The sequence below is a fragment of the Streptomyces sp. NPDC000410 genome (assembly GCF_040300305.1).
GTDB lineage: Bacteria > Actinomycetota > Actinomycetes > Streptomycetales > Streptomycetaceae > Streptomyces.
This window is the reverse complement of sequence record NZ_JBEPDM010000005.1, coordinates 57,036-284,709: the sequence shown is the minus strand read 5'-3', so window position 1 is coordinate 284,709 and position 227,674 is coordinate 57,036. Positions and strand designations below refer to the sequence as shown.

Genomic DNA, 227,674 nt, shown 5'->3' with positions numbered 1-227,674 from the left:
ATGTCGAGGATCTCGTCAGCTGGACTCGAAGCTGCACTCGAAGCGGCACTCATGCCGCCATGAAATCACTGCCCCATGACGTACTTGACCGTCGGTCCGGTGGTCCAGCCGCCGTCCACGGCCAGCTCGGCGCCCGTGACGTACGACGCCGCGTCCGACAGCAGATAGACGACCGCTCCGGCGATCTCGTGGGGCTCGCCGACCCGGCCCATCGGCGTGTTCGGATACTTGCCCTCGCCCCGCTCGATGCCGAGGGACGCGGTCATCGGGGTGTACGTCATGCCCGGGTGCACCGAGTTGACCCGGATGCGGGCCGTCCCGAGCTCCACCGCGCCGATCTTCGTCAGCCCGCGCACGCCCCACTTCGACGCGCCGTACCCGGCGGTCAGCGCGAGCCCCATCAGGCCCGCCGCCGACGAGATGTTGACGATCGAGCCCGCGCCGCGCTCCTTCATGGCCGGGATGACCGTCTTCATGCCGATGAACACGCCGGTGAGGTTGATGTCGAGGACCCTGCGGAAGTGTTCGACGCTCTCGGCCTCCAGGTACTGGCCGGCCGATATCCCGGCGTTGTTGACCAGTCCGTCGAGTCCGCCGAACTCCGCCACCGCGTGGTCCGCGACCCGCTGCCAGTCCTCCTCCGACGTCACGTCGTGGTGCAGGAAGCGGGCCCGCTCGCCCAGCTCCGCGGCCGTGGCCTTGCCCTCGTCGTCCAGGACGTCGGTGATGACGACGGAGGCACCGGCGGCCACGGCCTGCCGGGCGGCCTCGGCGCCGAGGCCGCGCGCGCCGCCGGTGATGACGATGGTCTTTCCGCTGAGGTCGCTCATGTGGTGATGTCCCTCTGTGAGGCGGGCACGGGGGCCCGCAGGAGTGCGGTGGCGGTCTCGACGAGATCGGCGAGGAAGAACTCCTCGCCGGTGAGCGGTGTCACGCCGTCGAGGTACTGGCGGGCGCGGTCGGCGAGGGCCGCGCCGATGAGGGTGAGCGCGAGGTCCAGGCGTTCCAGCCGGACCGGCTCGGGGAGTCCGGCCAGCGCCGGAGAGGCCTCGACACGTTCGATGAGCCGCCAGTAGGCGGTGCCGTCGAGGGTGGGGTGCGGGGTGCGGACGCGTACCCCGCTCTCATGGCTGAGCTGGGCGGAGATCCGCAGACAGCGCAGGCCCCGCTCGGAGCGGAGCTCGGTGGACTCGGTCCTGACGAGGACGGCGATCAGCTCGTGCACGTCGTCCGGGGCCGCACGGTCGAGGAGCGGCGCGAGCACCTGGTCGGTGCGGGCCTGGCGGCCTGCCATCACGGCCTCCACGAGGCCGGTGCGCGAGCCGAAGTGGTACTGCACGGCGGACGGGTTGCTCTGGCCCGCCAGCCGCACGATGTCGCGGAGCTGCGCCCCGTCGACGCCCTGCGCCGCGAAGACCTCCTCGGCCGCGCGGATCAGTTTGTCCCGGGTCTCGGGTCCTGAGGTCCTCGCCATGCCAGCACCTTAATGCTCGACATTATTAAATGCGAGGGCCGGGACGGTCCCGTCGGACGGTTGACGTGTTACTGCCGCGTACCGAAGATCGGAGCCATCGCTAGGGCCTGATCCGAAAGACAGGCCCTGGGCCCGCCGCTCCGAGAGGGACACCACCCATGGCGTACGACGCTGATGTCATCGTGATCGGGGCAGGGCTCGCGGGCCTGGTCGCCACCGCCGAACTCGTCGACGCCGGCCGCAAGGTCATCCTGCTCGACCAGGAGCCCGAGCAGTCCATGGGAGGTCAGGCGCACTGGTCGTTCGGCGGGCTCTTCCTCGTCGACTCGCCCGAGCAGCGCCGGCTGCGCATCAAGGACAGCCGGGACCTGGCCCTCCAGGACTGGCTCGGTACGGCAGGCTTCGACCGCGACGAGGACCACTGGCCGCGCCGCTGGGCCGAGGCGTACGTCGATTTCGCGGCCGGCGAGAAGCGCGCCTGGCTGCACGCGCGGGGCATACGGTTCTTCCCCGTCGTCGGGTGGGCCGAGCGCGGCGGCTACGACGCCACCGGGCACGGGAACTCGGTGCCGCGCTTCCACATCACCTGGGGCACGGGCCCCGGCGTCGTCGCCCCCTTCGAGCGGCGGGTCAGGGAAGGCGCAGCGCGCGGGCTCGTCGACCTCCGCTTCCGGCACCGGGTGACCGGCCTCGGCCGCACCGACGGGGCCGTGGACACCGTGACCGGGGAGGTCCTGGAGCCGTCCGCCGCCGAGCGCGGCACGGCGAGCGGCCGGGAGGTCACCGGCTCCTTCGAACTCCGAGCCCAGGCGGTGATCGTCACCTCCGGCGGCATCGGCGGCAACCACGACCTCGTACGCGCCCAGTGGCCCGAGCGCCTCGGGACCCCGCCCGGGAAGATGCTCTCCGGAGTGCCCGCGCACGTCGACGGCCTGATGCTCGGCATCGCCGAGTCGGCCGGCGCGCGTCACATCAACCGCGACCGGATGTGGCACTACACCGAGGGCATCGAGAACTGGAATCCGATCTGGGCCCGGCACGGCATCCGCATCCTGCCCGGACCGTCCTCGCTCTGGCTCGACGCACGCGGGCGGCGGCTGCCGGTGCCGCTCTTCCCCGGCTTCGACACCCTCGGGACCCTGGAGCACATCATGCGGACCGGGTACGACCACACCTGGTTCGTGCTCGACCAGCGCATCATCGGCAAGGAGTTCGCACTCTCCGGCTCGGAGCAGAACCCCGACCTGACGGGGAAGTCGGTCCGTGACGTCATCGGCCGTGCGCGCGCCGACGTGCCGGGTCCGGTGAAGGCGTTCATGGACAACGGCGTGGACTTCGTCGTCGAGAAGGACCTCGGCGCGCTGGTGCGCGGCATGAACGCGCTCACCGAGGAACCCCTCATCGACGAGGACGCCATGCGGCGCGAGATCACCGCCCGGGACCGGGAGATCGCCAACCCCTTCACCAAGGACCTCCAGGTGACCGCCATCCGCGGCGCCCGCAAGTACCTGGGCGACAAGCTCATCCGCACGGCGGCACCGCACCGCATCCTCGACCCCAAGGCCGGTCCGCTCATCGCCGTACGCCTCAACATCCTCACCCGCAAGTCGCTCGGCGGCCTGGAGACGGACCTGTCCTCACGGGTCCTGGTCGAGGGCGGGCAGCCCCTGCCCGGCCTGTACGCGGCCGGCGAGGCGGCCGGTTTCGGCGGCGGCGGCGTACACGGCTACCGCTCCCTCGAAGGCACGTTCCTCGGCGGCTGCATCTTCTCGGGCCGCGCGGCGGGCCGTGCCGCGGGCCGGGCGGTGTCGTAGCCGCAGGCGCCCCGCCCGTCGCGGCCACGGCGCAGCAGCCCGTGCCAACCACCCCTCACACACCCGGAGTTCCCCACTCGCCACACGCCTTGACGCGGAGCATTCGCTACCGCTTTGCTGTGCGTGATCGGTCCCTCACATCCCGTTCATCCGGCAGGGCCCGTACCGCCGTTCGCATCGCAGACAAGGAAGCCCCGCGGATGCCCCCACCGCCGCCGCTCGGCCGTGCCCGCCGCCGTGCCGGGCGCTCCGGTCAGGCTTTCGACCCGGCCCTGGACGACGACGAACTCATCGCCACCCGCGCCCAGTTGGCGCAGGGACGATGGGCCGCCGTACGGTCCCTGCTCGCCGTCACCGGCGACGACTGGGACCGCCGCGGTCACCGCCTCGTCGTGCTCGGCGAAGCCCCGACGACCGCGGCCTGGGCCCGCGACTGGCTCCTCGCCGAGCCCCGCAGCCCCGACGCCGCCCTGCTGCTCGCCTGCGCGCACGTCTGCGGCGCGCTGCGCGGCAAGGAACGGGCCGAACCGGCCCGTACGGCCTGCCGGGCCGCCGCCGAGCTGGCTCCCGACGACCCCACCCCGTGGCTCGCGCTGCTCCTCCTCGCCCGCAGCCTCGGCACCGAGGAGGAAGTCGTACGCCTCTTCGACGAGGTGCGCTTCCGGCACCCCGACCACCACCACGCCCACCACCTGATGGCGGCGCGACTCGCCGAACGCCATCCGGCCGCCGGCCAGGACCCGCTGCACGAGGTGTACGACTTCGCCGCCTGGGCCGCCGAACAGGCGCCCGCGGACTCCCCCCTCGCCGTCCTGCCCGTCGTCGCCCACGCCGAGCGCTACCGCGTACTCGCGGCCTTCGGCAGCGAACCCGCCGACCCGCTCGCCTCCGGTCACTGGTGCGGCCGCCGGGCCGGGCAGGTGATGAAGGCCGCCTTCGACTGGTGGCTGGAGTGGGAGCGCGAGGACCACCCCCGCAACCGCGTCGACCTCAACTTCCTCGCCCACGCCAAGTACTGCGAGGGCAGGGCCGCCGAAGCCGCCGCGCTCTTCCACCGCATCGGCCGGCACGCCACCCCCGCGCCCTGGTCGTACCCGGACCGGGACCCGCACGACGCGTTCCGCGCCGCGCGCGGTGCCGCGCTCGGCAGCATCTGAATCACCACCTGAGCCACCTGAACCACCACCTGAACCACCACCTGAACCATCTGAGCCACCTGAACCATCACCTGAGCCACCACCTGAATCGCCACCGCGAGCACCACCCGCATCACGTCCGAAACCGCCCCCGAAGGGACAACCCCCGCCATGCCGTCGGGCACCTCCAGCACTCCCCGAACGAGCCCCACCACCGCACCGGACGAGATCAACACCTACAAGGGCCAGGACCGCGCCCTGCGCGCCGGCCGCCTCGGCACGGCGGGCCTGCTGCTCTCCGTGCTCGCCGCCAGCGCGCCGCTGATGGTCGTCGCCGGAGTCATGCCCACCGTGTTCGGTGTCATGGGCATCGTCGGCCAGCCCCTCCTCTACGTCATCCTCGGCATCGTCCTGATGCTGTTCGGCGTCGGCTACGCCGAGATGAGCCGGCACGTCCACAACGCCGGCGCCTTCTACGCGTACATCGCCCGCGGCCTCGGCCCCACCGCCGGCGCCGGGGCCTCGCTGGTCGCCCTCGTCTCGTACAGCGCCATGCAGGTCGGCATCTACGGCATCCTCGGCTTCGAGATCTCCGGGCTGCTCGCCGCCCACCTCGATCTGACCGTCGCCTGGTGGGCCCCGGCCCTCGCGGCCGCCGTCCTCGTCGCCGTCCTGGGCTGGCTGAAGATAGACCTCAACGCCAAGGTGCTCGGCGTCCTGCTGGTCGTCGAGTGCGCGCTGGTCGTCATCTTCGACATCGCGGCCATCGCCGAACCGGCGCGCGGAGGGCTGTCCTTCACCGCCTTCGACCCGGACACGCTCACCGGCGCCGGTCTCGGCACCGCGCTCTGCTTCTGCATCGCCGCGTTCGTCGGCTTCGAGCAGTCCCCGGTGTACGCGGAGGAGACCAGCCGCCCCCATGTCGTCGTCTCACGCGTGATGTTCCTCGCCGTCGGGTACGCCGCGCTCTTCCTCGCGCTCAGCGCCTGGGCGCTCACCGTCGCCACCGGCCCCGGCGCCATCGTCGGCGCGGCGGGCGAGCAGGGCCCCGGGCTGCTGTTCTCGCTCACCGAGACCCGGCTCGGCGGAGCCTTCACCGACGTGCTGCACGTCCTCTTCGTCACCGGCATGTTCGCGGCGCTGCTCAGCTTCCACAACGTCGTCGCGCGCTACGCGTTCGCCATGGGCCGCGAGGGCCTGCTGCCCGCCGCCTTCGGTCGTACGAGCCGGTCCAGCGGCGCCCCCGCCACCGGCTCGGCGCTCCAGTCCGGCGTCTCCGTCGTGGTCGTCGTGGCCTTCGCCGTCACCGACGAACTCCCGGCGGGCGACCCCACCACCCCCGTGCTGCGCCTGTTCACCTGGATGGGCAACGTCGGCGCGCTCGGCGTCATCCTGCTGATGGCGGCCGCCTCCGTCGCAGTGATCGCCTTCTTCACGCGCCGCGGCGCGGCCGGACCGCAGGCGTGGCGGCTCATCGCCTCCGGGCTCGCGGCTCTCGCCCTCCTCGCGATCGCCGGCTACACGGTCAAGGACTTCGACGTCCTCATCGGCGCGGGCCCCGGCTCCCCGCTGAACTGGATCCTGCCCGGGATCATCGGAGCCGCTCTGGTCGTGGGGCTGGTGTACGGCGCGGTGCTGAAGGCCGTACGCCCCGAGGTGCATCAGCGCATCGGGCTGGGCAACGAGGCGTTCCGGCTGGAGCGCGCGGCGGAGGCGACGGACGCCCGAGTGTGACGGAAGTCTGACGGATACCCGCGGCCCCTGGATCCGGGCGGCCGCGGGTGTTCGAATTGTTCTGTGAACGACCCCTCCCAGGACCAGGACCCGTCCCCGCCTCAGGACCCTTCCCCGGCCCCGTACCAGTACCAGGAGCCTGATCAGGCCCCGGCACCCGACGCCGACGGCGTCCCCGTCGGGCGGCGCGTGGTGCTCGCCGTACTCGGCCTCGGCGCCGCCGGAGTCGTCACCGCCCCGTATCTCCAGAGCGGCCTGGAGGCCTTCCTCGGCTCCGTCGCCGACAAGGACCCCACCAAGCTCACCGGACTGCTCCCCAACGGCGGCGGCTTCCGCTACTACTCGGTCGCCGCGTCCGTGCCGCACAAGGACGCCACGACCTACCGGCTGACGGTCGACGGACTCGTCGACCGGCCCGCCACGTACACCCTGGACGCACTGCGCGCGCTGCCGCAGACCCGGATCGTGCGCGACGTCCAGTGCGTCACCGGCTGGCGCGTCCCCGACACCCCCTTCGAGGGCGTGAAGCTCTCCACGCTGCTCGACGCCGCGGGCGTACGGCCACAGGCCCGGGCCATCCGTTTCACCTGCTTCGACGGCACGTACACCGAGAGCCTCACCCTCGACCAGGCCCGCCGCGACGACGTCCTCGTGTGCCTGCGTATGCGGGACGCGCCGGTCAGCCACGCACACGGCGGGCCGGTGCGGCTGTATGTCGCCCCCATGTATTTCTACAAGTCGGCGAAATGGCTCTCCGGGATCTCCCTGACGTCCGACGTACGGCCCGGCTACTGGGAGGAGCGAGGCTATGACATCGACGCCTGGGTCGGCCGGTCCAACGGCCGCGACGACGCCCCCACCGTCTGAACCCCCGGCGCGCGTCAGCAGGTTCAGCCGCGCCGAGCGCTGGGTGCACCGCTCGACCGCCGCCCTGATGCTGGTGTGCGTCGCTTCCGCGGCCTGTCTCTACGTACCCGTACTCGCCGAACTCGTCGGCCGCCGCCATCTCGTGGTGACCCTGCACGAGTGGTCGGGGCTGCTGCTGCCGGTGCCCTTCCTGCTGGGTCTGGCCTCGCGCGCCTTCCGGGCCGATCTGCGCCGGCTCAACCGGTTCGGGGCGCACGACCGTGCGTGGCTGCGTGCCGTACGCCGCCGGGACCGGCACCCGGGGGCCCGTCAGGCCGGAAAGTTCAACGCCGGGCAGAAGCTCTACGCGGCGTGGATCGCGGGCGCCGTGCTCGTGATGCTCGGCACCGGGCTGCTGATGTGGTTCACCGGCCTCGCGCCACTGGTCTGGCGCACCAGCGCCACCTTCGTCCACGACTGGCTGGCGCTCGCCATCGGCCTCGTACTGATCGGCCACATCAAGATGGCGCTCGCCGACCCGGAGGCGCGCCGTGGCATGCGCACCGGCTCGGTCGCGCGCCCCTGGGCCCGGCGGGAGCACCCGCTGTGGAACCCGGACAGGGACTGACGGATCGCCGGACCGGCCCGACCGCGCGTCACCGGCCTGGCGTACACGGGCGGGCCGCGCCCGTCGCCGTGTGGTTACGTGAGGATCGTGTGCGTCGCGGCCTCCGCCGGCGCAGCGCTCCGCTCCGCGACCCTTCGGCCGCTTCCTCCCGTGACGGAAAGGGCTGCCCCGCCATGTCCGAAACCCGCCTGACGACCGGGTCGGCGGACCGCCGCGCCCGGCGGCGTGCGCCGCGCGCCTGGTTCACTGTCCTGCTGACACTCCTGCTCGTCGGGTCGGGGGCGTCCACCACGGCTTCGGCCGGCGAAACCCCGGCGAAGCTCAAGGTGCTCACCCGCAACCTCTATCTGGGCGCCGATCTCTCACCTGTCCTCGGAGCCACCAGCACGGCCTCGCTCATCGCCGCCGTGACCCAGGTGTACGCCCAGGTCGAGGCCACGGACTTCCCCGAGCGCGCCGAGGCGCTGGCCGACGAGATCGCCGAGAGCGATCCCCACGTCGTGGGTCTGCAGGAGGCCGTACTGTGGCGCAGCCAGACGCCGGCCGACCCCGCCAGCCCCGCCACCGACGTCGAATACGACTTCCTGCGGACCCTGCTCGACGAGCTGGCGTCCCGGGGCAAGCACTACGGCGTCGTGAAGACCCTCACCACCAGCGACCGCGAGGTTCCCCGCTCCACACCCAGCGGCTTGCAGGACGTCCGTCTCACCGACCGCGATGTGCTCCTGGCCCGCACCGACCTGCCCGCGAAGAAGTTCTCCGTCGCCCATGCGCAGCGGGGTCTCTACCAGGCCCGCCTGGCCATCCCCCACCCGCTGCTGGGAAGCCTTGTCTTTCCGCGCGGCTGGGTCGCCGTCGATGCCACCGTGAGTGGCCGCACCACACGCGTGGTCAACACGCACCTGGAGGGCGCAGGACCCACCGTGCAGGTGCAGCAGGGCAACGAACTGCTCGCCGGTCCGCTCGACACGAAGCTCCCCACCGTGCTTCTGGGCGATCTCAACTCGGCCGCCGGCGGCGTCGGCGCCGGGCCGGGCACCGCCACCCCCACCCACGCCAACATCCTCGCCGCCGGCTTCCGTGACGCCTGGACCGAGACGCACCCCGACGACCCCGGCTTCACGTTCGGCCAGGCTCCCGACCTGCGAAACCCCACGTCGACCCTCAGGCAGCGCATCGACTACGTGCTGTTCCGCAACGGCCCGACCGCGGTGAAGGCCGATCTGGTGGGGGAGGAGCAGTCCGACCGCACCCCCTCGGGTCTGTGGCCGTCCGACCACGCGGGCGTGCTGGCCGTGTTCAAGCTGCGCGATTCCGAGAGCTCCGTCCACTGAGAAACGCGAGCCCCGCCGACCGCCGTCCCGCATGATCGGGTAGGGTGTGCGCCGTGCGTTGCGAGAACCAAGCGCGCACACCGTGCCGATCGAGAACCAAGACGGCACATGCACCTTCAAGCATTGCCGTACCAAACCGGGCTGGTTCCAACCCGGCTGGTGTTGATCGTGGAAGACCTGTCGAGTCGCAGACCCGCAGGCAGCGTGAGCCAGGAATCCCCCTGCTTTAGCTGGGGGAGGGTTCAAATGGCTGAAGAAGAGCGAACCGGCGCCGATCGCCAGCACCAGCAGCGCCGACTCGGTGGTCGTCATGCCCGCGGCGAGCGGGGCGACCAGACCGGCCGCCGAGATCGTCGCCACGGTCGCCGAGCCGGTCGCGAGCCGGATCGCCACCGCGATCAGCCACGCCAGCAGCAGCGTCGGGACGGCCCAGTTCTTGGAGAGGTCCAGGATCATCCGGCCCACGCCGATGTCGATCAGCGTCGCCTTGAAGCCGCCGCCCGCGCCGACGATCAGCAGGACGCCCGCGATCGGGGCGAGCGACGTCTCGACGGTCGCGGACATCCGCTCCTTGGTGAATCCGGCGGCGCGGCCCAGCGTGAACATGCCGACGAGGACGGCGGCGAGCAGGGCGATCATCGGGGCGCCGATGACATCGGTGACCTGCTGGAGGCCGTTGTCGGGGTCGTCGACGACGATCTCGACGAGCGCCTTGGCCAGCATCAGGACGACGGGCAGCAGCACGGTGGCGACGGTGGCGGCGAACCCGGGGCGGCGCTGCAGGTCCGCGGAGGGCCGCGCAGGGAGCATCCGCTCCGGCGCCGGGATGTCCACCCAGCGGGCGGCGTACCGGGAGAAGACCGGACCGGCGATGATCACGGTCGGGACGGCGACCAGCACCCCCAGCGCCAGCGTGACGCCGAGGTTCGCGCCGATGGCATCGATCGCGACGAGCGGGCCGGGGTGCGGCGGGATCAGCCCGTGCATCACCGACAGCCCCGCCAGCGCCGGAATGCCGATGCGCATGACCGAGTAGTTGCCGCGCCTGGCGACCATCAGCACGACCGGGATCAGCAGGACGATGCCGACCTCGAAGAACAGCGGCAGCCCGATGACCGAGGCGATCAGCACCATCGCCCACGGCATCGCCCGCCCGCTCGCCCTCGCGAGGATCGTGTCGACGATCTGGTCCGCGCCGCCCGAGTCGGCGAGCAGCCTGCCCAGGATCGCGCCGAGCGCGATGAGCACGCCCACGCTCGCCACCGTGGCGCCGAGGCCCTTGCCGAACGATTCGAGCGTCTTGTCGAGCGGCGCCCCGGCGAGCGCGCCGAGCGCGAGCGAGCCGATGGTCAGCGCCAGGAAGGCATGCAGCTTGAACTTGGTGATGAGCAGGACGATGACGGCGATGCCCGCGAGCACGGCGATACCCAGTTGTACGTTGCCCGCCGAGGTGATCGGCTCGGCGGCGTCCGCTGCCAGCGTCTCGACGCTGAGTCTGGTCACGGTGATTCCTTGGTCTTCGGGCGGGCTTGAGTCTTCAGTCTTCGAGCGGGCCTGTGTCGTCGGGCGGGCCTGACTCCACGGGCGTGGCCGCGTCGTCGGTCGGGCCTGCGCCTTCGGGCCGGGCCGACTCTTCAGGCGGGCCTGAGCTTTCGGGCCGGTCCGACTCTTCGAGCCCGCGCAGCGCGGCGACGGCCCGTTCGGTGATCTCTTCGGGCGTTCCGGCGACATCGACGGCGACGCCCGCCTCATCGCCCTGGAGCGGCTGCAACGTGGCGAACTGCGAGTCCAGCAGCGCGGTGGGCATGAAATGCCCCGTGCGCTCGGTCATCCGCCGTTGGATCAGCTCGCGGTCACCGGTGAGGTGGAGGAAGACGGCACCGGGAGCGGCCGCGCGCAGCCGGTCGCGGTAGCTCCGCTTCAGCGCGGAGCTGCTCACCACCCCGCCGAGCCCGGCCCTGTTGTGCGCCCACCGCCCGATCGCGTCGAGCCAGGGTGCCCGGTCCGCGTCGTCCAGCGGGACTCCGGCGGACATCTTGGCGATGTTCGCCTCGGGGTGGAAGTCGTCTCCCTCGGCGTAGGGAACGCCGAGCCGTTCGGCGAGCAGGGGACCGATCGTGGTCTTGCCGGTCCCTGCCACGCCCATCACCACGACGACGAGTGGGGTGCTCATGGGTGCTGCCTCGCTGTCTTCATCGACATCGGTGTCTTCGTCGACATCGGTACATCGCCGGATCGGCATCGGTACGTCTCCGGTGTGTCGCGCCACTGAAACGCATTAGGTATGACTTATTCAAGGGGATGAGACATAAACGTCATACTTTTTGTTCCCGAACGGTGCCCCGTACGCTTGCCCCATGACCACAGAGGGCCCCGGGCTGCACACACATGTCCTCGACACCCTGGGCCTCGCGATCACCGCGGGGGAGTACCCGCCCGGCAGCGTGCTGCGCACCGATGAGCTCGCCCAGCGCTTCGACGTGTCCCGCACGGTCGTCCGTGAGGTGGTCCGCGTCCTGGAGTCGATGCACCTCGTGGAGTCCCGCCGCCGTGTCGGCGTGACCGTACGCCCCGCCGAGGAGTGGAACGTCTACGATCCGCGCGTCATCCGCTGGCGACTCGCCGGCGCCGACCGCCCGCGCCAGCTGCGCTCGTTGACCGTGCTCCGCTCCGCGATCGAACCGGTCGCCGCCGGCCTCGCCGCCCGCAACGCCACCCCCGAGCAGTGCGCCGCCCTCACCGAATGCGCCCTCGGCATGGTCGCCACCTCCCGCGGCCACCAGCTGGAGGGCTACCTGGAGCACGACATCGCCTTCCACCGGATCGTGCTCAACGCCTCCGGCAACGAGATGTTCGCCCGGCTCGGCGACGTCGTCGCCGAGGTCCTCACCGGCCGTACGCACCATCAGGTCATGTTCGAGGACCCCGACCCGGCCGCCGTCACCCTCCATGTCCAGGTCGCCGAAGCCGTTCGCGAAGGCGACGCGGACCGGGCCGAGAGCCTCACCCGGGAGATCGCCGTAGGGGCTCTCCAGGAGCTGGACGTCCTCGCGCCCTGAGGCGTCCGCAAGCCCCCGCTCGACCCCTGTTCTCTCCCGAACCCTTTACTTACCTTGTCGTAACCTCTGAAAACCCTCAGATCTATGTCTGAGTGAGGTTCGCCACTGCCAAAATCCCAGGGTTGCCCTGACCATGGGCCCTTGGGCCCGCACGCCCATTGGGTCACGTCGTGGTGACCACCTTCCTCACCACGAGAAGGCCGCCGGCATACGGCCGGGTACCGCACACCCCCTCACGAAGGCGAACATCTTTATGAGCGACCGCACGATCACCGCGGCCGATACGCCAGTCGCCGGGGCACCGGCTCCAAGCAGCACCCCCCACGTCGACGCCGGTGACGCCGGGTACCGCAAGGACCTGAAGTCCCGGCACATCAACATGATCGCCATCGGCGGCGCCATCGGTACGGGACTCTTCCTCGGAGCCGGTGGGCGCATGGCCAACGCAGGCCCCTCCCTCTTCATCGCCTACGCGGTCTGTGGCGTCTTCGCCTTCTTCGTCGTGCGCGCGCTCGGCGAGCTCGTCCTCTACCGGCCCTCCTCCGGCGCCTTCGTCTCCTACGCCCGTGAGTTCATGGGCGAGAAGGGCGCCTACACCGCCGGCTGGCTGTACTTCCTCAACTGGTCGACCACCGCCATCGCCGACATCACCGCGGCGGCCACGTACGCGCACTTCTGGTCGATGTTCAGCGACATCCCGCAGTGGGTGCTCGCCCTCATCGCGCTCGCCGTGGTGCTGGCCGCCAACCTCATCTCGGTGAAGTACTTCGGTGAGATGGAGTTCTGGTTCGCGATCATCAAGGTCGCCGCGCTGGTGATCTTCATGCTCATCGGCATCTACCTCGTCGTCACCTCGCACGACATCGGCGGCAACACCGCGGGCCTCGCCAACATCACCGACAACGGCGGCATCTTCCCGATGGGCATGATGCCGATGCTGCTGCTGATCCAGGGTGTCGTCTTCGCGTACGCCTCCGTCGAGCTGTGCGGCGTCGCCGCCGGCGAGACCGAGAACCCCGAGAAGATCATGCCGAAGGCGGTCAACTCGATCATGTGGCGAGTCGGCCTCTTCTACGTCGGCTCGGTCATCCTGCTCGCGCTGCTGCTGCCGTACACCGCCTACACCGGTGACCAGAGCCCCTTCGTCACCGTCTTCGACAAGCTCGGCATCCCGGGTGCGGCCGGGATCATGAACCTCGTGGTTCTCACCGCCGCCCTGTCCAGCCTGAACTCCGGCCTGTACTCGACCGGCCGCATCCTGCGCTCGATGTCGATGTCCGGCTCCGCGCCCAAGTTCACCGGTGTGATGAACAGGGGCGGCGTGCCCTACGGCGGCATCCTGCTCACCGCCGCCTTCGGTGTCGTCGGTGTGGTCCTGAACAAGTACATGCCGGACGACGCCTTCGAGCTGGTGCTGAACGTCGCCTCCATCGGCATCATCGGCACCTGGGGCATGATCATGGTCTGCTCGCTGCTCTTCTGGCAGCGCTCCAAGGACGGCCGGGTCACCCGTCCGAGCTACCAGCTGCCCTGGGCCCCGTACACCCAGATCGTCACGCTGCTCTTCCTCGGCTCCGTCCTGGTCCTGATGTGGATGGACGGCGGCATCAGCCGCACCACCGTCAACCTGCTGCCGCTGATCGCGGCCGCGCTGGTCGGCGGCTGGTTCGTGGTCCGCAAGCGGGTCAAGAAGATCGCCGCCACGCGCGAGCTCCACTGACGCCCGATCGAGCCATACGCGCAGACCCCCGCCGGACACGTCCGGCGGGGGTCTCGCCGTTCGCGTCCCGTCCCGGCAAGGTGGTGCCGTACACCTGGCCCGAGGGAAGGGAAGCACTGCGATGACGCAGCAGGTCCAGGGGGTCGTCGCCCCCGGAAGGAACGAGCCCGTCCAGGTAGTGACGATCACCGTCCCCGACCCGGGCCCCGGCGAGGCCGTGGTGAAGATCCAGGCGTGCGGGGTCTGCCACACCGATCTGCACTACAAGCAGGGCGGCATCAACGACGACTTCCCCTTCCTCCTCGGCCATGAGGCCGCGGGAGTCGTGGAGGCCGTCGGCCCCGAGGTCACCGATGTCGCCCCGGGCGATTTCGTGATCCTCAACTGGCGGGCCGTCTGCGGCCGCTGCCGGGCCTGTCTGCGCGGAAGGCCCTGGTACTGCTTCGACACCCACAACGCCCGCCAGAAAATGACGCTGAGCAGCGACGGCACGGAGCTCTCCCCGGCCCTCGGTATCGGCGCCTTCGCCGAGAAGACCCTCGTCGCGGCCGGTCAGTGCACCAAGGTCGACCCGTCCGTCTCCCCGGCCGTGGCCGGCCTGCTCGGCTGCGGCGTCATGGCGGGCATCGGCGCCGCCGTCAACACCGGGGCGGTCGGCCGCGGCGACTCCGTCGCCGTCATCGGCTGCGGCGGCGTGGGCGACGCGGCGATCGTCGGCTCCCGCCTGGCGGGCGCCGCCCGGATCATCGCGGTGGACATCGACGACCGCAAGCTGGAGACCGCGAAGTCCATGGGCGCCACCCATACGATCAACTCGCGCACCACCGACCCCGTCGAAGCCATCCGCGAGCTGACCGGCGGGTTCGGCGCGGACGTCGTCATCGAGGCGGTCGGCCGCCCCGAGACGTACAAGCAGGCCTTCTACGCCCGTGACCTGGCCGGCACCGTCGTCCTCGTCGGCGTCCCCACCCCCGAGATGAGACTCGAACTGCCGCTCCTCGACGTCTTCGGCCGCGGCGGCGCGCTCAAATCCTCCTGGTACGGCGACTGTCTGCCGTCCCGGGACTTCCCGATGCTCATCGACCTCCACCAGCAGGGCCGCATCGACCTCGGAGCCTTCGTCACCGAGACGATCGCCCTCGGCGACATCGAGAAGGCCTTCGAGCGCATGCACGAGGGTGATGTCCTGCGCTCGGTGGTGATGTTCTAGGCGGATCCGGAAGAGGGGCCCCGGGCGGCCTCGGAGAGCCGCAGCCCGCTCTCGAAGCGGCACTCCCGCCCGGTGAGCGGATCGGTGAATTCCAGTGCCCGCGCGAGCAGCTGCAGCGGCCGCCCGTAGTCCTCGGGGCCTTCTTCCCTGACCACGGGGTACACCGGGTCGTGCAGGATCGGCAGCCCGAGGCCGTTCATGTGCACCCGCAGCTGATGGGTACGGCCGGTGGCCGGCCGCAGCCGGTACCGGCCGAGGCCGCCGTGCCGCTCCACGAGCTCGATCCGGCTCTCGCTGTTCGGCTCGCCCGGCACCTCCCGGGCGGCCAGCTCACCGCGCTCCTTGACGATCCGGCTGCGCACGGTGACGGGCAGGACGACCTCGGGGTCGTACGGCGCCACCGCCTCGTACTCCTTGCGCACCCGCCGGTCCCGGAACAGCGTCTGGTACGCGCCCCGGTCCTCGGGCCGTACGACGAACAGCGCGAGGCCCGCCGTCAGCCGGTCCAGCCGGTGCGCGGGCTGCAGCTCGGGGAGCCCCAGCTCACGCCGCAGCCGCGCCAGCGCGGTCTCGGTGATGTGCCGGCCGCGCGGGGTCGTGGCGAGGAAGTGCGGTTTGTCGGCGATCAGCACCCGCTCGTCCCGGTACACGATCCCGATCTCGAACGGCACCGGCTCCTCGGCCGCGAAATCCCGGTGGAACCAGAGATAGCGGCCCGCCGCGTACGGCTCCTCCGCGGCGACGGGGCCCTCCGTACCGACGATGCGGCCCTCCCGGAGCATCGCCTCCACCCGCTCCGCGCCGACCGCGCCGCCGAACCGGTCGACCAGGTGGTCACGTACGGTCGCCCACACCCCGTCGGTGTCTTCCGGCAGCCGCAGGCGCACGGGATCGATACCGTCCCGCTGCGGCAGCGGCGCCGCGGGCACCGCCCGTCGTCTGCGTCCCACCTGCTACTCCCGCACTCGTCCCGTGCGCACCCGTAACGCACCCGTACAAACAAAGGAACCCCAGCTGGGCTGGGGTTCCTTGGTGGTGTCCGAGGGGGGACTTGAACCCCCACGCCCGATAAAGGGCACTAGCACCTCAAGCTAGCGCGTCTGCCATTCCGCCACCCGGACAAGGTGTCTGCCGTTCGGCCCTGGGCCGTTCCGACGTGGAAAACCATAGCAAACATTCGGACGTGCTCGATCACACCCCCGTTCGCGGGAGGATGAGGGGGACCACCAGAGCGACAGTGGGAGGAAGCAGCGTGAGCGAGTCGAACACCGCCCGGAAGATCTCCGGCGAGGACGAGGTCGTCGACCTCTGTCGCGATCTGATCCGGATCGACACCAGCAACTACGGCGACCACTCGGGGCCGGGGGAGCGCGCGGCCGCGGAGTACGTGGCGGAGAAGCTTGCCGAGGTCGGTCTGGAGCCGCAGATCATCGAGTCGCACAAGGGCAGGGCCTCCACCGTGGCCCGGATCGAGGGCGAGGACCCGTCCCGTCCGGCGCTGCTGATCCACGGCCACACCGACGTCGTCCCGGCGAACGCCGAGGACTGGACGCACCACCCGTTCTCCGGCGAGATCGCCGACGGCTGCGTCTGGGGCCGGGGCGCGGTGGACATGAAGGACATGGACGCGATGACCCTCGCGGTCGTACGCGACCGGCTGCGCAGCGGCCGCAAGCCCCCGCGCGACGTGGTCCTGGCCTTCCTCGCGGACGAGGAGGCGGGCGGTACGTACGGGGCGAGGTATCTCGTCGACAAGCACCCCGCTCTCTTCGAGGGCGTCACGGAGGCGATCGGCGAGGTCGGCGGCTTCTCCTTCACCGTGAACGAGAACCTGCGGCTCTATCTCGTCGAGACGGCCCAGAAGGGCATGCACTGGATGCGGCTCACCGTCGAGGGCACGGCGGGGCACGGCTCGATGACCAACAAGGACAACGCGATCACCGAGCTGTGCGAGGCCGTCGGGCGGCTCGGGCGGCACACCTGGCCGGTGCGGATGACCAAGACCGTACGGTCCTTCCTCGACGAGCTGTCCGACGCGCTCGGCACCCCGCTCGACCCGGAGGACATGGAGGCGACGCTCGCCAAGCTCGGTGGCATCGCCAAGATGATCGGCGCGACCCTGCGCAACTCGGCCGCGCCCACCATGCTCGGCGCCGGCTACAAGGTGAACGTCATCCCGGGCCAGGCCACCGCCCACGTCGACGGACGCTTCCTGCCGGGGTACGAGGAGGAGTTCCTGGCCGATCTCGACCGGCTCCTCGGGCCGCGGGTGAAGCGCGAGGACGTGCACGGCGACAAGGCGCTGGAGACGAGCTTCGACGGCGATCTGGTGGACGCCATGCAGTCGGCGCTCAAGGCCGAGGACCCGATCGCGCGCGCCGTCCCGTACATGCTCTCCGGGGGCACCGACGCCAAGTCCTTCGACGATCTGGGCATCCGCTGCTTCGGCTTCGCGCCGCTGCAACTGCCGCCCGAGCTGGACTTCGCCGGAATGTTCCACGGGGTCGACGAGCGGGTGCCGGTGGACGGTCTCAAGTTCGGCGTACGGGTGCTGGACCGTTTCCTCGACGCGAGCTGAGGAAGCGCCGGCGAAACCGCCCGATGTGCTGAAACGAAACTCCAATAATCGCCCGCGCGTGCGTATTTGACTGAAAAGAGTGAATGGGACCATACGCTAGTAGCTCCATTACTCCCTCCTCGTTACAAGGTGTGCGGTCCGCAGCTGGGATCGCATTGCGAACCGCATTGCCTACAAGGAGGAATAATGATCAAGAAGGTCGTCGCTGCTGCGGCTGCCACTGGTGGTCTTCTGCTCGCGGGTGCGGGCATGGCCGTCGCCGACTCGGGTGCCCAGGGTGCCGCCGTGCACTCTCCCGGTGTTGCCTCCGGCAACGTCATCCAGGTGCCCGTCCACGTGCCGGTGAACGTCTGCGGTAACACGATCTCCGTGATCGGGCTGCTGAACCCCGCGTTCGGCAACACCTGCATCAACAAGTGACGTTGTGTCTCAACCCGTGAGGGGCTGAGCCAGGCGGCCCCGGAGTGCACGCCATGCACTCCGGGGCCGCTGGCATTCAGCCCCCGGGCGACGGCGCCCGGGGGTCATCCGGAAGTCAGAGAGCAGGGAACTACCTATGCGACAGGTCACGCGTAAAGGCCTGATCACCATCGCGGCCGCGGGCGGAATGCTCGCCCTGAGCGGTGGCTACGCACACGCGCACGGCGGTGCGGGTGCCGAGGGCGGCGCCGCGAATTCCCCCGGCGTCCTGTCCGGGAACACGGTCCAGGCGCCGGTGCATGTCCCGGTCAATGTCTGCGGCAACACCGTGAACGTCATTGGGGTGCTGAACCCCGTGTTCGGGAACAAGTGCGCCAACACGTCGAGCCACGGCGGGGGCGCCGCCGAGGCCGACGGCCGTACGTCCGACTCCCCGGGAGTCGCCTCCGGCAACACCGTCCAGGTGCCCGTGCACGTCCCGGTCAACGCGTGCGGCAACAGCGTGACGATCGGCGGCCTGGGCAACGGGGCGTTCGGGAACGACTGCGGGAACGACGGGGGATGGGTGCCGCCGGGCGAGCCGGGCGAGCCGGGCGAGCCGGGGGAGCCTGGGGAACCCGGTGAGCCTGGAGAGCCGGGGGAACCTGGTGAGCCCGGAGAGCCGGGGGAGCCCGGTGAGCCTGGGGAACCGGGAGAGCCTGGTGAGCCCGGCACACCCGGTGAGCCCGGAACCCCTGGTACGCCTGGGACGCCGGTCGAGCCGTCCAACCCCAACGCGCCGGACGCCAACACCATCACCCCGCCCAAGGGGACCGAAGAGCTCGCGGAGACGGGTTCCGGCCCGCTCGGGCTGGTGATCCCGACGGGCGCCGCACTGCTGCTCGGCGGCGCCGTCCTCTACCGCCGGGCTCGCGCCTCCGCGTGACCGCCCTGTGACGAAACGGAGCGGGCCCGCCTTCGCGGGCCCGCTCCGTCTCTCGTTCACCAAGGCGCTCACCAGGTGGCGCGCACCTGACGGATGATGCGCCGACGCAGCCGCACCTTGCGGCTGCCGTCCCGGCGCAGACTCAGTCGGTCCAACTCCCAGTGTCCGTACTCGGCATGGTCGGTCAGCAGACGGGTCGCCTCCTTGCGGGAGACCCCGCGAGGCACGTACACGTCGACAAATTCGTATTCCGGCATCGCATCTATTGTGCGGGCAGAGGCCCAGTACGGATAGCGTCTGCACTATGTCTGATGCATCCGCTCCCGAGCAGCCCACGGTTGCCGAGGTTCGCGCCGCCGCCGAGGCGGTCAAAGCCGCGCTGGACCGTCACCTCGAAGCGGTGGAACGCCGCACGGGAGAGGACGACCCGGCGGTCTACGAGGCCTTCAACGCACTTGCCGCCGCGGCCGAGGCCTACGATGAGCGGCTCTACGACCGCTACGACGAGGTCACCCCCTTCGAGATCCCCGGAGCGGACGACTCCCTGCCGCCGTACGAGGGCCCCGAGGAGCCGAACGCCGTGAGCGTCCTCATCCGCCGTGACTACGCCGTGGTGGAACCGCAGCGTCTGCTCGCCCAGGCCCAGCGCGTCGCGGACGCGGACCGGGACGACGAAACGGACCCCCGGGCCGCGGTGGCCGGAACGAGCGTCCATTCCGCGCTCGGTGTGCTCTTCGGCGAGTACGAACCGGATGAAATCGCCTCCCGGCACAAGGAGTTCGGCTTGGAGGAGGGTGACTCCACACTCTGGGTCTGTGCCGCGGACGAGCCCTCCGAGCCGGGGGAATGGCTCAGCATCCCGTTCGACCAGACCGACCCGGAGCGCGTCGTCTGCCGCTTCGACGTCAGCTCGGTCTTCGACGAGGACGACCTGGACGAACTCGACACCGCGACCACCTGACCCGCGCTTCGGCCCGTCCGGCGTTCGAGGCCGGACACTGCGGGCGTCGCGTTCTCAGCCCGTCCGGCGTTCGAGGACGGGCACACTGGGCGCCGTGACGAGCGCGGCGCTCCTGTCGCCCGCTGCGTGCCGGGGCCGGGCACCCTTGGCGGGTGGCCGGCCCCGGTGGGTCACTCGCCGGGCGCGGGGGCCAGGAGCCCCTCCAGCAGACCCCGCAACCGGGTCGTCCGCACCTGCGCCGGAATCGCCGCGACCGCCCGCGCAAGGGCCTGGTCCACGCCGTGCACCACGGACAGATGCCGCTCGCCGCGGCTGAACGCGGTGTAGACCCAGGGCCGGCTCAACCCCCGCGCCGCGTCCCCGGGCAGCACCACGACCACCGCCGGCCAGCGCATTCCGACCGCCTGGTGCGCGGTGAGCGCCCATCCGTGTCGCACCATCGACTCGACCCGCTCCTTCGGTACGACGACGGACGTACCCCCGCAGTCGAGCCGCAGCCCCTCCCCGTCGGCGGAGACCACCGTGCCGGACACGGCCCGCCCGGCCGCCGGGACGTACGCGATCCGGTCGCCCGGGTCGAAGCCGCCGAAGCGGCCGGGGCCGGGGTTGAGGCGCTGCTTGAGCGCCTCGTTGAGCGCGCGGGTCCCGGCCGAGCCGCCGTGGCCCACCGTGATCACCTGGGTCTGCTCCGCGGGCACCCCGATCGCCCGCGGCACCGAGTCCGCGACCAGCTGCACCGTACGGTGCACGGCCTCGCCCGCGTCGCGGACCGGGACGATCACGACCTCCTTGCCCGGCGCCGCCACCTGGTTCAGCTCGCCGACGCCGATGCCGGAGACCAGCTCGCCGAGCGGACCGGGGTCGGGCGTGCGCGAGGCGATCTGCGGGCACACCCGGGCCGCCAGCACATCGGCGAAGACCCGCCCCGCGCCCGCCGACCACAGCACACCGGGGTCGCCGCTCAGCACGAGCCGACTGCCGTCGGGCATCGACTCCACGAGCATCGCCGCGGTCTCGACGTCCAGTTGCGGTGCGTCGAGGACGGCGAGCAGATCGAGGGCCAGCGCGCCGTCCTCGTCCCGGCCGGGCCCCTGCGTGCCCGAGAGCAGCCCGGCGACCGTGACCGCGTCGGCGCCCAGCCGGAGCCGGCCGTTCTCACTGTGGGCGGCGACCACGGCGCGCAGTCCGCGGGCCCGGGCCGCCTCGACCAGGGCCACCGGCTCGGCGCGCGCGGCCTCACCGCCGGTGTGCAGCACGAGCCCGTGCGCGGCGGCGGCCCGCACCAGGTCGGGTCCGTCCCAGGCGTCGCCGGGCCCGGTCTTCACGAGCCGGGCGAGCCCGTCGGCGAGGCTCTCCTCGGCCAGTGCGTACCGGTCGAGCCCGAGGAGCACCGGGACAGGTGCCTGGTCGTCCTCCGCGGCGTCTTCCTCCAGTCCCTCCAGCCCGTCCTGGAAGACCAGCACGGCACCCTCCGCGATGGCGTGCTGAAGGGCCTCGTCCGGATCGGGCACCGACCGTTCGGCCAGCGCGGCGCGCACGGACGACGACTCCAGAGCTGTGTGCCCCTGGAGCGCGGCCTGCTCCAGCAGCCAGGCCACCAGGGCCACCGCCCGCCGCTCGTCGCCCGGCCCGCACTGCGCACCCAGCAGCGCCCGCGCGAACCCGTCGGCCTGCTCCGGCCGGACCCCGGGCACGGCGAGCAGCCGCCACGGGTCCTCGCGCAGGGCGTCCGCCGCCTGCTCACCGAGCACCTGCGCGACCCGGGCGGCAAGCCCTTCGGGCGCCCCACCCGTCACCAGCACGTCGAGCACCGCCGCCACGGCCGCCGGGTCCGCCGACGGTGCCTGCGCGGGCTCCGGCACCCTCGGTCGCACCGGTGCCGGCACGGACGACGGCGCCGGCTTCCTGGGCGTGGTGGGCGCCTCGAAGAACGTGGCCCCCGACTTCTGGCCGCTCTCCACGGCCCGGACCGCCGCGAGCAGATCGGCGGCCGTGCCCTTGAGCTTCGCCCCGGCCTCGACCGGCCCGCCCTTCTCCGCCTTGCGTCGCTCGATCCGCTCCCTCAGCTCCCGCTGGGCGGCGAGCTCCGCCTCCGCCTCGGACACCTCGCCCTGAGCCCCGGCCGCGTCGCCCTGCGCCTCGGACACCTCCCCCTGCGCCCCGTCCGCATCGCCGCCGTCGGTCTCGGTGCCCGCGTCGTCGTCGGCTTCGCCGCCGTCACCGCCCTCGGCCGAGGGCGTCTGCGGGGCGTCCGCACCGGTGGGCTCTCCGCCCGGCTCTCCGGCCGGGGCACCCTCGGCAGCCGCCTGCGCGGGCGCGTCGGGCGTCGCGGGCTCGCCCTCCGCGCGGGCGGGGTCCTCTTGCTCGTCGGCCGGGGATCCGTGGGTCGCCCCGGGAAGCGCAGTCACAGGGTGCTCCAGTCCTGGTCGGGATAGCGGTGCACGGGCGCCGACACATCGTCGAGCGCCTCGCAGATCTCGTCAGGAAGACTAAGGCTCTCCACTGACAACGCCGCCGTGAGCTGCTGCGCGTTGCGTGCGCCGAGGATCGGGGCCACCACGCCCGGCCGGTCACGGACCCAGGCGAGCGCGACCTCCAGCGGGGTGGTCGCGAGTCCGTCCGCCGCCGTCGCCACCGCGTCCACGATGCGGCTCGCGGCGTCGTCGAGATACGGCTCCACGAACGGACCCAGCTGCTCCGACGCCCCGCGCGAGTCCGCCGGAGTGCCCGTCCGGTACTTGCCGGTCAGCACCCCGCGCCCCAGCGGCGACGACGGCAGCAGTCCGACGCCCAGGTCCAGCGCCGCGGGCAGCACCTCCCGCTCCACGCCGCGCTGGAGCAGCGAGTACTCCATCTGCGTGCTCGCGAGGCGGGTCCGTATGCCGGGCGCCGCGAGCTGCCAGGTCGCCGCCTTCGCCAGCTGCCAGCCGCAGAAGTTCGACACGCCCGCGTACCGCGCGCGTCCGCTGCTCACCGCGATGTCCAGGGCCTGGAGCGTCTCGTCCAGCGGGGTCAGCGGATCGAAGGCATGGACCTGCCACAGGTCGACGTAATCCGTGCCGAGCCGGGCCAGCGACGCGTCCAGCGCCGCCAGCAGATGCCCGCGCGAGCCGTCGAACCGGCGGTCCGCCTCCAGCACGCTCCCCGCCTTCGTGGCGATGATCAGATCGCGCCTCGGTACCAGCCGCTCCACGAGCTGCCCGAGCAGATACTCGGCTTCCCCGCCGCCGTACACATCCGCCGTGTCGACCAGCGTGCCGCCCGCCTCCCAGAAGACCTTCAACTGGTCGGCGGCGTCGTGCTCGCCGGTGTGCCGCCCCCAGGTGAGGGTGCCGAGCCCGATCCGGGACACACGCAGGCCGGTACGGCCGAGATGCCTCTGCTCCATGGGCGCGAGATTACTGGCCATGGCCCCACCCGGAGCGACCCTGTGGACAACTCGCGCCTGACGGATCGTGGGCACCCGCGCTAGAGTCCCGGGCACAGAAACGTTACTCGTCGGTAAGGGGAGCGGTATGCGGCTCGGCATCAATCTCGGCTACTGGGGCGCGGGCATGGACAGCGACAATCTCGCTGTCGCGCAGGAGGCGGATCGCATCGGCTACGACGTCTGCTGGGCGGCCGAGGCCTACGGCTCCGACGCCCCGACCGTGCTCGCCTGGGTCGCCGCGCAGACCGAGAGCATCGACGTCGGCTCGGCGATCCTCCAGATCCCCGCCCGCCAGCCCGCGATGACCGCGATGACCGCCGCCACCCTCGACTCGCTCTCCGGTGGCCGCTTCCGCCTCGGCCTCGGCGTCTCGGGTCCGCAGGTCTCCGAGGGCTGGTACGGCGTCAAGTTCGACAAGCCGCTCTCCCGTACCCGCGAGTACGTCGAGATCGTCCGCAAGGCGATGTCCCGCGAGCGCCTGTCGTACGAGGGCGAGCACTGGACCCTTCCGCTCCCGGGCGGCCCCGGCAAGCCCATCAAGCTCACCGTCCACCCCCAGCGCGAGCACATCCCGCTCTACATCGCGGCCATCGGCCCCAAGAACCTGGAGCAGACCGGCGAGATCGCCGACGGCGCCCTGCTGATCTTCCCGTCCGCCGCCCATCTGGAGGACACCGCGATCCGCCACCTCCGCGCGGGCCGCGAGAAGGCAGGCAGGACCATGGACGGCTTCGACGTCTGCCCGACGCTCCCGCTCGCCGTCGGCGACGACGTCAACGGCCTCGCCGACATGTTCCGCCCGTACACCGCGCTGTACGTCGGCGGGATGGGCAGCCGCAAGCAGAACTTCTACAACCAGCTGGCCCAGCGGATGGGGTACGAGAAGGAAGCCGCGGAGATCCAGGACAAGTACCTCTCCGGGGACAAGGACGGCGCCGCGGCCGCCGTACCGCACGAGCTGATCGACTCCACCACGCTGCTCGGCTCCGTCGACCGGATCGCCGAACGGATGCAGGCCTACGCCGCCGCCGGCGTCACCACGCTGACCCTGGCCCCGGCCGGCTTCACGCTGGACGAGCGTCTCACCGTCCTGCGGGCCGGTGCGGAGGCCCTGGAGCGCGCCGGGCTCGCCTGAGAAGTCTCTGCGGCCGTGGTGGGGGCTCGGGGTCATCCCCGCCACGGCCGTCACGACTGATAACGCGCAACCCGCCCCACGGTCACTCCCTCCGCGCGCGCCCGCGCTCCTTCTTTTGGCGGAGTTGTCCGACGCACCTGTTGCCGGGCCGCCTCGTCCGCATTTGACTCGTTCTCTGCGGACACCTGACGGAGGTGGCAGTGATGCTCTCGGCCCGAAGCCTTTTCCAGGAAATCCTCGACGGCGACGACTCCTACCGGCTCTTCTGCTCGATCGCGGCCAGCGGTGAGACCCAGGGCGGCTGGGAGAACGGCCGGATCGCCGCACTCGTACCCGACAGCATGCGCGACCTCGCCCCCAAGATCACTCGGCACGGCGCCGACGAGGACAAGCACGGCCGGATCTTCAACGCCCTCCTGAAGAAGCGCGGCCTCGACCCGGTCGAGGTCCCGCCGGAGACCGACTACACGATGCTGCTGGAGAAGGCGGGCATCGGCCTCGCCCACGACAAGCTGCGCCGCGACGAGCCCCTCACCGAGCACGACATCGTCGTCTACCTCTCGCACAGCAGGGTCACCGAGCAGCGGGCCTCCGACCAGATGGAGCTGCTGGTGAGGCACTTCGGTGACCACCCCGAGCTGGGCAAGGCCGTCAAGCAGATCTGCAACGACGAGGACAACCACCTGGCGTACTGCCACGAGGAGTTGCTCCGCCTCGCCTACGCGGGCCACGGCCGCACCATCCAGCGCACCCTGCGCGAGTGCGCCCTCGCCGAGATCGCCGTCTACCGGGACGTCAGCATCGCCGTCATGTCGCACATGGGCGAGCTGCTGAAATGGCCCGGGCCCAAGTCCGCGGCGCTCACGGCCGGCATTCACGCCATGTACGCGTACGAGCGCGCCGCCGGCTGGCGCCGCATGGTCAGCCTGACGATGCCCGAGCGGCGCGACGCCCTGGGCGGCCCCGCCACCGCTGCGCCCGTCTTCTAGTACGGCCCGAAGAGACAACCACGACGGCCAAAGGAGACAAGGAGACAAGCGGATACGGAGAGCGGTACGGGCCACGGAGAGGCCGTCCGGTCCGTCCGCGTGCCCACGTTCGCGGCGCGCGTTTTCCGCCTGCTCGGACTCCGGCCGCACCTTCGCGCCGCCCGCCGCCTACGCTGGCCCGCATGGCCACGTTGATCCTCGTACGCCACGGACGGTCCACCGCCAACACCGCGGGGGTGCTCGCGGGCTGGACGCCCGGTGTCGCCCTCGACGAGCGCGGCGCCGCGCAGGCCGCCGCGCTGCCCGGGCGGCTCGCCGGAGTGGAACTCGCCGCCGCCGTCTCCAGCCCGCTCCAGCGCTGCCTGGAGACCCTCCAGCCGCTCCTCGACGTCAGGCCCGGACTGCCCCTGCACACCGACGAGCGGATCGGTGAGTGCCACTACGGGGACTGGTCGGGCCGCAAGCTCGCCGAGCTCGCCGAGGAGCCGCTGATGGAGGTCGTCCAGCGGCATCCGTCGGCCGCGGCGTTCCCCGGCGGGGAGTCGATGCGCGCCATGCAGTCGCGTGCCGTCGAGGCCGTACGCGACTGGAACGCGCGCATCGAGGCGGAGCACGGCGAGGAGGCCGTGTACCTGATGTGCTCGCACGGCGACATCATCAAGGCGCTGGTGGCGGACGCGCTCGGCATGCATCTCGATCTCTTCCAGCGGATCCACGCCGAGCCGTGCTCCGTGACCGCGATCCGGTACACCCGGGTACGGCCCTTCCTGCTGAGGATGGGGGACACGGGAGACTTCGGTGTGCTGAAGCCGAACAAGCCCCAGGAGGAGGGCCCCGACGGGACCGCGGTGGTCGGAGGCGGTGCGGGCGCACCGTGATCGGATCGCGCAGTAGGGTGGACGGGCCGAAAGCCCGCTGATTCTCAAGGGAGACACGACGTGTCCCGTCAGGTGTTCCTCTACGACCCACCGGAGCGGTTCGTGGCCGGTACGGTCGGGCTGCCTGGACGTCGTACGTTCTTCCTGCAGGCCTCCGCCGGGGGGCGTGTCACCAGCGTCGCCCTGGAGAAGGCCCAGGTCGCCGCGCTCGCCGAGCGGATCGACGAACTGCTCGACGAGGTCGTGCGCCGCACCGGGGGCAATGCCCCGGTGCCGGCCGTCGCGCCCGCGGACATCGCCGACACCGCGCCGCTCGACGCGCCGGTGGAGGAGGAATTCCGGGTCGGCACGATGGCGCTGGCCTGGGACGGCGAGGAACAGCGCATGATCGTCGAGGCGCAGGCGCTCGTCGAGCTGGACGTGGACTCCGAGGAGGACCTCGCGGAGGCCGAGGAGCGGCTGCTGCAGGACGAGGAGAACGGCCCGCCGATGCTGCGCGTCCGGCTGAGCGGGGCGCAGGCCAGGGCCTTCGCCAAGCGCGCCCTGGACGTGGTGAACGCGGGGCGGCCGCCGTGCCCGCTGTGCAGTCTGCCGCTCGACCCGGAGGGACATGTATGCCCGCGCCAGAACGGATACCGCCGCGGAGCGTGACGGCACTCGACGTACTCACCAAAGGTGAGCTGACGGTACGCGGCCGCATCCGCGAGGCGTCGAACGCGGTGCTGTACTGCTCCGTCTCGTACGAGGGCGAGGAGGCCCACTGCGTCTACAAGCCGATCGCCGGCGAGCGGCCCCTGTGGGACTTCCCCGACGGGACGCTGGCGCAGCGGGAGGTCGCGGCGTACGAGATCTCCGAGGCGATGGGGTGGGGCCTGGTGCCGCCCACCGTGCTGCGGGACGGGCCCTACGGCGAGGGCATGTGCCAGCTGTGGATCGAGGCCGACCAGTCGGCCGAGCTCCTCGCCCTGGTGGACGACGAGGAGCCGGGCGAGGGCTGGAAGGCCGTCGGCTTCGCGGAGGTGGGGGAGGGGCGGACGGCCCTGCTCGTGCACGCCGACGATCCGCGGCTGCGCAGGCTCGCGATCCTCGACGCGGTGATCAACAACGGCGACCGCAAGGGCGGGCACCTGCTGCCGGCGCCGGACGGGCGGCTGTACGCGATCGACCACGGCGTCACCTTCAACGTGGCCGACAAACTGCGGACCCTGCTGTGGGGGTGGGCGGGCGAGCCCCTGCCCACGGACGCGGTCGAGACCCTGACCGCGCTCGAAGAGGCCCTCGCGGAAGGCACTGCTCTCGCGACCCGTCTCACCGAGCTCCTCACCCCGGCGGAGGTCACGGCGATTCGTACGCGTGTCCACGGCCTCCGGGAGACCGCCCGCCACCCGGAACCCTCGGGCCAGTGGCCCGCGATCCCCTGGCCCCCTGTATAGCCCCCCGCGTGGCCCCGCCGGCCGACGTGAAAGCGGCGCAACCGGACAGGTGGAGGCATCCGGTTCGTATCCGGAACGCCCATCCGGTTACGCTCATGGCATGCATGCCTGGCCCGCTTCTGAGGTCCCCGCCCTGCCCGGCACGGGCCGCGACCTCCAGATCCACGACACCGCGACCGGGGGTCTCGTCACCCTTGACCCCGGTCCCGTCGCCCGTATCTACGTCTGCGGAATCACCCCGTACGACGCGACCCATCTGGGTCACGCGGCGACCTACAACGCGTTCGACCTCGTGCAGCGCGTGTGGCTCGACACCAAGCGGCAGGTTCATTACGTCCAGAACGTGACCGACGTGGACGACCCCCTCCTGGAGCGCGCCATCCGCGACGGGCAGGACTGGACCGAGCTGGCGCAGCGTGAAACCGCCCTGTTCCGCGAGGACATGACCGCCCTGCGGATGCTGCCCCCGCAGCACTACATCGGCGCCGTCGAGGCCATACCCGGAATCGTCCCGCTCGTCGAGCGCCTGGTCGAGGCCGGGGCGGCGTACACGCTCGACGGGGACGTGTACTTCTCCGTGGAGTCCGACCCGCACTTCGGGGATGTGTCGAACTACGACGCCGCCGTCATGCGCGCCCTGTCCGCGGAGCGCGGCGGCGACCCCGAGCGCCCCGGCAAGAAGAACCCGCTCGACCCCATGCTGTGGCTCTCCGCCCGCGACGGCGAGCCGAGCTGGGACGGTGGCACCCTGGGCCCCGGCCGCCCCGGCTGGCACATCGAGTGCGTGGCCATCGCCCTCGACCACCTGGGGATGGGCTTCGACGTCCAGGGCGGCGGCTCCGATCTGGCCTTCCCGCACCACGAGATGGGCGCGTCCCACGCCCAGGTGCTCACCGGCGAGCACCCGTTCGCCAAGGCGTACGTGCACGCCGGCATGGTCGCGCTGCACGGCGAGAAGATGTCCAAGTCCAAGGGCAACCTGGTCTTCGTCTCCACGCTGCGCCGCGACGGCGTCGACCCCGCCGCCATCCGGCTGGCCCTGCTGTCCCACCACTACCGCGCCGACTGGGAGTGGACCGACGGCGTCCTGCAGGACGCCGTCGCACGCCTCGGCCGCTGGCGCGCCGCCGTGTCGCGCCCCGACGGTCCGTCGGCCGAGGAGCTCGTCGAGGAGATCCGCGACGCCCTCGCGCACGACCTGGACGCCCCCGCCGCGCTCGTCGCGGTCGACCGCTGGGTCGCCCGCCAGGACGCCGAGGGCGGTACGGACGAGGGCGCGCCCGGAGTCGTATCGCGTGCTGTGGACGCCCTGTTGGGCGTGGCTCTGTAGTCCCCGTTCACGCCTCGGCCGCCGCCCCCGGACTTCCCGCGAAGTCCGGGGGCGGCGGCCGTCTGCCGTCGGCGCGCGCCAATCCCGTTTCAACCCGTCGCCGTTGGGACGGCGGCGCCGGGGTGTACGAAGGCGGGGTGGCGCCGGACCGGCACCACCCCGCCTTCGTACACCGCTCAGTCCTCGGACGAATCCGCTTCGTCCTCCGGTCCAGGACCGGGACCTGGGCCGGGACCGGCCTCGGGCTTGGGCGGCTTCGGCGGTCTCGTGCGACCGCTGGACGTATCGCGCAGATACGAGCTGTCGCCGCTGTCCGTCGCGTGACCGCCCGGGCCGGGGCCGCCGGGCCCAGGACCGCCGTCCCGCCGCCGCAGATACCGCTCGAACTCGCGCGCGATGGCCTCGCCGGACGCCTCGGGCAGCTCGGCGGTGTCCCGCGCTTCCTCCAGCGTTTGGACGTACTCGGCCACTTCGCTGTCCTCGGAGGCCAGTTGGTCCACCCCGAGCTGCCAGGCCCGTGCGTCCTCGGGCAGTTCACCGAGCGGGATGCGGAGGTCGATCAGGTCCTCCAGCCGGTTCAGCAGGGCCAGGGTCGCCTTCGGGTTGGGCGGCTGCGAGACGTAGTGCGGCACGGCCGCCCACAGGGACACGGCCGGCACTCCGGCGTGCGTGCACGCCTCTTGGAGGATGCCGACGATGCCGGTCGGGCCTTCGTAGCGGGTCTCCTCCAGATCCATCGTCCTGGCCAGGTCCGGGTCCGAGGTCACGCCGCTGACCGGCACGGGCCGGGTGTGCGGGGTGTCGCCGAGCAGCGCGCCCAGGATCACCACCATCTCGACGCCCAGTTCATGGGCGAAGCCGAGCAGCTCGTTGCAGAACGAGCGCCAGCGCATGGACGGCTCGATCCCGCGGACCAGTACCAGGTCGCGTGGCTTCTCGCCGCCGACCCGGACCACGGAGAGCCGTGTGGTGGGCCAGGTGATCTTCCGTACCCCGCCGTCGAGCCATACCGTGGGCCGGTTGACCTGGAAGTCGTAGTAGTCCTCGGCGTCGAGCGCCGCGAACACCTCGCCCTTCCACTCCCGGTCCAGATGCGCGACCGCGGTGGAGGCTGCGTCGCCGGCGTCGTTCCAGCCTTCGAACGCGGCCACCATGACCGGGTCGATCAGCTCGGGAACCCCCTCGAGCTCGATCACCCAGTGCCTCCTTCCGACGTTCCCTTACGTACGGACCAACCTTACGGCTTTCGGGGTGTCAGCCCGCAGCCCCTGTGCACGGCAGGGTGAACTTCACCGAGGCAGGGACACAGGGCAGAGGACCATGAGATCCAGCCCTCTATTCATCCGAGCTGTCCCCCATGATGTGAGCGCAGGGTCCGGACTGTGCGTCCAGGGCGACGCTATACATCGGATGACTGGGTGGGATCCGCTGCTCCCCCTAGAGCGCCGACCGCAGCCAGTGCTCCACGCTCGCGATGTGCACCGTCGCCCACGACCGCGCCGCCTCCCCGTCACGGTCGCGCAGCGCCGCCAGAATGGCGCGGTGTTCGTGCAGTGTGCGGCTGACCGCGTTCTCCTGGGTCAGGCCGCGCAGGACGCGGGCCCGCGTGGTCGGGCCGGAGAGGCCGTCGAGGAGCGAGCAGAGCACGGAGTTGCCGGAGGACCGGGCGATGCCCCGGTGGAACTCCAGGTCCGCGGCGACCAGTTGCTCGACGGACGGGTCCGGGCCCAGCGCGTCCAGCTGGGAGGTGAGGAGGTCCAGCTCGGCCTCGCTGATCCGGGCGGCGGCCATCGCGGTAGCGGCCGGCTCCAGAATGCGGCGTACGGCCAGGAACTCCAGGACCGTGTCGTCCCGGTGGAAGTCCACGACGAAGCTCAGCGCCTCCAGCAGCAGCTGGGGATCCAGGCTCGTGACGTACGTACCGTCGCCCTGCCGTACATCGAGGATGCGGATCAGCGACAGCGCACGCACCGCCTCGCGCAGCGAGTTCCGCGACAGGCCCAGCTCGGCGGCGAGTTCGCTCTCCTTCGGAAGCCGGTCGCCCGGTCGCAGCGCACCCGAGACGATCATCCCCTTGATCTTCTCGATGGCCTCGTCGGTGACAGCCATGACGTTCCCCCTCGCCGTTGTCCACCGAATCATCGGAGGTCTGAGCGTACAACGAGGGCGGCTCCCGAAGGAGCCGCCCTCATCGGCGCTCGGGCCTCGGTCCTCAGGCCTTCTCGCCCAGCAGATCCTCGACCCTGGCCCGGATGCCGTCCGTCGCCAGGCCCCGGATCGTCAGCGTCGTACGGCGGCGCAGCACGTCGTCCGCCGTCTCGGCCCACTCGTGGTCGCGCGCGTACACGACCTGCGCCCAGATCTCCGGCGCGTCCGGGTGGATCCGTTCGCCCAGCTCGGGATTGTCGTTCGCGAGACGCGCGATGTCGAACGACAGCGAGCCGTAGTGCGTCGCCAGGTGCCGGGCCGTGTCCGCGGCCATGCGCGGGCCGGGCGCCGGGCCGTCCACCAGCAGGCGGTGGGCGACGGCGCGCGGGTTGGCGATGCCCGGCAGCGGGAGCTTCTTCGGCAGGTGCGCGATCGGCTCCATGTCGTCGGCGAGCGGCCGGCCCGGCAGCTGGGCCAGCTTGTTCATCACCGTACGGCCGATGTGGCGGAAGGTCGTCCACTTGCCGCCGGCCACCGACAGCATGCCGCCGCGGCCTTCGGTGACGACCGTCTCCCGCTTGGCCTTCGAGGTGTCGCCGGGACCGCCCGGCAGCACCCGCAGACCCGCGAAGGAGTACGTGATCAGATCGCGCGACAGCTGCTGGTCGCGGATGGAGAAGGCGGCCTCGTCCAGGATCTGGGTGATGTCCTTCTCGTTGACCGCGACGTCCGCCGGGTCGCCCTCGTACTCCTCGTCGGTCGTACCGAGCAGCAGCATGTCCTCCCAGGGGAGGGCGAAGGTGATGCGGTACTTGTCGATCGGGGTGGCCAGCGCGGCCTTCCACGGGGCGGTGCGCTTGAGCACCAGGTGCGCGCCCTTGGAGAGACGGATGGAGGGCGCCGCGTTCGGGTCCTCCATCCTGCGCAGGTGGTCGACCCACGGGCCGGTGGCGTTGAGGACGAGCCGTGCGTCGGCCCCGAACTCGGTACCGTCGGTACGGTCCTTGAGGTCCGCGCCCGTGACCCGGCCGTTCGTGAAGCGCAGCCCGGTGACCTCGGCGTGGTTGAGCACGACCGCGCCCGCCTCGACGGCCGCGCGGACCGTCATCAGCGCCATCCGGGAGTCGTTCATCTGGTCGTCGCCGTACACGGCCACGGCCTTGAGGTTGTCCGTACGCAGCTCGGGCACGTCACGCGCGGCCTTGGACGGGGATATCACGTGCCCGACGCCGTCACCGAAGGCGGAGAGCGCCGAGTAGGCGAAGACGCCCGCGCCGAGCTTGGCCGCGCCGTGCGGCCCGCCCTTGTACACCGGCAGATAGAAGGTGAGCGGGTTGGACAGGTGCGGGGCCACCTGGCGGGAGACCGCACGCCGCTCGAAGTGGTTCTCCGCGACCAGCTTCACCGCGCCGGTCTGCAGGTAGCGCAGACCGCCGTGGAGCAGCTTGGACGAGGCGGAGGAGGTGGCGCCGGCGAAGTCACCGGCGTCCACCAGGGCCACCCGCAGCCCGGCCTGCGCGGCATGCCAGGCGGTGGAGATGCCCAGGATGCCGCCGCCGATCACCAGGAGGTCGTACGTCGCCTTGGAAAGCTGCTCCCGGGTCTCGGCGCGGCTCGGCAGGGAACCGGATGCCGGGTGCGTCCCCAGGGTGGGAACGCTCTGCAGGGTGGTCATGGTCGATAGCTCCTCGTCAGCTCTCGTCAGCTCTCGTCGTGCTCGATCCAGCCCATGGTCCGTTCGACGGCCTTGAGCCAGAGCTTGTACTCGCTGTCACGCTTCTCAGCGTCCATACGGGGGGTCCACTCGGCGGCCCGGCGCCAGTTGGCGCGCAGGGCGTCGGTGTCGGGCCAGAAGCCGACGGCCAGGCCGGCGGCGTAGGCGGCGCCGAGGCAGGTCGTCTCGGCGACCATCGGACGCACCACGGGGGCGTCGAGGAAGTCCGAGAGGATCTGCATCAGCAGGTTGTTGGAGGTCATGCCGCCGTCGACCTTCAGCGCGGTCAGCTCGACGCCGGAGTCCTTGGTCATGGCGTCGGTGATCTCGCGGGTCTGCCAGGCGGTGGCCTCGAGGACGGCGCGGGCGATGTGCGCCTTGGTGACGTACCGGGTCAGACCGGCGATCACACCGCGGGCGTCGGAGCGCCAGTACGGGGCGAACAGGCCGGAGAAGGCCGGGACGAAGTAGGCGCCGCCGTTGTCCTCGACGGACGCGGCGAGCGTCTCGATCTCGGGGGCGGAGTTGATCAGGCCCATCTGGTCGCGCATCCACTGGACGAGCGCGCCCGTGACGGCGATGGAGCCCTCCAGCGAGTACACCGGAGGCTGGTCGCCGATCTTGTAGCCGACGGTGGTGATCAGACCCGAGTAGGAGTTGATGATCTTGTCGCCGGTGTTCATCAGCAGGAAGGTGCCGGTGCCGTACGTGGACTTCGCCTCGCCCTCGGCGAAGCACGTCTGGCCGAAGAGGGCCGCCTGCTGGTCCCCGAGCGCGGAGGCGACCGGGATGCCGTCCAGGACGCCGCCCTTGACGTGCCCGTACACCTCGGCGGACGAGCGGATCTCGGGCAGCACCTCCATGGGGACCTCCATGGACTGGGCGATCTTCTCGTCCCACTCCATGGTGTGCAGGTTCATCAGCATGGTGCGCGAGGCGTTGGTGACGTCGGTGACGTGGTGGCCGCCGTCGACACCGCCGGTCAGGTTCCAGATGACCCAGGAGTCCATCGTGCCGAAGAGGATCTCGCCGCGCTCGGCGCGCTCGCGCAGCCCCTCGACGTTGTCGAGCAGCCAGCGGACCTTGGGGCCGGAGAAGTAGCTCGCGAGCGGCAGACCGGTCTCGCGGCGGAAGCGGTCCTGGCCCACGTTGCGGCCGAGCTCCTTGCAGAGCGCGTCGGTGCGGGTGTCCTGCCAGACGAGGGCGTTGTGGACGGGCTCACCGGTGTTCTTGTCCCACAGCAGCGTGGTCTCGCGCTGGTTGGTGATGCCGACGGCCTTGACATCGGCGGGGTTGATGCCGCCCTTCTCGATGGCGCCGGCGACGACCTCCTGGACGTTGGTCCAGATCTCGGCCGCGTTGTGCTCGACCCAGCCGGGCTTCGGGAAGATCTGCTCGTGCTCCTTCTGGTCGACGGAGACGATGCGGCCGTCCTTGTCGAAGACGATGCAGCGGCTGGAGGTGGTGCCCTGGTCGATGGCCGCGATGAAGGGCCCGTCGGTGTGTGCGTCGGTCACGGTGTGCTCCTGGAAATCTGAGGGAAGGACGTACGGCGTACGGCTCACTGCGTACGGCTCACTGCGTACGGCTCACGGTGTACGGCTCAGGCGAACGCGATGTTGTAGATACCCGCGGCGAGGGCCGCGCCGATCAGCGGTCCTACGACGGGAACCCAGGCGTAGCCCCAGTCGGATCCGCCCTTGTTCGGCAGCGGGAGCAGGGCGTGCACGATGCGCGGACCGAGGTCACGGGCCGGGTTGATCGCGTAACCGGTCGGACCGCCGAGCGAGAGGCCGATACCGACGACGACGAAGGCGACGTACAGGCCGCCGAGGGCACCGAGGCCCTTGCCGCTCTCGTTCAGGCCGATGGTGAGGACCGCGAGGACGAGCACGAGGGTGCCGATGATCTCGGTGGCGAGGTTCTGCCAGACGCTGCGGATCTCCGGGCCGGTGGAGAAGACGCCGAGCACCGGGCCCGCCTTCGGCGCCGCCGCCTCGGTGACCAGGCCCTCCTCGGCCAGCGGTGAAGCGATGATCTCCGGGTCGGTGAGGTGGGCCTTGAACTGCCCGTAGTAGGCGACCCAGGCCAGGAAGGCGCCGATCATGGCGCCGATGAGCTCGCCCGCCATTTGGACGGGGACGTTGCTCCAGTCCCCACTCTTGATCGCGATACCCAGCGTGACGGCGGGGTTGAGGTGTGCGCCGGACAGGGGGCCCGCGATGTAGACCGCGGTCATGACTGCGAAGCCCCACCCGAAGGTGATGGCGACCCAGCCGGCTCCCTGAGCCTTGGAGCGCTTGAGCACGACGGCGGCGACAACGCCGGCGCCGAGCAGGATGAGTACGGCGGTACCAATGATCTCGCCGATGAAGATGTCGGAGCTGGACACCCGCGACTCCTTAGTCCTTCGTCCAGGGGAAGGCGAACCGACGGGTCCCTCCGCGGTTCGCGCCCTCGGGGGTGAGAGCGAAACCGGCCCTTGGCGTTGCCACACTCTAGCGCGTATTGCCGGTAGGTGTTCGACAATGCCGACCGATGAACGGCAGTTTTGTCCTCTGGTTAAGACGGCGTCAAGGGTTACGTGGCCGATAACCCGATCGTTATCGATGATGCGACGGAACGATCAGATTCGCCCGATCAGTGGTCAGAACGGGAGGATTCGCCCGATCGGCGGTCAGAACCGCCCGGCACCCAGGTCCCGGGACACCGCGCGGGCGCAGTCCCGCACCGCCGCCACCAGCTCGGAGCGCAGATCGTCCCCATGGCAGACCCGCTCGACGGCGCCCGTGATGGCGACCGCGCCCACCGGCATCCGGCGCCGGTCGTGGATGGGCGCGGCCACCGCGGCGACGCCCTCCCAGGTCTCCTCGACATCGGCGGCCCAGCCCCGCGCGCGGGTCAGGTCCAGCACCGACTCGAACTCCGCCAGGCCCGTGATCGTGCGCGGGGTGAACACCTGCCGGTCCACCTCCAGCGCCTCGCTGTGCGCCACCGGGTCGTACGCCGACAGCACCTTGCCCAGGGCCGTGGAGTGCAGCGGCTGCATCGCGCCGACCTCCAGGACCTGCCTGCTGTCGTCCGGCCGGAAGACGTGGTGGACGATGAGGACCCCCTGCTGGTGCAGCACACCCAGATGCACGCTCTCGCCGCTGGAACGGGCCAGGTCGTCCGTCCATACCAGCGCGCGGGCGCGCAGCTCGTGCACATCCAGATAGCTGTTGCCGAGCCGCAGCAGCTCCGCCCCCAGCTGGTAGCGGCCGGAGGCCGCGTCCTGCTCGACGAAGCCCTCCGCCTGGAGGGTGCGCAGAATGCCGTGCGCCGTCCCCTTGGCCAGGCCCAGCGACGACGCGATGTCCGAGAGGCCGAGCCGGCGTTCGCCACCCGCGAGCAGCCGCAGCATCGCCGCCGCCCGTTCAAGCGACTGGATGTTCTTCGCCATCGCCCGGCCCTTCTCCCCATCCGCTGTTCGACAATGCTGAACACTATCGGTCGATGCCGAATCAGTGTCTCACCGAGACAGTCTGTCAAGACCGCGTGGATCAGGACATCATCGCGTCGGTACCGAACCAGCATGCCGTCCACCCGCTGGGACGGGATCCCACGATCCGGTGTGCCCAGTTACCCTGGCCAGGTGCGCCTTCCGCAGGGAAGCCGCAAAGCCGACAGCCGTCGCATCCCAGGGAGCACTTTCCATGGCCTCGTTGCCGTCACCTTCCGCTGATTCTGCTGACAGCACCCGCATCACTGACAGCAGGACCCGAGCCGACGCCCTCCGTACGGCGCTGGCCACCCGTGTAGTGGTCGCCGACGGGGCGATGGGCACGATGCTCCAGGCGCAGGACCCCACCCTCGAAGACTTCCAGGATCTCGAGGGCTGTAACGAGATCCTCAACGTGACCCGTCCGGACATCGTCCGCTCGGTGCACTCGGCGTACTTCGAGGTCGGCGTCGACTGCGTCGAGACCAACACCTTCGGCGCGAACCTCGCCGCCCTGGGTGAGTACGACATTCCCGAGCGCGTGTACGAGCTGTCCGAGGCGGGCGCCCGTATCGCCCGCGAGGTCGCCGACGAGTTCACCGTCTCCACCGGACAGCAGCGCTGGGTGCTGGGCTCCATGGGCCCCGGTACCAAGCTGCCGACGCTGGGCCACGCCCCGTACACCAAGCTGCGCGACGCCTACCAGCAGAACGCCGAGGGCATGATCGCGGGCGGCGCCGACGCGCTCCTCGTCGAGACCACGCAGGACCTCCTCCAGACCAAGTCCGCGATCCTCGGTGCCCGCCGGGCACTGGACGCGACCGGCATCAACCTGCCGCTGATCTGCTCCGTCACCGTCGAGACGACCGGCACCATGCTGCTCGGTTCGGAGATCGGTGCCGCGCTGACGGCGCTGGAGCCGCTCGGCATCGACATGATCGGGCTGAACTGCGCGACCGGCCCGGCCGAGATGAGCGAGCACCTGCGCTACCTCGCCCGCCACTCCCGCATCCCGCTCGCCTGCATGCCCAACGCCGGTCTGCCCGTCCTGGGCAAGGACGGCGCGCACTACCCCCTGTCCGCGGCCGAGCTGGCGGACGCGCAGGAGACCTTCGTCCGCGAGTACGGGCTCTCCCTGGTCGGCGGCTGCTGCGGTACGACCCCGGAGCACCTGCGCCAGGTCGTCGAGCGCGTACGGGGCCTCACCCCCACCGAGCGCGAGCCGCGCCCCGAGCCGGGTGCCGCCTCGCTCTATCAGACGGTGCCGTTCCGGCAGGACACCTCGTACATGGCGATCGGTGAGCGGACGAACGCCAACGGGTCGAAGAAGTTCCGCGAGGCCATGCTGGAGGGCCGCTGGGACGACTGCGTGGAGATCGCCCGCGACCAGATCCGCGAAGGCGCCCACATGCTGGACCTGTGCGTCGACTACGTGGGCCGCGACGGCGTCGCCGACATGGAGGAGCTCGCGGGCCGGTTCGCCACGGCCTCCACGCTCCCCATCGTGCTCGACTCCACCGAGGTCGACGTCATCCAGGCCGGTCTGGAGAAGCTCGGCGGGCGCGCGGTCATCAACTCCGTCAACTACGAGGACGGTGACGGACCGGAGTCCCGGTTCGCGAAGGTCACCCGGCTGGCGCAGGAGCACGGCGCCGCGCTGATCGCGCTGACCATCGACGAGGAGGGCCAGGCCCGTACCGTCGAGAACAAGGTCGCCATCGCGGAGCGGCTCATCGCGGACCTCACCACCAACTGGGGCATCCACGAGTCCGACATCCTCATCGACACGCTGACCTTCACCATCTGCACCGGGCAGGAGGAGTCCCGCAAGGACGGCGTCAACACGATCGAGTCCATCCGCGAGCTCAAGCGCCGCCACCCCGACGTGCAGACCACCCTCGGCCTGTCCAACATCTCCTTCGGCCTGAACCCGGCCGCCCGGATCCTGCTGAACTCCGTCTTCCTCGACGAGTGCGTCAAGGCCGGCCTCGACTCGGCCATCGTGCACGCGTCGAAGATCCTGCCGATCGCCCGCTTCGACGAGGAGCAGGTCAGCACGGCCCTCGACCTGATCTACGACCGCCGCGCCGAGGGTTACGACCCGCTGCAGAAGCTCATGGCGCTCTTCGAGGGTGCCACCACCAAGTCGATGAAGGCGGGCAAGGCCGAGGAGCTGCTCGCCCTGCCGCTGGAGGAGCGTCTCCAGCGCCGCATCATCGACGGGGAGAAGAACGGCCTGGAGGCCGACCTCGACGAGGCCCTGGCGGACCGGCCCGCCCTCGACATCGTCAACGACACCCTGCTGGAGGGCATGAAGGTCGTCGGCGAGCTGTTCGGCTCCGGTCAGATGCAGCTGCCGTTCGTCCTCCAGTCCGCCGAGGTCATGAAGAACGCGGTCGCCTACCTGGAGCCGCACATGGAGAAGTCCGACGCGGAGGGCAAGGGCACGATCGTCCTGGCGACCGTCCGCGGCGACGTCCACGACATCGGCAAGAACCTCGTCGACATCATCCTCTCCAACAACGGCTACAACGTCGTCAACCTGGGCATCAAGCAGCCCGTCTCGGCGATCCTGGAGGCCGCCGAGGAGCACAAGGCCGACGTCATCGGCATGTCCGGCCTCCTCGTGAAGTCCACCGTGATCATGAAGGAGAACCTGGAGGAGCTGAACCAGCGCAAGCTGGCCGCCGACTTCCCGGTCATCCTCGGCGGCGCCGCGCTCACCCGCGCCTACGTCGAGCAGGACCTCCACGAGATCTACGAGGGCGAGGTCCGCTACGCCCGCGACGCGTTCGAGGGCCTGCGCCTGATGGACGCCCTGATCGCGGTCAAGCGAGGCGTCCCCGGCGCCGCCCTCCCCGAGCTCAAGCAGCGCCGCGTCCGCGCCACCACCAGCGCCGTCGTGGAGGAGCGCGAGGAGGAAGGCGCCGTACGCTCCGACGTCGCCACCGACAACCGCGTCCCCGAGCCGCCGTTCTGGGGCACCCGCGTGGTCAAGGGCATCCAGCTCAAGGAGTACGCCTCCTGGCTGGACGAGGGCGCCCTCTTCAAGGGCCAGTGGGGTCTCAAGCAGGCCCGTACCGGCGACGGTCCCACGTACGAGGAGCTGGTCGAGACCGAGGGCCGCCCGAGGCTGCGCGGCTGGCTGGACCAGCTGCACACGCAGAACATGCTGGAGGCGGCCGTCGTCTACGGCTACTTCCCCTGCGTCTCCAAGGGCGACGACCTGATCCTGCTCGGCGAGGACGGCTCCGAGCGCACGCGCTTCACCTTCCCGCGCCAGCGCCGCGGCCGCCGCCTGTGCCTGGCCGACTTCTTCCGCCCGGAGGAGTCCGGTGAGACCGACGTGGTCGGCCTCCAGGTCGTCACCGTCGGCTCGAAGATCGGTGAGGCCACGGCGAAGCTCTTCGCGTCGGACTCGTACCGCGACTACCTGGAGCTGCACGGACTGTCCGTCCAGCTCGCCGAGGCCCTCGCCGAGTACTGGCACGCCCGGGTGCGCGCCGAACTGGGCTTCGGCGGTGAGGACCCGACGGACGTCGAGGACATGTTCGCGCTGAAGTACCGGGGAGCCCGGTTCTCGCTCGGCTACGGAGCGTGCCCGGACCTGGAGGACCGCGCCAAGATCGCCGAGCTGCTCCGGCCGGAACGGATCGGCGTCCAGCTCTCCGAGGAGTTCCAGCTCCACCCCGAGCAGTCGACCGACGCGATCGTGATCCACCACCCCGAGGCGAAGTACTTCAACGCGCGGTAGCGCGCGCTGTGCCGGGGGTCCGGGGGGTGTCCCCCGGGAGACACGGCAACGCGCGGTAGCCCTCGGGGCTCGCCGTGAGCCGTAGCACGCACACCGACCGAACAAGACGTACACTTGTCGGTCCCATACAGGCCGGTCGCCCGATTTGGCGGCCGGCCTGCGCGTCCCTCATGGAGGTGTGCCGGATGACCAGCACGGTCCCCGCGTCCTTGACCCGCACGGCCGGGGGCTCCGCCCTGCAAGCCGTGTTCCTCGACATGGACGGCACACTGGTGGACACCGAGGGCTTCTGGTGGGACGCCGAGGTGGAGGTCTTCGCCGACCTCGGTCACACCCTGGACGAGGCCTGGCGCGATGTGGTGGTCGGCGGTCCGATGACCCGCAGCGCGGGCTATCTGATCAAGGCGACCGGCGCGGACATCAGCCTCGCCGAGCTCACCGTGCTGCTCAACGAGCGCTTCGAGCAGCGCATCACCCGAGGTGTGCCGCTCATGCCGGGCGCCGAGCGGCTGCTCGCCGAGCTGGCCGAGCACAACATCCCCACCGCCCTGGTCTCCGCCTCGCACCGGCGCATCATCGACCGCGTGCTGGCCTCGCTGGGGCGCGAGCGCTTCGCGCTCACCGTCGCCGGCGACGAGGTCGCCCGTACGAAGCCGCACCCCGACCCCTACCTCTTCGCTGCCCAGGGACTGGGCGCCGAGCCCGGCAGATGCGCCGTGATCGAGGACACCGCGACCGGCGTGGCGGCCGCCGAGGCGGCGGGCTGCCGGGTCGTCGCGGTCCCGTCCGTCGCACCGATCGCCCCCGCCGACGGCAGGGTGGTCGTCCGTTCGCTGGAGGAAGTCGACCTGCTCTTCCTCCGGACGTTGATCACGCGCATGAACTGACCGTGACGTTCGTCACGCGACGTGACATGTCGCGGGGTGGTCACGGGCAGGTCGTGTCCGTTCTATGGCGCTTCGGTGGTGTCTTTGTGTCCGGATTGGGGTGGTAGTGGGCAATTAATTCGTCTGCATAGGTATCGAAGCCCCCTCATTTCTGATCACTCTGTGATGATCTCCCGCCCCGGCACGGGTCAAGCCGCCCTGACGCAGCCCACTAATCTCGTCGCGAGACTTCGCCGCACCACCCATGTGCCACGGCCGCACGCGCCGCACCACCCATGTGCCACGGCCGCAACGCGCCGCCCCGACCGGGCGGCAGCGGCGGAGTGCCGGATGAGGGAGAACGTCGACGATGAAGCGCAAGACTCTGGTGCTGCCTGCAGTGGTCTGCCTGCTCGCCCCCGTGCTGGCCGCCTGCGGCAGCTCCGTGGGCGGGTCCGGCGGCGGCGATGCCATTGTCGTCGGGACGACGGACCAGTTCGTCGCGACCGGCGAGGCCCCGGCGCCCTTCGACCCCGCCCACGCGTACGACTCCGGCGCGTGGAACGTCCTGCGCCAGACGCTCCAGACGCTGATGCGCGTCCCGCGCGGCGGCGGTCAGCCGGTGCCCGAGGCCGCGTCCGGCTGCGTGTTCACGGACACCGAGAGCGAGAGCTACCGCTGCACGCTCCGCGACGGACTGAAGTTCGCGGGCGGCAAGCCCGTCACCGCCGATGACGTCAAGTTCTCCATCGAGCGCGTCCTCGACATCAAGTCCGAGAACGGCGCGTCCGGCCTGCTCTCCAACATCGACACCATCGAGGTCAAGGGCGACAAGGAACTCGTCTTCCACCTCAGCACCCCGGACGCGACGTTCCCGTACAAGCTCGCCACGCCCGTCGCCGGCATCGTCAGCCGTGACACGTACGACGGCAAGAAGCTCCGCGACGGCTTCCAGGTCGACGGCTCCGGCCCGTACACGATGCGGCCCGAGACCGACGGCGACAAGCTCGTCAAGGTCGTCTTCACCAAGAACCGCGAGTACAAGGGCGATCTCAAGCTCCGCAACGACAAGGTCGAGCTGCGTTCCTTCCCGGACGCCGAGACCATGGGCAAGGCCCTGGAGTCCGGCGAGATCGACATGATGGCCCGCGCCATGTCGCCGGAGCAGATCAAGGAACTGTCGGAGAACCCCAAGGACGACATCAAGCTCAGCGAGATGCCGGGCCTTGAGATCCGCTACCTGGGCTTCGACACCGAGGACCCGTCCGTGAAGGACAAGGCGGTCCGCCAGGCCATGGCCGCCGTCATCGACCGCGGCCAGATCGCCGGCACGGTGTACGGCGCCACGGCCGAGCCGCTCTACTCGCTGATCCCGTCGAGCATCGCCGGTCACACCAACTCGTTCTTCAACAAGTACGGCGAGCCGAGCCGCGCCAAGGCCGCCCGCATCCTCGGCGCCGCGGGGATCGACACCCCCGTCACGCTCAAGCTCCACTACACGACCGATCACTACGGCCCCGGCACGGCGAAGGAGTTCGCGGCGCTGCGCGACCAGCTCAACGCCACCAGGCTCTTCGACGTCACCATCGAGGGCGTCGAATGGTCGAAGTTCCGCCCCGCCCAGGCACGCGGAGACTACGCCGTCTACGGCCTCGGCTGGTTCCCCGACTTCCCGGACCCGGACAACTACATCGCTCCGTTCCTGGACAAGGACAACTTCCTCAACACCCCGTACGTGAGCGCCGTCGCACGCAACCAGCTCATCCCGGAGTCCCGCCGCTCGGCCGACCGCGGCGCCGCGGCCCCTGTCTTCAGCAAGCTCCAGGACATCGTCGCCACGGACGTACCGGTGCTGCCGCTGTGGCAGGGCAAGCAGTACGTCGCCGCCCGGGGCGAGATCACCGGTGTCGAGTGGACGCTGAACGCCTCCTCCGACCTCCAGCTGTGGGAGCTCGGGCGCGGCAGCGCCTGACCTCCGGCACCAGGCAGTACCGGCAGTACCCGCAGTACCTGGCATGAACCGGCACGGTCGGCAACCCCGACGGCACCGGCAGATGGCCGGCCGCGAACGGCGCGGCCGGCAGCGAGACCAAGCAAGAGGCAAGCTTCTGTGAAGGCACGAATCACGAGGGGGACCACCCCGATCGCCGTGGGTCTGTCCGCCGTCCTGTTGGCGGGCTGCGGCTCCGAGCAGGGCGACGGGGCGGGGAGCGACAGCGGCCGGGTGGTCGTCGGCATGTCCGACGAGGTCCTGGCGACGGACCCGGCGGACGGATACGACCCCGGCTCCTGGCTGCTGTTCAACAACGTCTTCCAGTCCCTGATGAGCTTCCCCAAGGGCAGCTCCACCCCGCAGCCGGAAGCCGCCGAGAAGTGCGGTTTCAAGGCCGGCGGCAGCACCGTCTACACCTGCACCCTGCGGGACGGCCTCAAGTTCAGCAACGGCAACGCCGTGACCTCCGAGGACGTCAAGTTCTCCTTCGAGCGCGCGCTGAAGATCGACAGCGACTCCGGCCCGGGGCCGATGCTCTCGACGATCGACCGCATCGAGACCCCGGACGACAGGACCGTCGTCTTCCGTCTCAAGGTGCCGGACGCCACCTTCCCCAGCAAGATCGCATCGGGCGCGGGCTCCATCGTCGACCACAAGGAGTACGACGGCGACGCGCTGCGCACCGACGGGAAGGCCGTCGGGTCGGGCCCGTACAAGCTCGACTCGTTCAGCGAGAAGGAAGCGGTCTTCTCGCCCAACCCCGAGTACAAGGGCACCGCCGGGGTCAGGAACGGCGGCGTCACCCTCACCTTCTTCCACGGTGACCAGAAGAAGCTCGCCTCCGCGCTGGAGCAGGGCGGCATCGACGTCGCCTACCGAGGACTCACCGCCCCGGACATCGAGGCACTGCAGGCCGCATCAGTCTCCGACAAGCAGGAGATCAAGGTCGTCGAGGGCAGCAGCGCCGAGGTCCAGCACCTGGTCTTCAACATGAAGGACCCCGTCGCGGGCAAACTCGCCGTGCGCAAGGCCATGGCCCATCTCATCGACCGTGACGCCCTGGTCAGGGACATCCACCGGGCCACGGCCAGCCCGCTGTTCTCGATCGTCCCCGCCGGTGTCGCGGGCCACAACACGGCCTTCTTCGACCGCTACGGCGGCCGTCCGCAGCCGGACAAGGCCCGCAAGGCGCTGCGCTCGGCCGGCATCACCGACAAGGTGAAGCTCACCCTCTGGTCCACGCCGAGCCGCTACGGCCCCGCCACCGACCCGGAGCTGCGGGCCATCGCCAAGCAGCTCAACGACAGCGGGCTGTTCGACGCGACCGTCGAGTCCGTCGAGTTCGAGCAGTACGAGAAGGACATCAAGGCCGGGAAGTACGGCGTCTACGTGAAGGGCTGGGTCCCCGACTACCCGGACCCGGACAACTTCACCGCACCGTTCTTCGGCCGGAACAACGTCCTGGGCAACAACTACGACAACCAGCAGATCACCGGCCGGATCATCCCCGAGACCTCCGCCATCGCGGACCGGGCCGCCACCGGGGACAAGTTCGAGCAGCTCCAGAACCTGGTCGCCGAGGAGATCCCGGTTCTCCCGCTCTGGCAGGGCAAGCAGTACGCCGTCGCGAACGGCCAGATCGCGGGCCTGGAATGGACGCTCGACGAGTCGACCGTCTTCCGCTTCTGGGAGATCAAGAAGGGCTGACACGTCACGCCCGCGTACGCCTGCGCCCCGGCCCTGGATGGGGACCGGGGCGCAGGCGTACGGACTACTGGGCGCCGGGACGCACCAGCCCGCTCTCGTACGCGTACACCGCGGCCTGTACCCGGTCGCGCAGGCCCAGCTTCGTCAGCACATGGCCCACATGCGTCTTGACGGTCGTCTCACTGACGAACAGATCCGCGGCGATCTCCGCGTTCGACAGGCCGCGGGCGACCAGCTTGAGGACTTCCACCTCACGGTCGGTCAGCGTCTGCAGCGCGTCCGGGACCGTCTCCTCGCCGGACGGCAGATGGTCCGCGTACTTGTCGAGCAGCCGGCGCGTGACGCTCGGCGCGAGCATGGCCTCGCCCGCGGCGACCACACGAATGGCCTGGACCAGCTCGTTCGCGGGCGCGTCCTTCAGCAGAAAGCCGCTGGCCCCCGCGCGCAGCGCCTCCACGACGTACTCGTCGAGGTCGAACGTGGTCAGCACCAGCACCTTCGCCGGACCGTCCCGCCCCGGGCCGGTGATCTGCCGGGTCGCCTCGACGCCGTCCATCCGCGGCATACGGATGTCCATCAGCACCACATCGGGCTGCAGCGCCCGCACCTGGTCCAGTGCCTGCAGGCCGTCCCCGGCCTCACCGACCACGGCGATGTCCTGCTCCGCCTCCAGGATCATCCGGAAGCCGGTGCGCAGCAGCGGTTGATCATCGACCAGTAGGACGCGGATCGCCACAGGTTCTCCTTCACTAGACCGGGACCCATTCTGCCCGCAGGCGGCGGGCGGCCGTCCCGCAGGACCCGCGGCCGCCCGCGGCGGGCGTCAGACGGCGGGCCCCGCCGGCGGCGGCACCACGGGCAGGGGGTACACCGGAGGAGTCCCCCCGAACTCCGGGCACACCGCCTGGTGATCGCACCACCCGCACAGCTTCGTCGGCCGCGCCCGCCACTCACCCGTCCGCGTGGCCAGCATGATCGCCTCCCACAGCGCGAGCAGCTTCCGCTCCACCCGCTCCAGATCCGCCGCGACCGGGTCGTACGTCAGCACCTCGCCGCTGCCCAGGTACACCAGCTGCAGCCGGCGCGGCACCACGCCCTTCAGCCGCCAGATCACCAGGGCGTAGAACTTCATCTGGAACAGCGCCCCCTCGCTGTACTCCGGGCGAGGGGCCTTGCCCGTCTTGTAGTCGACGATCCGCACCTCACCCGTCGGCGCGACATCGACCCGGTCGATCACCCCCCGCAGCCGCAGCCCCGACTCCAGCTCCGTCTCCACGAACAGCTCACGCTCCGCCGGCTCCAGCCGCGTCGGATCCTCCAGCGAGAACCACCGCTCGACCAGCTTCTCCGCCTCCGACAGCCAGCGCGCGAGCCGCTCACCGTCCGCGTCCTCGGCGAACAGCTCGCCCAGCTCCGGCTTCGACTCCAGCAGCCGGTCCCACTGCCCGGGAACCAGCGCCTTCGCCCGCGGCGGCGTGCGCTCCACCGCCGGGGCGTCGAAGAGCCGCTCCAGCACGGCATGCACGAGCGTGCCCCGGGTCGCCGCCTCGCTCGGCTTCTCCGGCAGCTTGTCGATCACCCGGAACCGGTACAGCAGCGGGCACTGCATGAAGTCGCTCGCGCGCGAAGGCGAGAGCGACATGGGCGGCTGACTCGTACTCATGACGAAGACCCTACGGCCCGCCACTGACAACGAGCGGCATACCATCGACGTCAGACCCTCTCGCACTGCATGATCGAGCGAGCCACGCCTCGCAACGAAGGGAACCCGTGAACAAGGACGAGGAGAGCGGCGAGCGCACGACGCCGCGGTCCGGCACGGAGGGAACCGACCCCGGCGACGGAGGGCAGCAGCGCACGGAGCCCGGCGGCGGCATCCTCATGGGCCGCATCTTCGGCGTGCCCGTCTACGTCGCCCCCAGCTGGTTCCTGGTCGCCGCCCTCATCACCTGGGTCTTCGGCGGACAACTCGAAAGAGTCCTGCCCGAGCTCGGTGCCTTCCGCTACCTCGTCTCGCTGTTCTTCGCAGTCGCCTTCTACGCCTCCGTGCTCGTCCACGAACTGGCCCACACCGTCGTCGCGCTCCGCTACAAGCTGCCCGTGCGCCGCATCCAGCTCCAGTTCTTCGGCGGCGTCTCGGAGATCGAGAAGGAGTCCGAGACACCGGGCCGCGAATTCGTCCTCGCCTTCGTCGGACCGCTCCTCTCGCTCGTCCTCGCCGGGGTCTTCTACGCCACCATGTACGCCGTCGAGCCCGGCACCGTGCCCGGCGTGCTGCTGGCCGGGCTGATGATCTCCAACCTGATCGTCGCCGCGTTCAATCTGCTGCCCGGCCTGCCGCTGGACGGCGGCCGGATGCTCCGCGCGATCGTCTGGAAGATCACCGGCAAGCCGATGAGCGGGACCGTCGCCGCCGCCTGGGTCGGCCGGGGGCTGGCCATCGCCGTCCTGATCGGCCTGCCGCTGCTCACCCACACCGGCGTCCTCGGCAACGCTCCCCAGGACATCGGCGGCATGGACACCGTCACCGACGCGCTGCTCGCCGCCATCCTGGCCGCCATCATCTGGACCGGAGCGGGCAACAGCCTGCGCATGGCCCGCCTCCGCGAGCACCTGCCCGAGCTGCGCGCCCGCACCCTCACCCGGCGCGCGGTCCCCGTCGAGTCCGCCACCCCGCTCTCCGAGGCCCTCCGCCGCGCGAACGAGGCGGGTGCCCGCGCCCTCGTCGTGGTCGACGGCCACGGCGACCCGACCGCCCTGGTCCGCGAGACCGCGATCGTCGGCGTCCCCGAGCACCGCCGCCCCTGGGTCGCGGTCGGCGGCCTCGCCCAGGACCTCACCGACGGCATGCGGATCCCCGCCGAACTGGCGGGGGAGGCCCTCCTCGACCGGCTCCGCGAGACCCCCGCCACCGAGTACCTGGTGGTCGAGGACACCGGAGAGATCTACGGCGTCCTGTCCACGGCGGACGTGGAGCGGGCATTCGTCCAGGCCATGGCAAGACCTTCGTCATAACCCCGGTAGTCTGGTCACATGTCCGAACCGACCGGTGCCGCCCGCCGTCGCGGGCCCTTCAAGGTCGGGGACCAGGTCCAGCTCACCGACCCCAAGGGACGCCACTACACGTTCACGCTCGAGGCCGGGAAGAATTTCCACACCCACAAGGGTTCCTTCCCGCACGACGAGCTGATCGGCGCTCCCGAGGGCAGTGTTGTCCGTACCACGGGAAACGTCGCCTACCTCGCGCTGCGCCCCCTGCTCCCCGACTACGTCCTGTCCATGCCCCGCGGCGCCGCCGTGGTCTACCCCAAGGACGCGGGGCAGATCCTTGCCTTCGCGGACATCTTCCCCGGCGCACGCGTCGTCGAGGCGGGGGTGGGATCCGGCTCACTGAGCAGCTTCCTGCTCCGCGCCATCGGCGACGAGGGCATGCTGCACTCGTACGAGCGCCGCGAGGACTTCGCGGAGATCGCCAAGGGCAACGTCGAGCGCTACTTCGGCGGACCGCACCCGGCCTGGACGCTCACTGTCGGTGACCTCCAGGACAACCTCTCGGACGCCGACGTCGACCGCGTCATCCTGGACATGCTCGCCCCCTGGGAGTGCCTGGAGGCCGTCTCCAAGGCGCTCGTCCCCGGCGGCATCCTCTGCTGCTACGTGGCGACCACCACCCAGCTCGCCCGGACCGTGGAGTCCATCCGCGAGATCGGCTGCTACGCCGAGCCGCAGCCCTGGGAGTCCATGATCCGCAACTGGCACGTCGAGGGCCTGGCCGTCCGCCCCGATCACCGGATGATCGGCCACACCGGCTTCCTGGTCACCGCCCGCCGTCTCGCGGACGGTGTGGAGCCTCCGATGCGCCGCCGCCGCCCCGCCAAGGGCGCGTACGGCGAGGACTACGAGGGCCCCAACAAGGGCTGACGCCCGCTCAGCGACAACGCACCGGCGCCACCGCCGAGTTCCCGTACGGCCTCCTGGAGGGCGGCAGGAACTCGGCGGTGGCGCTTTTACGTTGGTATTTCCCACCCCCCTGTTCCCGGTCGGTGTGACGTGTGGCACGATGCCTCACACCCCACCGGCACCGCCCCACAGGAGACATCCCGCGTGCAGACCCCCGCGACGCTCCCGGACCTCGGGCACACCGATGCCCGCCCGGTGCACTGGCTCGCCACCGCGACGGCGATGGCGGCGGTGGTGGCGGGCGCCGGTCTGCTCCAGCCCGATGCGGCCAAGGCGGACCCGTCCGGCTCCGGCATCGTCACGGCCGCGGCTCCCGCTCCGGCCCCCGCCCCGGACGCGGCAGGGGTGGAACTGCCCCTCGAATGCGGCGGAGCCGGTACGACAGTCGTGAAGAACGCGTCGGGCGACCTGGACGGCGACGGCGGCGCCGAGACGGTCGTGGTGGCCCGCTGCGCGGCCGGCTCGGGAACCCCGCCGAGCGGCGTCTACGTACTCGCCCGCGCCACGGACGGCACGGCCCGCACCGTCGCGACGCTGCTGGATCCCGCGCGGCACCTCAGTGTCGGGGACTTCGCGGTGCGTGACGGCGTGGTCACGGCGACGGTCCTCGGGTACTCGTCCCCGGCCGTGCCGAGCTGCTGTCCGGATCAGCTGGAGAGCGTCAAGTGGCAGTGGCGCGGTGGGAAGTTCGTACAGTCCGCCCAGGCGTCCCCCGACACGGACCGTGCGTGATCCCTCACGCGCGGTCTACTCGGCGTCGGGCCCGTAGACCTCGACCCTGTCCGAAACGCGGCGTACATGAATGCAGTCGCCCGGGCATTCCTTGGCCGAGTCGATGACGTCGGTCAGCAGCGGCAGCGGTACGGGCGTTGTGGCCCCGGGCTGCTGCAACAGCTCGTCGTCCGAGCTCTTCACATAGGCGAGTCCGTCGATGTCCAGCTCGAAGACCTCAGGCGCGTACTGGGCGCAGATGCCGTCGCCGGTGCACAGGTCCTGGTCGATCCAGACCTCGAGCGCCTCGTTCATGTCGCCTGCCGTTCCTGCGTTCCTGCGCGGTTTGCATCAATAGGTGCCAGCCCTGACGGGTGTTGACCGTTCCGACCATACAACCGCCCGCTTTCCGATGTTGATGGGTGGGTATTCCCCTGGCGTGAGGGAGAGCGCAAGGGTGAAGATCGGACACACCCCTTACGTCTTTGTGATCTAGGGGTTTCAATCATCACCCACCCAGGTAGGGTCAGGAAGCGTCCAGCTCCCCTTGGAGGAGGTGAGGACCGTGGCAGCCCACGACGACGACAACAACCGCGGCTTCCGGCCGGGACGGGGGTCTGAAGACCCTGCCGGCCAGGTTGCCTATCTTGAGCAGGAGATCGCCGTCCTGCGCCGCAAGCTCGCCGACTCTCCGCGTCATACGAGGATTCTCGAAGAGCGGATCGTCGAGCTGCAGACAAACCTGGCCGGCGTGTCCGCGCAGAACGAGCGACTGGCGAACACGCTCCGTGAGGCCCGCGATCAGATCGTGGCCCTCAAGGAAGAGGTCGACCGGCTCGCGCAGCCGCCGGCCGGCTTCGGTGTCTTCCTGCAGGCAAATGAGGACGGCACCGCCGACATCTTCACCGGGGGCCGCAAGCTCCGGGTGAACGTCAGCCCCAGCGTCGATCTGGACGATCTTCGGCGCGGCCAGGAAGTCATGCTCAACGAGGCGCTCAACGTGGTCGAGGCCATGGAGTACGAGCGCACCGGGGACATCGTCACCCTCAAGGAGATCCTCGAGGACGGCGAGCGCGCCCTGGTGATCGGGCACACCGACGAGGAACGGGTGGTACGGCTCGCTGAGCCGCTGCTGGACGCCACCATCCGCCCCGGCGACGCCCTGCTGCTCGAGCCCAGGTCCGGGTACGTGTACGAGGTGGTGCCCAAGAGCGAGGTCGAAGAGCTCGTCCTCGAAGAGGTCCCGGATGTCGACTACAACAAGATCGGCGGTCTGGGCAACCAGATCGAGATGATCCGCGACGCGGTCGAGCTTCCGTACCTCTACCCGGACCTCTTCAAGGAGCACGAACTGCGGCCGCCGAAGGGCATCCTGCTCTACGGCCCGCCCGGATGCGGCAAGACGCTGATCGCGAAGGCGGTCGCCAACTCCCTTGCCAAGAAGGTCGCCGAGGTGACCGGCCAGCCCGCGGGGAAGAGCTACTTCCTCAACATCAAGGGCCCCGAGCTCCTCAACAAGTACGTCGGTGAGACCGAGCGGCACATCCGCCTCGTCTTCCAGCGTGCCCGGGAGAAGGCGAGCGAGGGCACCCCCGTCATCGTCTTCTTCGACGAGATGGAGTCCCTCTTCCGCACCCGTGGCTCCGGTGTCAGCTCGGACGTCGAGAACACGATCGTCCCGCAGCTGCTCGCCGAGATCGACGGTGTGGAAGGCCTGGAGAACGTCATCGTGATCGGCGCCTCCAACCGTGAGGACATGATCGACCCCGCGATCCTGCGGCCCGGCCGGCTCGACGTCAAGATCAAGATCGAGCGTCCGGACGCGGAGGCCGCGAAGGACATCTTCGCCAAGTACCTCACACCTTCGCTCCCGCTGCACGCGGACGACCTGTCCGAGCACAGCGGATCGAAGGACGCCGCTGCCCACGCCATGATCCAGTCGGTGGTGGAGCAGATGTACGCGGAAACCGAGGAGAACCGCTTCCTGGAGGTCACGTACGCCAACGGTGACAAGGAAGTCCTCTACTTCAAGGACTTCAACTCCGGCGCCATGATCCAGAACATTGTGGACCGGGCGAAGAAGATGGCCATCAAGGCATTCCTCGACCACAACCAGAAGGGCCTTCGGGTCTCCCACCTCCTCCAGGCATGCGTGGACGAGTTCAAGGAGAACGAGGACCTGCCGAACACGACGAACCCGGACGACTGGGCCAGGATTTCCGGAAAGAAGGGCGAGCGGATCGTATTCATCCGCACCCTTGTCACCGGAAAGCAGGGCGCGGACACCGGACGCTCCATCGACACGGTGGCAAACACCGGTCAGTACCTGTAGATCGCAGACCGGCTGCGGATGTCCTGGAGGTCCCCCCGCCGGATGTGGGGGGAGGACATCCGCAGCCGCCTGCTTTCCACGGGCCCCGGACGGGTAATCGCACCACACGGAGCAATGACCGAATTGATCTCCCCACCGGCGCAGAGGCGTTCTAGGCTCTTCCGTACCGCCGACTCGCGCAGTGCGGGGACGGGCACCGCACACGCATCGGAGAACCAGCGGTACTTGAGCGCCGCACCCGAACGGGAGCGCCGCCGGGCAAGGAGGGCCGCATGACCGTACGGCGAGTAATGGGCATCGAGACGGAGTACGGGATCTCCGTCCCCGGCCACCCGAACGCCAATGCCATGCTCACCTCGTCCCAGATCGTCAACGCTTATGCGGCGGCGATGCACCGGGCGCGACGCGCCCGCTGGGACTTCGAGGAGGAGAATCCGCTGCGGGACGCCCGCGGCTTCGACCTCGCCCGCGAGGCCGCCGACTCCAGTCAGCTCACGGACGAGGACATCGGCCTGGCCAATGTCATCCTGACCAACGGAGCACGGCTCTACGTCGACCACGCGCACCCCGAGTACAGCGCCCCCGAGGTCACGAATCCGCGCGACGCGGTGCTCTGGGACAAGGCCGGCGAGCGGATCATGGCGGAGGCGGCCGAGCGGGCGGCCCAGCTCCCCGGCGCCCAGCCGATCCACCTGTACAAGAACAACACCGACAACAAGGGCGCGTCCTACGGCACGCACGAGAACTACCTGATGAAGCGGGAGACCCCCTTCTCGGACATCGTGCGGCACCTGACGCCGTTCTTCGTCTCCCGCCAGGTCGTCACCGGTGCCGGACGGGTCGGCATCGGCCAGGACGGTCACGAGCACGGCTTCCAGATCAGTCAGCGAGCCGACTATTTCGAGGTCGAGGTCGGCCTGGAGACCACGCTCAAGCGCCCCATCATCAACACCCGGGACGAGCCCCACGCCGACGCCGAGAAGTACCGCCGACTGCACGTGATCATCGGTGACGCGAACCTGTCGGAGATCTCGACGTACCTGAAGCTCGGCACGACCTCGCTGGTCCTGTCCATGATCGAGGACGGCTTCATCAATGTCGACCTGGCGGTCGACCAGCCCGTACGCACGCTCCACCAGGTCTCCCACGACCCGACGCTCCAGCACCTGGTCACGCTGCGCAGCGGCCGGACACTCACCGCCGTCCAGTTGCAGATGGAGTACTTCGAGCTGGCCCGTAAGTACGTCGACGAGCGCTTCGGGGTCGACGCGGACGAGCAGACCAAGGACGTCCTGGTCCGCTGGGAGGACACCCTCAACCGGCTCGAGAACGACCCCATGAGCCTGTCCGGGGAGCTCGACTGGATCGCCAAGCGGGAGATCCTCGAGGGCTACCGGCGCCGGGACGGCCTGGACTGGGACGCGGCGCGGCTGCACCTGGTGGACCTGCAGTACGCCGACGTACGCCCCGAGAAGGGCCTGTACAACCGTCTGGTGGCCCGCGGCAAGATGAAGCGGCTCCTGGACGAGCAGGCCGTGGAGAGGGCCGAGAGCAAGCCTCCGGAGGACACCCGGGCGTACTTCCGCGGTCGCTGCTTGGAGCAGTACGCGGACGACGTCGCCGCGGCCTCCTGGGACTCGGTCATCTTCGACCTCCCCGGTCGTGACTCTCTGCAACGTGTGCCGACCCTGGAGCCGCTGCGCGGCACCCGTAACCACGTCAAGGAGCTGCTGGACCGCTGCCGCACCGCGGAAGAGCTGGTCCGCGTGCTCTCCGGCGGCTGAAATGGTCCCGGTCCGGGAATCATGGAGGTGACCCCCGGACGTTGAGGAAAGTACGGGGCCGATGTCAGACCCTCCTTGTAGGGTCTGATCTTGAGTGGGCCGAACCAAACGGGCAAACCGAGCGGGGTGAGGGATATGGCGACCAAGGACACCGGCGGCGGTCAGCAGCGGGCCACGCGATCCACCGAGGAGGTCGAGGAGCAGGCGCAGGACGCACAGGCCTCCGAGGACCTCAAGGAGCGCCAGGAGAAGCTGTCGGACGACGTCGACTCCGTGCTGGACGAAATCGACGACGTACTCGAGGAGAACGCAGAGGACTTCGTTCGAAGCTTCGTTCAAAAGGGCGGACAGTAGTCACCTGTATGAACGAGGGGGATGCGAAGCGATGCGCGGGATGCAAGCGGGCGCTACCGCTTGCATCCTTCGAGGCGGACCGCAATCGGCGCGATGGACTCCAAGTGCGATGCCGGGAGTGCGTGGCTGAGTACGGAGCTGCGTACTACCGGCGCCGCCGGGAAGCCATGGGCAAGACTATGCGTGGGAACGTGGACGTGCCCGAAGGGTACAAACTGTGTCGGACCTGCGGTCAGGTGAAGCCCCACAGCGACTGGCATCGCAACGCGACCGCCTCGGACGGCCTCGCGACGCGTTGCAAGGTGTGCAAGGCGGTCCAAGACCGTGAGGGACACCTCAAGCGCCAGTACGGGATATCCGAGGCCGAGCGGGACGAGATGATCTCGTCTCAGATGGGGATCTGCTCGATCTGCCTGGCTGTTCCCGCAGTCCATGTGGATCACTGCCACGAGACGGGTAGGGTCCGTGGCGTACTGTGCTTCAACTGCAATTCGGCCATCGGCAAGTTGGGAGATGATCCCGACACACTTCGTCGGGCTGCCGCCTATCTGGAAGGAAACCCGTGGAAGCCAACACTCGTAGCACAGGGCGTCTACCAGCTGCCTTCCTGACGCCTGGCTCGTCATCGTTCATGGACTTCCTGGGCGAGCACTCCCCGGAGCTGCTCCCGGGCAAGCGCGTCCTGCCCGCGGTGCAGGGCGCCATCGAAGCACCGCACGGTACGACGATCGTGGCCACGTCGTTCCCCGGCGGCGTGGTGCTCGCCGGTGACCGGCGGGCGACGATGGGCAACATGATCGCGCAGCGGGATATCGAAAAGGTGTTCCCGGCCGATGAGTACTCGGCGGTGGGCATCGCCGGTACGGCCGGTCTCGCGGTGGAGATGGTGAAGCTCTTCCAGCTGGAGCTGGAGCACTTCGAGAAGGTCGAGGGCGTCCAGCTCTCCCTGGAGGGCAAGGCGAACCGTCTCTCCACCATGATCCGGAGCAACCTCGGCATGGCCATGCAGGGCCTCGCCGTGGTCCCGCTCTTCGCCGGCTGGGACGTCGACCGCGAGAAGGGCCGCATCTTCTCGTACGACGTCACGGGCGGCCGCTCGGAGGAGCACGGCTTCGCGGCCACCGGCTCCGGCTCGATCTTCGCCCGCGGGGCGATGAAGAAGCTCTACCGCGAAGACCTCACCGAGCAGCAGGCCATCACCCTGGTCGTCCAGGCGCTGTACGACGCGGCCGACGACGACTCCGCGACCGGTGGTCCGGATGTGGCCCGCCGGATCTATCCGATCGTCACCGTCATCACGGACGAGGGCTTCCGCAGGCTGACCGAGGCGGAATCCTCCGAGGTCGCCCGCTCGATCCTGGAGCGGCGCCTCGAACAGCCCGACGGCCCGCGCGCCGCGCTGCTCTGATGTCCGCGCCATCGACAGAACCATTGACGGAACCACCGACGGAAAGGGACGGATAGCCGGTGTCGACGCCGTTCTATGTCTCACCACAGCAGGCCATGGCCGACCGGGCGGAGTTCGCCCGGAAAGGCATCGCCCGTGGTCGCAGCCTGGTTGTGCTGCAGTACGCCGACGGCATTGTCTTCGTCGGCGAGAACCCGTCCCGTGCGCTGCACAAGTTCAGCGAGATCTACGACCGGATCGGCTTCGCCGCGGCCGGTAAGTACAACGAGTACGAGAACCTGCGGATCGGCGGAGTCCGCTACGCCGATCTGCGGGGATACACCTACGATCGTGACGATGTGACGGCCCGTGGCCTCGCCAACGTCTACGCCCAGACGCTGGGCACGATCTTCTCCAGCGCCGCCGAGAAGCCGTACGAGGTGGAGCTGGTCGTCGCCGAGGTCGGCACCTCGCCGGAGGGTGACCAGATCTACCGGCTGCCGCACGACGGCTCGATCGTGGACGAGCACGGGTCGGTGGCGGTCGGCGGCAACGCGGAGCAGATCAACACGTTCCTGGACCAGCGGCACCGGGACGGTATGACGCTGGCCGAGGCGCTGAGGCTGGCGGTGCAGGCGCTGTCCCGCGACACCAACGGCACGGAGCGGGAGATCCCCGCGGAGCGGCTGGAGGTGGCGGTCCTGGACCGTACGCGTCCGCAGGACCGCAAGTTCAAGCGCATCGTGGGCCGTCAGCTGTCCCGCCTCCTCCAGACGGACGACGCGGCCTCGACCCCGACGGAGGCCCCCTCCGACGCGGACGATTCCCCCGGGGCGTAACCGCCGCCCCACGCTCCACCCCGCCCCGGGCCCCTGGCAGGACCAGGGCCCCGGGGGCGGGGTGTTTGAGCCCCGGGTCTGAGGGGCGCCAGGGAGTGGGGGACCAGGGGCGCTCGGCCCGGTCCCTGGGCCTTTCCCAGGGCGTGCGGGGTCCCCGCTGCCGCCCGCGCGGCACACACGACGCTTCCGCCCGCCGGGCGGGCGTCAGGGCGGCGGTGGGGCCGTCGAGGACCGGGGGATCAGGGTGACCGGGAGGTCGTCCGCGTCGGGGGAACGGCCGGAGAGGACGGCCAGGAGGGCGGACATGCCCGCCTCGCCCACCCGCTCCGCGGGCAACCGCACCGTCGTGAGTTCCGGCTCCACCGCCGTGGCCAGGGCGAGGTCGTCGAAGCCGCTGACCGAGATGTCCTCCGGCACCCGCAGGCCCAGGCGTCGTACGGCCTTGCAGGCCCCCGCCGCGAGGATGTCGTCGTCGCACACCAGCGCGGTCGGCCGGGGCCCCGCCGCGGCCAGGGCGCGCTCCGCCGCCTCACGCCCCCCGCTCACCGAGAGCGGCGCCGCGAAGGTGCTCAGAGAGGCGCCAGGGACCCCGGACAGCGCCGAGGCGAGCACCCGGGCCCGTACCTCGAAGGTCCACGACGGCACGGCCGATGCCAGGTGGACGAACCGCCGGTGGCCGAGCCCGAGGAGATGCCGTGTCACCTGCCGCATGCCGTCCGCGATGTCGAGATTGACCTGCGCCGCCGCCCCGGGGTCGGCGGGGTCGCTGTCGAGCATCACCAACGGCAGATCCGTCCCCCGGATCGCGTCCAGCGCCTGCGCCGCCATGGACGAGGCGATCACCCCGTCCAGTGCCGCCCGCGCCGAGGCGAAGGGGTCCCTCGCCGGCCCCACGCCCTCCGGCGACGGGTAGAGCACCACGCCGAAGTCGTGCAGCGCGGCAACCCGCGCGGCGCCCGCGTACACCCGTGCGAAGAACTCGTTGGTGAGCGCGGGCACGACCAGCAGTGCCGTCCGCGTACGGCCGAGCCGCAGGCTGCGGGCCGCCAGATTCGGCCGGTAGCCGAGGTCCCGGGCGGCCTGCCGGACCAGGTCCGCGGTGCGCTCGGAGACCCGGCCCCGCCACTTGTCGCCCAGCACCAGCGACACCGTGGCCTGTGAGACCCCCGCGGCCCGTGCCACGTCCTTGCTGGTCGGCCGCGCGCCGCCGGCGGGCTCCCGGGTCTGCACACTCGCCTCCGCGCGTTACGGTCGTCCACCGCGACGGGTGGACTCGCGGCCTGCGGACATGGTACGTATGACCGCGACGTTATACGTAAAACTTCCCCGATCGGGGCCAAGCGAAGAGGCGGAACATGGGCGCGGGAGCCACCGGCTACGCAGAAATCCTCAAGGCGCCGCATGCTGCACGCCTGCTCGTGGGCACCCTCGTGGGCCGTCTGCCGAACGGCACCGCGCCCGTCGCGATCGTGCTCTTCACCCGCGCCGAGGGCGGCAGCTACAGCCTGGCCGGCGCCCTCGCCGCCGTGTACGGACTGGCCACCGCGGTGGGCCAGCCGCTCCTCGGACGGGCCGTCGACCTGTACGGTCAGCCCCGCGTCCAGTTCCCCGCCGCCGTCGTCTCGGCCCTCGGCATGATCTGGCTCGCCGTCGCGGGCATCGGCCTGCTCCCGGTCGCGTACGCCGCCGTCGCCGTCGCCGGACTGTTCACGCCGCCGCTCGAAGGCGGGCTGCGCGCGCTCTGGCCGAGCGTTCTCGGCCACCGCGAGGACCGGGTGCACCGCGCCTACGCCATGGACGCGGTCGCCCAGGAAGTCATGTTCACCGTCGGCCCATTGCTGGTGACGCTGCTCGTGTCACTCTTCTCGCCCGCGGCCGCGCTCCTGGTCATCAACGTCATAGGCGTCTTCGGCGCACTCTCCGTAGTCCTCTCCGCGCCCTCCCGGGCCTGGCGTTCCGCGCCCCGTGAGGCCCACTGGCTCGGCGCGCTGCGCTCGCCCGGCCTGCTCGCCCTGCTCGGCTCGTTCTTCTTCGTCGGCCTCGCCCTCGGTTCCATCACCGTCGCCGCCTTCGCCTACGCCGAGGGCCGTGGCGGCGAGTCCGTCTACGGCTGGCTGATGGCCGCCCTCGGCCTCGGCGCGCTCATCGGCGGCATGTTCTACGGCGCACGGCACTGGCCCGGCGCACCCGAACGGCGACTGCGGGCCATCGTCGCCCTGCTCGCCCTCGGCTATCTGCCGCTCGTGCTCACTCCCGGTGTCGTCACGATGACGGCACTCTCCGCGCTCTCCGGCGTGTTCCTCGCGCCCGCCATTGCCTGCGCCTTCATCGTCGTCGACCGGCACGCCCCCCGAGGCACCGTCACCGAGGCGTTCTCCTGGCTGGTGACCACCTTCGGCGTCGGCGCGGCGGTCGGAACGGCCGCGGCGGGCCCGGCGGTGGAGCTCGGCGGAACCGCCGCCGGTTTCGCGGTCGCGGGCGGCGGCGGAATCGTCGCGCTGCTCGTCCTGCTGGCCACCGGACGGGTCCTCGCAGTTCCCGCCCGCACCGAACACATCGCGTCAGCGGATGAAAATGATCGAAGCGGTGCCGTCGAACCCGGTTTCAGCTCAGGCCATCAGGCGTAATGTTCAGTCATGGACCGCCGCATTTTCGGGCTGGAGAACGAGTACGGCGTCACGTGCACGTTCAGGGGACAGCGCCGACTGTCTCCTGACGAAGTGGCGCGCTACCTCTTCCGCCGTGTTGTGTCATGGGGCCGCAGTAGCAACGTGTTCCTGCGCAATGGGGCCCGCCTCTACCTCGACGTGGGTTCGCATCCGGAATACGCAACACCCGAATGCGACAACGTGACGGAGTTGGTCACCCACGACAAGGCGGGCGAGCGCATCCTCGAAGGCCTGCTCGTCGACGCCGAACGCCGCCTGCACGAGGAGGGAATCGCGGGCGACGTCTATCTCTTCAAGAACAACACCGACTCGGCGGGAAACTCCTACGGCTGCCATGAGAACTACCTCGTGGCCCGCCACGGAGAATTCTCCCGGCTCGCGGACATCCTGATTCCGTTCCTCGTCACCAGGCAGCTGCTCTGCGGCGCCGGCAAGGTGCTGCAGACCCCGCGCGGCGCGGTCTACTGCGTCAGCCAGCGAGCCGAGCACATCTGGGAGGGTGTCAGCTCCGCCACCACCCGCTCCCGTCCCATCATCAACACCCGCGACGAACCGCACGCGGACGCCGAGCGCTACCGCCGCCTCCACGTCATCGTCGGCGATTCGAACATGTCCGAGACGACCATGCTGCTCAAGGTCGGCGCCACCGATCTCGTACTGCGCATGATCGAGGCGGGCACGGTCATGCGCGATCTGACGCTGGAGAACCCGATCCGCGCGATCCGCGAGGTCAGCCACGACATCACGGGCCAGCGCAAGGTGCGTCTGGCGAGCGGCCGTGAGGCCTCGGCGCTCGAGGTCCAGCGCGAGTACTACGAAAAGGCCGTGGACTTCGTCGACCGCCGGGGCATCCGCACCGGCACCGTCGAGCAGGTCCTCGAACTGTGGGGCCGCACGCTCGACGCCATCGAGGAGGAGGACCTCGACCGGATCGGCACCGAAATCGACTGGGTGATGAAGTACAAGCTCATCGAGCGGTACCGGGCCAAGAACAACATGACGATGTCGCACCCGAGGGTCGCTCAGATAGACCTCGCGTACCACGACATCCACCGCCGCCGCGGGCTGTACTACCTCCTGGAGAAGCGCGGCCAGGCGGCCCGTATCTGCAACGACCTGAAGATCTTCGAGGGCAAGTCCGTGCCCCCGCAGACCACCAGGGCGCGGCTGCGCGGAGACTTCATCCGCCGGGCCCAGGAGCAGCGCCGCGACTTCACCGTCGACTGGGTGCACCTCAAGCTCAACGACCAGGCACAGCGCACCGTGTTGTGCAAAGACCCGTTCCGGTCGGTGGACGACCGCGTGGAGAAACTGATCGCCGGTATGTGATTCTCCGGGCGTGGAACGCCACTCGGGCCCCGTACGTTCCTCGTGCGGGGCCCTTGGCACGCCCTAGAGTGTCGACCGACCGATGTGCCGTCTGAGATCTGAGGAACACGTGCGCCGACTTGCCGGCCTACTCGTCGTCCCCCTGCTGCTGCTTTCCACGGCGGCGTGCGGCGACGAAAAGGGCTCCGAAACCACCTCCACGCAGGGCGTCTCCACGCCGGGCGCGCTGCCCGCCATCACCGCCGGTGAGAAGTTCGGGCAGAAGCCGACACTCGCCAAGGGGGAGGGCACCCCGCCCAAGGAGCTCAAGGTCGAAGTCATCAGCGAGGGCAAGGGAGCCCCGCTGAAGAAGTACGACAAGGCGAGTGTCAACTACCTCGGCCAGCTGTGGGACGGGACGGAGCCGTTCGACAACAGCTTCGACCGGGGCCAGCCGTACCCCGTGCTGATCGGCGGCGGCGGCGTCATCCCGGGATGGCAGAAGGCTCTGGAAGGCCAGAAGGTCGGCAGCCGCCTGGAGGTGGCGATCCCGCCGGAGCTCGGCTACGGCGCGCAGGGCCAGGGCGACATCCCGCCCAACGCCACGCTGGTGTTCGTGATGGACATCGTGAAGGCCGAGCCCATCGCGCTGACCGCGAAGGGCACCGAGGTCGCGCAGGACAACATCGACCTGCCCAAGGTCGGCACCAACACCGACGGCAAGGCACCGTCCATCACCGTTCCCAAGAAGCCCGCTCCGACCAAGCTCGTGTCGAACTACGTCATCGAGGGCAGCGGGCCCGCGGTGAAGCAGACCGACACCGTGGTCGTCCAGTACAAGGGCGTTCTGTGGAAGGACGGCAAGGAGTTCGACAGCAGCTACAAGACGGGTGAGCCGGTCTCCTTCCCGCTGTCGCAGGTGGTTCCGGGCTGGTCCCAGGGCCTCGCGGGCAAGAAGGTGGGCAGCCGCGTCCTCCTCGTCGTACCGCCGGACCTCGGCTACGGCGACCAGGACCAGGGACCGATCCCGGGCAAGTCCACGCTGGTCTTCTCGGTCGACATCCTCACGGTTCTGTAAGACTGTCCCGGTTGACTCGCACAAAGAAAGCAAGGAGCACCACGTGAGCATCGAGAAGCCCGAGGTCGACTTCCCGGGCGGCGAGCCGCCGAAGGACCTGGAGATCAAGGATCTCTGGGAGGGCGACGGCCCGGTGGCCAAGGCCGGCGACACCGTCTCCGTCCACTACGTGGGCGTGTCCTTCTCCAGCGGTGAGGAGTTCGACTCCTCCTGGAACCGCGGCACCCCGCTGCAGTTCAAGCTCGGCGTCGGCCAGGTCATCGCGGGCTGGGACCAGGGCGTGCAGGGCATGAAGGTCGGCGGCCGCCGCCAGCTGATCATCCCCGCGCACCTCGCGTACGGCGACCGCGGCGCCGGTGGCAAGATCGCCCCGGGCGAGACGCTGATCTTCGTCTGCGACCTGGTCGCGGTCTGATCGCGCTCTGATCGCATCCGGTTCACAACCGGTCACGATGGGGTCCATGCCTATGCGGGCATGGGCCCCACGCTTTTGTCATGACAGCCCGTAGCGGTAGGTTCGACGATCAGAGGACTGCGAGGAAGGGCGTCGATGGCCATTGCCAAGGCCGAGCGGCTGATGAACCTGGCGCTGTGTCTGCTCGGGACACGGCGGCCGCTCAGCAAGCGGGAGCTGCGCGGCTCCATTGAGGCCTACCTGGAAGCGGGTTCCGACGACTCCTTCAACCGCATGTTCGAGCGGGACAAGGACGATCTGCGCGAACTCGGCCTGGTCATCGCCACCGTGGAGAACCTCGACGGCGAGACCGGGTATCTCGCCCGCCGGGACTCCAACCGGCTGCCGCCCATCACCCTCGACGCCGAGGAGGCCGCGGCCCTCGGCCTCGCCGCCAAGGTCTGGCAGCAGGCCCGCCTCGCCGGGGCGGCGAGCGGCGCCCTGCAGAAGCTCCGCGCCGCCGGCATGCCCGAGGCGGAGGACGCGTACGAGGCCCAGCACAGCGCCCTCGAACCGCGCATCCCGGTCCATGAGACCGCCTTCGAGCCGCTGATGCTCGCCTGCCGCGACCGTCGCCCGGTCGTCTTCGACTACCGCAAGTCCACCGCCGCACGCCCCGAGACCCGCCAGGTCGAGCCCTGGACCCTGGAGTGCTGGCGCGGGCACTGGTACCTCGCGGGCTGGGACCGGGACCGCGGCGCCGAGCGGGTCTTCCGGCTCTCCCGCATCACCGGGAAGGTCCGCTCCCGCCAGGGCTCCTTCACCGCGCCCGTGCCCGATGTGGTCACCGTCCGGGAGACCGTCGAGAGCTGGGCGGGGGAGACCGCGACCCGTACCGCACGCATCAAGCTGCGCACCGACGCCGGCTACCCGCTGCGCGCCCGCGCCACGGCCGTACGGGAACTGGGCGACGGCTGGGACGAGTTGGAGATCCCGTACGGGCACGGCCTGGACGCCTGGCTCGTCGAATTCGGCCCGGACGTGGTCGTACTGGAGCCCGCCGATCTGCGGGCCGATGTGGTCGACCGGCTTCGTGCCGTGGCCAAGGGCTGAGGGGGAGTCGGACAACCATGGCCGCGAACGCCATTGACCAGACCCGGCGGATGCTCTCGCTGGTGACGTATCTGCGCGAGCGCCCCGGCGCGCGCGTCGGGGACGTCGCGCGGGCCTTCGGGATCAGCGAGGACGAGCTGATCTCGGACCTCGACGTACTGCCCATGTGCGGGACCAGCTTCCGCGGCGGCGATCTGCTCGACATCGACACCGACGGCGACCGGATCTGGTGGCACAACCCGGACGATGTCGCCGAGCCGCTGCGCCTCGCCGCCGACGAGGCGACCGCGCTGCTCGTCGCCGCGCGCGCCGTCGCCACGCTCCCCGGGTTGCGCGAGGGCGACCGTGAGGCGCTCCTGCGGGCCACCGCCAAGCTGGAGGCGGCGGCCGGCGAGGTGGCGGGCGCGAGCTCCCGGCTCTCGGTGACCTTCGAGTCCGAGGGCGGCGTCTTCGCCGAGGTCGACCGCGCGATCTCCGAGCGCCGCAGGCTGTGGCTGCGCTACTACTCCCCGGCGCGCGACGAGCTCACCGAGCGCGAGGTCGACCCGATCCGCCTTTTCGCCGTCGGCCACACGTACATGGAGGCCTGGTGCTACCTCTCCGAGGCGCGCCGGACCTTCCGCCTCGACCGGGTCGCCGAGATCCGGCTCCTGGAGGAGCCCTCGGCGCCGCCGGAGATCGAGCTGCGGGACCTGTCGGAAGGCCTGGTCCAGCCCTCGGCCGAGGACCCGGAGGTCGTGGTCGAGGTCGCGCCCGGCGGCCGCTGGGTCGCCGAGTACTACCCGCACGACAGCGCGGAGGAACTGCCCGGGGGCGGTCTGCGGATCACCCTGCGCACCCCCGACCCGGCGTCGTTGCGACGGCTCGCGCTGCGGCTCGGCCGGGACGGCCGGATCGTCGCCCCGCAGGACCTGGCCGACAACGCCCGGCAGGCGGCGCTCGAGGCGCTGGACGCGTACGGCACCGCGTACGACGGCCGGGACTGACGACCGCGACCGATGGGAGATACGAGGGATATGTCCGCGCTGCCCGGAATCTCGGTGCCCAGGGTCCCGGTCCTCTTCAAGGCCGCCTGCCCCGACTGCCGCGCCCGCTTCGAACTCTCGGCGGGCGCGCTGCGCCTCGCGATCGGCGCGAGCCGGCGGACGACGTTCTACTCCTTCACCTGCCCCGAGTGCGGGGCGGCCGTCCGTAAACCGGCGGGTGAGCGGATCGTCGAACTCCTCACCGGCGGCGGCGTGCGGACACTGCGCCTCCACTCCACCGTCTGAAGCTCCCCGCGAGCTCCCTCCTCTAGGCTCTGCTTCATGTTCTGGCCCATGCTCGCCATCGCCCTCGGATTTCTCGGGATCGCCGTCCTCGGCATCCTCGGCATCAGGGTCTTCGTGGAGGCCCAGCGCCTCGGCCGCCAAGTGGCCCGGACCACGGAGCTGATCAACGACGCGGCGGAGGAGCTGGAACAGTCGGCGGCGAGGCTGGCGCGTACCGGCGAGGCCCTGCGCTAGTCCGGCAAGATCGGGCGGCCGGGATCCGGGCGGCCGCGGTCTCCTGACGTGGGAGGGCGAACGGTAGGCTGCGGTTGACGGCCCAGAACGTACGGAACGGGTCGCAAGCGTGAGTATGCACAGACATTGCCCTGCGTTTACTCCTGCGGGTTACGATCGCTGACAACGTGGTGATCGGACGCCTGTCCGACCAGTAAGGCAGCCCGCCTCCCGCCGCCTCAGTGAGAAGGAAGTCGCACATGATCGGCAATCTGAAGCCCCTTGAGATCCTTCTGATCGTCGTGGTCATCCTGCTGCTGTTCGGTGCCAAGAAGCTGCCTGACATGGCTCGTTCCCTGGGCAAGTCCGCTCGCATCCTGAAGAGCGAGGCCAAGGCGATGAAGAAGGACGGCGAGACGACCGAGGGTCCGGCGGCCACCACCGCTGAGCACGCGGCCCAGCCGCAGGACGCGCCTCGTACGATCAAGGCGGCTCCCGGGGACGTCACGAGCAGCCGTCCGGTCTCGGAGCCGAACCGCACCGCTCAGAGCTGATCCGGCTCCTGGTTCCCTGACGGTTTTCGCACGAGACGAGGAAGTGGGTTGCTCAAGTCTGCCCGCAAGCAGGAGAAGGACGCCGAGGGGCGCATGCCTCTCGGAGAGCACCTGCGTGAGCTGCGCAACCGGCTGATGAAGTCGGTCCTGGCGATCGTCGTGGTGACGATCGTCGCGGCCTTCTTCCAGAAGGAGATCTTCGAGTTCCTGATGCGGCCGATCCTGGAGTCGGTCGGCTGCGCGAACGGCGCGCGAACCATGGTCAACGGCAGGCCGTGCGCGGAGATGACCACCCAGGGCCTGCTGTCCCCGTTCACCATCGCGCTCAAGGTCGCCCTGATGGCGGGCGTACTGGCCGCCACGCCGATCTGGCTCTTCCAGCTCTGGGCCTTCATCGCTCCCGGACTGCACAGCCACGAGAAGCGTTACACGCTGAGCTTCGTGGTCGCCGGTGTCCCGCTCTTCGTCGGCGGCGCCTACCTCGCGTACTCGATCCTGCCGCAGACCGCGGAGATCATGCTCGGCTTCACGCCGGACGGCGCGCGGAACCTGCTGCCGCTCGACGACTATCTCGACCTGATCACCCGCATGGTGATCGTCTTCGGCCTCGCCTTCGAGCTGCCCCTGCTGCTCATCCTGCTCAATATGACCGGGGTGCTCACGGCCCGGCGCATGCTCGGCTGGTGGCGAGGAATGATCATCGGCCTGACCGCCTTCTCGGCGATCGCCACCCCTGGCGGCGAGCCGATCTCGATGCTCCTGCTGGCGGGACCGCTCGCCGTCCTGTACTTCCTGGCTGTGGGCTTCTCCTTCGTCAACGATGCCCGCCGCCGGCGCAAGAACCCCGACGCCGAGCTGGACGACGACGAGGCCTCCGACCTCGACCTCACACCCGAGGACGTCGGAGCCGTCGAGGCCGTGCCGTCGGCACGAGCCCTTCCCGAGCAGGCCACCGCCTCGGACCGGGACCGCGTCAACGGTTACGACGACATCACCTGACCTTGTAGTGTCCGGCGGGTGACCAGCGAGATCACCCTCTTCGTCAATCCCACCGCGGGCCGCGGCCGGGGCGCGCACGCCGCGCAGCCGGCCGCGCGGGCTTTGCGGGACGCCGGATTCTCCGTACGCACGGTCCTCGGCACCGATGCCGAGGACGCGCTGCGCCGCGCCCGGGACGCCGTGGCCGGAGGGACCGGCGCGCTCATAGCCGTCGGCGGGGACGGGATGGTGAACCTCGCGCTCCAGGCCGTCGCCGGAACCCGCACACCCCTCGGAGTCGTCGCCGTCGGGACCGGGAACGACTTCGCGCGAGCGCTGGGCCTGCCGGTGCGGGAGCCCGCGGCCGCCGGGCGGCTGGCCGCCGAGGCGCTCAAGGGCGCGCTGATCCGGGACGTCGACCTCGGCAGGGTCGGGGAACGGTGGTTCGGGACGGTCCTCGCCTCCGGGTTCGACTCGCGCGTCAACGACCGGGGTAACCGGATGCGCCTGCCCGCGGGACGCTTCAAGTACGACCTCGCCATGATCGCCGAACTCGCCGCCTTCGCGCCCGTCCCGTACCGGGTCCGGCTCGACGACGGGCCCGTCCAGGAGATCGAGGCGACGCTGATCGCCGTCGGGAACGGATCGTCGTACGGCGGAGGGATGCGGATCTGCGCCGACGCCGCCCTCGACGACGGGCTCTTCGACGTGACCGTCGTGGGGAGCTGCTCGCGCACCACCCTGCTCAAGGTGTTCCCGAAGGTCTACAAGGGCACCCACCTCGGCCACCCCGCCGTCACCGTCCACCGGGCCTCCAGGATCGAACTGCTGGCGCAGGGGATCACGGGGTACGCGGACGGGGAGCCGCTCGGCCCGCTGCCGCTGACCGCCGAGTGCGTACCCGGCGCCGTACGCGTGCTCGACCCCGCCGCCGCCCGGGTCGAATAAAGATCGCGCCCACTGTCAGAGGCGACCGGTAGTCTCGATAGCAAGATGACAGAGGACCTCTCACCAGCTGAGCGATACGCCGCCGCTCGGATCCGTGCCGCCGAGCAGGCCACCGCACTCGCTCCATTCCGCGACCTGTACGAGTTCGACCTGGACCCCTTCCAGATCGAGGCCTGCGAGGCCCTGGAGGCGGGTAAGGGCGTGCTCGTCGCGGCGCCCACCGGATCCGGCAAGACGATCGTGGGCGAATTCGCCGTGCACCTCGCCCTGGCCCAGGGGCGCAAGTGTTTCTACACGACCCCCATCAAGGCGCTGTCCAACCAGAAGTACTCGGACCTGGTCAAGCGGTACGGCCCCGAGAAGGTCGGCCTGCTCACCGGCGACAACAGCGTCAACTCCGAGGCGCCGGTGGTCGTCATGACCACCGAGGTCCTCCGCAACATGCTGTACGCGGGCTCCCAGTCGCTGCGCGGCCTCGGCCATGTGGTCATGGACGAGGTGCACTACCTCTCCGACCGCTTCCGCGGCGCGGTCTGGGAGGAAGTGATCATCCATCTTCCGGACTCCGTGACGCTGGTGTCCCTTTCGGCCACCGTGTCCAACGCGGAGGAGTTCGGTGACTGGCTGGACACCGTCCGTGGCGACACCGAAGTGATCGTCTCCGAGTCCCGCCCCGTGCCGCTGTGGCAGCACGTGCTGGCCGGGCGGCGGATGTACGACCTCTTCGAGGAGGAGACCGACCACGGCGGCCGGGGCTCGGCCCGCCGCGAGGTCAACCCCGACCTGGTCCGCATGGCCCGCATGGAGAACTCGAAGACGTACAACCCGCGCGACCGCCGCCGCGGGAAGATGGTCCGCGAGGCCGACCGCGAGCGCGAGCGCAGACAGCGCAGCCGGATCTGGACCCCGTCCCGGCCCGAGGTCATAGAGCGCCTCGACGCCGAAGGGCTGCTGCCCGCCATCACGTTCATCTTCAGCCGGGCCGCGTGCGAGGCCGCCGTACAGCAGTGCCTCGCCTTCGGCCTGCGGCTCAACGACGAGGAAGCGCGCCACAAGGTCCGCGAGATCGTCGAGGAGCGCACCGCCTCCATCCCCGGCGAGGACCTCCATGTGCTGGGCTACTACGAGTGGCTGGAGGGCCTGGAGCGGGGCATAGCCGCGCACCATGCCGGAATGCTGCCCACATTCAAGGAAGTTGTCGAAGAGCTCTTCGTCCGCGGGCTGGTCAAGGCCGTGTTCGCCACGGAGACCCTCGCCCTCGGCATCAACATGCCCGCCAGGTCGGTCGTGTTGGAGAAGCTGGTCAAGTGGAACGGCGAGCAGCACGCCGACATCACCCCCGGTGAGTACACACAGCTCACCGGCCGGGCCGGCCGGCGAGGCATCGACGTCGAGGGCCACGCGGTCGTGCTGTGGCAGCGCGGCATGGACCCGGGTGCCCTCGCGGGCCTCGCGGGTACGCGCACGTACCCGCTCCGCTCCAGCTTCAAGCCGTCCTACAACATGGCCGTGAACCTTGTGCACCAGTTCGGCCGGCACCGCTCGCGCGAGCTGCTGGAGACGTCCTTCGCACAGTTCCAGGCCGACAGGTCGGTCGTCGGCATCTCCCGCCAGGTGCAGAAGAACGAAGAGGGCCTCGAGGGCTACCGGGAGGGCATGACCTGCCACCTCGGAGACTTCGAGGAGTACGCGCGGCTGCGCCGCGACCTCAAGGACCGCGAGACCGAGCTGGCCAAGCAGGGCGCGGCGCAGCGCAGGGCGGCGGCCGCGAGCTCGCTGGAGAAGCTCAAGCCGGGCGACGTCATCCATGTCCCGACGGGCAAGTTCGCCGGTCTCGCGCTGGTGCTCGACCCCGGGCTGCCTGCCGGTCGCTCGGGCGGCCAGCGAGGAGGCTACGAGTACCACGACGGCCCCCGGCCGCTCGTGCTGACCGCCGAGCGGCAGGTCAAGCGGCTCGCGTCGATCGACTTCCCGGTGCCGGTGGAGGCACTGGAGCGGATGCGGATCCCCAGGTCGTTCAACCCGCGTTCGCCGCAGTCCCGGCGCGACCTCGCCTCCGCGCTGCGGACGAAGGCCGGGCACATCGAGCCCGACCGGCACCGCAAGGCACGGTCCGAGGCCGCGGACGACCGTGAGATCGCCCGGCTGCGCAAGGACATCCGGGCGCATCCCTGCCACGGCTGCGACGAGCGCGAGGACCACGCACGGTGGGCCGAGCGGTACTACCGCCTCCAGCGGGACACCCGGCAGCTGGAGCGCCGTATCGAGGGCCGGACGAACACCATCGCCCGCACCTTCGACCGGATCGTCGGCCTGCTGACCGAGATGGACTACCTCCGCGGCAACGAGGTCACCGACCACGGCAGGCGGCTGGCCAGGCTCTACGGCGAGCTCGATCTGCTCGCGAGCGAGTGCCTGCGCGAGGGCGTCTGGGAGGGCCTGGGCCCGGCCGAACTGGCCGCGTGCGTCTCGGCGCTGGTCTACGAGGCACGGCAGGCGGACGACGCGGTGGCGCCGAAGCTCCCGGCCGGGAAGGCTAAGGCCGCGCTGGGCGAGATGGTGCGGATCTGGGGCCGGCTGGACGCGCTCGAGGAAGAGTTCAAGATCAACCAGGCCGAGGGAGTCGGCCAGCGCGAGCCCGACCTCGGCTTCGCCTGGGCCGCGTATCAGTGGGCGTCCGGAAAGGGCCTCGACGAGGTCCTCCGGGAGGCGGAGATGCCCGCGGGCGACTTCGTCCGCTGGTGCAAGCAGGTGATCGACGTACTCGGGCAGATCGCGGCGGCGGGGCCGGGCGCGACCGAGGGAAGCACGGTCACACGCAACGCGCGCAAGGCGGTGGACGCGTTGCTCCGGGGTGTGGTGGCGTACAGCTCGGTGGGCTGAGACCGGGGCCGCCCCGGGTTCCGGCCCGGGGCGGCGGACACGGAGCCCGCGCGGGCGTACCTGCCCTTTCGTGTGGGGCCGCTCGCCAAGATCTCGATGTCATCGGCGTGTGCGACGATCTGCCCCATGAGCACCACGGGACGAAGAGTCGGGCGGCCGCGCGCCACCCAGCGGCCGGACAGCGGGCTGTCCCCGCGCGACGAACTGCTCGCCGCCGCGGCGGAGCTGTTCACCACGCGCGGCTACGCGGCGACGTCGACCCGGGCGGTGGCGGAGCGCGCCGGGATCCGGCAGGCCACGATGTACCACTACGTCGACGGCAAGGAGGACCTCCTCGCCGAACTCCTCGAATCGACCGTGACGCCGTCACTGTCCCTGGCCCGTCGGCTCCTGGCGGAGGACGGGCGCGGCGCGGAGGCGCGGCTGTGGGAACTGTGCCGTTCGGACGTGGAGTTGCTGTGCGGTGGTCCGCACAATCTGGGGGGCCTGTATCTGCTGCCGGAGGTGCAGGAGGAGCGTTTCGCGGAGTTCCATCGGGTGCGGGCCGATCTGAAGGACGCGTACGGGCAGTTGCTGGCCGGGACGGGAGCGGGGCTCGTGCTCGACAAGGGTGAGCTCGCGCTCCGCACGGACCTGGTGTTCGGGCTCATCGAGGGCGTGATTCTGATCCGGCGGTCGGATCCGGAGCGGCCGGTGGGGGTGTTCGCGGCGGCGACGGCGGATGCGGCGCTGAGGATCGCGGGGGTTACGGGGGTCGGGTGACCCCGGCGGTGTGCGGCCGTCCTCGCGGGGTCCCGGCGGCCCCCGGGGTCAGAGGGAGAGGCGCTCGGCGAGCGACGCCAGGTCCGGGGTGCGCAGGACGCGGGGGGAGTAACCGGGCAGGGGGACATGGAGAGCGGCCGTCCACCGCTCTGGGATCGCCGTCGCGCCGTACACGGCTCCCGCGAGCGCTCCGGTGACCGCCGCCACCGTGTCGGTGTCGCCGCCCAGATCGATCGCCGCCCCCACGGCGGCCTCGAACGTCGATGTCGTGCGCAGCGACCACAGTGCCGAACCCAGGCACGGCCACACCGCGCCGTTGAACTCGGTCGCGTCGTCCGGATGCCACTCCTCCGCCAGCACCTTCGCCCAGCGCGCCCGCTGGTCCTCGTGCACCTCGGCCAGTGCGTCGGGCACGGCGCCCACCGGATCGCCCCCGTCGAGCGCCACCCGGATCAGCTCGTGCAGGACGGCCGTGCCTTCCCACGCGGCGCGGTCGCCATGCGTCAGCGCGGCGATCCGGCGTGCCGCGGCCATCGTGGCCGTGCGTCCGGCCCCCGCGAAGTACACCGCCGACGTGGCGGCCCGCATCAGCGAACCGTTGCCCGCGGCCCGGCCGTCGACCTGGAAGTGCAGCGCCGCCGCGCGATCCCACGGCTGACCGTTCGTCAGCACCTGCTCGGTCTGCAGGCCGATGTCCTTGGGGTCGCCCCCGGCCCAGCGCTGGAAACGGCCGAACATGTCGGCCGGGTCGAGACCGCCCCGCTCCAGCAGGGATTCGGCCACCAGCACGGCCATCTGCGTGTCGTCGGTGGCCTCACCCGGATCCCAGCCGCCGCCCCCGCACAACTCGCCCAGCCCGTCCGGGAAGCGGGCCGTGTAGCCGCCCGCGAGGCCGAACTCGAAGGGCGCGCCCAGCGCGTCCCCGACGGCGGAACCCACGACGGCGCCGATCACGCGGTCCGACTCACCCTCACCCTCATGCATCCGCTCAGCGTACGTCGCGGGGCCGCCGTCCTCACCGGGCCCGGTCCGCCGGGAAGTCCAGCACCGCCAGCGGCTCGGACGTCGGTGCGGGCGAGCCGCCCGCCGGCTCCACCGTCACCCCCATGCCCGTGGCCCGCCCGACGGGTCCGTCCATGAGGAGCGCCGCCCCCCCGGACGGGTCCAGCAGCCCCGCCGGCCGCATCGTCCCGCCGTCGGCGAACCACAGCTGGTACACCTTGCCGACGCCCGGCTCCGGCAGCCCGGACGCCAGGAAGACCGCCCGGTCCCGTTCGCGCGACACGGCCACCGTGCCCGACGCGCCGCCGTCGCCGAGCGCGGCCGAGCTGGTCCGTACGTCGGGCGCCGTCAGCACCTGGGCCAGTTCCTCGGTCCGCCGCTGCGCCTGGCGTGCCGTGTCGCGGGCCTCGTCCGCCGCGCGCAGCTGCCAGAGTGCGATGCCGCCGAGCCCGGCGGAGGCCGTCAGGCACGCGGCGAGCGCGAAGCGCAAGAGGCTGCGACGGGCGCCCGGTCGGACCCGGCGGGCCGGTGGCGCACCGATCCTCGGCGGTTCCTGACGTACCGTCGCCACCCGCGCCAGCACATGGGCCTTCATCGCGGGCGGCGGCGTCTCGGTGGCGGCGAGCCCGAGCCGTACCGCCGTCGCGCCGAGCTCGCGCACCTCCTGCGCGCAGGCCGGGCAGGCCTCCAGATGCCGTTCGAAGCGGGCGCGTTCGCGTTCGCCGAGCGCGTGGAGGGCGTACGCGCCGGTCAGCGTGTGCAGTTCGGCGTCCCGTCCGGTGCCGCTCATGCGTTCACCCCCAGGCAGTCGCGCAGGCGGATCAGTCCGTCGCGCATCCGTGTCTTCACGGTGCCGATCGGCACGGCGAGCAGCTCCGCCACCTCCCGGTACGCGAGCCCGCGGTAGTACGCCAGCGTCACCGACTGGCGCTGCAGCTCGGTCAGCGTGCGCAGACAGCGCCGTACCTGCTCCCGTTCCAGCCGGGCCTCCACCTGCTCGACGACCTCGTCGAAGGCGGGCGTCCGGGCCAGCCGTGCGGCCTTCTGGTCGCGGTCGGCCGCGGACTGGGCGGAGCGCACCCGGTCCACCGCGCGCCGGTGGGCGAGCGTGAGCGTCCAGGTCAGCGCCGAGCCCCGGGACGGCTGGAAGCGCGCGGCCGTACGCCACAGCTCGATCAGCACCTCCTGCGTCACCTCCTCCGACTGCGCCGGATCGCGCAGGACGCCGCGGACCACGCCGAGTACGGGCCCGCAGACCGCGTCGTACAGCCGCGAGAAGGCCTCCTGGTCGCCGCGCGCGACCCGTACGAGCAGTTCGTCGAGGTCCGGCCCGGCCGGTGGTGTGCCCGCTATGTGAATGGCTTCCCTCACGCGCCCCTCCCGCTGACCGACTCCGCTTCCCTCCCTATACGGAGCCGACGCGCTCAGGGACAGGTCCGGCGGCGGAAATTTGCCGTCCCTTCACCGCACGCAGCCCCAGGAAGACCAGGAGCCCGATCGGCGACAGCAGGATCGTCAGCACCAGCAGCGGGCCCATCAGCAGGGGATGGAGTCCGAGCCGGCGCGCCTCCAGATACATCCACTGGCCGATCAGCAGGTCCCAGGCGATCACCTGCGCCCAGATCGCGCCCGCGCCGTCCGCGAGCGCGACGAGATCGCGGAAGGTCTCGAGGTCCGGTTGGCGGACGGCCGCCCACAGCTCGGGGAAGACGGGCGCGGCGAGGCCGAGGTAGACGAGCAGGATCGGGACCACGGTGAGGGGCGACGCGGCGATCCGGCCGGTCCACCGCCGGCCCGGCGCGAAGATCATCAGCAGCCAGACCGGGGCGGCGAGCCAGAAGGACAGCTCGAAGAGGATGACGGTCATGCGGCGAGCTCCTTCTCGGTGTCATCTCCGGTGACCGTGACGGGAGTCGTGCGGAGTGCCGCGAAGGAGGCGGCGGCGCCGGCGACGAGGATCAGGGTCGCCGCCGCGAGCGTCGCGCCGTCGGGGTGGATCAGCGGCTGACCGCGCAGGGCCTGCCAGGTGAGCAGGGCGAGGACGGCGGCGTACGCGCCGGCGGCCACGAGCACCAGCCGCAGCTGTACGCGCTCGTCGCGCAGCCGGGCGAAGCGCGGGGCGAGCGCCACGAGCAGCACCAGGAAGAGCGGGATCAGCTGGAGGCCGTGCATCCCGAAGAAGTGGGCGATCCGCAGATCGCCACCGGTCGTCGACCAGCCGGTGAGGGGCATCCCCGGACCGCCGTCCGCCACGCCGACGCTGTGCGCACCGACGATCTTGGCCTCGCCCGAGCCGGCGGCCGCGACCTGCTCCGGGGTGGCCTGGGCCATCAGGAAGCCGAGCCCCGCCCCGGCGAGGGCGAGGACCGCGCCGCAACGGACGGCCCAGGTGGTCGCGCGGTCGGCGAGGCGGGCGCGGAAGAGGAACAGGGCGATGGCCAGCATGGCGAGCCAGAGGACCAGGACGGTCAGCGCCATCGTGTTGTACAGCATCGAGTCGAAGGGCGTCTCGTGGTTGAAGTGGCTGCGCTTTCCGCGGATCACCTGCCCCGTGATGATCACCATCTCGAGCATGCTGGCGGCGGCGACGACCGTGCCGGCCCACCAGCCGGGTCGCCGGAGCCTGGGCCGGGCCCGGCCAAGCAGCGACAGCATCCAGGCGAACGTCGGCGCGTACGCCACGAACGACACGGCGAACTTGAAGGGCTTCGCCCAGATCGGGGCGCCGACGAGTACGCGGTCGTCGACGGCGAGACCGATGGCGGAGACGACGGTCAGGACGACCATTGAGGCGGCGAACGCGACCAAGGGCCCGTGCCAGTCGCGCCAGGTGCGCCAGTTACGCCAGGAAGAAGCAGGCATGAAGTACCCCCATGTGTGGAATGGATAGTGGAACTCTCCGCTATCCGATAGCGACACTATCTATGATGGGGGCGGACTTGGCAAGAAGGGGACAGGTGAACGAGCGGTGCGTATTGGCGAGTTGAGCCGCAGGACCGGGGTGCCGGTGCCGACGATCAAGTACTACGTCCGGGAGGGGCTGCTCCCGGCGGGCGAGCTGAGCAGCCCCAACCAGGCGAGCTACGGCCCCGGGCACGAACGGCGATTGCGGCTGATCCGTGCGCTGCTGGAAGTGGGAGGGCTGTCGCTCGCGGCGATCGGCGAGGTGCTGTCGGCGGTCGACGACAAGGAGCAGCCGGTGCACAAGCTGCTCGGGGTGGTGGCGAACCGGCTGGTGCCGGGGGGTGCGGGGGAGGAGGACGAGGAGACGGACCTGGCACGCGAGGAGGTCGCCCGCCTCATCGAGGCCCGCGGCTGGAACACCTCGGCCAGCAGCCCGGCGGGGGAGGCCTTGGCGGGAGCCCTGGCCGCGCTGGCGCGAGTCGGCCACGCGGACTTCGCCTCGGTGCTCGACGTGTACGCCGACGCGGCGGAACGGGTCGCGGCGGCCGACCTGGCGTACGTCGGGCGACGGGGGGCCGCGAGGGAGGGGATGGTGGAGAGCGTGGTCGTCGGGACGGTGCTGGGGGACGCGATGCTGGCCTCGCTGCGGCGGCTGGCCCAGACGGACGCGTCGTCCCGCACGTACGGGAGGAGCTAGCCGGCCCCGGGGTCCCGCGCTCCGGGCGCGCGCGCCCGTGGCCCGGGCCCGCCCGTGCGGGCGGGACCGGGGTGTGCGCGTCCCCGTGTGGTGGGTTGGGCGGTGTCGGCGGCCGCGGGTCGGTCGACAAAGCCCGTGCGCCCGGGGCCCCGTGGCACGCCGGACCGGGTGGGCCGCGGACCCATGGATCACGCCGGACTGGGGCGCGCCCGGGGACCCCCGGATCGCGAGGGGCCTGGGCGCGCCCGGGGGGCCTAGTCCTGGGGCTCCTGTTCGCGTTCCACCTGGGCGTTCCAGTCGCGCTTGATCGCGCGCCAGGCCTCGTCCGACTTGCCCAGGCGCCAGTAGCCCGAGATCGAGAGGCGCGCCAGCGGGACCCCGCGGTCCAGGCGGAGGTGGCGGCGGAGGTCCTTCACGGCCCCCGCCTCGCCGTGGACGAACGCGTGGACGTCACCGGGCGGGAAAGCGAGGTCGCGGACCGCCGTGATCAGGGCCTCGCCGACCGCCCGGTCCCCCCGGTGCAGCCAGGTCACCGTCACACCGTCCGGCGTCGTGATCTTCTGCTCCTCCGCGGGCCCGGCCACCTCCACGAACGCGTGGACCACCGCGCCCGTCGGCATCTGCTCCAGGGCCGCCGCGATCGCCGGCAGCGCGCTCTCGTCGCCCGCCAGCAGGTGCCAGTCGGCTGCCGGGTCGGGGGCGTAACCCCCGCCGGGGCCCAGCAGCCGAATCGTCTCGCCCGGCTGGACGCGCGCCGCCCACGGCCCGGCGAGGCCCTCGTCCCCGTGCACCACGAAGTCGATGACGAGCTCGCGGTGCGCCGGGTCCCAGGCCCGCACCGTGTACGTACGCGTGGTGGGCCACTGCTCGCGGGGGAACTCCTCGCGGATCCGGCCCATGTCGAAGGGCTCGGGGTACGTCACCCCGGGCGCCGGAAAGACCAGCTTCACGTACGCGTCCGTGGATCCGTCCGTCGCGAACCCCGAGAGCCCCTCCCCGCCGAGGGCGACGCGCACCATGTGCGGGGTGAGCCGCTCCGTACGCACCACTCGGGCTTCGTGGGCCTGCGGTGCCTTGCGGGCGGGCGAGTCTGCCACGGCGGTCTCCCTCATCGGTCCGATACTTAGGCTTGCCTAAGTTATCAGCCCCGGGCCTTGAGCTCCACGAGCAAGCGCTGCACCGCACGCCCCAGCCCCCACTGAGCCGCCAGGTCCTCCAGCCGCTGCGGATCACGCGCCTCCGTGGGCAGCGCGGGGTCGAAGGCCGGCAGCGGTACGTCCCCGGCCACCCGGACCACCTTGGGCGCGACCGCCACGTAGTCCCGCGCCTCGTCCAGCCGCTTGCGCTGTGACGGGGTCAGCTTCGCCTTCGGGTCGTCGACGGCGGCCATGATCCCCGCCAGGTCCCCGAACGCCTCCAGCAGCTTGGCCGCCGTCTTCTCGCCGATGCCGGGCACCCCCGGCAGTCCGTCGCTCGGATCCCCGCGCAGCAGCGCCAGATCGGCGTACCCCGGCCCGTCCACCCCGTACTTCTCCCGCAGCGCGGCCTCGTCCGTGGTCTGCATCATCCCGACGCCCTTCAGCGGATACAGCACGCGCACACCCCGCGCGTCGTCCACCAGCTGGTACAGATCCCGGTCGCCCGTGACGATGTCCACCGGCCCCGCCGCCCGTCCGGCGAGCGTGCCGATGACGTCGTCCGCCTCGTACCCCGCGACGCCGACACGCGCGATGCCCAGCGCGTCCAGCACCTCCTCGATGATCGGCACCTGCGGCGACAGCGTGTCCGGGATCTCCTCCTCGTCGGGGAGCCCCGCCTCGGTCTCCACGGCCACCCGGTGCGCCTTGTACGTCGGGATCAGATCGACCCGCCACTGCGGCCGCCAGTCGGCGTCCATGCAGGCCACGAGCTCGTCGGGCTGGTGGTCCTGGACCAGCCTGGTGATGAACTCGAGCAGCCCGCGCACCGCGTTGACCGGGGTGCCGTCGGGTGCGCGCACGGAGTCGGGGACCCCGAAATAGGCGCGGAAGTAGAGGGAAGCGGTGTCGAGGAGCATCAGGCGTCGCGTCACAGTCAGATCATGCCGCACCCCACTGACAGCGACATGGACCAGCCACCCGAGGCGGCAACCGTCAGCCCTCGAAGCCGCGACCGCCGACGCCACCGGCAGTCTCCCGAAGCGGAAACCGGCACCCCGCGTGAGCTGCCTCACCTTTCCGTTTGCCCCTACTGGACCCGGGCAGGCGCGAACCCGGAGCGGACCCCCTTGTGTCTCTGACCAGCGCAAACCCGGGGACGCGGGCCGAACCCGCCCGCTTCACGGTCCGCCTCGGCGGGGGATGCGGGCCGTTCTCGGTACAACGCGTGAGGTTTATGTGTCCAGGCTGCAAGCCGAACACCTCTACAAGGTGTTCGGTAAACGACCCGACGAGGCGGTACGGAAGCTCGAAAGCGGCGCCGGCCGCGACGAACTCCGTGCCGACGGAACGACCGCAGCGGTGATCGACGCTTCCTTCACCGTCGAGCCCGGTCAGATCTTCGTCGTCATGGGTCTCTCCGGTTCCGGCAAGTCCACCCTGCTGCGCATGCTCAACGGACTCCTGGAGCCGACCGCCGGACGCGTCCTCTACGACGGTCAGGACCTCACCACGCTGAGCGCCCGCGACCTGCGTACCGTGCGCTCCACCAAGATCAGCATGGTCTTCCAGCACTTCGCGCTGTTCCCGCACCGCAGCGTGCTGGAGAACGCCGCCTACGGCCTCGAGGTGCAGGGCGTCCCCCGCGCCGAGCGCGAGAAGCGCGCCACCGAGGCCCTGGAGCTGGCGGGCCTCGCGGGCTGGGAGAACTCCTGGCCCGACGAACTCTCCGGCGGTATGCAGCAGCGCGTCGGCCTGGCCCGCGCGCTCGCCACCGACGCGGACCTGCTCCTGATGGACGAGTCCTTCAGCGCCCTCGACCCGCTGATCCGCCGCGATATGCAGGACCAGCTGCTGGAACTCCAGAAGCGGCTCAAGAAGACCATCGTCTTCATCACCCACGACCTCAACGAGGCCATGCGCCTCGGTGACCGGATCGCGGTGATGCGGGACGGCAGGATCGTCCAGCTCGGCACCGCCGAGGACATCCTCGTCACGCCCGCGAACGACTACGTCGCCTCCTTCACCCAGGACGTCGACCGCTCGCGCGTCCTCACCGCCGGCGCGATCATGGCCGAGCCGGAGAGCGCGTACGGCACCAGGACGGACAGCGGCAAGGAGCTGCGTACCGCCGAGGACGTACTCGCGGCGGCGCCCGCCGTCGTCCGTGCCGGGACCCCGGTCATCGAACTGTTCACGCCCTGCTCCACCAGCGGCGTCGCGGTCGCCGTCACCGACGGCGAGGGTGAGCTCATCGGTGTCGTACCGCGCGCCCGGCTGCTCGCCGTCCTCGGCGAGCCCATGACGCCGGAGATCCCCGCGCAGCAGACCACCGCCGCCGACGCGTCGGCCGACGCGGACGACGCGGACCCCACCTCGGCTGAGAAGGCCGACAGCGCCGACAAGGCGGTGGCCCGTGCCTAGGCTCCATCTCGGTGACTGGATCGACAGCGGCGTCAACTGGCTCCAGGCTCACCTCTCCTTCCTCTTCGACGCCATCAGCAAGATCGTCACCGGCATGTACGACGGCATCGGCGCCGTGCTCTCGGCGCCCGAGCCGCTGCTCTTCGCCGGCATCCTCGCCGTCGTCGCCTGGTGGCTGCGCGGTCTGCTCGCGGGCGGGCTGGCCTTCGCCGGATTCGCCCTGATCGACTCGATCGAGCTGTGGGACGACGCCATGTCGACCCTCTCCCTCGTCCTCGTCGCCACGATCGTCACCCTCGCGATCGCGGTCCCGCTCGGCATCTGGGCCTCCCGCTCCAAGGCCGTCAGCGCGGTGACCCGCCCGGTCCTGGACTTCATGCAGACCATGCCGGCGATGGTCTATCTGATCCCCGGCATCATCTTCTTCGGGGTCGGAGTGGTCCCCGGGATCATCGCCACCATCGTCTTCGCCCTGCCGCCCGGCGTCCGGATGACCGAGCTCGGCATCCGCCAGGTCGACAAGGAGCTGGTGGAGGCCGCCGAGGCGTTCGGCACGACCCCGCGCAGCACCCTCCTCCGCGTGCAGCTGCCCCTCGCGCTGCCCACGATCATGGCCGGTATCAACCAGGTCATCATGCTGGGCCTGTCGATGGTCGTCATCGCCGGAATGGTCGGCGGCGGCGGTCTCGGCGGCGCCGTCTACCGCGCCATCGGCAACGTGGACATCGGTCTCGGCTTCGAGGCGGGCATCTCCATCGTCATCCTGGCCATGTACCTGGACCGGATGACCGGCGCGCTCGGCCGTCAGGTCTCGCCGCTCGGCCGCCGCGCCCTCGCCAAGGCGAAGGCCATGAGCGGCGGGCTGAAGATCTGGGACTACCGCCCCCAGCCCGTCGTCGCCGTCGCCGGCGTCGTGGCGCTCTCGCTCGTCGCGGGCGCGATGGGCGTCTTCGGCGGCGACAGGTCCGCCACTGCCTCCGACGCCACGAACGTCGGCCAGGGCAAGAAGATCTCCATCGGCTACATCCCCTGGGACGAGGGCATCGCCTCCACCTTCCTCTGGAAGGAACTGCTGGAGCAGCGCGGCTTCGAGGTCGACGCCAAGCAGCTGGAGGCGGGCTCGCTCTACACCGGCCTCGCCGGCGGCCAGATCGACTTCCAGACCGACTCCTGGCTGCCCGTGACCCACGCCCAGTACTGGGCGAAGTACAAGAACGACCTCGAGGACCTGGGCTCCTGGTACGGCCCGACGTCCCTTGAGCTGTCCGTCCCCTCGTACATGAAGGGCATCGACTCCCTGGAGGACCTCAAGGGCAAGTCGTCCACCTTCAAGGGCCGCATCATCGGCATCGAGCCGAGCGCCGGAATGATGGGCATCCTCAAGGACAAGGTCCTCAAGGAGTACGGCCTCGAAGGCGAGTACGAGGTCGTCGACGGCTCCACGCCCGGCATGCTGGCCGAGCTGAAGCGCGCGTACGACAAGAAGGAGCCCGTCGTCACGACCCTGTGGTCGCCGCACTGGGCCTACAGCACGTACGACCTGAAGAAGCTCAAGGACCCCAAGGGCACCTGGGGCAAGGGCGACGGCGTGCACACCCTGGCCCGTAAGGGCTTCTCCGCCGAGAACCCGCAGGTCGGCAAGTGGCTCAAGAGCTTCAAGATGACCGAGCAGCAGCTCACCGGTCTTGAGGCGAAGATCCAGCAGACCGGCAAGGGCAAGGAGCAGGAGGCCGTCCGCGCCTGGCTGAAGGACAACCCGGGCCTCGCCGACAAGTGGACCCCGGTCGCCGAGGCCGCCAGGTCCGCCGACGGCAAGGACGAGCGCGAGCGCGCGCTGAACGTCGCCTGGTTCCCGTGGGAGGAGGACATCGCCGCCACCTATCTGTGGAAGGCCGTCCTCGAGGAGCGCGGCTACAAGATGAACCTCAAGCAGTTCGAGGTCGGCCCCATGTACACCGCCCTGTCCCGCGGCCAGATCGACGTCCAGTTCGACGGCTGGCTGCCCAGTACGCAGAAGAAGTACTGGGACAAGTACGGTGACCAGCTCACCGACATCGGCTCCTGGTACGGGCCCACCTCCCTGGAGATCGCCGTCCCGTCGTACGTCAAGGGCGTCGACTCCCTCGACGACCTCAAGGGACGCGGGGGCGAGTTCAAGGGCCGGATCGTCGGCATCGAGCCCGGTACCGAGACGATGAACATCCTGAAGAACAAGGTCCTGCCCGGCTACGGCCTGGACAAGGAGTTCAAGGTCGTCGACAGCTCCACGCCCGGCATGCTCGCCGAGCTGAAGCGCGCGTACGCGAAGAAGGAGCCGGTGGCGGTCATGCTGTGGACCCCGCACTGGGCCTACGACGAGTACGGCCTGACCAAGCTGAAGGACCCCAGGAAGCTGTTCGGCGAGGGCGACCGGATCCACACCGTCGCCAGCAAGGACTTCCCGAAGCAGTACCCGCAGCTGACCAAGTGGTTCAAGGACTTCAAGCTCGACGAGAACCAGCTCGCCAGCCTGGAGAACGAGATCCAGAAGCGCGGCACGGGTCACGAGGAAGAAGCCGTGAAGGTCTGGATGGAGAAGAACCCGGGCATCGTGGACCGGCTGGCGCCGCAGTAGGGCGCACGTAGAGCTATTTCCCTCCCCCCACAGGTCAGGGCCCCGTCACTTCTCGTGGCGGGGCCCTGACCGGTTACGTCTGTGACAACTGTACGAATCTGCGGCCCGAATCTGCGTAAGGTACAGGAAGGAGGGAGGGAGCAGTGATGGACGACAAGGAAACACTCCGTGTCGGCTCGGCCATCCGCAGACGGCGCCGGGCCCTGGACCTCACGCTCGCCGCCGTCGCCGCGCGCAGCGGCCTGTCCGTGCCCTTCCTCAGCCAGATCGAGAACGAACGCGCCCGCCCCAGCATGCGCTCGCTCCAGCGCGTCGCCGACGCCCTGGAGACCAGCGCCGTCGAACTGCTCTCCGCCGCGGACTCGGCACGCACCGTCGACGTCGTACGGGCGGACGAAGGCGGGCCCTCGACAGCTCCGAGCGTACGCACCCTCGTGCGCGGCCACCACCAGCTGCACGCAGTGGAGGTCACTGGCGAACAGGACGCCGGGCGGGAGTACCAGCACCGCAACGACGAGCTGATGTACGTGGCCGAGGGCGCCGTGGAGGTCGAAGCCGAAGGCCGTGCGTACCGCCTGGAGAAGGGCGACACGTTGCATCTGTCCGGGGGAGTACGCCACCGCTGGCGCGCGACGCTCCCCGGTACCCGGCTCCTCGTCGTCGCCGTCGCCGACCACGCCGAGGTGGCGGGGCCGTGAGGCCCCCGGCGAGTGAGCCGAAGGGGCGCGCGGGCGTCGAAAGGGAGTGGGGGCACCTCCCAGCGGTAGCTGGGGGAGCGCGGAGGCCGCGAGGAACGAGCGGTCGAGCACGATCGACCGTCGACGCACGCATAAGCGCCCCGGTGGGGGTCCCCCCGGCCGGAGGCCAGGGGGAGAACCGAGCCGCTAAAAGAAGAAGAGTGGTCTCCCTCGTACCGTCCCTGACCGAGGCGATCGCCGTCGGCGCGCCCGGACTGCTCGTCGGTGTCACCGACTGGTGCACCCGTCCCGCCGGGCTCGACGCCGCCCGGATCGGCGGCACGAAGAATCCCGACGTCGCCGCGATCGCGGCGCTGCGGCCCGACCTCGTGATCGCCAACGAGGAGGAGAACCGGGCCCCCGATCTGGCCGCGCTGCGCGCCGCAGGCCTCGACGTACTGGTCACCGAGGTGCGGACGCTGCCGCAGGCGTTCACCGAACTGGAGCGTGTGCTGCGGGCGTGCGGGCTGTCCCGGCCGGGCTGGCTCGACGACGCGGAGGCCGCCTGGTCCGCGGTCGGACCGTTCGGACCGGACGAGACACGGCGCGCGGTCGTCCCGATCTGGCGGCGGCCCTGGATGGTGCTCGGCAGCGACACCTTCGCCGGGGACGTGCTGGCCCGCCTCGGCGTCGAGAACGTCTACGCGACGCACCCGGACAGGTATCCCCGTATCCCGCTGGACGAACTGAACGCGGCGGGCGCCGACCTCGTCGTCCTGCCCGACGAGCCGTACCGCTTCACCGCGGACGACGGGCCGGAGGCGTTCCCCGGGCTGCCCGCGGCCCTCGTCGACGGACGGATGCTCACCTGGTACGGGCCGTCGCTGGCAGCGGCGCCCGCGGCGCTGCGAGCAGCACTCCGCTGACCAGCCCGCGCAGCGTACGGAGCCCGGCCACGGCCCAGGCGGCGACGAGGAGCCCGTACAGCCCCGTCGCGAGCCAGCTCAGGGCCCACAGGCCGGTGTGCGTGGCGAGCCCGGCCGCCCCCGTGACGCACGTACCGACCGGGAAGGTGAACGCCCACCACGTCATCGCGAACGGCATCCCCTCGCGGGCCGCGCGCAGCACCATGGCCCCGGCCAGGGCCAGCCACAGCAGCGCGAAACCCATCACCGGGACGCCGTAGACCACCGCGAACGCGGCGAGGGCGGTCGGGTACGGGGCGGGGAGGGCGAGTGGCGCCACGTCGGCCAGGTTGCCGACGGCGGTCGTGGACTGGCCCAGCGGGCCGAGGACCAGGAACAGCGTCGGGGTGAGGGCGAGCGGCAGCGGGCCGTGGTGGACCAGCCGGGAGAAGAGCAGCGGCAGGACCGTCAGCACCGCGAGCGTGCTCAGCCCGAACAGGGCGTAGCAGGCCAGCAGCATCGCCTCCCGCCACTGCCCGGCGGGCAGATGGGGCATCAGCAGCGGGCCGGTCGTCGCCGCCACCATCGGCGCGACGACCGGCAGCAGCCACACGGGGGAGGCGGTGCCGGGGGCCGGCCTGTGGTGCGTGATCATCAGATACGGGATCGCCACGGCGGCGACGAGTCCGATGGTGGCCCCGGCGGCGAACAGGGCGGCCCCCGTGGCGGTGGCCGCCCGCGCGCCGATCACCTCGCCGCCGAACGTGAGGGTGCCGGCGGCGACCGAGGTCAGCGCCATGGACAGACAGCCGTAGAACGGGGCGACCGTCGGGTCGAGGAGATCGGCGCGGGCCTGGTCGCGGTGGTGGATCCAGTGCCCCGCCCGTGCCGTCAGCACGGCCGCCAGCATCAGTAGGGACAGCGCCCACACGGCCGTGCACGCCGTGCGCAGCTCCGGGGACTGCGCCGGGAGGGCCGTACCGGCGTTGGCCACGATGGCGGTGCCCATGACGGTGGCGTACCAGTTCGGGCCGACATGGCGGAGTGCGGGGACGATCATGAAGCCACTCTCGCCGCCCGCGCCCCCTCCCACCAGGGCCTTCTGCCCTATGCCCACATAAGCTGGCTTTATGAGTGAAGAGCAACGGCGTCCGCTGGCGGGGCGCGTGCCCGACCTCGGCGCACTGGAACTGCTGCTGGCCGTCGCCCGGCACGGCAGCCTCGGGCGGGCGGCGCGAGAGCTGGGCATCACGCAGCCGGCCGCGAGCAGCCGTATCCGCTCCATGGAACGGCAGCTCGGCGTCGCCCTGCTCGACCGCTCACCGCGCGGCTCCCGGCTCACCGACGCGGGCGCGCTCGTCACCGACTGGGCGGGGCGGATCGTGGAGGCGGCCGAGGCCTTCGACGCGGGCGCGCAGGCACTGCGCGACCAGCGCGACCTGCGGCTGCGGGTGGCGGCGTCGATGACCATCGCCGAGTACCTGCTGCCGGGCTGGCTGATCGCGCTGCGCGCGGCGCGCCCCGGCACCGCCGTCTCGCTGTTCGCCGGGAACTCCGCCGCCGTGGCGCAGCGGCTGCTCGCCGGTGAGGCCGACCTCGGCTTCGTGGAGGGCCTCGCGGTGCCGGACGGCCTGGACGGGACGGTCATCGCCCGCGACCGGCTGGCCGTCGTCGCGGCCCCGACCCACCCGTGGGCCCGCCGCCGCTCGGCCCCGGCCCCGGCGGAGCTGGCCGCGACCCCGCTGATCCTGCGCGAGCGCGGCTCGGGCACGCGGCAGGTCCTCGACTCCGCGCTCGCCGCGTACGGGGGCCTCGCGGAGCCGCTGCTCGAACTCGCCTCCACCACGGCGGTGAAGTCCGCGGCGGTCAGCGGCGCCGGACCGGCGGTCCTCAGCGAACTGGCGATCGCGGACGAACTCTCCGCGCGCCGCCTCGTCCGCGTCCCGGTCGAGGGCGTCGCCCTCCACCGCGACCTCCGCGCGGTCTGGCCCCACGGCCCCCGCCCGGCGGGCCCGGCGCGCGACCTGCTGTCGCTGACGCGGAGGAGGCCTGGGTGAGGGTTCAGGGGGGACCGGGAGGTCGGCGGGGCCGGGCCCCATGGCCCCCGTGTGCGGCGGGCCCGGCGCGTGACCTGCTGTCGCGGGGGGCGTCGGGGTGAATCTCCGGGGGGAGTCGGCGGGGCCGGGCCCCACGGCCCGTGTCCGGCCGGCCCGGCGCGTGATCTGCTGTCGCGGGGGGCGTCGGGGTGAATCTCCGGGGGGAGTCGGCGGGGCCGGGCCCCATGGCCCCTGTCCGGTCGGCCCGGCGAGAGACCGCTGTCGCCGGCCCGGGGAACGTCGGGATGAGTCAGACGGTCGGAGCGTCGGCGATGCGATAGCCCACCCCGGGCGTCGTCGTGATCACCGGCGGGCCGCCCAGCGTGCGGCGCAACCGGCCGACGGTGACGGTCACCGTGTTGGTGAACGGGTCGGCGTTCTCGTCCCACACCTGTTCCAGGAGGTCCTCGGCGCTCAGGAAGCCCGGACTGGCGCGCAGCAGCGCCTCCAGGACGGCGAACTCCTTGACGGACAGCTCCAGCGGGCGGCCGTCGCGGACGGCGGTCCGGCGTACCGGGTCGAGTTCGAGGCCGGCGGCGCGCAGCCAGCAGACCCTCGTCGAACCCCCGCAGGTCGTCGCACACTACGCGCCCTCCACCGGATACTTCCCGCTTCCGTGGTGGGCCGGGATCGCCGTGCTGTGCGCGTACGCGGTGCTGCTTCTGGGGCTCGCTCTGAAGCGCCTGCCGCAGAGCGATGCACGGGCCGGGCAACCGGTGGACTGGAGGTGACTCCTGACGGCGCGGGAGCCCGCGAGCTCCCGCGCCGTGACCGTGGGCTGCCGGAACGCGGCGACGTGGCACTCGGCGACCCCGACCGTCACTCCCCCCGAACCCGAACCGCCCCCGTCGTGAGGCCACGGGCCACGCCGCCGGACGACGCGCGGACCTCCAGCCTGGCGGGGACGACGGACGGGTCCGCGAGGCTTTCGGGGGTCTCGATCAGGTCCACCAGTTTCCCGACGGCTGCGGCGGTCGTCAGCTCCGGGACCAGCGACACCGTCGAGACCGGCGGGGCCGTACGGGCGTAGCCGGGGTCCTCGCTGGCGCAGACCAGCAGCAGATCGTCCGGTACCCGCAGGCCGAGCCGGGCCGCCGCGGCCAGGAGCTGGTGGCCGCACGGGTCGTAGAGGCCGTGGACCGCGTCCGGGCGGCCCGCGCCCGACAGCAGCGGATCCAGCATCCGGCCGTCGGCGTCGTCGAAGTCCAGCGGCACGATCACGGGTCGCACCGCCCGCTCGGCGCACCACGCCCGGTAGGCGGACGTGCAGGCGAGGGTGTAGTGCTCCTCGCCGGGGCCCGCCATCAGCGCGATCCGCTCGGCACCGCGCGCCGCGAGATGCCCGAGTACCTCGCGGGTCGTCGCGGCGTGGTCGTTGTCGACCCATGACTCGCGCCGCCGCAGTTCGACGGGCCGGCCGTCGAAGACCAGCGGCAGACCGCGCTCGCGCAACAGCCCGACGACGGGATCATCGGGTGGACTGTCCAGTACGACGACACCGGCCACCGGCACCGAACGCCACAGCGGCTCCCGCGCCGCCGCGGGCAGCGCGATCAGGGCGTAGCCACGGGCGTGCGCGGCTGCCGTCGCGGCACTGATGGCCCGGGCGAAGTACGGCACCGACGCGAAGTTCCAGTCGAACGGGCCGTACGTGGTGACCGCGAGGCCGAGCGTGCGCGGCGCCGCGGACGCGCCCGCGTAGTCGAGCGCCGCCGCGACGGCCCGTACGCGGGTCCGGGTCGCCTCGGACAGCCGGCCCCGGCCGCTCAGCGCGTTGGAGACCGTGGCGGTGGACACCTCGGCGGCGCGGGCGATATCGGCGATGGTCACACGGGACACGCCCGACAGCGTACGGAATCCGTCGCGACCGAACGAGTCCGCCGACGAAATCCGCCGTCAGGGATGGCTGGTGGTTAAGGGCGTAATCACCCAGGGTCACTGCCATGAACGCAGACCTCTCCCGGCGCCGCCTCATCGCCTCGGCCGGCGCGCTCGGCGTCGCCGGAGCCCTCGCCGCACCCGCCGCCACGGCCGCAGCCGCCACCGCCGCCCCGGCCAGGCGCCGCTCGGCCGCTCTCGTCATCCACCACGCCCGCGTACTGACCGGCGAACACCGGACAGCACCCCGCGAGGCCATCGCCGTCGGCCGCGACGGCACCGTCCTCGCCACCGGCAGCTCGGCAGCGCTGCGCCGCTTCATCGGACGGGACACCGACGTCATCGACGCCGGGGGAGCGACCGTCATGAGCGGCATACACGACGGACACGCCCACCCCCTCGGGGCCGGCTCCCGCTCCCTGCGCCCTTCCCTCGACGGAGCGTCACACACGGTCGCGGAGCTCCAGGAGACGCTGCGCGGTTTCCTCGCCGACAGTGCGGGCCAGGAGCCGGACGGCTGGCTCGTCGTGGAGGACTGGAACCCGATCGGACTGCTGCCCACGGGCACCGGGCCGCACCACCGCATCCTCGACGCCCTGCCGACGCGTCGCCCGATCGCCCTCGTCGGCGCCGACGGCCACAACCTCTGGGCCAACCGGCGCGCCCTCGACCTGGCGGGCATCACGGCCGCGACCCCCGACCCGCCGGGCGGCGAGATCGTCCACGACGCCGACGGCTCGCCCACCGGCGTGCTGAAGGACGACGCCCAGTCACTGATCACCCGTCACATCCCCCAGCCCACCGAGGAGCAGCTCCTGGCCGCGTGCGCCCGCGTCCTCACCGACGCGGCCGCACAGGGAATCACCACGTTCCTCGACGCCGCGACCGAGGCCGCCGACCTCGGCGTCTACACCGAGCTCGCCCGCACGGGACGGCTCCCGCAGCGCGTCGTGCCCGCGCTGCGCATCGGCGCCGACCTCGCCAAGGACCCGGCCGCGGCACTCGCGTACGCACGCGGACTGCGTGAGCGGTACGGGCAGGTCCCGGGCCTGCACTTCGGCACGGTCAAGGTCTTCCTGGACGGCGTGATCGAGTACCCGGCGCAGACCGCGGCGCTCCTCACGCCGTATCTGGACGAGCACGGGCGGCCGACCGACAACCGCGGCGACCTGCACGTCTCCGCCACGGACTACGGCGCTCTGGCGACCGTCCTCGACCGGGCCGGCTGGCAGCTGCACGCCCACGCCATCGGCGACCGCGCGGTGCGCACGGCCCTCGACGGCTACGAGACGGCGCTGCTCGCCAACGGCCGCCGCGGCAACCGCCACACGATCGCCCACCTCCAGCTCGTCGACCCCGCGGACTTCCGGCGCTTCGCGCGGCTCGGGGTGGTGGCCTGTATGCAGCTCCAGTGGGCGATGCGCGACATCTGGACGATGGAGGCGCTCCTGCCGTACATCGGCCCCCGGCGCCACCGGCTCCTCTACCCGGCGCGCAGCCTCCAGCGCCACGGCGCCGCCCTCGCGGGCGGCTCGGACTGGCCGGTGGACCCGCTGAGCACCTTCAATCAGCTCCGTACCGCGATCGACCGGGAGGGAGCGGTCGCCGGGCAGGGCGCCCTCTACCCGGAACGGGAGGGCCTCAGCCGCGCGTCCTCCCTGCACATGCACACCGCGGGCGCCGCCCGCCAACTGCGCCTGGACCACCTGACCGGCACGCTCGCCCCCGGCAAGGCGGCCGACCTGGTCCTCCTCGACCGCGACATCTCCCGCGTCCCGGTACGGGAGATCAGCGACAGCACGGTCCGCCTCACCCTGATCGGCGGCAAGCCGGCGTACGACGCGACCACCGCCCCCGCGCCACGCCGCACGGCGGCCCCCGCCACCGCCGCCGTGACGCGCCACGGAAGCCGCCACCGCGTGTGCGGCTGCACGGGCTAGGGGGTGTCCGGCGGGTCAGGCGCTCAGGGGTGTCCCGCGGGTCAGGCCGGCCTCGCCCGGTCCACCGGGACACCTCCCCAGGGGTGCCTTGTGGATCTTGCCGGGCTGATCCACCGGGACACCCCCTAGCTCCTGTCGGACGCCGCCCGTACCAGCCCGCCCATCACCCGGGTGTCGTCCGCCATCTCCGGGTGCCACTGGACGCCCAGGACCCAGGCCGGGCCGGGAAGCTCGACGGCCTCCACCGTGCCGTCCTCCGCGTGGGCCGAGACGACGAGGCCCTCGCCCAGGCGGTCCACCGCCTGGTGGTGGTACGTCGGCACCGAGGACGGCTCGGGGACCAGTGACGCGTACCGCGTCCCCGCCACCGGGGCCACCGGATGGCTGCCGAAGACGCCGACCGCCTCCGTGTGGCCCTCCATGTGCTGCACGAGCGTCCCGCCCAGCGCGACGTTCAGCAGCTGCATCCCCCGGCAGATGCCCAGCAACGGCGTACCCGACGCCAACGCCGCATCGATCAGGGCGAGTTCCCACGCGTCCCGCTCCCGCGCGGGCGGGCCGGTGCGCGGGTCGGGCTCGGCCCCGTACCGTACGGGCTCGACGTCCGGGCCGCCCGCCACCACCAGCCCGTCCAGCCGGGCCACCACGGCCGCGGCCTGCCCGGGGGCGTCCGGCGGGAGCATCGCGGCGATGCCTCCCGCCGCCTGGACGAGGCGTGGATAGCCCGCCGGGAGCAGGGCCGCGGGGAGCTCCCAGACGCCCCAGGCGGCCCGGTCCTCCAGATACGTGCTGACGCCGATGAGCGGCTGGGTCACTGCATGCCTCCGGTCACGTGAGTTCCACTCACTTGAGTTCCGCCTCGGCCGCGGCCAGTGCCGCGAACTCCTCCTCGGGAGCCTTCGCCACCAGATGGTGCCGACTGTAGAAGGCGAAGTACGCGAGGGCGACGCCGTAGACGGCCAGCGCGATGAACGCCGCGTCCTTGTCCACCAGGAACGTCGCCACCAGCGCCGACAGCGCGAGCACGAACGCGATCGACGACGTCACCACACCGCCCGGCGTGCGGTACGGACGGGGCAGCTCCGGCTCCCGCCGCCGCAGCACGATGTGCGACAGCGCCATCAGGGCGTACGAGATCGTCGCGCCGAACACCGCCATGTTCAGCATCCGCGCCCCGTCCCCGGTCCAGGCCGCCAGCGCGAAGCCGATCGCCCCCGGGATCAGCAGCCCCAGATAGGGGGACTTGCGACGGCTGGTCAGCGACAGATAGCGCGGCAGGTACCCCGCCCTCGACAGGGCGAACAGCTGCCGTGAACCGGCGTAGATGAGCGAGAAGAACGACGCCACGAGCCCCGCCAGCCCCGCGTAGTTGACGAAGCGGCTCAGCGCGGTCGGGTCGCCGTCCCCCTGTAGCGCGACCACCAGCGGGTTGCCCGCCTCCTGGATCGCGGCCGAACCGCGCGCCCCGGTGGAGGCGAAGAAGGTGATCACGGCCAGGAAAACGAGGATGGTCATGGAGAGCGCCAGCGCCTTCGGCATGGACCTGACCGGGTCCTTGGCCTCCTCCGCGGCCAGCGGCACCCCCTCGACCCCGAGGAAGAACCACATACCGAAGGGGAACGCCGCCCAGATCCCGAGCAGCCCGAACGGCAGCCAGGAGCTGGAGCCGACCGCGCCCGTGTCGACCGGGATGTCGTCGAGCCCGGCGACCTGGAAGTCGCTCAGCGCACCCAGCGCGAAGATCAGCAGAGCCGCGACCGCGATCGCCGTCACCACCAGGCTGAACCGCAGCGCCTCCCCGACACCCCACAGATGGATGCCGATGAAGATCACGAAGCAGGCGAGGTACACCGGCCACCCGGACGTGAGCCCGAACAGCCCCAGGGATTCGACGTAGTCACCGATGAAGATCGAGATGGCGGCGGGCGCGAGGATGTACTCGATCAGGATCGCCGTACCCGTGAGGAAGCCGCCCCAGGTGCCGAGCGCCCGGCGCGCGAAGCCGTAACCGCCGCCCGCCGTCGGCAGGATGGCGGAGAGCTCGGCGAGGGCGAACACGAGGCACGCGTACATCACCCCCATCAGCACGGTCGCGGCGGCGAGCCCGCCGAAGCCGCCCTTGGACAGGCCGATGTTCCAGCCGGAGAAGTCCCCGGAGACGACGTACGCGACGCCGAGCCCCGTGAGCAGCAACCAGCCCGCGCTGCCGCGCCGCAGGGTCCGGCGCTCCAGGTAGTCGTCCGGCGGTGGTGTCTTGCTCCCGGTGCTCCCGGTGGTTTCTTCCACAGTCATGCCAGCAGAGCTCCCGCGTAGGGGCCAATGGAATGGAGCCATACCTTTGCGGTGGGTGCGGGGGCAGCGCAAGACCCCTGCGTTACTTTCGGGTTACGCGGACCCGCGCGTCCGGTCCGGGGTCAGGTGAGGAACTCCCGCGTCAGGCCCGGGGTCAGGTGAGGAACCCCCGCGTCAGGCCCGGGGTCAGGTGAGGAACCCCCGCAGCAGCGCGGCAGTCCCCGCACAGTGCTCGCGCATCACCTCGCGCGCCGCGTCCGCGTCCCCGTCCAGCACCGCCTCCACCAGCGCGGTGTGCTGCCGCTGGGAGTGCTCCAGGTTGCGCACGAGCAGCGGAATGCAGTCCAGCAGATCGTTCACGGTCGCCCGTACGGCGGCGTACTGGGCGGTCAGCGTCGGCGACCCGGACAGCTCGGCGAGCGTGAGATGCAGCAGCGTGTCCCGTCGCCGGTAGTCGGCGAGCGGCGCGTCGTGCGTCGCCGCCAGCGCCCCGCGCAGCCGCTCGGCGCCCTCGTCGGTGAGCCCGTGCGCCGCGCACAGCCCCGCCGCGCCCACCTCCAGCACCTCGCGGAAGCGCAGCGTGTCCTCGACGTCCACGGACGCGACACGCCGGCGCAGTTCGTCCTCGCCGGAGGTGCCGGAGGTCTGCGGCCGCTTCCGGACAAACGTTCCGCCGTACCGGCCCCGCCGGCTCTCCACCAGCCCCTCCTCCTGGAGGACCTTCAGGACCTCGCGGAGGGTGACGCGGCTGATCCCCATCCGGTCCGCCAGCTCGCGCTCGGCGGGCAGCCGCTCCCCGCCCGGCACCAGGCCGAGCCGCACCACCTGGAGGATCTGTTCCAGGGCCTCCTCGAAGCCGTTGCCCGCGCGCACGGGCCGCAGCACCGGTGTCAGCCGGTCCGTCGCCGAACCGTCCGCCGAACCGCTCTTCTCCGTCACCTCGCGGTTCCCCCTTCCCAATCAATGGTCTTCAGCAATACCTTATGGCTCCCGGCTGATCCAAGGAGGACCGACCCCGTGGCAGACCGAACACCCCCGCTCACCGTCGAGGCGCTGAAAGGCCTCGTCGCGAGCGGTGAGATCGACACAGTCGTCCTGGCCTTCCCCGACATGCAGGGACGCCTCCAGGGCAAGCGGTTCGCCGCGCCGTTCTTCCTCGACGAGGTACTGGAGCACGGCACCGAGGGCTGCAACTACCTCCTGGCCGTCGACACCGAGATGAACACGGTGGACGGCTACGAGATGTCCTCGTGGGACCGGGGCTACGGCGACTTCGCCATGCACCCCGACCTCGGCACACTCCGCCGCGTCCCCTGGAACGAGGGCACGGCGCTGCTCGTCGCCGACCTCGCGTGGAACGACGGCTCGCCCGTCGTCGCCGCCCCCCGCCAGATCCTGCGCCGCCAGCTGGAGCGCCTCGCCGAGCACGGATTCACCGCGCACGTCGGAACCGAGCTGGAGTTCATCGTCTTCAAGGACACCTACGAGCAGGCCTGGGACGCGAACTACCGGGACCTGACCCCGGCCAACCAGTACAACATCGACTACTCCGTGCTCGGCACCGGCCGCATCGAGCCACTGCTGCGCCGTATCCGCAACGAGATGGCCGCCGCCGGACTCACCGTCGAATCCGCCAAGGGCGAGTGCAACCCCGGCCAGCACGAGATCGCGTTCAAGTACGACGAAGCCCTCGTCACCTGCGACCAGCACGCCGTCTACAAGACGGGCGCCAAGGAGATCGCGGCCCAGGAGGGCGTCTCGCTGACCTTCATGGCGAAGTACAACGAGCGCGAAGGCAACTCCTGCCACATCCACCTCAGCCTCCAGGACGCCGACGGCCGTAACGTCATGGCAGGTGAAGGCCCTGGCGGAATGTCCCCCGTCATGCGCCAGTTCCTCGCCGGACAGCTCGCGGCACTGCGCGACTTCTCCCTCCTCTACGCCCCGCACATCAACTCCTACAAGCGCTTCCAGCCCGGCTCGTTCGCCCCCACCGCCGTCGCCTGGGGCCACGACAACCGCACCTGCGCGCTGCGCGTCGTCGGCCACGGCCGCTCGATGCGCTTCGAGAACCGTCTCCCCGGCGGCGACGTCAACCCCCACCTCGCCGTCTCCGGCATGGTCGCCGCGGGCCTGTACGGAATCGAGCAGCAGCTGGAACTCCCCGACGTCTGCACCGGGAACGCGTACACCGCCGACTACGCCCACGTCCCGACCACCCTTCGCGAGGCCGCCGAACTCTGGGAGAACAGCCCCATCGCCAAGGCCGCCTTCGGCGACGAGGTCGTCGCCCACTACCGCAACATGGCGCGCGTCGAGCTCGACGCCTTCGACGCCGCGGTGACCGACTGGGAGCTGCGCCGCTCCTTCGAACGCCTGTGAGGAACGTGTTGGACGAGCTCGAAGTACTCAACCCGGCCACCGAGGAGGTCGTCGCGACCGTCCCCGGGGCCACCGCCGAGGACGTGGACGCCGCTGTCGTACGGGCCACGCATGCCGGGCGCGCCTGGGCGGCCGCCGCCCCCGCAGACCGCGCCCGGCTGCTGCGCCGCTTCGCCGCCACCGTCGACGAGCACATCGAGGAGCTGGCCCGGCTGGAGGTCCGCGAAGCCGGGCACACCATCGGCAACGCCCGCTGGGAGGCGGGCAACGTCCGCGATCTGCTCGACTACGCGGCCGGGGGAGTGGAACGGCTGAACGGCCGCCAGATCCCCGTGCCCGGCGGCCTCGACATCACCCTCCTCGAACCGCTCGGCGTCGTCGGCGTCATCGCGCCGTGGAACTTCCCGATGCCCATCGCCGCCTGGGGCACCGCCCCGGCGCTCGCCGCGGGCAACGCCGTGATCCTCAAGCCGGCCGAGACGACCCCGCTGACCGCCCTCCGGCTCGCCGAACTGGCCCTCGCGGCCGGCCTCCCGGAAGGCCTGTTCCAGGTGCTGCCCGGCCGGGGCGACGTCGCGGGCGACGCCCTCGTGCGCCACCCCGGGGTCGCGAAGATCGTCTTCACCGGCTCCACCCGGGTCGGCAAGCGGATCATGTCGCTGTGCGCCGACCGCGTGAAGCGCGTGACCCTCGAACTCGGCGGCAAGAGCCCCAACATCGTCTTCGCCGACGCCGACGTCGAGGCCGCCGCCCTGAGCGCCCCCATGTCGTTCCTCGACAACAGCGGCCAGGACTGCTGCGCCCGCACCCGCATTCTCGTCCAGTCCTCCGTCTACGACCGCTTCCTGGAACTGCTGGGACCGGCGGTCCGGTCCGTCGTCGTCGGCGACCCGGCCGACGAGAAGACCCAGATGGGCCCGCTGATCTCCAAGACCCAACTGGAACGGGTGCGTGCGTACGTCCCCGACGACGCGCCCGGAATCCGCGGCACCGCCCCCACCGGCCCCGGCTTCTGGTTCCCGCCGACCGTCCTCACCGGGCTCGCGGCCGACGCCCCGGCCGCCGTCGAGGAGGTCTTCGGCCCCGTCGCCGTCGTCGTCCCCTTCGACGACGAGGCCGACGCGGTACGGCTGGCCAACGCGACGGACTACGGCCTGTCCGGCTCGATCTGGACCCGGGACGTCGGCCGCGCCCTGCGGGTGTCCGGAGCCGTCGCCGCGGGCAATCTGTCCGTCAACTCCCACTCCAGCGTCCGCTACTGGACCCCGTTCGGCGGCTACAAGCAGTCCGGCCTCGGCCGCGAACTCGGCCCCGACGCCCTGACCGCCTTCACCGAAACCAAGAACGTCTTCATCAGCACCGAAAGCACGGAGGCCTGAGCGAACATGACCGGAACGAACAGCAACGTCTGCCGCCGCCTGGAAGGCCGCACCGCCGTCATCACCGGCGCCGGCAGCGGCATCGGCCTCGCCACCGCCCGCCGCCTCGCCTCCGAAGGCGCGAACGTCGTCTGCGGCGACATCGACGAGACAGCGGGCAAGGCGGTGGCCGACGAGGTCGGCGGCACCTTCGTACGCGTCGACGTCACGGACGCCGAGCAGGTCGAGGCGCTCTTCAGGACCGCCTTCGACACCTACGGATCGGTCGACATCGCCTTCAACAACGCGGGCATCTCACCGCCCGACGACGACTCCATCCTCACCACGGGCCTGGAGGCGTGGCAGCGTGTCCAGGAGGTCAACCTCACCTCCGTCTACCTGTGCTGCAAGGCGGCCATCCCCTACATGCAGCGGCAGGGCAAGGGCTCCATCATCAACACCGCCTCGTTCGTGGCCCGGATGGGCGCGGCGACCTCCCAGATCTCGTACACCGCGTCCAAGGGCGGCGTGCTCGCCATGTCGCGCGAGCTGGGCGTCCAGTTCGCCCGCGAGGGCATCCGGGTCAACGCGCTGTGCCCCGGGCCGGTCAACACCCCGCTCCTGCGGGAACTGTTCGCCAAGGACCCGGAGCGCGCGGCCAGGCGGCTCGTGCACATCCCCGTCGGCCGGTTCGCGGAGGCGGAGGAGATCGCGGCGGCGGTCGCGTTCCTCGCCAGCGACGACTCGTCGTTCGTGAACGCGACCGACTTCCTGGTGGACGGCGGCATCTCGGGGGCGTACGTCACCCCTCTGTAGGGTGACCGCGTGAGCATGACGACTCCGCCCGGCTGGTACCCGGATCCAGGCATGCCGACCGTCGAACGCTGGTGGGACGGCACCGCCTGGACCGGGCACACCCGACCCGTGCCCGGACCGGGGGCCGGGCACGGCGGCAGGGCCAAGGGCGGGGTCGTCGCACTGGCCGTCGCCGGCGCGGTGCTCGTCGGCGCGATCGTCACCGGCGTCGTCGTGTCCGGCGAGGACGAGCCGCCCCGCGGCGCCCCCGGCCCGAGCCCGTCGGTGAGCACCGACACCAAGAACACGCCCACCGGCGCCCCCTCCCCGACCGAGGACCCGACAGCGGACCCGACCGTCCTCGTCGACCAGCTCAACGGGATCACCCTGCCGATCCTCGCGGGCTGGGAACGGTCCGATTCGGTCATGGACCGGGCGCCGACGATCGTCACCGAGGACGCGTACCGGTGCCCCGGCGACTCGGGCAGCTTCTGCGACCACGGCACGGTCTCCTCCCGTACGGCCTCGGGCACGGACGAGACCTCGCCCGAGAAGCTCGCGGCTCAGGACATCTCCGTCGCCGCCGAGCAGGCGTACGGGGAGGACAGGCTCGGCAACCGCCTCCACGGCGGCATCAAGAGCCACCGGCAGCTCACCTCAGAACCGGTCGTCGTGGCCGGACGCACGGGCCACCTGGTGCGCTGGCAGGTCACGACCGGCAAGGGCCCCGGCGGATACGTCCAGTCGCTGGTGTTCCCCTCGGCGATCGGCGCCGAGTCGCCGATCATCGTGCGGTTCGCGTTCGACGCGGGTGCGGACGGGCCGCCGCTCGCCGACATGGACAAGATCGTCGCGGGCATCCGCTCGACCGGCGACGTGAGCGGCGGTGTGGGCGCGAGCATCGGCCCTTGAGGCCTGAGGCCTGAGGCCTGAGGCCTGAGGCCTGAGCCCTAGAGGAACGTACGGCCCTCACCCCGGTACGTCGGCACGGTCGCCACCACCCGGTCGCCCTCGATCAGCGACAGTTCGGCGAACCGCTCGCACAGCTCACCGGCCTTCGCGTGCCGGAACCACACCTTGTCCCCGATCAGAAGATCGTCGGCCGGGGCCCCCAGCAGCGGCGTCTGCACCTCGCCCGGCCCCTCCTGCGGGTCGTACCGCAGTCCCTCCGGCAGATACGGCACCGGCAGCCGGTCGCGCCCGGCGACGCCCGACGCCGGATAACCGCCCCCGAGCACCGTCACCACACCCACTCCCGGGCGGCGCACCACCGGCTGGGCGAACAGCGCGGCGGGCCGCCCGTTGAAGGACGTGTAGTTGTCGAACAGCCTCGGTACGTAGAGCCCGGACCCCGCGGCGATCTCGGTGACGGCGTCCTCGGCGGCCGTGTGCTGGACGCTGCCCGTGCCGCCGCCGTTCACGAACTCCAGGTCCGGAACCTCCGCCCGTACCGCACGCACCACGGCCGCCCGCCGCCGCGCGAGTTCCCCGCGGGCCGCCGACTGCATGAGCCGGATCGCCCGCGAACGCAACGGGCTGCCCGCCACCGCGTCGCCCACACCCGCCACATGCCCCTCGTACGCCATCAGCCCCACCAGCCGGAACCCGGGCCGCCGGGCGACCGACCGGGCCAGGGCGGCCAGCTGGGTGGGCTCGCGCAGCGGCGACCGGCGCGCCCCGATCCGTACCCGCCCGCCCAGCAGACGCAGCGCCGTGTCCAGCTCCAGACAGACCCGGATCTCCTCCGCGCCACCGTCCCGCGCCCGGTCGATCAGCTCCAGCTGCGCCGGGTCGTCCACCATCACGGTCACGGCGGCGGCGAGCTTGGCATCCCCGGCGAGCTCCGCGAACCCGGCCCGGTCGGCGGACGGATAGGCGAGCAGCACGTCCTCGAAGCCGGCCCGGGCCAGCCAGATCGACTCGTCCAGCGTGAAGGACATGATCCCGGCGAACCCGTCCATGGCCAGCACACGCTCCAGCAGCGCGCGGCACCGCACGGACTTGCTGGCCACCCGCACCGGCTTGCCGCCCGCCCGGCGCACCAGGTCCTCGGCATTGGCGTCGAACGCTTCGAGGTCGACAATGGCGAGGGGCGCGTCGAGATGGGCGGTGGCCCGGTCGTACCGGGTGCGGTCAGCGGCACGGGGAGTCATGACCCGAGCTTGCCAGACCGTCCTACCGGAGGGTAGGGGGACGTTCTGCGCAGATCCCCCCGGGCCGGTGGACCCGTTCCCGCCTGGGCTCCTTCAGCCCGTAGAGTGACGGTGACGTGGCGACGAACGGGCCCGTCCCGCAAGGCGATCCGTCGGACGGTGCGCGGCGCGCGAGCAGTATGAGGACGAGGGGAACGGGGGGCGGATGAGCACCGAGCCACACTGCCCGTCCCGCATCAGCGACGCCCTGGATTCCCGCCCCACGACCCGCCTCCGCCCCGGCACCACCCCTCCTACGGAAACGGGCGCGCCGCTGCCGTTGCCGCCCCAGGGCTCCGGCATACCGAATGCCGCCGTACCGCCGCCGCCCCTCGCGGGTGCCGTCCCCGCACCCGCCGCCGCGGCCCAGCCCCTCCCGCCGGAATCCCCGCCCCCGGCCGCCGCGCCGACGCGCCCCGCAGCCGCGCCGACCGCGGCTGTGTCCGGGCGGCCTCCGGGTGTGGCTGCTGGGTCGGGGGAGTCCGACCGACACTCCGGTGCGCCCGCCCGTCCCGTCGTCCCGGCGCCCGCACGCCCCGCCGCGCCGCCTGCGGGCGCCTCTGGGTCGGGGGAGCCCGAGCGAGGTCCGGCCGTGGATGCCCGTCCGGTTGTCCCGGCGCCCGCACGCCCCGCCGCCCCGCCGCCCCCTGCCGCGTCCGCGCAGCCCGGCCGACGCCCTGGTGCGGGTGCACCGCCGCCGAGCGTCGCTCCGGCGGATGAGCGCTCCAGGACGGCGCAGCCGTCCGGGAACCCGGCCGCCGGAGCCGGTGCGTCAGGGGCGGCGGCACCGCCGCATCGTGCTGCCGCTGCGGCGCCCGCCGCTGAATCCGGGGGCCGTCCGTCGACCGGAGCGCAGCCGCCACGCGCCGGTGCTCCCGTGCCGGGCGGTGGGTCCGGTGTCCGCCCGGGGACGGGGGCCACGGACTCCGGCCGAGGGCCCGTGACCGGGCCTGGAGCGCAGCGGCCACAGGCCGGTGCTCCCGCGCCGCGAGGCGAATCCCGTATCCGCCCCGAGGCTGCGGCCCCGGGCTCTGTCCGGATGCCCGCGACGGGGTCCGGAGCACAGCCGCCACGGGCTGGTGCTCCTGTACCGGGCGGCGGGTCCGGGGTCGGGGCTCCGGAGGCCGGGCGGGCGGGGCTGCCGCCGCGGCCCGCCGCCGCTCCGGTCGTGGGGGTGCCCCCGCGGCAGGCCGAGGCGTCGCGGGGCCCTGGGACGAGCGCGGGGCGGATCGGCGGCGTGCCGTTGCCGCCCGTCGCCCCCGCGGCCGGGCCGGATTTCGGTGTGCCGCCGCGGCCGTACGCGATGGCCGCGCCGCCCGAGACGCCCGCCGAGATCACCACGCGCCTGCGGCCCATCCGCGACCGGCGCCCCGGACGGGCAGTGGCCGCCGTGGCCTGTGTCGTCCTCGGGCTCGGGCTCATCGGGGGCGCGGTCACCGGCAGTTGGCTCACCGGCGACTCGTCCGCCTCGACCACCGTCGGCACCGGCTCCGGCTATGCCGAGGCGCGCGCACTCTGGCACAGCGTCCCCGTCGACACCCTCTTCCCGCGCACCCTCAAGGGCGACGGCGCCGGGCCCGGCGGCGCCGACCGCGTGTGGACCCGGATCACCGTCGCGCCCGACGGGCCGTGCACCGGCGCGCTGGACCCCCTGCTGGTCAAGACGGTGCAGCCGGTCGGCTGTGTGCGGGTCCTCCGGGCGACGTACACCGACGCCACGACCTCCAGCGTCACCACCGTCGGAATGATCTTCACCGAGGCGGGCGCCGACGCCATGGCCGCTCTGCGCAACCGCTTCGACGAGGGCCTCGACGAGCGCGCCGACCTCATGCCCCGGACGTACCCGGCCCCCGGCACCGCCGCCGCCACGTTCGGCGACAAACAGCGGGCCAGCTGGACGGTCAAGGTCCTCACCGACGCGCCCGTCATCGTGTTCGCCGTCTCCGGCTTCGCCGATGGCCGCACGGTCGGCGACCCGCAGCCGGCCGCCGAGGCCATGGTCTCCGGCGCGACCTCCGCCCCGGCGCAGGCGGGCCTGGGCCACGAGGCGAAGGGCATCGCGGACCGTATCGAACGCGGCCTGCGCAGATCCGTCAACACACCTACGGAGAGCCCCCAATGACCCCGCAGCCCGCGCCACGCCCGCACCGGCCCGCGCCCGCCGCGGCCCCGGGGGGTACCCGGGGCGTGGCGCACGGGTCGGAGCTCTCCGCCGCCGTTCGCGCCGCGACACCGGCCCTCGCCGACCCCCCGCCCGCGTCCGGTACAGCCGTGGCGGAGCCGGCCACCGCGCCGGGTCCGCGAAAGGCCCCCGCCACCAGCTGGCGCCGGGCCTGCGGCGCCCTCGCCGCAGGCGTCGCGTTCTCGCTCGTCGCCACCGCACCCGCGCACGCCGACTCGATCCGCGCGCGCCAGTGGGCCCTCGGCGAGATGCACACCGACGAGGCCTGGCGGACCACCAAGGGCAAGGGAATCACCGTCGCGGTCCTCGACACCGGCGTCGACGACAGCCACCCCGACCTCACGGGCCAGGTACTCCCGACCAAGGACCTCATCGGCTTCGGGGCCGGGCGCGGCGACCGCCCATGGGCCCGGCACGGCACCGCCATGGCCGGGATCATCGCCGGCCACGGCCACGGCCCCGGCCGCGAGGCCGGAGTGCTCGGCATCGCCCCCGAGGCGAAGATCCTCCCGGTCCGGGTGATCCTCGAAGGCACCGACCCCGCCCGCAACAGGGCCCGTAACTCCCGCGGCTCCGCCCTCGCCGCCGGCATCCGCTGGGCCGCCGACAACGGCGCCGACGTCATCAACCTCTCCCTCGGCGACGACAGCGAGTCCGCGCACCCGGAGCCTGGCGAGGACGCCGCCGTCCAGTACGCCCTCTCCAAGGGCGCCGTCGTCGTCGCCTCGGCCGGCAACGGCGGCGAGAAGGGCGACCACATCTCGTACCCCGCCGCCTACCCCGGCGTGATCGCGGTCGCCGCCGTCGACCGCTTCGGCACCCACGCCTCCTTCTCGACCAGCCGCTGGTACGCCACCGTCAGCGCCCCCGGCGTCGACGTCGTCATCGCCGACCCGGACCGCAAGTACTACGAGGGCTGGGGCACCAGCGCCGCCGCGGCGTTCGTCTCGGGCGCCGTCGCGCTCGTACGGGCCGCGCACCCCCGCCTCACCCCGGCCCAGATCAAGAAGCTGCTCGCGGACACCGCGCGGAGCGGCCCCCGGGGCGGCCGCGACGACGCCAAGGGGTACGGAATCGTCGACCCCGCCGCCGCGATCAAGGCGGGCGCAGAGCTGGGCGCCGCCGGCTCCAAGGTCACCCCCGCCCGCGGCTACAGCGAGCGCTACTTCGGCCGCGGTCCGGACGCCGCGGCCGCCCCGGGCGGGTCGGGCGGCTGGCTCGCCCCGCTCACCGGCGGCATCGGCGCCGTGCTGCTCGCCGGGGCCGTCGTCCTCTGGCGCGGCGGCCGCCGCCGCACCTGACGGTCCCGCCCGGCGGGGCGGAGGCTAGGCTCGTCGCGTGGCGCTCAAGAACATTCCCGACTCCGGTTTCTCCGACGACGACGGCACTGCCGACCCCGCCCTGGAGGCCGCCCTCGCGGCCTGGGCCGAGGACAGGTCCGCCGAGCGGCCGGTACTCGAAGCGCTCAAGGGCGCCCGGCTCCTCGTGCCCGTCGTCGCCGTCCTCGGCGAGGTGGAGGAGGACGAGAACGGTCTGCGCCGCGAGAAGACCAGCGACATGGCCGTACCCACGCTGACCGCCGGAGACCGACGGGCCCTGCCCGCGTTCACGTCGATCGCGTCGCTGGCGCGCTGGGACCCCGAGGCGCGGCCCGTCGCCGTGCCGCTGCACCAGGCGCTGCAGGCCGCCGCCCACGAGAAGGCGGACACGCTCGTCCTGGATCTCGCCGGCCCGGTCCCGTACCAGCTCACCGGGCGTACGCTGCTCGCCCTCGCCGAGGGCCGCACGGACCTCGACCCACTGGCCGACCCGGCCGTCACGGCCGCGGTACGCGCCGCGCTGGCCGCCGAGCCCGCCGTACTCCGTGCCCACCTCGGCCCCGGCCGCGCCGACGGCACCCTCGCCCTGGTCCTGGCCCCCGACGCGGCACCGGCCGAGGCCGCCCAGCGCGTCGCCCGCGCGCTCGCGGCGGACGAAACACTGAGGGCCCGCCTGGTGCGGGGCCTCGACCTGGCACTGCTGCCGGCCGAGGCCACGCCACCGGGCGAGCCCTTCTACGTGAACGATCAGTCCGGGTGAACGATCGGCCCGCCGGAGCACGCGGCGGGGCCGCTGCCCATCCGTCGGCAGTGGACGGGTCCGGTACGGTCCGGCGGAGCAACCCGCGGACCCGCCGGTCGCGGACGGGGTCGGCACGGTCCGGCGGAGCAACCCGCGGACCCGCCGGTCGCGGACGGGGTCGGCACGGTCCGGCGGAGCGCCTGGCGGCCCACCGCCCATCCGTCTGTCCGGCCGTGTCCTTCCGGGCAGCGCGGGGATCGACCCCCGTACCCCCGAAGAACGCCGGACAGGGCCGGGCCGCCCGGTCTGTCGGGCTCAGCCGAAGACGGGACCGGTGTACTTCTCGCCCGGCCCCTGGCCCGGCTCGTCCGGGACGATCGACGCCTCGCGGAACGCCAGCTGCAGTGACTTCAGACCGTCGCGCAGCGGCGCCGCGTGGAAGGAGCTGATCTCCGTCGCGCCGGCGTCCAGCAGTCCGGCCAGCGCGTGCACCAGCTTGCGGGCCTCGTCCAGGTCCTTGTGCTGGTCGCCGTCCTCGGTCAGCCCGAGCTTCACCGCGGCGGCGCTCATCAGGTTCACCGCGACCGTGACGATCACCTCGACCGCGGGGACCTCCGCGATGTCGCGGGTCATGGCGTCGAAGTCGGGGGACTCATCGGTGGGAGAGTCGTGGGAGGGGGTCGCGTCACTCATGCCCCACACGATATGCGGTGCGGCACGGCGGCCCGCCCCGCCCGCCGGTTCGCCCCCTCCGGCCGAAGCTGCTAACCTTGTGTAACGACCGGTCGGACACCTCTGTGCCCGACCCACAAGTGGAGGCTCCGCTCTCCCACCTGACCGTCCCCCGGGACGGCGGGTCACCGGTCAGACGGCGCCCATCGTTCCGTACGGACGATGGAGCCGTCCGAACAGCGCCCCGCGGTTGACCGCGGCGGTGTTCCGGTATTCACGGAGCCCCGCCTGTGTTCCCGTCGGGGCATTTTTCATGAACCGGCGCGGTTGGTCTCACACAACAGACGTTGCGCGGCTGTCCGCCAGACTGCCGTGTGGTGCTACCGAGGAGGATCCATCAGCACCGAGCCCCGCATCAACGACCGGATTCGCGTTCCCGAGGTGCGACTTGTCGGTCCCAGCGGCGAGCAGGTCGGGATTGTCCCGCTTGCCAAGGCGCTGGAGCTTGCGCAGGAGTACGACCTGGACCTGGTCGAGGTCGCGGCGTCCGCACGGCCGCCGGTCTGCAAGCTCATGGACTACGGCAAGTTCAAGTACGAGTCGGCCATGAAGGCCCGTGAGGCGCGCAAGAACCAGGCGCACACGGTCATCAAGGAAATGAAGCTCCGGCCGAAGATCGACCCGCACGACTACGACACCAAGAAGGGTCACGTCGTCCGGTTCCTCAAGCAGGGCGACAAGGTCAAGATCACGATCATGTTCCGTGGTCGCGAGCAGTCCCGGCCGGAACTCGGCTACCGACTGCTGCAGCGGCTCGCGGAGGACGTCCAGGACCTCGGTTTCGTCGAGTCGAACCCGAAGCAGGACGGCCGGAACATGATCATGGTTCTCGGTCCGCACAAGAAGAAGACCGAGGCGATGGCCGAGGCCCGCGAGGCGCAGGCCGCCCGCAAGGCGGAGCGTCAGGGCCAGTCCGCCCAGGCGGCGGACTCCACCGAGGAGCCCGCCGAGGCCGAGGCCTGATTCCAGGACAACCGTCCTGGAGATCAACCCATACATCTGACGCTTCCGTGCGCCGGTTTCCGGACCGGCGTGGGAAGCGCCAATGACGAGGAGAGAACGGCGCGATGCCGAAGAACAAGACGCACAGCGGTGCCAAGAAGCGCTTCAAGATCACCGGCTCCGGCAAGGTGCTCCGCGAGCGCGCCGGCAAGCGCCACCTGCTCGAGCACAAGTCGTCCAAGCTGACGCGTCGCCTCACCGGCAACGCCGAGATGGCCCCGGGTGACGCCGCCAAGATCAAGAAGATGCTCGGCATCTGATTGTCGTCGCCCCCGGTGACGGGGGCTTCCGGCCAAGACCGGGACCAATTCGTTTCCGGGTCGTGTGAGCACAACCACGGCCCCGCTACAAGGAGTTAACAAGTGGCACGCGTCAAGCGGGCAGTCAACGCCCACAAGAAGCGCCGGGCGATCCTCGAGCAGGCCAGCGGTTACCGCGGTCAGCGCTCCCGCCTGTACCGCAAGGCGAAGGAGCAGGTCACCCACTCCCTCGTCTACAACTACAACGACCGCAAGAAGCGCAAGGGCGACTTCCGTCAGCTGTGGATCCAGCGCATCAACGCCGCTGCCCGCGCCAACGGCATCACCTACAACCGCTTCATCCAGGGTCTGAAGGCCGCCAACATCGAGGTGGACCGCAAGATCCTCGCCGAGCTCGCGGTCAACGACGCCAACGCGTTCGCCGCGCTCGTCGAGGTCGCCCAGAAGGCGCTCCCGAGCGACGTCAACGCGCCGAAGGCCGCCGCGTCGGCTGCCTGATCGGCCGCGTTCCTCGCGTCCGTCCATCCGGACCGCCCCGGACCCGCAGGCCACTGGCCTGCGGGTCCGCGTGCGTCAAGGGCCTGGGGGGCGCCTGCGGCGGGCTTGTTCCCCTACCCGCCCCTTCCCGCAACGGGGGGCAGGCCCCAGCCCCCCGTACGGCCTTCGGCCGTGTCCTCAATCGCCGGACGGGCTCAGAATGAGCCCGCTGGGGTCCCCCCCCACGCCCGCTAGGGTGTAGGGGGAGATCGAGGCGCGGGGTCCGGGGCGGAGCCCCGGCAGGGGTACGGGGGCGGAGCCCCCGCAAACACCGTGCGCCCCGCGCGCCTCAAGGAAATGAGTGGCACCCTCATGGGCACCCCCGAGCTGATCTCCCCGCGTTCGCCGCGTGTCATCGCCGCGCGGCGGCTCGCCAAGCGGAACTTCCGCGGCAAGGATCGCCGGTTCATCGCCGAGGGCCCACAGGCCGTGCGCGAGGCCGTCGCGCACCGGGGCGGTGACGGCGAACCGACGCTGATCGAGCTGTTCACCACCGTCGAGGCCGCGGAGCGGTACGCCGACATCGTCGAGGCCGCACGCGCCGCCGGAGCTCGGATCCACTACGCCGCCGACGCCGTGCTCGCCGAGGTGTCCCAGACCGTCACCCCGCAGGGGCTGGTCGGCGTCTGCCGGTTCCTCGACTCGCCGTTCGAGGAGATCCTCGCCGCTCGCCCCAGGCTCGTCGCCGTTCTCGCGCACGTCCGCGACCCCGGCAACGCCGGAACGGTGCTGCGGTGCGCCGACGCCGCCGGAGCCGACGCCGTCGTCCTCACCGACGCCTCCGTCGACCTGTACAACCCCAAGTCGGTACGTGCGTCGGTCGGTTCGCTGTTCCATCTGCCGGTCGCCGTCGGCGTCCCCGTCGCGCAGGCCGTCAGCGGACTGAAGGGCGCGGGCGTACGGATCCTCGCGGCCGACGGCGCGGGCGACGACGACCTGGACGCGGAACTCGACGCGGGCACCATGGGCGGGCCCACCGCGTGGATCTTCGGCAACGAGGCCTGGGGGCTGCCGGAGGAGACCCGCGCGCTCGCCGACGCGGTGGTGCGCGTGCCCATCCACGGCAAGGCCGAGAGCCTCAACCTCGCGACCGCCGCCGCTGTCTGCCTCTACGCCTCCGCCCGCGCCCAGCGCGCATCCGGCGGCTGCCGCGCCCGGTGACCGCCCAGGGGCAGCAGGGTGTCGCTCCGTTACCGACGACTAGTAGGGTGACGAACTCGGGGGCCCACTGCACCGGTTCGAGAGGTGGGGTACGGGGATGGCTGTGAACGCCGCGGAGACCACCGCGGAGACCACTGCGGGGACCACTGCCGGGACCACCGCGGGCATCGACGGCATCGGTATCGGCATCGACCCCGACGACCTCCCCGACGGTCTCGTCGTCGCCGACGAGACCGGCCGCGTCATCTGCTTCAACGCCGCCGCCGTACGTATCACCGCGACGCCCAGCGCCCAGGCCCTCGGCCGGCCGTTGGAGCTCGCGCTGCCCCTGGAGGACCTCAAGGGCCGCCGCTGGTGGAGCCTGACCGACCCGTACGGCGGCCTCGCCATCCGCGTCGGCCAGCCCGAGCGCAACCTTCTGCTCCCCGGCGGCCGCGAGGTCCTCGTCTCCGCCCGGTACGTACGCGAGGCGCCCACCGGGCCGGTGCGCCGCGTCGTCGTCAGCCTGCGCGGCACCGAGGCCCGCCGCCGCACCGAACGCAGCCATGCCGAACTGATCGCCACCGTCGCCCACGAGCTGCGCTCCCCGCTGACCTCCGTCAAAGGCTTCACAGCCACCCTGCTCGCCAAATGGGAGCGCTTCACCGACGACCAGAAGCGGCTCATGCTGGAGACCGTCGACGCCGACGCCAACCGCGTCACCCGGCTCATCGCCGAGCTCCTCGACATCTCCCGCATCGACTCCGGACGCCTCGAGGTACGCCGCCAGCCCGTGGACATCGCCGCCGCGGTCGGCCGCCACATCCAGGCGCACACCGCCCGGGGCCAGTCCCCGGACCGTTTCTTCGTACGGATCCAGCGCCGGCTGCCCGATCTGTGGGCAGACCCCGACAAGATCGACCAGGTGCTCGGCAACCTGCTGGAAAATGCGGTGCGCCACGGCGAGGGAACCGTCACCATCGAGGTGGCACCAGCCCCCGGCACCAGCGACGAGGAAGGAACGGCCGTCACCGTGAGCGACGAAGGCCCCGGCATCCCCGAGGAGTCGATGGGCCGTGTCTTCACCCGCTTCTGGCGGGGGAGCAAGCGCGGCGGCACCGGTCTCGGCCTCTACATCGTCAAAGGAATCGTCGAGGCGCACGGCGGGACGATCACCGTCGGACGCGGCCCCGGCGGCGGCGCCGAGTTCCGATTTATCCTGCCCGTCGGCGCGCCCGCGTACCTGAGCTAGACACCAGCCGGTACGCCTCGGCGCAGCCCACGGGCTCATCCGCGTTCCTCCAGCGTTCCTGCACCCCGTTAGACTCGACCTTTGGCACCTTTGCGTCCTCGGTCGTCGAGCGGGGGCCCCAGCCACCCCATCGGAAGTACGGGAAGACATGTCGGCACCCAATAAGTCGTACGACCCAGTCGAGGTCGAGGCACTGAAACCGGAAGAGATCGAGCGCATGCGGGACGAGGCGCTCGCCGCCTTCGCCGCCGCAGGTGACCTCGACGCGCTCCACGAGGCGAAGATCGCGCAGACGGGGCCCACCTCGCCGCTCGCGCTCGCCAACCGGGAGATCGGCGCCCTGCCGCCGCACGCCAAGGCTGACGCCGGCAAGCGCGTGGGCCAGGCCCGCGGTGCCGTCAACAAGGCCCTGGCCGCCCGGCAGGCCGAGCTGGAGGCCGAGCGCGACGCGCGCGTCCTGGTCGAGGAGGCGGTGGACGTCACCCTTCCGTACGACCGCGTCCCCTCCGGCGCCCGCCACCCGCTGACCACGCTCTCGGAGCGCATCGAGGACATCTTCGTGGCCATGGGCTACGAGGTGGCCGAGGGCCCCGAGGTCGAGACCGAGTGGCTGAACTTCGACGCGCTGAACATCGCGGCCGACCACCCCGCCCGGGGCGAGCACGACACCTTCTTCGTGCAGGGCCCCGACGGGGACCAGAGCGGCGGCGTCGTCCTGCGTACGCACACGTCCCCCGTGCAGGTCCGCTCCATGCTGGACCGCGAGCCGCCGGTGTACGTGATCTGCCCCGGCCGCGTGTACCGCACCGACGACCTGGACGCGACCCACACCCCGGTCTTCCACCAGGTCGAGCTGCTCGCCGTGGACGAGGGCCTGACCATGGCCGACCTCAAGGGCACCCTCGACCACATGGTCAAGGCGCTCTTCGGCGGCGAGGGCATGAAGACCCGGCTCCGGCCGAACTTCTTCCCGTTCACCGAGCCGTCCGCCGAGATGGACATGGTCTGCTACGTCTGCCGCGGCGAGTCCGTCGGCAACCCCGACCGCCCCTGTCGCACCTGCTCCAGCGAGGGCTGGATCGAGCTCGGCGGCTGCGGAATGGTCAACCCGAAGGTGCTCGTCGCCTGCGGCGTGGACCCCGAGAAGTACAGCGGATTCGCCTTCGGGTTCGGCATCGAGCGGATGCTGATGTTCCGCCACAACGTCGAAGACATGCGAGACATGGTCGAGGGTGACGTCCGGTTCACCCGGCCCTTCGGGATGGAGATCTGATGCGGGTCCCGCTTTCATGGCTGCGGGAGTACGTCGACCTGCCGGCGACGGAGACCGGCCGTGACGTACAGACCAAGCTCATCGCGGCCGGCCTCGAGGTCGAGACCGTCGAGCAGATCGGCGCCGGGCTCAAGGGCCCCCTCGCCGTGGGCCAGGTGCTCACGATCGAGGAGCTGACCGAGTTCAAGAAGCCCATCCGCTTCTGCACCGTCGACGTCGGCCAGGCCAACGGCACGGGCGAGCCCCAGGAGATCATCTGCGGCGCCCGCAACTTCGCGGTCGGCGACAAGGTCGTCGTGGCGCTGCCCGGCGCGATCCTGCCCGGCGACTTCCAGATCGCCGAACGCAAGACATACGGCAAGGTGTCGCGCGGCATGATCTGCTCCGGCGACGAGCTCGGCATGGGCGACGACGGCTCGCACGGCATCATCGTCCTGCCGCCCCAGCACGAGGTCGGCACCGACGCCACCGAGCTGCTGGAGCTGTTCGACGAGGTCCTCGACATCGCCGTCACGCCCGACCGCGGCTACTGCCTGTCGATGCGCGGCGTCGCCCGCGAGGCGGCCATCGCCTACGGGCTGCCGCTGCGCGACCCGGCGCTGCTCGACGTGCCCGCGCCGAACCCGTACGGCTACGAGGTGCGGATCGGCGACCCGATCGGCTGCGACCGCTTCACCGCGCGCACCGTCGTCGGCCTCGACCCCGAGGCACGGTCCCCGATCTGGCTGCAGCGCCGCCTCCAGAAGGCGGGCATGCGCCCGATCTCGCTCGCCGTCGACATCACCAACTACGTGATGCTGGAGCTCGGCCAGCCGCTGCACGCCTACGACCGCTCGCGCGTCGACGGTCCGATCGGTGTCCGCCGCGCCGAGCAGGGCGAGAAGTTCACCACCCTCGACGGCGTCAAGCGCGTGCTCGACGCCGAGGACCTCGTCATCACGGACAACCGCGGGCCGATCGGTCTCGCGGGCGTGATGGGCGGCGCCAACACCGAGATCGCCGACCACGACGACACCGAGGGCGCCACCACCGAGGTCGTCATCGAGGCCGCGCACTTCGACCCGGTCTCCATCGCCCGCACCGCGCGCCGCCACAAGCTGTCCTCCGAGGCGTCCAAGCGCTTCGAGCGCGGCGTCGACCCGCAGGCCGCGGCCGCCGCCGCGCAGCGCACCGTCGACCTGCTGGTGCTGCTCGCGGGCGGCACGGCCGAGGCGGGCGTCACCGAGGTCGTCGCGCCCGCCGCGCCGCGCACGATCACGATGAGCGCCGACCACCCCGACCGCGTCGCCGGTGTCGCGTACGGCCGCGAGACCGTCGTACGCCGCCTCCAGGAGGTCGGCTGCGACGTCTACGGGCAGGACGAGCTGGTCGTCACCGTGCCGTCCTGGCGCCCGGACCTGGGCGCGCCGAACGACCTCGCCGAAGAGGTCATCCGGCTGGAGGGCTACGAGGAGCTCCCGTCCACGCTGCCCACCCCGCCGTCCGGACGAGGGCTCACCCCGCGTCAGCGGCTGCACCGCCGGGTCGGCCGCGTGCTGGCGGGCTCCGGCTACGTCGAGGCGCTGAACTACCCGTTCATCGGCGAGAACGTGTTCGACCACTTCGGGCTCGAGGCCGGTGACCCGCGGCGTACCGTCGTCAAGCTGGTCAACCCGATCTCCGACGAGGAGCCGGCGCTGCGCACCACGCTGCTGCCCGGACTGCTCGGCGCGCTGCGCCGCAACGTCGGCCGTGGTTCGAACGACCTGGCCCTCTTCGAGACCGGTCTGGTCTTCCGGCCCACCGGTGAGGAGACGGTCCCGGGCGTGCTGCCCGTCGACCGCCGTCCCACCGACGAGGAGATCGCCGCGCTCAACGCCGCGCTGCCGCGTCAGCCGCGCCGCGCCGCCACCGTCATGGCGGGCGCGCGCGAGCAGGCCGGCTGGTGGGGTGCGGGCCGCCCGGCCGACTGGGCCGACGCGGTCGAGTCCGCCCGTGCGGTCGCCCGTGAGGCGGGCGCCGACCTGACCGTCCGCGCCGACCAGCACGAGCCGTGGCACCCGGGCCGCTGCGCCGCGCTGTACGCCACCGTGGACGGCGAGGAGACCCTCGTCGGTCACGCGGGCGAACTGCACCCGCGCGTCATCAAGGCGCTCGGACTGCCGGAGCGCACCTGCGCCATGGAGGTCGAACTGGACCTCCTGGAGAGGGCCGGCCGGGGCGCCCTCCAGGCGCCGCGGATCTCCACGTTCCCGGTGGCCACGCAGGACGTCGCGCTGATCGTGGCCTCCGACGTCCCGGCGGCCGAGGTCGAGGCCGCCCTGCGTGACGGCGCCGGCGAACTGCTGGAGTCGATCCGGCTGTTCGACGTGTTCACCGGTGAGCAGATCGGCGAGGGCAAGAAGTCGCTCGCGTACGCGCTCCGGTTCCGCGCGACCGACCGCACGCTGACCGTCGAGGAGGCCTCGGCCGCCCGCGACACGGCGATCGCGCTGGCCGGCGAGCGTGTGGGCGCGGTGCTGCGCGGCGCCTGACGCCGACGAGACCGCTGAGGGGGGTACCCGGAACTGTTCCGGGTACCCCCTCACTCGTTCGGGTGAGACGTGCGTCGCGTCACGGCCGTGGTGCCGCGACGGCGACCGGACGTGTGCCCCGTCCCGCCAATCCGCGGAGTCGGATACGCGGCGGCGCCGTCCGCCCCGCCGCGGAGTGTCGGGCAGATCAGCGGAGCGGACGACGCGGGTGCGGGCCGCCGCACTGTACGAGGGGGAGCCGACGGCCCGGCCGCCTCCTGGAGAGGCAGTTCAGTCAACCGGGGTGCCCGGCGCGGCGGCAGAGCGCGTACGGCATGGATATATGCACTTCTTTCACACCCCGTGCGAACCGCGCTCCACTACGCTGGGCGTCACCGAGCCAACGGAGGGGCCCCTATGCAGCCCAACACCCTGCTCGACGCCCTGCTCGACGAGGCGGGCATCTCCCACGCGGGTCTCGCCGCCCATGTGAACCAGGCGGGCCGGGCGAGAGGTCTGGCCCTCCGGTACGAACACACGGCCGTGGCACGCTGGTTGAAGGGCCAGCGTCCGCGCGGCCAGGTGCCGGACCTGATCTGCGAGGTCCTGGCGGGGCGGCTGCACCGCGCGATCACCCTCGACGACATCGGTCTCGGCGTGCCGGGACAGGCCGAGGGACCGCACGGCTCACCCCTCTCCGGATTCGTCGAACGCGCCACCGCGCTCTGGCGCTGCGACGAGCAGCAACGGCCGCACATCATCGGCGCGCAGGCGGTCACGGGCACGCCCGCGGTGATGCCCGTCTGGGAGTGGGAGAACCCCCCGGAGGACTCGGACGTCTCCCGCGACGGCCGGACCCGCGTCAGCATGGCGGACATCAAGATGCTGCGCGCGGCCCGTGCGCACTACGAGCTGATGTACCGCAAGGCGGGCGGCATCGCCACCCGCTCCCGCATCGTCGGGTTCCTCAACGCCGAGACCGCCCCGCTGCTGCGCGGCGCCTACAGCGACGCACTCGGCCGCCAGCTGCACCGGGCCACCGGCGGCCTGGTGGCCGTCGCGGGCATCTGCGCGTACGACTCCGACGCGCACGGACTCGCCCAGCGCTACTTCCACCAGGCGCTTCGGCTGGCCAAGGCGAGCGGGGACCGGGGCCTCGGCGCGTACGTCATCGCCCTCCTCGTCAACCAGTCGCTGTTCATGGGCGAGTTCCGGCAGGCGGTCGCGTTCGCGGAGGCGGCGCTGCGCTCCGCGGGGCAGCAGCTCACCCCGGCGCTGGCTGCGGATCTGCACGCGATGCAGGCGAAGGCGTACGCACATCTCGGCGACGGCGGCAGCGCGCTGGGGTGCATCCGGCGCGCGGAGCAGGAGGCGGACCGCATCCGCCCCGGTCACGAACCCGACGAGACGGGCTATGTGCAGCCGGGGCTGGTGAACGTGCAAGTCGCGGAGGCGCTGCTGAGTCTCGGCGAGCTGTCGGCGGCCCGGGAGCATGCGACGGCCGCCGCCGCGGCCCCGGCGCACGACCGCGGCCGGGTGCACCGGCTGGCCATGCTCAGCCAGATCGAGCTGCGTCAGGGCGAGGCGGACCGGGCCGCGTGGACGGCGATCGAGATGGCCGAGCGGGCCAGGGGGATGGAGTCCCAGCGCCTGCGCGACCGGCTGCGGGAAGTACGCGGACAACTCGCGGCGAGCCGCTGCGCGAGCGCCGACGAGGCGGCCGAACTGATCGACGGGGCACTGCGCGTTCCCCTGTGAGCATTTCCCTATGAACGCGCAACTGCTGCGATATTGCCATCGACTTGTCGGAAGGTGGCAGAAAGATGCAGTGGGCGAAACTGAGCGAACAAACCGTCTATGAAAACCGCTGGTTCCGAGTCAATCTCGCGGACGTGGCACTCCCCGACGGCCGGCACCTCGACCACTTCCTCATACGGCTGCGCCCCGTCGCCGTCGCGACCGCCGTCAACGAGGCCAACGAGGTGCTGCTGCTCTGGCGGCACCGCTTCATCACCGACAGCTGGGGCTGGGAGCTCGCCGCGGGGGTCGTCGAGGACGGCGAGGACATCGAGGCCGCGGCGGCCCGCGAGATGGAGGAGGAGACCGGCTGGCGGCCGGGCCCGCTCCAGCATCTGCTGACCGTGGAGCCGTCCAACGGGCTCACCGACGCCCGGCACCACCTCTACTGGGCGCAGGACGCGACGTACATCGGGCATCCCGAGGACGACTTCGAGTCCTCCCGCCGTGAGTGGGTACCGCTGAAGCTGGTCCCCGACATGATCGCGCGCGGCGAGGTCCCGGCCGCCAATATGGCGGCCGGGCTGCTGATGCTGCACCATCTGCGCCTGGGCTGAGCCTCCCGGGGCCAGCACCTAGTGGCCGAGCGCCTGCCAGACCGTCACCGCCAGCGCGCCCAGCGCCGTGAGCGCGGCGACGGCGGGCAGGGGCCACTTGGTGTGCTCCAGCGCCACCACGCGCGTGGCCAGATCGCTCAGATCGCGGTCGATCCGGTCATGGCGCTGGGCGAGCAGGGCGAGATGTCCGTCGATGCGGGCGAGGCCGACGTCGAGAGAGCGCCGCACCTCCGCCAGCTCCTCGACGGCGGCTAAGTGATCGGGGCCGGTGGTCACCTGATTGCTCCTCTTCGAGTGCGAAAGAGTTGTCCGGTGATCCCGAGTCAACTCTCCCCGGTCGGAGCAGGGGAGCGTGTGCGAGGGGCATATGCGAACACACCTCGTACACCCCGTGTGAAACACCCGCGCGCGTCAGTACGGGTAGAAGCCCGAGCCCGTCTTCCGGCCCAGTCGGCCCGCGTCCACCATGCGCTGGAGCAGCGGGGGAGCGGCGTACAGCGGCTCCTTGAACTCGGCGTACATCGAGTCGGCCACCGAGGCCACCGTGTCCAGGCCGATCAGGTCGGACAGCTTCAGCGGGCCCATGGGGTGGGCGCAGCCCAGCTCCATGCCGTTGTCGATGTCCTCGCGGCTCGCGATGCCCGACTCGAACATCCGGATCGCCGAGAGCAGATACGGGATGAGCAGGGCGTTGACCACGAAGCCCGAGCGGTCCTGGGCGCGGATCGCGTGCTTGCCCAGGGTCTGCTCGACCACGGCCTCCGACCGCTTGATGGTCTCCTCGGAGGTGGTGAGCGCCGGGATCAGCTCGACGAGCTTCTGCACCGGCGCCGGGTTGAAGAAGTGGATGCCGATGACCTGGTCGGGACGGGAGGTCGCGACAGCCAGCTTCACCAGCGGGATGGAGGAGGTGTTGGAGGCGAGGATGGCGTCCTGCCGGGTCACCACCTGGTCGAGGACCTGGAAGATCTCGGTCTTGACCTGCTCGTTCTCCACGACGGCCTCGATGACGAGGTCGCGGTCGGCGAACTCCCCGAGGTCGGTGGTGAAGCTGAGCCGCGCCAGCGTCTCGTCCCGCTCCGCCTCGGTGATCTTGCCGCGTTCGGCGGCCTTGGAGAGCGAGTTGAAGAGCCGGGTACGGCCGATCTCCAGGGCCTCGCCGGTGGTCTCGGCGACCTTCACCTCGAGTCCGCTACGGGCGCACACCTCCGCGATGCCGGCGCCCATCTGGCCACAGCCCACCACTCCGACGCGGGATACGTCGGCCACAGTGTCGGTCACATCGTGCCTTTCGCTGAACTGCTGATCTACAGGTCGACTGATCTTCAGTGCGGCAGGTCCCCCGTTTGGTTCCGGCGCCCGCCTCGACGCCACGACGTTACTCCGGGGTGCGTGTGCCCGGGGCCCCGGGGCGGGCATGCTTCGCACTATGAGGCAGATCACCAGAAGAGGGTTGCTGACGGCGGCCGGTGCGCTCGGTGCGCTGGCCATGACGAGCGACGTGGCGGCGGGGGCCACCGCCGCACCGGGCGCCCGCCGCCACGAAGGGGCGGCGGAGTTCCGCGGGATGTGGATCGCGTCCGTCGTCAACCGCGACTGGCCCTCGCGGCGCGGGCTCAGCGCGGCCGAGCAGCGGGCCGAGCTGCTGGCCCTCCTCGACACGGCGGTCGACCGCCGGCTGAACGCGGTCGTCTTCCAGGTCCGCCCGACCGCCGACGCGCTGTGGCCCTCGCCGCACGAGCCCTGGTCGGAGTACCTCACCGGTGTCCAGGGGCGCCACCCCGGCTGGGACCCGCTGGGCACGGCCGTGACCGAGGCCCACAAGCGCGGTCTGGAGCTGCACGCCTGGTTCAACCCGTACCGCATCGCCTTCCACACCGACCCGACCAGACTGGCGAAGGGGCACGCCGCCAGGGTCCACCCCGAGTGGGTCGTTCCGTACGGCGGCAAGCTGTACTTCAATCCCGGGCTGCCCGAGGTCAGGTCCTTCGTACGGAAGGCCATGCTCGACGCGGTCGCGCGGTACGACATCGATGCCGTGCACTGGGACGACTACTTCTACCCGTACCCGGTGGCCGGGGAGAAGTTCGACGACGACGACGCGTACGAACGCCACGGCGGGGGCTTCTCCAGCCGGGCCGCCTGGCGCCGCGACAACACCGACCGGCTGGTGAGCGAGACGGCGCGGCGGATCAAGGAGATCAAGCCGGGGGTGCGCTTCGGCATCAGCCCCTTCGGGGTGTGGCGCAACGCGGCCACGGACCCGCGCGGCTCCGACACGACGGCCGGCGTGGAGACGTACGACGACCTGTACGCGGACACGCGCAAATGGGTGCGCGAGGGCTGGATCGACTACCTCGTCCCGCAGCTGTACTGGCACATCAGCCTCGCCGCCGCCGACTACGCCACGCTGGTGCCGTGGTGGGACGAGGTGGCACGGGGCACCGGCGTCGATCTCTACATCGGCGAGGCGCTCTACAAGGCGGGCGACCCGGCCCAGCCCGACCCCTGGCAGGACCCGGCCGAACTCTCACGCCACCTCACGCTCGCCCGCGACTACGCGGATGTGCGCGGCCACTGCTTCTTCGCGGCGAAAGAGGTCGCCGCGGACCCGGTCGGGGCGATGGCCAGAGTGGTGGCCGATCACTACCCGACCCGGGCCACGGTGCGGGGCTGAGGGGCCGCCCGGTACGGGCTCAGGGGTGTTCCTTGTGGCGTACGACGGAGTCGGGGCCGGGTGACACCACGCACTCGTGACCGTCGTCCTCGAACCGGACGCGGTACGGAGGCGTGCCCTTCTCGCCCCTCACTTCCAGGATCTCGGCTTGCCGGTCGTGCTGGCCGACGACCCGGCCGTGCACGATCAGCTTGTCGCCCACACTCGCTTCCATCGGATGTGACCTCCTTGAGGGGGCGTGCTCGTTCCTCCTGAGTCTACGTCCGGGGGCGTGACCCGCGTCACGTCAGCCGGGCGCCTCAGGTGCCCGCGCGCTGGGTCACCGCGATGCAGACGAGGACCGCGACGGCGGCGAGCGGGGCGGCCGGGGAGAGCGGTTCGGAGAGCACCAGGACCGACCAGAAGAGGGTCAGCAGGGGCTGGGCGAGCTGGAGCTGGCTCGCCTTCGGGATACCGATCGTGGCCATGCCGCGGTACCAGACGTACAGGCCGAAGAAGGTCGATCCGGCGGCCACCCAGACGAGTCCGATCACGCCGTGCGCGGTCAGCCGGACCGGTTCGGCCATCAGGGCGACGACGGAGCCGGCCACCGCGAGCGGCAGGCACATGACCAGGGCCCAGCCGATCACCTGCCAGCCCGGCATCAGCCGGGCCAGCCGGCCGCCCTCCGTGTAGCCCGCGGCGCACACCAGGAGCGCACCGAACAGATACAGATCACCCGTGGACAGCGCGCCGCCGCTCTGCTGCACGGTGAAGGCGATCACGACGGCGGCGCCGGCGAGAGCGGCCGCCCAGAAGGTGCGGGACGGGCGCCGCCCCGTGCGTACGGCCGCGAAGACGGCGGTCGTCAGCGGCAGCAGCCCGACGACGACCGCGGCGTGCGAGGTCGTCGATGTCTCCAGCGCGAGCGTCGTCAGCAGCGGGAAGCCGACGACCGTGCCGCCCGCGACGACGGCCAGGGACGCCCAGTGCCGCCGCTCGGGGACGGGTACGCGCAGGGCGAGCAGGAACCCGCCCGCGATGACCGCCGCGAGGACGCTCCGCACGGACACGAGCGACCAGGGCCCGAAGGACTCCAGGCCCCAGACCGTGGACGGGAAGGTGAGCGAGAAGGAGACGACGCCGAGCACCGCGAGCAGCGTGCCGGTCCGCGACCCGGCCGGTCCGGGCGCGTGCGCGCCGTCGGCGTCGCCCGCGTCGCGGGGCCCGGCCGGGCGGGGTGCGCCGGTGGCGGCCGGGCCGGAGGCTTCGGCGGGGCCCGTGCCGTTGGCTGTCGCGAGCGGGCCCTGGGCGGTGACCGCTATCGAGTCTGTGGCAGTAGCGCTATCCTGTGCTCTCATGGGTGAGCGTAGCAGTGTTGCTGAGCTGGTGGGATCTCTTAAGCGAGAGCTGAACCGCTACTCTCCGGGTGAGAAGCTGCCGTCGAGCCGGGTACTCGTCGAGCGCCACCGGGTGTCCCCGGTCACCGTTTCCCGGGCCCTCGCGCAACTCGCCGCCGAAGGGCTGGTCGTCACCCGGCCCGGCGCCGGCGCGTTCCGCGCGCAGCCGCGTACGGACACGGCGCGGCCCGGCGACACGTCCTGGCAGGAGGTCACCCTCAGCGCCGACGCGGCGACCGAGCTCGTGCCGCGTGCCGTGGACGCCTCCGGGGTGCTGGTCACCCTGGCGCCGCCGCCACCGGGCGTGGTCGAGTTCAACGGTGGCTATCTGCACCCCTCGCTCCAGCCCGAGCAGGCGATGGCCGCCGCGCTCGCGCGGGCCGGCCGGCGGCCGGGCGCCTGGGGGAGGCCCCCCGCCGACGGGCTGCCCGAGCTGCGCGAGTGGTTCGCGCGCGCCATCGGGCCCACCGTCGGCGCCGCCGAGGTGCTCGTCACCGCGGGCGGGCAGGCCGCGCTCACCACCGCGCTGCGCGCGCTGGCCCCGCCCGGCGCGCCCGTGCTCGTCGAGTCACCCACGTACCCGGGCATGCTGGCGATCGCCCGCGCCGCCGGGCTGCGGCCGGTGCCCGTGCCGGTCGACGCGCGCGGGGTGCGTACGGAACTGCTCGCCGCCGCCTTCCGGGCCACCGGCGCGCGGGTCTTCGTCTGCCAGCCGCTCTTCCAGAACCCCACCGGCGCCGTGCTGGCACCCGACCGGCGCGCCGAGGTGCTGCGCATCGCCCGTGCGGCCGGTGCGTTCGTCATCGAGGACGACTTCGCGCGCCGTCTCGTCCACGACGACGCCGGCCCGCTGCCCGCCCCGCTCGCCGCCGACGACCCGGACGGCGTCGTCGTCCACGTCAGCTCGCTCACCAAGGTCACCTCACCGAGCCTGCGCGTGGCCGCCCTGGCCGCTCGTGGCCCCGTCCTGGAACGGCTCCGCGCCATCCATGTGGTCGACACCTTCTTCGTGCCGCGGCCGCTCCAGGAGGCCACGCTCGAACTCGTCGGCGCCCCCGCCTGGGCGCGGCATCTGCGCGCCGTCGCCGTCGAGTTGAAGACCCGCCGGGACACGCTGACCTCCGCCCTCGGTCTGCACCTCCCCGAACTCGCCCTGCCGCACATCCCGTCCGGCGGCTATCACCTCTGGCTCCGCCTGCCCGACGGCACCGACGAGGCCGCCCTCGTCGCCGCCGCCCTGCGCGCGGGCGCCGCCGTCGCCCCCGGCCGTCCCTACTTCAGCGCCGAACCTCCCGCCGGTCACCTCCGGTTGAGCTTCGCGGGCGTGGCCGGCCCGACGGAGATCGTGGAAGGCGTACGACGGCTGCGGGCCGCCTGTGACGAGGTCCTGGAAGAACGTGTCACCCGCCACTGACAACCGGCCCGCGTCGGTGGGTCCGGGGCGGGCGGGGGCCGACGGCGGCGATGGGCCGCGGCCGGTGGCGTCAGGACCGGGCGAAGGCCGGGTTCGCGCCGCGCAAGGGCCCGACGATGTGGATGAGCCCGAGCCCCGGTGCGCCTGCCGACCGGACTTGCGGTGAGCGTCCACTGACCTCGGGGCGAGCGTCCACCGACCTCGCGGTGAGCGCCCCGTGAGCCTCATGAACGGTCAGTAACCCCTCTTGACCCAGGGGGCGCGTGGGCCGACGATCCCGCCATGAGTGTTCGGGTCACGCTCGTCGCCGCCGCGCGCAGCTCCTCACGGCTGGCCGAGCGCTTCGACGACGACCGGCCGCTGGACCAGGCCGGATGGCACGAGGTGCAGCGCGCCGCGCACGCGCTCGTGCCACTGGGCGGGGCCGAGCTGCGCTACTGCTCACCGACCGCGCGCAGCCGGGCGACGGCCGACGCGCTCGGCTACGCGCCGCTCGCCCAGCCCGCGCTCAGCGACTGCGACATGGGCCGGTGGCGCGGCTTCACGCTCGCCGAGGTGGCGGCCAGCGAGCCGGGCGCGGTCGACGCCTGGCTCGCCGATCCGCGCTCGGCGCCGCACGGCGGCGAGCCGCTGCTCGCGTTCATCTCCCGGATAGGCGGCTGGCTCGACACCCGCCCGGCGGACGACGGCAGCACCGTCCTCGCCGTCGCCGAGCCGGCCGTCGTACGGGCCGCGCTCGTGTACGCGCTGAAGGCCCCGCCCTCGACGTACTGGAACGTGGACGTCCGGCCCCTGTCCACCATCGTGCTGACCGGCAGGGCAGGGCGCTGGAGCCTGCGTCTGGAGACCGGCGGATGAGTGACCGCGAACCGCTCACCCTGCCCGGAACCGGCCCCTCGGCCCGACCTGAGTGCAACCCGCAGGTTGCATATGGCGGGTCGACGTGCAACTCTGGAGTTGCGTCAACTGGAGTCGCATCCAGTGCCCTCGACGAAGGAGTTCCCTGATGAGCGAGGATCGGATCGAACGGGAAACCCTGATCGCGGCCCCCCTGGAGCGGGTCTGGTCACTCGTGGCCGAACCCGGGTTCTGGGTGGCGGACAAGGCAGGGCTGCCCGGCACCGTGGCCAGAGAAGGCGAGTCGATCGTGGCGAAGAACGCCGAGTACGGCGACTTCCCGGTGCGTGTGGAGAAGGTCGAGCCGCCGACGTACCTGGCGTACCGCTGGGCCAGCGCGTTCCCCGGAGAAGAGCTGCGCGAGGACAACAGCACCCTTGTGGAGTTCACGTTGACACCGGAAGGCGACAAGACGCGGCTGCGCGTCGTCGAGAGCGGTTTCGCGACCCTGGCCGGGTCCGAGGAGCTGCGCCGCAAGGCGGTGCAGGACAACACCGGCGGATGGCCCCTGGAGCTCGACGCGCTCAAGGCGCGCGCCGAACAGCCGTCCGCGTGACGGACGAGCATCCCGCCCCCGCCGACGCGGTCGACAGCGTCCTGGTCGCGCTGGCCGACCCGACGCGACGTCAGCTGCTCGAGCTGCTCGCCGCGCAGGGCGAGGCCACCGCGACGACGCTCGCCGAACGTCTTCCCGTCTCGCGGCAGGCGGTGGTCAAGCACCTCGCCGTCCTGGACGCCGCCGGGCTGGTGTCCGGCGGCCGGGTCGGACGCGAGGTGCGGTACGCCGTGCGGCCCGCGGCGCTGGACGCGACGGCACGGTGGATGGCCGCGCTCGCGGCCGCATGGGATCGGCGGCTGGCGGACATCAAGCGCGTCGCCGAGGCGCGGGAGCGGGAAGCGGGCCGGTCGCAGGGCGCATAGCCGCGTCGTCCGGCGCGGCGTGAGCCGCGGTTGCGGGCCGGGAGCGGTCTGTCAGGCTTGTTGAGCCGACGGGGGTCCGACGGGGGTCCGACGGGGGTCCGACGGGGGTCCGACGGGGGTCCGGCGGGGGCTGACAGGGGAGCCGATGGAGCTCCCTCGGATGGTGCGAGTGACCGCCATGACGAATATGTCGAACGCCAGGACAGCCGTGACGGCAGTCGCGCTGACGACGACACTCGGGCTCGCGGCCGCGTCCTGGGCCGTGGCCGTCGCGCAGATGGACGGCATGGCCGGGACGCACGGGGCGGACGAGGCGGACGGGACGGACATGGCCGCGGCAGCGAGCCCGCTCGGTCCGTTCACGTACTTCATCGGACTGTGGGTGTCGATGATGGCGGCGATGATGCTCCCGGGCGCGGTTCCCGCCGTCCTGAGGCACGCTCACGCCGACGGCCGGGTGCGCGCCGTGCCCCTGTTCGTCGGGTCGTACCTCGCCGTCTGGACGCTCGTGGGCCTCGCCGTGTACGCGCTGTACCGGCCGCACGCGTCCGTCGTCGCCGGCGCGGTGGCGATCGCGGCGGGCGTCTACGAGTTCACGCCGCTCAAGCGGTACTGCCGCAGGCGCTGTCGCGAGAGCGTCCGCTCCGGTTTCGATTTCGGCCGCTACTGCGTCGGCTCGAGCATCGGACTGATGCTGATGCTGGTGGCACTGGGCGTCATGAGCGTCGTCTGGATGTCCGTCGTCGCCGTCCTCGTCCTCGCCCAGAAGCTGCGGCCCCCGCGCGCCGCCATCGATGTGCCGACGGCGCTCGCGATCATCGCACTGGGAATCCTGATCGTCGTCGCGCCCGCGTCGGTTCCCGGACTCGTGCCACCACCGATGTGAGGTACGGCAAGGAGGAGAGAGACGATGACCGATCACAGGACCGGAACACGTGAGGAGTGGCTCGCGGCCCGGCTGGAGCTGCTCGACGAAGAGAAGGCGCTGACCCGGCGCGGCGACGAACTGGCGCGCAAGCGCCAGGAGCTGCCCTGGGTCCGCATCGACAAGGAGTACCGCTTCGAGACCGACGACGGCACCGCGTCCCTCGCCGAACTCTTCAGGGGACGCTCGCAGCTGCTCGTCTACCACTTCATGTTCGGGCCCGATTACAGGGCGGGCTGTCCGTCGTGCTCGGCGATCGCGGACGGCTTCGACGGCTTCGTCCCCCACCTCGCGCATCACGGCGTCACGCTCTGCGCGGTGTCGCGTGCCCCGCTCGCGAAGCTGCAGGCGTACAAGCGGCGGATGGGCTGGAGCTTTCCCTGGGCGTCTTCCTTCGACAGCGCCTTCAACTACGACTTCCACGTGGCGCACACCAAGGAGGAGTGGGATTCGGGCGCGGTCGAGTACAACTTCCGCACCATGGATATCCGGCCGGAGCCCGGCGAGGACGAGGACGCGATGGACGTGGGCACGGACTTCGCCACATACCGGCGCGAAGGGCCCGGTATGAGCGCGTTCGCGCTCGAGGACGGCGTCGTGTTCCACACCTACTCGACGTACGAGCGCGGCCTGGACATCCTCTGGGGCATGTACCAGTGGCTCGACCGTGCGCCGCTCGGCCGCAACGAGACCGGTCTCTGGTGGCGCCGCCGCGACGAGTACGACGAGCCCGTATAGCGCTCCGGATCGCACGCGGGTCGCCTGCAGGGCGGACATATCAGGCGTAACCTCTCATGAGGTACGGCGGGTGTGATCCCTCGCGCCCATTCCTCCATTGCATAAAACTGCGGCAATGCGTATAGTCATGCCATCAATGAGGAGGGTCCCATGGTGGTACGTGCAGCAGTGGCGGGAGCGAGTGGATACGCGGGCGGAGAACTCCTCCGTCTGCTCCTCGGACACCCCGGGGTCGAGATCGGCGCCCTGACCGGTCACTCCAACGCGGGGCAGAAGCTCGCAGCGCTCCAGCCGCATCTGCTTCCGCTCGCCGAGCGGGTCCTGGAGCCCACCACGGCCGAGGTGCTCGCCGGGCACGACGTCGTCTTCCTGGCGCTGCCGCACGGGCAGTCCGCGGCCGTCGCCGAGCAGCTCGGCGACGACGTCCTCGTCGTCGACATGGGCGCCGACTTCCGGCTGAAGGACGCGGGAGACTGGGAGAGGTTCTACGGCTCCGAGCACGCCGGGACCTGGCCCTACGGCCTGCCCGAACTGCCGGGTGCCCGCAGTGCGCTGGAGGGGTCCAAGCGCGTCGCGGTGCCCGGCTGCTACCCCACCGCGGTCTCGCTCGCGCTCTTCCCGGCGTACGCGGCCCACCTCGCCGAGCCGGAGGCCGTCATCACCGCCGCCACCGGCACCTCCGGCGCCGGCAAGGCCCTCAAGCCGCATCTGCTCGGCTCCGAGGTCATGGGCTCCATGAGCCCGTACGGAGTCGGCGGCGGCCACCGGCACACCCCCGAGATGATCCAGAACCTCAGCGCGGTCGCGGGCGAGCGCGTCACCGTGTCCTTCACGCCCACCCTCGCGCCGATGCCCCGCGGCATCCTCGCGACGTGCAGCGCCAAGGCCAGGCCGGGCACGACCGCCGACGACGTACGCGCCGCCTACGAGAAGGCGTACGCGGACGAGCCGTTCGTGCACCTGCTGCCCGAGGGGCAGTGGCCCGCGACGGCGTCCGTCTACGGTTCCAACGCCGTTCAGGTCCAGGTCGCCCATGACGAGGCCGCCGGCCGCATCATCGCGATCAGCGCCATCGACAACCTCACCAAGGGCACCGCCGGCGGCGCGGTGCAGAGCATGAACATCGCCCTCGGTCTCGATCAGACCACGGGACTTTCCACGATCGGAGTGGCACCTTGAGCGTCACCGCTGCACAGGGATTCACGGCGGCCGGTATCGCCGCCGGAATCAAGGAGAACGGCAACCCGGACCTGGCCCTCGTGGTCAACAACGGGCCCCGCCGCGCCGCCGCCGGTGTCTTCACCTCCAACCGCGTCAAGGCCGCCCCGGTCCTGTGGTCCGAGCAGGTGCTCAAGAGCGGCGAGGTCGGGGCCGTCGTCCTCAACTCGGGCGGTGCCAACGCCTGCACCGGCCCCCAGGGCTTCCAGGACACCCACGCCACCGCCGAGAAGGCGGCCGACGTCCTGAACGGACGAGGCCTGGACATCGGCGCCGGCGAGATCGCCGTGGCGTCCACCGGACTCATCGGTCTGCTCCTGCCCATGGACAAGCTCCTGCCCGGCATCGAGCGGGCCGCCTCGGAACTGAGCGAGCACGGCGGCGAGAAGGCCGCCATCGCCATCAAGACCACCGACACCGTCCACAAGACCGCCGTCCACGCGGGCGACGGCTGGACCGTCGGCGGCATGGCCAAGGGCGCCGGCATGCTCGCCCCCGGCCTCGCCACGATGCTCGTCGTCCTCACCACCGACACCGACCTCGACAGCGCCACCCTCGACAAGGCGCTGCGCGACGCCACCCGCGTCACCTTCGACCGGATCGACTCCGACGGCTGCATGTCCACCAACGACACGGTGCTGCTGCTCGCCTCCGGCGCCGCCGCGGTGACGCCCGCGTACGCCGACTTCGCCGAGGCCGTCCGCGCCGTCTGCGCCGACCTGGCCCGCCAGCTCATCGGCGACGCCGAAGGGGCCTCCAAGGACATCCGCATCGAGGTCGTCAACGCCGCGAGCGAGGACGACGCGGTCGAGGTGGGCCGTTCCATCGCCCGCAACAACCTCCTCAAGTGCGCCATCCACGGCGAGGACCCCAACTGGGGCCGGGTGCTGTCCGCGATCGGCACGACCAAGGCCGCCTTCGAGCCCGACAAGCTGAACGTCGCCATCAACGGCGTCTGGGTCTGCCGGGGAGGCTCCGTCGGCGAGGACCGCGACCTCGTCGACATGCGCTACCGCGAGGTCAAGATCACCGCGGACCTCGCCGCCGGGTCCGAGTCCGCCGTCATCTGGGCCAACGACCTCACCGCCGACTACGTCCACGAGAACAGCGCGTACAGCTCATGAGCGCCCACCCGTCTCCCACCACCACCCCTCCAAGGAGCGGTCCGCACTCATGAGTACCCGTAAGCACACCGCACTGCCCAAGGCGCAGATCTTGATCGAGGCACTGCCCTGGCTCACCCGCCACCACGGCAAGACGGTCGTCATCAAGTTCGGCGGCAACGCCATGGTCGACGAGGACCTGAAGGCCGCCTTCGCCAAGGACGTCGTCTTCCTGCGGCAGGCCGGCATCAAGCCCGTCGTCGTCCACGGCGGCGGCCCGCAGATCAGCGCCCAGCTCGACAAGCACGGACTGGTCAGCGAGTTCAAGGCCGGGCTGCGCGTGACGACCTCCGAGGCGATGGACGTCGTACGGATGGTGCTCGCCGGACAGGTCCAGCGCGAGCTGGTCGGGCTGCTCAACCAGCACGGCCCGCTCGCCGTCGGCCTCACCGGCGAGGACGCCCACACCATCACCGCCACCAAGCACCGCCCGACCATCGACGGCGAGCTCGTCGACATCGGCCGGGTCGGTGAGATCACCGAGATCGACACCGGCGCGATCCAGGCACTGCTCAACGACGGCCGTATCCCGGTCGTCTCCTCCATCGCCCGCTCCGCCGACGACGGGCACGTCTACAACGTCAACGCCGACACCGTGGCCGCCGCGCTGGCCGCCGCGCTCGGCGCCGAGACGCTGATGGTCCTCACCGATGTCGAGGGCCTCTACGAGGACTGGCCCAACAGCGACGAGGTCATCAGCCGCCTCACCGCGAGCCAGCTGGAGAAGCTGCTGCCCGACCTCTCCAGCGGCATGGTCCCCAAGATGCAGGGCTGCCTCCACGCCGTGCGCAACGGCGTCAACACCGCCCGGGTCATCGACGGCCGGGTGCAGCACTCCATCCTGCTGGAGATCTTCACCGACGAGGGCATCGGCACGATGGTCGTGCCGGACGGACAGAACGGACCGGGGGAACGATGACCAATCAGGAACTGTCGCAGCGCTGGCAGGGCTCGATGACGGACAACTACGGCACGCCGCAGCTGTCCCTGGTACGCGGCGAGGGCGCGAAGGTCTGGGACGCGGACGGCACCGAGTACCTCGACTTCGTCGGCGGCATCGCGGTCAACGCCCTCGGCCACGCCCACCCCGCGATCGTCGAGGCCGTCTCCCGGCAGATCGCCACCCTCGCCCACGTCTCCAACCTCTACGTCTCCGAACCGCAGGTCGCCCTCGCCGAGCGGCTGCTCCAGCTGTCCGGGCGCCCCGGGCGGGTCCTGTTCTGCAACTCCGGCGCCGAGGCCAACGAGGCGGCGTTCAAGCTGGGCCGGCTGACCGGGCGCGGCCACATGGTCGCCACCGACGGCGGCTTCCACGGCCGCACCATGGGCTCGCTCGCGCTCACCGGCCAGCCCGCGAAGCAGCAGCCGTTCCTCCCGCTGCCCGGTGACGTCACGCATGTGCCCTACGGCGACGCCGAGGCGCTGCGGGCGACCGTCACCACCGACACCGCCTTCGTGATCATCGAGCCCATCCAGGGCGAGAACGGCGTGGTCGTCCCGCCCGCCGGCTACCTCAAGGCCGCCCGCGAGATCACCCGCGCCACCGGCACCCTGCTCGTCCTCGACGAGGTGCAGACCGGCATCGGGCGGTGCGGCCACTGGTTCGCGGCCCAGGCCGAAGGCGTCGAGGCCGACATCGTCACGCTCGCCAAGGGGCTGGGCGGCGGCCTGCCGATCGGCGCGGTCCTGGCCTTCGGCGAGGCGGCCGACCTCTTCAAGCCCGGTCAGCACGGCACCACCTTCGGCGGCAACCCGGTCGCCTGTGCCGCCGGACTCGCCGTGCTGGCGACCCTCGACGGCAGGCTCGACGAGGTCAAGCGGCTCGGCGAGCGTCTGAGGGACGGAATCGAGTCCCTGGGCCACCCGCTGGTCTCGCATGTCCGCGGCGCGGGCCTGCTGCTGGGTATCGTGCTCAACGAGCCCTTCGCACCACAGGTGCGGGACGCGGCTCAGGGTGCCGGTCTCCTGGTCAACGCGCCCGCCCCCGACGTCGTACGGATCATGCCGCCGCTGATCATCGGCGACGCGGAGGTGGACGCGTTCCTCCAGAACCTCCCCGGCATCCTCGACGCGGCACACCACGGGGACGGACGATCCGGAGAATGAGACGACGATGACCGAGGCGCAGGACATCGAGCACGGCGGCCCGGCCGTGCCGCAGACCCGCACGGCCCGCCACCGCCGGATCGTGGACATCCTCAACCGGCAGCCGGTGCGCTCCCAGAGCCAGCTGGCCAAGCTCCTCGCCGACGACGGGCTGAGCGTCACCCAGGCGACGCTCTCCCGCGACCTCGACGAGCTCGGCGCGGTGAAGATCCGCAACACCGGGGGCGAGCTGATCTACGCGGTGCCGAGCGAGGGCGGATTCCGCACCCCGCAGGCTCCGCTGGGCGAGTCGGCGAAGGAGGAGCGGATGCGCCGCCTCTCCGGGGAACTGCTGATCTCCGCGGAGGCCTCGGCCAACCTCGTGGTCCTGCGCACCCCACCCGGCGCGGCCCAGTTCCTCGCCTCGGCCATCGACCAGGCCGAACTGCGCGAGATCCTCGGCACGATCGCGGGCGACGACACGCTGCTGCTGATCTCCCGCGACCCGGTGGGCGGCCAGGCCCTGGCGGACCACTTGCTGCGGCTGGCGCAGAACGACCGATAGGGGAAACCCAGCCCGTCCGGCGTTTGAGGACACGGCCGGAGGCCGTACCGGGGGTCTGGGGGCTTGCCCCCAGTTGCGGGAAGGGGCGGGTAGGGGAAAAGGCCCGCCGCAGGCGCCACCCCCACCCACCCCCTCAGTACCCCTGCCGAAGGCGTACGGGAGTGCGTACAACCCGGTGGGGGTCGTCGAGGTCCCCTGCTGCCGCGCCCGCCCCTCCACCAGGCCCTTCGCGCCGAAGCGGGCCGGGGCCGAGCCCGCGGCCACTCAGCGGCCGCCGGGGCGGCGCTCCCACCAGGTGACGGTCCCGGTGGTGGAGCCGGGCCCAGGCGCCTCGGCGGTGATGAGCTGGCGGCCGCCGCCCGTGTCGGCCATCCGTGCGGGCAACGGCGCGTCGGGGCAGACCGCGAGGGCCAGTAGGGTGACGCCGATCGCGAGAGCTGTGCGCATGAGCGGACCGTACGACCGGGCCCCGCGCCCGGCGACCGGGGCTGCGCCGACCGGATCAGTCCGTGCGCGCGGGCAGCGGAAGCGGCAACGCCGGCAGCCCGTCCCGGCTCACCCCGATCAGCGGCTTCTTCTCGCAGTACGCCGCGAACTCCTCGTCCGTCTTGCGGCCGAAGTGTTCGGCGTGCTGCGTCCGTTCCTCGCGGTAGTCCATGAACGGGACGGCGAACCCGCAGGCGTCACTGATCAGCTCGGCGTGGACGACGACGATGGCGCGGGCGCTCGGTCCGTCGGCGTCCTTGAAGTACGGGATGAACTCGGCCCAGCGCGGATCGTCGCGGAAGACGGCGTCCCCCCGCCCGTGCACCCGCAGCACCTTCGGCGGGCCGGTGAACGCGCACCACATCAGCGTGATGCGGCCGTTCTCGCGGACGTGGGCGACGGTCTCGGCGCTGCTCCCGCCGAAGTCCAGGTAGGCCAGCGTCAGTTCGTCGACGACGGCGAGTGTCCCCTTGCGGCCCTTGGGGGAGAGGTTGACGTGCCCGTCGCCCGACAGGGGCGCGGTGGCGGTGAAGAAGACTGGCTGCTCGTCAATGAACGTGCGGATACGGCCTTCTATGCGTTCGTACGTCTGTCCCATGCCCCCGATTATCGCCGCAGGGGTTCCGGCCCAGGAAGGCGACAGGCCGCTCGCCGGGGCGCACCGCCGGTCCCCGTCCGCTGCTCGGCGGGCGGCCCCGGCGGCGCGGACGGACGATGGAGATGCGCTCCGGAGCGGCGGCGATCGGCTCCGAAACCCGTGACCGATCACGCGGCCCGGGACCGGCCACCCGGGACCAGCCACCCGGGATTGACAAAACATACGGTGGACCGCATAGTTATACCCATCACCGAATGCACCGTAAGGAGAAACCCGTGACCGAGCGCGTCGTACTCGCCTACTCGGGCGGTCTGGACACCTCCGTCGCCATCGGCTGGATCGCCGAGGAGACGGGCGCCGAGGTCATCGCCGTTGCCGTGGACGTCGGCCAGGGCGGCGAGGACCTGGACGTCATCCGCAAGCGCGCGCTCGCCTGCGGTGCCGTCGAGGCGGAGGTCGCGGACGCGAAGGACGAGTTCGCCGACGAGTACTGCCTCCCGGCGATCAAGGCGAACGCCATGTACATGGACCGCTACCCGCTGGTCTCGGCCCTGTCCCGGCCGACCATCGTCAAGCACCTCGTGGCCGCCGCGAAGAAGCACAACGCCTCGATCGTGGCCCACGGCTGCACCGGCAAGGGCAACGACCAGGTCCGTTTCGAGGCCGGCATCGTGGCCCTCGCGCCCGACCTGAAGTGCATCGCCCCGGTCCGCGACTACGCGATGACCCGGGACAAGGCGATCGCCTTCTGCGAGGAGAAGCAGCTCCCGATCGCGACCACCAAGAAGTCGCCGTACTCCATCGACCAGAACGTCTTCGGGCGCGCCGTCGAGACCGGCTTCCTGGAGGACATCTGGAACGCGCCGATCGAGGACATCTACGAGTACACCTCGAACCCGGCCACCCCGCGCGAGGCCGACGAGGTCGTCATCTCCTTCAAGGAGGGCGTCCCGGTCGCCATCGACGGCAAGCCCGTCACCGTCCTCCAGGCGATCCAGCAGCTCAACGAGCGCGCCGGCGCTCAGGGCATCGGCCGGATCGACATGGTCGAGGACCGGCTCGTCGGCATCAAGTCCCGTGAGGTCTACGAGGCCCCGGGCGCGATCGCGCTGATCACCGCCCACTCCGAGCTGGAGAGCGTCACCGTCGAGCGCGAGCTGGCCCGCTACAAGCGGCAGGTCGAGCAGCGCTGGGGCGAGCTCGTCTACGACGGCCTGTGGTTCTCCCCACTCAAGCGCGCCCTGGACGGCTTCATCAACGAGGCCAACCAGCACGTGACCGGCGATGTCCGGATGACCCTGCACGGCGGCCGCGCCGTCGTCACCGGCCGGAAGTCGGACGAGTCGCTGTACGACTTCAACCTCGCGACGTACGACTCGGGCGACACGTTCGACCAGTCGAAGGCCCAGGGCTTCATCGACATCTTCGCGCTGTCGTCGAAGATCGCGGCCAAGCGCGACCTCGCCTGATTCCATATGTACGACAGCCGCCTCCCCGTTGTATCCCGGCGGGGAGGCGGTGGCACATCCACCCCCATGAGGAGCTTCAGCTGTGAGCAGCAACAACGGTGACGTCCGGCTCTGGGGCGGCCGGTTCGCCGACGGGCCCGCCGAGGCGCTGGCGAAGCTGTCCGCGTCCGTCCACTTCGACTGGCGGCTCGCCCCGTACGACATCGCGGGCTCCCGCGCGCACGCGCGGGTGCTCCACAAGGCGGGCCTGCTCACCGAGGACGAGCTGACCCGCATGCTGGGCGGCCTCGACCAGCTCGAGGCGGATGTGGCGGCCGGTGACTTCACCGGCACGATCGCCGACGAGGACGTCCACACCGCCCTGGAACGGGGTCTGCTGGAGCGTCTCGGTCCCGACCTCGGCGGCAAGCTGCGCGCCGGCCGGTCCCGCAACGACCAGGTCGCCACCCTCTTCCGGATGTACCTGCGCGATCACGCCCGGATCATCGGCGGCCTCGTCGCCGAGCTCCAGGACGCGCTGGTGGGCCTTGCCGAGGCGCACCCGGACGTCGCCATGCCGGGCCGTACGCACCTCCAGCACGCCCAGCCGGTGCTCTTCGCCCACCACGTCCTGGCCCACGTCCAGTCGCTGTCCCGGGACGCCGAACGGCTGCGCCAGTGGGACGAGCGCACGGCCGTCTCCCCGTACGGCTCCGGCGCGCTCGCGGGCTCGTCGCTGGGCCTCGACCCGGAGGCGGTGGCGAAGGACCTGGGCTTCGAGCACGGCTCTGCCGGCAACTCCATCGACGGCACGGCATCGCGCGACTTCGTCGCCGAGTTCGCGTTCATCACCGCGATGATCGGCGTGAACCTGTCCAGGATCGCCGAGGAGATCATCATCTGGAACACGAAGGAGTTCTCCTTCGTGACCCTGCACGACGCCTTCTCGACCGGCTCGTCGATCATGCCGCAGAAGAAGAACCCGGACATCGCGGAGCTGGCGCGCGGCAAGTCGGGCCGCCTCATCGGCAACCTGACCGGGCTGATGGCCACGCTGAAGGCCCTCCCGCTCGCGTACAACCGTGACCTCCAGGAGGACAAGGAGCCGGTCTTCGACTCCTGCGACCAGCTGGAGGTCCTGCTCCCGGCCTTCACCGGGATGATGGCGACGCTCACCGTCAACCGTGAGCGGATGGAGGAGCTCGCCCCGGCCGGCTTCTCGCTCGCCACGGACATCGCCGAGTGGCTGGTCAAGCAGGGCGTACCGTTCCGCGTCGCGCACGAGGTCGCGGGCGAGTGCGTCAAGGAGTGCGAGCAGCACGGCATCGAGCTGGACCAGCTCACCGACGACCAGTTCGCGAAGATCTCCGAGCACCTGACCCCGGAGGTCCGGACCGTCCTGAACGTCCCGGGCGCGCTGGCCTCCCGCAACGGGCGGGGCGGTACGGCCCCGTCGGCCGTCGCCACCCAGCTCGCCGAGGTGAAGGCGGACCTGGCGGTCCAGCACGCCTGGGCCACCGCGAAGCACTAAGCGCTCCGCTGGAGGTCCGATGTGATGCCCGCGGGTGCGTCGGTGGCTGGTCGCGCAGTTCCCCGCGCCCCTTCGGGGCGCTGCCGCACCGCACCGGACGTCGCCGAGCCTGCTCGGCCGCACCGGCTGAACGAACACGTCGCCGCCGCCCGGCCGGGCGGCGGCGACGTGCGTGGTGCGAGGTGTCGACCTGTCGACGTGCCGACGTGTGTCAGGCGAGGGTCGCGAGCGCCTGGTTCAGGGTCGCGGACGGACGCATGACGGCAGCGGCCTTGGCCGGGTCGGGCTGGTAGTAGCCGCCGATCTCGGCCGGCGAGCCCTGCACCGCGAGCAGCTCGTCGACGATCGTCCGCTCCTGCTCGGCCAGGGTCTTGGCGAGCGCGGCGAACGCCTCGGCGAGCTGCGCGTCGGCGGTCTGCTTGGCCAGCTCCTGTGCCCAGTAGAGGGCCAGGTAGAAGTGGCTGCCGCGGTTGTCGATGCCACCGAGGCGACGGCTGGGCGACTTGTTCTCGTCCAGGAACGTGCCGGTCGCGCGGTCCAGGGTGTCGGCCAGGACCTGGGCGCGGGCGTTGCCCGTGGTCTGCGCGAGGTGCTCGAAGCTGACCGCCAGCGCGAGGAACTCGCCCAGGCTGTCCCAGCGCAGGTAGTTCTCCTTGACGAGCTGCTGGACGTGCTTGGGCGCCGAGCCGCCGGCGCCGGTCTCGAACAGTCCGCCGCCGTTCATGAGCGGGACGACCGAGAGCATCTTCGCGCTCGTGCCCAGCTCCAGGATCGGGAACAGGTCGGTGAGGTAGTCACGCAGCACGTTGCCGGTGACCGAGATCGTGTTCTCGCCGCGGCGGATGCGCTCCAGGGAGAAGCGGATCGCGTCCACCGGCGCCAGGATCCGCAGGTCCAGGCCCTCGGTGTCGTGCTCGGCGAGGTAGGTGCGGACCTTCTCGATGAGGGTGGCGTCGTGCGCGCGGCCCTCGTCGAGCCAGAACACGGCCGGGTCGCCGGTCGCGCGGGCCCGGGTGACGGCGAGCTTGACCCAGTCCTGGATCGGCAGGTCCTTGGTCTGGCACATGCGGAAGATGTCGCCGGCCGCGACGGCCTGCTCCAGGACCACGTTGCCGGCGCCGTCGACGACCTTGACCGTGCCCGGGGCGGCGATCTCGAAGGTCTTGTCGTGGCTGCCGTACTCCTCGGCCTTCTGCGCCATCAGGCCGACGTTGGGCACCGAGCCCATCGTCGCCGGGTCGTAGGCGCCGTTGGCGCGGCAGTCGTCGATGACGACCTGGTAGATACCGGCGTAGCTGCTGTCCGGCAGGACGGCGAGGGTGTCGGCCTCCTGACCGTCCGGGCCCCACATGTGACCGGAGGTACGGATCATCGCCGGCATGGAGGCGTCGACGATGACGTCGCTCGGTACGTGCAGGTTGGTGATGCCCCGGTCGGAGTCGACCATCGCCAGCTCGGGACCCTCGGCGATCTCGGCCTCGAAGGACGCCTTGATCGCGTCGCCCTCGGGCAGCGCGTCCAGACCCTTCAGGACGGTGCCGAGGCCGTCGTTCGGGCTGAGGCCGGCCGCGGCGAGCGTCTCGCCGTACGCGGCGAACGTCTTCGGGAAGAAGGCCCGTACGACGTGGCCGAAGACGATCGGGTCGGAGACCTTCATCATCGTGGCCTTCAGGTGCACCGAGAACAGCACGCCCTCGGCCTTCGCGCGGGTGACCTGCGCGGCCAGGAACTCACGGAGCGCCGCGACGCGCATGACGGACGCGTCCACGACCTCGCCCGCGAGCACCGGCACCGACTCGCGCAGCACGGTGGTGCTGCCGTCCTGTCCGGCGAGCTCGATGCGCAGCGAACCGGCCTCGGCGATGACCGCGGACTTCTCGGTGGAGCGGAAGTCGTCGGCGGTCATGTGCGCGACGTTCGTCTTCGAGTCGGCCGACCAGGCACCCATGCGGTGCGGGTGCGCCTTGGCGTAGTTCTTCACCGAGGCGGGCGCACGGCGGTCGGAGTTGCCCTCACGCAGGACCGGGTTGACGGCGCTGCCCTTGACCTTGTCGTAACGGGCGCGGATGTCGCGCTCCTCGTCGGTCTTCGGGTCGTCCGGGTAGTCCGGCAGCGCGTAGCCCTGCTGCTGCAGCTCGACGACCGCGGCCTTCAGCTGCGGGATCGAGGCCGAGATGTTCGGCAGCTTGATGATGTTCGCCCCGGGCGTCTTGGCGAGCTCGCCGAGCTCGGCCAGCGCGTCGTCGATCCGCTGGCCCTCCTCGAGGTACTCGGGGAAGTGGGCGATGATCCGCCCCGCCAGGGAGATGTCACGGGTCTCCACACTGACCCCGGCCGTCGAGGCGTACGCCTGGACCACTGGCAGGAACGAATACGTCGCCAGGGCCGGGGCCTCGTCAGTGTGGGTGTAGATGATGGTCGAGTCAGTCACCGGGTGCTCCGCTCCACGTCTGCAACATTGCTCGACATCAAGATATCTCGTGCCCGCCCTGCTCTGGCCAGGCCCCTGCCCAGTCAGCGAGTGCGTCGAAATCCGGCCTGGTCAGTCCGATCCGGTGGTCGACATGCAGCAGCAGGGCGTCGGCGAGGTGGTTCCGCTCTACCCACTCCCTGTCGAGGTGGGTGATCTCGTCGTCGATCCAGGCGAAGGGCCGCCCGGCCGCGTACTCGAGCACGTACTGCGTCTTCCAGAACGTCCCGCGCGGCGAGGCCCCGTGCATCACGGGCCAGTCGATGTACGGCAGCTCGGGCAGCCCCAGGTGCGGGCCCACCCACACGTTCGCCTCGTCCTTCCAGGTGGTCGCCCAGACCAGCTCGTACGACCCGGCGAGCGCCAGCAGCTCCTCGCCGTGCCACGGGTTGAGCCAGACCCGGAGGGGCTTGGTGTGCGTCCAGCCACTCGGTCGCATGCGGTGCGTCGTATAGCCGTCGGGGCGGCGCTCCGGCTTCCCGCCGTAGGGATTGAGCGGGCCGTCGATGTCGATCAGCAGTAGCGGCTTCATGTGGACAGCATTCCTTCCGGCCTCGAATGAGGCGCTGATTTATCGTATGAGACGTCAACGTCTCATTTGGTGTATGGTCGTCTCATGGCCATGGATCGTGAACAGGTGCTCCGCGCCGCCGCCGCCCTCCTCGCCCGCAAATCGACCGCGACGATGGACGAGGTCGCCCGCGCGGCGGGCATCGGGCGTGCCACCCTGCACCGGCACTTCGCCGGGCGGGACGCGCTGGTCAAGGCGCTCGAGGTCTTCGGGATCCAGGAGTTCGAGGGCGCGCTCGACCGGGCCCGGCTGGAGGACGGCGGGGCGGGTGACGGGCTGCGGCGGCTGGTCGCCGAGATGGAGCCCGCCGCCGAGCTGCTGGCCTTCCTCGTCACCGAGAACCAGCTGTTCGAGGGCGACGAGATCAACGAGGGCTGGGACAGGCTCGACGCCCGCGTGGCGGCCCTCTTCCGGCGCGGTCAGGAACAGGGCGAGTTCCGGATCGACCTGTCGCCCGCATGGCTCACCGAGGCCCTCTACGGGCTCATCGGCACCGGCGCCTGGGCCGTCATGGACGGCCGGGTCGCCAAGAACGACTTCCAATACATGATCGCCGAGCTGCTGCTCGGCGGAGCACGACGGAGTGTGGAGAAATGACCAGTACCGTCCAGCGCACGAGCGGGACGGACGAAACCCTGTACCGCCCCGGGCGCTGGCTCGCGCTCTCGGTGCTGGTACTGGCCGTCCTTCTGGTGGCGGTCGACGCCACCGTACTCGGCCTCGCCACCCCCTTCCTCAGTGAGGACCTCGAGCCGACGGGCACCCAGCTCCTGTGGATCGGTGACGTCTACTCGTTCGTCATCGCGGGCCTGCTCGTCTCCATGGGCAGCCTCGGTGACCGCATCGGCCGCAAGAAGCTCCTGCTGACCGGCGCCGTGGCCTTCGGCGCCGTCTCCGTGCTCAACGCGTACGCCACCACCCCCGAGATGATGATCGCCGCCCGCGCGCTGCTCGGCGTCGCCGGTGCCACCCTGATGCCGTCCACGCTGGCGCTGATCCGCAACATCTTCCACGACCCCAAGGAGCGCAGCCTCGCCATCGGCATCTGGGGCGCCATGGCCTCGGCCGGCGCGGCCGTCGGCCCGGTCGTCGGCGGATTCCTGCTGGAGCACTTCTGGTGGGGCTCGGTGTTCCTGATCAACCTTCCGGTCATGGCCGTCCTCGTGATCGTCGGCATCAAGCTGCTGCCCGAGTCCAAGAACCCGGTCGCCGGACCGTGGGACCTGACCAGCGTCGCGCTCTCGCTCGTCGGCATGGTCGGCGTCGTGTACGCCGTCAAGGAGGCCGCGACCCACGGCCCGAACGGCGAGGCGGGCGCCGCCGCGCTCATAGGCGTGGCCGCTCTGTACGGGTTCGTCCGCAGGCAGCTGACCCTGCCCGCGCCGCTGCTCGACATGCGGCTGTTCCGCCACCGGGGCTTCTCCGGCGCGGTCCTCGCCGACCTGCTGACCATCCTGGGCCTGTCCGGACTGGTCTTCTTCCTCTCCCAGTTCCTGCAACTCGTCCAGGGCAGGCAGCCCTTCGAGGCCGGTCTCGCCGAACTTCCCGCCGCGATCGGCGCGGTGGCCACGGGCCTGGTCGCGGGTACGGTCGCCCGGCGGTTCTCCGTACGGGCGGTGGTGGCGGGCGGCCTCGGAGCCGTCGGGCTCGCGCTCGCCGCGATGACCCTGCTCGGCCAGTCCACCGGCTATCCGCTGCTCGGGTCGATCCTGCTCGTCGTCGGTATCGGCGCCGGATTCTCGTTCACCGTCACGGCCGACGTCATCCTCTCCAGCGTCCCCAAGGAGCAGGCGGGTTCCGCGTCCGCCGTGTCCGAGACGGCGTACGAACTCGGCGCGGCGCTCGGCATCGCGCTGCTCGGCTCCGTCGTGACCGGCGTCTACCGGAACTTCGTGACCCCGGCCGGGGTGCCGGGGAACGCGGCGTCGGCCGCCCACGAGTCCCTCGGCGGGGCGGTGGAGGCGGCGTCCGCGCTGCCGCGGCAGCAGGGCGCGGCGCTGGTCGGCGCGGCCCAGGAGGCCTTCGTCGACGGGCTGCGGCTCGCGGCGGGCGTGGGAGCGGCGGTGCTGCTGGCGACAGCGGTGGCGGCGTGGTTCCTGCTGCGCGGCCAGAAGCTGGCCGACGGCATCGAGCACTGACGCACCTGACGTACGAGGTGGCCCCCGGCGCGGGATGCGCCGGGGGCCACGTTCTCGTCCACGTCATACATGCGCTGCCGCGTCGGCCTCCGGCCTCCGTGGCGGAGGGCTCAGGCGGCCTTCGCCTTCGTCGCGTACATGTCCACGTACTCCTGGCCCGACAGCCGCATCACCTCGGTCATCACCGAGTCCGTCACCGCCCGCAGCACATAGCGGTCGCGGTCCATGCCCTCGTACCGTGAGAACTCCATCGGCTCACCGAAGCGGACCGTCACCCGGCCCGGGCGCGGCAGGCCCGCGCCGCCCGGCTGCAGCTTGTCCGTGCCGATCATCGCGAACGGGACCACGGGCGCGCCGGTCATCAGCGTGAGGCGCGCGATGCCCGTGCGGCCCCGGTAGAGGCGGCCGTCGGGGGAGCGGGTGCCCTCCGGGTAGATGCCGAAGATCTTGCCGTCCTCCAGCACCCGGCGGCCGGTCATCAGCGCCGCGACGCCGCCGTTCGCCCCGTCCCGGTCGACCGGGATCATGCCGACGCCGGTGAAGAACCAGGCCATCAGCCGGCCCTTCAGACCCTTGCCCGTGACGTACTCGTCCTTGCCGATGAAGTACACCGGACGGTCACACACCAGCGGCAGGATCATCGAGTCGATGAACGTGAGGTGGTTGCCGGCGAGGATGACCGGGCCGCTCCCGGGGATCTGCTGGGCGCCCTCCACACGAGGGCGGAACATCAGGAGCAGGAACGGTCCGAGGACTGCCTTGATGAGCGACAAGCGGGACAACGGGTCCTCCGGTGTCATGGGCGGTCGAGAAGCGGCAGGCGAAGTCTGTGCAGGTGAGGACGATACTCGCGGGCCGTGTGCGTGCGCACATCGGGTTCACGGAGCGGATACACAGTGTTGACCCGTGTTTTCCACCCGTTCGTACGGGGTCTGCCGCGCGTAGCGCCTCGGCACCTAGCATCGAGGGCCGCGCGAAGCCCGTCGACAGGTGCGGGACATCACACTCTCCTTTTGGAGGAACGTTTATGACACAGGGTGCGGACAGAGCCCCCGGGCGGCGTACGGTCCTCGGCGCGGCGGTGATCGGTTCGGCGGCGCTCGGCGCCGGCGGAGTCACCGGCGTCAGCGGTGGTACGGCGTCGGCGGCGGAGCGGCCCGCGGGACACGGGGGAGCGCACGGGGGACACGGGGAGCTGCCCGTACCCACGGTCATCGCGCACCGGGGTGCGAGCGGCTACCGGCCGGAGCACACGATCGGCTCGTACCAGCTGGCCCTCGACATGGGCGCACACGTCATCGAGCAGGACCTCGTGCCGACGAAGGACGGCCATCTGGTCTGCCGTCACGAGAACGACATCACGGGCACGACGGACGTCGCGTCCCGTCCCGAATTCGCGTCCCGCCGCACCACCAAGTCCATCGACGGTACGAGCCTGACCGGCTGGTTCACCGAGGACTTCACCCTCGCCGAGCTCAAGACGCTGCGGGCGAAGGAACGTATCCCCGCGGCCCGCCAGCAAAACACCCTCTACGACGGGCGCTGGACCGTCCCCTCCTTCGAGGAGGTGCTGAGCTGGGCCGAGCGGGAGGGCCGCAGGCGCGGACGCCCGGTCTGGCTGCACGTGGAGACCAAGCACCCCTCGTACTTCCGGAGCATCGGACTCGGCCTGGAGGAACCGCTCGCCAGGCTGCTGCGCCGCTACGGCCGCCACCGCGCGCACTCGCCGGTCTTCCTCCAGTCGTTCGAGCCCAGCAGCATCCAGCGGCTGGCACGGCTCGTGGCCTCGCCCGGAGTCGTCCTGCTCTCCGCCGCCGCCTCCCGCCCCTGGGACTTCGTCCAGTCCGGCGACCCGCGCACGGTGGCGGACCTCGTCAAGCCCGAGGGCCTTGAGTGGATCGCCTCCTTCGCGCGGGGCATAGGCCCCACCCTCGACCTGATCATCCCGAGGCGCGCGGACGGCACGCTGGGCACCCCGACCACCCTGGTCAAGGACGCCCACGCCCAGGGCCTGATCCTCCACCCGTATACGTTGCGGAACGAGAACGCCTTCCTGCCGGCGGACTTCCGCCGCGGCGGCGACCCGAACGCGTACGGGGACGCCTTCGGGGCCTTCCGGATCTACTTCGAGCAGGGCATCGACGGCATCTTCACGGACAACCCGGACACGGGGCTGCTGGCGCGGACGGACTTCCTGGGAGGGTGAGCGCGGGTGGGCGGGGCGCCTGCGGCGGGCCTTGTCCCCTACCCGCCCCTTCCCGGCTGTGTCGATGTGCGGCTCCGCCGCGTGGGGGGCTACGCCCCAGCCCCCGTTGCGGGGGCTCCGCCCCCGAACCCCCGCGCCTCAATCTCCCCCTACGCCCCGGCATCCAGCCCGTCCGGCGTTTGAGGACACGGCCGGAGGCCGTACGGGGGTCTGGGGGCTTGCCCCCGGTTTTCGGGAAGGGGCGGGGCGGGGAGAAAAGCCCGCCGCAGGCGCCGGCGCACGCGTCGACCCCAGCGGCGGGCCGTCATACGGACGGGTGACGGCGCGCCGCCGTCGAAACCGCGCGGCTCCCCGCGCACGTCCCGCCGGGCATGACTCCCCGCGAAGAACCCACGTCCGCGTCCCCCGCCCCCGCAGCAGACGCGCTCGTCCAAGGCCTCCTCCCGCTCGTCGTGGCCGAAGCCGGTGCCGAGGCGCCCGACGGCCCCCTGGACTCAGGGGACCTCGAACAGGCCGTTTGGGTGCGGCTGCTGGAGCGGCTCGGCTCCGAGGGGCCGCCCGCCGACGCGGCGGGCTGGGTGCGCGGTGCCGTACGCGACGAGGCGCGTCGCGCGCGGCGCCGGGTCATGCTGGAGCGGCCGTACGCCGGCGAACCCGCCACCGGACCCGGTGCCTGCCCCGAACGGGCCGCCCTCGTCGCCGAGCGCCGCAGGGTCGTACGGGCCGCGGTGGCCCGTACGCCCGGACACTGCCCCCGGCTGCTCACCGCGATGCTCTCCCCGGGTGATCCCACCTACCGGGAAATCGCAGGGAAGTTGGGTATGTCACAAGGCAGTCTGGGGCCGATGCGTTCCCGGTGCCTGGGATGCCTGCGCAGAATGCTCGTGGCAGAGGTTGCGGTTCCCGGCCTTCGGGGAAGGGAGCGGTAGACCGACAGCGGACAGCGGACAGGTAAGCGGGAGGCATGCACACATGGGCATGAGCGTGACCATCTCAGTGGCAGTGGCGCAGGACGCCGAGCACATCCTGAAGCTGCAGTACCTGTGCTACCAGAGTGAGGCCGAACTGTACGGCGACTACAGCATCGAACCGCTCACGCAGACCCTCGACGAGCTGCGTGCCGAGCTCGCCCGTGGCCACGCCCTCGTCGCCCGGCTCGGCAACGAGGTGATCGCGTCCGTACGGGGCGAAACCGACGAGGCCGGCACCGCAAAGATCGCCAAGCTCATCGTTCACCCCCGGATGCAGAGCCACGGCCTCGGAGGGCGGCTCCTGCGCGCCATCGAGGCGCACTTCGCGGGCGAGAGCGCCACCAAGCGGTTCCAGCTGTTCACCGGTCACCGCAGCGAGCGCAACCTGCGGCTCTACCGCAGCCACGGCTACACACAGGTGGCGACCCGTCAGCTCGGCCCCGGCCTCACTCTCGTGACGCTGGAGAAGGAAGCCGAGGCGGGCGACTACGCCACCAGCGCCTGAGAACCGGTTCCGCCTCCGCTTCCGTCACCGTCCCCGGTCCCGGCCCCTGCCCTGCGCAGCCACAGGATGCCGGTCACCGGAAGCAGCACCGGAATGAAGAGGTAACCCATCCCGAAGTCGGACCACACCGTGGCGTCCGGGAAGGCGGACGGGTCCGCCAGCGTCCAGGCCCCCACGACCAGCACGCCCACCAGCTCGGCGGCGCAGCACACCAGCGCCGCCCTGCGGGCGGTCTCCCCGCCGCGCACCAGGGTGTACGTGATGAACGCGTACACCAGGGCGGCGATCACCGAGAGGGAGTAGGCGAGCGGCGCACGGTCGAACTTGGTGGCGATCTCGTACGCCGAGCGCGACACGGCGCCCACCGACATCACGCCGTACAGCCAGACCACCAGCAGCCCGGGGCCCCGCACCAGCCGGCTCCGGCTCCCGGTCCCGTTCCTGGTCCCGGCCCCGTTCCCGGCACGCGAGCCGCCCGGAGTGTCCTGGGTGCTGCTTCCGGTCATCGTCAGGCCTTCCAGATGTCGTAGAGCCGTACTTCCAGCACCGCGAGCACCACCGCTCCCGCCGAGACCGTCACCGAACCCCAGCGGGTCCGCTCGGCCAGCGACAGGAAACCGGCCGCAGGCACCGCCGCGAACGCGCCGATCAGATACGAGACGAAGATCACCGAACCCTCGTCGGCCTTCTCGCCGCGCGTCAGCTGCACGATTCCCGTCACCAACTGCGCCAGCGCCAGCACTGTCACCACGGCCATGCCGATGAAGTGCCAGTCCTTCGTCGGCTGGTCCCGGAACGCGGCGAAGCCGCACCAGGCGGCGAGGGCGAGCGCGGCCACGGAGAGGGTGACCGTCAGGGCGTCAAGCATGCGGACGAGCGTATTACGGGCCGAAAGGCCCGATGCGCCCGCCCCCGCGCGCGTCGGCAGCCCGCCCCGGGCGCGAACGCCGTCCCCCCGTCCCGGCCGCGGCATCAGCGACGCGCCGGCCACGTGTCGCCCATGCGTCGCCCATGCGTCGGGCGTCGTGGCATTGGCCACACACCCCCGCCCTCCGGGCCGCCCGCGAGCGTCCTCGCGGCGCGCTCCGCCCCGGCATTCCCGCAGGTCACGGGGCACCGCACAGCCGTCCGCAATACGGACCATCGGAGTCCGTTATCCGGACACCTTTGATCGGTTCGCATACCCGTCTGGTTTACTGGCCCGCATGACCACGACGAGCAGCCGCACCTTTGCGACCGAGGCGATCACGACGCCCGGTGCTCGTTGTATGTGTCGAATGTGCGCCTTCTGAGGGCCCCTGCCTGAGCCTCGCGCCCCGAAGCGAGACCCCGACAGCCATGCCGTGTCCGCCGGAAGACCGCCGGACCGAGCCTGCCCCGCGCACGCACACGCTGCCACCCAGTCACCCGTGCTGCGCCGACTGTCCCCAAGACGACACGCCCCGTGCCCGGCGACGGAACCCCGCGCCGCGCACTCGACAGTGACGGAAACCCCTGTGATCACCACTACGGGCCTCACGAAGGTCTACCAGTCGCGAGGCCGCGACGTCACCGCCCTGGACGGCGTCGACCTGCACGTCCGTGAGGGCGACGTCTTCGGCGTCATCGGCCGCAGCGGCGCCGGGAAGTCCTCCCTCATCCGCTGCGTCAATCTGCTGGAGCGCCCCACCTCCGGCACCGTGACCGTCGACGGCACCGACCTCACCGCCCTGGCGGGCCGCGGCCGCCGCGCCGGCAAGGAGCTGCGCCAGGCGCGCAGCCGTATCGGCATGGTCTTCCAGCACTTCAACCTGCTGTCCTCGCGCAGCGTCAAGGACAACATCGAGCTGCCCCTGGAGATCCTCGGAGTCTCCGGCGCCGAACGCTCCCGCCGCGCCCTCGAACTCCTCGACCTCGTCGGCCTCGCCGACAAGGCCAAGGCGTACCCCGGCCAGCTCTCCGGCGGCCAGAAGCAGCGCGTCGGCATCGCACGGGCGCTGGCCGGAAACCCGAAGGTGCTGCTCTCCGACGAGGCCACCAGCGCCCTCGACCCCGAGACGACCCGCTCGATCCTCCAGCTCCTGCGCGACCTCAACCAGCAGCTCGGACTGACCGTCCTCCTCATCACCCACGAGATGGACGTCGTCAAGACGATCTGCGACTCGGCCGCCCTGATGAAGCGGGGCCGCGTCGTCGAGTCCGGCACCGTGAGCGAACTGCTCGCCACGCCCGGCTCCGAACTCGCCCAGGAGCTCTTCCCGGTGACCGGGGACGCCACCGGCCCGGACCGTACGGTCGTCGACGTCACCTTCCACGGCGAGGCCGCCACCCAGCCGGTGATCTCGCAGCTCTCGCGGACGTACAACGTCGACATCTCGATCCTCGGCGCCGCGATGGACACCGTCGGCGGGCGCCAGATCGGCCGGATGCGCATCGAACTGCCCGGCCGCTACGAGGACAACGTCGTACCCGTCGGCTTCCTGAGGGAACAGGGCCTCCAGGTCGAGGTCGTCGACGGCGAGGCCGACAAGGCCAACCAAGCGGACGACATCCCCGCGCCGCGCGCGGAGCTGGTGAAGGAGAACGCCAAGTGACGTGGTCGGAGATGCAGCCCCTGCTGACCCAGGGCACCATCGACACCCTCTACATGGTCCTGTGGTCGACGGTCGTCACCGTCGCCGGCGGACTCCCGCTCGGCATTCTGCTCGTCCTCACCGACAAGGGCGGACTGCTCCAGAACACCCCGGTGAACAAGGTCGTCGGCGTGATCGTGAACATCGGCCGCTCGCTGCCGTTCATCATCCTGCTGATCGCCCTGATCCCCTTCACCACCGCCGTGGTGGGCACCTTCATCGGCCCCACGGCCATGATCGTCCCGCTCGCCGTCGGAGCCATCCCGTTCTTCGCGCGCCTCGTCGAGACGGCGATCCGCGAGGTCGACCACGGGCTGGTCGAGGCCGTCCAGTCCATGGGCGGCTCCATCCCGACGATCATCCGCAAGGTGCTGCTCCCGCAGGCCCTGCCCTCGATCGTCGCCGCCGTCACCACCACCGTGATCGTCCTCGTCGGCTACTCGGCGATGGCGGGCGCGGTCGGCGGCGAGGGCCTCGGATCCAAGGCCGTCACGTACGGCTTCCAGCGGTTCGAGACCCAGTTCATGCTCATCACCGTCGTCATCCTGATCGCCCTTGTCACCGCCGTACAGCTGATCGGCGACGGAGTCGTACGGCTGCTGGCCCGCCGCGGCCGCACCGCCTGACCGACGGTCACCCCGTCACCCAAGGCCCGCACTCCTTGTCCGGGCGCCACCGCACCACCAGAAAGAGGCACTTTTCGTGCGTAAGAACATCAAGCTCACCGCGGCCGCCGCCGCCACCGCCGCGCTCGCCCTCGGCCTCACCGCCTGCGGCACCGCCTCCGACCCGGGCGCCAAGTCCGCTTCCGGCGACAAGGCCGCCGTCACCGAGCCGCTCGTCGTCGCCGCGTCCCCGACGCCGCACGCCGACATCCTCGAGTACGTCAAGAAGAACCTGGCGGACAAGGCCGGCCTCAAGCTGGAGATCCGGGAGTTCACGGACTACGTCCTGCCGAACACCGCCACCCAGCAGGGCCAGGTCGACGCCAACTTCTTCCAGCACAAGCCGTACCTGGACGACTTCAACAAGAAGAACAAGACCACCATCGTCCCGGTCGTCAACGTGCACCTGGAGCCGCTCGGCCTCTACTCCAAGAAGGTCAAGAGCCTCAAGGACATCAAGGCCGGCCAGACCATCGCGGTCCCGAACGACACCACCAACGAGGGCCGCTCGCTCCAGTTGCTCGCCGCGAACGGCCTCATCACCCTCAAGCCGGGCGTCGGCACCGACGCCAAGCTGTCGGACATCGCCGACAAGAAGGGGCTGGAGTTCAAGGAGCTGGAGGCCGCCACCGTGCCCCGCGCCCTGAACGACGTCGACGCCGCCGTCATCAACGGCAACTACGCCATCGAGGCCGACCTCGAGCCCGCCAAGGACTCCCTGGCCCTGGAGAAGGCGCAGGGCAACCCCTACGCCAACTTCCTCGCCGTGAAGGAGGGCAACGAGAAGGACGCCCGCGTGGTGAAGCTCGCCGAGCTCCTCAACTCCCCCGAGGTGAAGAAGTACATCGAGGACACGTACGCCGGCTCGGTCATCCCGGCGTTCGGCCCCGCCGCCAAGTAACGGCGACCGTACGGCCCTTGTGGACGAAGGCCCCGCGCACCCCGGTGGTGCGCGGGGCCTTCGGCGTACCCACCCGGCCTGCGCACCCGTCAGCTGATGCTGCATGCTGTGCCTTTACGGCCTTCACGAATTCACGACGGTCTTCGGCATGGAGCTGCGCATGACTACCACCTTCCCGGACGTCTCCATCAGCACGGAGCGGTTGGTGCTGCGCGCCTTCGAGGACGCCGACATCCCGGCACACACCGAGATGATGAACGACGAGATGGTCACCGCCTGGACGTCCGTCCCCCACCCCTACACCGAACGGGACGCCGAGGAGTGGGTGCGCAGGATCGCTCCTGCGGAACGCACCGAGGGCCGCGGCATCGTGTTCGCCGTCACCGAGTTCCTCACCCAGCGGCTCGTCGGCTTCGTCAACCTCCAGAACGCCGACTGGCGCATTCGCTCGGCGGAGATCGGCTACGTCATCGCCCCCTGGGCGAGGGGCGAGGGCTACGCCACCGAATCGGTCCTGGCCGTCGCCCAGTGGCTCTTCCGCGACGAACGATTCGAACGCCTGGAGCTGCGCACCGGCGCCGACAACACCGCCTCCCAGCAGGTCGCCCAGAAGATCGGCTGCATCAGCGAGGGAGTGCTCCGCAACGCCGGAATAGCACGGACCCAGACGGAGAGCGGCTGGACCGAGATCAGGACCGACCTGATCGTATGGAGCCTGCTCCCCGAGGACCTCGACGGCGTCGCCGACCAGATGGCCGATGCCGGATATTCCTCTTTTACCGACTGGAACTGAACCTTTCGGTTTTCCGGGGTACGCTCACGGCCTGCGCCAACGCGAACGGCCGGCCGCAACGCCGGCGACCTCAGCGAGCACCAGGAGACAGACGACGATGGCCGACCGGGTCACGGTGATCGGCTGGGACGGTTCCCCCCTGACCGCGGCTGCCAGGTCCGCCCTGTCCGCCGCCACGCTCGTAGCCGGGGCGGCCCACCATCTGGCGCTCCCCGAGGTGCCCCCGCGGGCCGAGCGCATCCGGCTCGGCAGCGTCGACCTCGCCGCCCGCAGGATCGCCGGACACCGCGGCAGCCCGGTCGTCCTCGCCGACGGCGACCCCGGCTTCTTCGGCGTCGTACGCACCCTCCGCGCGCCGCAGCACGGACTCGAGGTCGAGGTCGTGCCCGCCGTCTCCTCCGTCGCCGCAGCCTTCGCCCGCGCCGGGATGCCCTGGGACGACGCCCAGATCGTCGTCGCCCACAGCCGTACGCTCCGACGCGCCGTCAACGTGTGCCGGGCGCACCCCAAGGTCGCCGTCCTCACCTCCCCGGGCGCCGGCCCCGCCGAGCTCGCCCTGCTCCTCGACGGAGTCCACCGCACCTTCGTCATCTGCGAGGAACTCGGCACCGCCCGCGAGCAGGTCACCGTCCTCACCTCCGACAAGGTCGCCGACCACAACTGGCGCGACCCCAACGTCGTCATCGTCATCGGAGGCGCGCCCTCCGCCCAGGAGTCCGGCTGGGTCGCGGGCCGCGAGCCCGGCTATCCCTCGCGGGTACGCGGCTGGGCGCTGCCCACCGAGCCGGGCCGCCGGCCCGCCGAGGGAGAATCGACGCAGCTGCGCGCCGCCCAGCTCGCCCGGCTCGGGCCCCGCCTCGGCGACCTCGTCTGGGACATCGGCTGCGGCAGCGGGGAGCTGGCCGTCGACGCGGCCCGGTTCGGCGCCGCGGTGATCGCGGTCGACGACGACCCCGCCGCCTGCATCCGCACCGACGCGGCGGCCCGCCACCACGGCGTCCAGCTGCAGACCGTACGCGGGCGCGCGCCGCACGTCCTGGAGCGGCTCCCCGAACCCGACGTCGTACGCATCGGCGGCGGGGGAGTCCCGGTCGTCACCGCCTGCGCCGACCGCAGGCCCGAACGCATCGTCACCCACGCCTCGACCCGCGACGAGGCGGAGGCCATCGGCGCCGCCCTGGCCGAAGGCGGCTACGCCGTCGAATGCGCGCTGCTCCAGTCCGTCGAGCTCGACACCGTCGCCTGGTCGGAGCGCGAGCGCTCGGTCGTCTTCCTGCTCTGCGGACAGCGGCCGGAACACGCCCCCTGACCCTGCGGCCACAGGCGGCGGGGTAGGCTGGCCGATCGTTGTACCGCAGCCGGGTGTTCGTCGATTCGATCGTCAATGTCCGGAAAAGGCGACCGTTTTGGGTCCCGCGTGTGGTACGGCGCGACCGGGGGACGCGCAACGTGGCGCAGTCCACAGCGAACCGTGGCGGATCCTGCTGCCATGGGGGCGATCGCCCACGACAATGCTTGGTGTCTGTGGGCTTTCGTGCCGCGCGGCGCACACGCTCGTTGTTCATACGACGGGCACCGGGTGCGTGCCGCGATCGGGCGCCCCGGGCGAAGGTTTGAAGGAGCACAACCGATGGGCGAGGGGAACGCATGACTGACACCGGCCAGGTCCCGGGCGAGGGGCTGCCGGAGGCCGCAGGCATGGTGGAGCAGCCGGGCATCCCCGCTCCGGGCGCGTACACCTTCCTCGACCCCTCCGGAAGCGCTGCAGAATCCGCCGGCGAGGACGATGATCTGCTGCTGATGCCGGGCTCGCAGGGGGCATGGAGCGAATCGCAGCCGGTGGCTCCGGTTCCGCCCGCCCAGGTGCAGGTGCAGGTCCAGGCCCCGGCGCCGGTTCCCGCCCCCGCCCCGGTCTCGGTCCCGGTCCAGGGGCTTCCGGCGGAAGGCGCGCCGATGGGTGCGGCTCCGGGCGCGGCCGAGGCGGCCGTCCAGGCGGCGGTGCAGCAGGCCGCGGTCCAGGTGCAGGTGCAGGTGGAGATGCCGGGTCCGGCAGCGGCCCCGGTCCACGCGGTGGCGCCCGTTCCTGAGCCTGTCGTGCCGGTGGTCCCCACGGAGGGCATGGCTCCGGTGATGCCCGAGCCCGTGTTCCAGGAGGCGCCGGTCGCTCAGGAGGAGCTTCCGGTCGTCCAGGACGCTCCCGTCGCCCAGGAGCAGTCCGCATTGGCGCAGCTGGTGCAGGCTGAGCAGCTGGAGCAGCCGGTGCAGCCGGTGCACGAGGCCGAGGCGCACGAGGCCGACGGCCGCGACTCCGGGGCGATCGACCTCGGCGGCGTACGGATGCCGCCACCCATGTCGACGGCCACGCCGCCGCCCGCGCGCCGCCCCCTGCACATGGGCCCGCCCGTACCCGAAGCCGGAGCCGGAGTGGTGCGCTCGCTGGCGGACCGAGGTCCCGCGGGACAGCAGGCGCCGGTGCCCACGCCCACCCCCGGGCTGCCCACCACGGGCCCCGAGTACCTCGACGTACCGCGCGAGCCGCAGCTGGTCGAGGCACAGCCGCAGGGCGCCGCTCCGTGGTCTCCCGAGCCGCAGCCGGTTCCGGCCGAGCCTGTCGTCGTAGCAGCAGAAACGGTCGTCCCGGCACCGGAACCGACGCCCGTCGCCGAGTTCGTACCGGTGGAGGGCTCCCTCCCGACCGCCCCGCACCTCGCGCCCTCCCCGGTGGCCGTGATGGTCGCCCCGAACGAGGAGCCCGAGGCCGTCGCGGTCGTACCCGCGCCCCGTGACGGCGGCGCCCAGGAGGAGCCCACGGGCGAGCCGGAGATGCTCGACGAGCTCGTGGCGCAGGAGCCGGAAGCGCCGGCTGACACGGCTGCCGAAACGGCTCCCGAGCCCGAGGCGGTCGCCGGACCCGAGCCGGAGGCGGTCACCGCGCCCGAGCCCGACACCGAGCCGCAGCCCGAGGCGGTCATCGCGCCGGAGGCTGAGCCCCAGCCCCAGCCCCAGTCCGAGCCCGAGGCCGAAGCTGCCACGGCGTCCGAGCCCGAGCCTGAGCCTGAGGCCGCCACGGCGCCTGAGCCGGAGACTGTCGTCACCCCTGAGCCCGAGGCTGCCGTCACCCCTGAGCCCGAGGCCGCCACGGCTCCTGAGCCGGAGGCCGTCGTCACCCCTGAGCCCGAGGCCGAGCTGACCTCGCCCGAGGCTGAGGCCGAGCCCACCTCGCCCGAAGCCGAGGCCGAGCCGACCTCGCCCGAGGCCACCTCGCCCGAAGCCGAGCCGGCCTCGCCCGAGGCGCCCGCCGTGGCGGACCCGGCCGACATCGGCAACACCCCCGTGGACGCCCCGGTCAGCGCCCCCGCTCCGGGATATGACGACGCCGAGCGCGAGGCCGTCCTGCGGGTCATGCGCGAACGCCGCGACATCCGCAACGGCTTCCGCTCCGACCCGATCCCGCACGAGGTGCTCCTGCGGGTGCTCGAAGCCGCGCACACCGCGCCCAGCGTGGGCCACTCCCAGCCCTGGGACTTCGTGGTCATCCGCTCCGCCGAGACGCGCCGCAGCATGCACGAGCTCGCCCAGCGCCAGCGCGAGGCGTACGCCAAGTCGCTGCCCAAGGGCCGGGCGAAGCAGTTCAAGGAACTGAAGATCGAGGCCATCCTCGACACGCCCGTGAACATCGTGGTCACCGCCGACCCCACGCGCGGCGGACGCCACACCCTCGGCCGGCACACCCAGCCGCAGATGGCGCCGTACTCCTCGGCGCTCGCCGTCGAGAACCTGTGGCTCGCCGCACGCGCCGAAGGCCTGGGCGTCGGTTGGGTCAGCTTCTTCGACGAGCGCGAGATGGTCCGCGCGCTCGGGCTGCCCGAGCACCTGGAGGTCGTGGCGTACCTCTGCGTCGGTTACGTCGACGAATTCCCCGAGGAGCCCGAGCTCATGCAGGCGGGCTGGTCCAAGCGCCGCCCGCTGTCCTGGGTCGTCCACGAGGAGACGTACGGCCGCCGTGCCCTGCCGGGCGAGGAGCCGCACGATCTGCTCCAGGAGACCGTCTCCAACATCCGTCCGCTGGACGCCAAGGCGCTCGGCGAGGCGTGGGAGCGGCAGAAGCGGATGACCAAGCCGGCCGGGGCGCTCGGCATGCTGGAGATCATCTCCGCACAGCTCGCCGGGCTGTCCCGGATGTGCCCGCCGCCGATCCCGGAGCCCGCGGCCGTCGCGATCTTCGCCGGTGACCACGGGGTGCACGCCCAGGGCGTCACGGCGTGGCCCCAGGAGGTGACCGGCCAGATGGTCGCGAACTTCCTCGGCGGGGGAGCGGTCTGCAACGCGTTCGCCAACCAGGTCGGCGCCGAGGTGTGCGTCATCGACGTCGGCGTCGCCTCGGATCTCCCCGCCACGCCGGGCCTCCTTCCCCGCAAGGTCCGCCCCGGCACGGCCGACTTCACGACCGGCCCCGCGCTCACCCGCGAGGAGGTCCTCTCGGCGATCGAGGTCGGTATCGAGACCGCCCGCGATCTCGTCGCCGCCGGCAACAAGGCGCTGCTCACCGGCGAGATGGGCATCGCCAACACCACGACGTCGGCCGCGCTGATCTGTGTCTACACCGATGTCGACGCGGCCGAGGTCACCGGGCGCGGCACCGGCATCAACGACGAGATGCACGCCCGCAAGGTCGACGTCGTCCGGCGCGCCCTGGACCTCCACCGGCCCGACCCGGCCGACCCAGTCGGGGTCCTGGCCGCGGTCGGTGGTCTGGAGCACGCGGCGCTGGTCGGCTTCATCCTCGGCGGAGCGTCACTGCGTACGCCGGTCGTCCTCGACGGCGTCTCGGCGGGCGCGGCGGCCCTGGTCGCCCGCGCGGTCGCCCCCGAGGCCCTCGCCGCGTGCATCGCGGGCCACCGCAGCGCCGAGCCGGGCCACGTCGCGGCCCTCAACAAGCTCGGCCTGCGCCCCCTCGTCGACCTCGACCTCCGCCTCGGCGAGGGCACGGGCGCGCTCCTCGCCCTCCCGGTCATCCAGAGCGCCGCGCGAGCGATGCACGAGGTGGCCACGTTCGACTCCGCGGGCGTGACGGAGAAGTAACGCGCGGATACGAGCCCGGTGGGCGCGGTGTCGGCGGCGGTGTGCCGGTGGGCGGGCACCCGCCGGGTCACCCGGCGTCGGCTGCCCTCCGGCCCGACCTCGGACGTCGAACCGGCGGTCACCACACCGGGTACGGCGTGGAGGGGCCGTGCAGGGTCGGCCCCGCAGGCGTTGGCGGTAGTGGCCGGTCAGCAACCTGGAGACCGGTTTGCCGCCGACGCCGAGGAGTCGAGCCCGGAGGGGCCCCGGGCCCCGCAGCTACGGGCCCGGGTGCGCGCGACGAACCCCGTACGTTCAGACAACCTCGCATCCGGGGTCCGGCAGGCCCCGCACCGCGCCGCCCCACGGCGTGACCGGGCAGTCCGCGCCGGTCGAGGGCCGGTAGCGCCGGGAACGCTCCGGACAGCAGGGTCCCGGCACAACCCACGGCCGGGTGCCCAGGGTTGCCCGAAGCCCGGAGGGAACAGCGCGCCAACCCCCGGCTGTGGCGCCCACCGCAGCCCCCGCCACCAGGGACGCCGTATCGTGGTCGCGAGGACCCCTCATCCCCGTCCCCACCAGCCGCTTCACCGTCGCAGCGGCCCCGACTCGCACCGTTCCGCCCAAGGAGCCGCACTGCCATGGCCGAGCACGCCGAGCACCCCGCCTACCCCGTAGGACTCCGCCTCTCCGGACGGCGCGTCGTCGTCATCGGCGGTGGACAGGTCGCCCAGCGCCGCCTCCCGGCGCTCATCGCCGCGGGTGCCGACGTCACCCTGATCTCCCCGTCCGCGACGCCCTCCGTCGAGGCCATGGCGGAGGCCGGCGAAATCACCTGGACCAGGCGCCGCTACGAGGCCGGGGACATCGCCGATGCCTGGTACGCGCTCGTCGCGACCTCCGACCCCGCCGCCAACGAGGCCGCCTCCGCCGAGGCCGAACGCACCAAGACCTGGTGCGTCCGCTCCGACGACGCCGAGGCCGCCACCGCCTGGACCCCGGCCACCGGCCGCAACGAGGGAGTGACGGTCGCCGTCCTCACCGGACGCGACCCGCGCCGTTCCGCCGCCGTACGGGACGCCATCGTCGAGGGCCTGCGCGACGGTTCCCTCGTCGCGCCCCACCACCGCGCCCGCGAGCCCTTCGTCGCCCTGGTCGGCGGCGGCCCGGGCGACCCGGACCTCATCACCGTCCGCGGCCGCCGGCTGCTCGCCGAGGCCGACGTCGTCATCGCCGACCGTCTCGGCCCCCGCGACCTGCTCGACGAACTCCCGCCGCACGTCGAGGTGATCGACGCCGCGAAGATCCCGTACGGCCGCTTCATGGCCCAGGAGGCCATCAACAACGCCCTCATCGAGCACGCCAAGGCGGGCAAGTCCGTCGTCCGCCTCAAGGGCGGCGACCCGTTCGTCTTCGGCCGCGGCATGGAGGAGGCCCAGGCCCTCGCGGAGGCGGGTATCGCCTGCACGGTCGTCCCGGGAATCTCCAGCTCCATCTCCGTCCCCGGCGCCGCCGGCATCCCGGTCACGCACCGGGGCGTGGCCCACGAGTTCACGGTCGTCAGCGGCCACGTGGCGCCCGACGACCCGCGCTCCCTCGTCGACTGGGAGTCCCTCGCCAAGCTGCGCGGCACGCTCGTGATCCTCATGGGCGTCGACAAGATCGGCGCGATCGCCGCCGCGCTCGTCACCCACGGCAAGGCCCCCGAGACCCCCCTGGCCCTGATCCAGGAGGGCACGACGGCGGCCCAGCGCCGGGTCGACGCGACGCTCGCGACGGTCGCGGAGACCGTCAAGGCCCACGACGTACGACCGCCCGCGGTCATCGTCGTCGGCGATGTCGTGAACGAGGGCCCCCACAAGTAACCAGCGGTAACCAATCCCCGCCCCAACCGTTGGCACCACCCCCTGGACAAGGCAGTATCACCCTGTGGCTGATCTCATCACCGTCGATGACCCCGACGACCCGCGCCTGCGCGACTACACGGGCCTGACCGACGTCGAACTGCGGCGCAGGCGCGAGCCCGCCGAGGGCCTCTTCATCGCCGAGGGCGAGAAGGTCATCCGCCGTGCCAAGCACGCCGGGTACGAGATGCGGTCGATGCTGCTCTCCGCCAAGTGGGTCGACGTCATGCGCGACGTGATCGACGAGGTCCCGGCGCCGGTGTACGCCGTCACCCCGGACCTCGCCGAACGCGTCACCGGCTACCACGTCCACCGCGGCGCGCTCGCCTCCATGCAGCGCAAGCCGCTGCCGACGGCAGAGGACCTGCTCCAGGACGCCCGCCGTGTCGTGATCATGGAATCGGTCAACGACCACACCAACATCGGCGCGATCTTCCGCAGTGCCGCCGCCCTCGGCATGGACGCCGTACTGCTCTCGCCCGACTGCGCGGACCCGCTCTACCGCCGTTCGGTCAAGGTCTCCATGGGCGCCGTCTTCTCGGTTCCGTACGCCCGTCTCGACTCCTGGCCCAAGGGCCTCGAAGCGGTACGCCAGGCGGGCTTCAAGCTCCTCGCCCTCACGCCCGACGAGAAGGCTTCCCCGATCGACGAGGCGGCCCCGCACCGGCTCGACCGGGTGGCGCTGATGCTCGGGGCGGAGGGTGACGGGCTGTCCACGCAGGCCCTGGTCGCCGCCGACGAGTGGGTGCGCATCCCGATGGCGCACGGCGTCGACTCGCTCAACGTGGGCGCCGCCGCGGCGGTGGCGTTCTACGCGGTGGCGACGGGCCGCCCCGCCTCCTAACCGTTCAGGCCCTGCGCCGCCGCGATACCCAGGGCCACGATCAGCGTCACGACGACGAAGACCACGATCCGCTGCCGCAGCAGCCGGGGGTTGGCGGGCCGGCGCCCGGTCGACGTCGTCCGCCCGCCGGGCCGCGACGTGGGGCGCCCACCCGTGCGCGATCCGCCCGTACGCGCGCCACCACCCGTACGCGACCCGTTCGTACGCGACCCGCCTGTGCGCGACCCGCCCGTGCGCGCCCCACCACCGGTACGCGATCCATCAGTGCGCGAGCCGCCGGTGCGCGGCCCATCCGTGCGCGGACCGCCCGTACGCGGCGAAGCGGCGCCCGGAGCCGCCGTACGCCCCTGCGTGCGCCGTTCCGTGTACCGCTCGGTCGTTCGCGCCGTGTGGTGCTCCTGCTCGGTCCGCTCCCGCTGCACCGGCGGCCGGACCTCCGGCAGCCCCTGCGCCTCACGCGCGGCGATCTCCTTGAGCCGCATGGAGAGCTGCAGCGTGCTGGGGCGTTCCTCCGGGTCCTTCGCCAGACAGGCCCGCAACAGCGGAGCGAGTGCGTCCGGTACGCCGGACAGCTGAGGCTCCTCGTGCACCACCCGGTAGAGCATGACCTCGGAACTGCCGTGCCCGAACGGCGAGTCGCCCCCCGCGGCGTACGCCAGCGTGGCACCGAGCGAGAAGACGTCCGTCGCGGGCGTGACAGCGGCGCCGCGCACCTGCTCCGGCGCGAGGAAGCCCGGAGAGCCCACCGCCGTGCCCACGTGGGTGAGCGTGCTCGCGCCGGTCGCCCAGGCGATGCCGAAGTCGATGATCCTCGGGCCCTTCGGCGAGAGCAGGATGTTCGACGGCTTCAGATCACGGTGCACGACACCGGCCTCGTGCACCGCCACCAGGCCCTCCGCCAGCGCCGCCCCGATCGCGGCGGTCTCGGCCGCGGAGAGCGAGCCGTCCTCGGCGACCTTGTCGTGCAGCGAGGGCCCGGGCACGTACTGCGTGGCGAACCAGGGCCGGTCCGCCTCCAGATCGGCGGCGACCAGCCGGGCCGTGCAGCCGCCCCGGATCCGCCGTGCGGCGGACACCTCACGAGCGAAGCGCGACCGGAACTCCTGATCCTCCGCCAGATCCGGCCGGATCACCTTCAGCGCCACCCGCTGGCCACGGCGGTCGGACCCGAGGTAGACGACGCCCATGCCGCCGGCGCCGAGCCGCCGATGCAGCCTGAACGAGCCGACGACACGCGGATCCTCGCGCCGGAGCCGCATCATCGCCATGTCCATCCCCGCAGGCCGTTATCCGTTTGACGTGGCACAGCTTACGTACCCGTGGCCCGGTGTGCTCATAGGCCGCGCCTTCACGAGCCGATCGATTGTCAGTGCTGGGTGGGAAACTTGAGGAGTGGTCAGGAGGCCGCCGGTCGGGGGCTTCCGGCCCGTGCGATTTCCCAATGGTCCGTCGCAGAAGGGGGATTGGATCGATGAAGGGTGACCGCGTGGAGATAGTCGTGGATGCGGGAGACACGACGCGGACGTACGAAGTGGTGGCAAGCCGGGCGGGGCGCCGGGTGGAGACGGCGGTGCGCAGGGGGGTGGTGGAAGTGAGCGAAGTCACGCGGAACGGGGCGGTTGTGAGGACGGCCCGATTCATGGCCAATCGGGTGCTGGCGCTGGTCGAGCAGCCGGTGCCGAGGGAGGACTCCTCGGAGCGTCCCCCGGCGGCGCGTCCCCTCGGGGAAGACCCTCACTCCTAGGGCCTCGTCTCCACCCAGGGGAGTACATGGACCGCCGGAGGCTCATCCTCCTGGAGGCCCGGGAATAGGTACGCGGGCATGACGCCGGGGCCCTGGCGCGTCCCTAGTGTTGAGGTCAAGCGGCGGGTGGAGCACTCGTCCCCCGAGGTCAGACACTCGCCGCTGCCAACCACGACAGGAGAGGGGCCATGGCGGACACGGCATCGCGGACCGTCATCCGCACGCGAGGACGCCAGTCCGGTACGCGTCACCCGCTGGTGGCGACCGCCATGGTCCTCCCTCTCGCGACCCTGCTCGTCGTCGCCTTCGGCGGCTGGGAGGCGGTGGTCACACAGGCGTCGTCCGTGGGCGTGATGCTGGGGCGCTGAGCGGCGCCCCGGACCTGGGTGAGCGGCCTGGGTCGGGGACATCTGGCCTATGACCCCGTGGGGACGGGGGTGCGGCGGACGACAGCGTTCGGCCGGTCAGCTGGGGAGCTGACCGGCCAACGCCATTTTTTGCCCCGGGGGCCTGGTGGCCCCCACGTCTCGACCCCCACCGGGGTGCAGCCGTGCCAGGTCGGTGCGGGCGGCCGTGCGGCCGGGCGGTCGTGGTCGGCCCGGTCCGGGTCGGTTGCCGTTTGGGGGCGCTCTGGGCTCGTGTCCGGGACGGCATGCTGTGTCCTCTGGGGGACACCCCCAAACCCCCGTACGGCGCCTGCGGCCCCGTCATGACACCGGGAGCTATGCGCCACAAATCACGCTTTAGTGTCCCGAACACGACCCCGCCGTGCCCCCTTTCGCGCCCACCCCGGGGCTGGCGTTGATCCTTCGCGCCCAGGTGTTCCCCCGGGCCGTTGCCAGTGGGCAACGTTCTGCTGGGGAAGGAACGGGGGCAAAGGTGCCGCCACCGGGACGACAAACGGATCGGGGACCGTCCCACCCACGGTCCGCAGCCAGGCGGCGGAACCGGGCCCACCCCGAGGCGCCCCCCCCCGGCACGCCCCATGCCGGATGGCGGAACTGGGCTGTGCCACCCACGCGTCCTACCTCCACGGTCCGCAGGCGGCGGACGTGCTGTGGTGGGGCCGTGGAGGGTCGGCCCCGCAGGCGTTGGCGGGGGTGACCGGTCAGCAACCTGGGGGCCGGTTTGCCGCCGACGCCGAGGAGTCGAGCCCGGAGGGGCTCCGCCACACCCCCACCGGCGGTAGCCGGAGGCGCGGCGACCCCGACCGGGGTCACCTCACGCACCACCCCCACCGGCGGTAGCCGGAGGCGCGGCCACCCCGACCGGGGTCACCCCACGCACCACCCCCGCCGCAGGCCCCCGTACGCTCGCCCCGTGGAGGAGCAGGGCAACGGCACGCTGCTGCGTGCGCTTTCCGAGGTCGCCAGGCACGCGGCCCACATCCCGGGCCGGCGCGGGGCCTGCGAGGTCTGTGACCCGGCTCGCGCCCACGCCCCCGACGTGCTCGCCGAGCGCCACGACGGCCTCGTCGTCCGCCACGGCCCCGCCGTCGCGAAGGCGCACGCGCCCGGGACCGACCCGGCCGGGCACCGCGTCCGTGTTGCCGTCGCCGGGCATCCCCGCCTGGCAGGGATCCTGCTGCCGCCGATTCCGTACGCCCCCGCCCCGCTCGACGGCCGTCCCGTCACCGCGTGGCCGTACGGCAGCCCCGTGGACCCCGCGGCCCCGGAGGCCGCCCCGTGGGAGGAGGCCGCGACGCTCCTCGCCCGGCTGCACACCGTGCCGCCGGCCACGCTGCCCGCGCCCCTGCCCGCCATGCGCGGCCCCGCGAAGGCCGCCGCGGCCATCGCGCGGATTCCGGCGCCGCACGACCCCGCCGCGCGCGTCGTGCTCGCAGCCTGGCGGGGCCTCCCGGCCTGGGCCCGCGACGAGGCCCCCGGTCCCCGTCGCGCCCGGCTCTGTCATGGCGACCTGCACCTCGGCCAACTCGTCCGCCACCCCGCCCCCGACGGCCCCTGGCTGCTGATCGACATCGACGATCTCGGCCTCGGCGACCCCGCCTGGGACCTCGCCCGCCCCGCCGCCTGGTACGCCGCAGGGCTTCTGTCCCCGGATGTCTGGGGCCGCTTCCTCGGCGCGTACCGGTCCGCCGGAGGCCCGGCCGTGGCCCCCGACCCCGAAGACCCCTGGCCCCAACTCGACGTACCCGCCCGTGCCCTGACCGTTCAGACCGCCGCGCTCGCCCTGGCCAAGAGCGTGGCCGAGCAGCGCGATCTCGACGACGTGGAGCGGATGATGGTCGATTCTTGTGCCCGAATCACAACACTCCCGCCCGAGTTGGACGCCTGATCCCGTCGTAAAGTGAGGAGAACCAACCGAACGGCGAGGAGCTGAGCCGACGATGCAGTGTCCCAAGTGCCATGCACCCATGCACACGTACAACCGCAATGGCGTCCAGATCGAGCAGTGCAGCGGCTGCCGGGGGATATTCCTCGACTACGGCGAGCTGGAGGCACTGACCCGCCTGGAGTCCCAGTGGGGGCAGCAGGTCCCGCCGGCGCCCGCCCCGCCGGCCTACCCCGCGCATGGCGCACCCGCGCACGGTGCCCCGGCCTGGGGCGCGCCGCAGCACCACGGTCACCACGGCGGCCACCACCAGCGCGGCTTCGGCCGGATGCTCTTCTCCTCCTGAGCGGAGGAAACGACGGAGCCCCCGGCCGCGCGATGCGGCCGGGGGCTCCGGGCTGTGGACGATACTGGGATTGAACCAGTGACCTCTTCCGTGTCAGGGAAGCGCTCTCCCGCTGAGCTAATCGTCCTCGGGACCACGACCCGGTCACCCGGGATCATGGGCACTGCGTGCGCGATACTGGGATTGAACCAGTGACCTCTTCCGTGTCAGGGAAGCGCTCTCCCGCTGAGCTAATCGCGCGGGGGACCCTCGCAGGTCCAGTGGACGATACTGGGATTGAACCAGTGACCTCTTCCGTGTCAGGGAAGCGCTCTCCCGCTGAGCTAATCGTCCTTGGAGGTGGAGACGGGATTTGAACCCGTGTAGACGGCTTTGCAGGCCGTTGCCTCGCCTCTCGGCCACTCCACCCCGGAGTGCGGGGGGTCGGGAAGATCCCCCACTTCGAGCGGACGACGAGATTCGAACTCGCGACCCTCACCTTGGCAAGGTGATGCTCTACCAACTGAGCCACGTCCGCTTGTCGTTTCCGTTTCGCTTTCGCGTCCCGGCGACGTGTTGAACTCTAGCGGATTCCTGAGCCAGCACAAAAACGCGTTTCCGCAGCGTGCTGAGCTGTGTTCACGGAGGGTTCACGACGAGGTGCGGGCAGCACGCGGACAGACGTGCAGGTGGACGTACGTGTGGACCTACTGAGGAGGTGCAGGTCGCCGGGTGGGGCCGCCGGTCCGCCCTAGACTCACAGCCGTGCCCGACCTCGCTCCCCTCGCCCGCTTCGGTGGCCTCGTCGCCACCGACCTCAGGGATGTCACCAGTGACCCCGAGGCCCTCGACTCGTCCGGCTTCTGGGCCGTCGCGGCCGACTTCGAGGGCCGTCTCACCTGCGCCCGCTTCGGCGACGTGCGCCCGCAGCCCGTGCCGCCGCCGGAGCCGGGGGACTGGCAGGGCCCGGCCGCCGGCGACTGGACGTCGTCCCTGGACCGGGCCGCCTACACCGCCGGCGTACGCCGGATCCGCGAGCACATCGCGGCAGGCGAGGTCTACCAGGCGAACCTCTGCCGCGTGCTGTCCGCGCGGCTGCCCGATCCGGACGCTGCCGACGTCGACGCGCTGACGGCGCTGCTGGCGCGCGGGAACCCGGCCCCGTACGCAGGAACGATCCGGCTGCCCGCGCACGGCGTGGAGATAGCCACCGCGTCCCCCGAGCTGTACCTCAGGCGCGCGGGCCACCTGGTCGAATCCGGGCCGATCAAGGGCACCGGCCGCACCGCCGGTGATCTCCAGGAGAAGGACCGCGCCGAGAACGTGATGATCGTGGACCTGGTCCGCAACGACCTGGGCCGGGTCTGCGCCACCGGCTCGGTGACGGTCCCCGCGCTCTGCGCGATCGAGCCGCACCCCGGACTGGTCCACCTCGTCTCCACCGTCAGCGGGGAGCTCGCCCCCGGAGCGGGCTGGCGTGAGCTGCTGGAGGCCACCTTCCCGCCCGGGTCGGTGACCGGAGCACCCAAGTCGAGCGCGCTGAGGATCATCGACGCGCTGGAGACGGCCCCGCGCGGACCGTACTGCGGAGGCATCGGCTGGGTCGACGCCGACCGCCGCACCGGCGAGCTGGCCGTGGGCATACGCACCTTCTGGATCGACCGGGCGCAGAAGGTGCTGCGCTTCGGCACCGGGGCCGGGATCACCTGGGGCTCCGACCCGGACCGCGAGTGGGACGAGACCGAGCTGAAGGCGTCCCGGCTGCTCGCGGTAGCGTCGGGCCAGTACGCGCAGAGTGGAAGGACCGCGTGATGAGGATCTGGGTCAACGGCGGACTGCGGGACGCCGACGACGCCCTGGTGTCCGTGCTGGACCACGGGCTGACCGTGGGCGACGGCATCTTCGAGACCGTCAAGGCGACCGAGGGGCGGCCCTTCGCGCTCACCCGGCACCTCGACCGGCTCACCCGCTCGGCCCGCGGTCTCGGCCTGCCCGACCCGGACCACGACGAGGTACGCGCTGCCTGTACGGCCGTCCTGGACGCCAACCCCACGCCGCTGGGGCGGCTGCGCATCACCTACACCGGCGGGCTCTCCCCGCTCGGCTCCGACCGCGGGAACGCGGGCCCCACGCTCGTCGTCGCGCTCGGAGAGTCCAAGCGCCGCCCGGACACCACGGCCGTGATCACGGTCCCGTGGACCCGCAACGAGCGCGGCGCGCTGACCGGGCTCAAGACGACCTCGTACGCCGAGAACGTCGTCGCACTCGCCCGCGCCCACGAGCAGGGCGCGACCGAGGCGCTGTTCGCCAACACGGTGGGACAGCTGTGCGAGGGCACCGGCTCCAACGTCTTCGTCGTCCTCGACGGCGAGCTGCACACCCCGCCCCTCGCCTCCGGTTGCCTGGCAGGGATCACCCGCGCGCTGACCGTGGAATGGACCGGCGCGCAGGAGACCGAGCTGCCGTTCGACGTGCTGGACCGGGCCGACGAGATCTTCCTGACCTCCACCATCCGCGACGTGCAGGCCGTGCACCGGGTCGACGGGCGTGAGCTGTCCGCCGTTCCCGGGCCGGTGACCGCGAAGGCCATGCGGATCTTCGAGGAGCGGGCAGAGCAGCTCCCTGTGTAAAAGTTGCTGACGGGCGGCCTCGGGGCAGGTAGAACACCCCTTGATGACCACGACCCTGCGGCCGACCGGGCCGCTCCAGCGAAGCGCCGACGGCGGCCGTTCCCGTACGTACGACGTCTGTGTGAACAGCAGGCCCGTCGGCTCGATCGACCTGGCCACCGATCCCGGATTCGGGCCGGAGGTGGGTGTCGTCCGGGCACTGCGGATCGACGAGCCCGACCGGCGCCGGGGCAGGGGCACGGTCGCGGCGCTCGCCGCCGAGGAGGTGCTGCGCGGCTGGGGCTGTACGCAGGTCACCGCCTCCGTACCGGCCGAGGCCGAGGCCGCCCTGGGGCTGGCCGCCGTCCTCGGTTACACCGAGCGCAGCCGCTACATGCTCAAGGAGCTGCCGGACGAGCCGCCGGAGCTGCCGGAGGGCGTCGAGGGCCGCGCCATGACCGAGGCCGAGTTCGAGGCGTGGCGGGTGACCGCGGTCGAGTCGTACGCGCAGGACTGGATCACCCGCGGAGTGCCGCAGGAGAACGCCCGCGCGATGTCCGAGGCCGCCCACCGTGCTCTGCTCCCCGACGGGTTCGCCACGCGCGGGTCCTGGCTGAACATCCTGGTCGCCGAGGGCGCCGCGGTGGGGCACGTGTGGGTCGCCGAGCGCGAAGTACGCCCGGGGGAGCGGGGCGCTTACGTGTACGACGTCGAGGTCGCCGAGGAGTACCGGGGCCGGGGGTACGGGCGCGCGCTGATGCTGCTCGCCGAACGGGTGGCGGCGGCGGCCGGGGCGCCGGTGCTGGGACTCCAGGTCTTCGCGGGCAACACCCCGGCGATCAACCTCTATGAGTCACTCGGTCACCGGACGGCACACGTCAACGTCTTCAAGCACCTGCTCTAGGAGCCGTCCTCGGCGAGCAGGCGGTCGGCGATCTCCTCGATCCGCTCGCGCAGGCCCTCCTGGCTCTTGCCGCCGTCGAGCCGCTCGCCGCCGATGACGTACGTCGGGGTGCCGCTCACGCCGATGGCCTTGCCCTCGGCCTGGTCGGCGTCGACGATCAGGATGTGCCGGCCGTCGATCAGCGCCGTGTCGAACTCCTCGGCGTCCAGGCCGAGTTCACGCGCGATGTCGAGCAGGAACGGCTGGCCCCTGCGGTCCAGCTCCTCGACCCGCCCGAGCACGGCCTCCACGTACGGCCAGCCCTGCCCCTGCGCCACGGCCTCCTCTGTGGCCTGCGCGGCGGCGAAGGCGTGCTTGTGCTTCTCCAGCGGGAAGTGGCGCAGCCGCACCTCCAGCCGGTCGCCGTATCGGTCGCGCAGCGCACGCAGATCGGTGAGGGCGGAGCGGCAGTCCGGGCACTGCAACTCGCACCAGACGTCCAGGACGATGGGGGTCTCGCTCATGGGGCCAGTCTTTCACCCCGGAGATCTCCCTGATGTACGGGCCGGATCGTGGCCCGTACGCGAGGTGTCGGTGCAGGATGGAAGGGACGTACGCACCGCACAGGCCTGGAGGACCGGATGCTTGCCGAGACCATTTGTTCCGCGGTGGCCGCGGCCGGGCTGGGCATCGCCGCGGTCACGGCGTACCGGAGGCGTTTCCTGACCGCGGCCCGTATCGCCGCCTATTCGCTGGTGCCGCTCGGACTGGTGCTGACCGGTGCCGTCGAGTGGGTCGCGGGCACGGTCCTCAGCCCGACGGCCTGGGTCGGTTTCGGACTGCTCGGCGCCGCGTGGGCGTTGTTCATGACCACCCGTGCCGTCGAGCGGCGGCGTGGCATAGGCGGCCGTAAGGAGCGCGCGGCGGTGCGGAAGGCGGGCGGGGAGGCACCGGCCGCCCCCGCACTCGGCACGACCGCCCGCCCGGCCGTGCAGCCGCAGGGGAAGCCGCGGGCCGCGGATGCCGGTGAGGACTTCAGCGACATCGAGGCGATCCTGAAGAAGCACGGCATCTAGGCCGGGTCCCGGAGGAGGGCTGGGGGTGGTCCGGATGTCCGTATCGGGCCACTCCTCCGCGCGCTCCGCGCCCCGTGCCCGTTCAGCGGCCACGGGATGTGATGAACTCCAGCCGCCCAGGTGCGTGTTGGTCGGTCATCGCGCGGTGCGCTGCGTCATCATCACCCCGAGATGCTGGATACCTCCCGGGGCCAGGCCCCTCCCCCTGCCGACGAGCCGCGTGGCTGTCTCTTCGCGCTCTCCCAGCCGCCCCTGATGATCTTCCTCGCGGTGATCGGCTGTCTGCTGCTCATGGCCGCGGTCCACGACCTCTTCCTGCTGTGAGCCCGCGGTGATCCACAGTGCTCCGATCCACGAAGTGGACCTCAGCCGGCCGCTTCTTTGCGGCGCGCCCGGTAGGCCGCGACGTGCAGCCGGTTGCCGCAGGTGCGGCTGTCGCAGTAGCGCCGCGAGCGATTGCGGGACAGATCGACGAAGGCCCGCCCGCAGTCCGGCGCCTCGCAGCGGCGCAGCCGCTCCTGTTCGCCGGCGACGACGATGAACGCGAGCGCCATGCCGCAGTCGGCGGCGAGGTGGTCGGCGACGGAGGCGCCGGGGGCGAAGTAATGGACATGCCAGTCGTAGTCGTCGTGGTTCGTCAGCTGGGGGGTGGTGCCCGCCGCGGCCACCAGCCGGTTGATCAGCTCGGACGCGGCACGGGCGCCCGGGGCCGCGAAGATCTCGGCGAAGCGCGACCGTACGTCCCGTACGGCTGTCAGGTCGGCCTCGTCCAGCTCGCCCACGCCGCTGAACTTGTGCGCCCGTACGAATTCGAGCAGGGACGAGACGTCCTTGAGCTCATCGCCTGCCGCCCGCTCCGGCGCGGTGTTCATCAGATCGACGACGATGTCGAGGGCGATGCGGGTGTCGTGAGGGATCAGCACGATTCGCTCCCTGGCTGCTGCGGGCGGGTGCCCGCCGAATTGCGCTGACTCTAGCGTCTCGCTGACGAACGCGACGGCGCCGTCACCACGGTGGAACCCGTAGCGACGGCGCCGGAGCGTGCCGTATGCCGTATGTGGTTGTTCGCACGGTTGTCCGCACGGCGCCGTCTCCCCGAGTCGGACGGCGCCGAGCGGCCCTCTGCCTGGCTCAGCTTTCGGCCAGGATGTGCGAGAGCTCCGTATCCAGATCGAAATGACGGTGCTCCGTACCGGGGGGCACCGCTGCGTCGGTCCGCTTCAGGAACGACTCCAGGGCCCTCGCCGGGGCCTCGAGCAGGGCTTCGCCCTCCGGAGAGCTCAGAGCGATGCAGACGACGCCCTGGCCATGACTGCGCGACGGCCAGACTCTGACGTCGCCGGTGCCGGTGGGCCGATGCAGCCCTTCGGCGAGAAGATCGCGGGCAAACACCCATTCGACCGTCTCCTCGGCTCCGGTGTGGAAGGTGGCGTGCACGGCATAGGGATCGGCCGTGTCATACCGCAGGCCCGCGGGTACAGGCAGTGAGGACTCGCTCGATACAACGAGGCGCAGGTGCAGCTCGCAGCTGACCGTGGTGTTCATAAGCGCCAGGGCCTTTCGCTCAGTGTGCGCTCGGGGATTCGCACGTCGGCGAAATCGACATGCCACCTACGGTGCCGTTGTAAACCCCTCTGTCTGTTTTGTGATCCTTGAGGTACCCCGTTCGGAGGAGTCACGTGTACGACCGTGCGGTCATTCCGGACCGCTCCTCGGTCGGGTACGTTGGGGCCATGAATGCGGAGAGTGACGAGCGGGCGGAGACCGCCATCCCGGCGGTCGCGGTGCCCGTTACGGGGGACGTGACCACGGGCGTGAACGGGAGTGTGGCGGGGGGCGAGGCGTCGGCCGAGCCGCCGCTCGGCTCCCGGGCGCCCGAGTTCATCAAGGCGCGCAGGACGCTGCACATCAGCTGGCAGGTCGGCGTGTTCATCGTCGGCCTGGCCGTCGTCGGCGCGGGCATCGTGATGCTGCCGCTGCCGGGGCCGGGCTGGCTTGTGATCTTCGCCGGTATGGCGATCTGGGCGACCGAGTTCGTCTGGGCACAGCTGGTGCTGCGCTGGACGAAACGGAAGGTGACCGAGGCGGCACAGCGCGCGCTCGACCCCAAGGTGCGCCGGCGCAACATCATTCTGACCACGATCGGTCTGGTGATCGTCGCCGTGCTGGTCGGGATCTACGTCGCGAAGTTCGGGATCGTGATGCCCTGGAAGATCGCCGAGTGACCGCTAGGTGGTCATGGAGCACCGCTGACATGCGGTAATGTTTGCGGTGCGCCCGGGCGATTAGCTCAGTGGGAGAGCGCTTCGTTCACACCGAAGAGGTCACTGGTTCGAACCCAGTATCGCCCACCACCCGGTCCGAAGGCCCCGGAGACTCACGTCTCCGGGGCCTTCGGCGTACCACCCGTTCAGCGCATCCGGCCCAGGGTGTCCCGCAGTCGCCGGGCGTCGCGCAGCCGCTGCTCGTACGTCGCGCCGACGGCCAGCAGGAGCAGTCCGGCGAGGGCGGGAGGCAGCCAGCGCGGGAGCGCCCCGACGGCCTGGACGACGTACGGCGCGAGCTCGTGCAGCGCGTCCAGGGCCAGGGTCAGTCCGCCGAGGACCAGCGGCGCCTGCAGCCGCAGCCGGGCACCCAGCAGGGTCACGGCGAGCGCGGCCACCCCGAGCAGCAGCGGACGCGGCCAGTGGGCGTCGCCCCAGGCGGCGACGAGGCTCGGCAGCAGGGTCGCGGCGAGGCCGGGGCCGTACGCGAGCCACGACGAGGCCTCGGGGTCCCTGCGGCGCCGCAGGGCGCCGATGGCGAGTGCCGGGAGCGTCACCGGCAGGGTGTACGCCTCGGGCACCGTGACCTCCGAGGCGGCGAGCCGCACCCAGGTGGCCACGACGAACAGCGCCGTCGCCAGGTAGCCGGCCGGGACGCGCCGCTCGGGGCGTACGGCGGTGCCCGCCGCGATGACGCCCGACAGGGCGAGGACCAGGGTGAGGGTGGGCAGGTCCGTCGCGGCGAGACCGACCGCGAGCAGCGCGCCGGCGGCGCCGGTGAGCTCCACCGGCAGTGCGACGGGGTGGCGGCCCAGGCGCGCCCCGAGCAGCGCGGTTGCCGCAGGCACGGCGAGCAGGGCGATGGCGGTCCGGTGCGCCGGGAGCCCGGCGGCCGCGGCGGCGGCGCCCACGAGTCCGGTGGTCCAGACGACCGCGGCGCAGGCGAGCACGCTCCGGACCGGTCCCCGGGCCCGGACGGCGGCCGCGGTGAAGCCGGTGACCAGCACCGCGAGGACGGTGAACGTCGCCGGGCGGGTGGCCAGCGAGAGCATCGCGACGCTCAGGGCGGTGGCCAGGGCGCAGACGAGCGCGGTGACGGCGAGGGCGCTCACGTGTGAGCCGGTCGCGGCGGCGGGGCGAGCGGGCGCGGGGGTGTCGGCGGCCGGCTTGTGCCCGGCGGATTCCGGCCCGGCTGTTTCCGGCCCGGTCGCTTCCCGCCCGGCCTTCTCCGCTCCGGGGCTTTCCGCTCCGGAGCTTCGCCCAGGAAGGACCCCCGGCCGCACGACCACCCACAGGCCGCAGGTGACCAGCAGCAGCTGGATCGTGAGGGTGGCCGGGTAGGGGAGCGACAGCGTCGTGGGGATCGCCAGGGCCGTCGACCAGGCCAGGGCCAGCGCCGCGCAGGACGTCGCCGTGCGCGGCAGGCCGAGGGCCGGGAGGAGGCGGGGAGCGCACCACAGGGCCGCCGACACCGCCGCCAGCACCACCGGGGCGGAGCTCGCGACGGGCATGTCCGAGGCCGCCGGGGCAGGGGCGCCCGACCAGATGGTGTCGAGACCGGTCAGCGGGTGCAGCAGGGTGAGCGCGACCGGGGGCACTGCCCAGGCTGCCGACGCCGCGTGCACCAGGCCCGACGCCCGGGCGAGGCCGAGCAGCACCCCGCGCGGGGCGGCGGTCCGTACCGCCGCGAGCAGCGCGACGGCGCAGAGCAGATAGCCGGGCACCGCCCAGCCCCCGGGCAGCGCCGTGCGCAGCACGCCGCCCACGCCCGCGATCGCGGCGAGGCCCGCGACCCCGGCGCCCGCCCACGCGGCCGACGGCACGCGCCAGGCGGCGTACAGGGCGAGGCCCGCGGCGGACAGGAGCAGCAGGGCGGGTTCGAGCGCCTCGGGCGGAGTGGCCGCCGTCATCGACAGCCAGAGGCGGGCGAGCAGCGACCAGCCGCCGGTCACCACGGCGCCCGTGACGGCGAGCGCCAGGACCGCGATCCTGCCGGTGCCGCCCCGGCCGGCCCTGGCGGCCGTCGCGATCCCCAGATCGAGCGCGGCCGTCGCCAGGGTCGCCCAGGCGATCACCCAGGCGCTCGCGTCCGCCGCCAGGGCCCACAAGGGCAGGGGGAGTTGCGCGGTGATCACGGCCGTCGGCAGCGGTATCCGCAGCTTCTCGAACGCCAGACCGTACGCCGCCCACAGTGCGGCGAGCGCGCCCGACGCGACGGCCGCGTACCCGAGCCCGTCCGTCCCGGGCAGTGCCACCCGGTGCAGGGCGTACGCGTCGAGGACCATGAGGACGAGGCCGAGCGCCGCTACCGACTCCGCGGTCGAGGTGAGGCCCCGGCGCAACAGCGGGACGGGAGCCGCGAGGGCCGCCACGGTCACCACGCCGAGCACCGCCGAACGCCCGCCGATGCCCAGGTAGCCCCAGCTGACCAGGGTGAAGGCGATCGCGGCGACCGCCAGCAGGATCCCGCCGAGCGTGAGCAGCACGTTCTGCGCGCTCGGCGGCGAGGTCTCGGGTCCGGCGCCGTGCCCGTGCCCGTGTCCGGGGCGGGGTCCGGCGGGCCCGGCAGCCCACACCGTCCCCGTCGGCGCCCCGGTCACCGGCCGCAGCGCCTGCAGCAGCCACGCCCTGCGGGCGAGCAACTGTGCGCGCCGGGCATCGATTTGAGCCAGCTCGCGGTCGAGGAGCCGCAGTTCCTCTGCGGGCGGTGGTACGTTCTCCATACGGGCAGTGTGGTGCGCGCCACAGCACTCCGGTATCGGCGCGGATACTCAGATCGCGCGTGAGTACGCACCCCGGGGCGCCTCATGGGAGCAGACTCGACCCATGGACTGGTGCCACTACCGCTTTCGCAGCCTCTGGGAGCTGCCCGCCCCGCCATCCGTCGTCTTCACCGTGCTGGAGCGGGCCGAGGAGTACCCCCGCTGGTGGCCGCAGGTCCGCGAGGTCACTCGGATCGACGACCGCACCGGTATCGGCCGCTTCCGCTCCGCACTCCCGTACGACCTCGTCGTCACCGCGCGCGAGCGGCTGCGGGACCCCGCCGCTCTGGTGCTGGAGGTGGAGCTGACCGGGGACCTGGTCGGCTGGGCCCGGTGGACGCTCGCGGCGCGCGCCGACGGCGGCACCCGGGCCCGGTACGACCAGGAAGTGGACGTCCACCGGCCGCTGATGCGGCGGCTCGCGGTGCCCGGCCGGCCCGTCTTCCTGGCCAATCACGCACTGATGATGCGGGCGGGACGCCGCGGCCTCGCCGCGTACCTGACCGGGGAAGCGAAGGGAGTTTGAAGGGAGCCCGGCGGTACCTGTATGGTTCAGTCCGTTCCCGGGCGATTAGCTCAGTGGGAGAGCGCTTCGTTCACACCGAAGAGGTCACTGGTTCGAACCCAGTATCGCCCACCGGGAGAGGCCGGTCCGTCATCGACGGACCGGCCTTACTTGTGTCCGCACATGCCTGCCCCGGTCGTACGCGTGCCGCGATCACGCCGCCCGCGCCGGGATTTCCGGACGCAGCGGCCACGCCGGATCCACCGACTCCTCCGAGCCGTTGCGCGCGAACCACGCCTGGAGGCCGCGTGCCTGTGCCGCGTGCCACACCGCCTGGAGCGTGTGCAGCTCCGGCGGCGAGAGCCGGTCGAGCCGCGCCGCGAACCGCCGGCCCACGGCCCGTACGACCTCCAGTGCGGCGGTCGCGTCGGCCGCCGCGTCATGCGCACCGTCCAGGGCGACCGCGTACTGGGCGCAGAGATCCGTGAGCGTGCGCCTGCCCTTGCGGTAGCGGTCCAGGTGCTTGTCCAGAACCCGGGGGTCCAGGACGCACATCGGCACGTTCTCCAGGTAGACGGAGAGGGAGGAGGCGCGGTGGCGGCGCAGTTCGCGGTCGAGGAGGGTCAGATCGAACGGCGCGTTCATCACGACGAGCGGCCTGCCCGCCGCGCACTGCTCGGCCAGTGCCCGGCCTATCTCCTCCATCACCGGCGCCGGCCAGCGGCCGTTGTGCTGCAGATGCTCTTCGGTGAGTCCGTGGACTTCGGTGGCCTCCGCGGGGACCGGCACCCCCGGATTGACCAGCCAGTTGGTGATACGCGCCCGTGCTCCCGCCGAATCCTGGACGACCAGGGCCGCCGAGACGATCCGGTCCTCCTCGACGTCCACTCCTGTTGTTTCCGTGTCAAATGCGGCCAGGGGGCCCTCATACCAGAGTGTCATCCCCGAACTCCTCGCCCGTTCCCGGCAGATGGCGGGATCCCTCTGCCCGAATCGGTGATACCCGGACCGTTTGCGCAGTACGCGGGTGGGTGACAACACAGATGACGGGGCGACAGGTTGACGTCCCGTTGCACGGCCGTGGACACCAGTCGTGGGCACGGCCAGTGGAATCGACGAATCGGCACAGCCCGGAAGGCAGACGGAGCCATGGCGCTCGCGCAGCCCGAACCGGGTGCGCTGCCCGAGCGGACCGTACCGCTGCGCGGAGCACTCGCCACCACCGCCTGCATGGAGACCCTCCAGGTGGGGTATCTGCACGCGGTCGCGGCCGCCGCCGGCTGCTCGCTGTCCCAGCCGTTTCCCGACAACGGCATCGACTGGCACGTCAGCCACAGCGCTCCCGGACACACGGTCGACGACGAAGTCACCATCAAGGTGCAGCTGAAGGCCACCTACCAACTCGCGCCGCACCCGCCGGGGCCGGCGTTCTCCTTCACGCTCGACAACGAGCACCTGGTGAAGCTCGCCCGGACACCGGTGTCCGTACACAAGATCCTCGTCGTGATGATCGTGCCGAGGGCGCAGGACGAGTGGCTGCGCGCCGGTCACGACCGACTCGATCTGCGGCACTGCTGCTACTGGACCAACCTGGCCGGCCACCCCGTCACGGGCCGGCGCAGGACCACCGTGCGGATCCCGACCTCGCGCATCTTCGACGACCGGGCACTCTGCGAGATCATGACCCGGGTCGGGACGGGAGGGAGACCGTGATGCACGGCCCGATGGACGAACCCGTACAGCCGTACGGGAGCCCTCACCCGATTCCCTTGCCCGGTGAGGGGCCCCCTTCCTGGTACGGCGGCGAGGGCCCCGACCCCGCGCACGTCGACCCCGTCGTGCTCGGCGCGCTGCTCGACCGGCACGGCTGGCGGCGGCGTGGCGGCGCGGCGGGGAGGTACGCCCGCTGGACCCCACCGGGTCCGGCCTCCGGCGGTACGAGCCTGCTCGTCCCGGAGAGCCGGGCCTTTCCCGACTGCGAGGACCTGCTCGGTGAGGCGCTGACCGCGCTGGCCCGCTCGGCCGCGCCCTCGGCCCGCGAGGTGCTGGTCGGTCTTTCCGTGCCCAGCGACGAGATCCGCTGGTGGCGCGACGTGCCGCAGGGCCCGTCCGGCGCGGCGGCCTGGACCGTACAGGAACAGCTGCGCTCGGCCGCCCGTCAGTTGCTGCTGGCGGGCGCGCTCGCCGCCCGCGGTCGTGCCGGGTACTACGGGGCCCGGCACCGGCGGCAGGCGGTGGCATCGCTGGGGGGTGTGCTGGTCGGTCCCGCACCCGGCGGGCGCGGGCTGACGGCCTTCGTTCCCGTGGAGAGCGGCCGCGCCGTCGTCGTACGCCTCCACCACGCGCTGCACGCCACCCGCGAGGCCGTCGACTACCGGCGGGCCACCGGGGGCATGGAGGCGTTCGACACCGCGGTAGGGGCCGGGGTCAGCCGTGAGCTGACCGAGGCGGTGGTGGCGCTGGTACGCGGCACCGAGGGCGCGCGGGTCGCCCTGGCCTGGGCGCCGTCCGCAGGGGTCCCGGAAGGCTGCGCGGCCCGTCCGGAGCCCGTCGAGTTCTCCCCGGGCGACCTTCCGGCCCTGCGCGAGGCCGGGGCGCGCTACCTGCGTCAGGAGCCGTCCGTCCCGGTCCGGATCACCGGCGCGGTGGTGCGGATGCGCCGCTCCGGCCCGCGCGGCGAGGGCACCGTACGGCTTCGGGTGCTCGCGGGCGCGGAGGTCCCGCACGTCCGGGCCGTGCTCGACGAGGAGGCCTACCGCACCGCCGTCCACGCCCACCTCGTCGGCCTCCCCATCCGCCTCATCGGCCGCCTGGAGAGCCGCGGCGGCTTCCGCCGCCTCACGGACGCGACCGGCGTGGTCCCCGTCCAGGTCGACGACGCGGAACGGGACCGGCTGCTCAAGGCCCTCCACGAGAACCTGGACTTCTTCGAGGAGGCGTGCGGCGGGGACGACGACTGACGGGGGCGGTGCCCCCGTCGGGCCGGACCGACCGTGCGCGGCCGGCGCGTGTGACGGACCGTTGGCCGACGGGGCCTCAGCTGGCTGCGCCCGCCCGGATCCGCAGGCCGGGGCCGGGCTCGGCGCTGGCCCCGCCAGTGCGAGCGCGGGTCGTGCCCGACGGCGCCCGCGCTCCCTCGTCGTCGCGCCGCCCGGGACGTCAGTTCGTCCCGGCGGTTGTGGTGTGGAGGCTCTCCAGCCTCAGCTGGAGTGCCTGGAGCGCCCGGCGCTGGCGTCCCGGTACGCGGCGGCGCAGCGCGATGAGTGTGGGGGCCAGTGCGCGGGCCCGTTCGGGGTCGCGCAGGTGCTCCCACTGGTGGTGGGCACGGTCGACGGCGCTCTCGACGTCCGGGTTGTCCGGCGCCTGCCGGCGGGCGAGGCGCGCTTCGGCCGCGGCCATCCACAGTTCGCAGCTGACGGCAGGGTCCTGGGCGAGGCGGGCGAGGTCGGCGCGTACCTCCAGCCAGTGGATCGCCTGCGGTGATCCCGGTCCGTACGCGCGCAGGGCCTCCTGCTCCCACGCCGCCGCGGCCGCCGCGGCTTCCCGGTGGCGGCCTGCCTCGGCGGCGCCGAGGATCTCCGGCAGCGGATCGGGCGCGGGGCCGGACACGGGCGCGGGGCCGGACAGGTCCGGGGCGGCCGGGCTCCCGGCGGGCGGTGGCGCGTCGACGGCGAGCAGCAGGACGCCTTCGCCGCCGGTCTGGGCGGCCGCCTGGTCGTGCAGGGCGGCGAGCGGCGGCCGGGCTCCGCTGCGCCAGATGGACGCCCACGCCTTCAGATAGGCGGGCTCCGCGACCGTACGGCGGCCCGGCGCCGGGGCGATGCGGCCGTAGAGGCGTATTCCGTAGCCGAGCGGGAGCACGGACCGGTCGCCGGTCAGCTGCCGCCAGGTGTCCGCGTCGGCGACCAGGTCGACGACGACCGTGGTGGTACCCGGCTTGCGGAGCTTGAGCTCGCTGGCGATCCAGTGCCACGGCAGCGCGGTGTAGCGCAGGGTGGAGGGGGTCGTACGGGCGAGCGCGAGATGCGGCAGGCGCTGCTTGTGGTCCAGGTGGAGCTGCCCGGTGATGTAGAAGACCAACGGGCCCGGTGCCGCGACGGCGGCGCGCACACGGGTCAGCACGGCCTGGGGATCGAGCGCGTCGGCGAGTTCGATCAGGGTTGCCGCGGCCGTCCCCGTGAAAGCACCCGGAGGCACGGCGGCGAGCGCGGGCAGTACGGACGCCGCGTCGATCAGACGTCCCTTGCCGACGGGGGCGGCCGCCAGTATGAGCGCCGTCCCGGACGATTCCTGCGCATTGATCACCACGTCAGCACCGTATCCCGCGCGGGGCGCCACCCCGTCATGGACCGGGCACGGGGTTGCCGCCTCGGCGCCCGGGGCGGACCCGGACGGGGCGACTCGGAGCCAGGAGTCCGGACCGGGCGATCGCCGGGTCCACCCACCGCCGGGCAAACCGTTTCGCGAGGGGCCCGCCGCGCTCGGTAGGATTCCGTCATGCGCGCGCAGGACGACCTCGTGCGCATCCCCATCAGGCAGGAGAGACCGGTGTCAGACGTCCGTGTGATCATCCAACGCGATTCCGAGCGGGAAGAGCGCGTGGTGACGACGGGCACTACGGCAGCCGAGCTCTTCGCCGGCGAGCGCACCATCGTCGCCGCACGCGTCGCGGGCGAGCTGAAGGACCTCGCGTACGAGGTCAAGGACGGCGAGGAGGTCGAGCCGGTCGAGATCTCCTCGGAGGACGGGCTCAACATCCTGCGCCACTCCACCGCGCACGTCATGGCGCAGGCCGTCCAGGAGCTCTTCCCGGAGGCCAAGCTGGGCATCGGCCCGCCGGTCAAGGACGGCTTCTACTACGACTTCGACGTCGAGAAGCCGTTCACGCCCGAGGATCTCAAGGCCATCGAGAAGAAGATGCAGGAGATCCAGAAGCGCGGCCAGCGCTTCTCGCGGCGCGTCGTCACCGACGAGGCCGCCCGCGAGGAGCTCGCGGACGAGCCGTACAAGCTGGAGCTCATCGGCATCAAGGGCGCCGCCTCGCACGACGACGGCGCGGACGTCGAGGTGGGCGGCGGCGAGCTGACCATCTACGACAACCTGGACGCGAAGAGCGGCGAGCTGTGCTGGAAGGACCTCTGCCGCGGTCCTCACCTGCCCACCACCCGCAACATCCCGGCGTTCAAGCTGATGCGCAACGCCGCCGCGTACTGGCGCGGCAGCGAGAAGAACCCGATGCTCCAGCGCATCTACGGCACCGCGTGGCCGTCCAAGGACGAGCTCAAGGCGCACCTCGACTTCCTCGCCGAGGCCGAGAAGCGTGACCACCGCAAGCTGGGCTCCGAGCTGGACCTCTTCTCGATCCCGGACGAGATCGGCTCCGGCCTCGCCGTCTTCCACCCCAAGGGCGGCATCATCCGCCGGGCCATGGAGGACTACTCGCGCCGCCGGCACGAGGAGGCGGGCTACGAGTTCGTCTACACCCCGCACGCCACGAAGGGGAAGCTCTTCGAGAAGAGCGGCCACCTGGACTGGTACGCCGAGGGCATGTACCCCCCCATGCAGCTCGACGAGGGTGTGGACTACTACCTCAAGCCCATGAACTGCCCGATGCACAACCTGATCTTCGACGCGCGCGGTCGTTCGTACCGTGAACTGCCGCTGCGTCTCTTCGAGTTCGGGACCGTGTACCGCTACGAGAAGTCGGGCGTCGTGCACGGCCTGACCCGGGCCCGCGGCTTCACCCAGGACGACGCGCACATCTACTGCACCAAGGAGCAGATGGCGGACGAGCTCGACTCGCTCCTGACCTTCGTCCTCGACCTGCTGCGCGACTACGGCCTGACCGACTTCTACCTGGAGCTGTCCACCAAGGACCCGGAGAAGTTCGTCGGCTCGGACGAGGTCTGGGAAGAGGCCACCGAGGTGCTGCGCAAGGCTGCCGAGAAGCAGGGCCTGCCGCTGACGCCCGACCCGGGCGGCGCCGCGTTCTACGGCCCGAAGATCTCCGTCCAGGCGAAGGACGCCATCGGCCGCACCTGGCAGATGTCGACCATCCAGGTCGACTTCAACCTTCCCGAGCGCTTCGACCTCGAGTACACCGCGCCCGACGGCACCAAGCAGCGCCCCGTCATGATCCACCGCGCGCTGTTCGGCTCGATCGAGCGGTTCTTCGCGGTACTGCTGGAGCACTACGCGGGCGCTTTCCCGGCGTGGCTGGCGCCGGTGCAGGCCGTCGGCATCCCGATCGGCGACGCGCACGTCCCGTACCTGGACGAGTTCGCCGCCAAGGCCAGGAAGCAGGGCCTGCGCGTCGAGGTGGACGGGTCCTCCGACCGTATGCAGAAGAAGATCCGCAACGCCCAGAAGCAGAAGGTGCCCTTCATGGTCATCGCGGGTGACGAGGACATGGAGAACGGCGCGGTGTCCTTCCGCTACCGCGACGGCTCGCAGGAGAACGGCATCCCTGTCGACGAGGCCATCGCCAAGATCGCCAAGGTCGTCGAGGAGCGCGTACAGCTCTGACGCGTCCTGTGGGTCAGGCCCCCGGGGAATCCCCCGGGGGCCTTTTGTCCTCCTCCAGCGCGAACGTCTGGATCAGCCACGACGAGAACGACCCCGTCACCGCCCCCAGCAGCGCCAGCCCCCCGGTCATCATGCCTACCGCCACGATCCGCCCCCAGGGCGTCACCGGCGTCACATCCCCGTAGCCGACAGTCGTCAGCGTCGAGCACGCCCACCACACGGAGTCCCCGAACGTCCGGATCGTCGCGCCCGGCGCCGCGTACTCGGCCTGGTAGACGCTGAGCGAGCCCGCGAAACCGAGCAGGACCGCCGAGATCCCGGCGTAGGCGATCACGCGCCCGTGCAGACTCATCCGCGCATGGGTGTGCCGGCGCTGCACCGCCTCGTAGATCTTGACGATCCGCAGCGGCCGCAGCAGTGGCAGGACGACCACGACGGCGTCCATCACATGCCGGCGAAGGAACCTGACACCCTGCCCGCTCAGCGCCCACCGCACCGCGTAGTCCACGACGAAGAGCACCCAGGCGGCACACGTCACGGCGAGGCACAGGTCCTGCCAGCCCGCCGGCAGGTCGTGCGCCAGCACGCGGATCGCGTACGAGATGAGAAAGAGACCCGAGGCCACGAACAGCGGGGTCTCCATGACCTGCTCCCAGCGCTCCAGGCGTGCCGACCGGCCGTCGTCGTCCATCGCCCCAGCATCGCCGGGGACCGCTCGGGGCCGCCCCGGCGACACGCCCCGTATGGGCGAAGTCATATGCTGCACCACATGACGAGTGAGCCGGAACAGCAGATCGGAGTCGGAATCCAGGACGCCTTCCAGCGTCTTTGGACGCCCCACCGGATGGCGTACATCCAGGGGGAGAACAAGCCGACCGGCCCCGGGGCCGACGACGGCTGTCCCTTCTGCTCCATCCCCGCGAAGTCGGACGAGGACGGACTCGTCATCGCGCGCGGCGAGAGCGTGTACGCGGTGCTCAACCTCTACCCGTACAACGGGGGCCATCTGATGGTGGTGCCCTACCGGCACGTCGCCGACTACACGGACCTCGACGAGGCGGAGACCGCCGAACTCGCCACGTTCACCAAGCGGGCGATGGCGGCGCTGCGCACGGCCTCCGGCGCGCACGGCTTCAACATCGGCATGAACCAGGGCACGGTCGCGGGCGCGGGCATCGCCGCCCATCTGCACCAGCACATCGTGCCGCGCTGGGGCGGCGACACCAACTTCATGCCGGTCGTCGGCCACACCAAGGTGCTGCCCCAACTCCTCGCCGACACCCGCAAGATGCTCGCCGACGCCTGGCCCCCCGCCTAGCCGTCGCGCGCCGCGCGCCGCGGGCGGCGCGCGACGTAGGCGTTACGCGTCGTACGCGTCGGCCTTGCGCGGTGACGGGTCCTGGACCAGACCGCTCACGATCAGGGAGCGGTTGCTGAAGCGCTCGGTGTTCACCCCGTGCTCCTCCAGGACCCTCATCGCGGCCGCGTGGGTCACCCGCAGGACCGGCGTCGCGGCCCGCATCGCGTCGTCCGCCATGAAGCGGTGCCGCCAGGGCTGGTCCGCCCAGGCGTGCCGCAGCCCGAACGGCTCGGGGAGCACCAGCTTGCCGCCGAGGAAGTCGAGCAGCGGCGGGTACCAGGTGAAGGGCGCGCGGACCATGAGCCGGACCACCTCGGGCGTCTCCACCAGGGGCAGCGTCCGCGTGGTCGTCTCCCAGAACCGTATGGTCTTGGCGACCTCGACGGTCTTGGGCTCCGGCTTGCTGGTGAACAGGGAGTGGACCGGCCCGAGCGCGTGCCCGGTCACCTCGATGCGCAGGGTCTCGTAGAGGACGGTCACCGTGATCATCATGGTGATCACCAGCTGGCCGTCCCACAGGGTGAACTGCACGCCCAGATAGTGGCGGTTGCCGCTGCCGAACTGCTGGTGGTCGCAGATCCGCTGTATCTCGTGGCGCTTCACCTGGAAGGTCTCCACGTCCTGGCCCTCGGGCCTGGCGACCTCCTTCGCGCCCTCGCCGACCGGCACCACGATCCAGTGCTTCACCGAGGGCGGCGGGAAGCCTCCCGTGTTCAGCGGGCCGCGCTGGAGCAGCGTCAGCTTGTCATGGATGACCTTGATGACGTCCCAGCTGCGGAACTGATGGAACTCCTTGCCCGGTTCCTTGGACACCAGATCCTCGGCGAGCTGCCAGCTGCCCCATCGCGTGCCCATGCCCAGTATTCCCTTGGGGCCCGCGTAGAAGACCGTGTTGGCCTGCTGCTCGGCGGTGAGCTTCTCCAGGCTCTGGCGCAGCTGCTCGGCCGCCGTCTCGTTCGGGTTTCCGGGGACGGCCTCGGGGACCTTGGCGCCGATGCCGCCGCCGGAGAGCAGACTGTCCCAGCGCTCACGCATGTCCTTCGCCGTGGACTCGCAGATCCGCCTCGCGAGCAGCCAGCCCACGACCGGGGCGATGACCATCCCGCGCAGGTAGTACGCCCAGAATCCGGTGAACGGCAGCCGGACGAGGAAGATCACGGCCACGATCCCGATCACGATCAGCAGGCCCGTGCCCAGCGCCCCGGCGCGCTTGTCCTTCGCACCCGCCATCGTGCGGCGCAGCTGGAACACGCCCATCCACAGCAGCATCCCGGGCAGGAACAGCAGCCCGAACACCGCCATGATCCCGGTGAGCTTCGCGTCCCGCTCCTTGCGGATCCGGGTCGCCGCCAGCGCGTGCTCGACGACCGCCTGCGGCTCGGTGCCGAAGGACTGGATCAGCGCCTTGCGGGCCCCGCCCAGCATCCGCACCTGCACGGCCCGCGAGAAGGCCTCGCCCAGATTCGGCTCCAGCAGCGACAACTTGCCCTTGGTCACCTTGGACTCGTGCCACTCGTTGTTGGCCTTGAGGATCTCCTCCAGCTTGCTGTCGCGGTACGCCGCCGACGCGAGGGCATGGGTCGCCGCCGTCTGACCGTCCGAGCCCTGCAGCGGGACCTGCGCCCCGGGAGAGAAGTCGAATGCCTGGTCCGTCACTGCCGCACCGCCCCCATCGCCGCTACCGTACGCACTGCGGGCTGTTCCCAACTGCCGCGCCCCGCACACCTTCTGAACTGGGCACCCAGCGTATCGAGGTCGGACGGCACCCGTCGCGGCCTTGTGGATAACGTCCGAAGCGGCACTGCGACGTACCGCCCGCCGCACACGGGTACGGCGGGCGGCCTCCTCAATCAGGAGCCTGCTTCCGCCTGTTCACGGATCTTGTCGGCCAGCTGCGGCGGCATCGCCTCGTGCCGGGCGTACGAACGGTCGAAGCGGCCCGTGCCGTGCGAGATCGACCGCAGATCCACCGCGTACCGCCCGATCTCGATCTCCGGCACCTCGGCGCGCACCAACGTCCGGCCGGAGCCCGCCTGTTCGGTGCCGACCACCCGGCCGCGCCGCCCCGACAGATCGCTCATCACAGGGCCCACGTACTCGTCGGGCACCAGCACCTGCACCTCGGCCACCGGCTCCAGCAGATCGATCCGCGCGTCCGCCGCCGCCTCGCGCAGCGCCAGCGCGCCCGCCGTCTGGAACGCGGCGTCGGACGAGTCGACCGAATGCGCCTTTCCGTCCAGCAGCGTCACCCGTACGTCGACCAGCGGATAGCCGGCCGCGACACCGCGCGCGGCCTGGGCCCGGATCCCCTTCTCCACGGACGGGATGAACTGCCGGGGCACAGCACCGCCGACGACCTTGTCCACGAACTCGATACCGGAGCCGGGCGGCAGCGGCTCGACCTCGATCTCGCAGATCGCGTACTGACCGTGCCCGCCGGACTGCTTCACATGCCGGCCGCGCCCCGCCGACGGTCCGCCGAACGTCTCCCGTAGGGAGACCTTGTGCGGGACCACGTCGACCTGGACCCCGTAGCGGCTGCGCAGCCTCTCCAGAGCCACGTCTTTGTGGGCCTCACCCAGGCACCACAGCACCACCTGATGGGTGTCCTTGTTCTGCTCCAGCCGCATCGTCGGATCCTCGGCGACCAGCCGCGAGAGCCCCTGTGAGAGCCGGTCCTCGTCCGCCTTGCTGTGCGCCTGGATGGCCAGCGGCAGCAGCGGGTCGGGCATCGCCCACGGCTCCATGAGCAGCGGATCGTCCTTCGAGGAGAGCGTGTCCCCGGTCTCGGCCCGGCCGAGTTTCGCGACGCATGCGAGGTCGCCCGCGATGCACTGGCCGACGGTGCGCTGCTGCTTGCCGAAGGGCGAGGAGAGGGCGCCGACCCGCTCGTCGACGTCGTGGTCCTCGTGGCCGCGGTCCTCCAGGCCGTGGCCGGACACGTGCACCGTCTCGTCGGGGCGCAGCGTCCCGGAGAAGACCCGGACCAGCGAGATCCGCCCGACGTACGGGTCGGAGGCGGTCCGCACCACCTCGGCGACCAGCGGCCCCGCAGGGTCGCAGCTGATCGCGGGGCGGGGCTTGCCCTCGGGGGTGGTGACGGCCGGGGCCTCGCGCTCCAGCGGGGTCGGGAAACCGCCGGTGATCAGCTCCAGCAATTCGACCGTGCCGAGCCCGTGCTTCGCCCCGTTGGTGGCGGGCGCCGCGGCCAGTACGGGATGGAAGGCGCCCCGCGCGACGGCCTTCTCCAGGTCGTCGACGAGCGTCTTGAGGTCGATCTCCTCGCCGCCGAGATAGCGGTCCATGAGGGTCTCGTCCTCGCTCTCCGCGATGATCCCCTCGATCAGCCGGTTCCTGGCCTCCTCGATCACCGGCAGTTCGTCCGGTCCCGGCGGGGTCTCCTTGCGTTCGCCGGAGGAGTAGTCGAAGACCTTCTGTGACAGCAGGCCGACCAGCCCGGTCACCGGGGCGTGCCCGTCGGCCGCCTCCGGACCGTGCAGCGGCAGATACAACGGCAGTACGGCGTCGGGGTCGTCCCCGCCGAAGAGCTGCCCGCAGACCTGGGTGAGCTGCTCGAAGCCGGTGCGGGCGGTCTCCAGATGGGTGACCACGATCGCCCGGGGCATCCCGACCGCCGCGCACTCCTCCCACACCATGCGGGTCGAGCCCGCCACGGCGTCGGCCTCCTGGGCCGCGGAGACGACGAAAAGGGCCGCGTCCGCGGCTCGCAGACCGGCCCTGAGTTCCCCGACGAAGTCGGCGTATCCGGGGGTGTCCAGCAGATTGATCTTGTATCCGCCCCATTCGAGCGGGACGAGACTGAGCTGTACGGAACGTTGCTGGCGGTGTTCGATCTCGTCGTAGTCCGAGACCGTGCCGCCGTCCTCGACCCGGCCCGCCCTGTTGACCGCTCCCGCGGTCAGCGCCAGGGCCTCGACCAGCGTCGTCTTGCCCGACCCGCTGTGGCCGACCAGCACCACATTCCGTACGGATGTCGGCCGGTCGGCCGTTGTAGCCCTGCCGGCGGCTCCGGGGTGTGCGTTCGCCTTGTCGCCCATGATTCTTCCTCCCGACTGCTTGCACGGTGAGGTGAGGGCGCGGACCCGGGGGAGCCGCACGGCAGCGGCAGCTCCGGCGATGCCCGCGACGCGGTGGTCTTTCGAGCTTTCCACTCCCGTCACGGTGCGTCCATACGTCGTACGCGACCGGGGGAGTCCGCTGGCCGGTAACGGTCCTGGCTACGATGGGCCAGCCGGTGGCCGCTCGGGCCGCACGGCGCACCGACCCCCCTGGGAAGGCCATGCTGAACAAGTACGCGCGTGCGTTTTTCACGCGTGTCCTCACACCGTTCGCCGCGTTTCTGCTCCGCCGAGGGGTGAGCCCCGACGCCGTGACGCTTGTCGGCACGGCCGGAGTGATCGCGGGTGCGCTGGTCTTCTTCCCCCGCGGAGAGTTCTTCTGGGGGACCATCGTCATTACCCTGTTCGTCTTCTCGGACCTGGTCGACGGGAACATGGCCCGCCAGGCCGGGATCTCCAGCCGCTGGGGCGCGTTCCTGGACTCCACCCTCGACCGGGTCGCCGACAGCGCGATCTTCGGTGGCTTCGCCCTCTGGTACGCGGGAGGGGGCGATGACAATGTGCTGTGCGCGGTATCCATCTTCTGCCTGGCGAGCGGCCAGGTCGTCTCGTACACGAAGGCGCGAGGCGAGTCCATCGGACTGCCCGTCGCGGTGAACGGCCTGGTGGAGCGCGCGGAGCGGCTGGTGATCTCGCTCGTCGCCGCGGGTCTCGCCGGACTCCACGGATTCGGTGTCCCTGGCATCGATGTCGTGCTGCCGATCGCGCTGTGGATCGTGGCGGTCGGTTCGCTGGTGACCCTGGGACAGCGGGTCGTGACGGTACGCCGTGAGGCGGCGGAGGCGGACGCGACGACGGCGTCGGAGGGGAGCGGGGCATGAGGGATCGGTTGACCGACACGCTGTACGGACTCGGCTGGGCCACGGTCAAGAAGCTTCCCGAGCCCGTCGCGGCCGCGCTCGGCCGGACCATCGCCGACCGCGTGTGGAAGCGCCGGGGCAAGGGCGTCCTGCGTCTGGAGTCCAACTTGGCCCGGGTGGTGCCCGACGCCGGCCCCGAGCGGCTCGCCGAGCTGTCGAAGGCCGGCATGCGCTCGTACATGCGGTACTGGATGGAGTCCTTCCGGCTGCCCACCTGGAGCCACGAGCGCGCGAAGAGCAGCTTCGACCCGACGGGCGTCCACAACCTCACCGAGGCTCTGGAAGCCGGCAAGGGGGTCGTCCTGGCGCTGCCCCACCTCGCCAACTGGGACGCGGCGGGCGTCTGGGTCACCCGCGCGCTCGGCCAGCCCTTCACGACCGTCGCCGAGCGGCTCAAGCCGGAATCGGTGTACGACCGCTTCGTCGCCTACCGGGAGTCGCTGGGCATGGAGGTCCTGCCGCACACCGGCGGCGCCGCCTTCGCCACCCTGGCGCGGCGGCTGCGCGACGGCGGGATGGTCTGCCTGGTCGCGGACCGTGATCTGTCGGAGTCCGGCGTCGAGGTGAAGTTCTTCGGAGAGACGGCCCGGATGCCCGCGGGACCGGCACTGCTCGCCCTGCAGACGGGGGCGCCGCTGCTTCCGGTGACCCTCTGGTACGACGACACGCAGGTGATGAAGGGGTGCATTCACCCGCCCCTCGACGTACCCGAGACAGGTACGCGGGACGAGAAGACGTCTCTGATGACACAGGCGCTGGCCGATGCCTTCGCCACGGGGATCGCCGACCACCCGGAGGACTGGCACATGCTCCAGCGGCTGTGGCTCGCGGACCTGGACAAAGACAAGCCCGACGATGACAAGCCGGGCAACGACAAGCTGGGCAACGACAAGCTGGGCAACGACAACGACAAGGGCGGGGAGCGGTCACGTTGAGGATCGGCATCGTCTGCCCGTACTCCTGGGACGTCCCCGGCGGCGTCCAGTTCCACATCCGCGACCTCGCCGAGCACCTCATCCGGCTCGGTCACGAGGTCTCCGTACTGGCCCCGGCCGACGACGAAACGCCGCTGCCGCCGTACGTCGTCTCGGCGGGCCGGGCCGTGCCCGTCCCGTACAACGGCTCGGTCGCGCGGCTGAACTTCGGCTTCCTGTCCGCCGCGCGCGTGCGGCGCTGGCTGCACGACGGCACGTTCGACGTGATCCACATCCACGAGCCGGGCACGCCGTCGCTCGGGCTGCTGACCTGCTGGGCGGCCCAGGGGCCGATCGTGGCCACGTTCCACACGTCGAACCCGCGCTCCCGCGCGATGGTCGCGGCGTACTCGATCCTGCAGGCCGCGCTGGAGAAGATCAGCGCCCGGATCGCGGTGAGCGAATACGCGCGGCGCACCCTCGTCGAGCATCTCGGTGGCGACGCCGTCGTCATCCCGAACGGGGTCGACGTCGACTTCTTCGCCAAGGCCGGGCCGAAGGCCGAGTGGCAGGGCGGGACGCTCGGCTTCATCGGCCGCATCGACGAGCCCCGCAAGGGCTTCCCCGTGCTGATGAAGGCCTTCCCGAAGATCCTCGCCGCACGCCCCGGAACGCGCCTGCTGGTCGCGGGCCGCGGCGACGAGGAGGAGGCGGTCGCCTCCCTGCCGGCGGACATGCGCTCGCAGGTGGAGTTCCTCGGCATGGTCAGCGACGAGGACAAGGCGCGGCTGCTGCGCAGCGTCGATCTGTACGTCGCCCCGAACACGGGGGGCGAGAGCTTCGGGATCATCCTGGTCGAGGCGCTCTCGGCGGGCGCCCCGGTGCTCGCGTCCGACCTCGACGCCTTCGCCCAGGTCCTGGACCAGGGCGGAGCGGGCGAGCTCTTCGCCAACGAGGACGCCGACGCGCTGGCGTCCGCCGCGATCCGGCTCCTGGGGGACCCGGAGCGGCGGGCGGAGCTCAGCGAGCGGGGGAGCGCGCACGTGCGGCGCTTCGACTGGTCGACGGTGGGCGCGGACATCCTCGCGGTGTACGAGACGGTGGCGGACGGCGCGGCCTCCGTGGCCGCGGACGAACACCAGGGCTTCATGTCGCGCTTCGGCCTGGCCAGGGGCTGATTCCCGGGCCCGCTAGGTACCGGGCCCCCGGGGCCCGGGCCGACGGGCCCGCTGGGTCCCGGGCCGACGGGCCCGTCGAGCCCCCGGCCCGCCGGGTCCCGGCTCGTTGAGTCCTGGACCCTCTGGGTCCGGCCCGTCGAGTGAGTCCTGGACCGCCGGTCCTGCACCGCCGAGTTCCGGGCCGGCCGGTCCCGGACCTGGTCCCGGGCCCCGGGATCAGGTCCGCGGCGTGGTGTCCGAGGTGCCGCGCGTGGAATTCGGCACCCCGGGCCCCCGGTAGATTGGCCCGGCGTGACCGCAACCTTGATCTGGATCTTCGTCGGGCTCGTCGTCATCGGCGTGTACCTCAGCTGGACCGCCGGCCGGCTCGACCGTCTGCACACGCGGCTCGACGCTGCCCGCGCCGCCCTCGACGCGCAGCTCGTACGCCGGGCCTCGGTCACCCAGGAACTGGCCACCTCAGGCGTCCTCGACCCCGCCGCGTCGATCGTGCTGTACGAGGCCGCGCACGCCGCCCGCCAGGCCGAGGAGGAGCACCGTGAGGTCGCCGAGAGCGAGCTGAGCCAGGCGCTGCGGGCCGTCTTCGCGGAGCAGGCGCAGGTCGACGCGGTGCGCGAGGCCCCGGGCGGCGAGGAGGCGGCGAACGAGCTCGCCGCCGCGGTCCGGCGCGTCCCCATGGCGCGCCGGTTCCACAACGACGCCGTACGCGCGGCGCGGGCCCTGCGCCGGCACCGTAAGGTGCGCTGGTTCCGGCTGGCGGGCCACGCGCCGTTCCCGCTCGCGTTCGAGATGGACGACGAGCCGCCGGCGGCGCTGGCGGACCGTCCCTCGTAGGCTCTGCGCACGGGCGGTGTCCGCGCGCCTTCGCCAAAAAGGAGCCACATGCTCCACATTGGCACTTGCTGTGGACTGGTCCCGGACGGTTTGCTCGGCGGAGCACAAGCCGCATCACCAGCCGTCATCGAGTGAGGTCCATCCGTGTCCAGCACCCTTCCCACCACCCCGCAGGCCCCCGAGACCGGCACCGCGCGCGTGAAGCGCGGCATGGCCGAGCAGCTCAAGGGCGGTGTGATCATGGACGTGGTCAACGCCGAGCAGGCGAAGATCGCCGAGGACGCGGGCGCCGTCGCCGTCATGGCGCTGGAGCGTGTCCCGGCCGACATCCGCAAGGACGGCGGCGTGGCCCGTATGTCCGACCCGAACATGATCGAGGAGATCATCGACGCGGTCTCCATCCCGGTCATGGCCAAGTCGCGGATCGGCCACTTCGTCGAGGCCCAGGTCCTGCAGTCCCTCGGCGTCGACTACATCGACGAGTCCGAGGTGCTGACCCCGGCCGACGAGGTCAACCACTCCGACAAGTGGGCCTTCACCACCCCCTTCGTCTGTGGCGCCACCAACCTGGGTGAGGCGCTGCGCCGCATCGCCGAGGGCGCGGCCATGATCCGCTCGAAGGGCGAGGCCGGCACCGGCAACGTCGTCGAGGCCGTCCGCCACCTGCGTCAGATCAAGAACGAGATCGCCAAGCTGCGAGGCTTCGACAACAACGAGCTGTACGCCGCCGCCAAGGAGCTGCGCGCCCCGTACGAGCTCGTCGCCGAGGTCGCCCAGCTCGGCAAGCTGCCGGTCGTGCTGTTCTCTGCCGGTGGCGTGGCCACCCCGGCCGACGCCGCCCTGATGCGCCAGCTCGGCGCCGAGGGCGTCTTCGTCGGCTCCGGCATCTTCAAGTCCGGCGACCCGGCCAAGCGCGCCGCCGCGATCGTGAAGGCCACCACCTTCTACGACGACCCGAAGATCATCGCGGACGCCTCCCGCAACCTGGGCGAGGCCATGGTCGGCATCAACTGCGACACCCTCCCCGAGGCCGAGCGCTACGCGAACCGTGGCTGGTAATCACTCATGAGCACCCCCGTCATCGGTGTCCTGGCTCTCCAGGGCGACGTACGGGAGCACCTGATCGCCCTGGCCGCGGCTGACGCCGTGGCCAGGCCGGTCCGGCGCCCCGAGGAACTCGCCGAGGTCGACGGCCTCGTCATACCCGGCGGCGAGTCCACCACCATCTCCAAGCTGGCCCATCTCTTCGGCATGATGGAGCCGCTGCGCGAGCGTGTCCGCGCGGGCATGCCGGTCTACGGCACCTGCGCCGGCCTGATCATGCTCGCCGAGAAGATCCTCGACCCGCGTTCGGGCCAGGAGACGATCGGCGGCATCGACATGATCGTCCGCCGCAACGCCTTCGGCCGCCAGAACGAGTCCTTCGAGGCCTCTGTCGCGGTCAAGGGCATCGAGGGCGACCCCGTCGAGGGCGTCTTCATCCGCGCCCCCTGGGTCGAGTCCGTGGGCGCGACGGCCGAGGTGCTCGCCGAGCACGAGGGCCACATCGTCGCCGTACGGCAGGGCAACGCGCTGGCCACGTCGTTCCACCCGGAACTGACCGGAGACCACCGCATGCACGCCCTGTTCGTGGACATGGTGCGCGCCGCGCACTGACCCGGTCCCGGTAGGATCACAGGCGAACGCAGCAGAGATTGGTTACGCGAAGGAGACAGGCAGATGTCCGGCCACTCTAAATGGGCCACGACGAAGCACAAGAAGGCCGTGATCGACGCCAAGCGCGGCAAGCTCTTCGCGAAGCTGATCAAGAACATCGAGGTCGCGGCCCGCACGGGCGGCGCTGACGTCGACGGCAACCCGACCCTCTTCGACGCCATCCAGAAGGCGAAGAAGAGCTCCGTTCCGAACAAGAACATCGACTCCGCCGTCAAGCGCGGTGCCGGCCTGGAGGCCGGTGGCGCCGACTACGAGACGATCATGTACGAGGGCTACGGCCCGAACGGTGTCGCGGTGCTCATCGAGTGCCTCACCGACAACCGCAACCGCGCCGCCTCCGACGTTCGGGTCGCCATGACCCGCAACGGCGGCTCGATGGCCGACCCCGGTTCGGTGTCGTACCTCTTCAACCGCAAGGGTGTCGTGATCGTCCCCAAGGGCGAGCTGTCCGAGGACGACGTCCTGGGCGCCGTCCTGGACGCGGGCGCCGAAGAGGTCAACGACCTCGGTGAGAACTTCGAGGTGCTCAGCGAGGCCACCGACCTGGTCGCGGTGCGCACCGCGCTCCAGGAGGCCGGTATCGACTACGACTCGGCCGAGGCCAACTTCGTCCCGACCATGCAGGTCGAGCTGGACGAGGAGGGCGCGCGCAAGATCTTCAAGCTGATCGACGCGCTGGAGGACAGCGACGACGTGCAGAACGTCTTCGCCAACTTCGACGTCTCGGACGACGTGATGGAGAAGGTCGACGCCTGATCCCGCTTCGTACGGAGGGCCGACAGGGACACCCACCCTGTCGGCCCTCCGCGTTGTGGGCCGTTGTCAGTGCGAGCCGATAGCCTGCACAAACAGTTGACCGAAGGAGGGGGGGCGTTATGCGCGTACTCGGTGTGGACCCGGGGCTGACCCGGTGCGGCATCGGCGTGGTCGAAGGCGTCGCGGGCCGCCCCCTGAAGATGCTCGGCGTCGGCGTCGTCCGCACCCCCGCCGACGCGGACATCGGCCACCGCCTGGTCGCCATCGAGCGCGGCATCGAGGAGTGGCTGGATGCGCACCATCCCGAACTGGTCGCGGTGGAGCGGGTGTTCAGCCAGCACAATGTGCGTACGGTCATGGGCACCGCACAGGCCAGCGCGGTCGCCATGCTCTGCGCGACCCGGCGCGGAATCCCCGTCGCCCTGCACACCCCCAGCGAGGTCAAGGCCGCCGTCACCGGCAGCGGCCGCGCCGACAAGGCCCAGGTCGGCGCCATGGTCACGCGGCTGCTGAGGCTGGACGCCCCGCCGAAGCCCGCCGACGCGGCCGACGCCCTCGCGCTCGCCATCTGCCACATATGGCGGGCCCCCGCTCAGAACCGGCTCCAGCAGGCCGTCGCCCTGCACGCATCGAAAGGCCGCCCCACCTCATGATCGCCTTTGTGACCGGCCCGGTCGCCGCGCTCGCCCCGACCACCGCCGTGATCGAGGTCGGCGGCGTCGGCATGGCCGTCCAGTGCACGCCGAACACCCTGTCGGAGCTGAGGATCGGTCAGGAGGCCAGGCTCGCGACCTCCTTGGTCGTCAGGGAGGACTCCCTGACGCTGTACGGCTTCGCCGACGACGACGAGCGTCAGGTCTTCGAGCTGCTCCAGACCGCGAGCGGCGTAGGCCCGCGCCTCGCCCAGGCGATGCTGGCGGTCCACGCGCCGGACGCCCTGCGGCTCGCGGTGGCCACGGGCGACGAGAAGGCCCTGACCGCCGTGCCCGGCATCGGCAAGAAGGGCGCGCAGAAGCTGCTCCTGGAGCTCAAGGACCGCCTCGGCGAGCCGATCGGCACCGCCACCCGCGCCGTCGGAGCCCCGGTCACCCAGTCCTGGCGCGACCAGCTCCACGCCGCGCTCATCGGCCTCGGCTACGCCACCCGCGAGGCCGACGAGGCGGTCACCGCGGTCACCCCCCAGGCCGAGGCCGCGGGCACGACGCCGAACGTGGGCAGCCTCCTGAAGGCCGCCCTCCAGACGCTGAACCGCACCCGATGACCACCGGCGCGTCCCCGGCGCCCGCCGGCGCGCTCCGCCCGTACCACCCGGCACACCACCATCCGCGCGGCTCCGCCGCCACGACCACGCGAGGCAATCAGCTGTGAACTGGGACGACAGCACTCCGCCCCCCGCCGGGGCACCGGCCGCCGACGCGCCCGAGCGGCTCGTCGGCGCGGCGGCCGACGGCGAGGACCAGGCCGTCGAAGCGGCGCTGCGGCCCAAGTCGCTGGACGAGTTCGTCGGCCAGGAGCGCGTACGGGAGCAGCTCGACCTTGTCCTGAAAGCGGCCCTCGCGCGCGGCGCCACCGCCGACCACGTCCTGCTCTCCGGCGCTCCCGGCCTCGGCAAGACCACCCTCTCCATGATCATCGCGGCGGAGATGGGCGCCCCGATCCGGATCACGAGCGGCCCTGCCATCCAGCACGCCGGCGACCTCGCCGCGATCCTGTCCTCCCTCCAGGAGGGTGAAGTTCTCTTCCTCGACGAGATCCACCGGATGTCCCGGCCCGCCGAGGAGATGCTCTACATGGCGATGGAGGACTTCCGGGTCGACGTCATCGTCGGCAAGGGCCCCGGCGCCACCGCCATCCCGCTGGAGCTGCCGCCGTTCACCCTGGTCGGCGCAACCACTCGGGCCGGACTGCTGCCCCCGCCGCTGCGTGACCGCTTCGGCTTCACCGCCCACATGGAGTTCTACGAGCCCGCCGAGCTGGAGCGCGTCATCCACCGCAGCGCCCAGCTCCTCGACGTCGGTATAGACACCCACGGTGCCGCCGAGATCGCCGGCCGCTCCCGCGGCACGCCCCGTATCGCCAACCGGCTGCTGCGCCGCGTCCGCGACTACGCCCAGGTCAAGGCGGACGGCCGGATCAACCGCGACATCGCCGCCGCGGCCCTCGGGGTGTACGAGGTGGACGGACGCGGACTCGACCGGCTGGACCGCGCCGTGCTCCAGGCCCTGCTCAAGCTGTTCGGCGGCGGTCCCGTGGGCCTGTCCACCCTCGCGGTGGCCGTGGGGGAGGAGCGCGAGACGGTCGAGGAGGTGGCCGAGCCCTTCCTCGTACGGGAGGGCCTGCTGGCCCGTACGCCACGCGGCCGGGTCGCCACGCCCGCGGCATGGGCGCATCTCGGCCTCGTGCCGCCGCAGCAGGGCGCGGGCGCAAGCGGACAACAGGGTCTGTTCGGGGCGTGACGGCGAGGAGGGTCGCGGCACGGGGAACCACGGTGCCATGCTGGGCGTTGTTCCATCGATGCGGACTCGCTTAGACTCCGCCGATGCCGCCCTTCCGGGTCGGCGTGCCCACCCCCGTAGATCAGGCCGCTCACCAGCGCGGTCGTGCGAAGGATTTCCGCCCCGTGGATAACGTGACCGTCCTCCTCCCCTTCATCGTGCTCATCGGGGCCATGTTCCTGATGACCCGCTCCGCCAAGAAGAAGCAGCAGCAGGCGGCGGCGATGCGCAACCAGATGCAGCCCGGCACGGGCGTCCGGACGATCGGGGGTCTGTACGCCACCGTCAAGGAGGTCAACGACGACACCGTCCTCCTTGAGGCTGCTCCCGGCGTCCACCTCGTGTTCGCGAAGAACGCCATCGGCGCCGTCCTCGACGACGAGGAGTACAACCGGATCGTGCACGGCGACGGCGACGACGTGCTCAAGACCGACGCGGTCGTGCCGGACGACGCCTCCTCGCTGACCGACGCCGAGGCCGACACCGACGCCGACGACGCCAAGATCGACCTGGGCAAGAAGGCCGAGAAGGCCGAGGCGGCCGACGTGGAGACCGCGCCCGAGACCAAGGGCGGCAAGGCCGACGAGAAGACCGACGGCGACGCCGACGCGAAGTAACAGGGACCGGGGACCGCGGGGCGCCCTAGGGCGACCGCGGTCCCCGGTTCGTGCCGACTTCTACGGGGGCAATTCCCCACAACACTTCGTGGCCGCCCCGGCGCACACCCGGCGCGGGGCGGTTGGACAGGGAGAAACGAGAAGGTGGCAGCACCGAAGAAGGGCCGAAGGGCGCCGGCGGGGGGTCAGGGCAGGCCCGGGCGCACCCTGGCGCTGATCCTGATCGCCATGGTCGCCATGGTCGGCGGGATGTTCTGGTACGGACACACCACGCCGCGTCTGGGCATCGACCTCGCGGGCGGCACGACGATCACGCTCAAGGCCAAGGCGGAGCCCGGCAAGGAGAGCGCGGTCAACGAGACCAACATGAAGACCGCCGCCGGGATCATCGAGCGCCGCGTCAATGGTCTGGGTGTCTCCGAGTCCGAGGTTCAGACCCAGGGCAAAGAGAACATCATCGTCAACATCCCCAAGGGGACGAACTCCCAACAGGCCCGTGACCAGGTGGGCACCACCGCCCAGCTGTACTTCCGCCAGGTCCTCGCCGTGGCGGCCGGCGGCCCCGTGACGCCGCAGCCCTCGGGCAGCCCCTCCCCGAGCGCCTCGCCCTCCGGCAAGGGCAAGACCGACGGCGAGAAGGACAAGGCGACAGCCCCGTCCGGTGCGCCGAGCGCCAACCCGACCACGCAGGGCCGTGCCGTCACCGACGCGCTGAAGGCCCCGACGCCCACCCCGAGCGCCTCCGCCTCGGGCAAGCCGGAGGCCGGCAAGAGCCCGAGCCCGACTCCGACGCCGAGCGCCGATCCGGCCATGGCGGCGCTGGAGAAGAAGTTCACCGAGCTCGACTGCAACGACAAGAAGGCTCGCGCCAACGTCGCCAAGGGCACCAAGCCCACGGACACCATCGTCGCCTGCGGTGAGGACGAGGGCGTCTGGTCGAAGTACATTCTCGGCCCGGCCGAGGTCGACGGCCGGGACGTCGACGACGCCAAGGGCGTGCTCGACCCGCAGCGTGGCATGTGGATCGTCACGATGGACTTCACCGACGAGGGTTCGACGAAGTTCCAGAAGATCACCAGCAAGCTGTCGCAGCAGCAGCCGCCGATGAACCAGTTCGCCATCGTCCTCGACAACGTCGTAGTCTCGGCTCCCCAGGTCAATCAGACGCTCAGCGGCAGCGCCGAGATCTCCGGCAGCTTCACCCAGCAGTCGGCCCAGGACCTGGGCAACATCCTCAGCTACGGTGCGCTCCCGCTGAGCTTCCAGGTGGAGAACGTCAGCACCGTCACCGCGGCGCTCGGCGGCGACCAGCTCAAGGCGGGCCTCCTCGCGGGCGGCATCGGCCTCGCGCTGGTCATCATCTACCTGGTGGTCTATTACCGCGGCCTCTCCCTGATCGCTATCCTCAGCCTCCTGGTCTCGGCGATCCTGACGTACACGATCATGGCGCTCCTCGGCCCGGCCATCGGCTTCGCGCTGAACCTGCCGGCGGTCTGTGGTGCGATCGTCGCGATCGGTATCACCGCCGACTCGTTCATCGTGTACTTCGAACGCATCCGTGACGAGATCCGCGAGGGCCGTACGCTCCGTCCGGCCGTCGAGCGGGCCTGGCCGCGTGCCCGGCGCACCATCCTGGTCTCCGACTTCGTGTCGTTCCTCGCCGCCGCGGTGCTGTTCATCGTCACCGTCGGCAAGGTGCAGGGCTTCGCGTTCACGCTCGGCCTGACCACGCTGCTCGACGTCGTCGTCGTGTTCTTCTTCACCAAGCCGATCATGACGATCCTGGCCCGCAACAAGTTCTTCGCCAGCGGTCACCCCTGGTCCGGACTGGACCCGAAGCGGCTCGGCGCCAAGCCCCCGCTGCGCCGCTCGCGCCGCGTCTCCGCCCCCACCGACCCGAAGGAGGCGTGAGATGTCGCGTCTCGGCAGCATCGGCGCCAGGCTCTACCGAGGCGAGGTCGGCTACGACTTCGTCGGCAAGCGGATGATCTGGTACGGCATCTCGATCCTGATCACCATCACGGCCATCGTCGGCCTGATGGTGCAGGGCCTCAACATGGGCATCGAGTTCAAGGGCGGTGCTGTTTTCACCACCCCGAAGAACACGGCCGTCTCCGTCACCCAGGCCCAGGAGGACGTGCAGGAGGCCTCCGGTCATGTCCCGATCGTCCAGAAGCTCGGTGAAGGGGAGCTGCGCATCCAGGTGAGCGGCCTGGACACCGCCCAGGCCGAGAAGGTGCGCCAGCAGCTCTCCACGGAATGGAACATCCCCGCCAAGGACATCGCCGGCGAGCTCGTCGGCCCCAGCTGGGGTGAGCAGATCGCCAACAAGGCCTGGACCGGCCTCGGCGTCTTCATGATCCTCGTGGTGATCTACCTGGCGATCGCCTTCGAATGGCGCATGGCGCTCGCCGCCCTGATCGCCCTGATCCACGACCTCACGATCACTGTCGGCATCTACGCGCTGGTCGGCTTCGAGGTCACCCCGGGCACCGTGATCGGTCTGCTGACGATCCTCGGTTACTCCCTCTATGACACCGTCGTCGTCTTCGACGGTCTCAAGGAGGGCGCGAAGGACATCACCAAGCAGACCCGCTACACCTACAGCGAGATCGCCAACCGCAGCCTCAACGGCACCCTGGTGCGCTCCATCAACACAACGGTCGTGGCGCTGCTCCCGGTCGCCGGTCTGCTCTTCATCGGCGGCGGCTTCCTGGGCGCGGGCATGCTCAACGACATCTCGCTGTCGCTGTTCGTCGGCCTCGCCGCCGGTGCGTACTCCTCGATCTTCATCGCCACGCCGCTCGTCGCGGACCTCAAGGAACGCGACCCGCAGATGAAGGCGCTGAAGAAGCGCGTCCTGGCCAAGCGCGCCGCCGCGGCCGCCAAGGGCAAGACGGAGGGCTCCGAGGGCGACTCGGACGAGCCTCACGACGAGGTCCCCGAGGACGCCGCGACCGCCGGTGCGGTCGTCGGCCAGCGCCGCCAGGAGTCCCGCGGCGGGCGTGGGAAGCGCCGATGACGGCCACCACCCGCGAGCTGCTGCTCAGCCGCATCCGTGATGTGCCGGACTACCCGAAGCCCGGAGTGATCTTCAAGGACATCACCCCGCTGCTCGCGGACCCGGCGGCCTTCACGGCGCTGACCGACACCCTCGCCGAGCTGTGCGTCACGCACGGCGCGACGAAGATCGTCGGCCTGGAGGCACGCGGCTTCATCCTGGCCGCGCCGGTCGCCGTCCGGGCCGGGATCGGCTTCATCCCCGTACGCAAGGCGGGCAAGCTGCCCGGCGCGACCCTGTCGCAGGCGTACGAGCTGGAGTACGGCACCGCCGAGATCGAGATCCACGCCGAGGACCTCAAGCCGGACGACCGGGTCATGGTCATCGACGACGTCCTCGCCACCGGTGGCACCGCCGAGGCGTCCCTGGCGCTCGTCCGCCGGGCCGGCGCGCAGGTCGCGGGCGTCGCGATCCTCATGGAGCTCGGCTTCCTCGGCGGCCGCGCCCGCCTGGAGCCGGCCCTGCGCGGAGCCCCGCTGGAGGCTCTGATCACGGTCTGACCGGACGCGTACGCGTACGGAACGGGCACCCGGGAACATCGGGTGCCCGTTTCGCGTTCCCATGCTCCGCAGTCCCGGGGAGAGCCTGTCGGCCAGGCTCGATACCATGGCCTTTCCGGGCCTGACCGGGGGACCCGGATCCTCATGAGGAGCGCTCTTGCCAGACGAGGCCCAGCCCGCCGCCGCGCAGCCCGACCAGCAGGCCGAAAAGGCTGTGGCGGTCCCAGTCGCGCCCGAGAAGAAGCCCGCGCCGCTGGAGAGTGCGACCCGCTCGGCCCCCGCTCCCATGTCCACGCCCAAGCCCGCGCCCACCCCGGCGCTGCGCACCGGCGGCGGCTCCTCGAACCGCGTGCGCGCCCGCCTCGCCCGCCTCGGGGTGCAGCGCTCCAGCCCGTACAACCCGGTCCTGGAGCCTCTGCTGCGGATCGTCCGCGGCAACGACCCGAAGATCGAGACCGCGACGCTCCGCCAGATCGAGCGGGCCTATCAGGTCGCCGAGCGCTGGCACCGCGGCCAGAAGCGCAAGAGCGGCGACCCGTACATCACGCATCCGCTCGCCGTCACCACCATCCTCGCCGAGCTCGGCATGGACCCGGCGACCCTGATGGCCGGCCTGCTGCACGACACCGTCGAGGACACCGAGTACGGCCTGGACACGCTGCGCCGTGACTTCGGCGACCAGGTCGCCCTGCTCGTCGACGGCGTCACCAAGCTCGACAAGGTCAAGTTCGGCGAGGCCGCGCAGGCCGAGACCGTACGCAAGATGGTCGTCGCCATGGCCAAGGACCCACGCGTCCTGGTCATCAAGCTCGCCGACCGCCTGCACAACATGCGCACGATGCGCTACCTGAAGCGGGAGAAGCAGGAGAAGAAGGCCCGCGAGACCCTGGAGATCTATGCCCCGCTGGCCCACCGGCTGGGTATGAACACCATCAAGTGGGAGCTGGAGGACCTCGCCTTCGCGATCCTCTACCCCAAGATGTACGACGAGATCGTGCGGCTCGTCGCAGAGCGCGCGCCCAAGCGCGACGAGTACCTCGCCATAGTGACCGACGAGGTCCAGTCCGACCTGCGCGCCGCCCGTATCAAGGCCACCGTCACCGGCCGCCCCAAGCACTACTACAGCGTCTACCAGAAGATGATCGTCCGCGGCCGTGACTTCGCGGAGATCTACGACCTGGTCGGCATCCGCGTCCTCGTCGACACCGTCCGTGACTGCTACGCGGCGCTCGGGACCGTCCACGCCCGCTGGAACCCGGTTCCGGGGCGGTTCAAGGACTACATCGCGATGCCGAAGTTCAACATGTACCAGTCGCTGCACACGACGGTCATCGGACCCAACGGCAAGCCCGTCGAACTCCAGATCCGTACGTTCGACATGCACCGCCGCGCCGAGTACGGCATCGCCGCGCACTGGAAGTACAAGCAGGATCCCTCCGCCGGCGCCTCCAAGGTCCGTACCGACGTCCCCAAGGCCGGGGGCAAGGACAAGGACGCCATCAACGACATGGCGTGGCTGCGCCAGCTCCTCGACTGGCAGAAGGAGACCGAGGACCCGGGCGAGTTCCTGGAGTCCCTGCGCTTCGACCTGTCCCGCAACGAGGTCTTCGTCTTCACGCCGAAGGGCGACGTCATAGCGCTCCCGGCCGGAGCGACCCCGGTCGACTTCGCGTACGCCGTCCACACCGAGGTCGGCCACCGCACGATAGGGGCACGCGTCAACGGACGTCTCGTGCCGCTCGAATCGACCCTGGACAACGGCGACCTGGTGGAGGTCTTCACCTCCAAGGCGACCGGAGCGGGCCCTTCCCGCGACTGGCTCGGCTTCGTCAAGTCGCCGCGGGCGAGGAACAAGATCCGCGCATGGTTCTCCAAGGAACGCCGCGACGAGGCGATCGAGCAGGGCAAGGACGCGATCGCGCGGGCGATGCGCAAGCAGAACCTGCCCATCCAGCGCATCCTCACCGGCGACTCGCTGGTGACCCTGGCGCACGAGATGCGCTACAGCGACATCTCCTCGCTGTACGCGGCGATCGGCGAGGGCCATGTCACCGCCCAGAGCATCGTGCAGAAGCTCGTCCAGGCCCTCGGCGGCGAGGAGGCCGCCACCGAGGACATCGCCGAGACGGCGCCGCCGTCCCGAGGGCGCGGCCGCAAGCGCCGCGCGGCCGCCGACCCGGGCGTCGTCGTCAAGGGCGTCGAGGACGTCTGGGTGAAGCTCGCCCGCTGCTGTACGCCCGTCCCCGGCGACCCCATCATCGGCTTCGTCACCCGCGGCAGCGGCGTCTCCGTGCACCGCGCGGACTGCGTCAACGTGGACTCGCTTTCCCAGCAGCCCGAGCGGATCCTCGACGTCGAATGGGCACCCACCCAGTCCTCGGTCTTCCTGGTCGCCATCCAGGTCGAGGCCCTGGACCGCTCCCGGCTGCTCTCGGACGTCACCCGCGTCCTGTCCGACCAGCACGTCAACATCCTGTCGGCCGCCGTCCAGACCTCCCGCGACCGGGTCGCCACCTCCCGCTTCACCTTCGAGATGGGCGACCCCAAGCACCTGGGCCATGTCCTGAAGGCGGTGCGGGGTGTGGAGGGCGTGTACGACGTGTACCGGGTGACGTCGGCGCGCAGGCCGTAGGCGCTGGGCCATGGGGGGTGACCTGCGCGAGGGGCAGCTGATCGCCGGCCGGTACCGGACGGTCGGCGTCCTGGGGCGCGGCGGTATGGGCGTCGTGTACGAGGCGGAGGACACGCGGCTCGCCCGCCGCGTCGCCGTGAAGCTCCTCACCGCCGTGGAGGGCCTCGCCGAGGGCCATGAGGCACTGGAGCGCTTCTTACGGGAGGTACGTGCGCTCGCCCGCATCGTCCATCCCGGTGTCGTCACGCTGCACGACGCCGGGGTCCACGACAACGCGCCCTACCTCGTCATGCAGGTGCTCGACGGCATGAGCCTGGCCCAGCTCGTCGCGCAGACCGGGCCCCTGCCCGCCGATGTGGTCAGCTGGGTCGCACTCGGCGCGGCGCGGGCGCTCGACGCCGCACACCGGGGCGGCGTGCTGCACCGCGACGTCAAGCCCAGCAACATCTCCCTCACCTCGGACGGGCGCGTCGTCATCCAGGACTTCGGCCTGGCCAGGCTCGCGGGCGAGGCGGCCATCACCCGCACCGGAGTGCGCGTGGGCACGCCGCAGTTCATGGCCCCGGAAACCATCCAGGGCGCCCTCCCGGGAGAAGCCGCCGACCTCTACGGCCTCGGCGCCTGCATGTATCTGATGATGCGTGGCCAACTGCCGTTCGGCGACACGGCCGACGTGGGAGCGATCGTGGAGCGGGCGCTCGGCGAGGGCATTCCCCGGCTCGGCGAGCTCCCCCTGCTGCCGTACGACGAGAGCCTGGCCCGGCTGGTCGACCAGCTGTGCCGGCAGGACCCCGCCGACCGCCCCCCGGCCACGGCGTCCTTCGACGGGCTCCTCGAGGAACTGTCCGCGGGCGGGCAGGAAGCCCTGGTCGAGCTGATGGCCACCCGCTTCCGCGAGGACGCCGTACGCCAGACGTACGCCCGGCCCACCGGCACCCCCGCCGCAGAGGCCGACGCGGATGAGTCCGCCGGACCGGCCGGGGAGGCCCCGGAGTACGACTGGGAAGCCCTCGGGACCGTACCCGCCCCCAGGGACTCCGCCGCGGGGCTCAGCCCGGCAACGCTCAGTGACGTCACCCGCCGCCTCGTGCTGAGCAGCATGACCCCGCGGAACGCCCTGTCCCGGCAGCGCGAGGCGGTCAACCTCGTCATGCGCGGCCAACTCCGCGAAGCCGCGCAGATGTTCGCGGCCATCGTGCCGGTCTGCGTCTCGTCCCTCGGCCCGGACCATCCGACCACGCTGACCAGCCAGTACTGGCAAGCCGTTTGTCTGGCCCGGCTCGGTGCCGGGGCCGAGGCCGTGGAGCTGTTCTCCCGGCTGAACCGACAAGTCGACCGACGTAAGGGGCGCAAGGCGTGACAGACATCCTCGTAGGCGTGGACGACTCCGGCCGGGGAGACGGCGCGGAGGAGGAGTTACGTTCCCTGCTGCGCTGGGTGAACGAGGACGAGTCGCTCGTCCATGACGTACGCGGCCGAATCGCTCCCGGACCCCCACCCGCGCCGGGGACCATGGGCACCGGCTTCGAGGTGCTCCAGTTCGCCCTCGCGACCGGACTGTCCACCGCCGCGCTCGTCGTCTCCGTACTGCAGTGGCAGATCGCCCGACGGGGCACACCGGACGTCATCCTGCGGCGGGGCGAGGTGGAGGTGCGGCTGACGAGGCGGGCCGCGCGCGACGCCGCGACGGTGAGCCGCGTCGCCGCACTGCTCGACGGCCACACGGCCGTCATCCCGGGTGCCGCCACCCCGGCCGTGCCCGTACCCGCGACACCGGAGAGCGCGGACGATGGTGGCACTGCCTGATCCCTCCGCGTCCAGAGCCGTCCTGATCGGGACCGCGTCGTACCGCCATCTGCCGCCGCTCCCGGCCGTCGAGGCCAATGTGGTGGATCTGGCGGCAGAGCTCTGCGACGGCACGGTGTGGGGGCTGCCCGTCCAGCACTGCACGGTCCTCACCGATCCGCAGTACCCGGCCGAGATGCTCGACGCGGTGCATCAGGCAGGGGAGGAAGCCACCGACACCCTGGTCGTGTACTACGCCGGGCACGGGATGCGGGACGCCGACTCCGCCGATCTGTACCTCGCTCTCGGCGACTCGCGCGACAACGTGGGCTACACCGCGGTCGCCTACCAGCATCTGCGCTCCGCGCTCCGGGCATCCCGCGCCCGTCGCAAGATCGTCGTCCTCGACTGCTGCTTCAGCGGCCGGGCGGCCCGTACGCTCGCCGGCGCGGACGATGTGCTGGCCGCCCAGGCCGCCGTCGACGGCGCGTACGTACTGACCGCGTCGCCCGGCGACCGGCTGGCCCTCGCCCCCGACGGCGAGCGGTACACCGCGTTCACGGGGGAGCTGCTGAACGTCCTGAGGTACGGCGTGCAGGACGGCCCCGAGCTGATCGACCTCGAAACGCTCTACGGCGTCCTCGACAAGCGGCTGCGCGCGAAGAACCGGCCGCTGCCGCAGCGCTCGCAGGAGAACGGGGTCGGGCTGCTGCCCTTCGCCCGGAACAAGGCGCGCGCGGGGCGGAGAGCGCCCGCCGGACCCGTACTCGCCGCCGATGTACGGGCCTCCATGGTCGCGACCGGGCTGAACGTGGCCCGCATGCTGCGCGCCGAGGGCAATGTCCGCGACGCCCTGCCCGTCCTCCGGCTCGCCCTCCAGGAACAAGGGCCCGAGGGGCAGGGCGGGCTGGTGGCCGTCCAGCTCGAACTCTCCGAGATGCTCGCCGAGACCGACCAGGTCCGGGAGGCCATCGAGGTGCTGGAACTCGCGTTCCAGCACGTGCACAAGGTGTACCGGCCCGAGGCGGTGCTCGTCTGCAGACGGCTGGCCGATCTGCTGCAGGAGTCAGGCAACCACATCCAGGCGTGCGAGGTCCTCAAACACGCCCTCGACCTCGCGGAGAGCCGCACCTCGCACTGACGACGCGGAGAGCCGCACCTCGCAGGAAGCGGACGCGGACCCGGACGCGCCACGGCCCGGCAGCAGGACGCTGCCGGGCCGTGACGCGTGTGGTCGTGCCTGTCAGCCGCCGAACTCCTCCAGGCCCTTCAGGGCCTGGTCCAGCAGCGCCTGCCGGCCCTCCAGCTCCTTGGCGAGCTTGTCGGCCTTGGCGTTGTTGCCCGCCGCGCGCGCCGCGTCGATCTGGCTACGCAGCTTGTCCACCGCGGCCTGCAGCTGACCGGTCAGACCGGCGGCACGCGCCCGCGCCTCCGGGTTCGTACGGCGCCACTCGGCCTCCTCGGACTCCTGGATCGCCCGCTCCACCGCGTGCATCCGGCCCTCGACCTTCGGGCGCGCGTCGCGCGGGACATGGCCGATGGCCTCCCAGCGCTCGTTGATGGAACGGAAGGCGGAACGGGCTGCCTTCAGATCCGTCACAGGCACGAGCTTCTCGGCCTCGGCCGCGAGCTCCTCCTTCAGCTTCAGGTTCTCCGACTGCTCGGCGTCACGCTCGGCGAAGACCCCGCTGCGGGCGGCGAAGAAGATGTCCTGGGCGCCACGGAAACGGTTCCACAGGTCGTCCTCGTGCTCGCGCTGGGCGCGGCCCGCGGCCTTCCACTCCGCCATCAGCTCGCGGTAGCGCGCGGCCGTGACACCCCAGTCCGTCGAGCCGGACAGCGACTCCGCCTCCGTGACCAGGCGCTCCTTCGTCTGCCGCGCCACCTCGCGCTGCGCGTCGAGCGAGGCGAAGTGCGCCTTGCGGCGCTTGGAGAACGCCGAGCGCGCGTGCGAGAAGCGGTGCCACAGCTCGTCGTCGGACTTCCGGTCGAGCCTGGGCAGCCCCTTCCAGGTGTCCACGAGAGCCCGCAGCCGCTCACCGGCCGCCCGCCATTGCTCGCTCTGGGCCAGCTCCTCGGCCTCCTTGACCAGCGCCTCCTTGGCCTGCCTGGCCTCGTCGGTCTGCTTGGCCTTCTGCGCCTTGCGCTCCTCGCGGCGCGCCTCGACCGTCGCGACGAGCGCGTCGAGGCGCCCCCGCAGCGCTTCGAGGTCACCGACGACGTGGTGCTCGTCGACCTGGTGACGGATGTGATCGATGGCGGCGGTCGCGTCCTTCGCCGACAGATCGGTGGTCTTCACCCGCTTCTCGAGGAGGCCGATCTCGACAACCAAGCCCTCGTACTTGCGCTCGAAGTAGGCCAGGGCCTCCTCGGGAGTACCGGCCTGCCACGATCCGACGACCTGCTCGCCCTCGGAAGTCCGCACGTACACGGTGCCCGTCTCGTCGACGCGGCCCCACGGGTCGCTGCTCACAGCGCCTCCTCCACATGATGCCTGCGCGGGGGTTGCGCCCCCTGGGCATCGTCCACAGTTTCTGGGGGCGGGCTGCGCCCGCCCTGCACAACGCCAATCTAGGCGACCGGCGACCCGGCTGTCCGCACTCGGCGCCGCCGAATTCGCCGGGTCACTCCTCGCTGACCGCAGCCTTCTCGATGGTGACGGCCTTCTTGGGGGCACCGTCCGACGCCCCGCCGTCGACGCCCGCGGCCGCCACGTCCTTGACGGCCTTCAGGCCGGCCGCGTCCATGGTGCCGAACGGCGTGTAGGTGGGAGTGAGTTTGCTGTCCTTGTAGACGAGGAAGAACTGGCTGCCACCGCTGCCCGGCTGGCCCGTGTTCGCCATCGCCACCGTTCCCGCGGGGTAGGTCACCATGCCGTCCTTGCCCGCCTTGCCGAGCGCCGTCAGGTTCTCGTCCGGGATCGTGTATCCGGGCCCACCGGTGCCGTCGCCCTTGGGGTCACCGCACTGAAGCACGTAAATGCCGTCCGTGGTGAGCCGGTGACACTTCGTGTTGTCGAAGTAGCCCTTGTCCGCGAGGCGCTTGAACGAGTTCACCGTCTCCGGCGTCTTCGCGGCGTCCATCGTCACCACGATGTCGCCCTGGTTGGTCTTGAGCGACATCTTGTACGTGCCCGTGGTGTCGACGGCCTTCGTGTCCGCGCTGTCGGAATCACCGTCCACCAGCCCCACCGAGGCGTACACCGCGCCACCGGCCGCCAGCACCACCGCCAGCGACGCCGCGATGACCGTGTTGCGCCGCTTGGCCTTCTTACGGGCCTCCTCCCGGCGCCGCTGCTGCCGCTCGAACTTCTCTCTGGCGAGCTGGCGCCGCCGCTGATCGCTGCTGACCACCGGTGTCTTCTCCTTGTAGGTCGAGTGCGGCACGTCGAGTGCGTCGCCGCGAGCCGTCCGGCCGAGTGTGCCCGTACCGTATATGGGTTGGCTGTGAAATGAGCAGCGCCGGTAGGCTCTGACCTGTCGCATTTCCAGCCAGCGACTTCCCCGCCGGACGACATACTGAGGACGATCGTGCTTATTGCCGGGTTCCCCGCCGGGGCCTGGGGGACCAATTGCTATCTGGTCGCCCCTGCCGCTGGTGAGGAGTGCGTGATCATCGACCCGGGCCACCAGGCCGCCCAGGGAGTCGAGGAGACGCTCAAGAAGCATCGGCTCAAGCCCGTCGCCGTCATGCTCACCCATGGCCACATCGACCATGTCGCCTCGGTCGTCCCGGTGTGCGGAGCCCATGACGTACCGGCGTGGATCCACCCCGCCGACCGGTACATGATGAGCGACCCGGCGAAGGGCATCGGCCTCTCCGTCGGGACTCCGCTTCTGGGCGAGCTGACCGTCGGCGAGCCGGACGACGTGCGCGAGCTGACCGACGGCGCGGTGCTGAACCTGGCCGGGATGGAGCTGACCGTCGCGCACGCGCCGGGCCATACGAAGGGGTCGGTGACCTTCCGGATGCCCGAGGCGGCGGACATTCCGCCCGTCTTCTTCTCGGGCGATCTGCTCTTCGCCGGCTCCATCGGACGCACCGACCTGCCCGGCGGTGACATGGCCGAGATGCTCGACTCGCTGGCCCGCGTGTGCCTGCCGCTCGACGACTCGACCGTGGTGCTGTCCGGCCACGGCCCCCAGACGACCATCGGCCGCGAGCGCGCCACCAATCCCTACCTCCGGGACGTGGCCGACGGCCTCGGGAGCGCAGCCGCTCCCCGACGAGGAATGTGACGAGAGACTTTCCGTGAGTACTTTCCAGGCCCCCAAGGGCACGTACGACCTGATCCCGCCGGACTCCGCGAAGTACCTGGCGGTGCGTGACGCGATCTCCGCGCCGCTCAAGAACTCCGGCTACGGCTACGTCGAGACCCCCGGCTTCGAGAACGTCGAGCTGTTCGCGCGCGGTGTCGGCGAGTCCACCGACATCGTGACCAAGGAGATGTACGCCTTCGAGACCAAGGGCGGCGACAGGCTCGCCCTGCGCCCCGAAGGCACCGCTTCCGTGCTGCGCGCCGCTCTGGAGGCCAACCTCCACAAGGCCGGAAACCTGCCGGTCAAGCTCTGGTACTCGGGCTCGTACTACCGCTACGAGCGTCCGCAGAAGGGCCGGTACAGGCACTTCTCGCAGGTCGGCGCCGAGGCGATCGGAGCCGAGGACCCGGCGCTGGACGCCGAGCTGATCATCCTGGCCGACCAGGCGTACCGCTCGCTGGGCCTGCGCGACTTCCGCATCCTGCTGAACTCGCTCGGCGACAAGGAGTGCCGTCCCGTCTACCGCGACGCGCTCCAGACCTTCCTGCGCGGGCTCGACCTGGACGAGGACACCCGCCGCCGCGTCGACATCAACCCGCTGCGGGTCCTCGACGACAAGCGCGACGCGGTCCAGAAGCAGCTCGTGGGCGCGCCGCTGCTGCGCGACTACCTGTGCGACGCGTGCAAGGCGTACCACGAGGAGGTGCGGGAGCTGCTCGGCGCGGCGGGTGTGGCCTACGAGGACGACGAGAAGCTCGTGCGCGGCCTGGACTACTACACGCGCACCACCTTCGAGTTCGTCCACGACGGACTCGGCTCGCAGTCCGCGGTGGGCGGCGGCGGCCGCTACGACGGCCTGTCCGAGATGATCGGCGGCCCGGCGCTGCCGTCCGTCGGCTGGGCGCTCGGCGTCGACCGTACGGTCCTGGCGCTGGAGGCGGAGGGCATCACGCTCGAACTCCCCGCCACCACCAGCGTGTTCGCGGTCCCGCTGGGCGAGGAGGCCCGCCGCGTCCTCTTCGGCGTGGTCACCGAGCTCCGCAAGGCCGGTGTCGCCGCGGACTTCTCGTACGGCTCCAAGGGCCTCAAGGGCGCGATGAAGAACGCCAACCGCAGCGGCGCGCGGTACACGCTGGTCGCGGGTGAGCGCGACCTCGCCGAGGGCGTCGTCCAGCTCAAGGACATGGAGTCCGGAGAGCAGTCCGCGGTCGCGGTGGACGCGGTGATCGCGGAGATCCGGGCGAAGCTCGGCTGAGCCCGCAGCGCGTCGTCGTGCCGTAGCACAGGGAAAGGCCTGGGCCGGGTTCACCCTGCCCGGGCCTTCCTTTATGTCCATCGAACGGTGGACAAGGCCCCTCGTGCGGCAGAATGACCATGCCCCCAGCAGCCACCGAGTGATGGAACGGCGATATGACGACTGCAGCAGTTGACGGCGTGTCCTCCGGCCAGGAATCGGAGGGCTCGCGTGGCGGCGCGGTCGGAGGCGGCCGCGCGTTCGCGTGGCTGCTCGTGATCACCGGTGCGGCCGGACTGCTGGCCGCCTGGATCATCACGATCGACAAGTTCAAGATCCTCGAGGCCAAGGTCGCGGGAAAGACCTTCACCCCCGGCTGCAGCCTCAACCCGATCGTCTCCTGCGGCAGCGTCATGGAGAGCGACCAGGCATCCGCCTTCGGCTTCCCCAACCCGATGCTCGGGCTCGTCACCTACGGCATGGTGATCTGCGTCGGCATGAGCCTGCTCGCCGGCGCCCGGTTCCGCCGCTGGTACTGGCTCACGTTCAACGCCGGCACGCTGTTCGGCGTCGTGTTCTGCGCCTGGCTCATGTACCAGTCGCTGTACAACATCAACGCGCTGTGCCTGTGGTGCTGCCTGGCCTGGGTCGCCACGATCCTCATGTTCTGGTACGTGACCTCGCACAACGTCCGCAAGGGCCTGCTGCCGGCCCCGGAGTGGGCGAAGAACTTCCTGGCCGAGTTCACCTGGGTGCTGCCTGTGCTGCACATCGGGATCATCGGGATGCTGATCCTGACCCGCTGGTGGGACTTCTGGATCAGCTGACGTGCGGACCCGCCGGCGTACGGACCCGGCCGCGGTGCGGACCGACTGACGTGCGGACCCGGCCGCGGTGCCGACCGGACCGTCGTACGGACCGGGCCACCGGCCCGTACGGCATTGTCAGTGGCCTCACATAGGCTTCTCGACGTGGAGCCCGATCTCTTTACCGCCGCTGCCGAGGAACGCCAGGAGAAGGACCCGTCCGCGAGTCCGCTGGCCGTCCGGATGCGCCCGCGCGTCCTCGACGAGGTCGTCGGCCAGCAGCACCTGCTGAAGCCGGGGTCCCCGCTGCGCCGACTCGTCGGCGAGGGAAGCGGTGGGCCCGCCGGTGCCTCCTCGGTGATCCTGTGGGGCCCGCCCGGCACCGGAAAGACCACCCTCGCGTACGTCGTCTCCAAGGCGACCAACAAGCGGTTCGTCGAGCTCTCCGCGATCACCGCGGGCGTCAAGGAGGTCCGGGCGGTCATCGACGGCGCCCGCCGAGCGGCCGGCGGCTTCGGAAAGGAGACCGTTCTCTTCCTCGACGAGATCCACCGCTTCAGCAAGGCCCAGCAGGACTCCCTCCTCCCGGCCGTCGAGAACCGCTGGGTGACGCTCATCGCCGCCACCACCGAGAATCCGTACTTCTCGGTGATCTCCCCGCTGCTCTCCCGGTCGCTGCTGCTCACGCTGGAGCCGCTCACCGACGACGACCTGCGCGGGCTGATGGCACGGGCGCTCACCGAGGAGCGCGGTCTCGGCGGGGCACTCACCCTGCCCGACGACGCCGAGGCGCACCTGCTGCGTATCGCCGGGGGCGACGCGCGGCGGGCGCTCACGGCGCTCGAAGCGGCGGCGGGGGCGGCCCTCTCCAAGGGCGAGAAGGAGGTCTTCCTCAGCACGGTGGAGGAGACGGTCGACCGGGCCGCGGTGAAGTACGACCGCGACGGCGACCAGCACTACGACGTGGCGAGCGCGCTCATCAAGTCCATCCGGGGCTCCGACGTGGACGCGGCACTGCACTATCTGGCCCGGATGATCGAGGCGGGGGAGGACCCGCGCTTCATCGCCCGGCGCCTGATGATCTCGGCGAGCGAGGACATCGGCCTGGCCGACCCGACCGCCCTGCCGACCGCCGTGGCCGCCGCCCAGGCCGTCGCCATGATCGGGTTCCCCGAGGCCGCACTGACGCTCAGCCACGCCACCATCGCGCTCGCCCTGGCCCCGAAGTCGAACGCGGTGACGACAGCGATAGGCGCCGCCCTGGCCGACGTCCGGGGCGGACTGGCCGGCCCGGTCCCGCCCCATCTGCGCGACGGCCACTACAAGGGCGCGGCCAAGCTCGGCCACGCCCAGGGCTACGTCTACCCGCACGACGTCCCGGGCGCCATCGCCCCGCAGCAGTACGCCCCGGACGAGATCCACGGCAAGCGCTACTACGAGCCGACGCGCTACGGCGCGGAGGCGCGCTACGCGGACGTCGTGGAGAAGGTCCGGGAGCGGCTGCGCGGCGGCGAAGGCACCGCCGAAGGCCGCTGACCGCAGGCCCCCGGGGCTCCCCGGTGCCCGGTCCGCGGCGCCCCGCGTGACCTGTAGACTGACCCGCAGCGCTGCGTCCCGTGTCCGGTTTCGACCGGCACCACCAGAACGGGACATCCAGCCGGAGCCTCCGCGCCCTCGGGCCGGAGACCTCCAGGAGCGTCGCGCACCGTCGAAGGTGTCGCGGGCAGCCCACCACCCCTCCCAAGGCGGTCGGTGGGCCACTCGCGTGCTGCACGTATGTGCCCAGACCAGGGGAGCGGCTGCCCAACGAGTCTGCCGGTCACGGCAGGGCCCGAAGGGTTTCCCCGGCTGCGGATGCGACCTCCTTTAACCCTGGTGAAGCCGATTTCACAGAGATAAGAGAGGTTTGGTTCATGGCGAACCAGTCCCGTCCCAAGGTCAAGAAGTCCCGTGCCCTTGGCATCGCGCTGACCCCGAAGGCCGTCAAGTACTTCGAGGCCCGCCCCTACCCGCCGGGTGAGCACGGCCGTGGCCGCAAGCAGAACTCGGACTACAAGGTCCGTCTGCTCGAGAAGCAGCGCCTTCGTGCCCAGTACGACGTCTCCGAGCGTCAGCTGGTCCGCGCCTACGAGCGCGCCAGCAAGGTCCAGGGCAAGACCGGTGAGGCCCTGATCATCGAGCTCGAGCGCCGTCTCGACGCCCTGGTGCTCCGCTCCGGCATCGCCCGCACCATCTACCAGGCCCGTCAGATGGTCGTGCACGGCCACATCCAGGTCAACGGTGGCAAGGTCGACAAGCCGTCCTTCCGCGTCCGCCCCGACGACGTCGTGACGGTCCGCGAGCGCTCCCGCGAGAAGCCCCTGTTCCAGGTCTCGCGTGAGGGTGGCTTCGCCGCCGACGGTGAGACCCCGCGCTACCTGCAGGTCAACCTCAAGGCGCTCGCCTTCCGCCTCGACCGGGAGCCGAACCGCAAGGAGATCCCCGTGATCTGCGACGAGCAGCTCGTCGTCGAGTACTACGCCCGCTGATCCAGGCGTAGCTCTCCCAGCGTTGCCAGCCCGCCGCCTCCCCGCCGTCACCGGTGGGGGAGCGGCGGGCTCTCGCGTTCCCGGTGCGCCCCCGCGCACCGGCGATCCGGTACAGAGCGATACCTCCGGCGCGATAGGGTCGGAGGACGACTTTCGAAGTGCCCATCGACGAGCAGAGAGCGGTGCAGCGTGACCGGTGGAGAGGTTGCCGGGATCCTGGTGGCCGTCTTCTGGGCGATCCTGGTCTCCTTCCTCGCCGTGGTGCTGGTGAGGCTGGCCCAGACGCTCAGGGCGACCACCAGACTCGTGGCCGAAGTGACCGAACAGGCCGTTCCGCTGCTGGCCGACGCCTCCGCCACCGTACGTTCCGCGCAGACCCAGCTCGACCGGGTCGACGCCATCGCCTCCGACGTCCAGGAGGTCACCTCCAACGCGTCGGCGCTCTCCACGACCGTCGCCTCGACCTTCGGCGGCCCGCTCGTCAAGGTCGCGGCGTTCGGCTACGGCGTACGCCGTGCCCTGAGCCGGGAGAACCGCGACAGCCGGGAGAAGACGGCCGCGCCGCAGAGCCGGCGCACGGTCGTCATCGGCCGCACCCTGCCGTCCCCACGGCGCCGCAAGCAGAAGGACTGAGCCCCGAATGTTCCGCCGTACGTTCTGGTTCACCGCGGGTGCCGCGGCCGGTGTGTGGGCCACCACCAAGGTCAACCGCAAGCTCAAGCAGCTGACCCCCGAAAGTCTGGCCGCGCAGGCCGCCAACAAAGCGATCGAAACCGGCCACCGGCTCAAGGACTTCGCCCTCGACGTCCGGGCCGGCATGGTCCAGCGCGAGGCCGAACTCGGCGAGGCCCTCGGCATCGAGGCGCCCGTCGACCACGGGCCGCTCGCCCAGCGACGTCTCACGGCCCTCGAAAGCCGCTCCGAAAGCCGCCTCGAGAGTCACTCCGAGAGCCGCTCGAAGAACGGCTCGGAAAGCGGCTTCGGGAGCCGCCGCGAAAACCAGAAGCACGACAGGAAGCACTACGGGATGCTGTATGAGAAGCACCCGTTCAACCGGAATGAGGACCACTGATGGAGTCGGCTGAAATCCGCCGCCGCTGGCTGAGCTTCTTCGAGGAGCGCGGGCACACCGTCGTGCCTTCGGCGTCGCTCATCGCGGACGACCCGACTCTGTTGCTGGTCAACGCGGGCATGGTCCCCTTCAAGCCGTACTTCCTCGGCGAGGTCAAGCCGCCCGCCCCGCGCGCCACCAGCGTGCAGAAGTGCGTGCGTACGCCGGACATCGAAGAGGTCGGCAAGACCACCCGCCACGGCACGTTCTTCCAGATGTGCGGCAACTTCTCCTTCGGTGACTACTTCAAGGAAGGCGCCATCAAGCTCGCCTGGGAGCTGCTCACCAGCCCCGTGGCGGACGGCGGCTACGGCCTGGAGCCGGAGAAGCTCTGGATCACCGTCTACCTCGACGACGACGAGGCCGAGCGCATCTGGCGCGAGGTCGTCGGCGTCCCCGCCGAGCGCATCCAGCGCCTCGGCAAGAAGGACAACTTCTGGTCGATGGGCGTCCCCGGCCCCTGCGGCCCGTGCTCGGAGATCAACTACGACCGCGGCCCCGAGTTCGGCGTCGAAGGCGGTCCCGCCGTCAACGACGAGCGCTACGTGGAGATCTGGAACCTGGTCTTCATGCAGTACGAGCGCGGCGAGGGCTCGGGCAAGGAGGACTTCGAGATCCTCGGCGACCTCCCGAGCAAGAACATCGACACCGGCCTCGGTCTCGAGCGCCTCGCGATGATCCTGCAGGGCGTGCAGAACATGTACGAGACCGACACCCTGCGCGTCGTCATGGACAAGGCCACCGAGCTCACCGGCGTCCGCTACGGCACCGAGCACGCCTCGGACGTCTCGATGCGCGTGGTCGCCGACCACATCCGCACGTCCGTGATGCTCATCGGCGACGGCGTCACCCCCGGAAACGAGGGCCGCGGCTACGTCCTGCGCCGGATCATGCGCCGCGCCATCCGCAACATGCGCCTGCTCGGCGCCACCGAGCCGGTCGTCGCCGCGCTCGTCGACGTGGTCATCAAGACCATGGGCCAGCAGTACCCGGAGCTGGAGACCGACCGCAAGCGCATCGAGACGGTCGCGCTCGCCGAGGAGGCCGCTTTCCTCAAGGCCCTCAAGGGCGGCACTAACATCCTCGACACCGCCGTCACCGAGACCAAGGCCGTCGGCGGCACGGTCCTCTCCGGCGACAAGGCCTTCCTGCTCCACGACACCTGGGGCTTCCCGATCGACCTCACCCTGGAGATGGCCGCCGAGCAGGGGCTCTCCGTGGACGAGGACGGCTTCCGCCGCCTGATGAAGGAGCAGCGGGAGCGCGCCAAGGCCGACGCCAAGGCCAAGAAGACCGGCCACGCCAACCTGTCCGCGTACCGCGAGGTCGCCGACACCTCCGGCTCGACCGAGTTCATCGGCTACACCCACACCGAGAACGAGTCGACCATCGTCGGGCTGCTCGTCGACGGCGTTCCCTCGCCCGCCGCCACCGAGGGCGACGAGGTCGAGGTCGTCCTCGACCGCACCCCGTTCTACGCCGAGGGCGGCGGCCAGCTCGCCGACCAGGGCCGCATCAAGCTCGACACCGGCGCCGTCATCGAGATCCGCGACGTCCAGCAGCCGGTCCCCGGTGTCTCCGTGCACAAGGGCACGGTCCAGGTCGGCGAGGTGACCGTGGGCGCCTCCGCCTACGCCGCCATCGACGTCAAGCGCCGCCACGCCATCGCCCGCGCCCACAGCGCCACGCACCTCACCCACCAGGCGCTGCGCGACGCGCTGGGCCCGACGGCCGCCCAGGCCGGCTCGGAGAACTCGCCGGGCCGCTTCCGCTTCGACTTCGGCTCGCCCACCGCCGTCCCCGGCACGGTCCTCACCGACGTCGAGCAGAAGATCAACGAGGTCCTGGCCCGGGAGCTCGACGTCCGGGCCGAGGTCATGGGCATCGACGAGGCCAAGAAGCAGGGAGCCATCGCCGAGTTCGGCGAGAAGTACGGCGAGCGCGTGCGCGTCGTCACCATCGGCGACTTCTCCAAGGAGCTCTGCGGCGGTACGCACGTGCACAACACCTCCCAGCTGGGTCTGGTGAAGCTGCTCGGCGAGTCGTCGATCGGCAGCGGCGTGCGCCGTGTCGAGGCCCTCGTCGGCGTCGACGCGTACAACTTCCTCGCCAAGGAGCACACGGTCGTCGCCCAGCTCCAGGAGCTGGTCAAGGGCCGCTCCGAGGAGCTGCCGGAGAAGATCGCCGCCATGCTCGGCAAGCTGAAGGACGCCGAGAAGGAGATCGAGAAGTTCCGCGCGGAGAAGGTCCTCCAGGCCGCCGCCGGGCTCGTCGACAGCGCCAAGGACGTCCGGGGCACCGCCCTGGTCACCGGGCAGGTCCCGGATGGCACCTCCGCCGACGACCTGCGCAAGCTGGTGCTCGACGTGCGCGGTCGGCTGCAAAAATTGTCGGGGGCGGGCGACCGGCCGGCCGTCGTGGCCCTGTTCACCACGGCGGGCGGCCGCCCGCTGACCGTCATCGCCACCAACGAGGCCGCCCGCGAGCGCGGCCTGAAGGCCGGCGAGCTGGTCCGTACCGCCGCCAAGACCCTCGGCGGCGGCGGTGGCGGCAAGCCGGACGTCGCCCAGGGCGGCGGCCAGAACCCGGCGGCCATCGGCGAGGCCATCGACGCCGTCGAGCGCCTCGTCGCGGAAACCGCGTGATGCGACGCGGCCGCCGTCTCGCGATCGACGTCGGGGACGCCAGGATCGGGGTCGCCTCGTGCGACCCCGACGGGGTCCTCGCCACCCCGGTAGAGACCGTGCCGGGACGCGACATCCCGGCCGCCCACCGGCGGCTGCGGCAGCTCGTGGAGGAGTACGAACCGATCGAGGTCGTCGTCGGCCTGCCCCGCTCCCTCAGCGGCGGCGAGGGCCCGGCGGCGGCCAAGGTCCGCACCTTCGCCAAGGAGTTCGCCCGCGGGATCGCCCCGGTCCCGGTGCGGCTCGTGGACGAGAGGATGACCACAGTCACGGCCACTCAGGGGCTGCGTGCGTCGGGCGTGAAGTCCAAGAAAGGCCGGTCTGTCATCGATCAGGCAGCCGCTGTGGTCATCCTTCAGAACGCTCTTGAGTCCGAACGGGTATCAGGTAATCCGCCCGGGGAGAGCGTCGAAGTGGTCATCTGATCGCGATACGGTAACGTTCCGCGCGACGCGGCAGGTGTTCGAACACCTGCCGCACGACGTAGAGGCGGACCGCCCGGACCCCTCGCGGCTGTTTGGGGATCGATGACTGATTATGGACGGGGCTCCGGCTCCGAACCGTGGCATCCCGAGGACCCGTTGTACGGGGACCAGGGATGGAGAGGTCAGCAGGGCGGTGCGGCCCCTTCGGCGCCGTACGGCGACCAGCAGCAGTACGGCGGCGGGTACCAGGAGCAGTACCAGGGCCAAGGCCAGCACCAGGGCCAGCACCAGGGCCAGTACCAGGACCCGTACCAGCAGCAGCACCCTCAGCCCCAGTACAGCGGCCAGCCTCAGTACGTCGACCCGCAGCAGTACGGCGATCAGCAGTACGCGACCCCTCAGCAGTACGTCGACCCGCAGTACGTCGACCCGCAGTACACCGGCGGTGGATGGGACACCGGTCAGCAGCCCGCGATGCCCTACGCCCCCGACCCGTACGGCACGCCCGAGGCCTACCCCCCGCCGCAGCCCCCCGGTCACCGCTCCGCCCCTGAACCGGAGCCTGCGCCCGATATCGACCCCGAGCCGGATCCGCAGGAGGAGAACCACCCCTTCTTCACCGACGACGGCCCGGCCGACCCCCGCCGGGGCGGCGGCGGTCGTGACCGGCGCGGCAAGACCAAGAAGAAGGGCCGCAACGGCGTCGCGTGCCTGTTCGTCGCGGTGGTCCTGGCGGGCGGTGCCGGTGGCCTCGGCTATGTCGGATACCAGTTCTGGCAGGCCAAATTCGCTCCGGCACCCGACTTCACCGGCGAGGGCACCGGCAGCGTCCAGGTCGAGATCCCGCAGGGGGCGAACGGCTCCGACATCGGAAACGCCCTGAAACAGAAGGGCGTCGTGAAGAGCGTCGACGCCTTCATCGCCGCCCAGAACGAGAACCCCCAGGGCAAATCCATCCAGGCGGGTGTCTACACCCTCCGGAAGGAAATGTCCGCGAAGAGCGCCGTCGAGGCGATGCTCAAGCCGGCCAACCGCAATGCCCTGAGCATTCCCGAGGGCCAGCGGAACGCATGGATCTACGCCCGGATCGACGAGCGCCTCCAGATCGAACCCGGAACCACCGAGTCCGTCGCCCGGGCGAAGGTGAAGACTCTCGGGCTTCCCGACTGGGCGCAGGGCCACAAGAATGTGAAGGACCCGCTGGAAGGATTCCTTTTCCCGGCCACCTATCCGGTCGCCCAGGGGACCAAGCCGGAAGAGATCCTCAAAACGATGGTCGCCCGCGCCAATGAGGAATACAGCAAGGTCGACCTCGATGCCAAGGCGAAGCAGCTCGGCCTGAAGAATCCGTGGGAACTGGTCACCGTGGCCAGCCTGGTGCAGGCCGAGGGCAAGACGAAGGATGACTACCGGAAGATGTCCGAGGTCGTCTACAACCGTCTCAAGCCCACCAATACGGAAACGAACCGGAAGCTGCAGTTCGACTCGTCCTTCAATTACCTGAAGGGCCAGAGTGAGATCGACATCACCGAAGAAGAGATCAACAACAACCACGACCCGTACAACACGTACACGCAGGAGGGCCTCACCCCCGGGCCCATCGGCAACCCGGGTCAGGTGGCGCTCGGTGCGGCGATGAATCCGACCTCCGAGGGCTGGATCTACTTCGTGGCGACCGACGGCAAGCACAAGACCGAATTCGCGAAGACGTACGCCGAGTTCCAGAGATTGAGGGACAAGTTCAATGAACAGCGTGGCAGCGACTGAGGCCCGCAGGGCAGCGGTCCTCGGATCGCCCATCGCGCACTCGCTCTCCCCGGTGCTGCACCGCGCCGCCTACGCGGCGCTGGGCCTCTCCGACTGGTCCTACGACCGCTTCGAGGTGACGGAGGCGGATCTGGCGGCGTTCATGGAGCGGCTCGACCCGTCCTGGGCGGGGCTGTCCCTGACCATGCCGCTGAAGCGGGCGGTCATCCCGCTGCTCGACGGGATCAGCGACACCGCGGCCTCCGTCGAGGCCGTCAACACCGTCGTCCTCACCGACGACGGCCGACGCGTCGGCGACAACACCGACATCCCCGGCATGATCGCCGCTCTGCGCGAGCGCGGTGTGGAGAAGGTGGAGTACGCGGCCGTCCTCGGGGCCGGCGCCACCGCGTCCTCGGCCCTCGCCGCGCTGTCCCGGATCTGCACCGGACCGGTGACCGCCTACGTACGCACGCACACCCGCGCCGAGGAGATGCGCGGCTGGGGCGAACGGCTCGGGGTCGAGGTGCACACCGCCGACTGGGCCGAGGCGGGCCACGCCTTCGACGCCCCGCTCGTGATCGCCACCACGCCCGCCGGGGCCACGGACCCCCTCGTCCCGTACGTCCCGGAGCGCCCCGGCACCCTCTTCGACGTCCTCTACGATCCCTGGCCGACCCCGCTCGCCGCCGCCTGGGCCGAGCAGGGCGGTGCCGTCGTCGGCGGCCTCGACCTGCTTGTCCACCAGGCCGTGCTCCAGGTCGAGCAGATGACCGGACGCTCCCCGGCGCCGCTCGCGGCGATGCGCGCGGCGGGCGAGGCGGCACTCGCCGCCCGCTGAGCACCCACGGGTCCCGCCCGGCCATCGGGCCGGACAGGACCCGGGCGCCGTCCCGTAACGCGTCCGACTGCTGGACCAGTGGCCGGGTCCGGGCCCCGGACGTGGGAGGATCAGAGGAGGCGGGCCAGGGCCGCGCTGCCCCTAGCTGCCGCTGGGAGGTGCCCCCAGGTCGCGCCGTCGCAGTTGAAGGCGCGAGCATGAGGAGCACCGTTGAGCAGGTTGCGTTGGCTGACCGCGGGCGAGTCGCACGGACCCGCACTGGTGGCGACGCTGGAGGGGGTTCCCGCCGGTGTCCCGATCACCACGGAGATGGTGGCGGACGCGCTTGCCCGGCGGAGGCTCGGCTACGGCCGCGGTGCGCGCATGAAGTTCGAGCAGGACGAGGTCACCTTCCTCGGCGGCGTACGCCACGGGCTCACCCTGGGCTCCCCGGTCGCGATCATGGTCGGGAACACCGAGTGGCCCAAGTGGGAGAAGGTCATGTCGGCCGACCCGGTCGACCCGGCCGAGCTCGCCGAGTCGGCGCGTAACGCGCCGCTGACCCGACCCCGCCCCGGCCACGCCGACCTCGCGGGCATGCAGAAGTACGGCTTCGACGAGGCCCGGCCGATCCTGGAGCGCGCCAGCGCCCGGGAGACCGCCGCGCGTGTCGCACTCGGCACGGTCGCCCGCTCCTACCTCAAGGAGACCGCGGGCATCGAGATCGTCTCCCATGTCGTGGAGCTGGCCGCCGCCAAGGCCCCGTACGGCGTCTACCCGACCCCGGCCGACGTCGAGAAGCTCGACGCCGACCCGGTCCGCTGCCTCGACGCCGACGCGTCGAAGGCGATGGTCGCGGAGATCGACCAGGCCCACAAGGACGGCGACACGCTCGGTGGCGTGGTCGAGGTCCTCGCGTACGGCGTGCCCGTCGGCCTCGGCTCGCACGTCCACTGGGACCGGCGGCTGGACGCCCGCCTCGCCGCCGCGCTCATGGGCATCCAGGCCATCAAGGGCGTCGAGGTCGGCGACGGCTTCGACCTCGCCCGCGTACCCGGCTCGAAGGCGCACGACGAGATCGTCGCCACCGATGACGGCATCAAGCGCACCTCCGGCCGCGCCGGCGGCACCGAGGGCGGCCTGACCACGGGTGAACTGCTGCGCGTACGGGCCGCGATGAAGCCCATCGCGACCGTTCCCCGCGCGCTGAAGACCATCGACGTCGCCACCGGCGAGGCCGCCGCCGCGCACCACCAGCGCTCCGACGTGTGCGCCGTGCCGGCCGCCGGCATCGTCGCCGAGGCCATGGTCGCGCTCGTCCTCGCCGACGCGGTCGCCGAGAAGTTCGGCGGCGACAGTGTCCCCGAGACCCGCCGCAACGTCCGCTCCTACCTCGAGAACCTGGCCATCCGGTGAGTGACGCACACGCGCCGCAGGTCGTTCTGATCGGGCCGATGGGCGTCGGGAAGTCCACGGTCGGCGCCCTGCTGGCCGAGCGGCTCGGCACCCACTACCGGGACACCGACGCCGACATCGTCGCCGCCGAAGGGCGCGAGATCTCGGACATCTTCATCGAGGACGGCGAGCAGCACTTCCGTGAGCTGGAGCGCACGGCGGTACGCACCGCCGTCGCCGAGCACACGGGCGTCCTCGCGCTCGGCGGCGGCGCCATCCTCGACGAGGCGACGCGCGAGCTGCTGTCCGGGCTCCCCGTCGTCTATCTGTCGATGGACGTCGAGGAGGCCGTACGCCGCGTCGGGCTCAACACGGCCCGGCCGCTGCTCGCCGTCAACCCGCGCCGCCAGTGGCGCGAGCTGATGGAGGCCCGCCGCCATCTCTACACCGAGGTCGCGCGTGCCGTCGTCGCGACCGACGACCGCACCCCCGAAGAAGTCGCCCAGGCGGTCCTCGACGCCTTGGAGTCGCTGCGTATCCCGGGCACTGATTCATCAGCGGCTGACGCCGCGGGCCCCCGGACCCCCGGCCAGGAAGAGACATCATGACCGAGCAGGCAGTCACCCGTATCCAGGTCGGCGGCAGCGCGGGCTCGGACCCGTACGAGGTGCTCGTCGGCCGGCAGCTGCTCGGCGAGCTCCCCGGGCTGATCGGTACGAAGGCCAAGCGTGTCGCCGTCATCCACCCCGAGGCGCTCGCCGAGACCGGTGAGGCGGTCCGCCAGGACCTCGCTGAACAGGGCTACGAGGCCGTCGCCATCCAGGTGCCGAACGCCGAGGAGGCCAAGACCGTCGAGGTCGCGGCGTACTGCTGGAAGGCGCTCGGCCAGACCGGCTTCACCCGCACCGACGTCATCGTCGGCGTCGGCGGCGGAGCGACCACCGACCTGGCGGGCTTCGTGGCCGCCAGCTGGCTGCGCGGGGTGCGCTGGATCGCCGTGCCGACGACCGTCCTCGCCATGGTCGACGCGGCCGTCGGCGGCAAGACCGGCATCAACACGGCCGAGGGCAAGAACCTCGTCGGCGCGTTCCACCCGCCGGCCGGTGTGCTGTGCGACCTCGACGCGCTGGAGTCCCTCCCCGTCAACGACTACGTCAGCGGCATGGCCGAGATCATCAAGGCCGGCTTCATCGCCGACCCGGCGATCCTCGACCTCGTCGAGGCGGACCCGCAGGGCGCCCGTTCGCCGTCCGGACCGCACACCGCCGAGCTGATCGAGCGCTCCATCCGGGTCAAGGCCGAGGTCGTGTCGAGCGACCTCAAGGAGTCCGGACTGCGCGAGATCCTCAACTACGGCCACACCCTGGCGCACGCCATCGAGAAGAACGAGCGCTACAAGTGGCGGCACGGCGCGGCCGTCTCGGTCGGCATGGTCTTCGCCGCCGAACTCGGCCGTCTCGCCGGGCGGCTGGACGACGCGACCGCCGAGCGGCACCGCACCGTCCTGGAGTCGGTCGGACTGCCGCTGACCTACCGCGGCGACCAGTGGCCGAAGCTGCTGGAGACCATGAAGGTCGACAAGAAGTCCCGCGGTGACCTGCTGCGCTTCATCGTGCTCGACGGACTGGCCAAGCCCACCGTGCTGGAGGGCCCGGACCCGGCCGTGCTGCTCGCGGCGTTCGGCGAGGTGTCCGCATGAGCCGCCGTGTGTTCGTCCTGAACGGCCCGAACCTCGGCCGCCTCGGCTCACGTGAGCCCGACGTCTACGGCGCCACGTCGTACGCGGGCCTGGTCGACGCCTGCACCACGCTCGGCAAGGAGCTCGGCTTCGACGTCGAAGTACGCGAGACGAACGACGAGGGCGAGATGGTCCGCTGGCTGCACGAGGCCGCGGACGGATCGATCCCCGTCGTGCTCAACCCCGGTGCGTTCACGCACTATTCGTACGCGATGCGGGACGCGGCCGCGCAGCGGACCGCCCCGCTCATCGAGGTGCACATCTCGAATCCGTACGCACGGGAGGAATTCCGCCACACTTCGGTCGTCGCGGCGGTGGCCTCCGGTACGGTCGCGGGCTTCGGCATCGGCTCGTACCGGCTGGCCCTGCGCGCGCTGGCCGACGAACTCGACGGCTGAACAGGGCACTCCATACCGGCCCCGGCCGTTCCCACAGGAGTGGCCGGGGGCGGTACCGTTCGGTGCGGGACGGTTGATCGCCGTCCGACGATCGTGAAGTCGTACGAGACGGAGTGGCACCGGATGCAGCACGCAGTGGGGGCCCCGCTGCCGCCCAACGGGCCGGGGGCGGCCGTTTGGGCGCACCAGGCCCAGCACCCCGGCCCCCCGCCGCAGCCCCCGCACGCGCCGCAGCCGGTGCCACCGGTGCAGCCGGGGCAAGGCTGGACCGGCCCTGCACCGGTGTCCCGCGACACCACGGGACACGTACCACTGCCCCCCGGCGGGCCGGTGCCCATACCCACCCCCATGGCTCCCGCACCGCAGGCCGAGACCGGCACCGGTACCGCCACGCTCGCCGTGCTGCTCATCGGCCCGGCCGGCGCGGGCAAGACGACGGTCGCCCGTCACTGGGCCTCGCGCCGCCGCGTCTCCACCGCGCACATCAGCCTCGACGACGTCCGCGAATGGGTCTGCTCCGGTTTCGCCGACCCCCAGTCCGGCTGGAACGACCACTCCGAGGCCCAGTACCGCCTCGCCCGCCGCACCTGCGGCTTCGCCGCCCGTAACTTCCTGGCCAACGGAATCTCCTGCATCCTCGACGACGCCGTCTTCCCCGACCGCCCGGTCGTCGGCCTCGGCGGCTGGAAGCGCCACGTGGGCCCCGGCCTGCTGCCCGTCGTGCTCCTTCCCGGACTGGAGATCGTCCTGGAGCGCAACGCGGAGCGCAGCGGGAACCGCCGCCTGTCGGACGAGGAGGTGGCGAGCATCCACGGCCGGATGGCGGGCTGGTACGGCTCCGGGCTGCCGATCATCGACAACTCCAAGTACGACGTCGAAACGACGGCCCGCGTCCTGGACGACGTCCTGGCCCGCTCGATCGCCAGCCCACCGGCCTGGTAGGCGCGGAGCTTCTCGGCGGCGGGCTTTTCCGCCGCGGCCTGCGGCGAGGCGGGCCGCGGCGGGTGCCACCGCCGCTTGCGGGCCGGGCCCCGCCGAGGCCGCTGGGCACGGGCCACCGGCCGTACCTCCGCCACTGGCTTACGGGCCGGGCCCTGCCCGGTGCCACCTGATGCAGGTGCGCGCCTGCGGGTCCCACCCCGCGCGGACGCGCTGGAACGGCCGAATCGCGCCGGGGCTCTTAGGCTCGTGACATGTCAGAGGTGTTCGCTGCCCGCCGCAGCAGGCTCCGCGACCGGTTCGCCGCGCTCGGGAGTGCCGCAGCCCTGGTCTCCCGCCCCGCCAATGTCCGGTATCTCGCGGGCGGCGCCCCGCCCGGTGCCGTCCTGCTGCTGAGCCACAGCGGGCCCGCCGACGATGTGCTGCTCTGTCCCGACGCCCCCAGCGGCGATCCGGCGGACGGCCGCCTCGACGAGGGCCTTCTGCTGACCGTCCTGCCCGCCCACGGCGGCGACGCCGCCGTGGCGGCCGCCCAGGCCGCAGGGACGGCCGGGGCGGAGTCCCTCGCCGTGGAGGAGCACCATCTGACCGTCGCCCGCCACCGCGCCCTGACATCAGTGGCGCCCCGCCTGAGCCTCACCGACCTCGGCGGCGCCGTCGAGCAGCAGCGGATGGTGAAGGACGAGGACGAGATCGCCTGCCTGCGGATCGCCGCCGAGATCACCGACCAGGCCCTGGGCGAACTGCTGGAGTCGATCCTCGTCGGCCGCACCGAGCGCCATCTCGCGCTGGAGCTCGAGCGCCGGCTCGTCGATCACGGCGCGGACGGGCCGGCGTTCGCCACCTCCGTCGCCACTGGGCCGAACGCCGGCCGCGCCCGCCACCGGCCGTCCGACCGGCGCGTGGAGGAAGGAGATTTCCTCTCCGTCTGCCTCGGCGCGAACTACCGCGGCTACCGCTGCGAGATCGGGCGCACCTTCGTCATCGGCACCACTCCCGCCGGCTGGCAGATCGACCTGTACGACCTCGTCTTCGCCGCTCAGCGGGCGGGCCGGGAGGCACTCACGCCCGGCACCGAGTACGGCGACGTGGACCGCGCGGCGCGCCAGGTGCTCCGCATGGGCGGCTATGGCGACGGTCTCGCACCCTGGACGGGCCACGGCGTCGGACTCGAAATCGACGAGGACCCGCAGCTGGCACCTGCGGCCATGGGTAAACTGGACGCTTGTGTGCCGGTCACCGTCGAACCGGGGGTCCACCTCCCGGGCCGGGGCGGGGTCCGGATCGATGACACGCTCGTCGTGCGCCAGGAGGCGGACGGCGGACCCGAGCTACTCACCATCACGACCAAGGAGCTGCTCGCGCTCTAGCTCCGCAGCAGCGCGCGGCCTCGGTCGTCCACCAGCGTCAGTCCAGGAGATTCCGCAACCGTGGCTTCCACGAACGACCTCAAGAACGGCATGGTGCTCAAGCTCGACAACGACCAGCTGTGGTCCGTCGTCGAGTTCCAGCACGTCAAGCCTGGCAAGGGCCCGGCCTTCGTGCGCACCAAGCTCAAGAACGTGCTGTCCGGCAAGATCGTCGACAAGACGTTCAACGCCGGTGTGAAGGTCGAGACGGCCACCGTCGACCGCCGCGACATGCAGTTCTCGTACATGGACGGCGAGTACTTCGTCTTCATGGACATGCAGACCTACGACCAGCTGCACGTCGACCGCAAGGCCGTCGGTGACGCCGCGAACTTCCTCATCGAGGGCTTCACCGCCACCGTCGCCACGCACGAGGGCGCGGTGCTCTACGTCGAGCTGCCGGCGGCCGTCGAGCTCGTCATCCAGGAGACCGAGCCCGGCGTCCAGGGTGACCGCTCCACGGGTGGCACCAAGCCCGCCACCCTGGAGACCGGCTACATCATCCAGGTCCCGCTCTTCATCACCACCGGTGAGAAGATCAAGGTCGACACCCGTTCCGGCGACTACCTCGGCCGGGTGAACAGCTAACCGTGGCTGCCCGGAGCAAGGCCCGAAAGCGCGCCTTCCAGATCCTCTTCGAGGCCGACCAGCGCGGGGTCTCCGTCACGGAGGTGCTGGCGGACTGGATCCGTCACTCACGCAGCGACGACCGGCAGCCGCCGGTCACCGAGTTCACGATGGAGCTGGTCGAGGGGTACGCCGGCAAGGCGGCCCGTATCGATGAGCTGATCAGCACCTACGCGGTGGACTGGGAGCTCGACCGGATGCCGGTCGTCGACCGCAACATCGTGCGGCTCGGGGCGTACGAGCTGCTGTGGAGCGACGAGACCCCGGAGGCGGTGGCGATCGACGAGGCCGTGCAGCTCGCGAAGGAGTTCTCGGGCGACGATTCCCCGGCCTTCGTGAACGGCCTGCTGGCCCGCTTCAAGCAACTGAAGCCGAGCCTGCGCAGGGACTGACCGCTTCAGCCGGCCATGCGGAAGGGCCCGCAGCGAATGCGCTGCGGGCCCTTCCGCATGAGCGCGGCCCGCGCGGCACGCGGGGGAGGCCCACCCCACCGGCGCCCCGCACTTCCTCGGACGCCCTGCCCGGCCGCGCCCGGCGCACCGGGCAGGCGCTCCGCAGATGCCACTCGGGATCGCTCTGCCCCCGCCCGAGCGCGGCTGGTCCTCCCGGGGCCGAGGCTCGCGGACCCCACGGCCGGTTCCACGAAACCGAGGGGCGGCCGAACCGGGAGCTGCGGTCGGTCCGGGCGGAAGCCGCCCGGGACGGTGCCGCTCAGGCTCCCCGGGTCCGCACGAGCACGTCCGAGGCGGCACCGTCCCGGATACGCCGGAGGGTGGTCCCGGAATTCCGGGACCACCCTCCGGCGGCACGTTTCTGCTGGTGTTGGGTCAGGCTTCCTCGTGGGCGACCGCGCGCCGCGCGTCCGCGTCGAGGACGCCCCAGCTGATCAGCTGCTCGGTGAGGACCGAGGGCGACTGGTCGTAGATGACGGCCAGGGTGCGCAGGTCGTCCTGACGGATCGACAGCACCTTGCCGTTGTAGTCACCGCGCTGCGACTGGATCGTCGCCGCGTACCGCTGCAGCGGGCCGGCCTTCTCCGCCGGGACGTGGGCGAGGCGCTCCAGGTCCAGGACGAGCTTCGGCGGCGGCTCGGCGGCGCCGCCGGGCGTGGTGCCCGGCAGGAGTTCCTGCACCGGGACACCGTAGAAGTCCGCCAGCTCGGCGAGCCGCTGCACGGTCACAGCGCGGTCCCCGCGCTCGTACGAACCGACCACGACGGCCTTCCAGCGGCCCTGGGACTTCTCCTCCACCCCGTGGAGCGAGAGCCCCTGCTGGGTACGGATGGCGCGGAGCTTGGCCCCGAGCTGTTTTGCGTATTCGCTGGACATATAGCTCCCCGGACGCTCTAACGACGTGCGGCTCCGCCGCGCGGCTGGTCACTCACTGTGAGGTTACGCAGCGTTACAAGGCTGCGTCAAGCCGAATGGTCCGTACGACCCTCCCGAGGGGTGTGAGCAGTGTCGGCTCCGGACCCTGGTAGCGTGGACGGCGCAATTCCGACGTCCTTTAAGGTCCGTCCCGTGAGGCGGAGAAGGAGGTCCGTTTCGTATGGACGCACACAGCAGCAACAGCATCAGCACCGCCGACGGCAGTGATGCCGCGCGCCCCGTTCTCGAGGCCCCCGACATCGCGCGGGTACTGACCCGCATCGCGCACGAAATCGTCGAGCGCGCCAAGGGCGCCGAGGACGTCGTGCTCCTCGGCATTCCGACCCGCGGTGTCTATCTTGCCCGCCGGCTCGCCGACAAGCTCGCCGAGATCACCGGCCGCTCCATTCCCGTCGGCTCGCTCGATATCACCATGTACCGCGACGACCTGCGGCTCCGTCCGGCCCGCGCCCTCGCGCGCACGGACATCCCCGCCGACGGCATCGACGGCCGTCTGGTCGTCCTCGTCGACGACGTGCTCTTCTCCGGCCGCACCATCCGCGCCGCCCTCGACGCGCTGAACGACATCGGCCGCCCGCGCGCCGTCCAGCTCGCGGTCCTCGTCGACCGCGGCCACCGCGAACTTCCCATCCGCGCCGACTACGTCGGCAAGAACCTCCCGACGTCGCTGCGGGAGACGGTCAAGGTCCATCTCGCCGAGGAGGACGGTCGCGACACCGTGCTGCTCGGTGTCCGCGAGACCGCTACGGCCGGCGAGCAGTAGCACCCGTACGGCCTTCCGAGGCCGCGGCAGAGGCGCCCCGGCCGAAGCCCCCCGGCCGTAGCCGGAACCCGGAGCCGGAAACCGAAGCCCTACGGGCCCGTGCCTGCCCGCCCGCACGCCCAGCCAACCGCCACACACCGGAGCACACCCAGATGCTGCACCTTCCCGGGGTGAGCCCCCGGACCCCCGGTCACCTCATCTCGGCCGCCGATCTCACGCGCGACGACGCCGTCCTCATCCTCGACACCGCCGAGGAGATGGCCCGGGTCGCCGACCGGCCGATCAAGAAGCTGCCGACCCTGCGCGGCCGTACCGTCGTCAACCTCTTCTTCGAGGACTCGACGCGGACCAGGATCTCCTTCGAGGCCGCCGCGAAGCGGCTGTCCGCCGACGTCATCAACTTCTCCGCCAAGGGCTCGTCGGTCTCCAAGGGCGAGTCCCTCAAGGACACCGCGCTGACGCTGGAGGCGATGGGCGCCGACGCCGTCGTCATCCGCCACCACGCCTCCGGCGCCCCCTACCGCCTCGCCACCTCCGGCTGGATCGACGGCGCCGTCGTCAACGCCGGGGACGGCACGCACGAGCACCCCACCCAGGCCCTCCTGGACGCCTTCACCATGCGCCGCCGCCTCGTCGGCGCGGACGCCGGTATAGGGCGCGACCTGGAGGGGCGCCGGATCACGATCGTCGGCGACGTCCTGCACAGCCGGGTCGCCCGCTCCAACGTGCACCTGCTGCACACCCTCGGCGCCCAGGTCACCCTCGTGGCCCCGCCCACGCTGGTGCCGGTCGGCGTCGAGAGCTGGCCCTGCGAGGTGTCGTACGGCCTGGATGAGGTGCTGCCGAAGTCCGACGCCGTGATGATGCTGCGGGTGCAGCGCGAGCGGATGAACGCCGCGTTCTTCCCGACCGAGCGCGAGTACTCGCGCCGCTACGGCCTGAACGGCGACCGGATGGCCAAGATGCCCGAGCACGCCATCGTGATGCACCCCGGCCCGATGAACCGTGGCATGGAGATCACCGCCGAGGTCGCCGACTCGGACCGCTGCACGGCCGTCGAGCAGGTCGCCAACGGCGTGTCCATCCGGATGGCCGTCCTCTACCTGCTGCTGGGCGGCAACGAATCCGCCGTCAGCAACGCCACGCCCGCCCGTACCGAGGAGACGAAGTAACCCATGAGCAAGATCCTTATCCGAGGCGCGAAGGTACTGGGCGGCGAGGCGCAGGACGTCCTGATCGAGGGCGAGACCATCGCCCAGGTCGCCCCCGCCATCCCGGCCGACGACGCCACCGTCGTCGAGGCCGAGGGCAAGATCCTCCTGCCCGGCCTGGTCGACCTCCACACCCACCTGCGCGAGCCGGGCCGCGAGGACTCCGAGACCGTCCTCACCGGTACCCGCGCGGCCGCCAGTGGCGGCTTCACGGCCGTGTTCGCCATGGCCAACACCTTCCCCGTCGCCGACACCGCCGGCGTCGTCGAGCAGGTCTGGCGGCTCGGCAAGGAGCACGGCTACTGCGACGTGCAGCCCATCGGCGCCGTCACCGTCGGCCTGGAGGGCAAGAAGCTCGCCGAACTCGGCGCGATGCACGACTCCGCCGCCGGGGTCACCGTCTTCTCCGACGACGGCAAGTGCGTCGACGACGCCGTGATCATGCGCCGCGCGCTGGAGTACGTGAAGGCCTTCGGCGGTGTCGTCGCACAGCACGCCCAGGAGCCGCGGCTCACCGAGGGCGCCCAGATGAACGAGGGCGTCGTCTCCGCCGAGCTGGGCCTCGGCGGCTGGCCGGCCGTCGCCGAGGAGTCGATCATCGCCCGCGACGTCCTCCTCGCCGAGCACGTCGGCTCCCGCGTCCACATCTGCCACCTCTCCACCGCCGGCTCGGTCGAGATCGTCCGCTGGGCCAAGTCCCGCGGCATCGACGTCACCGCCGAGGTCACCCCGCACCACCTCCTCCTCACCGACGAGCTGGTACGGACGTACAACCCGGTCTACAAGGTCAACCCGCCGCTGCGCACGGAGCGCGACGTCATGGCGCTGCGCGAGGCCCTGGCCGACGGCACGATCGACATCGTCGCCACCGACCACGCCCCGCACCCGCACGAGGACAAGGACTGCGAGTGGGCCGCGGCCGCCATGGGCATGGTCGGCCTGGAGACGGCCCTGTCGGTCGTCCAGCGGACGATGGTCGAGACCGGCCTGCTGACCTGGGAGGGCGTCGCCGACCGGATGTCCTTCGCCCCCGCCAGGATCGGCCGCGCGGAGGGCCACGGCCGTCCCGTCTCGGCAGGTGAGCCCGCCAACCTCACGCTGCTCGATCCGTCATACCGTGGAACCGTGGACCCCGCGGGCTTCGCCTCCCGCAGCCGCAACACCCCCTACGAGGGGCGCGAGCTGCCGGGTCGCGTCACCCACACCTTCCTGCGGGGCCGGGCGACGCTCATGGACGGAAAGCTGGCGTGACACCTGCACTGATCAACCCGGCGGTCGGACTGGCGGCGGAGCAGCGGTCGGCGGAAGTGACCGACTGGGCCGCCCGCCTCGGCTGGGTGGCCGGACTGCTGGCCTTCATCGCCCTGGTCTACTGGCTGATGCGCCAGGGCTGGAAGTGGCGCGGTGAGCTCCAGTCGGGGCTGCCGGAGCTGCCCGCCTCGCCCGGGACCCAGGGCGAGCCGAAGCTCACGCTGAGCGGCCGCTACCACGGCTCCACGACCGCCGGGCAGTGGCTCGACCGGATCGTCGCGCGTGGCCTCGGCAACCGCAGCCGCGTCGAGCTGACGCTGACCGACGCGGGAATCGACGTCGTACGCCCCGGGGCCACCGACTTCTTCATCCCGGCCGCCGCCCTGACCGAGGCCCGCCTCGACAAGGGCATCGCCGGAAAGGTCCTCGCCGAAGGCGGACTGCTGATCGTCACCTGGGCGCACGGCGACAAGCAGATCGACTCCGGCTTCCGCTCCGACCAGGCGGCCGAGCACGCCGCCTGGGTCGAAGCCATCAACTCCCTGAACCACACGAAAACGACGGAAGGCGCCGCACGATGACGACCTCCACCAGGGGAACCAGGGTTCCCGCCGTACTCGTCCTGGAGGACGGCCGTATCTTCCGCGGCCGCGCCTACGGGGCCGTGGGGGTGACCTTCGGCGAGGCCGTGTTCTCCACCGGCATGACCGGCTACCAGGAGACCCTCACCGACCCGTCGTACCACCGGCAGGTCGTCGTGATGACCGCCCCGCACGTCGGGAACACCGGTGTCAACGACGAGGACCCCGAGTCCTCCCGCATCTGGGTGTCCGGTTACGTCGTCCGCGACCCCGCCCGCGTCTCCTCCAACTGGCGCGCCAAGCGCTCGCTGGACGAGGAGCTTGCCCACCAGGGCGTCGTCGGCATCAGCGGCGTCGACACCCGTGCCCTCACCCGCCATCTGCGCGAGCGCGGCGCCATGCGCGTCGGCATCTTCTCCGGCAACGCGCTGCCCGACGAGGGCACGATGCTCGCCGAGGTGCGCCAGGCCCCCGAGATGACGGGCGCGAACCTCTCCGCCGAGGTCGCCACCAAGGAGACGTACGTCGTCCCCGCCATCGGTGAGAAGAAGTTCACCGTCGCCGCCGTCGACCTCGGCATCAAGGGCATGACGCCGCACCGGATGGCCGAGCGCGGCATCGAGGTGCACGTCCTGCCCGCCACCGCCACCGCCGAGGACGTCTACGCCGTCAACCCCGACGGTGTGTTCTTCTCCAACGGCCCCGGTGACCCGGCGACCGCCGACCACGCGGTCTCCGTCATGCGCGAGGTCCTCTCCAGGAAGACCCCGCTGTTCGGCATCTGCTTCGGCAACCAGATCCTCGGCCGGTCGCTCGGCTTCGGCACGTACAAGCTGAAGTACGGCCACCGCGGCATCAACCAGCCCGTGCAGGACCGGACGACCGGCAAGGTCGAGGTCACCGCGCACAACCACGGCTTCGCCGTCGACGCCCCGCTCGACAAGGTCTCCGAGACCCCCTACGGCCGCGCCGAGGTCTCCCACGTCTGTCTGAACGACAACGTGGTGGAGGGCCTCCAGCTGCTCGACCAGCCGGCCTTCAGTGTCCAGTACCACCCCGAGGCGGCCGCGGGCCCGCACGACGCCGCGTACCTGTTCGACCGCTTCGTTTCCCTGATGGAGGGCCAGCGTGCCTAAGCGCACCGATATCCAGTCCGTCCTGGTCATCGGCTCCGGCCCGATCGTCATCGGCCAGGCCGCCGAGTTCGACTACTCCGGCACCCAGGCCTGCCGGGTCCTCAAGTCCGAGGGCCTGCGCGTCATCCTGGTGAACTCCAACCCGGCGACGATCATGACCGACCCGGAGATCGCCGACGCCACGTACGTCGAGCCGATCACCCCCGAGTTCGTCGAGAAGATCATCGCCAAGGAGCGCCCCGACGCCCTCCTGCCCACCCTCGGCGGCCAGACCGCGCTGAACACCGCGATCTCCATGCACGAGCAGGGAGTGCTGGAGAAGTACGGCGTCGAGCTCATCGGCGCCAACGTCGAGGCCATCAACAAGGGCGAGGACCGCGACCTCTTCAAGGACGTCGTGGAGGAGGTCCGCAAGAAGATCGGCCACGGCGAGTCCGCCCGCTCGGTCATCTGCCACTCCATGGAGGACGTCCTGAAGGGCGTCGAGACGCTCGGCGGCTACCCCGTCGTCGTCCGCCCCTCCTTCACCATGGGCGGCGCCGGCTCCGGCTTCGCGCACGACGAGGAGGAGCTGCGCCGTATCGCCGGTCAGGGCCTCACGCTCTCCCCGACCACCGAGGTGCTCCTGGAGGAGTCCATCCTCGGCTGGAAGGAGTACGAGCTGGAGCTGATGCGCGACAAGAACGACAACGTCGTGGTCGTGTGCTCCATCGAGAACTTCGACCCGATGGGCGTGCACACCGGTGACTCGATCACCGTCGCCCCGGCGATGACGCTGACCGACCGCGAGTACCAGCGGCTGCGCGACATCGGCATCGCGATCATCCGCGAGGTCGGCGTCGACACCGGCGGCTGCAACATCCAGTTCGCGGTCAACCCCGACGACGGACGGATCATCGTCATCGAGATGAACCCGCGGGTTTCGCGGTCCTCCGCGCTCGCGTCGAAGGCCACCGGCTTCCCGATCGCGAAGATCGCGGCCCGGCTCGCCGTCGGCTACACGCTGGACGAGATCCCCAACGACATCACCGAGAAGACGCCCGCGTCCTTCGAGCCCACGCTCGACTACGTGGTCGTCAAGGCCCCGCGCTTCGCGTTCGAGAAGTTCCCGTCCGCCGACGCGACGCTCACTACCACCATGAAGTCGGTGGGCGAGGCCATGGCCATCGGCCGTAACTTCACCGAGGCGCTCCAGAAGGCCCTGCGCTCGCTGGAGAAGAAGGGCTCGCAGTTCGCCTTCACCGGCGAGCCCGGCGACAAGGCCGAGCTGCTGGAGCTCGCGGTCCGCCCGACCGACGGCCGGATCAACACCGTCATGCAGGCCATCCGCGCCGGCGCCACTCCGGAAGAGGTCTTCGAAGCCACGAAGATCGACCCCTGGTTCGTCGACCAGCTCTTCCTGATCAAGGAGCTCGCCGACGAGCTGGCCGCCGCCGAGAAGCTCGACCCCGAGCTGCTCGCCGAGGCCAAGCGGCACGGCTTCTCCGACGCCCAGATCGCCGAGATCCGCGGCCTGCGCGAGGACGTCGTCCGCGAGGTCCGGCACGCCCTCGGCGTGCGCCCGGTCTACAAGACGGTCGACACCTGCGCCGCCGAGTTCGCCGCCAAGACCCCGTACTTCTACTCCTCGTACGACGAGGAGAGCGAGGTCGCGCCGCGCGAGAAGCCCGCCGTGATCATCCTGGGCTCCGGCCCGAACCGGATCGGCCAGGGCATCGAGTTCGACTACTCCTGCGTCCATGCCTCCTTCGCGCTGAGCGACGCGGGCTACGAGACCGTGATGGTCAACTGCAACCCGGAGACCGTCTCGACGGACTACGACACCTCCGACCGCCTGTACTTCGAGCCGCTGACGCTCGAGGACGTGCTGGAGATCGTCCACGCCGAGACGCTGGCCGGTCCGGTCGCCGGCGTCGTCGTCCAGCTCGGCGGCCAGACCCCGCTGGGTCTGTCGCAGGCGCTCAAGGACAACGGCGTCCCGATCGTCGGCACGTCCCCCGAGGCGATCCACGCCGCCGAGGACCGCGGCGCCTTCGGCCGCGTTCTCGCCGACGCCGGTCTCCCGGCGCCCAAGCACGGCACCGCGACCACCTTCGCCGGGGCCAAGGCCATCGCCGACGAGATCGGCTACCCCGTCCTCGTACGCCCCTCGTACGTGCTCGGCGGCCGCGGCATGGAGATCGTGTACGACGAGGCCCGCCTCCAGTCGTACATCGCCGAGTCCACCGAGATCAGCCCCGACCGGCCGGTCCTGGTCGACCGCTTCCTCGACGACGCCATCGAGATCGACGTCGACGCGCTCTACGACGGCACCGAGCTCTACCTCGGCGGCGTCATGGAGCACATCGAGGAGGCCGGTATCCACTCCGGCGACTCCGCCTGCGCGCTGCCCCCGATCACGCTCGGCGGCTTCGACATCAAGCGCCTGCGCGCCTCCACCGAGGCGATCGCGCGCGGCGTCGGCGTACGCGGCCTGATCAACATCCAGTTCGCGATGGCGGGCGACATCCTGTACGTCCTGGAGGCCAACCCGCGCGCCTCCCGGACCGTGCCCTTCACCTCGAAGGCGACCGCGGTGCCGCTCGCGAAGGCCGCCGCGCGGATCTCGCTCGGCGCCACCATCGCCGAACTGCGCGCCGAGGGCCTGCTCCCGGAGAACGGCGACGGCGGCACGCTGCCGATGGACGCCCCGATCTCCGTCAAGGAGGCCGTCATGCCGTGGTCGCGCTTCCGCGACATCCACGGCCGCGGCGTCGACACCGTCCTCGGCCCGGAGATGCGCTCCACGGGCGAGGTCATGGGCATCGACACGGTCTTCGGCACGGCGTACGCCAAGTCGCAGGCCGGTGCCTACGGTCCGCTGCCGACCAAGGGCCGGGCGTTCATCTCCGTCGC

The 227,674-nt window shown here is 71.3% G+C and carries 208 protein-coding genes, 8 tRNA genes and 4 pseudogenes (2 of these 220 only partly in view); 156 read left to right on the top strand and 64 right to left on the bottom strand.

Annotation, left to right across the window (positions count from 1 at the left end):
* The 3 genes in view from ABT342_RS09760 to ABT342_RS09750 are tightly spaced (at most 12 nt apart) and all read right to left on the bottom strand, a layout consistent with a single transcriptional unit that may run on beyond the window.
* On the bottom strand, positions 1–53 hold the 5' end (the start) of the coding sequence (locus ABT342_RS09760; RefSeq protein WP_351569581.1) for an NUDIX domain-containing protein. The gene continues 508 nt to the left of window position 1, outside the view; the window shows 53 of its 561 coding nt (coding positions 1–53); its start codon is at positions 51–53; its stop codon lies beyond the left edge, outside the window.
* 12 nt (positions 54–65) lie between these two features.
* Positions 66–830 carry a glucose 1-dehydrogenase gene (locus ABT342_RS09755; protein ID WP_351569578.1) on the bottom strand — a complete coding sequence of 255 codons (765 nt, stop codon included), beginning with the start codon at positions 828–830 and terminating at the stop codon, positions 66–68.
* Positions 827–1,474 carry a TetR/AcrR family transcriptional regulator gene (locus tag ABT342_RS09750; RefSeq protein WP_351569575.1) on the bottom strand — a complete coding sequence of 216 codons (648 nt, stop codon included), beginning with the start codon at positions 1,472–1,474 and terminating at the stop codon, positions 827–829. Before ABT342_RS09750 ends, ABT342_RS09755 begins: the two co-directional genes overlap by 4 nt.
* 158 nt (positions 1,475–1,632) lie before the next feature.
* On the opposite strand from ABT342_RS09750, the gene ABT342_RS09745 reads away from it, so the two are divergent.
* The 6 genes from ABT342_RS09745 to ABT342_RS09720 all read left to right on the top strand — a co-directional run bounded on the left by ABT342_RS09745 (position 1,633) and on the right by ABT342_RS09720 (position 8,966).
* Positions 1,633–3,288, top strand: coding sequence for an FAD-binding dehydrogenase (locus ABT342_RS09745; RefSeq protein WP_351569572.1), 1,656 nt, complete (start codon positions 1,633–1,635; stop codon positions 3,286–3,288).
* A 200-nt stretch (positions 3,289–3,488) separates the two neighbouring features.
* Positions 3,489–4,445 carry a hypothetical protein gene (locus tag ABT342_RS09740; RefSeq protein ID WP_351569569.1) on the top strand — a complete coding sequence of 319 codons (957 nt, stop codon included), beginning with the start codon at positions 3,489–3,491 and terminating at the stop codon, positions 4,443–4,445.
* A 150-nt stretch (positions 4,446–4,595) separates the two neighbouring features.
* On the top strand, positions 4,596–6,158 hold the full coding sequence (locus tag ABT342_RS09735; RefSeq protein ID WP_351569566.1) for an APC family permease: 1,563 nt from the start codon (positions 4,596–4,598) through the stop codon (positions 6,156–6,158).
* Between the two features lie 63 nt (positions 6,159–6,221).
* On the top strand, positions 6,222–7,025 hold the full coding sequence (locus ABT342_RS09730; protein WP_502965499.1) for a molybdopterin-dependent oxidoreductase: 804 nt from the start codon (positions 6,222–6,224) through the stop codon (positions 7,023–7,025).
* The gene (locus ABT342_RS09725; RefSeq protein ID WP_351569563.1) at positions 6,967–7,632 is read left to right on the top strand and encodes a cytochrome b/b6 domain-containing protein; all 666 of its coding nucleotides are present in this window, start codon (positions 6,967–6,969) and stop codon (positions 7,630–7,632) included. Before ABT342_RS09730 ends, ABT342_RS09725 begins: the two co-directional genes overlap by 59 nt.
* Positions 7,633–7,805: 173 nt before the next feature.
* The gene (locus ABT342_RS09720) at positions 7,806–8,966 is read left to right on the top strand and encodes an endonuclease/exonuclease/phosphatase family protein (protein ID WP_351569653.1); all 1,161 of its coding nucleotides are present in this window, start codon (positions 7,806–7,808) and stop codon (positions 8,964–8,966) included.
* A gap of 240 nt (positions 8,967–9,206) precedes the next feature.
* Here ABT342_RS09720 and ABT342_RS09715 read toward each other — a convergent pair.
* Both ABT342_RS09715 and ABT342_RS09710 read right to left on the bottom strand, forming a co-directional pair.
* A pseudogene (locus ABT342_RS09715) lies at positions 9,207–10,469 on the bottom strand (GntT/GntP/DsdX family permease); the annotation flags it as partial.
* A gap of 166 nt (positions 10,470–10,635) precedes the next feature.
* Positions 10,636–11,139, bottom strand: a pseudogene (locus ABT342_RS09710) (gluconokinase); the annotation flags it as partial.
* A gap of 184 nt (positions 11,140–11,323) precedes the next feature.
* On the opposite strand from ABT342_RS09710, the gene ABT342_RS09705 reads away from it, so the two are divergent.
* The 3 genes from ABT342_RS09705 (at position 11,324) to ABT342_RS09695 (ending at position 14,955) form a co-directional block, all read left to right on the top strand.
* Positions 11,324–12,025 (top strand): FadR/GntR family transcriptional regulator, encoded by a 702-nt coding sequence (locus ABT342_RS09705; protein ID WP_351569560.1) that lies wholly within the window; start codon positions 11,324–11,326, stop codon positions 12,023–12,025.
* Positions 12,026–12,278: 253 nt separating this feature from the next.
* Positions 12,279–13,745, top strand: a complete 1,467-nt coding sequence (locus ABT342_RS09700; RefSeq protein WP_351569556.1) for an amino acid permease — start codon at positions 12,279–12,281, stop codon at positions 13,743–13,745.
* A 121-nt stretch (positions 13,746–13,866) separates the two neighbouring features.
* Complete coding sequence (locus ABT342_RS09695) at positions 13,867–14,955, top strand: S-(hydroxymethyl)mycothiol dehydrogenase (RefSeq protein WP_351569553.1); 1,089 nt, start codon at positions 13,867–13,869, stop codon at positions 14,953–14,955.
* Here the strand turns inward: ABT342_RS09695 and ABT342_RS09690 are convergent.
* Positions 14,952–15,905, bottom strand: a complete 954-nt coding sequence (locus ABT342_RS09690) for an RluA family pseudouridine synthase (protein WP_351569551.1) — start codon at positions 15,903–15,905, stop codon at positions 14,952–14,954. The two genes, ABT342_RS09695 and ABT342_RS09690, sit on opposite strands and share 4 nt — an antisense overlap.
* Before the next feature lie 83 nt (positions 15,906–15,988).
* Positions 15,989–16,076, bottom strand: a tRNA-Leu gene (locus ABT342_RS09685).
* A 131-nt stretch (positions 16,077–16,207) separates the two neighbouring features.
* On the opposite strand from ABT342_RS09685, the gene ABT342_RS09680 reads away from it, so the two are divergent.
* The 3 genes from ABT342_RS09680 (at position 16,208) to ABT342_RS09670 (ending at position 18,878) form a co-directional block, all read left to right on the top strand.
* Positions 16,208–17,533 carry a M20/M25/M40 family metallo-hydrolase gene (locus tag ABT342_RS09680; RefSeq protein ID WP_351569548.1) on the top strand — a complete coding sequence of 442 codons (1,326 nt, stop codon included), beginning with the start codon at positions 16,208–16,210 and terminating at the stop codon, positions 17,531–17,533.
* A 186-nt stretch (positions 17,534–17,719) separates the two neighbouring features.
* Positions 17,720–17,953: a chaplin ChpH gene (gene chpH / locus ABT342_RS09675; protein ID WP_351569545.1), complete on the top strand. Its 234-nt coding sequence runs from the start codon at positions 17,720–17,722 to the stop codon at positions 17,951–17,953.
* 136 nt (positions 17,954–18,089) lie between these two features.
* The gene (locus ABT342_RS09670; RefSeq protein ID WP_351569542.1) at positions 18,090–18,878 is read left to right on the top strand and encodes a chaplin; all 789 of its coding nucleotides are present in this window, start codon (positions 18,090–18,092) and stop codon (positions 18,876–18,878) included.
* Positions 18,879–18,946: 68 nt separating this feature from the next.
* On the opposite strand, the gene ABT342_RS09665 is transcribed toward ABT342_RS09670, so the two are convergent.
* A complete protein-coding gene (locus ABT342_RS09665; protein ID WP_175410115.1) occupies positions 18,947–19,135 on the bottom strand; it encodes a DUF5703 family protein in 189 nt (62 codons plus the stop codon).
* A gap of 47 nt (positions 19,136–19,182) precedes the next feature.
* Here ABT342_RS09665 and ABT342_RS09660 point away from each other — a divergent pair, with 47 nt between their 5' ends.
* Positions 19,183–19,839, top strand: coding sequence for a hypothetical protein (locus ABT342_RS09660; protein ID WP_351569538.1), 657 nt, complete (start codon positions 19,183–19,185; stop codon positions 19,837–19,839).
* Positions 19,840–20,009: 170 nt separating this feature from the next.
* Here the strand turns inward: ABT342_RS09660 and ABT342_RS09655 are convergent, their stop codons facing one another.
* Positions 20,010–22,247 (bottom strand): helix-hairpin-helix domain-containing protein, encoded by a 2,238-nt coding sequence (locus ABT342_RS09655; RefSeq protein WP_351569536.1) that lies wholly within the window; start codon positions 22,245–22,247, stop codon positions 20,010–20,012.
* The gene (locus ABT342_RS09650) at positions 22,244–23,227 is read right to left on the bottom strand and encodes an aldo/keto reductase (protein WP_351569534.1); all 984 of its coding nucleotides are present in this window, start codon (positions 23,225–23,227) and stop codon (positions 22,244–22,246) included. The genes ABT342_RS09655 and ABT342_RS09650 overlap by 4 nt, the downstream gene beginning before the upstream one ends.
* 127 nt (positions 23,228–23,354) lie before the next feature.
* On the opposite strand from ABT342_RS09650, the gene ABT342_RS09645 reads away from it, so the two are divergent.
* The 6 genes from ABT342_RS09645 to mshC all read left to right on the top strand — a co-directional run bounded on the left by ABT342_RS09645 (position 23,355) and on the right by mshC (position 29,034).
* Positions 23,355–24,404, top strand: coding sequence for an LLM class F420-dependent oxidoreductase (locus ABT342_RS09645; protein WP_351569531.1), 1,050 nt, complete (start codon positions 23,355–23,357; stop codon positions 24,402–24,404).
* Positions 24,405–24,607: 203 nt separating this feature from the next.
* A complete protein-coding gene (locus ABT342_RS09640) occupies positions 24,608–25,393 on the top strand; it encodes a ferritin-like domain-containing protein (protein WP_351569528.1) in 786 nt (261 codons plus the stop codon).
* A 182-nt stretch (positions 25,394–25,575) separates the two neighbouring features.
* Positions 25,576–26,271, top strand: a complete 696-nt coding sequence (locus ABT342_RS09635) for a histidine phosphatase family protein (RefSeq protein ID WP_351569525.1) — start codon at positions 25,576–25,578, stop codon at positions 26,269–26,271.
* Between the two features lie 60 nt (positions 26,272–26,331).
* Positions 26,332–26,922 (top strand): DUF3090 domain-containing protein, encoded by a 591-nt coding sequence (locus ABT342_RS09630; RefSeq protein WP_351569522.1) that lies wholly within the window; start codon positions 26,332–26,334, stop codon positions 26,920–26,922.
* Positions 26,886–27,704, top strand: a complete 819-nt coding sequence (locus tag ABT342_RS09625; RefSeq protein ID WP_351569519.1) for an SCO1664 family protein — start codon at positions 26,886–26,888, stop codon at positions 27,702–27,704. The genes ABT342_RS09630 and ABT342_RS09625 overlap by 37 nt, the downstream gene beginning before the upstream one ends.
* 100 nt (positions 27,705–27,804) lie before the next feature.
* Entirely contained in the window at positions 27,805–29,034 is a 1,230-nt protein-coding gene (mshC, locus tag ABT342_RS09620; RefSeq protein ID WP_351569516.1) for a cysteine--1-D-myo-inosityl 2-amino-2-deoxy-alpha-D-glucopyranoside ligase, read from the top strand.
* A 176-nt stretch (positions 29,035–29,210) separates the two neighbouring features.
* Here the strand turns inward: mshC and ABT342_RS09615 are convergent, their stop codons facing one another.
* From ABT342_RS09615 to ABT342_RS09590, 6 genes are all read right to left on the bottom strand, one after another.
* Positions 29,211–30,230 (bottom strand): PAC2 family protein, encoded by a 1,020-nt coding sequence (locus ABT342_RS09615; protein ID WP_351569513.1) that lies wholly within the window; start codon positions 30,228–30,230, stop codon positions 29,211–29,213.
* Between the two features lie 241 nt (positions 30,231–30,471).
* Entirely contained in the window at positions 30,472–31,143 is a 672-nt protein-coding gene (locus tag ABT342_RS09610; RefSeq protein WP_351569510.1) for a FadR/GntR family transcriptional regulator, read from the bottom strand.
* Between the two features lie 103 nt (positions 31,144–31,246).
* Positions 31,247–32,857 (bottom strand): glycerol-3-phosphate dehydrogenase/oxidase, encoded by a 1,611-nt coding sequence (locus ABT342_RS09605; RefSeq protein WP_351569507.1) that lies wholly within the window; start codon positions 32,855–32,857, stop codon positions 31,247–31,249.
* A 26-nt stretch (positions 32,858–32,883) separates the two neighbouring features.
* Positions 32,884–34,413, bottom strand: coding sequence for a glycerol kinase GlpK (gene glpK, locus ABT342_RS09600; protein ID WP_351569504.1), 1,530 nt, complete (start codon positions 34,411–34,413; stop codon positions 32,884–32,886).
* 86 nt (positions 34,414–34,499) lie between these two features.
* Entirely contained in the window at positions 34,500–35,288 is a 789-nt protein-coding gene (locus tag ABT342_RS09595) for an MIP/aquaporin family protein (protein WP_351569501.1), read from the bottom strand.
* A gap of 285 nt (positions 35,289–35,573) precedes the next feature.
* Positions 35,574–36,338, bottom strand: a complete 765-nt coding sequence (locus ABT342_RS09590) for an IclR family transcriptional regulator (protein ID WP_351569498.1) — start codon at positions 36,336–36,338, stop codon at positions 35,574–35,576.
* A gap of 253 nt (positions 36,339–36,591) precedes the next feature.
* Here ABT342_RS09590 and metH point away from each other — a divergent pair, with 253 nt between their 5' ends.
* The 4 genes from metH to ABT342_RS09570 all read left to right on the top strand — a co-directional run bounded on the left by metH (position 36,592) and on the right by ABT342_RS09570 (position 44,697).
* Complete coding sequence (gene metH, locus ABT342_RS09585) at positions 36,592–40,131, top strand: methionine synthase (RefSeq protein WP_351569496.1); 3,540 nt, start codon at positions 36,592–36,594, stop codon at positions 40,129–40,131.
* 185 nt (positions 40,132–40,316) lie between these two features.
* Complete coding sequence (locus ABT342_RS09580; RefSeq protein ID WP_351569494.1) at positions 40,317–41,018, top strand: HAD family hydrolase; 702 nt, start codon at positions 40,317–40,319, stop codon at positions 41,016–41,018.
* 349 nt (positions 41,019–41,367) lie between these two features.
* Positions 41,368–42,969, top strand: coding sequence for an ABC transporter substrate-binding protein (locus ABT342_RS09575; RefSeq protein WP_351569492.1), 1,602 nt, complete (start codon positions 41,368–41,370; stop codon positions 42,967–42,969).
* Positions 42,970–43,107: 138 nt separating this feature from the next.
* On the top strand, positions 43,108–44,697 hold the full coding sequence (locus tag ABT342_RS09570) for an ABC transporter substrate-binding protein (RefSeq protein WP_351569489.1): 1,590 nt from the start codon (positions 43,108–43,110) through the stop codon (positions 44,695–44,697).
* Between the two features lie 64 nt (positions 44,698–44,761).
* On the opposite strand, the gene ABT342_RS09565 is transcribed toward ABT342_RS09570, so the two are convergent.
* Together ABT342_RS09565 and ABT342_RS09560 are read right to left on the bottom strand one after the other, a co-directional pair.
* Positions 44,762–45,433 carry a response regulator gene (locus ABT342_RS09565; protein ID WP_351569486.1) on the bottom strand — a complete coding sequence of 224 codons (672 nt, stop codon included), beginning with the start codon at positions 45,431–45,433 and terminating at the stop codon, positions 44,762–44,764.
* Positions 45,434–45,520: 87 nt separating this feature from the next.
* Positions 45,521–46,405 (bottom strand): RecB family exonuclease, encoded by an 885-nt coding sequence (locus tag ABT342_RS09560; RefSeq protein WP_502965498.1) that lies wholly within the window; start codon positions 46,403–46,405, stop codon positions 45,521–45,523.
* Positions 46,406–46,467: 62 nt separating this feature from the next.
* Between ABT342_RS09560 and ABT342_RS09555 the strand changes: the two genes are divergently transcribed.
* The 3 genes from ABT342_RS09555 (at position 46,468) to ABT342_RS09545 (ending at position 49,389) form a co-directional block, all read left to right on the top strand.
* Positions 46,468–47,712 carry a site-2 protease family protein gene (locus ABT342_RS09555; protein WP_351569480.1) on the top strand — a complete coding sequence of 415 codons (1,245 nt, stop codon included), beginning with the start codon at positions 46,468–46,470 and terminating at the stop codon, positions 47,710–47,712.
* An 18-nt stretch (positions 47,713–47,730) separates the two neighbouring features.
* The gene (locus ABT342_RS09550) at positions 47,731–48,618 is read left to right on the top strand and encodes a tRNA (adenine-N1)-methyltransferase (protein WP_351223935.1); all 888 of its coding nucleotides are present in this window, start codon (positions 47,731–47,733) and stop codon (positions 48,616–48,618) included.
* Positions 48,619–48,801: 183 nt separating this feature from the next.
* A complete protein-coding gene (locus tag ABT342_RS09545; RefSeq protein WP_351569477.1) occupies positions 48,802–49,389 on the top strand; it encodes a hypothetical protein in 588 nt (195 codons plus the stop codon).
* 15 nt (positions 49,390–49,404) lie between these two features.
* Here the strand turns inward: ABT342_RS09545 and ABT342_RS09540 are convergent, their stop codons facing one another.
* Positions 49,405–49,683, bottom strand: a complete 279-nt coding sequence (locus ABT342_RS09540) for a ferredoxin (RefSeq protein ID WP_351569474.1) — start codon at positions 49,681–49,683, stop codon at positions 49,405–49,407.
* A gap of 250 nt (positions 49,684–49,933) precedes the next feature.
* Between ABT342_RS09540 and arc the strand changes: the two genes are divergently transcribed.
* From arc to prcA, 6 genes are all read left to right on the top strand, one after another.
* Positions 49,934–51,700 (top strand): proteasome ATPase, encoded by a 1,767-nt coding sequence (gene arc / locus ABT342_RS09535; RefSeq protein WP_351569471.1) that lies wholly within the window; start codon positions 49,934–49,936, stop codon positions 51,698–51,700.
* A 272-nt stretch (positions 51,701–51,972) separates the two neighbouring features.
* Positions 51,973–53,484 carry a depupylase/deamidase Dop gene (gene dop / locus ABT342_RS09530; protein WP_351569469.1) on the top strand — a complete coding sequence of 504 codons (1,512 nt, stop codon included), beginning with the start codon at positions 51,973–51,975 and terminating at the stop codon, positions 53,482–53,484.
* A gap of 135 nt (positions 53,485–53,619) precedes the next feature.
* Positions 53,620–53,838 (top strand): ubiquitin-like protein Pup, encoded by a 219-nt coding sequence (locus ABT342_RS09525; RefSeq protein WP_138056201.1) that lies wholly within the window; start codon positions 53,620–53,622, stop codon positions 53,836–53,838.
* An 8-nt stretch (positions 53,839–53,846) separates the two neighbouring features.
* Entirely contained in the window at positions 53,847–54,449 is a 603-nt protein-coding gene (locus tag ABT342_RS09520; protein WP_351569466.1) for an endonuclease VII domain-containing protein, read from the top strand.
* Positions 54,401–55,246, top strand: coding sequence for a proteasome subunit beta (gene prcB / locus ABT342_RS09515; protein WP_351569463.1), 846 nt, complete (start codon positions 54,401–54,403; stop codon positions 55,244–55,246). The genes ABT342_RS09520 and prcB overlap by 49 nt, the downstream gene beginning before the upstream one ends.
* A gap of 59 nt (positions 55,247–55,305) precedes the next feature.
* Positions 55,306–56,064, top strand: coding sequence for a proteasome subunit alpha (gene prcA, locus ABT342_RS09510; protein WP_351569460.1), 759 nt, complete (start codon positions 55,306–55,308; stop codon positions 56,062–56,064).
* A 204-nt stretch (positions 56,065–56,268) separates the two neighbouring features.
* Here prcA and ABT342_RS09505 read toward each other — a convergent pair whose 3' ends face one another.
* Entirely contained in the window at positions 56,269–57,294 is a 1,026-nt protein-coding gene (locus ABT342_RS09505) for a LacI family DNA-binding transcriptional regulator (protein ID WP_351569457.1), read from the bottom strand.
* Positions 57,295–57,419: 125 nt separating this feature from the next.
* Between ABT342_RS09505 and ABT342_RS09500 the strand changes: the two genes are divergently transcribed.
* The 13 genes from ABT342_RS09500 (at position 57,420) to ABT342_RS09440 (ending at position 70,235) form a co-directional block, all read left to right on the top strand.
* The gene (locus ABT342_RS09500; protein ID WP_351569454.1) at positions 57,420–58,691 is read left to right on the top strand and encodes an MFS transporter; all 1,272 of its coding nucleotides are present in this window, start codon (positions 57,420–57,422) and stop codon (positions 58,689–58,691) included.
* Positions 58,692–58,700: 9 nt separating this feature from the next.
* On the top strand, positions 58,701–60,062 hold the full coding sequence (gene pafA, locus ABT342_RS09495; RefSeq protein ID WP_351569451.1) for a Pup--protein ligase: 1,362 nt from the start codon (positions 58,701–58,703) through the stop codon (positions 60,060–60,062).
* A gap of 109 nt (positions 60,063–60,171) precedes the next feature.
* Entirely contained in the window at positions 60,172–61,119 is a 948-nt protein-coding gene (locus ABT342_RS09490; RefSeq protein WP_351569449.1) for an FKBP-type peptidyl-prolyl cis-trans isomerase, read from the top strand.
* A gap of 43 nt (positions 61,120–61,162) precedes the next feature.
* Positions 61,163–61,534, top strand: a complete 372-nt coding sequence (locus ABT342_RS09485) for an FKBP-type peptidyl-prolyl cis-trans isomerase (RefSeq protein ID WP_351569447.1) — start codon at positions 61,163–61,165, stop codon at positions 61,532–61,534.
* Between the two features lie 135 nt (positions 61,535–61,669).
* Positions 61,670–62,626: a helix-turn-helix transcriptional regulator gene (locus ABT342_RS09480; RefSeq protein ID WP_351569445.1), complete on the top strand. Its 957-nt coding sequence runs from the start codon at positions 61,670–61,672 to the stop codon at positions 62,624–62,626.
* Between the two features lie 17 nt (positions 62,627–62,643).
* Positions 62,644–63,612, top strand: a complete 969-nt coding sequence (locus ABT342_RS09475; RefSeq protein ID WP_351569442.1) for a helix-turn-helix transcriptional regulator — start codon at positions 62,644–62,646, stop codon at positions 63,610–63,612.
* 30 nt (positions 63,613–63,642) lie between these two features.
* Positions 63,643–63,897 carry a CpXC domain-containing protein gene (locus tag ABT342_RS09470; protein ID WP_351569439.1) on the top strand — a complete coding sequence of 85 codons (255 nt, stop codon included), beginning with the start codon at positions 63,643–63,645 and terminating at the stop codon, positions 63,895–63,897.
* Positions 63,898–63,933: 36 nt separating this feature from the next.
* The gene (locus ABT342_RS09465) at positions 63,934–64,131 is read left to right on the top strand and encodes a hypothetical protein (RefSeq protein ID WP_351569436.1); all 198 of its coding nucleotides are present in this window, start codon (positions 63,934–63,936) and stop codon (positions 64,129–64,131) included.
* Positions 64,132–64,370: 239 nt separating this feature from the next.
* The gene (gene tatA / locus ABT342_RS09460; protein WP_351569433.1) at positions 64,371–64,664 is read left to right on the top strand and encodes a Sec-independent protein translocase subunit TatA; all 294 of its coding nucleotides are present in this window, start codon (positions 64,371–64,373) and stop codon (positions 64,662–64,664) included.
* A 48-nt stretch (positions 64,665–64,712) separates the two neighbouring features.
* A complete protein-coding gene (gene tatC / locus ABT342_RS09455) occupies positions 64,713–65,663 on the top strand; it encodes a twin-arginine translocase subunit TatC (RefSeq protein ID WP_351569430.1) in 951 nt (316 codons plus the stop codon).
* Between the two features lie 18 nt (positions 65,664–65,681).
* Positions 65,682–66,590: a diacylglycerol kinase gene (locus ABT342_RS09450; protein WP_351569427.1), complete on the top strand. Its 909-nt coding sequence runs from the start codon at positions 65,682–65,684 to the stop codon at positions 66,588–66,590.
* Between the two features lie 45 nt (positions 66,591–66,635).
* The gene (locus ABT342_RS09445) at positions 66,636–69,473 is read left to right on the top strand and encodes a DEAD/DEAH box helicase (protein WP_351569424.1); all 2,838 of its coding nucleotides are present in this window, start codon (positions 66,636–66,638) and stop codon (positions 69,471–69,473) included.
* 126 nt (positions 69,474–69,599) lie between these two features.
* Positions 69,600–70,235 (top strand): TetR/AcrR family transcriptional regulator, encoded by a 636-nt coding sequence (locus tag ABT342_RS09440; protein WP_351569421.1) that lies wholly within the window; start codon positions 69,600–69,602, stop codon positions 70,233–70,235.
* A 48-nt stretch (positions 70,236–70,283) separates the two neighbouring features.
* Here ABT342_RS09440 and ABT342_RS09435 read toward each other — a convergent pair whose 3' ends face one another.
* The 5 genes from ABT342_RS09435 to ABT342_RS09415 are packed head-to-tail and all read right to left on the bottom strand — an operon-like array spanning position 70,284 to position 74,024.
* Complete coding sequence (locus tag ABT342_RS09435) at positions 70,284–71,219, bottom strand: ADP-ribosylglycohydrolase family protein (RefSeq protein WP_351569418.1); 936 nt, start codon at positions 71,217–71,219, stop codon at positions 70,284–70,286.
* Positions 71,220–71,250: 31 nt separating this feature from the next.
* Positions 71,251–72,027 (bottom strand): anti-sigma factor, encoded by a 777-nt coding sequence (locus ABT342_RS09430; RefSeq protein WP_351569415.1) that lies wholly within the window; start codon positions 72,025–72,027, stop codon positions 71,251–71,253.
* Positions 72,024–72,608 (bottom strand): sigma-70 family RNA polymerase sigma factor, encoded by a 585-nt coding sequence (locus tag ABT342_RS09425; protein WP_351569412.1) that lies wholly within the window; start codon positions 72,606–72,608, stop codon positions 72,024–72,026. Before ABT342_RS09425 ends, ABT342_RS09430 begins: the two co-directional genes overlap by 4 nt.
* Before the next feature lie 34 nt (positions 72,609–72,642).
* On the bottom strand, positions 72,643–73,104 hold the full coding sequence (locus ABT342_RS09420; RefSeq protein ID WP_351569409.1) for an ABA4-like family protein: 462 nt from the start codon (positions 73,102–73,104) through the stop codon (positions 72,643–72,645).
* Positions 73,101–74,024, bottom strand: coding sequence for a hypothetical protein (locus ABT342_RS09415; protein WP_351569650.1), 924 nt, complete (start codon positions 74,022–74,024; stop codon positions 73,101–73,103). The genes ABT342_RS09420 and ABT342_RS09415 overlap by 4 nt, the downstream gene beginning before the upstream one ends.
* A gap of 181 nt (positions 74,025–74,205) precedes the next feature.
* On the opposite strand from ABT342_RS09415, the gene ABT342_RS09410 reads away from it, so the two are divergent.
* Complete coding sequence (locus tag ABT342_RS09410) at positions 74,206–74,838, top strand: MerR family transcriptional regulator (protein ID WP_351569406.1); 633 nt, start codon at positions 74,206–74,208, stop codon at positions 74,836–74,838.
* Between the two features lie 254 nt (positions 74,839–75,092).
* Here the strand turns inward: ABT342_RS09410 and ABT342_RS09405 are convergent, their stop codons facing one another.
* Complete coding sequence (locus ABT342_RS09405; RefSeq protein WP_351569403.1) at positions 75,093–75,935, bottom strand: siderophore-interacting protein; 843 nt, start codon at positions 75,933–75,935, stop codon at positions 75,093–75,095.
* Between the two features lie 44 nt (positions 75,936–75,979).
* The gene (locus ABT342_RS09400) at positions 75,980–76,894 is read right to left on the bottom strand and encodes a 5'-3' exonuclease (RefSeq protein ID WP_351569648.1); all 915 of its coding nucleotides are present in this window, start codon (positions 76,892–76,894) and stop codon (positions 75,980–75,982) included.
* Between the two features lie 319 nt (positions 76,895–77,213).
* Between ABT342_RS09400 and ABT342_RS09395 the strand changes: the two genes are divergently transcribed.
* The 4 genes from ABT342_RS09395 (at position 77,214) to ABT342_RS09380 (ending at position 82,615) form a co-directional block, all read left to right on the top strand.
* Positions 77,214–78,398 carry a quaternary amine ABC transporter ATP-binding protein gene (locus tag ABT342_RS09395; protein ID WP_351569400.1) on the top strand — a complete coding sequence of 395 codons (1,185 nt, stop codon included), beginning with the start codon at positions 77,214–77,216 and terminating at the stop codon, positions 78,396–78,398.
* Positions 78,391–81,012 (top strand): ABC transporter permease/substrate binding protein, encoded by a 2,622-nt coding sequence (locus ABT342_RS09390; RefSeq protein ID WP_351569397.1) that lies wholly within the window; start codon positions 78,391–78,393, stop codon positions 81,010–81,012. The genes ABT342_RS09395 and ABT342_RS09390 overlap by 8 nt, the downstream gene beginning before the upstream one ends.
* Before the next feature lie 146 nt (positions 81,013–81,158).
* Entirely contained in the window at positions 81,159–81,710 is a 552-nt protein-coding gene (locus ABT342_RS09385; RefSeq protein ID WP_351569394.1) for a helix-turn-helix domain-containing protein, read from the top strand.
* A gap of 200 nt (positions 81,711–81,910) precedes the next feature.
* The gene (locus ABT342_RS09380; RefSeq protein ID WP_351569391.1) at positions 81,911–82,615 is read left to right on the top strand and encodes a helical backbone metal receptor; all 705 of its coding nucleotides are present in this window, start codon (positions 81,911–81,913) and stop codon (positions 82,613–82,615) included.
* Here ABT342_RS09380 and ABT342_RS09375 read toward each other — a convergent pair.
* Positions 82,554–83,654, bottom strand: coding sequence for a TDT family transporter (locus tag ABT342_RS09375; protein ID WP_351569388.1), 1,101 nt, complete (start codon positions 83,652–83,654; stop codon positions 82,554–82,556). The two genes, ABT342_RS09380 and ABT342_RS09375, sit on opposite strands and share 62 nt — an antisense overlap.
* Positions 83,655–83,724: 70 nt before the next feature.
* On the opposite strand from ABT342_RS09375, the gene ABT342_RS09370 reads away from it, so the two are divergent.
* The gene (locus ABT342_RS09370) at positions 83,725–84,651 is read left to right on the top strand and encodes a LysR family transcriptional regulator (RefSeq protein WP_351569385.1); all 927 of its coding nucleotides are present in this window, start codon (positions 83,725–83,727) and stop codon (positions 84,649–84,651) included.
* A gap of 289 nt (positions 84,652–84,940) precedes the next feature.
* Here the strand turns inward: ABT342_RS09370 and ABT342_RS09365 are convergent.
* A pseudogene (locus ABT342_RS09365) lies at positions 84,941–85,234 on the bottom strand (winged helix-turn-helix domain-containing protein); the annotation flags it as partial.
* Here ABT342_RS09365 and ABT342_RS09360 point away from each other — a divergent pair.
* Complete coding sequence (locus ABT342_RS09360) at positions 85,155–85,421, top strand: hypothetical protein (RefSeq protein WP_351569383.1); 267 nt, start codon at positions 85,155–85,157, stop codon at positions 85,419–85,421. The pseudogene ABT342_RS09365 and the gene ABT342_RS09360 overlap by 80 nt on opposite strands.
* A gap of 88 nt (positions 85,422–85,509) precedes the next feature.
* Here the strand turns inward: ABT342_RS09360 and ABT342_RS09355 are convergent, their stop codons facing one another.
* Positions 85,510–86,529 (bottom strand): LacI family DNA-binding transcriptional regulator, encoded by a 1,020-nt coding sequence (locus ABT342_RS09355; protein WP_351569381.1) that lies wholly within the window; start codon positions 86,527–86,529, stop codon positions 85,510–85,512.
* A 104-nt stretch (positions 86,530–86,633) separates the two neighbouring features.
* Here ABT342_RS09355 and ABT342_RS09350 point away from each other — a divergent pair, with 104 nt between their 5' ends.
* A complete protein-coding gene (locus tag ABT342_RS09350; protein ID WP_351569378.1) occupies positions 86,634–88,508 on the top strand; it encodes an amidohydrolase in 1,875 nt (624 codons plus the stop codon).
* 125 nt (positions 88,509–88,633) lie between these two features.
* Here the strand turns inward: ABT342_RS09350 and ABT342_RS09345 are convergent, their stop codons facing one another.
* The 3 genes from ABT342_RS09345 to ABT342_RS09335 form a co-directional block, all read right to left on the bottom strand.
* Entirely contained in the window at positions 88,634–89,323 is a 690-nt protein-coding gene (locus tag ABT342_RS09345; RefSeq protein WP_351569375.1) for a gamma-glutamyl-gamma-aminobutyrate hydrolase family protein, read from the bottom strand.
* A 28-nt stretch (positions 89,324–89,351) separates the two neighbouring features.
* Positions 89,352–90,800, bottom strand: a complete 1,449-nt coding sequence (gene eat / locus ABT342_RS09340) for an ethanolamine permease (protein WP_351569372.1) — start codon at positions 90,798–90,800, stop codon at positions 89,352–89,354.
* Positions 90,801–90,986: 186 nt separating this feature from the next.
* Complete coding sequence (locus ABT342_RS09335; protein WP_351569369.1) at positions 90,987–91,739, bottom strand: FadR/GntR family transcriptional regulator; 753 nt, start codon at positions 91,737–91,739, stop codon at positions 90,987–90,989.
* A 78-nt stretch (positions 91,740–91,817) separates the two neighbouring features.
* On the opposite strand from ABT342_RS09335, the gene ABT342_RS09330 reads away from it, so the two are divergent.
* Genes ABT342_RS09330 through ABT342_RS09315 form a run of 4 tightly spaced genes read left to right on the top strand, consistent with a single transcriptional unit; the run spans position 91,818 to position 96,247 of the window.
* Positions 91,818–93,182, top strand: coding sequence for a glutamine synthetase family protein (locus ABT342_RS09330; protein ID WP_351569366.1), 1,365 nt, complete (start codon positions 91,818–91,820; stop codon positions 93,180–93,182).
* Between the two features lie 8 nt (positions 93,183–93,190).
* A complete protein-coding gene (locus tag ABT342_RS09325; protein WP_502965497.1) occupies positions 93,191–94,561 on the top strand; it encodes an aldehyde dehydrogenase family protein in 1,371 nt (456 codons plus the stop codon).
* Positions 94,562–94,567: 6 nt separating this feature from the next.
* The gene (locus tag ABT342_RS09320) at positions 94,568–95,356 is read left to right on the top strand and encodes a 3-oxoacyl-ACP reductase (protein WP_351569361.1); all 789 of its coding nucleotides are present in this window, start codon (positions 94,568–94,570) and stop codon (positions 95,354–95,356) included.
* 9 nt (positions 95,357–95,365) lie between these two features.
* The gene (locus ABT342_RS09315) at positions 95,366–96,247 is read left to right on the top strand and encodes a DUF2510 domain-containing protein (protein ID WP_351569359.1); all 882 of its coding nucleotides are present in this window, start codon (positions 95,366–95,368) and stop codon (positions 96,245–96,247) included.
* Positions 96,248–96,285: 38 nt separating this feature from the next.
* On the opposite strand, the gene ABT342_RS09310 is transcribed toward ABT342_RS09315, so the two are convergent.
* On the bottom strand, positions 96,286–97,488 hold the full coding sequence (locus ABT342_RS09310; RefSeq protein WP_351569357.1) for an amino acid deaminase/aldolase: 1,203 nt from the start codon (positions 97,486–97,488) through the stop codon (positions 96,286–96,288).
* 1,342 nt (positions 97,489–98,830) lie between these two features.
* Here ABT342_RS09310 and ABT342_RS09305 point away from each other — a divergent pair.
* The 3 genes from ABT342_RS09305 (at position 98,831) to ABT342_RS09295 (ending at position 101,788) form a co-directional block, all read left to right on the top strand.
* On the top strand, positions 98,831–99,649 hold the full coding sequence (locus tag ABT342_RS09305; RefSeq protein WP_351569646.1) for a hypothetical protein: 819 nt from the start codon (positions 98,831–98,833) through the stop codon (positions 99,647–99,649).
* A gap of 149 nt (positions 99,650–99,798) precedes the next feature.
* Positions 99,799–101,010: a type VII secretion-associated serine protease mycosin gene (mycP, locus tag ABT342_RS09300; protein WP_351569354.1), complete on the top strand. Its 1,212-nt coding sequence runs from the start codon at positions 99,799–99,801 to the stop codon at positions 101,008–101,010.
* Positions 101,011–101,047: 37 nt separating this feature from the next.
* Complete coding sequence (locus tag ABT342_RS09295) at positions 101,048–101,788, top strand: SseB family protein (protein WP_351569351.1); 741 nt, start codon at positions 101,048–101,050, stop codon at positions 101,786–101,788.
* 297 nt (positions 101,789–102,085) lie between these two features.
* On the opposite strand, the gene ABT342_RS09290 is transcribed toward ABT342_RS09295, so the two are convergent.
* Positions 102,086–102,463 (bottom strand): DUF1844 domain-containing protein, encoded by a 378-nt coding sequence (locus ABT342_RS09290; protein ID WP_351569348.1) that lies wholly within the window; start codon positions 102,461–102,463, stop codon positions 102,086–102,088.
* Positions 102,464–102,814: 351 nt separating this feature from the next.
* Here ABT342_RS09290 and infC point away from each other — a divergent pair, with 351 nt between their 5' ends.
* From infC to ABT342_RS09245, 9 genes are all read left to right on the top strand, one after another.
* On the top strand, positions 102,815–103,465 hold the full coding sequence (infC, locus tag ABT342_RS09285; RefSeq protein WP_351569345.1) for a translation initiation factor IF-3: 651 nt from the start codon (positions 102,815–102,817) through the stop codon (positions 103,463–103,465).
* A gap of 104 nt (positions 103,466–103,569) precedes the next feature.
* Entirely contained in the window at positions 103,570–103,764 is a 195-nt protein-coding gene (gene rpmI / locus ABT342_RS09280) for a 50S ribosomal protein L35 (protein WP_019884943.1), read from the top strand.
* 102 nt (positions 103,765–103,866) lie between these two features.
* Positions 103,867–104,262, top strand: coding sequence for a 50S ribosomal protein L20 (gene rplT, locus ABT342_RS09275; protein WP_351569341.1), 396 nt, complete (start codon positions 103,867–103,869; stop codon positions 104,260–104,262).
* Positions 104,263–104,613: 351 nt separating this feature from the next.
* Entirely contained in the window at positions 104,614–105,462 is an 849-nt protein-coding gene (locus ABT342_RS09270; RefSeq protein ID WP_351569644.1) for a TrmH family RNA methyltransferase, read from the top strand.
* 97 nt (positions 105,463–105,559) lie between these two features.
* Entirely contained in the window at positions 105,560–106,693 is a 1,134-nt protein-coding gene (locus ABT342_RS09265; protein WP_351569338.1) for a sensor histidine kinase, read from the top strand.
* Positions 106,694–106,841: 148 nt separating this feature from the next.
* Positions 106,842–107,966 carry a phenylalanine--tRNA ligase subunit alpha gene (gene pheS / locus ABT342_RS09260; protein WP_351569335.1) on the top strand — a complete coding sequence of 375 codons (1,125 nt, stop codon included), beginning with the start codon at positions 106,842–106,844 and terminating at the stop codon, positions 107,964–107,966.
* Positions 107,966–110,479, top strand: coding sequence for a phenylalanine--tRNA ligase subunit beta (gene pheT / locus ABT342_RS09255; RefSeq protein ID WP_351569333.1), 2,514 nt, complete (start codon positions 107,966–107,968; stop codon positions 110,477–110,479). The genes pheS and pheT overlap by 1 nt, the downstream gene beginning before the upstream one ends.
* Before the next feature lie 396 nt (positions 110,480–110,875).
* A complete protein-coding gene (locus ABT342_RS09250) occupies positions 110,876–112,216 on the top strand; it encodes an NsdA family TPR-like regulatory protein (protein WP_351569331.1) in 1,341 nt (446 codons plus the stop codon).
* Between the two features lie 65 nt (positions 112,217–112,281).
* Entirely contained in the window at positions 112,282–112,812 is a 531-nt protein-coding gene (locus tag ABT342_RS09245; RefSeq protein ID WP_351569328.1) for an NUDIX hydrolase, read from the top strand.
* Between the two features lie 18 nt (positions 112,813–112,830).
* On the opposite strand, the gene ABT342_RS09240 is transcribed toward ABT342_RS09245, so the two are convergent.
* Together ABT342_RS09240 and ABT342_RS09235 are read right to left on the bottom strand one after the other, a co-directional pair.
* Complete coding sequence (locus ABT342_RS09240) at positions 112,831–113,088, bottom strand: hypothetical protein (RefSeq protein ID WP_351569325.1); 258 nt, start codon at positions 113,086–113,088, stop codon at positions 112,831–112,833.
* Between the two features lie 135 nt (positions 113,089–113,223).
* Positions 113,224–114,081, bottom strand: a complete 858-nt coding sequence (locus tag ABT342_RS09235; RefSeq protein WP_351569642.1) for a 3-hydroxybutyryl-CoA dehydrogenase — start codon at positions 114,079–114,081, stop codon at positions 113,224–113,226.
* 160 nt (positions 114,082–114,241) lie between these two features.
* Here ABT342_RS09235 and ABT342_RS09230 point away from each other — a divergent pair, with 160 nt between their 5' ends.
* Positions 114,242–115,489, top strand: coding sequence for a glycoside hydrolase family 10-like protein (locus ABT342_RS09230; RefSeq protein ID WP_351569323.1), 1,248 nt, complete (start codon positions 114,242–114,244; stop codon positions 115,487–115,489).
* A 19-nt stretch (positions 115,490–115,508) separates the two neighbouring features.
* Here ABT342_RS09230 and ABT342_RS09225 read toward each other — a convergent pair whose 3' ends face one another.
* Both ABT342_RS09225 and ABT342_RS09220 read right to left on the bottom strand, forming a co-directional pair.
* The gene (locus ABT342_RS09225) at positions 115,509–115,703 is read right to left on the bottom strand and encodes a DUF1918 domain-containing protein (protein ID WP_351569320.1); all 195 of its coding nucleotides are present in this window, start codon (positions 115,701–115,703) and stop codon (positions 115,509–115,511) included.
* An 85-nt stretch (positions 115,704–115,788) separates the two neighbouring features.
* Positions 115,789–116,829: a DMT family transporter gene (locus ABT342_RS09220; RefSeq protein ID WP_351569318.1), complete on the bottom strand. Its 1,041-nt coding sequence runs from the start codon at positions 116,827–116,829 to the stop codon at positions 115,789–115,791.
* On the opposite strand from ABT342_RS09220, the gene ABT342_RS09215 reads away from it, so the two are divergent.
* The 11 genes from ABT342_RS09215 to ABT342_RS09165 all read left to right on the top strand — a co-directional run bounded on the left by ABT342_RS09215 (position 116,828) and on the right by ABT342_RS09165 (position 126,794).
* Positions 116,828–118,282 carry an aminotransferase-like domain-containing protein gene (locus ABT342_RS09215; protein WP_351569315.1) on the top strand — a complete coding sequence of 485 codons (1,455 nt, stop codon included), beginning with the start codon at positions 116,828–116,830 and terminating at the stop codon, positions 118,280–118,282. The two genes, ABT342_RS09220 and ABT342_RS09215, sit on opposite strands and share 2 nt — an antisense overlap.
* 282 nt (positions 118,283–118,564) lie before the next feature.
* Positions 118,565–119,140, top strand: coding sequence for a histidine phosphatase family protein (locus ABT342_RS09210; protein ID WP_351569312.1), 576 nt, complete (start codon positions 118,565–118,567; stop codon positions 119,138–119,140).
* Between the two features lie 148 nt (positions 119,141–119,288).
* Positions 119,289–119,735, top strand: coding sequence for an SRPBCC domain-containing protein (locus tag ABT342_RS09205; RefSeq protein ID WP_351569309.1), 447 nt, complete (start codon positions 119,289–119,291; stop codon positions 119,733–119,735).
* Positions 119,732–120,100: an ArsR/SmtB family transcription factor gene (locus tag ABT342_RS09200; protein WP_351569306.1), complete on the top strand. Its 369-nt coding sequence runs from the start codon at positions 119,732–119,734 to the stop codon at positions 120,098–120,100. The genes ABT342_RS09205 and ABT342_RS09200 overlap by 4 nt, the downstream gene beginning before the upstream one ends.
* A gap of 178 nt (positions 120,101–120,278) precedes the next feature.
* Positions 120,279–120,986 carry a copper chaperone gene (locus tag ABT342_RS09195; protein ID WP_351569303.1) on the top strand — a complete coding sequence of 236 codons (708 nt, stop codon included), beginning with the start codon at positions 120,279–120,281 and terminating at the stop codon, positions 120,984–120,986.
* Positions 120,987–121,010: 24 nt separating this feature from the next.
* Positions 121,011–121,763 carry a DUF899 domain-containing protein gene (locus ABT342_RS09190; protein ID WP_351569300.1) on the top strand — a complete coding sequence of 251 codons (753 nt, stop codon included), beginning with the start codon at positions 121,011–121,013 and terminating at the stop codon, positions 121,761–121,763.
* Between the two features lie 150 nt (positions 121,764–121,913).
* Positions 121,914–122,942, top strand: coding sequence for an N-acetyl-gamma-glutamyl-phosphate reductase (argC, locus tag ABT342_RS09185; protein ID WP_351569297.1), 1,029 nt, complete (start codon positions 121,914–121,916; stop codon positions 122,940–122,942).
* On the top strand, positions 122,939–124,105 hold the full coding sequence (argJ, locus tag ABT342_RS09180) for a bifunctional glutamate N-acetyltransferase/amino-acid acetyltransferase ArgJ (RefSeq protein ID WP_351569294.1): 1,167 nt from the start codon (positions 122,939–122,941) through the stop codon (positions 124,103–124,105). Before argC ends, argJ begins: the two co-directional genes overlap by 4 nt.
* A gap of 49 nt (positions 124,106–124,154) precedes the next feature.
* The gene (gene argB / locus ABT342_RS09175; RefSeq protein WP_351569291.1) at positions 124,155–125,063 is read left to right on the top strand and encodes an acetylglutamate kinase; all 909 of its coding nucleotides are present in this window, start codon (positions 124,155–124,157) and stop codon (positions 125,061–125,063) included.
* Positions 125,060–126,250 carry an acetylornithine transaminase gene (locus tag ABT342_RS09170; RefSeq protein WP_351569288.1) on the top strand — a complete coding sequence of 397 codons (1,191 nt, stop codon included), beginning with the start codon at positions 125,060–125,062 and terminating at the stop codon, positions 126,248–126,250. Before argB ends, ABT342_RS09170 begins: the two co-directional genes overlap by 4 nt.
* 7 nt (positions 126,251–126,257) lie before the next feature.
* Positions 126,258–126,794 carry an arginine repressor gene (locus tag ABT342_RS09165; protein ID WP_351569285.1) on the top strand — a complete coding sequence of 179 codons (537 nt, stop codon included), beginning with the start codon at positions 126,258–126,260 and terminating at the stop codon, positions 126,792–126,794.
* 144 nt (positions 126,795–126,938) lie between these two features.
* Here the strand turns inward: ABT342_RS09165 and ABT342_RS09160 are convergent.
* Positions 126,939–127,241, bottom strand: a pseudogene (locus ABT342_RS09160) (hypothetical protein); the annotation flags it as partial.
* Positions 127,242–127,296: 55 nt separating this feature from the next.
* The gene (locus ABT342_RS09155) at positions 127,297–127,878 is read right to left on the bottom strand and encodes a pyridoxamine 5'-phosphate oxidase family protein (RefSeq protein ID WP_351569282.1); all 582 of its coding nucleotides are present in this window, start codon (positions 127,876–127,878) and stop codon (positions 127,297–127,299) included.
* Positions 127,879–128,153: 275 nt separating this feature from the next.
* Here ABT342_RS09155 and ABT342_RS09150 point away from each other — a divergent pair, with 275 nt between their 5' ends.
* Together ABT342_RS09150 and argH are read left to right on the top strand one after the other, a co-directional pair.
* Positions 128,154–129,347 carry an argininosuccinate synthase gene (locus ABT342_RS09150; protein ID WP_351569279.1) on the top strand — a complete coding sequence of 398 codons (1,194 nt, stop codon included), beginning with the start codon at positions 128,154–128,156 and terminating at the stop codon, positions 129,345–129,347.
* Positions 129,348–129,429: 82 nt separating this feature from the next.
* Positions 129,430–130,857, top strand: coding sequence for an argininosuccinate lyase (gene argH / locus ABT342_RS09145; RefSeq protein WP_351569276.1), 1,428 nt, complete (start codon positions 129,430–129,432; stop codon positions 130,855–130,857).
* Between the two features lie 211 nt (positions 130,858–131,068).
* Here argH and ABT342_RS09140 read toward each other — a convergent pair whose 3' ends face one another.
* On the bottom strand, positions 131,069–133,288 hold the full coding sequence (locus ABT342_RS09140) for an NADP-dependent isocitrate dehydrogenase (RefSeq protein WP_351569273.1): 2,220 nt from the start codon (positions 133,286–133,288) through the stop codon (positions 131,069–131,071).
* Between the two features lie 37 nt (positions 133,289–133,325).
* Complete coding sequence (locus ABT342_RS09135) at positions 133,326–133,859, bottom strand: HAD domain-containing protein (RefSeq protein ID WP_351569270.1); 534 nt, start codon at positions 133,857–133,859, stop codon at positions 133,326–133,328.
* Between the two features lie 84 nt (positions 133,860–133,943).
* Between ABT342_RS09135 and ABT342_RS09130 the strand changes: the two genes are divergently transcribed.
* Both ABT342_RS09130 and ABT342_RS09125 read left to right on the top strand, forming a co-directional pair.
* Positions 133,944–134,495 (top strand): TetR/AcrR family transcriptional regulator, encoded by a 552-nt coding sequence (locus ABT342_RS09130; RefSeq protein ID WP_351569267.1) that lies wholly within the window; start codon positions 133,944–133,946, stop codon positions 134,493–134,495.
* Entirely contained in the window at positions 134,492–136,036 is a 1,545-nt protein-coding gene (locus ABT342_RS09125) for an MFS transporter (RefSeq protein ID WP_351569264.1), read from the top strand. Before ABT342_RS09130 ends, ABT342_RS09125 begins: the two co-directional genes overlap by 4 nt.
* 110 nt (positions 136,037–136,146) lie before the next feature.
* On the opposite strand, the gene ABT342_RS09120 is transcribed toward ABT342_RS09125, so the two are convergent.
* Positions 136,147–136,809 carry a lysophospholipid acyltransferase family protein gene (locus ABT342_RS09120; protein WP_351569262.1) on the bottom strand — a complete coding sequence of 221 codons (663 nt, stop codon included), beginning with the start codon at positions 136,807–136,809 and terminating at the stop codon, positions 136,147–136,149.
* Between the two features lie 254 nt (positions 136,810–137,063).
* On the opposite strand from ABT342_RS09120, the gene ABT342_RS09115 reads away from it, so the two are divergent.
* The 3 genes from ABT342_RS09115 (at position 137,064) to ABT342_RS09105 (ending at position 139,718) form a co-directional block, all read left to right on the top strand.
* Complete coding sequence (locus tag ABT342_RS09115) at positions 137,064–138,242, top strand: glycerophosphodiester phosphodiesterase (protein WP_351569260.1); 1,179 nt, start codon at positions 137,064–137,066, stop codon at positions 138,240–138,242.
* 371 nt (positions 138,243–138,613) lie between these two features.
* Positions 138,614–139,171 (top strand): sigma-70 RNA polymerase sigma factor region 4 domain-containing protein, encoded by a 558-nt coding sequence (locus tag ABT342_RS09110; protein ID WP_351569257.1) that lies wholly within the window; start codon positions 138,614–138,616, stop codon positions 139,169–139,171.
* Between the two features lie 43 nt (positions 139,172–139,214).
* Positions 139,215–139,718 carry a GNAT family N-acetyltransferase gene (locus ABT342_RS09105; RefSeq protein WP_351569254.1) on the top strand — a complete coding sequence of 168 codons (504 nt, stop codon included), beginning with the start codon at positions 139,215–139,217 and terminating at the stop codon, positions 139,716–139,718.
* Here ABT342_RS09105 and ABT342_RS09100 read toward each other — a convergent pair.
* Complete coding sequence (locus ABT342_RS09100; RefSeq protein WP_351569640.1) at positions 139,700–140,089, bottom strand: hypothetical protein; 390 nt, start codon at positions 140,087–140,089, stop codon at positions 139,700–139,702. The genes ABT342_RS09105 and ABT342_RS09100 overlap by 19 nt on opposite strands.
* Positions 140,090–140,226: 137 nt before the next feature.
* Positions 140,227–140,586 (bottom strand): hypothetical protein, encoded by a 360-nt coding sequence (locus tag ABT342_RS09095; protein ID WP_351569251.1) that lies wholly within the window; start codon positions 140,584–140,586, stop codon positions 140,227–140,229.
* Positions 140,587–141,214: 628 nt separating this feature from the next.
* On the opposite strand from ABT342_RS09095, the gene ABT342_RS09090 reads away from it, so the two are divergent.
* The 8 genes from ABT342_RS09090 (at position 141,215) to ABT342_RS09055 (ending at position 152,498) form a co-directional block, all read left to right on the top strand.
* A complete protein-coding gene (locus ABT342_RS09090; protein WP_351569248.1) occupies positions 141,215–142,291 on the top strand; it encodes a methionine ABC transporter ATP-binding protein in 1,077 nt (358 codons plus the stop codon).
* Complete coding sequence (locus ABT342_RS09085; protein WP_351569245.1) at positions 142,288–142,956, top strand: methionine ABC transporter permease; 669 nt, start codon at positions 142,288–142,290, stop codon at positions 142,954–142,956. Before ABT342_RS09090 ends, ABT342_RS09085 begins: the two co-directional genes overlap by 4 nt.
* A gap of 76 nt (positions 142,957–143,032) precedes the next feature.
* Positions 143,033–143,896: a MetQ/NlpA family ABC transporter substrate-binding protein gene (locus ABT342_RS09080; protein ID WP_351569242.1), complete on the top strand. Its 864-nt coding sequence runs from the start codon at positions 143,033–143,035 to the stop codon at positions 143,894–143,896.
* Positions 143,897–143,999: 103 nt separating this feature from the next.
* Positions 144,000–144,689, top strand: coding sequence for a GNAT family N-acetyltransferase (locus ABT342_RS09075; protein ID WP_351569239.1), 690 nt, complete (start codon positions 144,000–144,002; stop codon positions 144,687–144,689).
* Positions 144,690–144,786: 97 nt separating this feature from the next.
* Positions 144,787–145,998, top strand: a complete 1,212-nt coding sequence (gene cbiE / locus ABT342_RS09070; RefSeq protein ID WP_351569236.1) for a precorrin-6y C5,15-methyltransferase (decarboxylating) subunit CbiE — start codon at positions 144,787–144,789, stop codon at positions 145,996–145,998.
* Positions 145,999–146,336: 338 nt separating this feature from the next.
* Positions 146,337–149,771 (top strand): nicotinate-nucleotide--dimethylbenzimidazole phosphoribosyltransferase, encoded by a 3,435-nt coding sequence (cobT, locus tag ABT342_RS09065; RefSeq protein ID WP_351569234.1) that lies wholly within the window; start codon positions 146,337–146,339, stop codon positions 149,769–149,771.
* A 620-nt stretch (positions 149,772–150,391) separates the two neighbouring features.
* Complete coding sequence (cobA, locus tag ABT342_RS09060) at positions 150,392–151,615, top strand: uroporphyrinogen-III C-methyltransferase (protein ID WP_351569231.1); 1,224 nt, start codon at positions 150,392–150,394, stop codon at positions 151,613–151,615.
* Positions 151,616–151,679: 64 nt separating this feature from the next.
* Positions 151,680–152,498, top strand: a complete 819-nt coding sequence (locus ABT342_RS09055) for a TrmH family RNA methyltransferase (RefSeq protein ID WP_351569228.1) — start codon at positions 151,680–151,682, stop codon at positions 152,496–152,498.
* On the opposite strand, the gene ABT342_RS09050 is transcribed toward ABT342_RS09055, so the two are convergent.
* Positions 152,495–153,766 carry a serine/threonine-protein kinase gene (locus ABT342_RS09050; protein WP_351569225.1) on the bottom strand — a complete coding sequence of 424 codons (1,272 nt, stop codon included), beginning with the start codon at positions 153,764–153,766 and terminating at the stop codon, positions 152,495–152,497. The two genes, ABT342_RS09055 and ABT342_RS09050, sit on opposite strands and share 4 nt — an antisense overlap.
* Before the next feature lie 203 nt (positions 153,767–153,969).
* Between ABT342_RS09050 and ABT342_RS09045 the strand changes: the two genes are divergently transcribed.
* From ABT342_RS09045 to ABT342_RS09030, 4 genes are all read left to right on the top strand, one after another.
* Positions 153,970–154,242, top strand: a complete 273-nt coding sequence (locus ABT342_RS09045) for a DUF8836 family protein (protein WP_351569222.1) — start codon at positions 153,970–153,972, stop codon at positions 154,240–154,242.
* A gap of 188 nt (positions 154,243–154,430) precedes the next feature.
* Positions 154,431–154,610, top strand: coding sequence for a hypothetical protein (locus ABT342_RS09040; protein ID WP_351569219.1), 180 nt, complete (start codon positions 154,431–154,433; stop codon positions 154,608–154,610).
* Between the two features lie 952 nt (positions 154,611–155,562).
* Positions 155,563–156,537 (top strand): phosphotransferase family protein, encoded by a 975-nt coding sequence (locus tag ABT342_RS09035; RefSeq protein WP_502965496.1) that lies wholly within the window; start codon positions 155,563–155,565, stop codon positions 156,535–156,537.
* A 52-nt stretch (positions 156,538–156,589) separates the two neighbouring features.
* Positions 156,590–156,880 carry a TFIIB-type zinc ribbon-containing protein gene (locus ABT342_RS09030; RefSeq protein ID WP_351569216.1) on the top strand — a complete coding sequence of 97 codons (291 nt, stop codon included), beginning with the start codon at positions 156,590–156,592 and terminating at the stop codon, positions 156,878–156,880.
* A 55-nt stretch (positions 156,881–156,935) separates the two neighbouring features.
* On the opposite strand, the gene ABT342_RS09025 is transcribed toward ABT342_RS09030, so the two are convergent.
* The 5 genes from ABT342_RS09025 to ABT342_RS09005 all read right to left on the bottom strand — a co-directional run bounded on the left by ABT342_RS09025 (position 156,936) and on the right by ABT342_RS09005 (position 157,397).
* Positions 156,936–157,007, bottom strand: a tRNA-Val gene (locus ABT342_RS09025).
* Between the two features lie 41 nt (positions 157,008–157,048).
* Positions 157,049–157,120, bottom strand: a tRNA-Val gene (locus tag ABT342_RS09020).
* 21 nt (positions 157,121–157,141) lie between these two features.
* Positions 157,142–157,213: transfer RNA gene (locus ABT342_RS09015), tRNA-Val, on the bottom strand.
* Position 157,214: 1 nt separating this feature from the next.
* A tRNA-Cys gene (locus ABT342_RS09010) sits at positions 157,215–157,288 on the bottom strand.
* Positions 157,289–157,324: 36 nt separating this feature from the next.
* Positions 157,325–157,397 (bottom strand) — tRNA-Gly (locus ABT342_RS09005).
* Positions 157,398–157,624: 227 nt separating this feature from the next.
* Between ABT342_RS09005 and ABT342_RS09000 the strand changes: the two genes are divergently transcribed.
* Genes ABT342_RS09000 through ABT342_RS08990 form a run of 3 tightly spaced genes read left to right on the top strand, consistent with a single transcriptional unit; the run spans position 157,625 to position 160,372 of the window.
* Complete coding sequence (locus ABT342_RS09000; protein WP_351569213.1) at positions 157,625–158,671, top strand: chorismate-binding protein; 1,047 nt, start codon at positions 157,625–157,627, stop codon at positions 158,669–158,671.
* Positions 158,671–159,489: an aminotransferase class IV gene (locus ABT342_RS08995; RefSeq protein ID WP_351569210.1), complete on the top strand. Its 819-nt coding sequence runs from the start codon at positions 158,671–158,673 to the stop codon at positions 159,487–159,489. Before ABT342_RS09000 ends, ABT342_RS08995 begins: the two co-directional genes overlap by 1 nt.
* Positions 159,490–159,532: 43 nt before the next feature.
* A complete protein-coding gene (locus ABT342_RS08990; protein ID WP_351569207.1) occupies positions 159,533–160,372 on the top strand; it encodes a GNAT family N-acetyltransferase in 840 nt (279 codons plus the stop codon).
* On the opposite strand, the gene ABT342_RS08985 is transcribed toward ABT342_RS08990, so the two are convergent.
* A complete protein-coding gene (locus tag ABT342_RS08985) occupies positions 160,369–160,875 on the bottom strand; it encodes a DsbA family protein (protein ID WP_351569204.1) in 507 nt (168 codons plus the stop codon). The two genes, ABT342_RS08990 and ABT342_RS08985, sit on opposite strands and share 4 nt — an antisense overlap.
* Positions 160,876–160,992: 117 nt before the next feature.
* Between ABT342_RS08985 and ABT342_RS08980 the strand changes: the two genes are divergently transcribed.
* Positions 160,993–161,427, top strand: a complete 435-nt coding sequence (locus tag ABT342_RS08980) for a hypothetical protein (RefSeq protein ID WP_351569201.1) — start codon at positions 160,993–160,995, stop codon at positions 161,425–161,427.
* 171 nt (positions 161,428–161,598) lie between these two features.
* On the top strand, positions 161,599–161,751 hold the full coding sequence (locus ABT342_RS08975) for a hypothetical protein (protein ID WP_351569199.1): 153 nt from the start codon (positions 161,599–161,601) through the stop codon (positions 161,749–161,751).
* A 41-nt stretch (positions 161,752–161,792) separates the two neighbouring features.
* Here the strand turns inward: ABT342_RS08975 and ABT342_RS08970 are convergent, their stop codons facing one another.
* Together ABT342_RS08970 and ABT342_RS08965 are read right to left on the bottom strand one after the other, a co-directional pair.
* Positions 161,793–162,350 (bottom strand): CGNR zinc finger domain-containing protein, encoded by a 558-nt coding sequence (locus ABT342_RS08970; RefSeq protein ID WP_351569197.1) that lies wholly within the window; start codon positions 162,348–162,350, stop codon positions 161,793–161,795.
* A 208-nt stretch (positions 162,351–162,558) separates the two neighbouring features.
* Positions 162,559–162,972, bottom strand: a complete 414-nt coding sequence (locus tag ABT342_RS08965) for an SsgA family sporulation/cell division regulator (RefSeq protein WP_003959770.1) — start codon at positions 162,970–162,972, stop codon at positions 162,559–162,561.
* A 188-nt stretch (positions 162,973–163,160) separates the two neighbouring features.
* Here ABT342_RS08965 and ABT342_RS08960 point away from each other — a divergent pair, with 188 nt between their 5' ends.
* Both ABT342_RS08960 and ABT342_RS08955 read left to right on the top strand, forming a co-directional pair.
* A complete protein-coding gene (locus ABT342_RS08960) occupies positions 163,161–163,652 on the top strand; it encodes a TIGR02611 family protein (RefSeq protein ID WP_351569194.1) in 492 nt (163 codons plus the stop codon).
* Positions 163,653–163,706: 54 nt separating this feature from the next.
* Positions 163,707–163,781: transfer RNA gene (locus ABT342_RS08955), tRNA-Val, on the top strand.
* A gap of 56 nt (positions 163,782–163,837) precedes the next feature.
* Here ABT342_RS08955 and ABT342_RS08950 read toward each other — a convergent pair.
* Positions 163,838–166,414 (bottom strand): SCO7613 C-terminal domain-containing membrane protein, encoded by a 2,577-nt coding sequence (locus ABT342_RS08950; protein WP_351569192.1) that lies wholly within the window; start codon positions 166,412–166,414, stop codon positions 163,838–163,840.
* Positions 166,415–166,517: 103 nt separating this feature from the next.
* Here ABT342_RS08950 and ABT342_RS08945 point away from each other — a divergent pair, with 103 nt between their 5' ends.
* A complete protein-coding gene (locus ABT342_RS08945; protein WP_351569189.1) occupies positions 166,518–166,979 on the top strand; it encodes an SRPBCC family protein in 462 nt (153 codons plus the stop codon).
* Between the two features lie 39 nt (positions 166,980–167,018).
* Positions 167,019–167,090: transfer RNA gene (locus tag ABT342_RS08940), tRNA-Val, on the top strand.
* A gap of 81 nt (positions 167,091–167,171) precedes the next feature.
* Here ABT342_RS08940 and ABT342_RS08935 read toward each other — a convergent pair.
* Positions 167,172–167,900: a 3'-5' exonuclease gene (locus ABT342_RS08935; RefSeq protein WP_351569186.1), complete on the bottom strand. Its 729-nt coding sequence runs from the start codon at positions 167,898–167,900 to the stop codon at positions 167,172–167,174.
* A gap of 207 nt (positions 167,901–168,107) precedes the next feature.
* On the opposite strand from ABT342_RS08935, the gene ABT342_RS08930 reads away from it, so the two are divergent.
* Both ABT342_RS08930 and ABT342_RS08925 read left to right on the top strand, forming a co-directional pair.
* Positions 168,108–168,671, top strand: a complete 564-nt coding sequence (locus ABT342_RS08930; protein WP_351569183.1) for a DUF4365 domain-containing protein — start codon at positions 168,108–168,110, stop codon at positions 168,669–168,671.
* Positions 168,671–169,918: a hypothetical protein gene (locus ABT342_RS08925; RefSeq protein ID WP_351569180.1), complete on the top strand. Its 1,248-nt coding sequence runs from the start codon at positions 168,671–168,673 to the stop codon at positions 169,916–169,918. The genes ABT342_RS08930 and ABT342_RS08925 overlap by 1 nt, the downstream gene beginning before the upstream one ends.
* A 199-nt stretch (positions 169,919–170,117) precedes the next feature.
* Here ABT342_RS08925 and ABT342_RS08920 read toward each other — a convergent pair whose 3' ends face one another.
* Positions 170,118–171,266 carry a hypothetical protein gene (locus ABT342_RS08920; protein ID WP_351569177.1) on the bottom strand — a complete coding sequence of 383 codons (1,149 nt, stop codon included), beginning with the start codon at positions 171,264–171,266 and terminating at the stop codon, positions 170,118–170,120.
* Between the two features lie 240 nt (positions 171,267–171,506).
* Here ABT342_RS08920 and thrS point away from each other — a divergent pair, with 240 nt between their 5' ends.
* Entirely contained in the window at positions 171,507–173,483 is a 1,977-nt protein-coding gene (gene thrS, locus ABT342_RS08915) for a threonine--tRNA ligase (protein ID WP_351569174.1), read from the top strand.
* Between the two features lie 13 nt (positions 173,484–173,496).
* Here the strand turns inward: thrS and ABT342_RS08910 are convergent, their stop codons facing one another.
* A complete protein-coding gene (locus tag ABT342_RS08910) occupies positions 173,497–174,174 on the bottom strand; it encodes a potassium channel family protein (RefSeq protein WP_351569171.1) in 678 nt (225 codons plus the stop codon).
* A gap of 66 nt (positions 174,175–174,240) precedes the next feature.
* Here ABT342_RS08910 and ABT342_RS08905 point away from each other — a divergent pair, with 66 nt between their 5' ends.
* Positions 174,241–174,801: an HIT family protein gene (locus ABT342_RS08905; RefSeq protein ID WP_351569168.1), complete on the top strand. Its 561-nt coding sequence runs from the start codon at positions 174,241–174,243 to the stop codon at positions 174,799–174,801.
* A 42-nt stretch (positions 174,802–174,843) separates the two neighbouring features.
* On the opposite strand, the gene ABT342_RS08900 is transcribed toward ABT342_RS08905, so the two are convergent.
* Both ABT342_RS08900 and ABT342_RS08895 read right to left on the bottom strand, forming a co-directional pair.
* Entirely contained in the window at positions 174,844–176,499 is a 1,656-nt protein-coding gene (locus tag ABT342_RS08900; RefSeq protein ID WP_351569165.1) for an AbeC-like domain-containing protein, read from the bottom strand.
* Between the two features lie 194 nt (positions 176,500–176,693).
* Positions 176,694–178,901, bottom strand: a complete 2,208-nt coding sequence (locus tag ABT342_RS08895; protein WP_351569162.1) for an elongation factor G-like protein EF-G2 — start codon at positions 178,899–178,901, stop codon at positions 176,694–176,696.
* A 185-nt stretch (positions 178,902–179,086) separates the two neighbouring features.
* Between ABT342_RS08895 and pgsA the strand changes: the two genes are divergently transcribed.
* The 18 genes from pgsA (at position 179,087) to ABT342_RS08805 (ending at position 197,471) form a co-directional block, all read left to right on the top strand.
* A complete protein-coding gene (gene pgsA, locus ABT342_RS08890) occupies positions 179,087–179,803 on the top strand; it encodes a phosphatidylinositol phosphate synthase (RefSeq protein WP_502965495.1) in 717 nt (238 codons plus the stop codon).
* On the top strand, positions 179,800–180,777 hold the full coding sequence (locus ABT342_RS08885) for a phosphatidylinositol mannoside acyltransferase (RefSeq protein WP_351569156.1): 978 nt from the start codon (positions 179,800–179,802) through the stop codon (positions 180,775–180,777). Before pgsA ends, ABT342_RS08885 begins: the two co-directional genes overlap by 4 nt.
* Positions 180,774–181,934 (top strand): glycosyltransferase family 4 protein, encoded by a 1,161-nt coding sequence (locus ABT342_RS08880; protein ID WP_351569153.1) that lies wholly within the window; start codon positions 180,774–180,776, stop codon positions 181,932–181,934. Before ABT342_RS08885 ends, ABT342_RS08880 begins: the two co-directional genes overlap by 4 nt.
* Before the next feature lie 291 nt (positions 181,935–182,225).
* Positions 182,226–182,768 carry a hypothetical protein gene (locus tag ABT342_RS08875; RefSeq protein WP_351569150.1) on the top strand — a complete coding sequence of 181 codons (543 nt, stop codon included), beginning with the start codon at positions 182,226–182,228 and terminating at the stop codon, positions 182,766–182,768.
* A gap of 144 nt (positions 182,769–182,912) precedes the next feature.
* Positions 182,913–183,827, top strand: a complete 915-nt coding sequence (pdxS, locus tag ABT342_RS08870) for a pyridoxal 5'-phosphate synthase lyase subunit PdxS (protein ID WP_502965494.1) — start codon at positions 182,913–182,915, stop codon at positions 183,825–183,827.
* A 6-nt stretch (positions 183,828–183,833) separates the two neighbouring features.
* Entirely contained in the window at positions 183,834–184,424 is a 591-nt protein-coding gene (gene pdxT / locus ABT342_RS08865) for a pyridoxal 5'-phosphate synthase glutaminase subunit PdxT (RefSeq protein WP_351569147.1), read from the top strand.
* Positions 184,425–184,487: 63 nt separating this feature from the next.
* Positions 184,488–185,240: a YebC/PmpR family DNA-binding transcriptional regulator gene (locus ABT342_RS08860; protein ID WP_351569144.1), complete on the top strand. Its 753-nt coding sequence runs from the start codon at positions 184,488–184,490 to the stop codon at positions 185,238–185,240.
* Positions 185,241–185,359: 119 nt separating this feature from the next.
* Entirely contained in the window at positions 185,360–185,893 is a 534-nt protein-coding gene (gene ruvC, locus ABT342_RS08855) for a crossover junction endodeoxyribonuclease RuvC (RefSeq protein ID WP_351569141.1), read from the top strand.
* Positions 185,890–186,501, top strand: a complete 612-nt coding sequence (ruvA, locus tag ABT342_RS08850; protein WP_351569138.1) for a Holliday junction branch migration protein RuvA — start codon at positions 185,890–185,892, stop codon at positions 186,499–186,501. Before ruvC ends, ruvA begins: the two co-directional genes overlap by 4 nt.
* 103 nt (positions 186,502–186,604) lie before the next feature.
* Positions 186,605–187,696, top strand: a complete 1,092-nt coding sequence (gene ruvB, locus ABT342_RS08845; RefSeq protein WP_351569135.1) for a Holliday junction branch migration DNA helicase RuvB — start codon at positions 186,605–186,607, stop codon at positions 187,694–187,696.
* 164 nt (positions 187,697–187,860) lie between these two features.
* Positions 187,861–188,352: a preprotein translocase subunit YajC gene (yajC, locus tag ABT342_RS08840; RefSeq protein WP_351569132.1), complete on the top strand. Its 492-nt coding sequence runs from the start codon at positions 187,861–187,863 to the stop codon at positions 188,350–188,352.
* Between the two features lie 144 nt (positions 188,353–188,496).
* Complete coding sequence (gene secD, locus ABT342_RS08835; protein ID WP_351569129.1) at positions 188,497–190,263, top strand: protein translocase subunit SecD; 1,767 nt, start codon at positions 188,497–188,499, stop codon at positions 190,261–190,263.
* 1 nt (position 190,264) lies between these two features.
* Positions 190,265–191,374 carry a protein translocase subunit SecF gene (gene secF / locus ABT342_RS08830; RefSeq protein ID WP_351569126.1) on the top strand — a complete coding sequence of 370 codons (1,110 nt, stop codon included), beginning with the start codon at positions 190,265–190,267 and terminating at the stop codon, positions 191,372–191,374.
* Positions 191,371–191,913: an adenine phosphoribosyltransferase gene (locus tag ABT342_RS08825; protein ID WP_351569124.1), complete on the top strand. Its 543-nt coding sequence runs from the start codon at positions 191,371–191,373 to the stop codon at positions 191,911–191,913. The genes secF and ABT342_RS08825 overlap by 4 nt, the downstream gene beginning before the upstream one ends.
* Before the next feature lie 157 nt (positions 191,914–192,070).
* Complete coding sequence (locus ABT342_RS08820; protein WP_351569121.1) at positions 192,071–194,545, top strand: RelA/SpoT family protein; 2,475 nt, start codon at positions 192,071–192,073, stop codon at positions 194,543–194,545.
* Positions 194,546–194,555: 10 nt separating this feature from the next.
* Positions 194,556–195,905: a serine/threonine-protein kinase gene (locus ABT342_RS08815; RefSeq protein WP_351569118.1), complete on the top strand. Its 1,350-nt coding sequence runs from the start codon at positions 194,556–194,558 to the stop codon at positions 195,903–195,905.
* Complete coding sequence (locus tag ABT342_RS08810; RefSeq protein WP_351569115.1) at positions 195,902–196,351, top strand: effector-associated constant component EACC1; 450 nt, start codon at positions 195,902–195,904, stop codon at positions 196,349–196,351. Before ABT342_RS08815 ends, ABT342_RS08810 begins: the two co-directional genes overlap by 4 nt.
* Complete coding sequence (locus ABT342_RS08805) at positions 196,335–197,471, top strand: caspase, EACC1-associated type (protein ID WP_351569113.1); 1,137 nt, start codon at positions 196,335–196,337, stop codon at positions 197,469–197,471. Before ABT342_RS08810 ends, ABT342_RS08805 begins: the two co-directional genes overlap by 17 nt.
* Positions 197,472–197,573: 102 nt before the next feature.
* Here the strand turns inward: ABT342_RS08805 and ABT342_RS08800 are convergent, their stop codons facing one another.
* Both ABT342_RS08800 and ABT342_RS08795 read right to left on the bottom strand, forming a co-directional pair.
* Complete coding sequence (locus ABT342_RS08800; RefSeq protein WP_351569110.1) at positions 197,574–198,803, bottom strand: DUF349 domain-containing protein; 1,230 nt, start codon at positions 198,801–198,803, stop codon at positions 197,574–197,576.
* A gap of 151 nt (positions 198,804–198,954) precedes the next feature.
* Entirely contained in the window at positions 198,955–199,683 is a 729-nt protein-coding gene (locus ABT342_RS08795) for a peptidylprolyl isomerase (RefSeq protein ID WP_351569631.1), read from the bottom strand.
* Between the two features lie 177 nt (positions 199,684–199,860).
* Between ABT342_RS08795 and ABT342_RS08790 the strand changes: the two genes are divergently transcribed.
* The 19 genes from ABT342_RS08790 (at position 199,861) to nusB (ending at position 218,841) form a co-directional block, all read left to right on the top strand.
* Positions 199,861–200,568, top strand: a complete 708-nt coding sequence (locus tag ABT342_RS08790) for an MBL fold metallo-hydrolase (protein WP_351569108.1) — start codon at positions 199,861–199,863, stop codon at positions 200,566–200,568.
* Positions 200,569–200,581: 13 nt separating this feature from the next.
* Positions 200,582–201,844, top strand: coding sequence for a histidine--tRNA ligase (gene hisS / locus ABT342_RS08785; RefSeq protein WP_351569105.1), 1,263 nt, complete (start codon positions 200,582–200,584; stop codon positions 201,842–201,844).
* A gap of 155 nt (positions 201,845–201,999) precedes the next feature.
* Positions 202,000–202,650 (top strand): vitamin K epoxide reductase family protein, encoded by a 651-nt coding sequence (locus ABT342_RS08780; RefSeq protein ID WP_351569102.1) that lies wholly within the window; start codon positions 202,000–202,002, stop codon positions 202,648–202,650.
* Between the two features lie 144 nt (positions 202,651–202,794).
* Positions 202,795–204,165 carry a replication-associated recombination protein A gene (locus ABT342_RS08775; protein ID WP_351569100.1) on the top strand — a complete coding sequence of 457 codons (1,371 nt, stop codon included), beginning with the start codon at positions 202,795–202,797 and terminating at the stop codon, positions 204,163–204,165.
* Between the two features lie 377 nt (positions 204,166–204,542).
* A complete protein-coding gene (gene rpsD / locus ABT342_RS08770; protein ID WP_351569096.1) occupies positions 204,543–205,157 on the top strand; it encodes a 30S ribosomal protein S4 in 615 nt (204 codons plus the stop codon).
* A gap of 189 nt (positions 205,158–205,346) precedes the next feature.
* The gene (locus ABT342_RS08765; RefSeq protein ID WP_351569093.1) at positions 205,347–205,790 is read left to right on the top strand and encodes a DUF948 domain-containing protein; all 444 of its coding nucleotides are present in this window, start codon (positions 205,347–205,349) and stop codon (positions 205,788–205,790) included.
* A 7-nt stretch (positions 205,791–205,797) separates the two neighbouring features.
* The gene (locus ABT342_RS08760) at positions 205,798–206,229 is read left to right on the top strand and encodes a DUF6167 family protein (protein ID WP_351569090.1); all 432 of its coding nucleotides are present in this window, start codon (positions 205,798–205,800) and stop codon (positions 206,227–206,229) included.
* Complete coding sequence (alaS, locus tag ABT342_RS08755) at positions 206,229–208,913, top strand: alanine--tRNA ligase (RefSeq protein WP_351569087.1); 2,685 nt, start codon at positions 206,229–206,231, stop codon at positions 208,911–208,913. The genes ABT342_RS08760 and alaS overlap by 1 nt, the downstream gene beginning before the upstream one ends.
* Positions 208,913–209,377 (top strand): Holliday junction resolvase RuvX, encoded by a 465-nt coding sequence (ruvX, locus tag ABT342_RS08750; RefSeq protein WP_351569084.1) that lies wholly within the window; start codon positions 208,913–208,915, stop codon positions 209,375–209,377. The genes alaS and ruvX overlap by 1 nt, the downstream gene beginning before the upstream one ends.
* Before the next feature lie 102 nt (positions 209,378–209,479).
* The gene (gene mltG / locus ABT342_RS08745; RefSeq protein WP_351569081.1) at positions 209,480–211,144 is read left to right on the top strand and encodes an endolytic transglycosylase MltG; all 1,665 of its coding nucleotides are present in this window, start codon (positions 209,480–209,482) and stop codon (positions 211,142–211,144) included.
* Positions 211,122–211,964 carry a shikimate dehydrogenase gene (locus tag ABT342_RS08740; RefSeq protein ID WP_351569079.1) on the top strand — a complete coding sequence of 281 codons (843 nt, stop codon included), beginning with the start codon at positions 211,122–211,124 and terminating at the stop codon, positions 211,962–211,964. The genes mltG and ABT342_RS08740 overlap by 23 nt, the downstream gene beginning before the upstream one ends.
* A gap of 210 nt (positions 211,965–212,174) precedes the next feature.
* On the top strand, positions 212,175–213,359 hold the full coding sequence (gene aroC / locus ABT342_RS08735) for a chorismate synthase (protein WP_351569077.1): 1,185 nt from the start codon (positions 212,175–212,177) through the stop codon (positions 213,357–213,359).
* A 38-nt stretch (positions 213,360–213,397) separates the two neighbouring features.
* Positions 213,398–213,946, top strand: a complete 549-nt coding sequence (locus tag ABT342_RS08730; protein ID WP_351569628.1) for a shikimate kinase — start codon at positions 213,398–213,400, stop codon at positions 213,944–213,946.
* A complete protein-coding gene (gene aroB / locus ABT342_RS08725; protein WP_351569075.1) occupies positions 213,943–215,037 on the top strand; it encodes a 3-dehydroquinate synthase in 1,095 nt (364 codons plus the stop codon). Before ABT342_RS08730 ends, aroB begins: the two co-directional genes overlap by 4 nt.
* Positions 215,034–215,474 (top strand): type II 3-dehydroquinate dehydratase, encoded by a 441-nt coding sequence (aroQ, locus tag ABT342_RS08720; protein WP_351569072.1) that lies wholly within the window; start codon positions 215,034–215,036, stop codon positions 215,472–215,474. The genes aroB and aroQ overlap by 4 nt, the downstream gene beginning before the upstream one ends.
* Positions 215,475–215,597: 123 nt before the next feature.
* A complete protein-coding gene (locus ABT342_RS08715; RefSeq protein WP_351569070.1) occupies positions 215,598–216,416 on the top strand; it encodes a Pro-rich N-terminal domain-containing protein in 819 nt (272 codons plus the stop codon).
* A 251-nt stretch (positions 216,417–216,667) separates the two neighbouring features.
* Positions 216,668–217,783, top strand: a complete 1,116-nt coding sequence (locus ABT342_RS08710) for an aminopeptidase P family protein (protein WP_351569068.1) — start codon at positions 216,668–216,670, stop codon at positions 217,781–217,783.
* Positions 217,784–217,843: 60 nt separating this feature from the next.
* Positions 217,844–218,410 (top strand): elongation factor P, encoded by a 567-nt coding sequence (gene efp / locus ABT342_RS08705; protein ID WP_351569065.1) that lies wholly within the window; start codon positions 217,844–217,846, stop codon positions 218,408–218,410.
* A 2-nt stretch (positions 218,411–218,412) separates the two neighbouring features.
* On the top strand, positions 218,413–218,841 hold the full coding sequence (gene nusB / locus ABT342_RS08700) for a transcription antitermination factor NusB (protein WP_351569062.1): 429 nt from the start codon (positions 218,413–218,415) through the stop codon (positions 218,839–218,841).
* Positions 218,842–219,276: 435 nt separating this feature from the next.
* Here nusB and bldD read toward each other — a convergent pair whose 3' ends face one another.
* Positions 219,277–219,777, bottom strand: a complete 501-nt coding sequence (gene bldD / locus ABT342_RS08695; RefSeq protein ID WP_064068023.1) for a transcriptional regulator BldD — start codon at positions 219,775–219,777, stop codon at positions 219,277–219,279.
* Positions 219,778–219,997: 220 nt separating this feature from the next.
* Here bldD and pyrR point away from each other — a divergent pair, with 220 nt between their 5' ends.
* The 6 genes from pyrR to carB form a co-directional block, all read left to right on the top strand.
* Positions 219,998–220,600, top strand: coding sequence for a bifunctional pyr operon transcriptional regulator/uracil phosphoribosyltransferase PyrR (gene pyrR / locus ABT342_RS08690; protein WP_351569059.1), 603 nt, complete (start codon positions 219,998–220,000; stop codon positions 220,598–220,600).
* 152 nt (positions 220,601–220,752) lie between these two features.
* Positions 220,753–221,772 carry an aspartate carbamoyltransferase catalytic subunit gene (locus tag ABT342_RS08685; protein WP_351569057.1) on the top strand — a complete coding sequence of 340 codons (1,020 nt, stop codon included), beginning with the start codon at positions 220,753–220,755 and terminating at the stop codon, positions 221,770–221,772.
* Between the two features lie 3 nt (positions 221,773–221,775).
* Entirely contained in the window at positions 221,776–223,062 is a 1,287-nt protein-coding gene (locus tag ABT342_RS08680) for a dihydroorotase (protein ID WP_351569055.1), read from the top strand.
* Positions 223,059–223,643: a PH-like domain-containing protein gene (locus ABT342_RS08675; protein ID WP_351569053.1), complete on the top strand. Its 585-nt coding sequence runs from the start codon at positions 223,059–223,061 to the stop codon at positions 223,641–223,643. The genes ABT342_RS08680 and ABT342_RS08675 overlap by 4 nt, the downstream gene beginning before the upstream one ends.
* Positions 223,640–224,779, top strand: coding sequence for a glutamine-hydrolyzing carbamoyl-phosphate synthase small subunit (gene carA / locus ABT342_RS08670; protein WP_351569050.1), 1,140 nt, complete (start codon positions 223,640–223,642; stop codon positions 224,777–224,779). The genes ABT342_RS08675 and carA overlap by 4 nt, the downstream gene beginning before the upstream one ends.
* On the top strand, positions 224,772–227,674 hold the 5' portion of the coding sequence (carB, locus tag ABT342_RS08665; RefSeq protein ID WP_351569047.1) for a carbamoyl-phosphate synthase large subunit. It continues 406 nt past the right edge of the window; only the first 2,903 of its 3,309 coding nucleotides appear in the window; its start codon is at positions 224,772–224,774; its stop codon lies beyond the right edge, outside the window. The genes carA and carB overlap by 8 nt, the downstream gene beginning before the upstream one ends.

Coding starts and splice junctions, on each gene's coding strand:
- ABT342_RS09755 (WP_351569578.1), bottom strand. CDS start 830: ATGAGCGACCTCAGCGGAAAGACCATCGTCATCACCGGCGGCGCGCGC.
- ABT342_RS09750 (WP_351569575.1), bottom strand. CDS start 1,474: ATGGCGAGGACCTCAGGACCCGAGACCCGGGACAAACTGATCCGCGCG.
- ABT342_RS09745 (WP_351569572.1), top strand. CDS start 1,633: ATGGCGTACGACGCTGATGTCATCGTGATCGGGGCAGGGCTCGCGGGC.
- ABT342_RS09740 (WP_351569569.1), top strand. CDS start 3,489: ATGCCCCCACCGCCGCCGCTCGGCCGTGCCCGCCGCCGTGCCGGGCGC.
- ABT342_RS09735 (WP_351569566.1), top strand. CDS start 4,596: ATGCCGTCGGGCACCTCCAGCACTCCCCGAACGAGCCCCACCACCGCA.
- ABT342_RS09725 (WP_351569563.1), top strand. CDS start 6,967: ATGACATCGACGCCTGGGTCGGCCGGTCCAACGGCCGCGACGACGCCC.
- ABT342_RS09720 (WP_351569653.1), top strand. CDS start 7,806: ATGTCCGAAACCCGCCTGACGACCGGGTCGGCGGACCGCCGCGCCCGG.
- ABT342_RS09705 (WP_351569560.1), top strand. CDS start 11,324: ATGACCACAGAGGGCCCCGGGCTGCACACACATGTCCTCGACACCCTG.
- ABT342_RS09700 (WP_351569556.1), top strand. CDS start 12,279: ATGAGCGACCGCACGATCACCGCGGCCGATACGCCAGTCGCCGGGGCA.
- ABT342_RS09695 (WP_351569553.1), top strand. CDS start 13,867: ATGACGCAGCAGGTCCAGGGGGTCGTCGCCCCCGGAAGGAACGAGCCC.
- chpH (WP_351569545.1), top strand. CDS start 17,720: ATGATCAAGAAGGTCGTCGCTGCTGCGGCTGCCACTGGTGGTCTTCTG.
- ABT342_RS09670 (WP_351569542.1), top strand. CDS start 18,090: ATGCGACAGGTCACGCGTAAAGGCCTGATCACCATCGCGGCCGCGGGC.
- ABT342_RS09665 (WP_175410115.1), bottom strand. CDS start 19,135: ATGCCGGAATACGAATTTGTCGACGTGTACGTGCCTCGCGGGGTCTCC.
- ABT342_RS09660 (WP_351569538.1), top strand. CDS start 19,183: ATGTCTGATGCATCCGCTCCCGAGCAGCCCACGGTTGCCGAGGTTCGC.
- ABT342_RS09650 (WP_351569534.1), bottom strand. CDS start 23,227: ATGGAGCAGAGGCATCTCGGCCGTACCGGCCTGCGTGTGTCCCGGATC.
- ABT342_RS09645 (WP_351569531.1), top strand. CDS start 23,355: ATGCGGCTCGGCATCAATCTCGGCTACTGGGGCGCGGGCATGGACAGC.
- ABT342_RS09640 (WP_351569528.1), top strand. CDS start 24,608: ATGCTCTCGGCCCGAAGCCTTTTCCAGGAAATCCTCGACGGCGACGAC.
- ABT342_RS09635 (WP_351569525.1), top strand. CDS start 25,576: ATGGCCACGTTGATCCTCGTACGCCACGGACGGTCCACCGCCAACACC.
- ABT342_RS09625 (WP_351569519.1), top strand. CDS start 26,886: ATGCCCGCGCCAGAACGGATACCGCCGCGGAGCGTGACGGCACTCGAC.
- mshC (WP_351569516.1), top strand. CDS start 27,805: ATGCATGCCTGGCCCGCTTCTGAGGTCCCCGCCCTGCCCGGCACGGGC.
- ABT342_RS09610 (WP_351569510.1), bottom strand. CDS start 31,143: ATGGCTGTCACCGACGAGGCCATCGAGAAGATCAAGGGGATGATCGTC.
- ABT342_RS09605 (WP_351569507.1), bottom strand. CDS start 32,857: ATGACCACCCTGCAGAGCGTTCCCACCCTGGGGACGCACCCGGCATCC.
- ABT342_RS09590 (WP_351569498.1), bottom strand. CDS start 36,338: ATGGCGAAGAACATCCAGTCGCTTGAACGGGCGGCGGCGATGCTGCGG.
- metH (WP_351569496.1), top strand. CDS start 36,592: ATGGCCTCGTTGCCGTCACCTTCCGCTGATTCTGCTGACAGCACCCGC.
- ABT342_RS09580 (WP_351569494.1), top strand. CDS start 40,317: ATGACCAGCACGGTCCCCGCGTCCTTGACCCGCACGGCCGGGGGCTCC.
- ABT342_RS09575 (WP_351569492.1), top strand. CDS start 41,368: ATGAAGCGCAAGACTCTGGTGCTGCCTGCAGTGGTCTGCCTGCTCGCC.
- ABT342_RS09560 (WP_502965498.1), bottom strand. CDS start 46,405: ATGGTATGCCGCTCGTTGTCAGTGGCGGGCCGTAGGGTCTTCGTCATG.
- ABT342_RS09550 (WP_351223935.1), top strand. CDS start 47,731: ATGTCCGAACCGACCGGTGCCGCCCGCCGTCGCGGGCCCTTCAAGGTC.
- ABT342_RS09540 (WP_351569474.1), bottom strand. CDS start 49,683: ATGAACGAGGCGCTCGAGGTCTGGATCGACCAGGACCTGTGCACCGGC.
- dop (WP_351569469.1), top strand. CDS start 51,973: ATGACCGTACGGCGAGTAATGGGCATCGAGACGGAGTACGGGATCTCC.
- ABT342_RS09525 (WP_138056201.1), top strand. CDS start 53,620: ATGGCGACCAAGGACACCGGCGGCGGTCAGCAGCGGGCCACGCGATCC.
- ABT342_RS09520 (WP_351569466.1), top strand. CDS start 53,847: ATGAACGAGGGGGATGCGAAGCGATGCGCGGGATGCAAGCGGGCGCTA.
- ABT342_RS09500 (WP_351569454.1), top strand. CDS start 57,420: ATGGGCGCGGGAGCCACCGGCTACGCAGAAATCCTCAAGGCGCCGCAT.
- pafA (WP_351569451.1), top strand. CDS start 58,701: ATGGACCGCCGCATTTTCGGGCTGGAGAACGAGTACGGCGTCACGTGC.
- ABT342_RS09480 (WP_351569445.1), top strand. CDS start 61,670: ATGGCCATTGCCAAGGCCGAGCGGCTGATGAACCTGGCGCTGTGTCTG.
- ABT342_RS09475 (WP_351569442.1), top strand. CDS start 62,644: ATGGCCGCGAACGCCATTGACCAGACCCGGCGGATGCTCTCGCTGGTG.
- ABT342_RS09470 (WP_351569439.1), top strand. CDS start 63,643: ATGTCCGCGCTGCCCGGAATCTCGGTGCCCAGGGTCCCGGTCCTCTTC.
- ABT342_RS09465 (WP_351569436.1), top strand. CDS start 63,934: ATGTTCTGGCCCATGCTCGCCATCGCCCTCGGATTTCTCGGGATCGCC.
- tatA (WP_351569433.1), top strand. CDS start 64,371: ATGATCGGCAATCTGAAGCCCCTTGAGATCCTTCTGATCGTCGTGGTC.
- ABT342_RS09445 (WP_351569424.1), top strand. CDS start 66,636: ATGACAGAGGACCTCTCACCAGCTGAGCGATACGCCGCCGCTCGGATC.
- ABT342_RS09440 (WP_351569421.1), top strand. CDS start 69,600: ATGAGCACCACGGGACGAAGAGTCGGGCGGCCGCGCGCCACCCAGCGG.
- ABT342_RS09435 (WP_351569418.1), bottom strand. CDS start 71,219: ATGCATGAGGGTGAGGGTGAGTCGGACCGCGTGATCGGCGCCGTCGTG.
- ABT342_RS09430 (WP_351569415.1), bottom strand. CDS start 72,027: ATGAGCGGCACCGGACGGGACGCCGAACTGCACACGCTGACCGGCGCG.
- ABT342_RS09420 (WP_351569409.1), bottom strand. CDS start 73,104: ATGACCGTCATCCTCTTCGAGCTGTCCTTCTGGCTCGCCGCCCCGGTC.
- ABT342_RS09415 (WP_351569650.1), bottom strand. CDS start 74,024: ATGGTCGTCCTGACCGTCGTCTCCGCCATCGGTCTCGCCGTCGACGAC.
- ABT342_RS09400 (WP_351569648.1), bottom strand. CDS start 76,894: ATGCTCCTCGACACCGCTTCCCTCTACTTCCGCGCCTATTTCGGGGTC.
- ABT342_RS09385 (WP_351569394.1), top strand. CDS start 81,159: ATGGACGACAAGGAAACACTCCGTGTCGGCTCGGCCATCCGCAGACGG.
- ABT342_RS09375 (WP_351569388.1), bottom strand. CDS start 83,654: ATGATCGTCCCCGCACTCCGCCATGTCGGCCCGAACTGGTACGCCACC.
- ABT342_RS09370 (WP_351569385.1), top strand. CDS start 83,725: ATGAGTGAAGAGCAACGGCGTCCGCTGGCGGGGCGCGTGCCCGACCTC.
- ABT342_RS09350 (WP_351569378.1), top strand. CDS start 86,634: ATGAACGCAGACCTCTCCCGGCGCCGCCTCATCGCCTCGGCCGGCGCG.
- eat (WP_351569372.1), bottom strand. CDS start 90,800: ATGACTGTGGAAGAAACCACCGGGAGCACCGGGAGCAAGACACCACCG.
- ABT342_RS09320 (WP_351569361.1), top strand. CDS start 94,568: ATGACCGGAACGAACAGCAACGTCTGCCGCCGCCTGGAAGGCCGCACC.
- ABT342_RS09310 (WP_351569357.1), bottom strand. CDS start 97,488: ATGACTCCCCGTGCCGCTGACCGCACCCGGTACGACCGGGCCACCGCC.
- ABT342_RS09305 (WP_351569646.1), top strand. CDS start 98,831: ATGGCCGCGCCGCCCGAGACGCCCGCCGAGATCACCACGCGCCTGCGG.
- ABT342_RS09290 (WP_351569348.1), bottom strand. CDS start 102,463: ATGAGTGACGCGACCCCCTCCCACGACTCTCCCACCGATGAGTCCCCC.
- rpmI (WP_019884943.1), top strand. CDS start 103,570: ATGCCGAAGAACAAGACGCACAGCGGTGCCAAGAAGCGCTTCAAGATC.
- ABT342_RS09270 (WP_351569644.1), top strand. CDS start 104,614: ATGGGCACCCCCGAGCTGATCTCCCCGCGTTCGCCGCGTGTCATCGCC.
- ABT342_RS09265 (WP_351569338.1), top strand. CDS start 105,560: ATGGCTGTGAACGCCGCGGAGACCACCGCGGAGACCACTGCGGGGACC.
- pheS (WP_351569335.1), top strand. CDS start 106,842: ATGTCGGCACCCAATAAGTCGTACGACCCAGTCGAGGTCGAGGCACTG.
- pheT (WP_351569333.1), top strand. CDS start 107,966: ATGCGGGTCCCGCTTTCATGGCTGCGGGAGTACGTCGACCTGCCGGCG.
- ABT342_RS09250 (WP_351569331.1), top strand. CDS start 110,876: ATGCAGCCCAACACCCTGCTCGACGCCCTGCTCGACGAGGCGGGCATC.
- ABT342_RS09245 (WP_351569328.1), top strand. CDS start 112,282: ATGCAGTGGGCGAAACTGAGCGAACAAACCGTCTATGAAAACCGCTGG.
- ABT342_RS09230 (WP_351569323.1), top strand. CDS start 114,242: ATGAGGCAGATCACCAGAAGAGGGTTGCTGACGGCGGCCGGTGCGCTC.
- ABT342_RS09225 (WP_351569320.1), bottom strand. CDS start 115,703: ATGGAAGCGAGTGTGGGCGACAAGCTGATCGTGCACGGCCGGGTCGTC.
- ABT342_RS09215 (WP_351569315.1), top strand. CDS start 116,828: ATGGGTGAGCGTAGCAGTGTTGCTGAGCTGGTGGGATCTCTTAAGCGA.
- ABT342_RS09220 (WP_351569318.1), bottom strand. CDS start 116,829: ATGAGAGCACAGGATAGCGCTACTGCCACAGACTCGATAGCGGTCACC.
- ABT342_RS09210 (WP_351569312.1), top strand. CDS start 118,565: ATGAGTGTTCGGGTCACGCTCGTCGCCGCCGCGCGCAGCTCCTCACGG.
- ABT342_RS09205 (WP_351569309.1), top strand. CDS start 119,289: ATGAGCGAGGATCGGATCGAACGGGAAACCCTGATCGCGGCCCCCCTG.
- ABT342_RS09195 (WP_351569303.1), top strand. CDS start 120,279: ATGACGAATATGTCGAACGCCAGGACAGCCGTGACGGCAGTCGCGCTG.
- ABT342_RS09190 (WP_351569300.1), top strand. CDS start 121,011: ATGACCGATCACAGGACCGGAACACGTGAGGAGTGGCTCGCGGCCCGG.
- argC (WP_351569297.1), top strand. CDS start 121,914: ATGGTGGTACGTGCAGCAGTGGCGGGAGCGAGTGGATACGCGGGCGGA.
- argB (WP_351569291.1), top strand. CDS start 124,155: ATGAGTACCCGTAAGCACACCGCACTGCCCAAGGCGCAGATCTTGATC.
- ABT342_RS09170 (WP_351569288.1), top strand. CDS start 125,060: ATGACCAATCAGGAACTGTCGCAGCGCTGGCAGGGCTCGATGACGGAC.
- ABT342_RS09165 (WP_351569285.1), top strand. CDS start 126,258: ATGACCGAGGCGCAGGACATCGAGCACGGCGGCCCGGCCGTGCCGCAG.
- ABT342_RS09155 (WP_351569282.1), bottom strand. CDS start 127,878: ATGGGACAGACGTACGAACGCATAGAAGGCCGTATCCGCACGTTCATT.
- ABT342_RS09135 (WP_351569270.1), bottom strand. CDS start 133,859: ATGAAGCCGCTACTGCTGATCGACATCGACGGCCCGCTCAATCCCTAC.
- ABT342_RS09130 (WP_351569267.1), top strand. CDS start 133,944: ATGGCCATGGATCGTGAACAGGTGCTCCGCGCCGCCGCCGCCCTCCTC.
- ABT342_RS09125 (WP_351569264.1), top strand. CDS start 134,492: ATGACCAGTACCGTCCAGCGCACGAGCGGGACGGACGAAACCCTGTAC.
- ABT342_RS09115 (WP_351569260.1), top strand. CDS start 137,064: ATGACACAGGGTGCGGACAGAGCCCCCGGGCGGCGTACGGTCCTCGGC.
- ABT342_RS09110 (WP_351569257.1), top strand. CDS start 138,614: ATGACTCCCCGCGAAGAACCCACGTCCGCGTCCCCCGCCCCCGCAGCA.
- ABT342_RS09105 (WP_351569254.1), top strand. CDS start 139,215: ATGGGCATGAGCGTGACCATCTCAGTGGCAGTGGCGCAGGACGCCGAG.
- ABT342_RS09100 (WP_351569640.1), bottom strand. CDS start 140,089: ATGTCGGTGGGCGCCGTGTCGCGCTCGGCGTACGAGATCGCCACCAAG.
- ABT342_RS09095 (WP_351569251.1), bottom strand. CDS start 140,586: ATGCTTGACGCCCTGACGGTCACCCTCTCCGTGGCCGCGCTCGCCCTC.
- ABT342_RS09075 (WP_351569239.1), top strand. CDS start 144,000: ATGCTGTGCCTTTACGGCCTTCACGAATTCACGACGGTCTTCGGCATG.
- cbiE (WP_351569236.1), top strand. CDS start 144,787: ATGGCCGACCGGGTCACGGTGATCGGCTGGGACGGTTCCCCCCTGACC.
- cobT (WP_351569234.1), top strand. CDS start 146,337: ATGACTGACACCGGCCAGGTCCCGGGCGAGGGGCTGCCGGAGGCCGCA.
- cobA (WP_351569231.1), top strand. CDS start 150,392: ATGGCCGAGCACGCCGAGCACCCCGCCTACCCCGTAGGACTCCGCCTC.
- ABT342_RS09050 (WP_351569225.1), bottom strand. CDS start 153,766: ATGGCGATGATGCGGCTCCGGCGCGAGGATCCGCGTGTCGTCGGCTCG.
- ABT342_RS09045 (WP_351569222.1), top strand. CDS start 153,970: ATGAAGGGTGACCGCGTGGAGATAGTCGTGGATGCGGGAGACACGACG.
- ABT342_RS09040 (WP_351569219.1), top strand. CDS start 154,431: ATGGCGGACACGGCATCGCGGACCGTCATCCGCACGCGAGGACGCCAG.
- ABT342_RS09030 (WP_351569216.1), top strand. CDS start 156,590: ATGCAGTGTCCCAAGTGCCATGCACCCATGCACACGTACAACCGCAAT.
- ABT342_RS08995 (WP_351569210.1), top strand. CDS start 158,671: ATGAGGATCTGGGTCAACGGCGGACTGCGGGACGCCGACGACGCCCTG.
- ABT342_RS08990 (WP_351569207.1), top strand. CDS start 159,533: ATGACCACGACCCTGCGGCCGACCGGGCCGCTCCAGCGAAGCGCCGAC.
- ABT342_RS08985 (WP_351569204.1), bottom strand. CDS start 160,875: ATGAGCGAGACCCCCATCGTCCTGGACGTCTGGTGCGAGTTGCAGTGC.
- ABT342_RS08980 (WP_351569201.1), top strand. CDS start 160,993: ATGCTTGCCGAGACCATTTGTTCCGCGGTGGCCGCGGCCGGGCTGGGC.
- ABT342_RS08975 (WP_351569199.1), top strand. CDS start 161,599: ATGCTGGATACCTCCCGGGGCCAGGCCCCTCCCCCTGCCGACGAGCCG.
- ABT342_RS08965 (WP_003959770.1), bottom strand. CDS start 162,972: ATGAACACCACGGTCAGCTGCGAGCTGCACCTGCGCCTCGTTGTATCG.
- ABT342_RS08960 (WP_351569194.1), top strand. CDS start 163,161: ATGAATGCGGAGAGTGACGAGCGGGCGGAGACCGCCATCCCGGCGGTC.
- ABT342_RS08950 (WP_351569192.1), bottom strand. CDS start 166,414: ATGGAGAACGTACCACCGCCCGCAGAGGAACTGCGGCTCCTCGACCGC.
- ABT342_RS08945 (WP_351569189.1), top strand. CDS start 166,518: ATGGACTGGTGCCACTACCGCTTTCGCAGCCTCTGGGAGCTGCCCGCC.
- ABT342_RS08935 (WP_351569186.1), bottom strand. CDS start 167,900: ATGACACTCTGGTATGAGGGCCCCCTGGCCGCATTTGACACGGAAACA.
- ABT342_RS08930 (WP_351569183.1), top strand. CDS start 168,108: ATGGCGCTCGCGCAGCCCGAACCGGGTGCGCTGCCCGAGCGGACCGTA.
- ABT342_RS08925 (WP_351569180.1), top strand. CDS start 168,671: ATGCACGGCCCGATGGACGAACCCGTACAGCCGTACGGGAGCCCTCAC.
- ABT342_RS08910 (WP_351569171.1), bottom strand. CDS start 174,174: ATGGACGACGACGGCCGGTCGGCACGCCTGGAGCGCTGGGAGCAGGTC.
- ABT342_RS08905 (WP_351569168.1), top strand. CDS start 174,241: ATGCTGCACCACATGACGAGTGAGCCGGAACAGCAGATCGGAGTCGGA.
- ABT342_RS08895 (WP_351569162.1), bottom strand. CDS start 178,901: ATGGGCGACAAGGCGAACGCACACCCCGGAGCCGCCGGCAGGGCTACA.
- pgsA (WP_502965495.1), top strand. CDS start 179,087: ATGGGCCAGCCGGTGGCCGCTCGGGCCGCACGGCGCACCGACCCCCCT.
- ABT342_RS08885 (WP_351569156.1), top strand. CDS start 179,800: ATGAGGGATCGGTTGACCGACACGCTGTACGGACTCGGCTGGGCCACG.
- pdxT (WP_351569147.1), top strand. CDS start 183,834: ATGAGCACCCCCGTCATCGGTGTCCTGGCTCTCCAGGGCGACGTACGG.
- ABT342_RS08860 (WP_351569144.1), top strand. CDS start 184,488: ATGTCCGGCCACTCTAAATGGGCCACGACGAAGCACAAGAAGGCCGTG.
- ruvC (WP_351569141.1), top strand. CDS start 185,360: ATGCGCGTACTCGGTGTGGACCCGGGGCTGACCCGGTGCGGCATCGGC.
- ruvA (WP_351569138.1), top strand. CDS start 185,890: ATGATCGCCTTTGTGACCGGCCCGGTCGCCGCGCTCGCCCCGACCACC.
- secF (WP_351569126.1), top strand. CDS start 190,265: ATGTCGCGTCTCGGCAGCATCGGCGCCAGGCTCTACCGAGGCGAGGTC.
- ABT342_RS08825 (WP_351569124.1), top strand. CDS start 191,371: ATGACGGCCACCACCCGCGAGCTGCTGCTCAGCCGCATCCGTGATGTG.
- ABT342_RS08815 (WP_351569118.1), top strand. CDS start 194,556: ATGGGGGGTGACCTGCGCGAGGGGCAGCTGATCGCCGGCCGGTACCGG.
- ABT342_RS08805 (WP_351569113.1), top strand. CDS start 196,335: ATGGTGGCACTGCCTGATCCCTCCGCGTCCAGAGCCGTCCTGATCGGG.
- ABT342_RS08780 (WP_351569102.1), top strand. CDS start 202,000: ATGACGACTGCAGCAGTTGACGGCGTGTCCTCCGGCCAGGAATCGGAG.
- rpsD (WP_351569096.1), top strand. CDS start 204,543: ATGGCGAACCAGTCCCGTCCCAAGGTCAAGAAGTCCCGTGCCCTTGGC.
- ABT342_RS08760 (WP_351569090.1), top strand. CDS start 205,798: ATGTTCCGCCGTACGTTCTGGTTCACCGCGGGTGCCGCGGCCGGTGTG.
- alaS (WP_351569087.1), top strand. CDS start 206,229: ATGGAGTCGGCTGAAATCCGCCGCCGCTGGCTGAGCTTCTTCGAGGAG.
- ruvX (WP_351569084.1), top strand. CDS start 208,913: ATGCGACGCGGCCGCCGTCTCGCGATCGACGTCGGGGACGCCAGGATC.
- mltG (WP_351569081.1), top strand. CDS start 209,480: ATGACTGATTATGGACGGGGCTCCGGCTCCGAACCGTGGCATCCCGAG.
- ABT342_RS08740 (WP_351569079.1), top strand. CDS start 211,122: ATGAACAGCGTGGCAGCGACTGAGGCCCGCAGGGCAGCGGTCCTCGGA.
- ABT342_RS08730 (WP_351569628.1), top strand. CDS start 213,398: ATGGGCGTCGGGAAGTCCACGGTCGGCGCCCTGCTGGCCGAGCGGCTC.
- aroB (WP_351569075.1), top strand. CDS start 213,943: ATGACCGAGCAGGCAGTCACCCGTATCCAGGTCGGCGGCAGCGCGGGC.
- aroQ (WP_351569072.1), top strand. CDS start 215,034: ATGAGCCGCCGTGTGTTCGTCCTGAACGGCCCGAACCTCGGCCGCCTC.
- ABT342_RS08715 (WP_351569070.1), top strand. CDS start 215,598: ATGCAGCACGCAGTGGGGGCCCCGCTGCCGCCCAACGGGCCGGGGGCG.
- ABT342_RS08710 (WP_351569068.1), top strand. CDS start 216,668: ATGTCAGAGGTGTTCGCTGCCCGCCGCAGCAGGCTCCGCGACCGGTTC.
- bldD (WP_064068023.1), bottom strand. CDS start 219,777: ATGTCCAGCGAATACGCAAAACAGCTCGGGGCCAAGCTCCGCGCCATC.
- pyrR (WP_351569059.1), top strand. CDS start 219,998: ATGGACGCACACAGCAGCAACAGCATCAGCACCGCCGACGGCAGTGAT.
- ABT342_RS08685 (WP_351569057.1), top strand. CDS start 220,753: ATGCTGCACCTTCCCGGGGTGAGCCCCCGGACCCCCGGTCACCTCATC.
- ABT342_RS08680 (WP_351569055.1), top strand. CDS start 221,776: ATGAGCAAGATCCTTATCCGAGGCGCGAAGGTACTGGGCGGCGAGGCG.
- carA (WP_351569050.1), top strand. CDS start 223,640: ATGACGACCTCCACCAGGGGAACCAGGGTTCCCGCCGTACTCGTCCTG.